Raw genomic sequence first — 225,980 nt, 5'->3', positions numbered from 1 at the left:
GTACGGATGCCGGCCTCGTGCCATTACCAAGAGAGACGTCGTGGCGCCCACGCGTCGGAACGACCGTGGGACCACGCACGACAAAGGACACCTGACGCACCGGATGATCCGGTACGAAGGCGTCCTCCTTATTGAGAAACGAGCCCGATTAGATGAAGCGCGGCCGGCTGTCGGCCGAGAGGCTGAGGTCCTGCTCACGCAGCCAGCTCCGGTACGACTTGATGTGTTGCAACCGGAAGCGCTCCACGTCGTCGATCAGCGCGTAGTAGTACCACTGTTCGCCGGAGACTGCGGTGGCGGGGTACATGTGGGCTTCCGGATTCTCCACGCCCTTGTGGTAGAAACCGTCGCGCGAGCGGAACCAGGGCAGGGCTTCGCCACCGCGGAGGGCGTCGAGCACGGTCTGGGGGGCGCCGAGATCTGCCGCAATTTCATAGTGGGTGCGCAGGTCCTCGTCGGTCTGGACGAGGAGGAAGCGGCCGATACCCCAGGCGTCGATCAGCAGCAGGCCGGTCGGATTGCAGTGCACGTAGCACTCCACCGGCTGGAAGGTGGCGGTTACGCTCTGCAGCACTTCGCGAAAGGCCGGGTCACGCAGGAAACGGAAATTGCCCAGTGCCAGGGTTTCGGCGACAAAGGCGCTGGCGCGTTCGAAATAGCGGCGCTGCAGCTCGGTGATGGCCGTTTGCAGCTTTTCGATGGCTAGCGGGTCGTTCTTGCGGATGAAGCGGTCGATCACGCCCGAATTGAAGGCGTCGATGGCCGTGGCGTCGTCGGCGCGGCCGGTCAGCAGGATCTTGCCGATATGCGGATTCGGCAAGCGCTTGCAGAAGGTGATGCCGTCCATCTCGGGCATGGCCTGGTCGACCACCACCACGGAAATCTCGGCAAAACGCTCGGGGTCGTAAACCACCCGGTGGATCGAGTCGATATCGAGCGCCACCAGTTCCTGTGTTTCCGACGGGCGGTCCTTCCAGCGATACAGCCAGCCGCCGCCGGGAACGGGGCGGCTGCCATTGTTGCCCAGGGTGGCCAGCGCGCTGCGCGGCGAACTGAAGGTGCGCACACGGACCATCGGATCGAGCAGGAGAGGCACGACATCGAGGTACTCCTCGTGGTCATCCACGAGGAAGGTCGTTGTTGGGAAGTGGAAGGGCTGGATATCGCCCTGCGAGTTCAACGTCATCACTGCCGGTCCCCGGTCTCCGCATGCGGAAAGGTTAGGGTGAATTCGGTGAATTCACCCAGATTGGTTCGGCAGACGATGCCACCTCCCATATGCTCCATCGCCGCGCGGCAAAAAGCGAGACCTATTCCTAGCCCGGTGATCGATCCGGTTCCCGGGCTATCGCTCGAATACGAGTAGAAGCGGTTGAAAATACGGGGAACGACGTCCGGCGGGATGCCCGGACCCGTGTCATGGACACGGATGCGGCTGGCCCGCTCGCCGGGCTCGATGAACACGCCGATGTCGCCCTTGCCCGCCCGATCGGTATGAAAAAGTGCATTGCGCAGCAAATTGAACAGTACGTGGACCACCAGGCTCTCCTCGCCGAGGAGCCGAAAGTCGCCCGTGGGTGACAGGGTGATCCGCTCGCGTTCCGCGCGCGAGCCATACGGGAAGCGGCGCAGGGCTTGCTCCACGCATTCGCGGGCGGTGAGGGGAATCAGTGGCACCTCACCGATCGGTCGGGCGGAGAGCAGCAGCATGTCGATGATCGTGTTCGCGTAGGTCACCTCGCGCTCCATGACGCCGATGCTGCGCTCCAGCGCATGCAGGTTTTGAGCGCGCAGTTCCGGAACGGGCAGGCCCTCGCCCTCGGCCAGGCGATGGCTGCGGATGAGGTCGGGCATGAAGCGGGCGACGGCGCGCGCGGCGATGCGCAGTGAGCCGAGCGGCGTGCGCAGTTCGTGGGCGATGTTGTTCGAGGCGGCGGTCAGCGCTTCGATGCGCGACTGTTCGGCCATCGTCGAGGAGACCGTGCAGGTGGCGCCTCCGACCATGCCGAATAACAGCAGGGGCAGGTACTCGAGCATCGTCTGCGTGTGCAGGTGCGCCTCGGGGGAAAGCACGAAGACCAGGCCGGCGAGCAGGCTTCCGATGCTGAAAACAAGCAGAAAACTGACGATGTCGAACAGCATCATCAGTAGCATCACGCAGGCAAGATGGGTCATGAGCCACGCCGGCGTGGCGTTGCGCAGGGTCATATAGCCAACGAAGAAGGGCATCGCCACCGTCATGGCGAAGTACCAGTAGGTCGGCAGGTGCGTGCGTAGTCGGCGCGGCCACCAGGGCAGCAAGGCCAGCGGGATGAACGTGGCGCTGCAGACCAGGCGCATCGGCAGGTTTTCGTACGGCTGCGGGAAGAGATAGGCCCAGACCGGGTAATAGACGGCCAGGCAGAAGCTGCCGACCACGCCGATCGCGACCATCTTGGGCTGCGAATAGCGCGTGCGCAGGAACATGGTGGTTTCGAAGCGCGCCATGGCGCGCACCAGCAGCCACCACTGCATGCGTATGAAGCCAGCGGGCCTCTCGGGAGGGGTTCCCGTCATCTCAGCGAAATTGCTGGTGGCAGGACTGGCAGGCGTCCCCCACGGGTTTCAAGGCAGCGACGAGGGCCTCGCAGGTGCCAGGCGCGGCGGCGACGGCACCGTCGAGGGCTTTAAGCAGGCCGTCGTCGGCCTGGAAGAACGCGGGTTCCATGTCCGGGAAGGCCTGGCGAATATCACCGGCCGTCTCGCGCATGCGAGACAGATGGTCGGCGCTGCCCTTGGCATCGCACTGTTTCGCCCGCACGTTGCCCCGCAGTACGCCCATGTGGTGCTGCATGACGGCCATCACCCCACTGTGGAACGGTGTGCCCTGACGAAGGGCCGACAGGGCAAAGGTGGCGCCCATGGCACCTACGGCCAGTCCCAGGACGACGAGAAGCAGCGCGCGCATCGGTGATCCATGGCTTTCCGGACCGTCAGCATAACGGACGGTTCCATTCTTTCAATATGAGACAATGAGCACATTACCGCAGACCGGGACACCCGTGAGTACGGCCCAGGCCGAACGTTTCGCCGGCATCGAGCGGCTCTATGGCCGCGGCACCCTGGACCGCCTCGCCAACGCGCATGTGTGCGTCATCGGCGTGGGTGGCGTCGGCTCGTGGGCGGCCGAAGCGCTGGCTCGCAGTGGCATCGGCAGGCTTACGCTGATCGACGGCGACGATGTCTGCCTCTCCAACACCAACCGGCAGATGCACGCCCTGGATGGCCAGTACGGCAAGCCCAAGGTCGGCGTGGTCGCCGAGCGGGCGCACGCCATCAGCCCGACCATCCGGCTCGAGGCCATGGAGCGGTTCCTCACGCCATCCACGCTGGACGAACTCCTCGACCGCAAGTACGACGTGGTCATCGACGCCTGCGATGCGCTCAAAGTCAAGCTGGAGACCGTTGTGTGGTGTCGTCGGCGCAAGGTGCCCCTGGTCACCGTGGGCGCCGCCGGCGGACGCACCGATCCGACCCTCATCCGGGTTCGCGATCTCTCGCGCACCGAACACGACGCCATGCTCAGCATGATCCGGAAGAAGCTCCGCCAGGAGCATGGCTTCCCGCGTAACCCCGACCGTTTCTTTGGCGTTTCGGCCGTGTATTCGATGCAGAACGTACAATACCCGCAGGCCGACGGCAGCGTCTGTGGCGTGCGGCCCCCGGGTAGCGATGCCTTGAAGCTCGACTGCGGCGGCGGCCTCGGAGCGGCCACGCACGTTACCGGTGCGTTTGCCTTTGCCGCGGTCGGCAAGGCCCTCGAGAAGTTGACGGCTCCCCGGAGCTGACGCTCAGCGAACCGCGGCAACGATTCGCAAGGCGGCTTCCAGACGGTCGATGTCTTCCTCGGCGCCGAGGCACAGCCGCAGGCCGACGGCGTGCTCACCATCGGCGGCGAGGGGCTTCGAAGGCGTGACGCGTACGCCACGCGCTAGCGCTCTCGCCTCGATCTCGGCCGCGTTTCCGCAGGGCAGCCACGCATGCAGTCCGTTTGCCGTGACCAGGTCGCCGCCGAGGATGGCGCGGGCGAGTCTGTTGCGTTCAACCATCCGCCCGGCAAGGGTCGCCAGTAGTTCGTCGGCGGTGCCATCCGCCATCCAGCCGGCAACGACGGACGGAAACAGGGCGGGCAGTCCATCGGTGGCGAGCCGTATCGTCGACGCCGCGCGCTGGTGGCTCGCGTCATCCGGAAGCAGCAACCAGCCGACGCGAAGTCCGGGCCCGAGCACCTTGCCGATACCGCCAGCGTGCAGGCAGCGGTCCGGCGCGAGCTCGGCGAGAGGCGGAAGTTCGTCGCGGTCGTGCCATGCCAGCGGCGAGTAGACATCGCCTTCGATGATCGTCAGGTCCCGCGACATCGCCACCGTGGCGATGTCGCGCCGACGTGCCAACGGCATCGTCGAGGTGGTCGGGTTCTGCAGCGTAGGTTGCACGTACAGGCAGCGCGCGCCGGTCGTGTCGGCCAGGCGTTCGAGCTCGGCCGGCAGCATGCCGTCGCTATCCATGCCCACGCCGGCGACGTGAATGCCACGCGCCTCGGCGCTGGCCCGGAAGCCATGATAAGTGGACGATTCCACGAGGAGTGTGTCGCCGGGCGCGCAGGCTTCGTCCAGGGCGAGGGACAAGGCATGCCTCGCGCCGAGGGTGACGATCAGGCGGCGGGGGTCGACGACGACGTGGCCGCAGCGACGGCGCATCCAGCCGGCGATCGCTTCGCGCGCGCCCAGGCTGCCTTCCATCGATGGGTAGGCCAGCAGTGTTGGATTGACGGGAAAAGCGGCCAGGGCAGCGGCCAGGCGCTCCGCGGTGGCGTCTCGCAGCGGGAGGTTGACGGCCAGGTCGTAGTGGGCGTTCATCGAGCCATTGTAGGTGGCAGCGGGTACGCTTACGTCATGTGGTGCGTTTATCTCATCGAATGCCGCAACGGCGCCTGGTATGCGGGGATCACCAACGATCTGCCCGCGCGCTATGCCGCGCACGTCGCCGGGAAGGGTGCTCGCTACACGCGGGCCAATCCACCGGTACGCCTGCTCGGTTCGCGCGCCTTCGCCGACCGCTCCGCCGCCTCGAAAGCCGAGTGGGCGGTGAAGCGCTTGCCCAGGGCACGGAAACTCGCATGGTTGAACGAGGGCGACAGCGTGCCCTCGCACCCCACGTCGACCGCCGATAACGGCACAATGTGACCGAAAGCACCGCCACGACGCAGGAAAAGCATTTGCAAACGCGCTTCCACACCAAGGTGACGCAGGACTGGCAGGACTGGATTCGCGATGCCCTCGCCTCAGGGAACGCGCCGGCCGACCTGCTCCTGACCATGAAGGAAAACCAGTTCGACGAAGGTGTGGCCCGCGAGGCCATCGTCACCGCGTTGTTCGGGAGCGCGGTAGCCCCGGTGGCGGCGCACGCCTCGGCCCTGACACCGTTCCACGGTCGGCTGGCTGAGGGCCACGTGCTGCATACGCCCGATCGCGACGTTCGTGTCCTGCTGCGGATCGCTCGACCGACCATCGCCGTGCTGGATGGTGTGCTCAGCGACGAGGAATGCGATGCGTTGATGCACATGGCCGTCCCGCGGCTCGAGCGCTCGGCGGTGGTGGGTGTCGCTGACGGGGTGAACACCGTCATGGACATCCGCACCAGCGATGGCGCGTATTTCCAGCGCGCCGAGAACGAGCTGATCCGCCGTATCGATGCGCGTACCGCGGCGATCATGCGCTTGCCGGAAGACCGCGGTGAAGGACTTCAGGTGATGCGTTACGGCCTGGGTGGCGAATACCTGCCGCACTTCGACTACTTCGAACCGGGCGAGAAGGGCAGCCAGCCGCACCTTGCTACCGGCGGCCAACGCGTGTCCACGCTGATCATGTACCTGCACGACGTCGAAGCCGGTGGGGAAACAATCTTTCCGCGCATTGATTTCAGTTACGTGCCGCGCAAGGGCCAGGCCCTGTACTTCGAGTACACGGACGCCGATGGCTCGCTCGATCCGCTATCCCTGCACGGCGGTGCGCCCGTGCTTCGGGGGGAGAAGTGGATCGTGACCAAGTGGATGCGTGAGCGCGCCTTCCCCGGCTGAGTTTTCTTCCCCGACCGTGACCTCTGGCCTATATCAGGCCGGGGTCGCAGCCAGCAATCTCGCGGGATAACAGGGGAGGGTGGATCCATGCGCCGTAAGGCAGCCAGAGTCGTTCGTTGCGTTGCGGTGGGCGCGTTATTAAGCGCCGCCGCTGCCTGGGCCCAGAATGGGGTGCCTCCGCCGCCTGCCGCGACACCTGCTGCGACGCCTGTCCCGGCGTTTCCCGCCGAGATTCCGTTTGCGTCGCCACACGCCGCCTTCGTCAGGACGCCCAGCGCGACGACGGCCTGGGGCGGCCCTCGCACCGGCAGTGAAGCGACGTTGTCCGACCGCGTCGTGTCGTATCGCATCCAGGCGCGTCTCGATCCCGAGAAGCACACGGTCGACGGCCAGCAGCAGCTGACCTGGCGCAATCGCAGCGATCGGCCGGTGAACGCGGTGTTCCTGCATCTTTACCTCAACGCCTTCGAGGGCCAGGGCAGTACCTTTTTTACCGAGCGTGGCGTGCTTGCCGCCCACGGCGGCTCACGCGGCATCGCCGAGGTGAAGAAAGGCGAGTGGGGTCACATCGACCTGGGCGGTATCGATCAGGACGGTGCAGCGCTGAAGTGGCGCTATGTGCATCCGGACGGCGGTCCCGCCACCGATCACACCGTCGTTCGCGTCGATCTCGCGCAGCCGGTGCCCGCGGGCGGCAGCGTCACCCTCGACATGAACTTCCACAGTCAACTGCCACGCGTGATCGAGCGCACCGGCTACGTCGGCACGTTTCATCTGGTCGGTCAGTGGTTCCCGAAGATCGGCGTGCTCGAGCTGCCGGGTGAGCGCGGGGCCACGGAGCCGCGCTGGAACGTGCACGAGTTCCACTTCAACAGCGAGTTTTACGCGGACTTCGGCGAGTACGACGTCCACATGACGGTGCCCAAAGACTACGTCGTCGGCGCCGTGGGCGAGCAGCAGGGCGATCCCACGCCGGAAGGTAACGATCTCAACTGGCATTTCATCCAGGCGGACGTGCATGACTTCGCCTGGATGGCCGCCCCCGGTTACAAGACGCTCGACGGCGAGTACACCGGCCCCGGCAGCCCGAGGGTCAAAGTCCGCGTGATCTACCCGTCCGAGTATGAAGGGGACGCCAAGCCGGTACTCAAGGCATCGATCGACTCGATCGCCTATTTCTCGCAGACACTCGGCGCGTATCCGTACAAGACGCTGACCGCCGTCGTGCCGCCGTTCAACGCGAGTGAAGCGGGCGGCATGGAGTATCCGACGTTCTTCACCGCCGACAACTACAGTCCGGTTGCGCCGAAGACCTTGAACGAGTTCCTGCTGGATTTCGTGACGATCCACGAGTTCGGACACGGCTATTTCTATGGGCTTCTGGCCTCGAACGAGTTCGAGGAGCCAATGCTCGACGAGGGGCTGAACGAGTATTGGGATGGACGCATGCTGCGTGAGCGGAACCAGCTGGTCTACCTCACGACGCCGATGTGGAAGTTCTTCGGCGTCGAGGCACCCATGGGCGGCTTCATGCTCGAGCGCATGATGGCCACGTTGGCGCATCCGGCGGATCCACTCGGCCAGAATTCATGGGACCGCTTGTCGAGCTCGGCTTACGCCACGGTGTATTCGCGAACGTCCACGGCCATGCACGATCTCGAGGAGCGCCTGGGCAAACCGGTGATGGAGAAGGCCTTCCGCGACTACTACGCCACCTGGCATTTCCGTCATCCCTCGATTGCCGATCTCCAGGCGAGCCTCGCTGAATCGTCGGGCAAGCCTGCCGTCGTGGCCCAGGTCTTCGAGCAGTATGTGTACGGCACCGACACCGTGGACGATCGCGTCGGCGACATCGTCAGCGACGAAGTGCTCCCACTGGCAGGTACGTCGATCAAGGACGGCAAGCGCGTCGAGTTGAGCAACGACGATAACGACGAAGCCATCGAGAAGCAGCGCAAGAATTGGGAGAAAGCTCATCCCGATGCAAGACCAGGCACGGGCCCGTTTCCATGGAAGACCACGGTGACCGTGCGTCGCGACGGTTCTCAGGTGCCGCAGATACTGAAGGTGACGTTCGCCAACGGCTCGGTGGACACCGTTCGCTGGGACGACGACCGTCGGTGGGCGCGGTTTGTCTTCACCCGACCGGTCAAGGCTACCTCGGCCGAACTCGACCCGGAGCGCAAGATCTATCTCGACGCGAACAAGCTAAACGACAGTCGCACCGTCGACGAAAATCATGCCGCCTCGAATCGTTGGGGTTCGGATTTTGCCGCCCTTCTGCAGGGTATCTACACCATGCTGGGGACGCTATGAACAGCCATTCCAAACGTTCGGCTTTCGCAGCCATCGGTCACGGCGCCGTCGGCGGCCTTCAATGGCGGCTGCTTCTGCTGTGGATACTCATCTCGCTGTTGCCGACGCTCGTCGTGGCGCTGCCGCTGTGGAGCACGCTCGATACGCTACTGGGTCATTCCGTCCACGCCGAGGCCTGGGCGAAGCATTTCGACGGACTGATGTTCGGCGATGTCTTCGTTGCGCTCAACCGCGACAATCCGTGGATGGGCATGGCCTTCGTCGCGGGCGCGATCTTGACGCTGGCCGTTTCGCCCTTTCTCACGGGCATGGCCGTGGCCGGTGGACGTGCGGGGCGTGCATTGAGTTTTGGTGGCCTGCTACAGGGCGGCGCGACCGAGTACGGCCGCATGCTGCGGTTGCTTTTGCTGGCCTTGATTCCCTACGGCCTGTTCGCCCTCATAGCGAAAGCGGCATCGTCCTTCGCGGACGACAGGATCGACACGGCACTGCTTCCCGCCACGGCCGACATGTACTCGCATGGTGCACTCGCCGTCGCCTTGCTGTTCTTCGTGATCGCACAGGCGGTGGTCGAATCGGCGCGTGCCCAGTTCGTTGCCGATATCGGGCTGCGTTCGGCGTTCCGGGCGCTCGGTCGCGGATTCATGCAGTTCGTTCGGCGGCCGTTCGCCAGCTTGCTGGTCTACCTCGTGATCACTCTCGTCGGCATGGCGCTGGCTGTATTGATCGCGGCGTGGCGGGGCCACACGGTGGCGGTGGGAGGCGGCCTCTTCGTCGCGTTCCTGATCGTGCAGGCGGGCGTGATCGTGATTGCGTGGATGCGCACGGCGCGCTTGCTCGCCCTGGCGGGCATCGCTGCGGTCAATCCGGCACACCGCCGCCGTCGCACGGATTTCGCGCCGGCCCTTTGATGGCGGGCGTTGCCGCCGTGCGTGCGATCAGCTCGCGCGGCGGACTTCGCGATGGGGCGGGTAGTAAGCGAACAGATGCGTCGCGCCGCCGAGGAAATCGATGTTGTCGATGTGCTCGCCGCCAAGACGCTCGGCCACGTGGTCGGAGGCTTCATTGCCGATGCGCACGAGACTGATCACGCGCTGCGCGTGCATCTCGTTCCATGCAAACGCGAGGATGGCTTCACCGGCTTCCGTGGCGTAGCCGTGGTGACGGTGTTCCGGCTTGAGCATCCAGCCCAGCTCGAGGTCGGGCCAGCCTTCCGGCTTCATCAGGCCGGCGCGGCCGATGAACTCGCCGCTGTGTCTCAGTTCGATGGCCCACATGCCGCAGCCGCGGAGTGCCCAGTGCCCAAGCAGCATGGCCATGGATCGCCACGCGTTCATGCGGTCCAGGGGCTGGCCGTCACCGATCCAGCGCGTGCTTTCGGCGTCCGCGAGCATTTTCGCGTAGTCGTCGAAGTGGCGTTCGGTGAGGGCGGTAAGCCGCAGGCGCGGCGTTTCCAGAACAGGGATATCGGACATTGCCATCGAAGTGACCAAGGAATCAGCCGAGCAGGGCGGCTAGGGCGCGCGTGCTCAGCGCGAGACTGTCCTGCCAGGACAAGCCGGTTATTTTCTCACCAGTTGCCGCGTCATTAAAGCTCTCGTTCTCATTTGGCGGAAGGAGATGCCGATAATCAACTGTTATTTCAGTGCCTTGCGGTAGGTTCTTCGCGGCAAAAATAAATCCCAGATGCCAGATTCCGGTCGGTTCGAAGCTGTGGTTGACGAAACATTCGTCTGGCCACTCGGGCGAAACGGTGTAGCGGTCCTCAAACCAGCGGGCCGCAGCGTACTGGTTGGCGGCCAGGGCCGGCGTGGCGAGGATGTCCGCCCAGGAGTGCGTACGGTCGATGGCATCGGGCGCGGTGACGATGCGTCCGGCGTCGACGGGTTCGTCGACGAACAAGCCCTTGCCAGCCCCGGGAATGCCCGAAGCGGCGATACGGTAACGCGGCAGGATCATCGGATCATCTGGCCCCTGTTCCCACCGGCAGGGCGAGAAAGCGCCGCCGGCACGGGGCGCGAGTGTAGCGCGTTCGGCCGGCGACGGAAGGGGGTGGGCCGGGTCGTCAGTCGTCCGTGCTGGCGGTGTTGGCCTTCGCCGGGCGGGCGGGACGGGTCTTTTTCGTCGGCTTGGCGGCGTCGACGAGGATGGATTCCCGGTTGCGGTCGACCAGTGATTGGCCGATGCCCTTGACCGACGTGAGCTGGTCGGCGCTGTCGAAATCGCCGTTGGCCTCCCGCCAGGCAATGATGGCCTGGGCCTTGGCGAGCCCCACGCCATCGAGGGACTGGGCGAGCGCGTTGGCATCGGCCGTATTGATGTTGACCGGCGTGCCGGCCACGGCGGGCATGGCGAAAAGCAGGGCGGTCAGGGCGAGGGTGAGAGCGAGGGGTTTCATAAAGCCTCCTGGTTGAATGCGCCGGATGACGCCGAAGCACTCTGCGCCGCGGTCCGGAACCGGCGAACCGGCGGGGTGACGTACTCGATGTGCGCGCCCGACGCGGCGTGCGCGGCTCCCGCGCCTACCTTGGGTGGGGCCACCCTGTCGGCGCCCCGACGAGGCGCTGTTACAATCCCGCTTTGACCTCACGAGTCCCCCTCGCCATGGATACCTCCCGCATTTCCTCCTTCGTCAGCGGCCTTTGGGACGCGGAAATCGTCCCGCAGCTGGTCGAGTACATCCGCATCCCCAACAAGTCGCCGATGTTCGACACGAAGTGGCGCGAGCATGGCTACATGGACCAGGCGGTGGCCCTCATGGAGACCTGGGCACGCTCGAAGCTGGGTGCCCTCGAAGGCGCCTCACTCGAAGTCGTGCGTCTGGAAGGCCGCACGCCGCTGATCTACATCGACGTGCCGGCACAGGGCGTACAGGGCGCAGGCACGGATGAAACCGTTGTGCTCTATGGCCACCTCGACAAGCAGCCGGAGATGACCGGCTGGGCCGATGACCTCGGTCCGTGGACGCCTGTCATCAAGGGCGACAAGCTTTACGGTCGTGGCGGCGCGGATGACGGCTACGCGATCTTCGGCTCGCTCGCGGCCTTGCTCGCCTTACGCGATCAGGGCGTGCCCCATGCGCGCTGCGTGATCATGATCGAGGCCTGCGAGGAGTCGGGCAGCTACGACCTGCCGTACTACGTCGACCATCTCGCCGACCGCATCGGCAACCCGGCCCTGGTCGTCTGCCTCGATTCGGGCTGCGGCAACTACGACCAGCTCTGGCTGACCACGTCGTTGCGAGGCATGACCGGCGGCAACCTGACGGTGCAGGTGCTTGAAGAGGGCGTGCATTCGGGCGATGCCTCCGGTGTGGTGCCGTCGAGCTTCCGCATCCTGCGCGACCTGCTGAGCCGCCTCGAGAACCCGCAGACCGGTGCCATCGTGCCGGCGGAGCTCTATGTCGACATCCCGGCGCAGCGCGTCGACCAGGCCCGCCGTTCGGCCGAGGTGCTGGGCAATGACATCTACGACAAGTTCCCATTCGTCGAGGGCATGAAGCCGGTCACCGATGACCTAGCCGAGCTCGTGCTCAACCGCACGTGGCGCCCCCAGCTCGCCGTTACGGGTGTGGGTGGCATGCCGGCCCTCGACAGCGCCGGTAACGTGTTGCGCCCGAAAACAGCGGTGAAGCTGAGCCTGCGCGTTCCGCCGACGCTGTCCGGTGCCGAGGCGGGCAAGTTCCTCAAGCAGTTGCTCGAGAAGGATCCGCCGTACGGCGCCAAGGTCACTTTCGACCTGGAAAAGGACGGCAGTGGCTGGAATGCGCCGGCCCTTTCGCCGTGGCTTGAGGAGGCGGTCGCCCGCGCCTCGGAGCATTACTTCGGCGCCCCCGCCGCTTACATGGGCGAGGGTGGCAGCATCCCCTTCATGGGCATGCTCGGTGAGAAGTTCCCGCAGGCGCAGTTCCTCATCACCGGCGTCCTCGGCCCGCATTCCAACGCCCACGGTCCGAACGAATTCCTGCACATTCCCACGGGCAAGCGCGTGAGCATGGTGGTGGCCGACGTGGTGGCACGTCACTTCCAGGAAGCCTCGAAGGCATGACCGCGGACCTCGCCACGCTCGACGGCCGCCTTGCGGCCGTGCGGGCGGCGATCGGGGCGGCCTGTGTGCAAGCCGGGCGCGATCCGGCCGAGGTGACCCTGCTTCCGGTGAGCAAGACGTTCGAGGCCCAGGTCGTGCGCGAGGCGGTGGGGTTGGGGCTGCGTCGTTTCGGAGAGAACAAGGTCCAGGAGATCCAGGCGAAGTCGGTGGCCCTGGCCGCCGAGGCATTGGACTGGGTTGTCATCGGCCACCTGCAGACGAACAAGGCGAAGCCCGTAGCGGCGATCGCGAGCGAAGTGCAGTCATTGGACCGCCTCGACCTCGCCGTGGCCCTGGACAGGGCGCTACAGGCCCAGGGCAGGGGCATCGACGTACTTATCCAGCTGAAGACCTCGCGGGAAGAGAGCAAGTTCGGGCTGGATCCGGACGGGCTACTCGCCTTCCTCGACCAGATGAGCGCGTTCTCGTCGTTGCGAGTACGCGGGCTGATGACCCTGGCCGAGGCCTCGGAGGACGAGGAGGTCGTGCGGGGATGTTTTCGGACCCTGTATCAGTGGCGTAACAGGGCTCGGGACGCAGGATTTTCCGTCGAACGGCTGTCCATGGGCATGAGTGGCGACTTCGCCCTGGCGATTAGTGAGGGCAGTACCGAAGTGCGAATCGGCAGTGCCATCTTTGGGGCAAGGAACGCCAAGCCCTAGCGGTGTCCAACAAGGGTAATTACCGGTCAGGCGGTCGTGACGACCCCCTTATCTGGTCACGAATGTGAAAGCAACCCTTTATATCCATTCAGTTTTCCGTCTCGCAGCCCGCGACTTCTTGCGACTTCTCTGAATATTTCCTAGGAATGGCATTTTTTAACTTTATGCCAACAACTAAATGGATGGGGTTTGATAACTTCACCCCTCGTTCACGGTCGTCCCACACTTTGGCGGCTTAACTTTCCGATGAAAAGGCCTTATCGCTCATGCTTTTAAAGCGACTGACCGCTCTCGCGTTAGCCACCATTTGTTTCGCCGCTGTAACACCTGCTTTTGCCGATTCGGTCACGCCTTCACAGGGTCTGGACCAGTCCGCAGCGCTCTTGTTGACCGATCTGCCGGTGTTCGCACCCGCCACGGCGCTCGCGCAGTCCACCATTCCCGACCTTGCGATCCTGACCGCGCCCAAGGCGCCGGCCGCCGCCACCGTCAAGCTCGCTTCCACCGATTCGGATACCGACAACCAGACCGCCGATGACGACGACAGCCTCGTCGCCGCCGCCACCGCAAAACTGGCCGGCCACGTCGACGGTCATGCTCGCGAGGCGCTCCTGGCCTTCGCCATGAAGCTCCGCGACATCCGTTACCAGCGTGGTGGCCGTGCGCCCTCCACCGGCTTCGATTGCAGCGGCTTCGTCCGCTACGTGTTCATCCACAGCATCGGCCTCGATCTTCCGACCAACTCGGCCAGCCAGTTCCTCGCTGGCCTGAAGGTCAAGCGCAACGACATGAAGACCGGCGACCTGGTCTTCTTCCGCACCCGCGGCAAGGCCATCTCGCATGTCGGTATCTACATCGACAATGGTCAGTTCATCCACTCCCCGTCGGCTGGCAAGACGGTGCGCGTGGACAGCCTGAATGAGGCCTACTGGGCCCAGCACTTCGTCGGCGCCAAGCGTCCCGAAGGTATCGCAAAGATCTGACGGAAGCCCTTCAACGACTATTTCCGAAACGGCGTGCTCCGGCATGCCGTTTTTTTTGTCTGCCGTTCCGGCCGGGCGGTATCCTATGTCGATGCCCCGTCAGCCTCCTTACGCGCCCGGTCCTCGGTCGCGCCGTCCTGCGACACCCGTTTTCGGCCTTGCCCGCGTGCTGTCCAAGCGCGGCATCTGCTCGCGTAGCCAAGGCGAGAAGCTTGCCCGTGAGGGCAGGGTCCGCGTGGATGGCAAGATCATCCGCGACCCCGAGTTTCCGATGGCCGGGCACGAGCGGATTGAACTCGACGGTGCGGCTGCGGAGTCGGCCGCGCCTGTCTATATCGCCATGAACAAGCCACGCGGTCTCGTCGTTTCGGCGGCCGACGAGCGTGGGCGCGATACGGTCTATTCGCTGCTCGAAGGCGCGAAGCTACCGTGGATCGGCCCGGTCGGCCGGCTCGACAAGGCGAGCGAGGGCTTGCTGCTGCTCAGCAACGACACGGTCTGGGCGGCGGGTATTACCGAACCGGCGACGCACGTCGCGAAGACCTATCACGTCCAGGTCGAGGGGCAGCCGGATGAGGCGACCGTTAACGCCATGCTGGAAGGCGTCGTCGAGGCAGGCGAGACGCTGCGGGCCACGGCTGTTTCCTTACTGCGCCAGGGCGAACGGAATGCCTGGCTGGAGGTGACCCTCGACGAGGGGCGTAACCGGCATATCCGCCGGTTACTGGCCGCGCTGGGTTTCGATGTCCGGCGGTTGCTGCGCACGGCGATCGGTGACCTGGTGTTAGGCGAGCTGGCCAAGGGGCAGTGGCGGCACCTCTCCGATGCCGAGGTCGCCGCCCTCAGGCGGCGCTGAGGCGGTCCGCGCGCCAGCGCGGACCGGTCAACCTCAGCCCTTCAACACACCCAACTGCCTGCCCACCCTGGTAAACGCAGCAATCGCCTTGTCCAGGTGCTCGCGCGTATGGCCCGCGCTCATCTGCGTGCGGATACGCGCCTTCCCCTGCGGGACGACCGGGAAGAAAAAGCCCGTGACGTAGATGCCTTCGTCGAGTAGCGCGGTGGCCATGGCCTGGGCCTGCTTGGCGTCGTAGATCATCACCGGGACGATCGGGTGCTGGCCGGGGCGGATGTCGAAACCGGCCTCGGTCATCTTTTCGCGGAAGTAACGCGTGTTTTCCTTCACTTTGTCGCGAAGGTCGCCGGCGGCGTCCAGCATGTCGAACACCTTGCTGCCGGCGGCAACGACGTGCGGCGGAAGCGAGTTCGAGAAGAGATAGGGCCGCGAGCGCTGGCGCAGCAGCTCGATCACCTCGCGACGGCCGGTGGTGAAGCCGCCGAGCGCACCGCCGAGAGCCTTGCCGAGCGTGCCGGTAATGATGTCGATCTTGTCGAGCACGCCGTGCAGCTCGGCGGAGCCGCGGCCCGTGTCGCCGAGGAAGCCGGTGCAATGGCATTCGTCGATATGGACGAGGGCGTTGTACTTCTTCGCCAGTGCCGTGATGTCGGCGAGCGGCGCGACGAAGCCGTCCATCGAGAAGGCGCCGTCGGTGGTGATCAGCTTGGTGCGCGCTCCGGCGGCATCGGCGGCCTGGAGCTGTGCTTCAAGGTCGGCCATGTCGCAGTTCGCATAGCGGAAGCGCTTGGCCTTGCACAGACGGATGCCATCGATGATGGAAGCATGGTTCAGCGCGTCGGAGATGATCGCGTCTTCTTCGCCAAGCAGCGGTTCGAACAAGCCGCCATTGGCATCGAAGCACGCCGCGTAAAGGATGGTGTCTTCCTTGCCGAAGAAGGCGGCGATTTTCGCTTCCAGCTCCTTGTGCAGGTCCTGCGTGCCGCAGATGAATCGCACGCTGGCCATGCCGAAGCCGTGGGTATCCAGCGCGTCCTTGGCCGCCTGGATCACTTCGGGGTGATCCGCCAGGCCCAGGTAGTTGTTCGCGCAGAAATTGAGCACCTTGCGGCCGCCCTCGAGTTCGATCTCGGCGGACTGCGGCGAAACGATGATGCGCTCGCTCTTGAACAGACCCTGTTCGCGAATGGAGTCGAGTTCGCTGGCGAAGCGCGTCTGGCCCGGATAGGTCATGGTCGGAAGTCCGGTGGGAGGAATTCTCAATTGTGAGGCCTCCCGCCCGATGAGAAAACCCGCAGAACCCCTTGGCGTGTCAGTGAAGTCCGAAATCCACGCGGGTGGTCTTCCCGCCGTCGTCGATCCCCTTCGGATCGAGCTTCGGCGCCAGCACGAACAATCGTTTGTCGTCGACTTTCCCCTGTAGCCATTGCCGCACCGCGTTGGCACGGCGCTCGGCCAGATGGCGCAAGGCATCGGCATCGACCGGCATATGGGTTTCCATCAACGTACGCATCTCCTCCGGCGGCTGAGACTTGGTCAGGCCGATGACGTTCTTCGGCTTGGGAAAGTCGGCGTGGCGATAGGCGCGCTCGAGATACTTGTCCTGTTCCTCGGCGGTGGGCGCCGATGTGTCGTCGCCCTTGGCGCTCACTTGCTCCTTGCGAATGAGATCTTCGACCATGACCTTGCGCAGGCCGGATTCATCCTTGCTCATGTCGATGCGACCGATGATGTCCAGACTCACCGAGGGCTTGTCACCCAGAACCTTGACGATCTGGCCGAGCTTGTCCTGGGCCGCCGCGTCGAGCACGTCCGAGCCTGGCGCGAACTCCACGTAGCCGAGGTCCTCGCGGCCACCACCGATGGAGGCGAGCAGTCGGAACGGGGAGGTCACCGCCTTGACGATGAGGTTGCCGATGGCTCGCCAGACCAGGCCGCCGACGCTGAAGTGCGGGTCATCGAGCGAGCCGGATACCGGCACGTGGACATCGATCCGTCCCTGGCTGTCCTTGAGCAATGCCACGGCGAGCTTGACCGGAAGGTGGCTGATGCCGGGTCCCTCGATGCGATCGCCGAAGGTGAGTTGGTCGATGAAAATGTGGTTGTCCGCGGCGAGCTTGCGCTGGTCGAGCGTGTAATGCACATCGACGTTGAGCCGTCCGCTGGCAATCGGGTACCCCGCGTACTTGCCTGAGTAGGGCGACAGGTTAGTGAGCTGGATGCCTTCGGCCTTCGCCGTGATGTCGAGAAAGGCGACCGGCGCGAGCGGATTGATGGTTCCCTCGATGTCGACCGGTGCATTGCTGTCCAGCTGACCCTGCAGCGTAAGCGCGGCGGGCGGGGCGCCCCCCGCCGTGCCGAACGCGCCGATCTTGCCGGTGAGTTGGGTGACATCCGCGGTGTAGTTCGGCTTGATGAAATTGTCGGTGTAGTTCAGCTGGCCGCGGGTCAGCGTGATCTGGCCAATGCGTATATCGGCATCGGGTCCGCTAGCGCCGGGGACCGGGACCGGCGCCGCGGCGGGTGCCGTCTTCGGTGCGGGATTCGCCTGGGCCTGGGTCACCGACACGGCGCCCGGCGCTTCGGGATTGGCGACGACATCCTGCACGTTGAGCCGCCCCGTCGCGTTGACGATGACGCGGGCGTAAAAATCGTCCAGTGCCAGGCCGCCAATCGCCACGCGAGGCACGCCGTCGCCGAGGGCGACAACCATGTTGCTGGCGCTGAGGGATGTCCAGCGGAGGAAGTCGTCGTTGGTGACCTTGTCGAGCACGCGTACGCGACCCAGCGTCGCCTTTCCGCGATAGCCGATCCGCGCCGTGTCCTTCAGCGCGCTGTAGCGGACCTGGCCGTCGAGGCTGAGCAGGCCGCTTCCCACGCGAACGTTGAGCGGCACGGTCACCAGGGTCTGCAGTGGCGCCACGTCGATACGCGTGCCCTGGATCTTCAGATCGGCATCCAGCGGTTCGGGCTTGATCGTACCGACGACGGCGAAGCTGCCGTCGCCGAGTGCGCCCTTGAGATCGAGCTTGAGCGGCTTGCGAAGATCGTCGGAGAGTCCATCGACGCTGAAGGCATTCGCGGTCATCGTCACCGCGCTGCGCTTACCCGGCGTCTTCGCGTCGCGCAGGCTGAGCTTGCCATCGTTCAGGCCCAGATGGGCGACGCTCCAGTGCCAGTCCGAGCCGGCGGGGTGGGCGGCCGACGAGGAGGGCGGCATCACACTTGCCAGGTCGACGTTGCCGTTGACCAGTCGCTGCACGTCGAGAGCCAGGCCCCCCAGCAGCAGCTCGTCCACGCGGGCTTCGCGGGTGGCGAGGTCGACCAGCGCGATCGTTGCCGACAGCGACGTCCACGTGACCGGCGAGGCGCGGCCGCCGCGTGGTACGAGCGTAAATTCGTCCAGGCGGGCTTTGGTGTTCGTGAGGCGAAGCGTGACGCCATCGTGCCAGCCTAGCGCCAGGGTACCTTCTGCGCCGACGTTGCCCCCGGTGATATCGGCGTTGAGCAGGGGCGGTGCCAGCGGCATCAGCGCCGGCAGCGAGACATTCTTGAGGGTGAGCTTGCCCAGGAAGCTGCCTGCGGGTAGATCCACCTTACCCTGCGTCGACACGGAGCCACCGGCCATCTGCGCCGACACGTCCAGCATCGCCGCCTGCGCCTTCACCGTGCTCAGTCCACGCAAGCTGCCTTGCATGTGGTCGAGATCCAGGTGGGCGGGCGAAGGCCCGGAGAGGTCCGCATACTGGAGGTGCGAATCCTTCAGCGTGAGGCTGTCGATGCGCACATCCATGGGCGCCGCTTTGGCATCGGAAGGGGGCGCGTGCGTCGCCGGGCCCGATGCCGTGAGTGCGTCGATATTGCTCCTGCCACCCGGCAGGCTCGCATAGCGCACCGATGCGCGTTCGAGGGTCACCGCGCCGAGCCGATAACGGGACGTGAGCGGCTCGAGCACGGTGAGGTCCGCGTCGCCATGGCCCAGCTCCAGCAACGCCGCGCCGTCCCTACCGGTGACCTTCAGTTCGTCGAGCGCCAGCCGGCCGTTGAGGCGGATGCTGGGATGCGCCTCGGCCATCACGAAGTTCAGGGCCAGGACCCCGGAAAGTTTGCCGCTCGGCACGGCGACGGGCAGCGGCGTGGGAACGAAACCGACGTAGCGGGCGAGGTCCAGGTGATCGAGCCGGAACGTAATCGACGACTCGCGGCTGCTGGCGAAGGGTTTGGTCTGGCCCTGCGCTTTCAGCGGACTGCCGTCGACGTTCATTGCCAGCAGCGGCTGCACGAAGATGTCGGTGTCGCTGGGCAGGCTCGCGATGAAGGGGATGCCGAGCTCGAGGTGATCGACGCGATGCGTCGCATTCAGGAGGCGGTCGTCGAAATCGATCTGACCACCGTGCAGGGCGATGTTCGACACGGCAAAACGCGCTGGACCCGTATCCGGCGCCGCCGGCTGGCTCGAAAGACGCTCGAGGATGTCGGTGAAGTTGAAGCGCTGCGGCGCGGTCCGCTGGAGGTGCACGCGCGGCGACTCGATGCGCAATTCGTCGAGGATCGGTGCCGCCCGGAACAGCGATGCCCACGAGGCGTTCGCGGTGAGCCGGTCGATTTCGACAAACGCGGTATGGCCGTCGGCCTCGGCGATGTGCAGGCGCTCGATGACGAGCTTCAGGGTGAACGGGTTCAGACTGACATCGCCGACGGTGACCGGACGTCCGAGCGCGGTGCTGGCGCGGGAAGCGATCTGTGAGCGAATGAGCGACGGTGCGGCAAGGAAGCCCAGCAAGCCAAAGAGGATCACGGCAATGAGGACGCCGAGCCCGATGCGCCGGCTGCGGCGCGACCGATAGACGGCCAGGGCCTGGTCGCGGCCCTTGTCCCAGCGGATGTTCCGCCACGCGATGCGTGTATCCATACTCCCGCCCCTTCACTGTATTGCCCCCGACGGAAAGTGTACTCGTCGGGGGCATGCGTGGGCGGGCGGTGCCTTACGGAATATCAGCCACGTGCGGGGCTCAGGTCCAGGAGCAGACGACCTTGCCGCTCTGCCCTGCATCCATCAGGTCGAAACCCCTCTGGAAGTCGTCGATGGCGATCTGGTGGGTGAGCACCTTCTGCAGCGGGAAGCCCGTCAGCACCATCTGGGTCATCTTGTACCAGGTCTCGTACATCTTGCGGCCGTAGATACCCTGCAGGGTGAGGCCCTTGAAGATGACCTTGTCCCAGTCGATGCCGGCGCCGCGCGGCATGATGCCGAGCATGGCGATCTTGCCGCCGTGGTACATGCAGTCGAGCATGTCGCCGAAGGCGCGCGGGTTGCCGCTCATCTCCAGGCCAACGTCGAAGCCCTCGATGTGGAGGTCCTTGACCACGTCCTTGAGCGACTGGTTGGCGACGTTGACGACGCGCGTGGCGCCCATGTCGGCGGCCAGCTTCAGGCGATAGTCGTTGACGTCGGTCACGACGACGTTACGCGCGCCGACGTGCTTGGCGATGCCCGCGGCGATGATGCCGATCGGGCCCGCTCCCGTGATCAGCACGTCTTCGCCGATCAGGTCGAATTCCAGCGCGCAGTGGGCGGCATTGCCGTACGGGTCGAAGAAGGCGGCCAGCTCGGACGGAATCTGATCCGGGATCGGCCACAGGTTCGAGGCCGGCATGGTCATGTATTCGGCGAAGGCGCCGTTACGGTTCACGCCGATGCCGACCGTGTTCGGGCAAAGGTGCTGGCGGCCGGCGCGGCAGTTGCGGCAATGACCGCAAACGATATGTCCTTCCGCCGATACGCGATCGCCGATCTTGTAGCCGGTGACGCCGGGGCCCATGTCGACCACGCGGCCGACGAACTCGTGGCCGATGGTCAGGCCCGGGGTGATCGTGCGCTGGGACCACTCGTCCCACTTATAGATGTGCAGGTCGGTACCGCAGATGGCGGTTTTCTCGACCTTGATCAGGACCTCGTTCGGACCGACCTGCGGAACCGGCACTTCTTCCATCCAGATGCCCTGTTCGGGCTTGCGCTTCACCAGCGCTCTCATCGTCTGCTGCATGGTTATCCAGGATTGTCGTGGGGACGGTCCGCGGCGCGGACCCAAACGGGGATTATAGTCCCGTGGGCCGTTGCCGGCGCTTGTGCGGCGCGGCATTGCCACCTCCGGAGGGAACCCTCTATGGTCGGGCGGACTTGATGGCCGACAGGGGCAACGAAATAATGCGGATCCGCTCGATGATGCTGGGAGCAGCCATGGCGCTGGCGCTGGATGCGAAGGCAGACGAAGGCATGTGGCTGCCGTCGCAGTTGCCCGGAATTGCGAAGAATCTCAAGGACGCCGGTTTCCGCGGCAACCCGAAGGACCTCGCCGACCTCACTCGGGCGCCCCTGAACGCGGTGGTCCGCATCGGTGGCGGCACCGGCTCGTTCGTGTCGGCGGACGGCCTGGTGGTGACCAACCACCACGTGGCCTTCGGCGTCATCCAGTACAACTCGAAGCCGGACCGTGATCTCATCACCAACGGTTACGTGGCCGCGGACCGTGCGGGCGAACTACCGGCCAATCCGGACTACCGCCTCCGCGTCACGGTCGGCTTCGAGAAAGTTACCGACCGCGTGCTCGCCGGTGCCCGGGGCAAGACGGGCAGGGCGTATTACGATGCGGTGGACGCGGCGAGCAAGGCGCTGGTCGCCGAGTGCGAGGCGGAAGCCGGCATCAAATGCAGCGTGGCCAACATGTTCTATGGCCGCGACTTCTATCTGGTTCGCCAGCTCGAGCTGCGCGACATCCGCCTCGTTTACGCGCCACCGCGCGCCATTGGCAATTACGGCGACGAGGTCGATAACTTCGTCTGGCCGCGCCACGCCGGCGACTTCACCATCCTGCGCGCCTATGTCGGCAAGGACGGCAAACCGGCTGATTTCTCGCCGGACAACGTGCCCTATCACCCGCCGTCGCATCTGCAGATCGCCACGGCAGGCGTGGCCGAGGGCGACTTCGTCATGCTCGCCGGCTATCCAGGCACCACGTATCGTCACCGCACGGCCGCTGAATTCGCCGACCAGATCGAGTGGCGACTGCCAACCTCGGTTGCGGTGTTGAAGGCCCTGCAGGACGTGATCGAGGCCGAGGGCAGGACCGACAAGGAGGCGGGCATCCGCTACGCCTCCCAGCTTCAGACCCTGAAGAACGGTATCAAGCGATTCAGCGGCGAACTGGAGGGCCTCGAGCGCAGCGATGCGGTCACGGTTCGTCGCGAGGACGAGGCGGCGATGCTCGCCTGGCTCGCTACGCAATCCGATGCGAAGACGCTCAAGCCTCAGATCGACCAGGCCATGGCACTCATCGCACAAGGCAAGGGCGTGCGCGAGCGCGACCTGCTCGTGGGCCTGCTGTCGAGCCAGACGCAGCTGATGCGTGGGGCATTGTCGGTCGATCGCCTCGCCGTGGAGCGTCCCAAGGCGGACGCCGAACGCGAGTCCGGCTATCAGAAGCGCGACGAGGAGCTCATCCAGAGCCAGCTGAAGCAGATCCAGCGCCGTTACGATGCGCGCGTGGAAAAGGCGCTGGTCACGTCGCTCATCACGCGCTATCAGAAGCTGCCGGACGCACAGCGCCTGCCTGAAGTCGACAAGGTCTTCGGCCGGACGTCAGCGGAACTCGCGAAAGCGCTCGATCACATCTACGGAGCGACGACGTTTGGCGACGAGGCCGAGCGGACGCGACTGTTCGCGGCGGCGCCGGCCGATATCGAGAAGAGTGACGACGCTTTGCTGGTCGCGGCCCGCGCGCTGCGTCCCGCACTCCTTCGCATTGAGGATGAACGCAAAGCGCGCGAAGGCGATCTCCTGCGCCTGCGTCCTTCCTATATGCAGGCGCTGATCGCTTATCGCGAGAAGCAGGGCAAGGCGGTGTATCCGGATGCCAACTCCACACTGCGCGTGAGTTTCGGCAAGGTCACACCGCTTAACGCACGCGATGCCGTCACCTACGCGCCCGTCACGACAGTGCAGGGCATCGTGGAAAAGAACACGGGCGTTGCCCCGTTCGATGCACCGAAGCCGCTGCTCGACGCTATTCACAAGGGTGACTTCGCCGGCTACGCCGACCCGAAGACGGGTGCGATGCCGGTCGACTTCCTGAGCAACCTCGACACGACGGGCGGTAACTCGGGTTCACCGGTGCTCAACGCAAAGGGTGAGCTGGCTGGCCTCAACTTCGACAGTAACTGGGAAGCCGTCAGCGCCAGTTGGATGTACGACCCACGCTACAAGCGCGCGATCCACGTCGATATGCGCTACATGCGTTGGTTGATGGACAAGGTGTATCCATCGCCGTCGCTGCTCAAGGAGCTGGGTGTTCCGGCTAAGTAGCGCGGCAGGCGAACGGCAGGCGAACGTCAGGCGTTATCCACACGGATTGTGGATACGACCTGCATAAACGTGTGGATAAGTCGGATCGGGCCTTTGCAGGCAAGGGCTTGCGTTGTGTTGGTCAGTGACTGACCACGAGCGGGTTAGTTGCCTCGAACTGACAGCAACTTGATCAGCACGGTGACGAATGCCGCGCCGGCGCTAAACCAGGCGAGAGCGATTGAACCGCTCACGACAGGGGTATACCAGCGGATTTCCAGCTGGGTCTTCATCGTATCCATGGCGAACTTTTTCGCCTCGGCGTCGGCCTTATCCCTCTCGGCACGCATCTTCATCGTTTCATCCAGGGACCGAGAGAACTCGAGATTCAATCGCCTTGCCTCCGCATACATCTTGTCGGTTTCCGCACGAGTGCGATTGAGGTCGGCATAGAATTTCTCGCGCTCGGTGGGCTCGTTCTCGGTGCGGTCTGTCGAATGGGCTTGTGCGGTCGTCATCGATGGAAGTCCAGCGTCGCGATGAGCGGGATATCCACTGCATCTGTGGGCGGAGTTTGTATAAGCGTGTGCATAAGTCAGTTAGTGGCTTGATGAGCAAGCACTTGCGTTACGTTGATCAGGCCTTGATCAGTGCGTTGGACGCCGGGTTTTCAAAGACTACCCCACCTTGTAGAGAGTGCGAGGTCAGGCGTCCCTGATTCTCATGCGCGGGATATCCACAGGGAATGTGGATAGCGCCTGCATAACCATGTGGACAAGTCCGTTTCGGCCTTCGCCACCATGCACTTGCGTTGTGCTGCTTACTTCTTGCTCACAGCCTGAAACCGACCTTCGCGATATCCACAGGGAGTGTGCACAGGCCTTGCATAAACCTGTGGACAACTTCGTTCTCGCCTTTGCCGCCATGCACTTGCGTTGCGGTGATCACGTAGTGACCAGGCGTACGACGACGAGCACTCGCGGGCGATATCCACAGGCTGTGTGGATACACCCTGCATAACCATGTGGATAAGTCGGTTTCGTCCTTATGCAGCGGCAGCTTGCATTGTGTTGGTCAATGCTTGACCGGTGTCGCTCTGCACGCGCGGGGGCACGCAAGCCGCGCCTTCGCCTTCCTGTAGTCGAGTGTCATGACGAAGGCATCGAGTACGTTTGCGCCGACGGCACCGTGAACAGCGCTGTCCGTGTATTCGGACATGAACGACTCGAAATTGCTGTCGGCGCGTTCCGTGAACCACACGGGACCGACCGACCAGCCAGCGATCTCGACCATCGGCACCTGGATCGCCCTCACGGCTTTCCCCGCTCCCAAGTCATCAGCGGCTCCGATCAGGGGCCATTCCGGGTGATCGGCGTGCCAGCGGTTCATGAGGGTGCTCGTGATGTAGCTCGCGACGCCCAGGCCGTTCATCGTTGGCGTCTTCATGGCCGCGACGCCAGCTTTCGTCGGTTGCGCCGTCGCGCCTGTATCCAGGAGTACGTCGACATCCTCTCCGGCGACGCGGATCGTCACCCGGGGGTAGGCGGTGGTAAGCGCTCCTTCTGGATTGCGTTGCATGCCCAGATCAAACGCATGCGCGTCGTTCGCAGGTTGCCAGGCATCATCCTCGACGCGAAGCTGCCGGGCAGGGTAGTCGAAGGTCCACGCGTGCGTGGCGAGGTAAGTGCCGCCTGCCAGCCCGTCCGCGTTGCCGATGGCAGACCCTGTATTCACCACGAGGATATCGCCGCAGTGGGATGCCGCCGCGGGAATCCCCGCACGTGGGGCGTACTCGGGGCGAGTGACGAACGTAGCTTTCGACTGAGCTTCCCATGGCTCTTTCGGGCAGACCGAAGGCTTTAGTTGCAGTCGGTCGGCCGCAGCACGCGTTATCCAGAAATTGCTTCCACCTGCGCCGGTATCGATGAGAATGCGCAGTGAGTGGCCGTCCTTCGTCGTCGGCGTGGCGAAGAAATGACCCGCCTCGTATACGGTCGGGACGACCGTGGCGGCATCTGCGGCGAAGACGGTTCCGAGCAGGGCGACCAGCGCCATCGACACACGCAACATGCTTCCGTTCTCCTTTTGAGTGCGTGTCGATCCTCGCATCGGCGCCGGGCGCCTGTCACCGGGGTGGGGTAACCTTGCGGTCGTTTGATCGAAGTCCGTGTTCATGAGCCTCGACACCCGCCCCCTCGCCATTTTCCTGATGGGCCCGACCGCCTCGGGCAAGACGGCGCTTGCCTGCGCGCTGGCCGATCGTTATCCGGTAGGTCTGATCAGTGTCGACTCGGCGCTGGTCTATCGCGGACTGGATATCGGTTCAGCCAAGCCGGACGCCGCGACCCTGGCGCGCTATCCGCACGAACTTGTCGATATCCGCGATCCGGCCCAGCCTTATTCGGCGGCGGACTTCCGTGGCGACGCGCTGGCCGCGATGACGCGTCTGAACGAGGCGGGTAAGGCGCCCCTCCTGGTCGGCGGCACGGGACTTTACTTCCGGGCGCTGCAACGAGGTCTGTCCGATCTTCCGGAAGCCGATCCCGCGCTGCGCGAACGTCTGGGCGCCGAAGCGGCGATCGTGGGTTGGGCGGCACTCCATGCCCGTATGGCAGCGCTGGATCCCGTGGCCGGTGAGCGTATTCGGCCCGGTGACGCCCAACGCATCCAGCGCGCCCTCGAGGTCATGGCGCTGACGGGCAAGCGCCTGACCGATCTGCAGAAGCAGGCGGTTGGCGATCGCCTGCCGTGGCGGGTGCTCAAGCTCGCCCTTCTGCCCGACGACCGCAAGGCCCTCCACGAGCGCATCGCCACGCGCTTCGACGCCATGCTGGGCGACGGTTTTCTCGATGAAGTCAGGGCCCTGAAGGCCCGTGGTGACCTGCATGCCGACCTCCCGGCGATCCGCGCCGTGGGCTACCGGCAGGCCTGGGAGTATCTGGACGGGCAGGGCGACGCCACGAACCTCCGCGACCGTGGTATCTATGCAACGCGGCAACTCGCGAAGCGGCAGATAACCTGGCTGCGCAGCGAGCTGGACGCGCGCATGTTTGACCCGGACCGGGGGGATCCGTTGCCGGAAGTGGACAGGGCTCTCGGGCAGTTCCTGGGAATGCCGATGTCGTCACGTCCGGTGCTTCCTGCTGGCGTTTAAAAGCAGTTAAGATTCAAGACACTTGGGCTGGGGCGCCATTTGGCGTTTTTTTACCCGGACCCGTACGAAAGGCGTAGGGGAGAAGAAGAAATGTCCAAAGGGCAGTCGTTGCAGGATCCGTTTTTGAATGCGCTTCGCCGTGAGCGTGTGCCGGTCGCCATTTACCTGGTGAACGGTATCAAGCTGCAGGGCACGATCGAGTCGTTCGACCAGTTCGTGGTTCTGCTGCGTAATCAGGTGAGCCAGATGGTCTACAAGCACGCCATCTCGACGGTCGTGCCGAGTCGCAATGTGCGGGTCGGTGGCCACGAGAATCACTCGGAATCGGGTGCGGGCGACGCCGAGGGTTGAGGGGCCCCGGTGACAACCCATATGTAAAGGGACGGGTGCGCGTATGCTTTGGCAGCGTGCACCCCTTCTTCTGCATGAGGTCATCCCCCTAAGTGTTCGATAGGCAAAAGAAAGGCGAGCGGGCCGTGCTGGTCCTGCCGCATTCGCGTGGCGAAGGCGACGCGATTCGTCGTGGCGAAGAATTCGCCGAACTGGTCGCTTCGGCCGGCGCCGAGGTCCTGGCCAGCATCCCGGCCCGGGTGGCGTCACCCAACCCCCGTTTCTACATAGGTAGCGGCAAGGCCGACGAGGTCGCCGAAGCCGTGCGCGCGCTCGAGGCCGATCTGGTCCTCGTCGATCACGAGCTCACGCCCGTGCAGGAGCGAAATCTTGAGAAGCACCTGGGGACGCGGGTCGTTGATCGCGCCGGGCTGATTCTCGACATCTTCGCCCAGCGCGCCCGCTCCCATGAAGGCAAGCTCGAAGTCGAGCTGGCCCAGCTCAAGCACATCGCGACTCGCCTGGTCCGCGGCTGGACCCATCTGGACGCCCAGCGCGGCGGTGCCATCGGCAACCGCGGCCCGGGCGAAACCCAGCTGGAAACCGACCGCCGCTTGCTTGCCGAACGGGTGAAGATGCTGAGCAAGCGTCTGGAGAAAGTGCAGACACAGCGCGACCAGCAGCGTCGCTCGCGCCTGCGCAACACGGTGCCGCGCGTGGCCCTGGTCGGCTACACCAATGCCGGCAAGTCCACGTTATTCAATACGCTGACCACCGGCGGCGTTTACGTCGCCGACCAGCTATTCGCCACCCTGGACCCCACGGTTCGCAAGATCGACGGCCTGTCCTGCGGCCCCGCGGTGATCGCCGACACGGTCGGTTTCATTCGGGAACTGCCGCATGACCTCGTCGCCGCTTTCCGCGCCACGCTGGCCGAGGCCCGCGACGCCGACCTGCTCATCCACGTCAGTGATGCCGCCGACGAGGAGCGCGACATGCTTCGCCGGGTGGTCAACGACGTGCTCGAGGAGATCGGTGCCGGCGACGTGCCCCAGCTGTCGGTGATGAACAAGGTCGATCTGATCGACGCCGAACCGCGGGTCGATCGCGGCGAAGACGGCAAGCCACGCCAGGTCTGGCTCTCGGCGGCGAGTGGCGCCGGGCTTGAAGGGCTGCGTGAGGCGCTGGGCGAGTTGCTTGGTGGCGACCGGATTCGTGCGGGTCTTGAGCTTCCTCTCAGTGCCGGCCGCCTTCATGCCCGTTTGAAAGCGGCTGGCGCGATCGCCGGGGAGGCCATCGACGAGCACGGCTGGCACCTGGATATCGACGCGCCGCGCTCAGTGCTGGCGCCGTTGATCGGCGACGATGCCAACGCCAGATCGCTCCGTGACCTGATCGACCCACCCCACGCGGAGTTCTGATCGGTCGCCATCGAGCACCGATCCGCCCCCGTCTGCTAGAATTCACAACGTTTGCGTGCCCATTCGGCGCGGCGGCGGGCGCCACCACGCCCACCGCCCATCCCCGCTGTTCGGGTTCACCTGAAGGCTTGCCAGCCGCCCACCCTCCGGTCCCCCAAGGAGACTGTCGCCCATGGCTTGGAACGAACCCGGTAACGGCCAGAAGGATCCCTGGAACCGCAACCGGTCGAGCGGGCGCAAGCCCGATCTCGACGGCATGCTCAAAAGCCTCAAGGCTCGCTTTGGCAAGTTCGGCGCGGGGAGCGGCGGCGTACTCGCTGTCGTCCTCGTCTTCGTCGTGGCCTGGCTGCTGGTCAGCAGCTACACGGTGATCGACGCCCGGCAGGTGGGTGTGGTGCTGCGCTTCGGCCAGTTCTCTCGCGTACTTCCGCCCGGTTTCCACCTGAAGGCACCCAGCCCGATCGAAACGGTCACCAAGGTCGAGATGACCCAGGTCCGTTCGATCTCGGACAACGTGTCGATGCTCACCCGCGACGAGAACATCATCGCGATCGACTTCAACGTGCAGTACCAGGTTTCCGATGCGCGCAAGTTCCTGTATTCGAACAACGACATCGAAAACGGCACGATGAAGAATGCGTCGGAAGCGGCTGTCCGCTCCGTCGTCGGTGCCAACATCATGGACAACATCCTGACCACGCCGGGCGTCGATACGCCTACGCCGGCGCAGGCTCCCGTGGCAGGCGTCGCTCCGGCGGCGAAGGAAACCCTGCAGCAGCAGACGCGCGACATCCTTCAGGCCACGCTCGACAAGTACGACGCCGGCATCCTGGTCACGGGTGTGAGCTTCCAGAACGTGTCGCCGCCGAAGGAAGTGAAGGACGCTTTCGACGACGTCAACGCCGCCCGCGAAGACAAGCAAAGCGAAGAGAACAAGGCTCGCGCCTACGAGAGCCAGGTCGTGCCGGTTGCCCGTGGCGATGCCGCGCGTGCTGCCGCCGAAGCGCAGGGCGAGCGCGTGGAGCGCATCGCACGCGCCAACGGTGACGTCGACCGCTTCAATGCGTTGCTGAAGGAATACCGCGCCGCGCCGGAAGTCACGCGTCGTCGCCTCTGGCTCGAGACCGTCGAGGAAGTCATGGCCGGCAACCCGAAGGTCGTCGACGGCACCAACGGCAAGAACATCATTCAGCTTCCGGTCGAGTCGAACGGCGGCACGGTTCGCAACGTGCCTGGCGTGGGTCCGGTCATCCAGTCGGCCACCACCGACGCGAACCCGAATCCGCAGGGGAATGCGCAGTGAAATACATTTCCGGCCTCATCGTCCTCGTCGTCGTCCTGCTGGGCTTCAACAGTGCCTTTGTCGTCAAGGAAGGCGAGAATGCCCTCCTGCTGCAGTTCGGCCGCATCGTGCGAGCCGACTACCAGCCCGGCCTGCACTTCAAGATTCCCGTCGTGCAGCAGGTGATGCGCTTCGATAACCGTATCCTCGGACTGGATGCGCAGCCCGAGCGCTATTTCACACTCGAGAAGAAGAGCGTCAACGTCGACTTCTACGTGAAGTGGCGCATCGCCGATAACGCGGCGTATTACCGCGCCACGTCGGGCGAGCAAACGCAGGCTATTCAGCGCCTGACGCCGATCGTGAAAGACGCCCTGCGCCACGAGTTCAACTCACGCAACCTCGAAGACCTGATCGCCGGTGGCCGCGAGGACATCACCGGGCAGGTGCGCAAGGACACCGATGTGGCGGCGCGGAAGAACCTCGGCATCGCCATCGTCGACGTTCGCATCAAGCGCATCGACCTGCCCGACGAAGTGAGTGGCTCGGTCTACAAGCGCATGCGTAACGAGCGCCTCCAGCTCGCCAACGAACTGCGTTACACGGGCCAGGAAAGCGCCGAGAAGATTCGTGCCGATGCCGATCGCCAGAAGGTGGTCCTGCTCGCCGACGCCAATCGCGACGCGACCAAGGTCAAGGGCGACGGCGACGCGCAGGCGGCCGCCATCTACGCCCAGGCCTACAGCCAGGATCCCGAGTTCTTCTCGTTCTACCGAAGCCTCGCGGCGTACCGTAAATCCTTCGCCGACGGCAAGGGCGTGCTGGTGCTCAAGCCCGATTCCGAATTCCTGCGCTATCTCAATGACGGCCCCGGCCGCGCGCGCTAATCAAGATCCACATCGCCCTGCTGGGCAACGCAACTAAAGAGAACCGTCAAAATGGGTAAGTCAGTCGTTATTCTGGGCGCGCAATGGGGCGACGAGGGCAAGGGCAAGATCGTCGATCTTCTCACTGAGCGCGTCGGTGCCGTCGCGCGTTTCCAGGGTGGCCATAACGCCGGTCATACGCTGGTGATCAAGGGCAAGAAGACCGTCCTGCACCTGATTCCCTCGGGCATCCTGCGCGACGACGCGCTCTGCCTGATCGGTAACGGCGTGGTCCTGTCGCCGGCCGCCCTGATGAGCGAAATCGCCGAGCTCGAGGCCCAGGGCGTGGACGTCCGTCCGCGTCTGAAGATCTCGCCGGCCACCCCGCTGATCATGCCGTACCACATTGCTGTCGATAAGGCGCGCGAAGTCGCCTCCGGCGCCAAGGCGATCGGTACCACCGGGCGCGGTATCGGCCCGGCGTACGAAGACAAGGTCGCCCGCCGCTCCATCCGCGTGGCCGACCTCATGTACCCGCATGAGCTGCCCGAGAAAGTGCAGGCCGCCGTCGAGTACCACAACTTCGTGCTCACGCAGTGGCTGAAGGCCGAGCCGGTCGATTACCAGACCGTGCTCGACGAAGCCCTGACCTGGGGCGAGTACCTGCGTCCGATGGTCGACGACGTCGCTACCATCCTGCACGACGTGCGCAAGGAAGGCGGCAATATCCTGTTCGAGGGTGCGCAGGGCGCGCTGCTCGACATCGACCACGGCACGTATCCGTACGTCACCTCGTCGAACACGACGGTGGGCGGTGCGCTGGCCGGTACCGGCGTCGGCGCGCGCGACATCGACTACGTGCTCGGCATCTGCAAGGCCTACGCCACGCGCGTCGGTGGCGGTCCGTTCCCGACCGAACTCAACGACGAGATGGGCGAACTGCTGCGCAAGAAGGGCAACGAGTTCGGCGCCAGCACGGGCCGTCCGCGTCGCTGTGGCTGGATCGACCTTGTCGCGCTGAAGCGTGCCGTGCAGATCAACGGCATCGATGGCCTGGCCATCACCAAGCTCGACGTGCTCGACGGCCTGGAAAGCATCAAGGTCTGCATCGCGTACGAATACCGCGGTAAGCGTCGTGAGCTGGCGCCGCTGGACGCCGATGGCTGGGCCGAGTGCAAGCCGGTCTACCTCGAGTTCCCGGGTTGGGAAGAGTCCACCGCAGGCATCCGCGACTGGAACAAGCTGCCGCCGGCCGCTCGTGCCTATCTGCGTGCCGTCGAGGAACTCTCGGGCTGCAAGCTGGCACTGGTTGCGACGGGTGCCGACCGCGATGACACGATCATCCTCGACGACCCGTTCGGCGCCGACGACAACTGCTGATCTGTAGCGATCGGTCGGGTTGATTCGTTGTTGTGAAAACGCCAGCCTTCGGGCTGGCGTTTTTGTGTGGGAGCCGATTCATCGGCGAACGGGTGCTCGCGGCAGGCTGGCCCGCTGCCGCGGGATCGCCGATGAATCGGCTCCTACATTGTCTTGCGCAGGACTAAGCTTTATCGCTCTTCCACAAGGTACCGACTTCATGCGCACGCTCGCCGAATGGCTTTCTTATCAGGAACGCACGCATCCGCGCGAGATCGAGCTCGGCCTCGATCGCGTGCGTGCCGTGTGGGAAGCCATGGGTGCGCCGCGGCCCGCGCCGATCGTCATCACCGTCGGTGGGACCAACGGGAAAGGCTCCACGGTCGCCTTCATCGAGGGCATGCTGCGTGCCGCCGACTATCGCGTGGGCTGCTATACCTCGCCCCACCTGCTTCGTTACAACGAGCGCGTGCGCATCGAAGGTGAGGACGCGTCCGACGAAGCGCTGGTGGCCTCTTTCGAGCGTATCGAGACCGCACGTGGCGCCATCCCCCAGACCTATTTCGAGTTCGGCACCTTGGCGGCGATCGATCTGATGTCCCGCGCCGGGCTCGATGTCGCCGTGATCGAAGTCGGCCTTGGCGGTCGTCTCGACGCCGTGAATATCATCGATGCCGATGTTGCCGTTATCACCACTATCGATCTCGATCACCAGGATTGGCTCGGCGGCGATCGGGACAGCATCGGCCGCGAGAAGGCCGGCATCGCCCGGGCAGGGCGGCCCGCGATCGTCGGCGAGCATCGACCGCCCGCTGGCTTGATGGATGCCTTGGGCGGCATCGGCGCCGACGTCGTGGCAAGCGGCAGTGCTTTCTGGGCCACCGACGTGCCCGGAGCGGGCGATTGGCGCTGGTCGCATAGCGACGGCACGGTGTTCGACCTGCCGCGGCCGCGGCTCGACGCGCCCGTGCAGATCGACAACGCCGCCTCGGCGATCGCCGCCCTTCATGCCCTCGGGCCGCGTGTCGATGTCTCTGCCGATGCGATCCGGCGAGCGCTGGCCGGCGTCCGTGTCCCCGGCCGCCTGCAGCGGATCGCGGAACATCCCCTGACGCTGGTGGACGTCGGCCACAACCCGCAGGCTGCGCGGGCGCTGGCCGCGTGGCTCGACAGCACGCCGCGCCGCGGGAAGCTGCGCGCGGTCTACGGCGCACTGGCCGATAAGGACGTCGGCGGGGTCATCGAGGCGCTCGTCGACCGGGTAGACCACTGGTACCTCGCCGGCCTGGAGCGGGACACCCCACGAGGCCTGCCCTCAGCGGCCCTGGCGGCCACGTTGGCGGCGGTACGGCCGACCGCCGACGGACAGTCATTCGAGGACGTGACATCCGCCTGGCAGGCGGCTCGGGCGGAGGCCGGCGATGACGATGTGCTCCTGTTGTTCGGGTCGTTCTTCGTCGCCGCCGCAGCGCTCTCTCACCGCACGTGAACGCCGGGGCGTAAGCGACGGCGGGGGCCTCGATTGCCGGTTATAATCGCCGCGATTCGCATTGCGTCGGTCGTATGGAGCTTTCCTTGAAAACACGCCTGCTGGGTGCCGCCGTCCTGATTGCTCTGGCGGTCCTGTTCGTGCCGATGATCTTCTCCACCACGCCGCCCAAGAGCGACGCCGACCAGACGGTCAGCCTCGAGATTCCGCCGGCACCGGATCGTGAACTGCAGACGCGCACGCTCGACGTGGCACCGAATGGCTCGCCGGCCTCGGTCAGCGGCCCGCAGGCCGCCGGTGGCCCGGTCCGTCCGGCCGCTGTCGCCCCGGCAGACGCGACGCCGCCGGCCGCCACGGTGACACCGGGTAATGGCAGCAAGCTCGCCTCGGTGGACATCGCCTCGCGCAAGCCCGTGGATGCACTGCCGGAAGACTTCGCCAATGCACCGGCCGGCAGCAAACCCGCCGCCACGCCCACGGCGCCCGTGACCAGCAAGCCGCCGAAGCAGACGCCTGCCCCGGCGCCGTCCCCGGTGGTCGCGACGCCGCCGGCTGCCGCCCTTCCGGTCGGTACGGCCGCACGCGGCAGCTTCACCATCAATCTCAGCGCCTACGCCGATCACAGCAAGGCTGACGCGCTGGTGCAGAAGGTTCGGGCGCTCGGCTACCCGGTCAGCACGTCGGCCTCCAACCAGGCCGGCAAGGCACTGACCCGCGTGACGGCGGGCCCCTTCGAATCCCGCGCCGCCGCCGAAGCGGCCCGCCTCAAGATCACCGCTGCCGCGCCGGGTGCACCCGCCACGCTCTCGTCCCGGGCAGAGACCCAGACCGCCGACGTTCCGGCGCCGCCCAAGCCGGCCGCCGCACCCGCGCCCGCCGCAGCCAGCGCCACCGTACCGGTCGCGCCTCCGCACGCGGGCGGATTTGCCGTTCAGGTCGCTGCCGTGAGCAGCGAGGCCGAGGCTACGCGCCTGCGCGACAAGCTGCGCGGGGCGGGGATTGCCGGTTACGTGGACAGCGTCGCCTCCAGCGCGGGAGCCAAGCTCTGGCGGGTGCGCGCCGGGCCGCAGACCCAGCGCGACGACGCCGTGCGCCTGAAAGACCAGATCAAGGCCAAGGTCGGCCTGGATGGCGTCGTCGTTTCGGCGCCGTAAGGCGCTGCGACCCGCTCTCACCGTGAAACCGGGGACTGTCACGTGAATTGGATCGACTGCGTCATCCTCGCGATCCTGTTCATCTCGGTCTTGATCGGCCTCGTGCGCGGCCTCATTTCGGAAGTGCTCTCGCTCGTCATCTGGGTCGCCGCCTTCTGGGTGGCCTGGACGTACGGCCCGTCACTGGCGCATTACTTCGAAAGCAGCGTGTCCCTGCCTTCGGCGCGCGTGGCGATCGGTTATGGCTTGTGTTTCATCGCCGTGCTTCTGGTCGGCGGGCTGATCCGGTTCATGATTTCGCGCCTGGTCGCGAGCACGGGACTGGGCGGCACCGACCGGTTGTTCGGCATGCTTTTCGGCCTGGCTCGCGGTGTACTCATCGTGGCCCTGGTCGTGTTCGTCGTGAGCTTCACGCCCCTGGCTAACGCCCCGATGTGGCGTGAGTCGGCGATGATGCCGCAGTTCCGTGGCGCGGCTGAATGGCTGGGTCAGCAGGTGCCGGAGAACGTGCGCGGATACATGCATCCGCCTGCCGCTCTGGAAAACCTGAAGATGCCGGACGTAAAGCTGCCCAGCAAGGACGACCTCATGAGGTTGCGCGACTTCTCCACCCCCGCGCAACCGGACAAAGATCATGTTCACCCTGCCGCCGCGACCACGGCGGCCACTTCGTAGAAGGCAACACCCATGTGCGGAATCATCGGCATCGTCGGCACCACGGAAGTGGCGTCGGCCCTGTATGACGGCCTGACCGTCCTGCAACATCGTGGGCAGGATGCCGCCGGCATTGCCACCGTGGACGGCGCACGCCTGCGCCTGCACAAGGGCAACGGGCTGGTTCGCGACGTCTTCAACTCGGCTGGCGTCAGCAAGCTGCGCGGACGCATCGGTATCGGCCACTGCCGCTATCCGACCGCGGGTTCGGAGGGTACGGACGAAGCCCAGCCTTTCTACGTCAACTCCCCTTACGGCATCGCTTTTGCGCACAACGGCAACCTCGTCAACACCGAGGCCCTGCGCAAGGAGATGTTCGAGGACGACCGTCGTCACATCGACACGGACTCCGACTCCGAAGTGCTGCTCAACGTGCTCGCGCACGAGCTTCAGGTGGACGACCGCGGCGACCTCACGCCGGAGCACGTCTTCAAGGCGATCGCAGGCGTGCATGCGCGCGCCCGCGGCGGCTACGCCTGCATCGCGTTGGTGCTGGGCTACGGCCTCATCGCCTTCCGTGACCCGAACGGCATCCGTCCTCTGGTACTGGGCGAGCGCATCACGGCCGAAGGTCATGAGTACGCGATCGCGTCCGAGTCGGTCGCCTTCGATGTGCTGGGTTTCAAGCGCATCCGCGACATCGAACCGGGCGAAGCCGTCATCGTCACCGAAGGCGGCGAGCTGCACACGCAGCGTTGCGCGGAAGGCGCGATCCACGCCCCGTGCATCTTCGAATACGTCTATCTGGCACGTCCAGACTCGATGATCGAGGACGTCTCGGTCTATAAGGCACGCCTGCGCATGGGTGAGAAGCTGGCCGAGAAGATCCTCCGCGAGCGCGGTCCGGATCACGGCATCGACGCGGTCATCCCCATTCCCGACACCTCGCGCACCGCGGCCAGCTCGCTGGCCCAGGCGCTCGGCGTGCCGATGCGCGAGGGCCTGGTCAAGAATCACTACATCGGCCGTACCTTCATCATGCCGGGCCAGGGTGAGCGCGTGAAATCCGTGCGCCGCAAGCTCAATGCCATCGAGCTGGAATTCCGCAAGAAGAACGTGCTGCTGGTGGACGACTCGATCGTGCGTGGCACCACCTCGCGCCAGATCATCCAGATGGCCCGGGATGCCGGCGCGAAGAACGTGTATTTCGCCTCCGCCGCGCCGCCGGTGCGCTACCCGAACATCTATGGCATCGACATGCCGGCGGCGTCCGAGCTGGTGGCCGCGGGCCGTACGGTGGAAGAAGTGGAGAAGGCGCTGGGCGCCGACTGGCTGGTCTACCAGGACCTGGAAGACCTGATCCAGGCGGTGGCTGACGGTAACGAATCACTGACCCAGTTCGACACCTCGTGCTTCTCCGGTGAATACGTGACGGGCGTCGATGCCGGCTTCCTCGAACAGCAGGAAGCCATGCGTTCGGATTCGGCAAAGAACGAACGCCGTAGCGCCTGAGCGAGGGGCGGCGCGTTTCCGCGCGCCGCCACGCCGCCACCCTCCGTCATGCACGATCTCCACGCTGCCGCGCGCCGTTGCCTCGAGGCGACCGATCCCGTCGAGAAGACCCGTCTGAGTTTCGAGACGTGGGCGGCGCTGGGCGACGGCTTGCTTGCGCCGGATCCGGCCTCCGCTGCGCCTTTGCCAATCGGTCCGCCGGGACGCCCTGAGCGTCCGCGGCTGGTGCCTTCACGTGAGCTGGCCCAGCGAGGGCTCGGTACGCCTGAGGGACGTGCCGCGTTGGTGCACGCGATCGCGCATATTGAATTCAATGCGATCGACCTTGCCTGGGATGCGGTTTACCGATTTCGCGGCAAGCCCGCTGCGTTCTATCGCGACTGGGCGTCGTGCGCGAACGACGAGGCGCGTCATTTCACGATGCTCGCCGGCCGGCTAGCCGAACTCGGTCATGCCTATGGGGACTTCGACGCCCACAACGGTTTGTGGGAAATGGCGGAGAAGACCGCGCACAGCGACACCGCACGCATGGCCCTTGTGCCGCGTGTGCTCGAGGCGCGCGGACTGGACGTGACGCCGGGCATGATGGAACGGCTGCGTCGGCAAAATGACGAACGCACGGTGGGCATTCTCGAGGTGATCCTGCGAGAGGAAGTCGCCCATGTGGCGGCAGGCACGCGCTGGTTTCACTGGTGCTGCGCGCGCGATGGCATCGATCCGGAAGCGACGTTTGCCACCTTGCTCAACGACTATATGAATGGGTCGTTGAGGGGGCCGTTCAATCTGGACGCACGGCGCGAGGCCGGATTTTCGGAGAGCGAGCTGGATTGGTTGCAGACGCTGGGGTGAGGCAAGAGCATCGCCGATGAATCGGCTCCCACACAGAGCCGGTGTGTTGGGGCGAAGCCGCAGTATGTGGGAGCCGCTTCAGCGGCGATGGGTGCTCGCGGACGGGCTTAAACCTGCCAAATTCCACGCAAATCCAACCGATCCCCATCGATCGCCAATACCGACCCATGGTCGTACCAATCACCCAGCACGATGCGTTCCGCATTCGCGTCGTCGAACGCGAACGGATGGATGGCCGGGCGATGCGTATGCCCGTGGATGAGGCGGTGAACGCCAGCATGACGTAGCGCTGCTTCCACCGCGCCCTGGTTCACATCCATGATCGTCTCGTCGTTCTGGCCGGTGCGTGCCTTGCTGTCGCTGCGCGCCTTCGCCGCAAAGGCACGGCGCGCTTCCAGCGGCATAGACAGAATCTGCTGTTTCCAGGCGGCCGTGCGCACTTGGGCGCGCACGGCCTGGTATTCCACGTCGTCGGTGCAGAGCACGTCGCCGTGCATCAGCAAGGTGGGGGTGCCTTCGATGTCGTGCACCGTGCCATCGTCGAGCAGGGTCATTCCCGCGCGTTCGGCAAAACGCTGGCCGAGCAGGAAGTCACGGTTACCGGCCATGAAGTACACCGGCACGCCGCTGTCGCTGAGGGCACGCGTCGCGGCGGCGATCCGCGTTGGTAGCTCCGCGTCGTCGTCGTCCCCTATCCATGCCTCGACGAGGTCGCCGAGGATGTAAAAGGCCGTCGCCGAGCGAGCCTCGTCCGACGCGAGGAAGCGCTCGAACAAGGCGGTGATATCCGGGCGCGCTTCGTCGAGGTGCAGATCGGCGATGAACAGCGTACTCATGCAGCCTTCGGCGCAGCGGTTTTCTTCTCACCCTTCTTCGGTGCGGCCGGCTTGGTCGGCTCCGGCGCGGCCTTCGTCGGCGTAGCGGGCGTGGCGCTCGTCGAGGCGGGGGCCGGTCGGGCTCTCTCTTCGCCGACGACATTGGCCGAGTCGATGATCACGATCGGATTGGGAACATCGCCGACGAAGGGGCCCTGCGCGCGAGTCGGCAGGGCGGCGATCTTGTCGACCACGTCCATGCCCGAGACGACCTTGCCGAACACCGCAAAGCCCCAGGTCAGGCCGCTCTGGTTGCTGACGTAGTCGAGCCGGCGGTTGTCGACCAGGTTGACGAAAAACTGCGCCGTCCCGGAGTTCGGATCGCCACCACGCGCCACGGCGAGCGTACCGCGCAGGTTCGACAGGCCGTTGTCGGCTTCGCTGGGAATGGCGGCGCGCGTGCGGCGCTGGGTGAGATCGCGACTGTAGAGGCCACCCTGCACCATGTAGCCATTGACCACGCGGTGGAACACCGTGCCGTCATAGAAGCCGTCGCGAACGTACTGCAGGAAATTCGCCACGCTCTTGGGCGCCTTGTCCGGGAACAGCTCGAACGTGACATCGCCCTGGGTGGTACGCATGACCACGCGCGGGTGGTCGACGGACGCCGGCGCTGGCGCCGCCGGCTTGGTCGTCTGCTGCGCCATGGACACAGCGGGCAGGGCGAGTAAGAGGCTGGCGAAGACGGCTTTGAGCATGGGTTACCGGTCGTGACGGCGAAACAATCGCGCCATGATACGCCCGTTCGCCGGGCGGATCGCGGTCATTCGGTGACGATCTCGAGATCCAGCCCGAGCTCGGCCAGTGGCTCGCGCTCCTGATCGAGGTCGGCTTCGGTCAGCGGGTGTTGGTCCAGCCAGTCCGCCGGCAACGACAGGCGAAGGCGCTGGCGAGATGCACTCACCCGGATGCGGGGCAGGGCTTCGGCGCGGCGGGCGCGGCGGAACAGGACGCCCAGGCGGAGGATGGCCGTAATGTGCCGGGCCAGCGCCCGATAGCGCACGGGCAGCGCCGAGATCACCGATTTCTCGGGCTTGCGGCGATGGCATTCCACGATAGCCGCCAGTAGCTGCTGTTCCTGCCGGGAGAAGCCGGCCAGATCGGCGTGGCGGAGGATATAGCCGCCGTGACGCTGGTGCTGGCTATGCGCGATGGCCAGGCCGAGCTCGTGCACGCGCGCTGCCCACGACAGCCATTCACGGCCGTCGTCGTCGAGTTTCCAGGCCTTGCAGAGCTGGTCGAACAACCCGAGCGCGGTGGTTTCAACGCGGCGCGCCTGGGCGCGGTCCACGCCGTAGCGGCTGGCCAGCGAATCGATGCTGGCCATGCGCGGATCGGTACCGGCGGAACGGCCGATCAGGTCCCAGAGCAGGCCTTCACGCATCGAGCTTTCCGACACGCGCAGGCGCTCGATGCCGAGCGCTTCAAACGCCGCTTCGAAAATGGCCACGCCGCCAGCGAATACCTCGGCACGATCTTCGGCCAGGCCGGGCAGCTTGAGCGTCCCCGACGAGCCCTGTTCGATCAGCGCTTCACGCACGGCGGCCAGCGACTCGGGCGTAATGCCATCGTCGGAGAGCTTCATCGCGCGGACGACGGAGCCGATGGACTTGGCGGTACCCGACGAGCCGTAGGCGTCGGCCCAGCCCGCTTCCCGGTAGTCCTCGGAGAACTGCTGAAGCAGCACACCAATTTCCCGGCGGGCCTTCTGCCAGCGCTTGCGGGTGATCTTGCCGCCCGGGAAAAAGCGAAGGGTTGAGGCGATGCAGCCCACCTGGACGCTTTCCGTCAACAATGGCGCCGTACCGCGGCCGATGATGAATTCGGTACTGCCACCGCCGATGTCGATGACCAGGCGATGGTCGCGCGACGCTGGCAGATCGTGTGACGAGCCCAGGAAGATCAGTCGGCCCTCTTCGCGGCCCGAGACGATTTCCACCGGATGCCCCAGCGCGGCCTCAGCCGCGGACAGGAAGGCATGCGGCGACGCGAGGCGGCGCACGGTATTGGTCGCGACCGCGCGCACGTGCAGGGCGGGGATGCCGGCGATGCGTTGGCCGAAGCGGGCCAGACTGGCCAGGGCCGACGCGCGGTGGGTCGCATCGAGCGTCCCATCCGGGCGCAGGCCTACGGCCATGCGCACGGAGTCGCGCAAGCGGTCGATGACACGGGGTTCACCGTGTTCGTAGCGAGCCACCACCATGTGGAAGCTATTGGAGCCGAGGTCAACGGCGGCGAGAAATTCGCCTTCGTTGATCTGCGATTTACCTGAGGTCGGCAAGAGATCTGTCCGCAGCGGCGTATCGGGGGATTCTGGCATGGCGCCGGGGCTTGCATGCAACGCCTTTTGTCAGGCTGGCTTTGCGAGGCGAGTTTTGGGCAAGGCAGAAAGAACGAACAAGACGATGCAAAGGAAACCGAACACCCAATAATCCGTGGGCGCCGGCCCCCACCAGTGTCGGTGCCAGGGCACGTTCACGGGGTCGAAGCGCGCGATGCCGAAGGCGGGGTTGAGGATGAACCAGAGGCCGTCTTCGGCAACCCAGAACAGCATGACGCAGGCAATGACGCGAACCTGCGCACGCCAGCTCCAGTAGCCCTGGAACACCATGGGAAAATGGAAAAAGGCGGCGATAAAAGGAAAGACCCAGGCATGGTACCCGGTCATCGGTCGGCCGCCCCACAGCAGGTCGAGCAGCCAGTGGTTCTCGACGCGCCAGGTCGGCAGGCTCGTGGCCCAGCCATGCGGCCCTTCGATTTCGACTTCGACGTGGGCGAACATGAAGGCGAGCAGGAACGTGAACGCCGCAGTCGCCAGGGTAGCGACGAGGCGGCGGCGCGGCGAATGACTCATCGGCTATCCAGCAGGGCGAGCACGGTATCGACCACGTCGCGCGCCGCATGCGGGCGACCGATCGCTCGTGCGCTGGCGGCCATGGCGGCCAACCGTGCGGGGTGCGCCTGAAACTCGTGAATACGCCAGGCCAGGGCGACCGCGTCGATGGCTTTCCATGCGGCACCCTGTTCGAGCAGGTAATCCGCGTTACGTTCTTCCTGACCGGGAATGGGCGCATTGACGATCATCGGCAGGCCCACGGCCAGGCACTCCGACGTGGTCAGGCCGCCGGGCTTGGTGATCGCCAGGTCGCAGCAGGCCATCAGTCGCTCCACCTGGCGGGTGAAGCCCTGCGGAAACAGGCGTCCCGCATGCCGCGTGCTGGCCAGCGTGCGCAGGCGGCCGAGCATGTCCGTATTGCGCCCGGCCAGCACGACCAGCTGAAAATCGCCGCCACCCGTGAGCAGGGTATCGGCCAGTTCGTCGAGCGCGCCGACGCCTGCGCCGCCGCCCATGACGAGGTACGCGGGCCGGTCCGGATCGATGCCCAGTTCTTCGCGCAGTGCGCGACGGTCGTGCGCCTGGGCGAAGGCGGGCATCACCGGAATGCCCGTGACGTGCACGCGCTCGGGCGGCAGACCGACGGCGCGCATGCGGTGGGCGATTTCCGGATTGGCAGCGAAGTAGCCGGTCATTCCCGGTATCACCCACATCCGATGCAGGTCGAAATCCGTCACCTGCAGATAGACCGGTGCGTTCACCCGGCCCTTGCGGATCTGCCGCATCAGCATCTCGGCAGGCAGGAAATGGGTGCAGACGATGGCGTCGGGCGCGAAGTCGCTGATGGCCGCGCGCAACCGTCGCGTGTTCAGTCGCTCGATGGTCCGGCGCATACGTTGCGTCACGGCCTCGGGGCGCGCGTCGTCGGTGATGCGATAGAGCATGCCCCACAGGCGCGGGTAGTGCGTGATCAGGCCAAGGTAGAAGTCAGCGTAGATGCGCCGGAAGCTCGATGGCACGAAGTCCATCACGTCCAGGTGTCGCGCTTCCACGTCCAGTCCGTCCGCTGCCAGCGCACCGATCGTCGCTTCGAGGGCATCGGCGGCGCGGACGTGACCGGCGCCGGCGGAAACCGAAAGGAGCAGGATGCGCCTCGTCACGCGCAGTATTCGGCCAGCAGCGATTGCTGCGCGCTATAGGGCGCTTCGCCCGTAGCCGGTATACGACGCGTGTAACGCCCGTCCTCACCAAGCATCCAGGCCTGCGTGTTGTCACGCAGGTAGTTGTCGAGCGTTTCGTTGTAGACGCGTTGCGCCAGTGCCGGATCCAGGATGGGCACGCCCACTTCGATGCGCCGCATGAGGTTGCGTTCCATCCAGTCCGCACTCGCACAGAACAGCTCCGGGTCGCCGTCGTTGCCGAACCAGTAGACGCGGCTGTGCTCGAGGAAGCGACCGATGATCGAGCGCACGCGGATGTTTTCCGACACTCCCGGAATGCCCGGGCGAAGCGTGCAGGCACCGCGGATGATCAGGTCGATCTGGACACCGGCCACCGAGGCGCGGTACAGCGCTTCGACGACGTGTGCCTCGTTGAGTGCATTGAGCTTGGCGACGATACGCCCGGGGCGTCCATGGCTCGCGTGCTCGATCTCGCGTTCGATACGCGCCATGACGCCGCTGTAGAGCGTGAACGGCGAATGCAGCAGGCGCTTGAGCTGGATCATCGGACCCAGGCCGGAAAGCTGCTGGAACACCTTGTGGATGTCCTCGCCGATTTCCGGATGCGAAGTCATCAAGCCGATATCCGTATAGCCGCGGCTGTTGCCCTGGTGATAATTGCCGGTGGACAGATGCACGTACCGGCGCAAACCCGAGCCCTCGCGGCGCACGATGAGCAGCATCTTCGCGTGCGTCTTGTAACCCACGACGCCGTAAACCACCTGTACACCGGCTTCCTGCAGACGGTTGGCCAGGCCGATGTTGGCCTCTTCATCGAAACGCGCGCGTAGCTCGATCACGACCGTGACGTCCTTGCCGTTGCGCGCGGCTTCCACCAGCAGGTCGACCAGGGGGGAATCCTTGCCGGCGCGGTACAGCGTCTGTTTGATCGCCAGGACGCCGGGGTCTTGCGAGGCGCGACGCAGCAGTTCGACCACCGATGCGAAGGACTCATACGGATGGTGGAGCAGCACGTCGCGCACACCGAGTACGTCGAACTCGTTCACGCCTTTGCCGAACGCCGGTGACAGTCGCGGGGTGAAGCGCGGGAACTTCAGTTCGGGGCGGTCGACCTGGTCGTAGATGAGGCTGGAACGGATGATGTTGACCGGTCCATCGCAACGATAGACGTCGGCTTCCTCGAGCTGGAAATTGGCAATCAGCATGTCGGTGATCGCGCGCGGGCAATCCGCACCGACTTCGAGGCGTACCGGCCGTGCATAGCCGCGGCCGACGAGCTCCTCGCTCAGTGCGCGCGCCAGGTTTTCGACTTCCGCTTCCTCGACCACGAGTTCGCTGTTGCGCGTAACGCGGAACTGGTACGAGGCGCAGACATCGAAGCCGGGAAAAATTTCGTCCGCAAAGGCCTGCAACACCTCGGCCAGGAACACGAAGTCGCCGTCGCCTTCGGATACTTCGGCGGGCAGCTTGATGATGCGCGGCAAGGAGCGCGGCGCGCGGACCAGGGCCATGTGGCCTTCGCGACCGAAAGCGTCCCGGCCCTTGAGTACGACCGCCAGGTTCAAGGTCTTGTTGAGGATACGCGGGAACGGATGCGAAGGGTCGAGACCGAGCGGCGACAGGACCGGCTGGATCTCGTTCTGGAAATAGCCCAGCAGCCAGCGGCGTTGCTTGTCGGTCCACCGGTCGCGCGTCAGGTAACGAATGTCTTCCGCGGCGAGCGCGGGACCGAGTTCCTCGTGCCAGATGGCGTAAATTTCCGCGACCAACTCGAGGGTACGCTCGCGGATACGCGCGAGAATCTCGGTGGACGAGAGGCCATCCGCCCCCGGTGTAGCCGCACCCAGTGCGTGCTTATGCTTGAGCACCGCCACGCGCACCTCGAAGTATTCGTCGAGGTTGTTGCTGACGATGGTCAGGTAACGCAGGCGCTCCAGGACAGGCACATCCGGGTCGCGTGCCTGGGCCAGCACGCGGAAATTGAACTCCAGCGCCGCCAGTTCGCGGTTGATGTACAGCGCAGGGGCGCCGAGGTCGACAGACTCGCTCATGCTTTCGGCTGATCCTTTCACGACACCCGATGGTGGCCTATCGGTCATCATGCCGGAAAGCGGCATCGCAGCAACCGGGCGGCGCTTGCCTGCCATCGATTACAGGTGCAGGCCGGCGGCTTCCTGCAGCCGGGCGCCATCGAGGAGGCGGTCGCTACCGAAGACGCAGGCAAACGTCGAGCCCTTGCCAGGTTCGCTCTCGATCACCAGGCGGGCCTGGTGGAGGTTGAGCACGTGCTTGACGATGGACAGGCCCAGGCCGGTGCCACCGGAATCACGCGAGCGGCTGGACGACACGCGGTAAAAACGTTCGGTCAGGCGCGCGATATGGGTGGCCGGAATGCCGAAGCCCGAATCCTGCACGGAGAACTTCGCGCCGCCGCCTTCGGAGTCTGCCCAGCGGATGGCGATACGCCCGCCGGTAGGTGTGTAGCGCACGGCATTGCTGACCAGATTCGAAAACGCGCTGTGCAGATCCTTCGGCGAGCCGAGGACATCGAAGGCCGTCGCCATGTCGAGCGAGACGGTGTGCCGGCCCTGGCTCAGGGCCTCGGCCTCCTTGCGCAGGCTGGCCAGCAACGGGGCCATCTGCACATGTTCGTCGGCCACGTGGTCCTGGGTTTCCAGGCGTGACAGGGTGAGGAGGTCTTCGACGATCTGTCCCATGCGCTTTGACTGCGCGCGCATCTCGTCGAGCACGGGTGCCAGTTCAGGCACGTCTTCGGGATCGAGTAGCTCGAGGTAGCCGTGGATGACGGTCAGCGGCGTGCGCAGTTCGTGCGACACGTTGGCGACGAAATCCCGGCGAATTTGCTCCAGGCGTGTCAGATGGCTGGTGTCTCTGGCCAACAACAGGCGCTGGCGGCTGCCGAATGGCAGCAAGGTGGCGGTAACGTGGCGGTTCGGATGGCCCGGTGCGGTCACATCGTTGAGCGGTTCGCGCGCGCCTTCGGAGAGCCACTCAGCCAACTCGGAGTTGCGCATGAGGTCGGCCAGGAGGCGGCCGCGATCGCGCGGACGTTTCAGGCCGAGCAATTCTTCCGCCGCGTGGTTGAACCAGCGGACATGCAGCGAGTGATCCAGGAGGACCACGGCATCGGGAAGGGTCCCGGCCGCACTGCGCAGATCGCGCAGGCGGGATGCAATACGGCGGGTGCGGGTCATGAGACGGTCATACTCGGGGGCGGGTGTGGCGGACGATTGCAACATTGGCCCCGACTTGTGACGGAACAGCGACAGCAGTGCGACGATTTCCGCCAGCGCGACAACGGTCACGCCAGCCACTGCCGCACCCACGAGCGCGCCAACGACGCCGCCCGCGAGAAGCAGGGCGGCGCACGCGGCTGGCAGTCGCCAGGAAGTAAGGATGCGAGGTGACATGGCGCCCAAGATAGCGCGGCTACCCCGCGCTAGCCTAGGTATTCGCGGAGAAGCGGTAACCCGCACCGCGAACGGTCTGCACCATGTCGTCGAGCTTCCACGGCTCCAGCGTCTTGCGCAGGCGGCGGATGTGGACGTCCACCGTGCGCTCCTCCACGTACACGCTGCCGCCCCAGACATGGTCGAGCAACTGGGCACGCGAGTACACGCGCTCCGGATGCGTCATGAAGAAGAAGAGGAGACGGTATTCGGTTGGCCCGATCGGCACGGCTTCCTCGCCGGCGAATACACGATGGGCAGGCCCGTCGATGCGCAAGCCGCCCAGTTCGACGATGCCGGACCCGTCGTCGCCCTGGCTGCGGCGGAGCACCGCCTTGATCCGGGCGATCAGCTCGCGGGTGGAGAAGGGCTTGATGACGTAGTCGTCGACGCCGGCTTCCAGGCCGTTCACCCGGTCCATCTCCTCGCCGCGGGCGGTGAGCATGATGATCGGGATTTCCCGGGAGAGCTCCTCGCGGCGCAACCGGCGAGCCAGTTCCAGTCCACTGGTGCCCGGGAGCATCCAGTCGAGCAGGATCAGGTCCGGCACACGCTCGGAGATGGCCATCTGTGCGGCGCGGGCGTCCGCGGCGTGAGCCGCGTCCATACCCGCCTTGCGAAGCGCGAAAGCGACCATGTCGCGAATCGAAGCTTCGTCTTCCACGATGAGAATGCGTTTATGCACGCGTAAGGCCGCTCGTTGGCTGTGACGGTCATATTGCAGCCATGCTGTGTTACACGGCAATGACAATTGTCACGAAAGTCCACCGAATCTTGCGACGCCGGCTTACTGACTACGCCCGTCCGGGTTGTCATCCGTTGTCACGCGTTTCTTGCGCAACTCCAGCAGGAGCGGGGTCAGGTCGCTGATCCGGGCCTGGATCCGGGAGCGCTGGTAGTAGTCCAGGTCGTCACGTTTGAGCAGGCGGCGCAGTTGCTCCATCGCGTCGAACGGACGCCCCGCGAGGTACGCACTATCGGCATAAGCCTCTGCCGCACGCACCGAATCGCCCGCACGCTCGCTGGCGCGGGCGAACGTACGGAAGATTTCCGGGTCTTCGCTGTCGTCGAGCATGGGCTTGAGGAGGGCCGCCGCCGTCCGGCATTCGTCGGCGCGGCCGGTATCGGTCAGGGCCCGGGCGTAGCCCAGGGTGACGGCGCCGTTGCGCGGCGAGTTTTCGTGGAGGGTCTTGTAGATCGCCATGGCGTCGCCGTGGCGGCCAGCCTCCACGTAGGCATCGGCCAAAGCCAGTCGCAGCACCACGCTGGCCGGCTGGCTGACCAGCAGGGGCTGGATCTGCTCCGCCGCCTGCATGCCGTGGCCGCTGCGGATAAGGGCGATCGCGTAGCCGTAACGGTTCGCCGCCGTGTCGAAGTCCTTGCGCTTGAGGTTGGTGGCGTAGATATCCGCGAGCTTGCGGGCATCGCTGGAGAGCACGCGGATGCGTTCGCGCATCAGGGCGTAGGTGTCGCCAGCACTATCGGGAACGATCTTGTTGCGATTCGGGGCCAGCTGGGTGTTGTCCTTGACGAAAAGCACGGGTGCCGTGCTCTTCTCCCAGGAAGCCTTGTCCAGGGTGGGTTGGCGCGGTTTGCCGGCGTTGCGCTGCTCGATCGCCCGTGCGCGTCCCTTGGCATCGCTGATGCGCTCCAGGGTGACCGGATGGGTCAGCAGCAACGACGGCAGCGCCTCTTCGTCCTCGCCCACGCGCAGGGTGTCCTGCATGCGCCCGAAGAACTCGGCCATGGCTTCCGGGTCGTAGCCGGCATTGGCCAGGGTCTGGATGCCGGTGCGATCGGCCTCGATCTCGTCCTTTCGGGTGAAGTTGATCTGCCGCTGCATGATCAGGCCCTGGCCCCCCATGAGAACCGCCGGGGCGGCGTCACCGGCCCCGCCACCCGCGCCGGCGGCGATCGCGCCGAGCAACACCAGGGCCATGAGCGGGGCGTTCTTCTTGGAGTCCTCGAAGGCGCGATAGAGGTGGTTCTGGGTGATATGGCCGATTTCGTGCGCGATCACGCCCGCCAGCTCGCTCTCGCTGGTGGTGATGTCGATCAGTCCGGCGTTCACTCCGATGTAGCCACCCGGCGCCGCGAAGGCGTTGATCTGGCTGTCGTTGACGATGAAGAACTGGAAGTGGTCCTTCGGCCGGTCGCTGGCGGCGACCAGCCGGAAGCCGAGGTCGTTGATGTACTGGTCGACCAGGGCATCGTCCACGGTGAGCCCGAGGGTGTGCATCTGGCGGAGCATCTGGTCGCCGTACTCATTCGCCTCGCGCGGGCTCAGGAGGCCGGCTGCGGAGCTGCCCAGGTCGGGCAGGCGCACGTTGTCCTGGGCACCCACGGCGAAGGTGACCAGGGTGCTGGCAGCGAGCAGGGCGAGGCGGGGCAGGGGCGTGCGCATAGGTCGGGGACGATACCATCACCAAACGGATAGATAACTTCCACAGCCGTGGGAGTCCGATCGCCTTTGACCGCGCCGGCGGGGCGGGGTTCGCCCGTCTTGCAAAATTCGCCCTGCGACGCCATCTTTTGGCTATTCGTTTCCGGAGCATCCCCCTCCATGTCCACCCCCGATATCACCATCTATTCCACCGCGGTGTGCCCTTACTGCGTCGCCGCCAAGAACCTCCTCAAGGCCAGGGGCCTGGAGTGGAACGAGGTTCGCATCGACATGGATCCGGCCCAGCGTGACCTCATGCTCGAAAAGAGCGGTGGCCGCCGCACCGTGCCGCAGATCTTCATCAACGGCACGCACGTGGGCGGCTTCGACGACCTCTCGGCAGCCGACCGTAGCGGCCGCCTGGCCGAAATCCTCGAGGCAGCGCACTGATGGGCGATAACCGCGTCGAAGAGTTCACCGCGTTTCGCAAGCGAATGAACGAGCGCATCCTCGGTGAGGACAACCAGGTCGTCCGCCGATTCTTTGCCCTGGACACCCAGACGTACCGTGCGGGCGCCCTGGACGTGAAGACCAAGGAGATGCTCGGCCTGGTTGCCTCGATGGTCCTGCGCTGCGACGACTGCATCAGCTACCACGTCGCCCAGTGCAAGGAAGCGGGAGTCAACCGCGATGAATTCTTCGAAGTCTTCAGCGTGGGCCTCGTGGTCGGCGGCTCCATCGTGATCCCCCATCTGCGCCGCGCAGTCGATTTCCTCGACTCGCTGGAAGGCGAGGTGGCCACCGACGCCGAAGCCTGCGCGGACCACCCGGCGGCCTGAATTGCGTCCATGCCGCTCCGGTCGGGGCGGCATCCTTGAAGGAAGTGGGTCGGATCGCCGATAATTGGGCGATTTTTCTCCCCGCGCGCGCCTTTGGCGCCGCATGCGACCCGCTTCCCTTCAGGAGTTATCCCCATGAGCAAGACGATTGCCGTGATCCCCGGCGACGGCATCGGCCCCGAGATCATGGACGCGACCATTCGCGTTCTCGACGCCCTCGACTGCGGTCTGAAGTACGATTACGTCGACGCGGGCGTGGTTGCCCTCGAGAAGCATGGCGATCTCCTGCCGCAGAACACGATCGACAAGATCGCCGAACACAAGGTCGCGCTGAAGGGCCCGCTGACCACGCCGATCGGCGGTGGCTTCACCTCGATCAACGTGACCCTGCGTCGCAAGTTCGACCTCTACTCCAACGTCCGTCCGGCGATCAGCTTCCCGGGCACGAAGGCGCGTTACGAGAACATCGACATCATCACGGTGCGTGAAAACACCGAGGGTGCGTACCTGGCCGAAGGCCAGACCACCACGGGTGAGGGTGATTCCGAAGTCGCCACCTCGATGATCCGCAACACCCGCCCGGGCATGCAGCGCATCTGCAAGTACGCCTTCGAGATGGCCCGCAAGAAGGGTCGCAAGAAGGTCACGGCGGTGCACAAGGCCAACATCATGAAGACCTCGTCGGGCCTGTTCCTGACGGTGGCGCGCGAAGTGGCGAAGGACTACCCGGACATCGAGTTCGGCGAAATGATCGTCGACAACGCCTGCATGCAGCTGGTGATGAACCCGTACCAGTTCGACGTGATCGTCACGACGAACCTGTTCGGCGACATCCTCTCCGACCTCTGCGCCGGTCTCGTCGGCGGCCTGGGTCTCGCGCCGGGTGCCAACATCGGCAAGGACGCGGCGATCTTCGAAGCCGTCCACGGCTCCGCTCCGGATATCGCCGGCCAGAAGAAGGCCAACCCGTGCGCGCTGCTGCTCGCTGCCGCGGACATGCTCGACCACCTCGACATGGTCGCCAAGGCCACGCGCCTGCGCGCCGCCATCCGCGACGTGATGGAAGCCCGCGACCGTACGACGCCGGACGTTGGCGGCACCGGTACCACGGATACCTTCGGCGACGCGATCGTCGAGCGGCTCCGCGCTACGGCGTAAGTCGTTCGCCAGGTGGTGAAGAGAGACCCTGCAGCAATGCGGGGTCTTTTTTTTGGATCATCGTGGCTGTCAGGTCGGACATTCTTTCGCACCTCGCACCTCGCGCATGGCTCGCCTTCGGCCTCGCGGGCTCGGCTTCGCCGTCGCCTCGTACACTTGGGCGTCTCGCGGGGAGACCTTGGTGTCCACCCTCGCTGCTCAGACAGGTCCTCCGCGTTCCGTACCGGAAAGTCCGCTACGCGGACCATGTTCTTATTGGCCTACGGCCGCTCCACTTGTGCGGAACTCGCCTCGAGGGTGGACACCAAGGTCTCTCACGACGATACGGTCAACCGGACGGAGAGCCGTTGGCGTGGGTGTGTCCGCCAGAGGCCGGTACGGCAGTCGTGGTGGTACGGACATTCCAGATCGGTGAGCGCATTCCTTGCCGCCGCGCATCCTCGCGCGGGCGATCGCGCTCGGCGTGCTTGAGTTGGCCGCTTGACGATGGCGACGAACCAGCCGCCGAAGCGGCGTTGCTTCGTCGGCTCGACCGCACGAACCTCAGGGATGGGAAGAGTCTTCGGTGCCCACCCTCGAGGCGAGTTCCGCACAAGTGGAGCGGCCGTAGGCCAATAGAAACATGGTCCGCGCAGCGGACTTTCCGGTACGAAGCGCGGAGGACCTGTCTGAGCAGCGAGGGTGGGCACCGAAGGCTCTGCGCCTCACCCCGCAAGGCCGAAAGCTCTGCGCCTCACCGCGCCACGCCGAAGGCTCTGCGCCGCGACGTCCACGCACCGAAGGCGAGTCGCGTCATGGCATCAGTTGTTGCCGCGAAAGAAGGGGTACGGCGCCAGAAAGATCAGCCAGATCATCAGCACGATGCCGATGTACTTGATCACGCGGAACAGCTTCGGATTCGCTTTCTTGAACTTCCGTGTGCGGTCGCGCCCGCGGTTGTTCATCGCGAACATGCGATTGACGAAGCCGACCTGTTCGCTGCTTTCGTCATCATTCGGCGATGCGGTGATCGAGCCCATGAAGGCGCCGACGCGCTTGTTGATGCCGGTCATAAGGCGGCTCTTCAAAGGGCGCTCGACGTCGGCAAACAGAATCACGCGGGTCTGGTCCGTGCGGTTCTCGGCCCAGTGCACGTAGGTCTCGTCGAACACGACGTCCTTGCCGTCGCGCCACGCGTGCATTTCGCCGTCGACGAAGATGCGGCAGTCGTCCGAGTTCGGCGTGATCAGTCCCAGGTGGTAGCGCAGCGAGCCGGCGAACGGATCGCGGTGCGGATTGAGCTTGCTACCCGGCGGAAGCAGGGCAAACATTGCCGCCTTCACGCTCGGGATGGCGTTGAGCAGCTTCACCGTTTCCGGGCAGAGCGCCTCGGCCGAGGCCAGCGGCTCGCCGTACCATTTCAGATAGAAACGCTTCCAGCCCTGCTTGAAGAACGAGTTGAAGCTGGCATCGCTGTGCTTTTCCGCGGAGCGGATGAAGCCCTCGTCGAACAGGTGCATGGCTTCTTCGCGGATCTTCTCCCAGTTGCCCTGCAGCAGATCGAGCTGCGGGAATCCGGCGCGATCCAGGATCGGCCGCGCTGGCACGGCGGAGAAGGCGTACATCAGCAGGTTGTACGGCGCGAAGATGGCCGAGTGATCGACCAGCTGGCGATCGAAGCGCAGGCGTGAGCGTCCGCGCAGATGCACCAGCAACACGCAGAGCGTGAACAGGATCAGCACATACAGGACGATGAAGCGGGGCCCGAGGAAATTCATGGGTTGGACTCGACCAGGACAAGCGATACGTAGGGCCGCGCGCGGCCTGTATCAACGCGCCTAGGATACTCCGGCCTTAATGCCCAAGCACATGAACCGCGCCGCCACCGGGCTTCCAGGCGCGCTGGAAGGCCTTGTTCACCCAGGCAATCGCCTCGCGGGCAGCCACATGCGGCGATTTGCCCCGAGCCAGGGCCGCCGCCACGGCCGAGGCCAGGGTGCAGCCGCTGCCATGACCCTCGATGGGCAGGCGAGGGTGCCGAACTTCAATCACGCCCCTCGCGTCGTAAAAACGGTCGACCACCTGGCGGCCTTTTCCGTGGCCGCCTTTCAACAACACGGCACGTGCGCCGAGGGCGAGCAAGTCAGCACCCACTGCGTCCATGTCACGCCCCAGGGGGCGACCAAGCAGGGCTTCGGCTTCGGGCAGGTTCGGCGTAAGCACGTCAGCCAGCGGGATCAGGCGGGTCACCATCGCTTCGATCGCATCGTCGTCGAGCAGGCGTGCACCGCTGGTGGCGATCATCACGGGATCCACTACCAGCCACGTTGGCTTGCGCACACGCATTTCCTTCGCCACCAGCCGGGTCACTGCCGCACTGCCGAGCATGCCGGTTTTCACCGCCGCGATAGGGAAGTCATCGAACACCGCATCGATCTGGCTGCGAATGTGCGCAAGGGGCAGGGTATGAACCGCGGTGACGCCGCGGGTGTTCTGCGACGTCACCGCGGTGAGCGCGGTGAGCCCGTGCGTACCGCGCGCGTGGAAGGTCTTGAGGTCAGCCTGGATGCCTGCGCCGCCGCCGGAGTCTGAGCCGGCGATGGTCAGGGTGTTGGGTTTGGCTTTGGCTTTGACGGTCTTGGTCATCGCGAAAGGATAGCTGTAAGGCAAGAGCGTTCGCCGATGAATCGGCTCCTACGATAGCGGGCGCGCGGCATGTTTGTCGGCGGTGCGCTCTCGACCACAACGAACTTCGACGTTTGGTGCCGCGAGGGGTAAGGCCCTTGGGGCCGCATAAGCTGAGGGCCGCTCAGTTCACATGGAATGCGAACGCGGTGCTACGGCCCGTCTCGAAGAGCCGCGCCTGCGGCCCCAAGGGCCTTGCCCCTCGCGGCTCTCCAGTGCAACCCGCGTCATAGGCGGTGACAGGCTTACGGCGTTACCGCTCCGTTGGCTTTCGCCGATGAATCGGCTCCTACATTAAGAGCATGAGCTCGCGCAGCGAGCTATCCGGTAAAAAAGCGCGGGCATCGCTACCCGCGCTTTTGCTGCTGCTTACAACGCTTCGGAAGCGAAATCGGCCAGTCTCGACCGCTCGCCGCGCTTGAGCGTGATGTGCCCCGAGTGGGCCCACATCTTGAAGCGGTCCACCGCGTAGGTGAGGCCCGATGTGGTCTCCGTCAGGTACGGCGTGTCGATCTGCTCGACGTTGCCCAGGCAGACGATCTTCGTGCCTGGGCCGGCGCGCGTGATCAGGGTCTTCATCTGCTTCGGTGTGAGGTTCTGGGCCTCGTCGATGATGAGATAGCGGCTGAGGAAGGTGCGGCCACGCATGAAGTTCAGCGAACGGATCTTCACGCGTGACGCGAGCAGGTCGTTGGTTGCCTGGCGACCCCAGGAACCGCCTTCCTCCGGATTGGCGAGTACTTCGAGGTTATCCGTCAGGGCGCCCATCCACGGCGTCATTTTCTCCTCCTCGGTACCCGGCAGGAAGCCGATGTCTTCGCCGACCGAGACCGTGGCGCGGGTCATGATGATTTCGCGATAGCGCTGCTGGTCCATCACCTGGGCCAGGCCTGCCGCGAGCGCGAGCAGGGTCTTGCCGGTACCGGCCGTGCCCAGCAGGGTGACGAAGTCGACGTCGGGATCCATCAGCAGGTTCATCGCGAAATTCTGTTCGCGATTGCGCGCCGCGATGCCCCACACGCCGTGCGCGGCATGCGTGTGATCGTCGAGCAGGACGAGTTTTGCCTTGCGGTTCTCCTCATCGCCGCGAATTTCCAGTACGCGCAGCTCGACATCGTTCTCGCCGGGCATGTACAGGCATTCGTTGGCGTACCAGTTTTCTTCCTCGAGCATGTCCACTTCATAGAACGTGCGGCCACGCTCGTTCCAGGAGCGCAGTTCCGGATGCCGTGTCCAGAAGTCTTCGGGGAGCTCGTCCGAGCCGGTAAAGAGCAGGGCGAAGTCATCCAGCGCGCGGTCGTTCTCGTAATCTTCGGCGGTGATGCCGTAGATCGACGCCTTGATCCGAAGGTTGATGTCCTTGGAGACGAGGATGACCGGCCGGTCGGGATACTGGTCGCGTAGATCGATGACGGCGGCCAGGATCTGGTTGTCGGCCTTGCCGTTGCCGTGGCCCGTGCGCTGTTGGAAGAACAGCCGACCCACGGCACCACGCTTGAGCTTGATGCCCTGCGGGTTGATCAGTTCCACGCCGTTGCGGATGCCATCGCCGCCGCCGTGTTCGATCAGTTCATTGAGGAAACGGCTTACCTGGCGGCCATTGCGCGAAACTTCCGAGCCGCCTTTCTTCTTGTCGTCCAGTTCCTCCAGCACCGTCATTGGTATGAAGACGTCGTGCTCCTCGAAGCGGAACAGCGATGTCGGGTCGTGCAGCAGCACGTTGGTGTCGAGGGCGTAGATGCGCTTGCTTCCGGTCATACGGAAGTGACCTCTTGCAGAGGTTGCAATACCGGCCGCACGGCGACGGCCGGGGGGAGGAGCCGCATGACGCGGTATCCGTCACGCGGTGGGAACACTCTCGAGAACGGCTCGTGCGTGGCCGGGGATCTTGATCCCACGCCATTCCGCGGCGAGCTTGCCGTTGGGGTCGATCAGGAACGTGCTGCGGACCACGCCGAGGTAGCGTTTGCCATACAGCACCTTCTCATGGATGACGTCGAAGGCCTGGCACCAGGCCTCGTCGGCATCGGAGACAAGTGGGAAGGGCAGTTCGTGTTTGGTCGCGAAGTTCGCATGCGAACGCACGGAGTCGCGGGACACGCCGATGACTTCGGCGTTTCGGGCCTGGAATTGTCCGTAGAGATCGCGGAAGTCCTTCGCCTCGTTCGTACAGCCTGGCGTGTTGTCCTTCGGGTAGAAGAAGACCACGACCCACTTGCCGTGGAGGGAGGCCAGCGACAGGCTCGTGCCATCGCCCAGCGCGCCTTCGAGTTTGGGTAGCTTCTTGCCCTTGCCGATCATGCGTAGGTTTGTCTTCCCTTGGGTCAGAACTTCACGGGGTCCATGATGGCGTCGAGATTGAGGCCATCGCACAACTCGAGGAAATCGTCGCGCAAGGCGGCGATATGCGTCTCCGACGGAATGCCGATGGTGATCTGCGCCTGGAACATTTCGGCGCCGGTCTGCATGGCCTGATAACGCATGGAGGTGAGCTGCTCGACGCTGATGTCGCGGCGCGAGAAGAACTCGATGATCTTGACCAGGATGCCGGGCCGGTCGGCGGCGATCACTTCGACCAGGTAAGGCAGCAGGTGCGAGGTGGGCTCCCGCGGCGTGGTGCGGTAATGGACAATCTGTAGCTCTTCGTCGCGGGCGAGCTTGCCCAGCGCCGTTTCCAGCTTGGCGACGGCGTCCCAGGCGCCGGAGGCGAGCAGCATCACGGAGGTGTCGTTGCCGATCGTGGAGACGCGGGCGTCGGCCATGTTGCAGCCGGAATCCGCGATGCGCTTGGCCAGCGCGAGGATCGGGGCGCGGTGTGCCGGCGACAGCGTCGAGATGAGGAGCTGGTTGTCGGTGGTGGTGCTGCGTACTGCGGAACGATTCAAGGCTCGACTACCGATGGCGCGACCCGCGGGGCGCAGGGCGTCGCTACGGGCCCGAGCTTACTTGGCCCCGTCGCACGCTAGCAAGACACTCCGCATGGAATGATGGGTGCACGCCCCGAATGGACTCGCCGCAGGTGCCCCGGTAACATGCGAACGGCTGGTAACTCAACGGGTTTCACCTTGGACATCTCCGGAAGTATCACCGCGCTGGCGACGCCGTTCGCCGACGACGGCTCCCTCGATCTAGACGCGTTCGGCCGACTGCTCGACCAGCAGATCGCCGGTGGCACCCAGGCTGTCGTGGTCGCCGGGTCCACGGGCGAGTCCCACTTTCTCGAGCACGACGAATTCGAGCGGCTGCTCGGCTTCGCCGTGAAGCACGTGAACCACCGCATTCCCGTCATCGCCGGCACCGGCGAGGCGGGTACCGCGAAAACCATTGCCACCACACGCCTCGCGAAGACCCTGGGTGCGGACGTGGCCCTGGTGGTCGCGCCGTTCTACGTTCGCCCGACCCAGGAAGGCATGCGCCGGCATTTCCTCGCCGTGGCGGATGAGGGCGGCCTGCCGGTCATCCTCTATAACGTGCCCCCGCGCACCGGCTGCGACATCGCGCCGGAGACCGTGGCGGTACTGCGCGACCATCCGGGCATCATCGGCATCAAGGAAGCCCGGGGCGACGCCGAGCGCATTCGCGCCCTCGCGGAACTTATTCGTCCGGATTTCGTCTACCTCAGCGGTGACGACGGCTCGGCCCCACAGGCCATGCTGGCGGGCGCTGCCGGAACCATTTCGGTCGTGGCCAATCTTGTGCCCGAAGCCTTCCGCGCCCTCTGCGATGCCGCCCGTTCGGGCGACCCGGAGCGGGCTGCGAGGGAATCGGCACGGCTGGCCCCGCTGATCGACGCGCTCAACTGTGCGCCGAACCCCATCCCGGTCAAGGCCGGTCTGGCTGCCCTGGGGCTCGGTTCGGCCGCTCCACGGCTGCCCCTGGTCGAGCTGGAAGCGGGCCCGGCGCTGGACAGGGTGCGCGAAACGCTCGCCGCTCTGGCACCATTGTCGTCCGCTGCCTGAAGCAACCTTATTCAACGGAACCCGAGTTCATGAAGAAAACCTCGTACGCGCTGGTCGTCCCGGCATTGATTCTTTCCGCCCTGCTGGTGTCCGGTTGCGGTGCGTTCCGCTCGAAGAAGGACTGGGATCGTGCCCAGCAGGAAGCTCCGCTCGAGATTCCGCCGGGCCTGGATACGCCGTCGACGAGCGCCGCTCTGGTGATTCCGGAAGTGGGCTCGGGTGCCGCGGCGGCCAATGCCGCTGCAACCAACGCCGCGCCGGTCTCCGACGGCTTCATCCTGGCTGACGATGTCGAGACCGCCTACAAGCGCATCGGCGAACAGCTGGCCCAGGGCGACCTGGGTAGCGTGATCTCGCACGACGACACCAACCATACCTACCAGATCGCCGCGAAGCCTGGCCGTCCGGAAGCCCGTCCGGGCCTGTTCCGCCGCATGTTCGGTGGTGGCAAGGACGCAAACCAGGACGCCAAGGACGCCCCGGCCTCGGCGCAGGGCGCGAGCCACACGGTCGTGCTGACCATCAATCCGAGCGGCACCGGCAGCGAAGTCCGTGCCCAGGGCGACGCCGATGGCGTCCGTCGCGTGGTCGACGCGCTGAAGTCGCGGATGGGCAGCAAGTAAGCCTGCTAGCCGCTGCATAAAAAACGCCGCCCTCGAGGCGGCGTTTTTTATGGGTAACTCTGAAAACGAAGCGCAGCTGTTGGTAGGAGCCGATTCATCGGCGAACCCGCGGCAGCGGGCAGGGTTCTGGCAAGCACCCTATCGCCGATGAATCGGCTCCTACAAAAGCAAAAAAACGGCCGTGAGGCCGTTTTTTCGTGATGTTCGGGGGTGGATCAGCGCTCGAGCAGGTCGATCTTGCCCGGCTTGCCTTCCCATTCCTTGGCGTCCGGGAGGCCGTCCTTGCGCTCGGTAATGACCGGCCAGGCCTTGGCGAGCTCGGCATTCAGCGCGACGAACACTTCCTGACCCGCGGGGACGTCGTCCTCGGGGTAGATCGCGTTGATCGGGCATTCCGGCTCGCACAGGGTGCAGTCGATGCACTCGTCCGGATTGATCACCAGGAAGTTTGGGCCCTGGTGGAAGGCATCCACCGGGCAAACCTCGACGCAATCCGTGTACTTGCACTTGATGCAGTTGTCAGTGACGACAAAGGTCATGCGAAGAATGGGCGCCGAAAGAGGAAAAGTGGTGCTCCCTACGAGGTTCGAACTCGTGTTCCCGCCTTGAGAGGGCAGTGTCCTAGACCACTAGACGAAGGGAGCAGGTCGTACGTGGGGTACGAAGCGCGCTAGTATAGCGAAATCCCGGAGCCGGGCAACGGTTTTTTGCAGGCTCGTCGGCCGGGGTCTAATTCGTTACATTTCCCACTTGAAGGACGCCACCGCGCCCGCCAGGACCACGACCGCTTGAATCCCGAAACCAGGAATGAGGTTGCGCCGACGCTCAGCGTCATCCCGCGCGAACACCACTCCATTTCCCGCAAGAACATCAGCAAGGCCGCGCTGCGCGTCCTCTATCGTCTGCACGACGCGGGGTTCGCGGCCTACCTGGTCGGCGGTGCCGTGCGCGACCTCTTGCTAGGCGGTCACCCGAAAGACTTCGACGTGGCGACGAACGCCACCCCGGACGAGGTCAAGGGGCTGTTCCGCAATTGCCGCCTGATCGGCCGCCGCTTCCGGCTGGCCCACGTCGTCTTTGGGCCGGAGATCATCGAGGTGGCCACCTTCCGTGGCACGGGTGAGGACGGCACGGGGGGTGAGGGCGACCGCCACATCGTCGACGGCCGGATCGTTCGCGACAATATCTGGGGGACGATCGAGGAAGACGCCGTCCGCCGCGACTTCCGCGTCAACGCCCTTTATTACGACATCTCGGACTTCAGCGTGCGCGACTACGTCGGCGGCATGCAGGATCTCGAAGACAAGACCATGCGACTGATCGGTGACCCCGACCTGCGCTATCGCGAAGATCCCGTGCGCATGCTTCGCGCGGCGCGTCTCGCCGCCAAGCTGGGCTTCACCATCGACAAGGAAGCCCTGGCGCCGTTCGCCTCGCTGGGTCACCTGCTGGGCGAGGCCGCGCCGGCCCGATTGTTCGACGAGTCGCTGAAACTCTTCCTTGCCGGTCACGGACTGAAGAGCTTCCGGATGCTCGAAGCCTGCGGCCTCCTGAAGTTCCTCTTTCCGGCCACCGCACGCGCGCTCGAGCGCGGCGACCAGGCGCTCCGTGCGCTGGTCGAGCAGGGCCTGGCCAATACCGATGCCCGTATCGCCGAAGGCAAGTCGGTCACCCCGGCCTTCCTCTATGCCGTGCTGCTGTGGGGTGAGGTGCGTGATCAGGCGCACGGCTGGATTGCCCAGGGTTTCGACATCAATGAAGCCTGGCAGCGCGCTGCCGTGCACGTGGTGGGCGAGCAATGCCAGCGCGTCGCTATTCCGCGCCGCTTTACCTTCACGATGGAAGAAATCTGGTCGCTCCAGCCCCGCTTCGAGCAGATCCATCGCAAGCGTGTGTTCCGCCTGATGTCGCATCCGCGTTTCCGCGCGGCGTTCGACTTCCTCCTCCTGCGTGCGCACGAATCCGAGCGCATGCGTGAGCTTGGTGAATGGTGGGCGCACGCGCAGCAGCTGCCGCCGGAGATGCTCGCGGCAGCACTCGGTGGCGGTGGCGTTCCCGTGCACGAAACCACCGTTGCAGCCACGGCGCCTGCGCGCAAGCGCCGCCGTCGGCGCAAGCCCGGTGGTCGCGGCAAGGGCGATTCGGGCGGCGCGTGATCGTTCGTGCCCTGATCGGACTGGGCGGCAACCTGGGTGAAGTGCGCGAACGGCTCGATGCCGCGATCGCCGCCCTGGACGTGTTGCCCGGTGTGGCTGTCGCGGCGCGCTCGCGGTTCTACCGCACGGCCCCCTGGGGGCCTGTGGCGCAGCCCGACTTCATCAACGCGGCCATCGCTGTCGAGACGAGTTTGCCGGCGCTGGAGCTTCTGGATGCCTTGTTGGCGACCGAGCGTGCCTTCGGTCGTATTCGCGATGGCGAGCGCTGGGGGCCGCGGACGCTGGACCTCGACCTGCTGGCCTACGGTGACGACGTGATCGACAACGAACGCCTGAGCGTGCCGCACCCGCGCATTGCCGAGCGCGCCTTCGTGCTGATGCCCCTGGCCGATATCGCCGCCAATGCGGAGTTGCCCGGTGTGGGGCGCGTAAGCGACCTGCTCGGGAAGATAGATACCCAAGGCTGCATACCGCTTTCGTGAGTCTTGGTTGAGCTAGCGCTCATCAAGGCGGACAATTCCCGTTTCACCCAACGAGGCGACACAGCGTGTACGTGGAAAAAACGAGCGCGCCGGCGCGAAAGCCGGTGACCGTGCCGGGTCTGAAGGCGATGAAAGCCGAAGGCCGGAAGATCGTGATGCTCACCGCCTACGACGCGAGTTTCGCTGCCCAACTGGAATCCGCCGGTGTCGACGTAGCTCTGGTCGGCGATTCGCTGGGCATGGTGGTGCAAGGACGTTCGAGCACCTTGCCGGTGACCGTCGACGAGATGGTCTATCACACCGCTGCGACGGCACGCGGCCTGTCGGCCACGCTGCTGGTCGCCGACCTGCCGTTCATGAGTGACCGTGACGTTCCCACGGCGATGGAAGCCGCTGCGCGGCTGATCGGGCAGGGCGGTGCGGCCATGGTCAAGATCGAGGGCGCCGGTCGCATCTGCGAGGTCATCTCCGCCCTGGCCGAGCGTGATATCCCGGTGTGCAGCCACCTGGGCCTCACCCCCCAGTCGGTGAACAAGTTCGGCGGCTATAAGGTCCAGGGCAAGACCCAGGACACCGCCGACAAGCTGTTTGCCGATGCGAGGGCGGTCGAAGCCGCCGGTGCCGACCTGCTCGTTCTCGAATGCGTCCCCTCGGCGCTGGCGGCACGCATCACGGCTGAGCTGTCCATCCCCGTCATCGGGATCGGGGCGGGTATCGACTGCGACGGCCAGGTGCTGGTCGTCTACGACCTGCTCGGCCTGACACCGGGTAAACGACCGAAGTTTTCCAAGGATTTCCTCGCTGGACGCGATTCCATCCAGGCTGCCATTGGCGCCTACGTCGCGGACGTGCGTGAACAGCGCTTCCCCGGCGTCGAACACAGTTTCAGCTGAGGGCTCCCCATGCAGACCGTTACCGATGCCGCTGCACTTCGCGCCACTGTTCGCGGCTGGCGCAGTGCTGGCCTGAACGTCGGCTTCGTGCCGACCCTGGGCAACCTCCACGCCGGGCATTATTCGCTGCTGAAGCTGGCCCGTGCCCGCGCCGACCGTGTGATCGCCAGCGTCTTCGTCAATCCGACCCAGTTCGGCCCGGGCGAGGACTACGAGCGCTATCCCCGCACCCTGGCCCAGGACCAGGCCGGACTCGCCGAGGCGGAGTGCGACATCCTGTTCGCGCCGGAGGTCTCGACGCTCTATCCGTTCGGCGCGGCCTCCAGCGTGAGCATCCACGTGCCCGACCTGACCGAAACCCTGGAAGGTGCTCATCGTCCGGGTCATTTCGACGGCGTAGCCACCGTGGTTGCCAAGCTTTTCAGCCTGGTCCAGCCGGACCTCGCCGTGTTTGGCCAGAAAGACTTCCAGCAGCTCAAGGTGATCGAGCGGATGGTCCGGGACCTCTCCCTGCCGGTGAAGGTCATGTCGGGACCGACCCTGCGTGAAGAGGATGGCCTGGCCATGAGCTCACGCAACCAGTACCTCTCGCCCCAGGAACGGGCCCGCGCGCCGCAGATCTACTCGACGCTGCAGCAGACCCGTGAGCTCTTTCGCCAGGGGCATAACTGGCAGGCGCTGGAGCAGGCCGCCAAGGCCCGGCTGGAGCGCGCCGGCTTCGTGCCGGATTACCTGGCCATCCGCCGTGCCGAAGACCTTGCCGAGCCGGCTCCGGACGAGCGGGAAGGCCTGGTGGCGCTGGTTGCCGCCCGGTTGGGCGCGACCCGCCTGATCGACAACCTGCCTTTCGACTGAATCCCTTCACGAACGGGGACTTGCGTTTCCGGGCGTCGTCCCCCATAAAGCGCACCGACAGAGGAAGCCCATGCGACGGAGCGGGCAACCCTCCGTTAGAATGGGCGTTTTTGTAACCGCCAAACTCCAGAGACCGCCATGCACCTCAACATGCTCAAGTGCAAGATCCACCGGGCCACGGTGACTCACGCCGAGCTGAACTACGAAGGTTCGATCGCCATCGACGGCAACCTGCTCGACGCCGCGGGTATCCGCGAGTACGAGCAGATCCATGCCTGGAACATCAGCAACGGCGAACGCTTCGTCACGTACGCGCTGCGTGCGGAAGAGGGCTCGGGCATCATCTCCGTGAACGGTAGCGCCGCGCGCCGCGTGTCCACCGGCGACCTGGTGATCATCGCCGCCTTCGTCGGCCTGTCCGAGGCCGAGATGGCCAAGTACCAGCCGGACCTGGTCTACGTCGACGCGAACAACCGCATCACGCATACGAACCATTCGATTCCCAAGCAGGCTGCGTAAGCAGCCTGCGTTGTAGGAGCGGACTTGTCCGCGAACCCTCAGGCTTTCCCCGGCACCGAATGAGGCTTTGAACCTCATCGGTGCCGGCGGTCCGCTCCTACATCGTCTGATTTTTGCAATCCGCCTACGCTGCACTGCGGTAAGATCGGGATTCCCCTCTCCGTCGCCGCCAAGTGGAAGCCATGGAATCAAAGCACGACCGTCTGCCCTCCTTCGAGGAGCACGCCTCCCGTCTCGCCGCCACCAACCTCCGCGCGCTCGTCCAGGACGAAGCCCGCGGTGAGCGCCTGCGCCGACGCATGGGTCCGATCCTTCTCGACGCCTCCCGCCAGAAGCTCGACGTCGCCGCGCTCGATGCGGTTGGCGAGTACATCGAAAGCACCGGCTGGAAAGCCGCGCGCGATGCGATGTTCGAAGGCAAGCACATCAACACGTCGGAAGACCGCGCCGTGCTGCACACCGCCTTGCGCGGTGGCTCATCGCGCAATCCGGCAGCACCGGCCGATGTCCGCAAGGAAGTCGCCGATGCGCTCGACAAGATGGAAACGCTCGTCAACGCCGTGCACAAGGGCGAAGGCGAGTCGGTCGGCCTGATCGGTCGGGTCACCGACGTCGTGAACATCGGCATCGGTGGTTCGGATCTGGGCCCGCGCCTGGCCGTGCATGCGCTCGAGCAGTTCCACGTCGATGGCATCAAGAGCCACTTCCTCACCAACGTCGACGGCCAGGCCGCGACGGACCTGATGAAGGTACTGGATCCGGCGCGCACGCTGGTCATCCTGGTGTCCAAGAGCTTCAACACGCAGGAAACGCTGCTCAACGGCGGCGTGTTCCGCAACTGGATCCTCAAGGCCGAGGGCGGTGACGAGGCGAAGGCCTCGAAGCATTTCATCGCCGTAAGCTCCAACGACGAAGCCGTACACAAGTGGGGTGCCTCGCAGGTACTTCCGATGTGGGACTACGTCGGCGGTCGTTATTCGCTGTGGTCGGCAGTGGGCGCGTCCATTGCGTTCGCCATCGGCATGAAGGGCTTCCGCGACCTGCTCGCCGGCGCCGCCGAAACGGACGACCATTTCCGTAGTGCGGAATGGAAGGACAACCTCCCGGTACTGCTTGCCATCGCCGAGATCTGGAACCGCAACATCCTCGGTACCACCAGCCGTGCTGTGATTCCCTATGTGGATTCGCTCGTGGACCTGCCGTCCTACCTCCAGCAGTTGGAGATGGAAAGCCTCGGCAAGCATGTGCATCCGAGCGATGGCAGCGAAGTGAAGCAGGCGAGCGTCCCGGTGGTCTGGGGCAGCATCGGCACGAACGCGCAGCACGCTTATTTCCAGGCGCTGCACCAGGGCACCGATATCGTGCCGCTGGAGTTCATCGGTCTGGTCAAGCCGGCGCATCCGCTGCGCGAGAACCAGGACGTGCTGACGTCGAACCTGCTTGCGCAGGCGGCCGCGCTGTCACTGGGCAAGACGTACGAAGAAGCCCTGGCCGAAGCGAAGACAGGCACGGACGAAGAGCGTCATGCCCTCGCCGCGCAGCGCACGTTCAAGGGCGACCGCCCGAGCACCGTGTTCATGCTCGACTCGCTCACCCCGCATTCGCTGGGTGCGCTGATCGCGCTGTACGAACACAAGGTATTCCTGCTCGGTCACCTGTGGGGTATCAATGCATTCGACCAGTGGGGCGTGGAGCTGGGCAAGGTCATCGCCAAGCAGATCTACCCCTCGCTGTCGAACGACAAGGACGCCGGTGATCTGTCGCAGTTCGACGGGGCAACGCGTGCGCTGATCACGGCGATTCGTTCGCGTCGTTGAGAGCATGGTTGTTGACGAAAAAAACCGGCTCGCGCCGGTTTTTTTTGTGCCCGCCTTTTTTTTGTAGGAGCCGATTCATCGGCGATCCCGCGGCAGCGGGCCAGGGCGTCGCAAGCACCCAATCGCCGATGAATCGGCTCCCACAAGAGCCCGCCAGCCTCAAACCTCGAGGGTGGCCAGGTCGCCCTTGTCTTCCAGCCACTGCTTGCGGTCGCCTGCGCGCTTCTTGGCCAAAAGCATGTCCATGAGCTTGGCGGTGCCATCGTCGGCTTCGATGGTGAGCTGCACCAGGCGACGCGTATCCGGATGGACGGTGGACTCGCGCAACTGCGCGGGATTCATCTCGCCCAGACCCTTGAAGCGCGTGACGCTCACGGCGCCCTTCATCTTTTCACGCTCGACCTTCTCCAGCATCAGGCGCTTTTCTTCTTCATCGAGGCAGTAGAACACCTGCTTGCCCACGTCCACGCGGAACAGCGGCGGCATGGCGACGAAGACATGGCCCAGGCTGACCAGGGTGGGGAAGTGTTTCAGGAACAAGGCGGAGAGAAGGGTGGCGATATGCAGGCCGTCGGAGTCCGCGTCGGCGAGGATGACCACCTTGCCGTAACGCAGGCCGCTGAGGTCGTCCTTGCCGGGATCGCAGCCGATCGCCACGGCGAGATCGTGCACTTCCTGCGATGCGAGCACGGCGGTCGATTCGACTTCCCAGGTGTTGAGGATCTTGCCGCGTAGCGGAAGGATCGCCTGGAAGTCCTTGTCACGGGCCTGCTTGGCCGAGCCGCCTGCCGAATCACCCTCGACGAGGAAGATTTCGGTGCGGGTGAGATCGGTCGAGGCGCAGTCGGCGAGCTTTCCGGGCAGGGCAGGGCCCGAGGTGATCTTCTTGCGAACCACCTGCTTGGCGGCCTTGAGGCGTGCGCTAGCGCGCTCGATGGCGAGCTGGGCGATCTTCTCGCCCGTTTCCACGTGCTGGTTCAACCACAGGCTGAAGGCGTCGTGCACCACGCCCTCGACGATGCCGGCGGCGGCGCGCGACGACAGGCGCTCCTTCGTCTGGCCGGCGAACTGGGCGTCCTGCAGCTTCACGCTGAGTACGAAGGCCAGGCGTTCCCAGACATCTTCCGGGGCCAGCTTCACGCCTCGCGGCAGCAGGTTGCGCAGGTCGCAGAACTCGCGGATGGCGTTGGTGAGGCCGGAACGCAGGCCGTTCACATGCGTGCCGCCCTGCGCGGTGGGAATCAGGTTGACGTAGCTTTCCTGGACCAGGTCGCCTTCCGGCAGCCAGGCGAGGGCGACGTCGAGTGCATCGGTCTCGCGGGCGAAATGCTTGACGAACAGGCCCGACGGCAGCGCTTCCGCCCCCTGCAACTCACCGCGCAGATAGTCGGGCAGGCCATCTTCGAAGTACCACTCGGTGGTTTCGCCGGAGGCTTCATCGAGCAGGCGCACGGTAAGGCCCGCGCAGAGCACGGCCTTGGCGCGCAGCAGGTGCTTGAGCTTGGAGACGAGGATCTTCGGTGTATCGAAGTACTTCGCGTCCGGCCAGAAACGCAAGGTGGTGCCGGTCTTCTTCTTGGGGACGGTGCCGATGACTTCGAGCTCGCTGGAGCGGTCGCCATTGGCGAAGCTCATGCGGTATTCCTGGCCGTCGCGACGGATGGTCACGTCGACCTTGTGCGACAGCGCATTCACCACCGAGACGCCGACGCCGTGCAGGCCGCCAGAGAACGCGTAGTTCTTGTTCGAGAACTTGCCGCCGGCGTGCAGGCGCGTGAGGATCAGCTCGATGCCGGGAACGCCCTCTTCGGGATGGATATCCACGGGCATGCCGCGGCCGTCGTCGGTGACTTCCACCGAGCCGTCGTTGAAAACGGTGACGTCGATGGTTTTCGCATGGCCGGCAAGGGCTTCGTCGACCGAGTTGTCGATGACTTCCTGCGCCAGGTGGTTCGGTCGCGAGGTGTCGGTGTACATGCCAGGGCGGCGCTTGACCGGGTCAAGGCCGCTGAGGACTTCGATGTCTGCAGCGTTGTAACGAGTATTCATTAGGTATCGAGGCCGTTCGTAGCCGGGCAGGATGGGGTCAGGTCGCGTGGATGGTCAAGCCTGAGGCTAGTGGATATCACCCGGCGAGATTCCTATAGGAGCCGATTCATCGGCGATCCCGCGGCAGCGGGCAAGGCTGCCGCGAGCACCCAATCGCCGATAGATCGGCTCCTACGCAGTCGTACGGGCAATCAGGGACTCACAGCGGCGCGCAGTGCCACTCGAGCCATTCGCGGTCGGCGCCGTCCAGCAACGGGGACAGGGCGCCGCGTACGGTGGCGTGATAGTCGTCCAGCCAGGCCCGCTCGGAGGGTTCGAGCAGCCGCGGTTCGAGCCCACGACGGTCGAACGGGCAAAGGGTGAGGGTCTCGAAGGCGAAGAAGTCGCCGAACTCGGTGCTGTCCGCCTGGGTCACGACGGCCAGGTTTTCGTGGCGGATACCGTAGCGGCCCGGCTTGTAGAGGCCGGGTTCGATCGAGGTGATCATGCCGGTCTCCAGAGGGACCAGTGCGACACCTGCTCTGGGAGCCCGGATGCCATGGGGGCCCTCATGCACATTGAGGAAGTAGCCCACGCCGTGACCCGTGCCGTGGCCGTAGTCCATGCCGGCCGCCCAGAGCGGCGCACGGGCAAGGGCATCGAGTTGCGGGCCGCTGGCGCCCTTCGGAAAGCGGGCGCGGGAGAGCGCGATCATGCCCTTGAGCACTAGTGTCGAGTCGCGTCGCTGCTCGTCGGTGACCGGCCCCAGCACGAGCACACGCGTGATGTCAGTGGTGCCGCCCAGGTACTGGCCGCCCGAGTCGATCAGAAGCAGTCCCTTGGCCGCAAGCGGGCTGAAGTGCGCCTCGGTCGCCCGGTAATGCGGGAGCGCGCCGTTGGCCTGGTACGCGGCGATCGTCGAGAAGCTTTCGCCGACGAAGCCGCTCTGTGAGGCACGGGCCTCGCGCACGATGGTGTCGACGTCGAGTTCGGTCAATGGCTCACCAGCAGCTACGCCTGCTTCGATACGGCGGAACGCGTGTGCCAGTGCCGCGCCGTCGCGGCGCATCACGTCGCGGACATGGTCGAGCTCCTCGGTCGTCTTGCGCGCCTTCTGTGCCGTGGACGGGTGCGCGGTGCGAACCTGCCGCACCGTGGCCGGCAGGCCTTCCAGGACCGACACGACAACGCGGCTGGGATCCAGCATGAGCACGGCGTCGTCCGGAAGAGCGGCCATGGCGGAGGCCGCCGTGCCGTAGTCGGCGAGGCCGATGCCGTCCATGGCCAGTGCGTGCTTTACCTCGGCCGGCACTTTGGCGGCATCGACGAACAGGGTGGCCCTGTCGTCGTCGATGAGCAGGTGAGCCAGGAACACCGGGTTGTACTCGACGTCGGCGCCGCGGAGATTGGTCAGCCAGGCGATGTCGTCGAGGCTCGAGAGCAGATGGTGGCTGGCGCCCGCCCGACGCATGGCTGTGCGTACATGACGCAGTTTGTCCGCGCGGTCGACGACGGCGAATGGCGCCGCGTGGACGAAGAGGGGGGCGTCAGGCCGGCCGGGGCGTTCGGGCCAGATGGCGGCGGGCAGGTCGAGATCGGTACGCAGGGTGGCGCCGGCGGCGCCAAGCCGCCTGGCCAGGCTCTCTGCGCCCGAAACATCCAGGCTGTCGCCGGCGGCGGCGACCACGTCGCCCGGGCCGAGCTGGTCGGCCAGCCAGGCGATATGCTCGGGGGTGTGCGCCACCTTGAGTCGCATCAGGGGCAGTCCGCTGCCGGCAAGCTCCTGTTCTGCCTGGGAGAAATAACGGGAATCGGTCCACAGGCCACCACCGGCAGGGGTCACGACCAGGGTGCCAGCCGATCCGGTAAAGCCGGAGAGCCATTCCCGGGCCTGCCAGCGTGGCGGAAGGTATTCGGACAGGTGCGGGTCGGCGCTGGGGACGACGACGGCGGCAACGCCTTCGCGGGCCATGACGGCGCGAAGGGCTTCGAGACGGGCGGGGATGGGCTGGGCGGTCATTCCCTGATGGTAAAACGACAGCTCCGATTCGTGTAAAATACCGATTTCCAGCACTGGCTGCTCGCATGACTCCCCTGATTTTCGTCACCGGCGGTGTGGTGTCTTCCCTAGGGAAGGGCATCGCAGCGGCGTCGCTTGCCTCCATTCTCGAGGCGCGCGGTCTCTCCGTCACCATGATGAAGCTCGATCCGTACATCAACGTGGATCCGGGCACCATGAGTCCCTTCCAGCACGGTGAGGTCTATGTCACCGACGATGGTGCCGAGACCGACCTGGACCTGGGCCACTACGAGCGCTTCGTCCGCACCCGCCTCACCGGCAAGAATTCGATCACCGCCGGCAAGATTTACGAATCGGTCATCCGCAAGGAACGCCGCGGCGACTACCTCGGCGCGACGGTGCAGGTCATCCCGCACATCACCGACGAGATCAAGCATTCCATCCACGAGGCGACGCGCGGTTACGACGTGGCGCTGGTGGAAGTCGGCGGCACGGTGGGCGATATCGAATCGCTGCCCTTCCTCGAAGCCATCCGCCAGTTGCGCATCGAGCACGGCGCGGAGAAGTGCATGTTCGTGCACCTCACCCTGGTGCCGTATATCAAGGCCGCCGGCGAGATCAAGACCAAGCCCACCCAGCATTCGGTGAAGGAGCTGCGCTCGATCGGTATCCAGGCTGACGTGCTCCTGTGCCGCTGCGAAGAGCCGTTGCCGGACGCCGAGCGCCACAAGATCGCGCTGTTCACCAACGTGCCGAAGAACGCCGTCATCAGCACCATCGATGTCGACGTCATCTACAAGCTGCCGATGTGGTTGCACGAGCAGGGTCTGGACGATCTCGTCATCAAGCGCCTCGGCCTGGACGCTGGTCCGGCCGATCTCTCCAGCTGGATCCGCACGGTGGAAGCCGTCGAGCATCCGCGCGATGAAGTCAACGTGGCCATCGTCGGCAAGTACGTCGAACACAAGGATGCTTACAAGTCGCTCGCCGAAGCGCTGCGGCATGGCGGTATCAACCAGTCCGCCCGGGTGAACCTGCACTGGGTGGATTCCGAGGATGTGGAAGCGCGCGGCGCTCGCACGGTGCTCGGCGATGCCGACGCCATCCTCGTGCCGGGCGGCTTCGGCAAGCGCGGTTTCGAAGGCAAGATCCTCGCCGCCCAGTTCGCTCGTGAAACCGGCATCCCGTACTTCGGCATCTGCTACGGCATGCATGCCGCCGTGGTCGAGTTCGCGCGGAACACGGCTGGCCTCAAGCAGGCGGATTCGAGCGAGAACGATCGCAACACCCCGGATCCCGTCATCGCGCTGATCACCGAATGGACAACTGCCACCGGCGAAACCGAGCAGCGCACCGAGCGTTCCGACCTCGGTGGCACGATGCGCCTGGGTGCGCAGGAATGCCGCCTCAAGGCCGGCACGCTGGCGCGTGAGCTCTACGGCGAAGACGTGGTGCGCGAGCGCCACCGTCACCGTTACGAGTTCAACAACCGTTATCGCCAGTCGTTCGAAGACCTCGGCATGGTCATCTCGGGCAAGTCGATGGACGATCTCCTGGTGGAAATCGTCGAGCTCCCGCGTCACGTGCATCCGTGGTTCCTTGGCTGCCAGGCGCATCCGGAATTCACCTCCACGCCGCGCGAAGGCCATCCCCTGTTCATTGGCTTCGTCCGCGCGGCCCGCGAGTACAAAGCCGTCCGCGACGGTGAGAAGCTCGCCATCCGTTCCGAGGAGTCCGCTGCATGAAGCTCTGTGGTTTCGAAGTCGGCCTCGACCAGCCGCTGTTCCTGATCGCCGGTCCGTGTGTCATCGAGTCGATGCAGCTCCAGCTCGATGTCGCCGGCAAGCTGAAGGAAATTACCGATCGCCTCGGCATCAACTTCATCTTCAAATCCAGCTTCGACAAGGCCAACCGCTCGTCCGGTGGCAGCTTCCGCGGCCCCGGCCTGGAAGAGGGCCTCAAGGTGCTCGACGCCGTAAAGAAGCAGATCGGCGTGCCGGTGATCACCGACGTGCACGAATACACGCCGATGAACGAAGTCGCCGCCGTGGTCGACGTGCTGCAGACCCCGGCATTCCTCTGCCGCCAGACCGACTTCATCCAGAATGTCGCGAAGGCTGGTAAGCCGGTGAACATCAAGAAGGGTCAGTTCCTCGCCCCCTGGGACATGAAGAACGTGGTGCAGAAGGCCTTCGATGTCGGCAACCACGACATCCTGGTCTGCGAGCGCGGCGCGAGCTTCGGCTACAACAACCTGGTTTCGGACATGCGCTCACTCGCGGTGATGCGCGAGACCAACTGCCCGGTCGTGTTCGACGCCACCCACTCGGTGCAGTTGCCGGGCGGGCAGGGCACCAGCTCCGGTGGCCAGCGCGAGTTCGTGCCGGTCCTGGCGCGCGCGGCGGTGGCAGTCGGTGTCTCCGGCCTGTTCGCCGAGACCCATCCCGATCCGTCCAAGGCCCTCAGCGACGGCCCGAACGCCTGGCCGCTCGACCAGATGGAAGAACTGCTCGAAACCCTCATGGAGCTCGACGGCGCTGTAAAGCGTCGCGGATTCAAGAACCACGCTTGATCGTTCCTCCGGAACGGTATGATTGACGGTATAGCGGGACCGCAAAGGTCCCGGGGAGACGGGCTGGATGGTCGAGGACAACGGGATCGACGTCGCGGGCGAACCTCGCCAGCGTGCGGCACGCCTGCCGCAGTCGGGTCACGGCATTGCCTCGTTCGTCATCAGCCTCGTTTCCGGGCTCGTCGTTCTCGCCGGCATTTCCTTCGCTGCGCTCATGGTCGCCTCCGGCGATCCCGAGCAGCACATGGAGGTGTTCGGCGTCGTCGGCCTCGTTCTCTGCGCCTTTCTCATCCTTGCCTTTGTCGGCCTCGTGCTGGGCTTCATCGCCCTGCGCCGGCAGGACCGCCGCCGTACGTTCGGCGCGATTGGCCTGGGACTCAACGCTTTCATCCTGATCGGTACCGTGGGGCTGGCGCTCCTCGGTACTTTCTTTCGTCATTCCAACTCATAACGGGAACCGCATGACCACCGATATCACCAAGATCCACGCCCGCGAAATCCTCGATTCCCGCGGCAATCCGACGCTCGAAGCCGAGATCACCCTGGCCGACGGTTCCTTTGGCCGCGCGGCTGTTCCCAGCGGCGCCTCCACTGGCACACGTGAGGCCGTGGAGCTGCGCGATGGCGACAAGAAGCGCTATGACGGCAAGGGCGTCACCAAGGCGGTCGGCAACGTCAACAACCAGATCGCCAAGGCGCTCGTCGGGTTCGACGCGGCGGACCAGAAGGGCCTCGATAAGAAGCTCATCGCCCTCGACGGCACTGACAACAAGGGCAATCTGGGCGCCAACGCGTTGCTCGGTGTTTCCATGGCTGCCGCCCACGCCGTGGCCGCTTCGAAGAAGCAGGCACTGTGGCAGTACCTGATGGTCGACGGTGGCGGCTCGCTGCCGGTGCCGATGATGAACATCATCAACGGCGGTGCACACGCGGACAACAACGTCGACGTGCAGGAGTTCATGGTGCTGCCAGTCGGCGCGCCGAACTTCGCCGAGGCGCTGCGCTACGGCGCCGAGATCTTCCATGCGCTGAAGTCGGTGCTGAAGGGTCGCGGCCTGAACACGTCGGTGGGCGACGAAGGCGGCTTCGCGCCGAACCTCAAGTCCAACGTCGAAGCGCTGGATACCATCCTCGAAGCCGTGAACAAGACCGGCTACAAGGTCGGTAGTGACATCCTGCTGGGCCTGGACGTGGCCAGCTCGGAGTTCTTCAAGGACGGCAAGTACGACCTCGAAGGCGAAGGCAAGGTGTTCACCCCGGAGCAGTGGGTCGATACGCTGGCGTCGTGGTCGAAGCAGTACCCCATCGTCACCATCGAAGACGGTATGGCCGAAGGCGACTGGACGGGTTGGGCGCACCTCACCAAGGCGATCGGCGAAGGCATCCAGCTGGTCGGCGACGATCTCTTCGTCACCAACCCGAAAATCTTCCAGGAGGGTATCGACAAGAAGATCGCCAACGCCATCCTGATCAAGGTCAACCAGATCGGTACCCTGTCCGAGACGCTCGAAGCGATCGCCATGGCGCATCGCGCGAAGTACGCGGCCATCGTGTCGCACCGCTCCGGCGAAACCGAAGACACCACGATCTCGGACATCGCCGTGGCGACCACCGCGACCCAGATCAAGACCGGTTCGCTGTGCCGCACCGATCGCGTGGCCAAGTACAACCAGCTGCTGCGCATTGAGGAAGCCCTCGGCGCGAAGGCCCGCTACGCCGGCCGGGATGCGTTCCCGAGCCTGTCCAAGCTGCCCGGCTGAGTCGTGCCTTGAGCAACGCGGCACTCCTGCGCTGGATCGGCCTGATCCTCGTCATCGTCCTCATCGCGCTGCAGCTGAAGCTGTGGGTCGGCGGTGGGGGCATGGCCGAGGTCGATTCCTTACGCGCATCGGTCCAGAAGCAGACCGAGGAAAACGCGACGCTGCTCAAGCGTAACCAGGCGCTTGCCGCAGACGTGGAAGATCTCAAACACGGTGAACAGGCGACGGAAGCGCGTGCGCGCCAGGAGCTTGGCCTGATCAAGCCAAACGAGACCTTCTACCAGATCGTCGAGCCGGGAGCGGCGACCAGCGCGCCGCCGCCTCCGCCGCCCGTCGGTCCTGGCACGCAGTGATGGATGCGCTGTGGTGCGTGGTTCCGGCCGCCGGCAGAGGCGTCCGGGCCGGCGGCGATCGGCCAAAGCAGTACCAGCCACTTGCCGGTCGTCCCTTGCTCGATCACACGCTCGAACGCCTGGCGGCGCATCCCCGCATCGTCGGGCTGGTCGTCGTCATCGCGGCGGACGACCCCCATTTTTCTGCCGTCGACGCGATCGGCGGCAAGCCGCTCATCACTGCCATCGGCGGTGGTGAACGCAGCGATTCCGTTCTGGCCGGCGTGCTCGCCTTGCCGCCCGCCGTCGCGCAGGATCACTTCGTCCTGGTCCACGACGCCGCGCGGCCGTGCGTGCGTGCCGACGACATCACGCGCCTGATCGACCAGGCAGGCAGCGGGGAGGGTGGTCTGCTTGGCGCCCCCCTGCGCGATACCCTCAAGCGGGCAGACGCAGGCTGTCACAGCACCGCCACCGAACCGCGCGAAGGTCGATGGCGGGCATTCACGCCGCAGATGTTCCGGCGCGGCGCACTGGCGCATGCACTCGCCCTTGCCGCCGCGGAAGGTATCGTCGTCAGCGACGAAGCGATGGCGATGGAGCGCACGGGCGTCATGCCGCTGCTCGTGGAAGGTTCGGAAGACAACATCAAGGTGACCACGCCGGCGGATTTCGCACTGGCGGAGTTCCTGCTCGGGAGAACTCGTTAATGCGTATCGGACAAGGATTCGATGTCCACGCCTTCGGTGAAGGCGACCATGTGATGCTTGGCGGCGTGCGCGTGGCGCACTCGCAGGGCGTGCTTGCGCATTCGGACGGCGATGTTGTCCTGCACGCGCTTTGCGATGCGCTGCTCGGCGCGCTGGCACTGGGTGACATAGGGAAGCATTTCCCGCCGTCGGACGAAGCGTGGCGTGGCGCGGATAGCCGCAGCTTCGTTCGTGCCGTGGCGAACATGCTCGCCGAGCGCGGCTACTCCCTCGGCAATGCCGACATCACGGTCATCTGCGAAGCGCCGAAGGTGGGGCCGCACGCGCAGGCCATGCGTGAGGTTATCGCCGCCGATCTCGGTGTCGACATCGACTGCATCAGCATCAAGGCGACCACCACGGAAACCCTCGGTTTCACGGGGCGCCGCGAGGGCATTGCCGCCCTGGCGACGGTGCTGGTCCAGCGAGCATGAGCGAAGGCGAGTCACGCGCCGCCACGCCGCGCCTGCACGACAGGCTGGAGGCGATTACCGATCTGCTGCGTCGCCGTGAAGGCTTGCTGGCGTTCGCCGGCGCGGCGCCCGATCGCGATGACTCGCCCCTCGGCGCGGCCGATGCGCAGCTCCAGGCACTCCTCGACGGCCTGCATCCAGCCGATCTCGCCGACGTGTTCGAATCGTTACCGCTCGAAGACCGCCTCGCCGTCTGGCAACTGATTCGAAGCGACCGCGACGGTGACATCCTGCTCGAAGTGTCCGACTCGGTGCGCGAATCTCTCATCGCGGACATGGACGACCGCGAGATTCTCGCCGCGGTGGAACCGCTGGATGCCGACGAGCTCGCTGACCTCGTCGACGATCTGCCGACCGAAGTGCTGCCCGAACTCATGGCCAGCCTCGATGCGCAGGACCGCGAGCGCGTGCAGGCCGCCATGTCCTACAAGGACGACCAGGTTGGCGCGCTGATGGACTTCGACATGGTCACCATCCGCGAAGACATCAGCCTCGAAGTGGTGCTGAGATACCTTCGTCGTTTCGACGAGTTGCCCGCGCAGACCGACAAGTTGTTCGTGGTCAATGCGGACAGCGTGCTGACCGGCGTACTGCCGCTGCACTGGTTGTTGGTGAACTCACCGGACAAGATGGTCCACGAAATCATGGCGCCGGACGTGAATACGTTCCGCCCGGAAGACGACGCGTACGACGTGGCTCAGGCCTTCGAACGATACGACCTCGTCACGGCGCCGGTGGTCGATGCGGGCATGCGCCTGATTGGCCGTATTGCCGTGGATGCGATGCTGGACTTCATCCGCGAGGAGAGCGAGACCGAAGCGCTGTCGCGCGGCGGCCTGCGCGAAGAGGAAGATATCTTCGCCTCGGTCTGGAAGTCCGTGCGTAACCGCTGGGCGTGGCTGGCGATCAACCTGGTCACGGCGTTCGTCGCTTCGCGCGTGATCGGGCTGTTCGAGCACTCCATCGAGAAGCTCGTGGCGCTGGCCGCGCTGATGCCCATCGTCGCCGGTATCGGCGGCAACTCGGGCAACCAGACCATCACCATGATCGTTCGCGCCATGGCGCTGGATCAGGTGGGTCCTTCGCAGGTGCGCCGGCTCTGGCGCAAGGAACTGGGCGTATCCTTGTTCAACGGCCTGGTCTGGGGCACCGTGATCGGCATCGCCGCATGGCTGCTCTACGGCAATCCCGCGCTTGGCCTGGTCATGACGGCCGCCATGACACTGAATCTCCTGCTCGCCGCCTTCATGGGCGTCGGCATTCCCATGCTGATGGTCAAGCTCGGTCGCGACCCCGCGCTGGGCTCCAGCGTGCTCATCACCGCCGTGACCGATAGCGGCGGTTTCTTCATTTTCCTGGGGCTGGCGACTATTTTCCTGCTCTAGAAGGCCGCAAGACATGACAGACAACGAACTTCCCTTCGCCTTCGGCGCCCCGCCGCTGCGTGGCCGCCTGCGTTCCGCGCCCGAGGATTTCTTCGTCGAGGAAATCCTCGGTTACGAAGCCGACGGCGCTGGCGAGCATGCGTTTCTCCTGGTGGAGAAGCGCGGCGCGAATACCGAGTGGGCGGCGCGCGAACTCGCCAAGTTCGCCGGCATCCAGCCGATGAATGTCGGCTACGCCGGCATGAAGGATCGCCACGCGGTCACGCGCCAGGTATTTACCGTGCACCTTCCGGGCAAGGCCGATCCCGACTGGTCGGCGCTGCCGTCCGATGACTTGAAAATCCTTTCCTCCGCTCGTCATTCGCGCAAGATCAAGCGTGGCGCCCTGCGCGGCAACCGCTTCGTCCTGGTGCTGCGTGAGGTGGAGGGAGATCGCGCTGCAGCCGAAGAGCGCCTTGATGCGATCGCGAAGCGCGGCGTGCCCAATTACTTCGGTGAGCAGCGTTTCGGCCTCGGCGGCAACAACGTGGCGCAGGCGAAGCAGATGTTCGGTGGTCGCCGCGTCGATCGCGACAAGCGTTCCATCCTGCTTTCGGCCGCACGCTCGCACATCTTCAATGGCGTGCTGGCAGAACGCGTCGGGGCAGGGCAGTGGGACACACCGATGGATGGCGAGATCTGGTCGCTCGAGGGTTCGCGTTCGTGGTTTGGCCCGGAAGCGTTCAACGACACGCTGGCGGAGCGTCTCGCGCGTTTCGATATTCATCCGTCCGGTCCGTTGTGGGGTGACGGCGAGCCGCCATCGGCCGGCGCGGTCGGCGAACTCGAGCGCGCGGTGGCTGCGCGCGACGAGGATCTGGCGAAGGGGCTGAACGGGATTCGCATGGATCAGGAGCGTCGCGCGTTACGCTTGCTGCCGCGCGATATGACGTGGCGCTGGCTTGACGATGGGGCGCTGGAAGTGTCGTTCGGCTTGCCGGCCGGGGCGTACGCGACGACGGTTCTCCGCGAAGTCGCCGTAACCCTGTAGGAGCCGATTCATCGGCGATCCCGCGGCAGCGGGCCAGTCCGCCGCCAGCACCCATTCGCCGATGAATCGGCTCCTACACAAGATCTGCGCAGGTCTTCAACCTTTCAGCAGGACGACGACCGCTCCCGTGCCGCCCTGCATCGGCCGCGCCGACGCAAACGCCACTACGTCGTCCCGCCGCCGCAGTAGCCGGTCCGTGAGGCCCTTCAAGACCGGGCCCGCGGCTTTCGAGCGCAGGCCCTTGCCGTGGATGATTCGCACACAGCGAATCCCATCGTGACGGCACTCGGCGAGAAACTCGGCAATCGTCATTTGCGCGGCGGCGGCATTCATCTGGTGGAGGTCCACGTCAGCCTGGATGCTGAACTGGCCACGCTTGAGCTGTTTCAGCAGCTTCGGCGGGTAGCCGTCGCGCAGATACGACAGTTCTTCACCTACTTCGAGATCGGCAGGGTCGTAGTCGAACAGCAGCGACTCCGCCGGGACGGCGGCCTCGTCGGCATCGCGCATGTGCGGATACGGTTCGGGGCGCGGGCGCTCCGGCAGCGACTCCACGGGCGCCATGGGCCGAACGTCGCCGATCGCCTCACGAAAGAGCCGGCTATCGTCGTCATGCAGGGGTGGCGTGCGTCGCTTCATTGCCCTCATCCTAGCCGCGTTTCGTGAATCCCGCTGCCCGCTCCGGTAGACTTGGACCGGTCGGGCGGCCATGTCGATATAGGGCCGCCGCACCCGATTTTCGATCTGGATCAGCATGCAAGTTCTGGTTAGCAACGACGACGGCGTGGAGGCTCCGGGCATCCGGATTCTCGCCGGGCGTCTGGCCGAGTTCGGCACGGTGACCGTGGTCGCCCCCGACCGCGATCGCTCTGGCGCAAGCAATTCGCTCACCCTCGATGCGCCCATCCGTGCCCACCGCATGGAGAACGGCTTCTACCGCGTTTCGGGCACCCCGACCGACTGCGTCCACCTGGCGCTGGCCGGTATGCTCGACCATGAGACCGACATCGTCGTCTCAGGGATCAACAACGTCGCCAACCTCGGTGACGATGTCATCTACTCGGGCACGGTGTCGGCGGCCATGGAAGGGCGGTTCCTCGGCCTTCCCGCTATCGCCGTTTCCCTGGTGACCAGGGAAGGCTCCGGCCGTCACTTCGATTCGGCGGCAAGCGCGGTGTTGATGATCATGCGTCGCCTGATCGTCGATCCCTTGCCGGCGGACACCATCCTCAACGTCAACGTGCCTGACCTGCCGTGGGCGGAAATCCGTGGGTTCGAAGTGACCCGGTTGGGCAAGCGCCATCGCGCGGCGCCGGCCATCCGCACGGAAGATCCGCGTGGTCGCACCATGTGGTGGATCGGTCCGCCGGGTGAGATCGACGATGCCGGTCCCGGCACCGATTTCAACGCGGTCAGCCGTGGTTTCGTCTCGGTCACGCCGATCCACACGGATCTCACGCGCTTCCAGGCGCTGGAAAAGGTCAGTAGCTGGATGCTCCCGCTGTCTTCGGCGATGGACAACGAGGAGGCGGCCTGAGGTGGTGAATCTGCATGCCCTGCCTGCGTCGGCGCTCCGCGGCGAAGGAATGACGTCGCAACGCGCACGCGACCGCCTGGTCGCGAAACTGGTCGAGGAGGGCATCCGCGACGAGCGGGTGCTCGAAGTCATCCGGCAACTGCCACGCCATCATTTCATCGACCAGGCGCTGCACTCTCGGGCTTATGAAAATACCGCGCTACCGATCGGCCATGGCCAGACCATTTCGCAGCCATGGATCGTCGCCCGGATGACCGAAGCGTTGATCGAACACGGCGTGCCCGACCGCGTGCTCGAAATCGGCACGGGCTCCGGTTATCAGGCCGCCGTACTCGCCGGCATCGTGACGACGGTGTACACGGTCGAGCGGATCGAAGAATTGCTGCGCCAGGCCCGTCGCCGGTTCCGTCAGCTCGGGATCGAGAACCTCCGTTCGCGGCACGACGACGGCAAACTGGGCTGGGAGTCGGATGCGCCCTTCGACGCGATCATCCTCACGGCCGCGGGCGATCGCGTGCCCCTGAAGCTGCTCGATCAGCTGAAGCCCGGCGGCGTGCTCGTCGCGCCGGTGGGTAGCCCTAGCCAGCAGGTGCTCCTGCGCCTGCGCAAGGGTGAGAACGGCGACGTGATCCGGGAAGAACTCGGTGCAGTCAGCTTCGTGCCGCTGCTCGGCGGCATCGGTTGATGCGCCTCTACTACAGGGAAAACCGCTGAATGCGGATGTTTGGTTCTCTCTACGAACGCGCCATCGTCTGGGCGCGTCATCGCCACGCCGTCCGCTATCTGGCGGGGCTGTCCTTCGTCGAAGCTTTCATTTTCCCGATCATGCCGGAAGTGATGCTCGCGCCGATGATGCTGGCCGAGCCGCGCAAGGCGTTCCGCTACGCGAACTGGAGCCTGCTGTTTTCACTGGCGGGCTCGCTGGTGGGCTACATGCTCGGGCACTACGCCTACGAGGCATTGAAGCCCCTCCTCGAGTCGATGCACCTGCTCGCCCCTATCGAGAAGGGCGTGGCCAGCCTGCAGGCCGACATGGCCGCGCATTCGTTCGGCCTTTACGTCGTGCTGGCGATGGCGGCGCTGCAGCCGGTCGTGCCGATGAAGTTCGTGACCTGGGCCGCCGGCATCGTCGGCGTGCCGCTGCTGCCCTTCCTGCTTTGCGTGTTGATTGGCCGGGGCAAGCGGGTCTGGCTGCTGGCCTTGCTTGTCCGGCTGTTCGGTGAACGTGCCGAACGGGTCCTGCATAAACACATAGAGTGGATAGGTTGGGCTGCTATCGTTGCAGTCGTCCTCCTGGCCGTGTGGTGGTTCCTGCTGCGATGAGTGCCCGTGAAAGGAAATCCGCGATGCTCATGATCCGCCCGCTCGCCCTGGCGGGCGTGCTGTCGGCCGCCGTGCTCGTGGCCGGTTGCGATGTCACGCGCAGTTCCGTTGTCGTCACGCGCAGCCCCGGTGGTTACACGCCCACGCACGCCGCGACGCCACCCCCGGCGCCACCGGGCGGCAGCTATCGGGTGATGAAGGGCGACACGCTCTACAGCATTGCGTTCCGCAACAAAGTCGATTTTCGCGATCTTGCCGGGTGGAACGGCATCGATTCGCCGTACACCATCTGGCCGGGCCAGGACCTGCGGCTCTCGCCGCCGGGGCACGACAACAAGCCAGCCCCGGCGCACGCCGCGCCGGTGGTCGTGGCGGCGACGCCGCCGCCTGGCGGTAGTCCGCCCCATGGTGCGCCACCGCCCGCGCAGCCCGCCTTCCAGGCTGTGACGGACGCTGACGTAGCGCCCCCGCCCGTTCCGGCGCCGGCGACTACGACGAACACACCGGTCGTCGTGGCTGGAAAGCCTGCAGAGTCCGTCGTTCCTGTTCCGGTGCCGCCGCCGAGCACACCGAACGTGCCCGCCCCGGCACCGGCGCCTGTGGAGAATCCCTCTGCCGCCACGCCCATCGTCACCAGCGGCGCTTCGCGCAGCGCGGGCGGTATCGCCTGGCGCTGGCCTGCCGACGGCACGATGTTGAAGAAATTCTCATCCAGCGACGCCATTCCCGGTATCGAAATCGGTGGCAAGGCCGGCGACCCGGTGCGTTCCGCCGCCGATGGCGTGGTGGTCTACAGCGGCAATGGCCTGGTCGGTTACGGCGAGCTGGTGATCATCAAGCACAGCGACAGCTTCCTCTCCGCTTACGGCCACAACCGCAAGCGACTGGTCAAGGAAGGCGAGAAGGTAAAAGCCGGCCAGTCGGTCGCGGAAATGGGTTCGAGCGGCGCGACGCGCGACGAACTCCAGTTCCAGATTCGCCGCGACGGCAATCCGGTCGATCCGCTGCAGTATCTGCCGGCCAGATAGAACACGGCCTCGGGCGTAGCCCGAGGCAACCACCCCGTGGGAGCCGATTCATCGGCGAATGGCAAACAAACGCGCTGCGCAGCAGCGCCTCCCTCCGGTTGCTGGCCTCAGCCTCAGTCGGGAGGAAAAGCTCGCCGATGAATCGGCTCCTACACAGAGCTGCCTAGCCCTGGCGCTTACGCCGGGCTTCAAACGCCTGCAGGTGCGCAAACGCCACCTCCAGCATCGGTGCCCTGATCCCCGCATCCCGCGCACGTCGCAACATGTCGCCGACGATGTGGTCGGCTTCGATGCGCTGCCCGGATTCGAGGTCGCGGAGCATGGACGCCGTCAGCGGCGAGCCTTCCTGCGTCAGCGTTTTCCAGGCAAATGCGCGGGCGTTATCTGGCACGGCGTGACCCGACACGCGGGCCACGGCCAGGCATTCCTCGTACATCTGCTCAGTGAGTTGGCGACCGTCGTCCGTGGCGACGATGTCGCCGACGCTGGCGCGGAACAGGCAGGTTGCGCCGGCGAGGGTGGCGAGGAAGGAGAACTTGGCCCAGAGATCGCGTTCGATATCGGACGAATGCGTGTGGTCGACGTTCGCCTTGGCGAAAGCATCCGCTATGGCCCCACAACGGCCGCCATGATCGTTACCGTCGCGCTCGCCGAAGGTCACCGATGCGCCGTTGCCAAAGTGCAGGATCTCGCCCGCCGGCCCTTTCGCGGCACTGATGACGCACATGCCGCCGATGACCCGGTCCGGACCAAAGCGATTGTCGAGCACCGGATAGTGGGCCAGCCCGTTGAGGATCGGCAGGATCGCCGTGGCCTCGCCGACCGCCGGGTCGATCGCCTCGATCGCCGAATGCAGGTCGTACGCCTTGCAGGAGAGCAGGACCAGGTCGAAGGCGCCTGCCGCGGCGACCGTGTCGGCCGTGACGTGTTTCACCGTCAGGGTGGCATCGCCGAACGGGCTTTTTATGATGAGTCCGTTCGCATCCAGTGCCCGTGCCCGGTCTGGTCGGACCAGGAACGTCACGTCCGCGCCACCCTGGTGCAGGCGACCGCCGAAGTAACCGCCGGTGCCGCCGGCCCCGAGAATGAGGATGCGCATGGCGTTCTTAGCCTTGGGGCAGGATGAAGGCCGCCAGGACCTTACGGCCCTCACCGGCCAGGAGACTGTAGGTGCGGGCGGCCGAGCCGTTGGTCATCGCCTCGACGCCGATGCCCTGACGCAGGAAGCCGGCCATGACTTCAGCAGGCGGAAAGACCTGGCGCTCGCCGGTGCCGATGATGACCAGCTCGGGCTTCAGGTCCGCGATGAGGGCGACATCGGCCAGGGTGAGCTGCTTCGCGTCGGTCACAGGCCAGTCTTCCACGACCTTTTCCGGGGTCAGGAGGAGGCTCTTGTGAAAGTCGCGGTCGACGATCGTGACCGTGTTCGCGCCCACCCGGCGCACGAAGAGGTACTCGCCAGGGTGCTCGAACGAGAGGTCCATGGCGGGTTACCGGGGCAGGGCGAGCTTCGGGTCCTGCTCGTTCCGGCGGAACAGGACGACGATATGGCCGATTTCCTGGACCTTTTCGGAGCCGGTCTGGCTGGTCAGGAAGTCGATCTGGGCCTGGCGCTCGTCCTTGTCGCCTCCGGAGAGCTTGACCTTGACCAGCTCGTGGATATCCAGGGCCTGGGCGAGCTCCTTGGCCACGGCCTCGGTGGCGCCCTTGTTACCCAGCAGGACGACCGGCTTGAGATCGTGGGCCATGCTGCGGAGATAGCGGGACTGTGTAGGGGAAAGCGACATTGCGTTCAGGTTCGATGTGCGGCTGACAGGCGTCAAAGGGTATCATGCAAGGCCCGCTCCTTATTAAGACTCTGGTCGAAAGCCATGGCACGCAGCAAGACCAGCTCCCAGTGGCTCAAAGAGCACTTCGACGATCCCTACGTCAAAAGAGCTCAGGCGGAAGGTGCGCGCTCGCGAGCCATCTACAAGCTCGAGGAGCTGATCGAGCGCGATCGCCTCATCAAGCCCGGCATGACCATCGTCGACCTTGGCGCCGCCCCGGGCGGCTGGTCCCAGCTGGCGCGCAGGCGCCTGGGCGATACCGGCCGGGTCATCGCCATGGACATCCTGCCCATGGCCAGCCTGGCCGGGGTGGACTTCATGCAGGGCGATTTCCGCGAGGAAGCCGTGCTCCGCGAGCTGGAGGCCATGCTCGACGGCCAGAAGGTCGATCTTGTCCTGTCGGACATGGCCCCCAATATGTCAGGTGTGGCACTGGCCGATCAGATCCGTGCGATGGACCTTTGTGACCTGGCCCGGCAGTTCAGTCTCGACTGGCTCAAACCGGGCGGGTCGTTCCTGGTGAAGCTGTTCCAGGGCGTGGGTTTCGACGAGTACCTTAAGAACTTGCGCGCTGACTTCAGTCGCGTGACGATGCGTAAACCGAAAGCCTCCCGCGCACGTTCGGCGGAGGTGTATGCACTGGCGACCGGCCTCAAGTCGGCGTCCCGGTAACCTGGCGAGAACACCGCATGAATGAGATGGCAAAAAATCTGTTGCTCTGGCTGATCATCGCGGTGGTCCTCCTGACCGTGTTCCAGACCTTCAATCCCCATGGTGGATCCTCGCAGGACATGTCCTATACGACGTTCGCCCAGAACGTCGATAACGGAAATGTCGCCAGCGGCACGATCACCTCCACCGCACCGCCGACGATCACCGGCAAGCTGAAAGATGGTGGCGCCTACCGCACCGTCGTACCGGTGGTCGGCCTGTCCAGCAGCGATCTGGTCAAGCAGATGCGCGACAAGGGTGTTGAGCTCCGTCAGGAGCCAGCCGACAACGGCTTCTCCCTGCTCGGCCTGCTGTTCAACTGGCTGCCGATCATCATCTTCGTCGCCGTGCTGATCTGGTTCATGCGCCAGATGCAGGCGGGTTCCGGCGGCCGCGGCGCCATGAGCTTTGGCCGCTCGCGCGCCAAGCTTCAGGGCGAAGACCAGGTCAAGGTCAACTTCACCGACGTCGCCGGTTGCGACGAGGCGAAGGAAGAGGTCGGCGAGCTCGTCGAGTTCCTCCGCGACCCGGGCAAGTTCCAGAAGCTCGGTGGCAAGATTCCGCGCGGCGTGCTGATGGTGGGCCCGCCGGGTACCGGTAAGACCCTGCTCGCCAAGGCGATCGCCGGCGAAGCCAAGGTGCCGTTCTTCTCCATCTCCGGTTCGGACTTCGTCGAGATGTTCGTCGGCGTCGGTGCAAGCCGTGTTCGCGACATGTTCGAGCAGGCCAAGAAGCACGCTCCCTGCATCATCTTCATCGACGAGATCGACGCCGTCGGCCGCCATCGTGGCGCCGGCATGGGCGGCGGTCACGACGAGCGCGAGCAGACGCTGAACCAGTTGCTGGTCGAAATGGATGGCTTCGAAGGTACCGAGGGCATCATCGTCATCGCCGCCACGAACCGCCCCGACGTGCTCGATCCGGCCCTGCTGCGTCCGGGTCGCTTCGATCGCCAGGTCGTCGTCGGCCTGCCGGACGTGAAAGGTCGCGACCAGATCCTCAAGGTGCACATGCGCAAAGTGCCGACCGCGGCCGATGTCGAGCCGATGGTCATCGCGCGCGGCACCCCGGGTTTCTCGGGTGCGGATCTGGCTAACCTCGTCAACGAGGCAGCGCTGTTCGCGGCCCGCGAGAACGCTCGCGAAGTGCGCATGAGCCACCTGGACCGTGCGCGCGACAAGATCCTCATGGGCACGGAGCGTCGCTCCATGGCCATGAACGACGAAGAGAAGAAGCTCACCGCGTATCACGAGGCCGGCCACGCGATCATCGGCCGTCTGGTTCCCGAGCATGATCCGGTCTACAAGGTCACGATCATTCCGCGCGGTCGCGCTCTGGGCGTCACCATGTACCTGCCCGAAGGCGATCGTTACAGCATGAACAAGGTGGCGATCGAATCGCAGCTCTGCTCGCTGTACGGCGGTCGCGTTGCCGAGGAACTGATCTTCGGTCACGACAAGGTCACCACCGGCGCCTCGAACGATATCGAGCGTGCGACCAAGATGGCCCGCAACATGGCGACGAAGTGGGGCCTGTCCGACGAACTCGGTCCGGTGACCTACGGCGAGGAAGAAGACGAGGTCTTCATCGGTCGCTCCGTGACGCAGCATAAGAGCGTCTCCAACGAGACCGCCCGCAAGATCGACGAAGTGGTGCGCACCATCCTTGATCGCGCCTACGCGCGCAGCAAGGAGCTGTTGACCACGAATATCGACAAGCTGCACATCATGGCCGAGACGCTCCTGCTGTACGAAACCATCGACGCGCGTCAGATCGACGATATCATGAACGGTCGCGAGCCCGGGCCGCCGATCGACTGGACCAAGCCTGGTTCGCCGCCTCCGCCGCCCCCGCGTGGTGACGCTGGCTCGGCACCGGATAAGGTCGGCAAGCCTGCTACGCAGCTGTAAGAAGGGAAGGGCGGCCATTGGCCGCCCTTCTTTTTTGAGGGCTAGGGAAGCAACAGCTGTTGTAGGAGCCGATTCATCGGCGAAAGGGTGCTCGCGAATTCGCCATCGTTCGTTCAACCAAACGGCCAATTACCCCACTTGTTACCGTTCCGAGAAAAAAACTTTCAGAAAAGTGTTGACGCACACACTCGATATCTGAATAATTCCGCTTCTCGACACGGCGCCAACGCTTCACAGCGGCAGGCAACGAGTCAAAGGTTTAAAGTGTGCGCCCGTAGCTCAGTTGGATAGAGTACCAGGCTACGAACTTGGTGGTCGGGAGTTCGAATCTCTCCGGGCGCACCATCTTTAAATGCAGTTGAAAGTGTGGTGTGTTCATACGGATTGACGGGCTTGGGCTAGACCCGTAACATTTGAAGGCTTCACCCGGTTGTATCGGTGAGTGCTTTAAGTTTCGGGGTATAGCTCAGTCTGGTAGAGCGCCAGCTTTGGGAGCTGGATGTCGGGGGTTCGAATCCCTCTGCCCCGACCAGTCGGCGTTCTACGTACAGTGCCTGCGCCTGTAGCTCAACCGGATAGAGCATCGGCCTTCTAAGCCGACGGTTGCAGGTTCGATTCCTGTCGGGCGCGCCAGATCGTGTTTTATGGTGGGCGTAGCTCAGCTGGTTAGAGTACCGGATTGTGATTCCGGATGTCGTGGGTTCGAGTCCCATCGTCCACCCCACTTGCAACGTGCGATGTGTTTCAAAATGGGCCGTTAGCTCAGTTGGTAGAGCAGTTGACTCTTAATCAATTGGTCGTAAGTTCGAATCTTACACGGCCCACCATTTTGGAAGGCGCTTAGGGAAACCTAAGCGCCTTTTCTTTTTGCCCGTAATCTTCCCGAGGGTTGAGCGATGGATACCGGCAAGCCAGGCAAGCCGAGAACGCCGCGCCGCGATGGTCGTCCAGGCTCGGGCCTGCTGATCCGGCCACATGCCGGGGCGGAGACGCGGGTGAAGTCGGGTGGGCGGGCGGATAACCGTTCTGGCTCTGCTGGGACAAGGTCAAGCGGCCAGTCCGCCGCTCGACACGATCGAAGTCTTGAAGATCCAGAAATCTCGGAGTGACCGTCGCCTTCGCGGATCAGAAGACGCTGAAAGAATTTCCATCGTGCGCACATTGGCCTCCGCCGCATGTGGTCATTCGGGTGGGTGCTGTGCCTGCCGAAGGCATGAAACAGTTGACGTAGACGTCGCTGGTGCCAGAAACCCCGCCAGGTGTCGGGTCGCTGGCCGACTGGCGGCACCGATTGTCTATGACAAGGTCGCTGGTGACCGTGCTCGCGGAGTCGAGGCGATGCGTCGATGTGCCACGGTGCACCGAGTTCTGATTTGCGGAGACAACATAGTTTCCGGGGGCGACCGCTTGTAGATAAGGGGCACGAGTCCCTTTTGGAGTGGCAGCACTGGGGTCCACGGGAGATTCGGATCGACATGCTCCGCCTCCAAGCGTATCGGGGCTCAGCCTGATGACGCTGCCCCTGGAGACCTGTGAGCCAAAACTGGCGCAGATCCGTTCGTCGAGCTCCCGAGTGGCGCCGGGCTGAGAGCTGTGCAAGTACAGATAATCACCATTCTCGAGCTCGATTAGGTGCTGCTCGACGAGCACGTCCATCCCGTGCTCGTCCTTCAGGATCACTTGCCGAACGACGCGTTTTTCGCCCTCGGGCGAAATGCTTGCGCTTTGCTGAGTAACCTGCGCGATGACGAGGGCCGGGAACGCCGCGGCAGTGAGGGGGATTAGATATCGCATGGGTTGCCTCCTTGGTTGGGAGGAGCAGGATCGGCGTATGCGCAAGCCGATTGAATACGTAAATTCTGAAAAATGGCCTGAATTTTGATTTGCGCTTCGCGGCGTCCTCTGGGCCACATCCGTCCCCGGTGATAGACCTGAGACGGCGCGAGACCTAGAATGGCGCCGCGAGCGAGAGTGGCGGAATTGGTAGACGCACCAGATTTAGGTTCTGACGGGTAAAACCGTGCGGGTTCGAGTCCCGCCTCTCGCACCAACCAGGGGTCGATCGCGGCCACAGACAAGTAGCTCTCTCACTTACCCGGCCCGAAGGGTCGCGGCAGGATAGTCGCCTTGAACTCAGTGCAGGGAAGCGAGGCTAGATTCTGGTGGTCGAGAGTTGCCGGCGTTGCGGCACTCGCCGGCTTTTGCGTCGCGCTGACGATCCACGTACGAGCCATTCTGAATCTGCCGATTCCAGCGGAATCCTGGCCGGGTTGTCCGCTCTCTTTCTCTCTGTTTGCTGGCGCCTTTCTCGTGTTCATGCCCATGGTTCGCGACGCGAGTGACGGTCGGATCGGTCCGGTATCGAATTCGCGAATTGCAGCGGGCATGCCGACCTGGGCGCGCGCAGCGATAGCCGTGTGTGCCGCCTATGTTGCTCTCAACTTCGTCTGGTGCCTGGTCGCTCACGGCGAAAAGGTGCAAGTCTCGAATGGTAAGGCTATTGCCTACGTGTCAGGCGTTTCACGCGTCCTCACGGACGACGAGTACAGGGACTACCTGGGATGGCAGGCCCGTTTCTGGTCGGGCCACATCCTCATCTTCTACCTGGTCCCGGTCTTCTATTTTCTATGCGGGCCGGGAGCGAAGGGGCGGGTGGCTCGACAGGCGTAATTATCGTTGCGTCGTTACGGCTGCTCACGATATGCGCAGCTGCGACGCCGCACGCAAGGTTAGAGAGGTAGCAAGCGCTGCGCTGTCAGCCAATGTCGCTAAAAAGTACAGGGTGACCTCGCCTTCGCTACCATGCGATCAGGTGGGTGCCTGTGTTCGCCGGGCTACGATTGTTCCCAAAACGGCAAGCACTACCGTAATCGCAAAGTTCGCCGCAAACGCCGCGGTATGCGACGCATTCAGCAGTGCGGCGAATAACGTACCGCCGATCGCCAGCGTGGTGGCGACCATCAATGATTCGCACAGCTGCAGCGCCGAACTGTTGCTGCCTTGTTCGTGCTCCCCCGACATGGAAAGTGCGAGAACGGCGACGGTGCCGTAGAGCATGCCCATGCCCAGGCCGGTCAGTAGCCATCCCAGCACAGCGGCGAACACCGGCATCCATGGAAACGTAGCGAGCGACGCGGTGATCACGCCGATCACCATGAGCGCCGTGCCACGTGTAAGCAGGGCCTGTCGCGAAATCGTTGCGTAATGGCCCTGGTACCACGAGCCCGAGAACCAACCGATCGCGCCGACGCTGATAGCGAGACCAGACCACGTAGGCGACAGACCATGTTGCTGCGAGAACACGAGTGGCAGGAAGGCTTCGGCGCCGAAGAAGGCCGAGGCAGCGACGCCACGCAGCGCGATGACTGCCGGAAGCCCGCGCGCCGCGCGTAACGTGCCGGTGGGAAGCAGCTGGCGTCCACATCCGATGATCAGGGCGACGGCGGGCACGAAGAGAGCGACGGCGATCCACCCCTGTTCCTGCCCGGCGACGAACAGCAGGCACGTACCGACGGAAGCACCGATGGCGTTCATCATGCGACCAGGCTTCTCTTCCTGGACGTGCGTCGGCGGTGCAAGGGAGCTCAATGCGCCACGAAGCGCTGCCGCAGCGGGCAGGGCAAGCAGGGGCACCGCAAGGAACACCCAGCGCCAACCGAAGTGCTCGACGATGGCGCCGCTGATCGCCGGTCCGATCAGGGCGGGTACGACCCACCCCGCGGAGAACGAGGCGAAGACTTTCGGCCTGAGGTGGTCCGGATACAGGCGCGCAACAATCACGTAGAGGGCAGGCGACAGGCAGCCCGCTCCGAGGCCCTGTACCAACCGACCCACGATCAGGGTGGGCATGTTGTGGGCGAAACCCGCGATCAGCAGGCCGGCCACGAAGCCGACCAGACCGGTCCAGACGGCAGGGGCGGGTCCTTTGCGGTCGCTCCAACGTCCCGAGAGGGCCATGCCGATGACACTGGTCGCGAGGAGTCCGCCGAAGGCGAGGGCGTACAGGCGAAGGCCGTCCAGCTCACGCGCGACCGTCGGCATGGCCGTCGTCACGGCCAGTGCCTCGAAGGCGAGCAGGGAGATCAGCGCGACCATGCCGATCGTTGCGGCTCGGTAGGTCGGGGAGAGGATGCCTTCGGCGTGGGGTGTCGCCGAAGGCTGGGTAAGGTCTGGGTTCGACATGCCCACATTCATTCTTTCTTCCTTGGGGATTGGGAGTTTCGCACGCTTGCGTGCGGCGTCTGGGGCGAGCAGGATGGGACCTCAACTTTGGTTGAGGTCAAGCGATGCGCGAATTGAGCGTGGGCGACGCGGCGAAGCGCGCCGGTGTGGCGGTCTCGGCGCTGCACTTTTATGAACGAAAAGGGCTGATCCGGAGCCTGCGAACATCCGGGAATCAGCGGCGCTACGCAGGCGACGTACTCCGTCGGATCGCGGTGATCCGGGTCGCCCAGCGGGTCGGCATCCCGCTGGAGGCCGTGCGGCGGGCCTTTTCCACCCTGCCGGATGAGAGGACGCCCAGCCGTGAGGAGTGGGCGCAGATGTCGGCGGCATGGCAGGAAGAGCTTGAGGATCGGATCAATCAGCTGATGAATCTGAAGGAAAAACTGACCGAATGCATCGGCTGCGGCTGCCTTTCGCTGACGGCGTGTGCCCTGGCCAATCCGGGCGACACGCTGGCGGCTGATGGTGGTGGTCCGAGGCGTTGGACGCCCGCCTGACGCCTGTTGCGGCGGTAGAGGGGCAAAACGTAGAATGGGCAGTCATTTGCGGGGTTTTTCACCCCATCGCGCCACACTCGTGGTGGTTTCAGGAGAGGTCATGCAGGTTTCGGTTGAGAATGTCGGCAAGCTCGGGCGCAAGCTCACGGTGAAGTTCCCGGCTGAGCGCCTCGAGTCGCAGGTCAGCCAGCGCATCGCGGAAATGGGTCGCACGGTGCGTCTGAAGGGCTTCCGTCCCGGCAAGGTTCCCACCAACGTGATCAAGCAGCGCTTCGGCGCGCAGGTCCGTGGCGAGGCGCTGTCCGAGCTGATCGGTTCCACGCTGCGCCAGGCCGTCGAGCAGGAAAAGCTCCAGCCGATCGCCAATCCGGCGGTGGATACCACGGGTAACGCCGAGAACGGCGAGATCGCCTACACCGCCGTCTTCGAGATCATGCCGGAGTTCCCGGTCATCGACGTCGCCGCGCTGGAAATCGCGCGTCCGAAGGCTGAGGTCAAGGACACCGACATCGACAAGATGATCGAGACCCTTCGTACGCAGCGCCGCAGCTTCGACGAGGTGGCTCGCGCGTCCAAGGACGGCGATTTCGTCATGTTTGAGTACTCCGCCGAAGCCGGTGACTACCGCTTCCCGACCGAAGGCCTGGAGCGTGCCGGTAGCGTGCTCGGCTCGGGCACCCTGTTCAAGGCGCTCGACGAGGCCCTCACCGGCCGTTCCGCCGGCGAAGACCTGGTTCAGGACGTGGCTTTCCCGGAAGACTTCCGTAACGCGGACCTCGCCGGCAAGACCGCCAAGGTCACGTTCAAGATCGTCAAGGTGCAGGCGGCGAATCTCCCGGTCGTCGATGCCGAGTTCGTGCAGCTGTTCGGCGTGGCCGACGGCGACATCGACAGCTTCCGCAAGGAAGTGCGGGCCAACCTCGAGCGCGAGCTCAAGGCAACGGTCATGGCCCGCCTGAAGTCCGAAGTCGCCGAGAAGCTGGCCAACGCTTTCCCGGACCTCGACGTGCCCGACCTGATGGCGGATGCCGAAGCCCGCAGCCTCGCCGCCAGCAACCTGCCGCGCGGCCAGGAGCCGAGCGCGCAGATGGTTGCCGAAGCCACGCCGTTCGCCCGCAAGCGCGTGCTCGCCGCACTGCTGATGGGTGAAATCGCACGCAAGAATGAGATCCGGATCGATCGTAAGCGCATGGCGGAAATGCTTACCGCGATCGCTTCGACCTATGAAGAGCCGCAGCAGGTCATTGAACTGTATAACAGCGATCCCCAACTGATGTCGGGACTGCAGAATCGCGTTATGGAAGATCAGGTGGCTGAGTGGGTGGCGGATCACGCCAAATCCACCGACCAGGAACTGACCTTCGACGAGGTAATGCGCCCGATCGGTGCCTAATCGCATCGGTCACTTGCAACAGCCGGGCCCCACACGAAGGAGAGACCGCATGTCCATGGCTCCGATCCAGAACCTCAACCTGGTGCCCATCGTCGTCGAACAGACCTCACGCGGTGAGCGTTCGTACGACATTTACTCGCGTCTCCTCAAGGAGCGCATCATCTTCGCCGTGGGGCCGGTCGACGATTACATGGCCAATGTGATTGTCGCCCAGCTGCTGTTCCTTGAGTCGGAAAACCCGGACAAGGACATCAATCTGTACATCAACAGCCCGGGCGGTTCCGTCACGGCCGGCATGGCGATCTACGACACGATGCAGTTCGTGAAGCCGGACGTCAGCACCATGTGCATCGGTCAGGCCGCCTCGATGGGCGCCCTGCTGCTGGCCGCAGGTGCGGCGGGCAAGCGTTACTCGCTGCCGCATTCGCGCATCATGATCCACCAGCCCTGGGCTGGCGGCATCTCGGGTCAGGCCACGGACATTGAGATTCATGCCCGTGAGATTCTGACCATGCGCGAGCGTCTCAACGCCATCCTTGCCCACCACAGTGGCAAGACGGTCGACGAGATCGCCCGTGACACCGAGCGCGACCGCTTCATGAGCGGGGCAGAGGCCCAGGCCTATGGCCTGATCGACTCGATCCCCGAAAAGCGCACGGTTGACACCGTCCGTTCAGCTTGATTTGAACGTTTTCGCTTGTGAAAACCGGCACTTCGCTCCTGATTCCAGGGGCGAAGTGCTGTGCTATTCTCAAAGCGTACCTGGATTCTCAGTAGGGCCCAAAGCATGAGCGACGAGCGGCAGAGCCGTTCCAACGACGGCGGCAAGATTCTTTACTGCTCCTTCTGCGGCAAGAGCCAGCATGAAGTGCGCAAGCTGATCGCCGGCCCCAGCGTGTTCATCTGCGACGAATGCGTTGAGCTGTGCAACGACATCATTCGCGAGGAACTGGAAGAGAAGGCGGCCTCCGGCCGGACCCAACTTCCGAAGCCCCGCGAAATCATGGAAGCTCTCGACCAGTACGTGGTCGGCCAGACGCGCGCCAAAAAGGCGTTGTCCGTCGCGGTCTACAACCACTACAAGCGCATTGAATCGCGCCAGAAGAACGACGAAGTCGAGCTCGGCAAATCCAATATCCTCCTGATCGGTCCGACCGGTTCGGGCAAGACGCTGCTGGCCGAAACGCTGGCGCGCCTGCTCAATGTGCCGTTCACGATCGCCGATGCCACGACGCTTACCGAGGCAGGCTATGTCGGTGAGGATGTCGAGAACATCATTCAGAAGCTTCTGCAGAAGTGCGACTACGACGTCGAGAAGGCGCAGAACGGTATCGTCTACATCGACGAAATCGACAAGATCTCGCGTAAGAGCGAGAACCCGTCGATCACCCGCGATGTCTCCGGCGAAGGTGTGCAGCAGGCCCTGCTGAAGCTCATTGAGGGCACGCTGGCCTCGGTGCCGCCGCAGGGTGGCCGCAAGCATCCCCAGCAGGAATTTCTGCAGGTGGACACGCGCAACATCCTGTTTATCTGCGGTGGTGCGTTCTCGGGGCTGGAGAAAGTCATCCAGCAGCGTTCCGAGACCACGGGTATCGGCTTCGGTGCCGAAATCCGTTCGAAAGAACGTACGGAGAACGTCGGCAAGCAGCTTTCGGACGTCGAACCGGCGGATCTTGTCCGTTTCGGCCTGATTCCCGAGTTCGTCGGCCGTCTGCCGGTGGTTGCCACGCTCGACGAGCTCGACGAGGCTGCCCTGGTGCAGATTCTCACCGAGCCCAAGAACGCGGTTACCAAGCAGTTCAAGAAGCTGTTCGACATGGAAGGCGCCGAGCTGGAATTCCGCCCGGAGGCCTTGTTCGCCATCGCCCGTCGCGCGCTCAAGCGCAAGACCGGCGCACGTGGACTGCGTACCATTCTCGAACAGGTGCTGCTCGACACGATGTTCGAACTGCCTTCGCTGGAGCATGTCAGCAAGGTCGTGGTCGACGACGCCGTGATCGATGGCCAGGCCGAGCCGTATCTCATCTACCGTGGGAACCTGCAGCAGCAGCGGATCGCGGGCGAGGGCGGCGACGCAGCCTGATCATTGCGTAAGCAAGCTACCGCGGCCCCGGCGTCCAGCGACGCCGGGGCCGTTTTTCTTTGGCGCGCCCGCTCTTGATCGTTCCTTCGCGAACCACCACTTGACGTGTATGGCGGCTCCGGCGCAGTGTCGGGTCGCACCCCAAATACTCTGAGGGAAACCCCAAGCACATGGCGAAGAATCGCAGCCAAACCACGAGCGGATCCGAGCTGGACCTGTTGCCGGTCCTGCCCCTGCGTGACGTCGTCGTCTACCCGCACATGGTCATTCCGCTGTTCGTGGGTCGCGACAAGTCCATGCGCGCGCTGGAGCGGGCGATGGAAGGCGAACGGCAGATCCTGCTTGTCGCTCAGAAAAGCCCCGACATCGACGATCCGTCGATCAGCGACCTCCATTCGGTCGGTACGCTCGCCGGTGTCCTGCAGCTGCTGAAGCTGCCCGATGGCACCGTGAAGGTGCTGGTCGAGGGACAGTCGCGTGTGCAGATCGACGCCTTCGAAGACGAAGCCGGCATGATGAGCGGCAAGGCGCGCGTCATCGAGCCGATCTACAGCAGCAACGAACGCGAACTCGACGTCGTGTCGCGCTCGCTCGTCTCGCTGTTCGAACAGCTGGTCAAGCAGAGCCGCAAGCTCCCGCCGGAAATCCTCGCGACCCTCTCGGGTATCGACGATCCCTCACGTCTTGCCGACTCGATCGCCGCGCACCTGTCCGTGCGCATGGGCGACAAGCAGCGCGTGCTCGAAGCAGCCGACGTGGGTCAGCGTCTCGAGTTGCTCATCGGCCTCGTCGACGGCGAGATGGATCTGCAGCAGGTCGAGAAGCGCATTCGCGGCCGCGTCAAATCGCAGATGGAAAAGAGCCAGCGCGAGTACTACCTCAACGAGCAGATGAAGGCCATCCAGAAGGAACTGGGTGAGGGCGAAGAGGGCGCGAACGAGATCGAAGAGCTGCAGAAGAAGATCGACGCTGCCGGTATGCCCAAGGCTGTCCTGGCGAAGGCGCGTAACGAGTTCAACAAGCTCAAGCAGATGTCGCCGATGTCTGCCGAGGCGACCGTGGTCCGCAACTACCTGGACTGGGTGGTGGGCGTGCCGTGGAAGAAGCGCAGCAAGGTCCGCAAGGATCTCGCCCTTGCGCAGGAGACCCTCGACGCCGATCACTTCGGCCTGGAGAAGGTCAAGGAACGCATCCTCGAGTATCTCGCTGTCCAGCAGCGCGTGAACACGATGAAGGGTCCGATCCTCTGCCTCGTCGGTCCGCCCGGCGTGGGCAAGACCTCGCTCGGCCAGTCGATCGCCAAGGCGACCAACCGCAAGTTCGTCCGCATGAGCCTCGGCGGTGTGCGCGATGAAGCCGAGATCCGCGGTCATCGTCGTACGTACATCGGTTCGATGCCGGGGCGTATCGTGCAGAACCTCAACAAGGTCGGCACGAAGAACCCGCTGTTCGTCCTGGATGAGATCGACAAGATGTCGATGGACTTCCGCGGCGATCCGTCGTCGGCCCTGCTTGAAGTGCTCGATCCGGAGCAGAACAACGCGTTCAACGATCACTACCTGGAAGTCGATCTCGACCTCTCCGAGGTGATGTGGATCGCGACGGCGAACTCGCTCAATATTCCGGGTCCGCTGCTCGACCGCATGGAAGTGATCCGTATCCCGGGTTACACCGAAGACGAGAAGCTCAACATCGCGCTGAAGTACCTCGTGCCCAAGCAGCTGAAGGCCAACGGGCTGAAGGCCGAAGAGTTGACGGTCGGCGAAGATGCGCTGCGCGACATCGTGCGTTACTACACGCGCGAATCGGGCGTGCGTAACCTCGAGCGCGAGATCTCCAAGATCTGCCGTAAGGTCGTCAAGGAAATCGCGCTGGGCACGGTACCGGCCAAGGCCAAGGCCAAAGTGAAGAAGACCGCCGCCAAGGCAGTGAAGGGCAAGGTGCTGGCGCCGGATCAGGTTCGTGTCGATGGCGAAAACCTCGACCACTTCCTCGGCGTGCGTCGCTTCGACTTCGGTCGTGCGGAACTGCAGAACGAAGTGGGCCTGGTCACCGGTCTTGCCTGGACCCAGGTCGGCGGCGATCTGCTCAGCATCGAGGCCTCCGTGGTTCCGGGCAAGGGTCGCCTGATCCAGACGGGCCAGCTCGGCGATGTCATGAAGGAATCGATCCAGGCGGCACTAAGCGTGGTTCGCGCGAGGGCGGAAGCGCTGGGTATCGATCCCGACTTCCATCAGTCGCTCGACATCCACATCCACGTGCCTGAAGGTGCTACCCCGAAGGACGGTCCGAGTGCCGGTATCGCCATGTGTACGGCACTCGTGTCGGCTCTAACGAAGGTGCCGGTGCGCTCCGAGGTCGCCATGACCGGCGAGATCACGTTGCGTGGTCGCGTCCTGCCGATCGGTGGTCTGAAGGAGAAGTTGCTGGCGGCTCATCGCGGTGGCATCACCACGGTGATCATCCCTGAGGAGAACCGCAAGGACCTCATCGACCTGCCGGAAAACATCACCACGTCGCTGGCGATTCATCCGGTGAAGTGGATCGACGAGGTGCTCAATCTCGCACTCGAGCGTCCCCCGGCTCCGAAGAAGGCCGGTGATGGCGGTGAGGCCGTCGAGGTGCCCATCGAGGAGGCCAAGGCGGGTAAGGGTAAGGGCAAGGGCTCGCCTTCGCTCACGCACTGATCCCGGCTGATCGTTTCGTATCGGGAACAAGGGCGCACGCAAGTGCGCCCTTTTCGTTTTCGCTGTCCTGTCATTGTTGGTTCGCGATAATCGTTTTTCTCTCCCCGCGCAAGCCTCCGTGAAGGATGCATACGCGCTGAAAGCGTTGGTATTGCTCGTATTGCGATGGGGGGAGGGCACTGGTATAAAGGCGGCTCCGCAATCGTCCGCGCCGCAAGGGCGCCACGTATCGCGGGTCGTCGAACGATGCCGAAAGCTTGCGTTCGAAGATCTACCGTCTTCTCGTACAGGATCGCCTTCTGGCGATTCGAATTACCTTTGAAAGGGAGTTACGTAATGAATAAAACCGACCTGATCGCCGCCATTGCTGAAAAGGCTGAACTGTCGAAGGCTGACGCCGGCAAGGCGCTCGAAGGCCTGATCGAAGCCGTAAAGGACACCCTCAAGAAGGGTGAAGACGTCGCCCTCGTCGGCTTCGGCACCTTCAAGCTGCGCAGCCGCGCTGCTCGCACGGGCCGTAACCCGCGCACGAACGAAGAGATCAAGATCCCGGCGTCCAAGGTTCCGGCCTTCACGGCTGGCAAGGCGCTCAAGGATCACGTAAACTAAGTAGTCTTACCGGGGTGCTTAGCTCAGCGGTAGAGCGTCGCCTTTACACGGCGCTGGTCGGGGGTTCGATCCCCTCAGCACCCACCAACGGTAAGTGGAGTGGTAGTTCAGTCGGTTAGAATGCTGGCCTGTCACGCCGGAGGTCGCGGGTTCGAGTCCCGTCCACTCCGCCAATCTGCAAAGGCGCCCGTGTGGCGCCTTTGTTTTATCTACCGTCGGTAAGGATTTGCCGACGCCACCTGTGCGAGTCGCATCATGCTGCAAGCCCTGCGTAACAAGATCCACGGTTGGCCCGCGGCCATCGTCCTAGGCGTTTCGGTGTTCGCCGTTGCCTTCTTCGGCATCGAGTCGTACTTCGTATCGCGGGTCGATACGTACGTGGCGAAAGTGGGCGACCACGAGATCTCGCAGCAAGACTGGCAAAACAGGATGAACGAGCTGCGTCAGCAGATCGCGCAGAATCCGAATGCCCCGTTTACCGTTGCCGATCTCGAGAAACCCGAGCTCAAGCAGCAGGTGCTCGACGGCATGATCGCGAAGGTGCTGTTGGACAAGGCCAATACCGATCTCGGCCTCCAGGTTTCCGACGCCAGCGTGCGCGAAACCATCGGTGCCGATCCCGGCTTTGCCGTGAACGGGCAGTTCAGCGCCGACGCCTACAAGGCCATTCTTTCCATGCAGGGCATGAGCCCCGCCATGTACGAGTCCAAGGTCCGCGCGGACCTCGGCAACCAGATCATTCCGCAGGCGATCTACACGACCACCCTGGTCAGCGACGCCGATGTAGATGGGTTCTTCCGCCTCCAACTCCAGCAGCGCGACCTGCGCTTCGTGGAGCTGCCGCGCCCGTCCCTGACGGACGCCACGGTGGCCGATGCGGACATCGACGCGTTCTACAAGTCGCATGTAGCCGACTACACCACGCCCGAGCAGGTCTCGGTGCAGTATCTCGAAGTGAAGCAGGCCGATCTCAAGCTCGGTGAGCCGACCGACGCCCAGCTTCACGAGTTCTACGACAAGTTCAAGCAGCGTTATGCGCAGCCGGAGCAGCGTCAGGTCTCGCATATCCTCATCGACGTGCCCAAGAACGCCACGCCCGACCAGCAGAAGGCTGCGCTCGAGAAGGCGAAGAAGATCGCCGCCGAAGCCACCCCGGAGAACTTCGCCAAGCTCGCCGCCGAGAACTCGGAAGATCTCGGTTCCAAGCGCAGCGGCGGCGATCTCGGCTGGCTGGAAAAGGGTGTCGCTAACGCTGCCTTCGATACCGCGCTCTTCGGCATGAAGAAGGGTGAGATCACGAAGGAGCCGGTGCTTTCGCCGGAAGAGGGCTACCACATCATCTGGTTGCGCGATGCCCGCGAGGGCGACGCCAAGCCGTTCGCCGATGTGCGCGCGCAGCTTGCCGCGGACTGGGCGAAGGGCGAGGGCGAGCGCCTCTACAACGAGCGCGCCGGCCAGCTGGCCGACCTTGCCGAGCGCAACCCGGGTTCGCTCGACGCTGCCGCGAAGGAACTCGGTGTCGAGATTCGCACCACTCCGATGTTCGGTCGCCAGGGCGGTGAAGGCCTGACCGCCGATCCGAAGTTCGTCGCCGCCGCTTTTGCGGATGACGTACTCAACCAGGGCAACAACTCCTCGCTGGTGCAGGTCGACAAGGGCGACGCCATCGTCATGCACCTGTCCAAGCATGCCGTCGCCACGCCGAAGAACCTGGCCGACGTGCGTGACCTGATTCGTCAGCGCATCCTCGACGAGCGTGTCGACGCGGCGGCGAAGAAGAAGGCTGACGAGCTCGTCGCGCAGCTGGCCAAGGGTGGCGATATCGCTGCGCTCGCCCAGGCGCCGGTGCACACGGTTCCCGGTCTCGAACGCAGCAAGCTCGCCGCGACGAAGGACGTACCGCAGCCCATCCTGCAGCGCGCCTTCACGCTGCCGCATCCGGTCGACGGCAAGCCCAGCTGGTCGGTCGTGCAGACCGGCGGCGGCACCTATGCCGTTGTCGCTGTCGACAAGGTCACGGACGGTGATCTTTCCAAGATCGCCAAGACCGACCGCGATGGCCTGCGTGGCCAGATGACCGACGCGATGGCCAAGGCCGCGACGATCGAATACGTCGAGGCCCTCAAGGCCCGCGGCGATATCAAGATCGCCCAGGACCGCATGTAAGCCTGGGAAGCGTCCAGCGCTTCGTCGAAGGGCCCCTCGCTGAGGGGCCTTTTTTTGCCTGCCGTCCGTGCGGAAGCGCATGGTGTGCCGGCGCGATTACAATGGGCGCCTTACTGCGTCAAAGGGACAACCCGTGATCATTACCCCGAAGGTTCGTGGCTTCATCTGCACCACCGCCCATCCGGTCGGCTGCGAGAAGAATGTGGAAGAGCAGATCGCCATTACCAAGGCCAGCGGCGCATTCGCCGATGGCCCTAAGCGCGTTCTGGTGATTGGTGCGTCCACAGGCTACGGCCTTGCGTCACGCATCACGGCCGCTTTCGGCCAGGGTGCGGCGACCCTGGGTGTGTTCTTCGAAAAGCCGTCGAGCGAGACCAAGACGGGTACGGCTGGCTGGTACAACTCTGCTGCTTTCGACAAGCTCGCGACGCAGGCCGGGCTGTACAGCCGTTCCATCAATGGCGATGCGTTCTCCGACGAGACCCGCGCAAAGGCCATCGAGATCATTAAGGCCGACATGGGCGGCAAGATCGACCTCGTCGTCTATTCGCTCGCCTCGCCCGTGCGCAAGCTGCCGAAGACGGGCGAAGTGGTGCGTTCCGCGCTGAAGACCATCGGTGAGACGTTCACCGCCTCCTCGGTCGATACGAACAAGGATGCCGTGATCCAGGCGTCGGTCGACCCGGCGACGGAACAGGAAATCCAGGACACGGTGACCGTCATGGGCGGCGAAGACTGGGCACTGTGGATCGAGGCGCTGACCGAAGCCGGCGTGCTCGCCGATAACGCCACGACGGTTGCTTACAGCTATGTCGGCACGTCGATCACCTGGCCCATCTACTGGGACGGCACGCTGGGCAAGGCGAAGCAGCACCTGGATCGCACGGCGAAAGAACTCGGTACGAAGTACAAGGGGCTGCGCGCCTATGTCGGCGTCATGAAATCCGTCGTCACCCAGGCCAGTTCGGCCATTCCCGTGATTCCGCTCTACGTTTCCATGGTCTTCAAGATCATGAAGGCGAAGGGCATCCACGAAGGCACGATCGAGCAGATCAACCGCCTGTTCCACGAGCGTCTCTACCGTGCGGACGGCAAGGTGCCGGAGACCGATGCCGAAGGCCGCCTGCGTCTCGACGACTGGGAGCTGCGTGACGACGTGCAGAACGAGTGCAAGGCTTTGTGGCCGACCGTCACCACGGAAAACCTGTGGACCGACACCGACTATGCCGGTTACAAGCACGACTTCATCAAGCTGTTCGGTTTCGACCGCAAGGATGTCGACTACGCAGCCGACGTGAATCCGGACGTGCGGTGGAACGTCGTCGAGATGTAAGCGACAACCTGCCGGGCAGGGGCGGGGTGTCGCTAGTTCATCAACCCGACGATGTTGAAGCCGGCGTCGACGTAGGTGACCTCGCCGGTTATGCCCGACGCCAGATCCGAACACAGGAAGGCGGCAACGTTGCCGACTTCCTCCTGCGTCACGCCACGCCGCAAAGGCGCGACGTTGTCGACCTGCTCGAGGATGCGACGGAAGTTGCCGACGCCGGACGCCGCAAGGGTCTTGATCGGTCCTGCGGAAATCGCATTCACGCGCGTACCTTGCGGCCCGAGGTTATAGGCGAGGTAACGGACGTTCGCTTCGAGGCTGGCCTTCGCCAGGCCCATGACGTTGTAGTTCGGCAACGCGCGCTCGGCACCGAGATAACTCAGCGTGAGGATCGCTCCGCCGCGGCCACTCATCAAGGGGCGCGCCGCCTTCGCCAGGGCGGCAAGACTGTAACTGGAAATGTCGTGTGCCACGGCGAAGTTTTCGCGCGTGAGGTTGTCGAGGAACTCGCCCTGTAGCGCTTCGCGCGGCGCGAATCCTACCGAGTGTACGAGGACGTCGAGGCCGTCCCAGTGCTGCCCGAGTTCGGTGAACACGCGGTCGATGTGCGCATCGATGCCGACATCGCATTCGAGCACGAGGTTGGAGCCGAATTCCGCGGCGGCTTCGTCGACGCGATCCTTCAGGCGCTCGTTCTGATAGGTGAAGGCTAGTTCCGCGCCTTCACGATGCATGGCTTCGGCAATCCCCCAGGCGATGCTGCGCCGGCTGGCGATGCCAACGATGAGAGCTCGCTTGCGATGCAGGAAGCCCATGGGTTCAGCGTGACGCGGTAAGACGCAATACCTGACCCGGTTTCACAGCCTGCGTCTGCAGGTCGTTCCACTTCATCAATTGCTCGACGCTCACCTGGTGGCGGCGTGCGATCGTCCAGAGCGACTCGCCGTTGTTGACCTTGTAGACGATCGCGACGGCCTTGCTGGACTTCGAAGCCTTCTCTGCCTTGGCCAGTTCCGCCTTGGAAAGCTTCTTACCCTTGGCGTTCTTGCCGTTCTTCGCGACAGGCGCATCGGCAACGGCATCGTTATCGATGGACGAGGAGGGCGATTCAACGACGGCGGCAACCGGCCCGAGGTTGTATTGGTCGGCGGCGGTCTTTGGCAGCAGCAGCGACGATGACACCGTGCCCTGCGTGGTGCGATAGGCCGGATTGAAGTCACGCAGGTCGTTCATCGACAGGCCCGACTGTTTGGCGGCCTGCGCGAGCGATTGTGGGTTTGACACCTGCACGACCTGCAGCGCGTCTTCGCCATCCTGGCGCGGCAGTTGCACATTGAAGCGGCCCGGATCGCGCACGATGCAGGCGATAGCCATGAGCTTCACCAGATGCTCCCTGGTGCCGGCCTTCATGGGCACATCAGGCAGGCCTTCTTCCGCCGACGGACCACCGTGTTTGTCGATGGTTTTCTTCAGGCCGAACTCGCCCGCGTTGTAAGCCACGTCAACCAGGCGCCAGTCGCCAAGATCGTCGTAGTAGCGGCGCATCATGGACATCACCGACTCGGTGGACTTGGTGATGTCGAGGCGCTCGTCGTAATTCTTCTGCACGCGCAGGCCAAGCGTTTGGGCCGTCTGCGGCATGATCTGCCACATGCCTGCCGGACGATTCTTCGCACCCGGCACATGACGGTACTGACTCTCCACCCAGGGCAGCAGCGCGAATTCACCCGCCACGCTGTGCTGCATCGCCGACTTGTGTGCGTAGACGATCAGCGGCAGCACCTCGTTGACCTGCTGCTCGAAGCGGTTCGGCATCTTTGTATACGTACGCGCCCAGGCGACCACTTCGGGGCCGGCTTCGCAGCCGGGCATGGCGAAGCTGTCACGCATGCCCGACCAGAAGTCCGCCGGCGCGGCGGGGCGCATCAACTTCGGTGACATCGACACGTCTTCCACCGGCATCGCGGTGGGTGCCGGGGCGACGGACACAGGCACAGGCCGCTGAGGTGCCGCGGCGCACGCGGTGAGCACGAGGGGAATGAGTGCGGGAAGGATGCGTCGGGTAAGAGCCATCATGCGGTGAATGTGTCCTTGGCCCGACGTAGCGCGGCGAAGCGCTCCGTCCGCGTGGCGGAATCCTTGCCCTGGGCCTCGACCCAGCGACGAATAGCATCGCTGTCCACGCGCAGGAAGGGGTTGGTGGCGAACTCATCCGCGAGGCTGCTGGGCACGGATGGCCGGCCTTCCTCGCGCAGGCGCGCCACCTCGTCACGACGGAGGCGCAGGGGGCCGTTGTCCGGATCCACGCTGAGCGCGAATCGGATATTGGCCGCGGTGTATTCATGCGCGCAGCAGACCAGGGTCTCCGGCGGCAGGTCGGCAAAGCGTTCCAGCGAGGCCAGCATCTGCTCGGGCGTGCCTTCGAACAGGCGGCCGCAGCCGACACTGAAAAGCGTGTCGCCGCAGAACAGGAAGCCTTCGCCGAAGTAGGCGATGTGCGAGCTGGTGTGGCCCGGGACGGCGATGACCCGGAAGGTCGCGTGGGGCGACTCGAGGGTGATGACGTCGCCGTCTTCCACGAAATGGTTCTTCGGCTGGATACGCGGATCCGCCGTGGCATACACCTCCACGTCGTGGTCGCGGACGAGGTCCGAGACGCCACCGATGTGGTCGTTATGGTGGTGGGTGAGCAGGATCGCCTTCAGCCGCCAGCCGCGCTCGTCGAGCGCAGCCTGGACAGGGGCGGCTTCACCGGGATCCACGACGAAAGCGTTGCCTTCGTCATCGGCGACCAGCCAGATGTAGTTGTCGCTCAGAGCCGCGACGGGAACCCAATGCATCGGGCCGAACTCCGTGAGCCAGTTGGGCGGGGCGGCCGGACTATATCAGCCGGGTATATCCCACTCGTTAGAACCTTGTTAACCCGTGCGGGCCCCATTCAAGATCACTACACTGGTCACACATGCCCACCCTGGCCCCCGACATCTATGCGACGCCGCAGATCGGCAAGCTGCTGGCCGACGAGGCCCGCGTGCTTTCGCCACTGCTGACCCGCTGTACCGGGGAGCACGGGCTGCACCTCACGGCCTCCCTGCTGGCGGATCCGCCCGCCTTGCCCCTGCTGGGCCACTGGGCGACCGTGCGGGTTGCCGGGCCGGTGCTGGGCGGCGATGTTCGTGCGAGCGGCCTGGAGGCCCTGCCGTTCACCGACGACGCCTTTGGGGTGGTCCTGCTTCGGCACGCCCTGGAAACCACGGCGCGCCAGGACAATCTCCTCGACGAAGCGATCCGGGTGCTCGCCCCCGGCGGCATGCTCGCCATCACGGGTATCCACCCGGTCGGCCTGTGGTCGCCCTGGGTGGCCCGGCAGGCCCGTGGCACCCGTCCGCGCCTGACCTGGCCGTGGTGGTGGAGCCAGCGGCTGGTCCGCGACGATTTCGAGCTCTCCATGCCGCGCCGACTGGGCAGTGCCTGGCCTCGCGCCGGCGGTTCGCCCGTGGGCGAATCCATGGTCGGAGGCGGATACATGCTTATAGCGCGCAAAAAGCGTCCGGCAGCGGTACCCTTGCGCCCCCGCACAGCGGCGGTCGAGGCTCCTATGCCCGGCACGCTCGCTTCTGGCGCCCGTCGCAACGCACGTGAGTCCATTCCTTGACCGAAATCACCACCGACACCGTAGAAGTTTTCACCGATGGCGCCTGCCTGGGCAATCCGGGCCCCGGCGGCTGGGCGGCTCTGCTCAGGGCCAAGGGCATCGAGAAGATGCTCGCCGGCGGCGAACCCGACACCACCAACAACCGCATGGAAATGATGGGTGCGATCTCGGCGCTCGAAGCGCTGACCCGTCGTTGCCACGTGCACCTGATGACCGATTCCAAGTACGTCATGCAGGGTGTGCAGGAGTGGGTGCCCAAGTGGCGCCGTAACGGTTGGAAGACCGCCGACAAGAAACCGGTGAAAAACCAGGATCTCTGGATCCGTCTCGACGAAGCCGCGGCCGCGCACACCGTCACCTGGGAATGGGTGAAGGGTCATGCCGGCCATGTCGAGAACGAGCGTGTCGACGTCGCCGCACGTGACCAGGCCATCATCTATAAATCGAAGGGGACCGTGGCATGAGGCAGATCGTTCTCGATACCGAAACCACCGGCCTCGAAGCACACCTCGGTCACCGCCTCGTGGAAATCGGTGCGGTCGAGATGATCGGCCGTCGGCCCACCGGCAATCATTTTCACACCTACCTCAACCCGCAGCGCGCCATCGACGAAGAGGCGAGCAAGGTCACGGGTATCAAGGACGAACACCTCGTCGACAAGCCGCTTTTCATCGAGAAGGTGGATGAGTTCCTCGAGTTCATCCGCGGCGCCGAGCTGATCATTCATAACGCGGCGTTCGACGTCGGCTTCCTGAATGCCGAGCTGAAGCGGGCAGGGGCGCAGTACGGGCAGATTGCCGACCACGCGACCGTGCTCGATACGCTGCTCATGGCGCGCCAGATGTACCCGGGCCAGCGCAACAGCCTCGATGCGCTATGCAAGCGCCTCGGTGTGGATAACACCAAGCGCGACCTCCACGGCGGCCTGCTCGATGCGCAGCTGCTGGCGGATGTCTATATCGCCATGACCACGGGGCAGGGCGGTCTCGAATTCGCCTTCGATGCGAACGATGAGCGCAGCCGTACCAGTGTGCTGCAGGACATCGTGATCAAGCGTCGTCCGCTCGTTCGTCATGCCGATCCGGAAGAGCTCGCACGGCACGCGAAGCGGCTCGAAGCGCTGGACAAATCAGCGGGCGGGCAGAGCATCTGGCGCAAGATGGAAATGTCGGAAACGGTTCACTAGGCGGCTGCGCGAAGCAGGATCGCCGTGATGTTGTCGCGTGCGCTGCCCGAAAGGGCTTCGAGCAGGAGGTGGTCCACGCCTTCCTGCGCCGCGATGTCCGTGCGCGAGACGATGGCGCCGATGCGAGCGTCGTCCACTTCATCCGTGAGGCCATCGGTGCACAACAGCAGGCGCGCACCGTAGGGCAGCTCGCCCTTGGCCAGGCCGATGTGCAGTTGATCCGGCGAGGTGATCCCCAGGGCCTGCGTGAGAACGCTGCGCTGCGGGTGCGTCCGGGCCTGCGCCTCGGTCAGCTCGCCCGCCTCGACAAGGGCTTCCACAATGGAATGGTCGTGAGAAAGGCGCTTCAGCTCGCCGTCCCAGATATAGATGCGACTGTCGCCGACCCAGGCTGCCTCGTAGGAGCGACCGACCAGGCGCACGGCGGCGATCGTCGTGCCCATGGGGCGGGATTCGGAAAGGCCGCTGGAGCGGGCGATGAGCGCCTCGTTGACCCGCTGGATGGCGTCCACCAGGGACTGGCCGGCCGTGACCTGGGCCACTACGCCGTCGCGCGCCGTGGCCGAGGCCACCTCGCCGTGCTTATGGCCGCCCATGCCGTCCACGACCAGGAACAACCCGAGCCCGGCGTCGGCGTAATAGGTGTCCTCGTTACGCGTGCGGCGGAGGCCGGTATGCGTGCCGTGTCCGAACTCGATCATGGGTGCCTTTGGAGCTGGGGAAGGGCGCCACGGCGCCGGAATACTCCAGCAGGATGCCGCATCAAAAGTCTGTTGTCACGGCAGGACGGACCCACTATCATTGCGGGCCCGGCAGAGCGAAAGCCCTGCCGTCGACCGTTCACGGAGAGGTGGCAGAGTGGTCGAATGTACCTGACTCGAAATCAGGCGTTGGTGAAAGCCAACCGTGGGTTCGAATCCCACCCTCTCCGCCAGTGAAATCAAAGGGCTACGCAGCAATGCGTGGCCCTTTTTTCTTGCGTGGTGCAAGGCCCTGTTTCCGCTGTGTAAGCGTTGTGTAAGCTTTTTCTGGGCCAAGCGCGCGCGGCATCCGCACGCCCTTGTGCGGCGCGTGCCACCCTCCCGCGCCTGGCCTAAGCCCCTGTGGCCACAAGGCCCGCGCACGCCACCGTGGAGGCGCTGCCCGAGGGCAGCTTGCACCGTGCGCAGCACCGCCGCGCACGGGCAATTGGTGACGAAGGAATGGCGGCGTTTCCGGTGCGCGTTAGCGCCGGTCGTAGGATAGGTGAATAGTTCCGCCAAGCCTTCAACGGCAGGGACGGCAACAGGTCACAACATGAAGACTTTTGTGGGTAACGCGCTACTAGGCGACCTCGCCGGGTGGGGTCTGCGCACAGGCTGCACTGCCCTGCATTAGCCGCAACGTCCACCGCCACCTTCGAATTCGATCGCGGCCCAGAAATCATCTAGTAGTTGTACGTAAGCTCGTCCCATAGAAATACGGTCGATTCGGCAACCACGTTTGGTCACGCTCTGGACAATTCACGGCTGTCGGAGAGCGTCATCATGCACCGTATTCTCGCCTTGGCGATAGTTAGTGCGTTGACCATAGGGGCTACCGCGCACGCCCAAGAAAAATCGATCATCGTTACGCCGGATAACTTTGTTCGAGCCGAAACCGATATGTATTTTGCCAAGTACGTGTCGCAGGGTTCGTTCGGAAAAATTACGCATGAACGGAACGCGCCTTTCGTCGATGATCAAAAAGTGGTCCGCATGAATCGCGATACGTTGTATTCGGCCGGAGTGTTCGACTTGGATGCGGGACCGGTGACAATCAAATTGCCTGACATCGGCAAGCGCTTCATGTCTCTTCAGGTGCTATCTGAGGACCAGTACACACTCGAGGTCGACTATGCACCAGCAACCGTCACCCTCGACAAGGCCAAGGTAGGCACACGCTATGTGTTCACCATTGTCCGTACCCTTGCAAACCCGGACAACCCTTCCGATATGAATGCTGCACACAAGGCCCAGGACGCCGTCGTAGTTCACCAAGCAGCGAAAGGTTTATTCGAAATTCCCAACTGGGATAGCGCATCCAGAGACAAAGTTCGTGAGGCACTGAGCAAGCTCAGTGAATTGGGTGCTTCGCCTGATCGGAGTTTCGGGACCAAGGAACAGGTTTCTCCACTTGACTTCACGGTCGGCGCCGCCGTGGGATGGGGCGGCAACCCCGTCTATGCAGCCAAGTACCTAATCGTTACTCCGAAGCTCAATGACGGGAAGACGGTCTACAAGCTTATGGTCAAGGACGTGCCTGTGGATGGCTTCTGGTCGATAAGCGTTTACAACGCCAAGGGCTTCTTTGAAAAGAATGACCTGAACGCATACTCACTGAACAGCCTGACGGCCAAGCCGAATCCGGATGGCTCGTACACGATTCAGTTCGGCGGTTGCGCCAAGGCGACGCTGAACTGTTTGCCCACCGCCGCCGGATGGAATTACGCCGTCAGGCTCTATCGAGCGCGCAAAGAGCTTCTGGAGGGACGGTGGAGCTTCCCCGAGGCGAAGCCGGTTAAGTAGCGGACCGCCCGCTCGCGACCGAAGCGGGCCGGACGCGTTTACCGGTCGAGTTCTTACGACAACTTGACGATTGCCTCCGCATAACCGGGCAGGGGAGGACGGTGCCCTTCGCCCAGAAGCCGGACCACTTCGAACGCCCTGGCTTCGACCCGGGGCATGCCGTGTAGGCGCGCACCGTCTGCAACCAGCCGCGCACGGAATCGCGCTTCAACAACGTCGCCCGCAAGCAGGGCTTCACTGACGGCCACACCGTCGACGAGAAGGCCTGCGACTTCCAGAATGGCTTCTTCGTTCTGCATTGGCTGGCCCCCGGCAATGGGCCATTGTGGGGCCGGCACCGTGCCGGTGAAGCAAGGGCCGCCATCAGCCGGCAAGGGGGCTTTTTCCGGCCGACGACGGCCTTCGGATACGGCTGCAAAAAGGCGGGGCTCAGTGGGCAGGGGTGGCGAGTTCGATGTCGGGCAACTTCCACGACTGGTCAAAAAAATGCCTGCGTTGGCCCGTACCACCGGAAGTATGCAAACCATCCTTTGCCCGAAGCCGTTTTAATCCAGTTGCTCTCGTGCCCAACCGGCGCGGTCGGTCCGAAATAGACATCCACCGTCCCGTCGCTGTTTTTCTGCAGGTTCGCCTGTTTGGAATCGACGCCCGCCTTGCCCGTGTCGGTTTGAATCATCGACCGGGTCATGTTGTCGTAGACCGTCACTGCCCAGAAATCCTTGACCGGGGCGTTGGCTGGCACATGCAGCCTGTAGCTCTTGCCGCCATCGAGCCACTCGCCGGTTTTGTCTTTCGCCGTAGTCATGTATTGGGAGCCGGCGCCCGGAATCTTCTTGACCATGCCGGCAGCAACGGTGATGGCTTCAAACGTGTAATCCGTGCGCTCATCGAGCTGGCTGTAATCGGCCGCTTCCTGGCTGGGGTCGAGCGTCAGGACCCAGTCCCACTGCGTGCCGGGGTAAGTCTTTGCCTTGTCGTTTCTGGGCGCCATGCTCAACACCTGGCTCATGCGAAATCCCATGGCGGCTGCATCAGACAGAATCTTTTGCTGGCGGGTATCGGGTTTGAACGGCTGCCCTTTCTCAATACCAAGCGGCCTGAGCATGGCGTAAAAAAAGCGGTCCCGGGGTTCGACCGTCTCGTTGTTGATGGCGTCCGACAAGAGCTGCCAGTAACCGAGACCGCTTGGCGGATTGGACCTGCGCCTGCTGGGTGTTGTTTTGCACATCGACTGCCGCGTCCTGGCTGCTTTGTGCCAGCGGTGTCTGGACAGCCTGCATGACGTCCACCACACCGCCATACCGGGACTGCGCTTGCTCCAGGGCCTTTTCTTTCGAGCGCGTGCTGTGGACCGTCTTGTCCGCACTTCCTTCAAACTCGAACTTGAGATTGCCCGGATTGTTGTTCCGCCAGGACACCGTCCCGTCCTGTGCCGTCACCCACGTGTTGTCCTCCATCTCAAAAAACGCGGGTCATGCCCTGGCTTGCCACAAGGCGGGTAACTTTTTTTCCCGACACAACGTCCATATTTTATCCCTTGATAAAGGCCCTTAGGCCGTCAGATGCCCTTGCTGCAATCGGTGCGAATTTCCTTGCACGCCTGGCCTCCATCTGCGTTGCAGGCGGTCATGGCACGGGTCACGGCCTGCTTTTCGTCCCTGGAGTCCGCGCCGGCACCGCCAAAGGAGCGGGCGGTTGAGTCCCTCACGAGGGAGATGCAGCCGTCTTGTTGCTGGACCAGCACGGTGCAGTCTTGCTTGTTGCAGTCACCCTGCAGCTTTTCCCAGACCGAGTCGGGCGTGGGATTGCCATGCATGAACATGAACTTGCCTGACTTGTGGTTGACCACAAGGGTGTTGAGGAAGACAGGGACCGTCCATTTCGCGTCCATGTCCGCAGCAAGACCTGATGCGGGCAACGCCAGCTTCTCTGTTTTTTCCGGTCCGCGTCCCGCCACCACTGATGACCGGACTGCATTCGCGACATGCCACTTGCCGGACTGGCGGACCAGGTCCAAAACTGTGGTTGACGACTTCTCCCCGCTGTCCATCTGCTCGATGTGCACATGCCCCGGCGACACCTTGACGTAATCGCCATCAAACGGGTCATCGTGGAACTGGCTGCATTTCGAGCAGGCGATGAGCTTGTCGCTGGAAAAATCCGGCACGAACTTCCCGTCTTTCCTGCCAAACATCACCAGCGTGCGGTGGCGGACATCGTCCTTGTCGGGAGCAGTCTCGAACACCGCCACCGCGTCCGCATTGGACTCCTCGCCGCTCGATGCAAACGACAGCAAGGTAGTGCCGGCTGGTCCGGAAGCAGTTACCTCGGGTGGCGCCGTAGGAATCGCCTTGGGTGGGGGCGAGGCGAAAGCAGGGGCCGTTGCCATCACTAGGGCGGCCAGTGCCAGTCGGAAAGTCCATGTCATCGCCAACTCCAAATGGGGGAAATCCGGAGGATAGCCGAGACACTACTTGGTGGGTGATGACTGGCTCACAGAGAGAGGGGGCGTGGTTGACTGGGACGATGTCTGGCAGACACGGACGTCCATGCCGATTCTGTGTCGCCGGATTCTGACAGACGGCGCGCGCGGCGCCCTTATGCTTCAGTCATTCACAGGGTCAAATTTGGGCTGTACCGAAAAAACCTTCATGCGGGTTCATGCGTGGGTCGCACGCCACCACGTGTAATTTCCAATGCGTGTAACACCGCACTGTCGGCCCCATTTCGATTGAATCAATGGACGCTGCTCAGAAGAGCGGCTTAATGGAGATGACACGATGTTGAAGTTTCTGGCCTGGACAGGCCTTGTTCTCGGCGCCATGACGTCCGCCCATGCTGAGGGCCGATTGCAGGCAACCCTGGTGCCAAGTGATTCGGGAAATCCGACGAAGCTTGTGTTCACCCTCGCCAACACGGGTGACAAGCCCGTAGCCTTCGAACGGTTTACAACGCCGTTGCAGTTGCTCGATGGTGTCCACGCGTCGCTCGTGCAGTTCGATGTTGAAGACGATTCGACGCCCGACCATGTTCAAGCGGATTACCGTGGCTACTCTGTTCATCTTATTGGTCATCCCGTCGAAAACTTCATGACCCTCAACCCCGGCCAGTCGGAGTCTGCAACATACGACCTCGACCCCGATTTTGTGCTCGTGCCAGGCAAAACCTATGCCGTGACCTTTCGCATGACGGTCGGTCTTGGACCCGTCGACGGACGCGGGCTCGATTTGCCGTCAGACCTGCGCGTGCTGCCCCGACAGGAAATTCGCAGCAACACGGTCATGGTCTCGATACCCAAGACCCCCAGTGCGGCCGTGCTGCATGCCCGGCAAGCCATTGCCGCCGTGTCGAATCCGCCAGTGACTGGCCCACAGAAGCTCGCCGCACTGGATAAAGCGGTTCTTTACGGCTATTCCTACATGGCCAATTCCGCCTCACTACGAAATGGGCTTGCCACCGTATGTTGATGCCAACGCCACAGGCTCCATCAATTCAGCGCAGTACAAGGCATGGTTTGGGACCTTCAACAACAACGATGCCAACGACCGGCTTGTCACCGGTGCGCTCGACGCCGTTGCAAATCGGCTAAACCAGGGACTGCGTGGGACTGCACGGCTGCCCGACGTCTCGGCCGCTATCCTGCACTCCAGCACTCCAGCACCCCAGCAATTGCAACACGCGCCCCGCCATCCGCGCAGGTCGTCGCCTGTGTTCACCGACAAAATGCGGGCTTGAAATTGTAGGATCTTCACCGGAGAATTTGAGAATGAGTACCCAACTCCTACCGTTCGACCTATCCGCAATCCTTGATAGTGATGAGGCGGTTGCCGAGTACGTGCGCCAAGTCCTCGAAGATGGCGACACAGACGAAATGCTTCGTGCTGTGGGTCATGTTGCGAAAGCACGTGGGATGGCTCAGGTAGCAAAGGATGCTGGTCTCGGTCGTGAAAGTCTGTACAAGGCTCTTCGACCTGGCGCACAACCTAAGTTCGAGACGATGAACAGGGTTTTTGGCGCACTAGGGTTTCGGTTGTCAGTGGAGCCTGTGAAACGTCCTGGCGCTGCCGCCTGATGTGCTGTGGCAGTCTGACGCTAGTCTGGATCCCCGCCGTAGGCGGCAGAGTGCTCGAATGTACCTGACTCGAAATCAGGCGTTGGTGAAAGCCAACCGGGGGTTCGAATCCCACCCTCTCCGCCAGTAAAGAACAAGGCCCCGCAGCGATGCGGGGCCTTTGTTTTTGTTGAGTGCCGAGCGTGTGCGACGTGGGCCTCGGCTTTGTCATCGCGTTGGCTTTTTAGCCTCCAGTTAACAAAGCCCCGCACCCGGGGATCGCGTATAAATCTCCTCGTTGCCTCGGTGACATGTGAGCGCATTCGAGCGGTAAGTTTTCCAACAACAACGTTCCACAGGGGGTATGGCGATGGTGGGTAAGCCGGAAGACGATACGCATCTGCACTGGCAAGGTATGCACTTCAGTTTTGAAAAAGGGCAGTTGGTTATTCACGACACAGAAAAGGTGCTGAATCTCTTGATCGAGGGGCAATTCTCCCGGGAAGAGGTCGCCTTCAGACTGGACAGTCGCGGAGTGACGGTGATGGTGCGACGTTTCCCCAGCTTTGAGTAGTGTCCCGTCTCGGGCTCAACCCCCATGAGGCTGTCCCAACGAGCAGAGCGGCCAGAAGGCGGGCTCAGGTCCAGCTAAGGAGGCCCCGGACGAAAGGCGCTCCCGTCGATTAGCAGACTGCCTGCGCATACAGGCACCATGAAGGGGCCAGCATCGCGTCCGAACGCGTGCTGGCAACCCAACCCATCATGGAGATCGACAATGACCACGTATATCCGCACCGCACTGCTGTCCGCTCTGGTTCTTTCGCTCACCTGTGGCTTCGCCACCGCAAGCGACCTGCGCACTGCCAAACCTGCCGTTGCGTCTCAATCGCACGCCGGGGTTCCGCAGGCGCTGATGGTCAAATGCAAAGATCCGATCGAGTGCAACAAGGGTCGTGCCTGAAGGCTCAGGGCCCTTTAAAGACCTACGGCGACAGCGTCGCAGTGGACACCATTTGGGCGGCAGGCTGCGTCTTGCCGCCCATCAGGAGCGCTGCCGACAGGACGAAGGCTAGGGCGACCTGGCATTCAATCAGCATAGGGTCACGCATGACCGTGCTGGTGAGGGCCATCGCGATGCTGGCACCCATGCCGGCGAGGGCCGCCCCATGCCATCCATGCCGGAACGCCATCCCGATCACCGGCAGCACCATCGCGAGCCGGGCGGCTTGCTGCACATATCCGGCATGAAGGGTCGCTTGCCACGCAAGAATGACGAGGACGGGGACGACCCATGCGCAGGTATCCCTGAACAGGGTGCTGCGCAACACGGCGGTCAAAGAGTGGGTCTTCCTGACTTCTTCCCGAATGGCGAACAGGGCAGGCGCGAGGGTGAGTGCCCCGAGATAGCCGCCCAGTAGATAGGCGGAAAAGCCGATCGAGACAGACACTCCAGGACCCCAGTCTTTCGACACAGACGCCAGGGCGATCCACAAGGTGGTCGAGTCCCGCAGGGCGCTCATCAGCGCACAGCAGAGTGCTGCGGAGACAAGGTAGGGCATCCGGATTCGGCCGTCTGGGCCCCACAATGCCCACCGCTGGCGCAAGGGCAACATGCACGCCATGCACACCACGATTTGCGGTACGGATGCAGCCAATGCCCATACCGGACCGAACTCGTCCATGGACAGGAAAGCGTTTTCAATGACAGGCAGGAGTTCGCCGAAGGCGAGGGCGGGCCACAAACGCACCGGCACGATCAGGAGGCAGCACAGTCGGAGGCCGACCGTCAGTTCCCAATGGGACATGCTCAATTGATAGGCGAGCCGGTAACAAGCGGCGTATGCGCCGATGACGGCAATATGTTGACCCCAGGCCTTCCAGTGCTCCCCGCTTCCTTTCACGCGTCAACCCCTTTGACGTTGCCCATGGTGTTCCGGCCATCTTGCCAGATACTTCGAACCCAATCGGCGAGGATAAGGTGACGGTGGTGGGGGAATTGGCGAAATTGCCGGATTTGACTATTGATGTCTTTGACACTCGACGGCGTCGCTGGCGACAGCAGGTATCCGCGTCGACCCCACCGATCCCAAGAACCCTCCGACAAACGACGCCCTTGGATGCCTTACCGGTGGCCCTTGGATGAGGGCGATGACAAGGGCGCCGCTGGCGGTGCTGCCACCATCACGGGTGCAGCGGGCTGCGCATAGATCACATAGGGAGTGGGAGCCGGCAGTGGCGCGGGCGAAGGCTCAGGCTTGAACATGCCGTTGATCGCAGCGACGGCGGCCACGACACCGAAGCCCATGGCGGCGATCCACTTGGTGTGGGCGGAGAACGTCGCGTGGAAGTCGCTCTTCAGGTTTGCGACATCAACGGAAACCGCGGCCATGCCGGCTTTGAGATCGGCGCGAAGTTCCGCCTGGCTCTTGGCCACATCCGCCGCCGAGGCTTTCGCCTCGGCGCGTGCGGCATCCAGATATAGCTTGATCTCGTCGCGGGTCATGTCACTCATGCGGCGATGATGAAAGTTCTCGTCGTGCGACACAACTCCATTGGGCCTCGTTCTCAAGTAGGGATCGGGCCCTTCCGGGCGCTCCACTGGCAAGCTGGAAATTCTTGCGGCAAGATATTGTGACAACAGGGGAATGTCATGGATGCATTGCGCGGTGTGGGTACACCCGATCGTAGGCCTGTGGGTGTCTGGGGCAGGCCATGCGCGCTGGCGCTGGCCGTCGCCCTGGCACTCGGACTGTCCGGTTGTGGCGGCGGGGGTGGCGGCAACGGCAACGTCAAGTCCACAGCGCCGCCGCCCGCAGGCGCGACCGGCTTCACCGGCGGCGAGATCGACGTCGGCGCCAACAACGTCACCATCCTTCCCGATAACGTCGGCGGCTCGATCAATCTGATCAAGGGCGGTGCCGGCGCCCTGGCGCTGACCGGTGCAAATACGTATACCGGCGGCACCACCATCAGCGGTGGCACCCTGCAGATCGGCAACGGTGGCACGACCGGTTCGATCGTCGGCGATGTTCTCGACAACGGAACGCTGGCCTTTGACCGCTCCGACGACATCAGCTTCGCCTACCGGGTCGCGGGCACAGGCGGCATAAGCAAATTCGGCAACGGATCACTGACGCTCACTGCGAGCAACGGCTACGGTGGCGCGACCCAGGTCAACGCGGGTTCCCTTTACGTAAACGGCGATCAGTCTGCCGCGACGGGTGCGACCACCGTCGCCAATGGCGCGACGCTCGGTGGCAATGGCACGTTGGGTGGCGACGTCAACGTCGCCAATGGCGGAACACTGTCGCCGGGTGACAAAGGGGCGATCGGCACGCTTACCATCAATGGCAATCTCGGCCTGTCTTCCGGCTCAGTGCTCAATTTTGGTTTTGGCCAGGCTTCGGGTGGCACACAGCCCAGTGACCTCATCAACGTCAAAGGCAACCTCACGCTCGACGGTACGCTGAATGTCGACGTCGCCTCGGGTGGCAACCTGGGTCCCGGTGTGCACCGTCTGTTCAATTACGACGGCATCCTGGTCGATAACGGCCTGGTGCTCGGCAGCATGCCGTCCACGGGGTGGGCGGTGCAGACCGGCGTTGCGCAGCAGGTCAATCTGGTCGATACGCAGGGCATGACCTTCAGTTTCTGGGACGGCGCGACCGGCCCCAAATCGAACAACAAGATCGATGGCGGTAGCGGAAACTGGGAGGCAGGCGGTTCGAGTAACAACTGGACGGACGCGGGTGGTGCCGTCAATGCCTCCTACAGCGATAATTCCTTCGCCGTCTTCCAGGGTGCACCGGGGACGGTGACGGTGAATGACGGCAATGGCAACGTCAACGCCGAAGGCATGCAGTTCGCCGTCAATGGCTTTGTGATTCAGGGCGACGCGATACACCTCGCCGGCAGCGCGGCTGACCCCACTCAGTCGATCATCCGCGTTGGCGACGGCAGCACGGCAGGTGCGAGCTACAAAGCCACCATCGGCAGCGTGCTCAACGGCAGCACCACCCTGGTCAAGACCGACGCCGGTACGCTGGCGTTGGCGGGCAACAACACATACACCGGGGGCACCACGATCAGTGGTGGCACCTTGCAGGTCGGCAACGGCGGCACGTCCGGCTCGATCCTGGGCGACGTGACGGATAACGCGTCGCTGGCGTTCAACCGCAGCGACAACGTGATGTTCAACGGCGTCGTCAGTGGCAGCGGCAGCCTTGTTCAGGCGGGCAAAGGGACGCTGACGATCACCGGCGCCAATACGTACACCGGCGGCACGACGGTGAATGCCGGCACCCTGGAGCTGGTTCCCGGAGCATCGCTGGGTACCGGTGATATCACCGTGGGCACCGACGGCCTCTACGATCCGCTCAATTCCGCGTACACATTGAAAGTGGATCACGGCGTCGCTCTATCCAATCGCATTGTCATGCAGGCGTACGCCATTCTGGACAATGCAGGCGTGATTGGCGGCAACGTGAATGACGGCGTCGACGGTAGCTTTACTTACCACACGCCTCCCACGGTGTTGAACCATGACGGTGGAAGCATCCGGGGTAACCACATCGGCGTCGCGCTTCAGGGCTGGCCCAGCCTGGTCAAGAACACCAGCGGCGGAACGATCGAGGGTGGGGACATCGGTATCGATCTGGGCAATGGCGGTTCCGTCGTGAATGACGGCGTCGGTAGCATCATTCGCTCGGTCGGTGGCGTCGCCATCAGGGAAGAACTTCAGGGGAGCGGTCTCCAGAATTCGGGCGGCGCGACCATCGTCGGCGGCGCCGGTGCCGTGCAAATGCAAAATGGCGGCACCATCACGAACGACGGTGCCGGAAGCGCGATCACTTCTGCAAACGGCATGGCGATTCAGGTGACGGGTGATGTCGCGAGGATAAGCAATACCGGAGGTGCGACGATCTCGGGCGCAACGACGGCGCTCTATCTGCAACACGGTGGCAGCGTCACTAACGGCGTCGGATCCACCATCGGGACCACGGGAACCACAGGCGGAAGCTGTGCTGGTGCAGGCAATTGCGCGATCTTCGTCTCCTCCAACAGCCAGACCATTCAGACGTTGGACGGCGGCCTGACGCTGAACAATGCGGGCACCATCATCGGCAACGTGCAGATGTTTCCCACGTCGACGAACGCCGTGACGCTGTCCGCCGGCAGTTCCATTCATGGCGATCTCGACATCGGCTCGCTTTCCACCTCGTCACTGCAATTGAGCGGTGGTGTAGGGACGACGCAGCTGTATTCGCAGGCAGTGACCGGGAAGACGACTTTTGCGGGCCGTCTGTCGCAAGGCAGTGGCACATGGATCATCGACAACGACGATCTCAAGCCAGTCAGTGTCACCATGGGTGGGGGCACCCTGCAGATCGGTAACGGCGGTACGGTAGGCTCTCTGGGCCAAGGCAGCAATGTCTCCATCTACGGCGGCAGCGTCGTCTTCGACCGCAGCGACAACGTGACCTTCGACGGCAGCATTTCGAGCATGCACTCGGAAGCGTACGACGGCACCCTGGTGCAAGCCGGCACCGGCGTCCTGACCCTCGTAATCAAGAATAACGACATTGCGCCGACGCACATCCTGATCCAGAGCGGCACGCTGCAGATCGACAACACAGCTGATGTACCGGGTGCCGATACGGGCTTTTACCCGCTCGAGACAGGCATAACCGACAACGGTTCCCTGGTCTTCAACAGCGCGTTGACACTGCTGACTGGATCGATCGTCGGAACGGGATCGGTCACCAAGAATGGTGCCGCCGAGTTGATCATGGATGGGCAGAACACGTACACCGGAGGCACGACGATCAACAATGGCTCGGTGTTGTCTCTCCATGCCTTGCCGGGCGACGTGACGGTGAACCAGGCGGGCCTTCTGGACGGTTACACAGGCGCGACATTGCACCCCGGCGTCGCCGGTGTCGGCGGCAACCTCACCAATGCCGGCAAGGTGCCCATCCATGGCGGTGACACGGTCGTCGGTGGCAATTACGCCCAGTTATCAACCGGCACGCTCGCGGTGAGCCTGGGAAGCAAGCTCGCGGTCGGTGGAACAGCGGTGCTCAACGGGGGCACGCTTGAGATCACTGGCGCCGACAGCGGCTACGTCAGCAACGCGCACACGAATGTACTCACTGCCACCGGCGGTCTCACCGGCACGTTCGGTCACCTGGTGAAAGACACCGGTGTCGTGTTTACGTCAACCACCATCAACTACGACGCCCAAAACGCGTGGCTGGATACCACCGGCCTTAACGTGACGACGGCGGCCGCAGGCAATGGCGTGAACTACACGCCGGTGTCGTTCAACAGCGCACAGCGCGTGCAGAGTGCCTTTGTCCAGCTGGACAACAAGATCGCTGCCGGCGACGCGTCGAGCGTGTCGAACGATTTCATGCGTGCGGCGGGACAGTTCCAGCAGGCGCCGACCCTCCAGGCGGCGCAGGCTTCCTTGCAGAGCCTGTCGGGTCAGCTGCACGCGGCCAGCGCGGCGCTAACCTTCGAGGCCATTGATGCCTCCAATCGCGCATTGGCGGACCGCTTCGACGATCTGCTCGGCAAGAACGTGGGTTACGGCATGTGGACCCATAGCCTCAGCGCGGGTGGCGACATGGGCCGGGCAGGGTATGACGGCGTCGGTTTTCAGTTGAACGGCTGGCTGGTCGGTAGCGATCAGAAGATCGGCAGCTCCGGCGTGGCGGGTTTTGCCTTCGGTCAGAGTCAGGGGCAGCAGCAACTGGATCAGAGCTACGACCACAACCGCAGCCGCAGTACGGAAGGCATGCTCTACGCCGGCTGGCTCAACGGTAACTGGTACACCCAGGGACGCGTCGGCTTCGGTCATTTCCAGCAGGACGTGAACCGCCACCTGTTACTGGGCACGAATACGCAGAGTGTCTCCACCGACTACAGCGGCAACTACAACGTGGCCTACGGCGAGAGCGGCCTGCATCTGAATTGGGCCGGCAGCCGCGTCATGCCCTTCGTCAACGTGCAATACGCAAGCATAGACCGAGGCGGCTTTGCCGAGCAGGGCGGCAGCGGCTTCGGCTTGCGCGCCGACGCGCAGACCTTGGATCGTTGGCAGGCCGGTCTTGGCCTGCGCGCAGCCCATCATTGGAATCTCGACGGAGGCCGGTGGATCGACTTCAGCGCGAGTGCGCAGTTTCAACGGACCCTCGCATCGCACGGCGACGCATTCGACGCCAGTTTTGTCGGTCTGCAGCAATGGCAGCCCCTCGTGGGCATCGGCGTGTCGCGGTACAGCGGCGTGTTGAACGTCGGCGTCGATGCAGCGCTCTCGGCGCATACGTCGCTGAAGCTCGGCTACGACTACGAGCGGGGTCAGCACGACCAGGCGCAGATGCTCTCGGCGCACATGGTCGTGGCGTTCTGAGGGTGTGATCAGGCGCGGTCGGAGGCTCAGCTCACCATGGGGGTTCCCCATGCGAGGTCTCACGGCTACCCGTGGCCGGGCGCCGGGTGGCCTGGTTGAGGACGAGGGTGAGCGTCAGCCCCATGCACCGGCACGCGAAGGCACGCGCCGGGTTGCACGGCCAAGAAACATCTCAGAGTTAGCTGTCGCCCCGGTTCGTCTACCGTATCTGCGACGGATGCAGACAGCCCGGTAACCGCAATCAGGTTCCGTCGTTCGTTTGCGCGTGATTGCGAAAGTGCTCAGCGGTTAGGGTCGCATCGCGCCTTCAATGCATTGTGAGCATTGCCTGATAGACGAGCCAACAATCACCAGCGTAAGCTTTTCGGCACAAGCGCACTGTTCGATTTCTGCACGCGCGCGTACGGGTCTCGCGCAACATTTGGTTGGAAGGAGTGGCTACGCATGCATACCGGCGGAACTGTGAATAACCGGCCTCCGAGTTTCTCGGACGACGTGTTGCGCGACGATCTTCTGATGCAGCAAGGACAGGGAGTCGTCGGCATGCTTGTCCAGATCACAAGCTCGCAGGCCCGTCTTGAGCAACGCGTCGCCGGCGTGAGCACTGACATCACTGATCTCAAAGCCACTGTCGCGAATGTGAGTGTCGACGTGAAAGATCTCATGCAATGGAAAAACAGGCTGTGGGGCATGGTGATCGTCCTTGGCGGAATCGCCGCCGGGACCGGAGGGATCTGGACCCTTGTCGATAAGCACATCGTGTGGACTTCCGGAGTGCCGGCTAACGTGACGCCTACCGCACCCGCGGCTCAAAATAGAGTCAACGCAGGAGCTCAATGAGAGACGAGTGCGACTACCTGTAGGAAGTCCCGAGGGCTTGTCCGAAATCGACGCTACCGACCGTCTCGGTCTCCCGGAGGCGGCGCACACGGTGATAACTCGTCTCACCGTGTGGGAGCAGGGTACCGGCGCTACGTTACCCACGAAGAAATCCACGCTGAACAGCATTTTCTTGCGGCTCGCAAACTCTCGACGGACGCATGACACTAAGCGTCTTCCTGAGCTCCGAGAACGTCATGCATAAGCCGATTCTCACGTTAGTCCTATTGGCCCTCACGTCCGTCGCGGCAAGCGCTGAAGACACCCCGAAGGACATCCAAGCGTTGATCGCCCGCGGTGACTACTCCGGTGCGGAAACCGCGCTGCGCCAAACGATTTCCGAGCATCCGACGAGCGCCAAGGCTCACTACATCCTCGCCGAAGTCCTTGCCCATGAAGGCAATATCGGAGAAGCGAAGACCGAGGCGACCAAGGCGGCGACCCTGGACCCGGCGACCAAGTTCACGGACCCGGCCAAGTTCCAGCACTTCCAGCACGAGCTGGATGCCGCGCTCGCGCCGCCTTCCGCCCGGCCCGCGGCGGTGGCTCCCGCGCGTTTCACTGAGCCCCAGCCGGCTGCCCGTACCGAAGCTGGTGGCCAGTCGCACATGACGGGCTGGCTGATCGGGGGTGTGATCCTCGTCCTCATTATTTTCTTCCTGATGCGCCGCCGGCAGAATCCGAACAACCAGTTCGGCAACGGCTATTCGCCGGCGCCGCCCATGAACGGTGGTCAGCCTTATGGCGGGAATCCCGGCTATGGCAATCCGGGCTATGCGCCGCCGCCGTCTTCGGGCGTAGGCACGGCCGTCGCGGCCGGCCTGGGTGGCCTGGCCGCCGGTGCGCTGCTCGATGAGGCGCTGCGTTCCCATCGCGATGGTGACGAAACGCGCAACGCAGGCGCGAGCGGCTTCGGCAATCTGGGTCCGGATTCGTCGTCGCAGCCGGATCCTTCTGCGCAGGCGTACGACGATCTCCGCGACGACCCGATCGACATGGGCAACAACGACAGCTCGTGGGACGACAGCTCGTCCGGCGGCGGTGGTGACGACGACAACCAGTGGTGAGATGTCTCGGGAGCCGGTGATTCTCGCTGAAAGGCTAGAATCACCGTTCTTCTGAGCATGCCGGTTCCGTTTGACTTCCTTCCTTCTCGTCCTTGCCGTCGGTCTTGTCGCGGGTTGCCTCAGCGGCGTCATCGGAACCGGCTCCTCGTTGATGCTGCTTCCCGCACTGACGTATCAGTTCGGGCCGAAGCACGCCGTACCGGTCATGGCCGTCGCGGCGGTGATCGCCAACCTTTCGCGCGTTATTGCCTGGTGGAAGGAGATCGACTGGAAGGCCGTGCTGGCCTACGCCGCTCCGGGGGTTCCTGCTGCCGCGCTTGGCGCGCGTACGTTGCTTGCCTTGCCGCCGCGATGGATCGACGCAGGGCTTGGGTTCTTCTTCCTGTCGATGCTGGCGCTCCGCCGGCTTCGCCCTTCGTCCCGGCCGATGCCGCTTTGGGCGCTCTCCCTTTGCGGGGCGGCTATCGGCTTCCTGACGGGGCTCGTCCTGTCGACAGGGCCGCTGAGCGTTCCCGTGTTCACGTCCTACGGTCTGGTGGGCGGGCCGTTCCTCGGCACGGAAGCCATGACGGCCCTTGCGCTGTACCTCAGCAAGGTCACCACGTTCCGGGAAGCCGGTGCGCTGTCCGGGGAGATCGTCGTCCAGGGGCTCATCGTGGGTGCTTCACTGATGATCGGTACGTTTATCGGCAAGGGCATCCTCAGCCGGATTCCCGGCCATCGGTATGCTCATCTTATCGATGCGCTGGTTCTTTGTTCCGGCGTTTCGCTATTGTGGGCTGCACTGTCAAACCACGCCTGATCAGGCTGCTTGGTTGCGTCGATTCCACGGGGGTGTCATGTACTGGATCATCACCAAATACCTGATCACCGCCGCCGTGGTGGTCGCGGTGTCCGAGGTGGCGAAGCGTAGCGACCGTCTTGGAGCGCTCCTGGCTTCCTTGCCGCTGGTCACGCTACTCGCGCTCACGTGGCTCTATGTCGAGAAGCAGCCCGCCGAGAAGATTGCCAACCACGCCTGGTACACCTTCTGGTACGTGGTGCCGACATTACCCATGTTCCTGGCGTTTCCCGCCTTGCTCGCACGGTTCGGATTCTGGCCCGCACTGGGTCTCAGTGCGGTTATCACGATCGTGTGCTTCGCGGTTTTTGCCGCATGCGTCAAGCCGTTCGGTATCCGGCTTCTCTGACGGGACGCGCGCCCTCAGGGATGAACGCGCCGCCAGACCACCTCACCATGCGCGCCTTCCGCCGCACCACTCGACGGCTTTGCCACCGTGTACGTGAGTTCGTCACCCTTGATGACGAAGCTGCTGTCGCCTCCCTTGCCATCCCAGTTCGGAAACGATGCCTGCGCGATGTGGCTGTGCATGGTCATACCATCGACGCTGACCGTGCCGTAGTGTGCGTTGAAGTCCAAGGAGGCGGCGCGATATTCCTCGGGCGTGCCTTTGGACTTGTCGTTGACCGCGAAGGGCATGCGGTTTGCCCGCACGATATCCATCATGTAGTTGCCCCGGGCATCGATGAGCCACAGGCCTTCGGGATTCGGTCCGTAAAGCTCGACGCGATGGCCGTCCGGGTAGACGTTGTCGCAACGGACCAGCTTCCAGGCACCCTCGAGGACCCCGGGGCCGGACGATGCGGCGTCAGCGGCGAGGGCCCCGAGCGGTGCGGTGACGAAAGCCAGGGCGGAGGCGAGGGCGAACAGGGAAGGGCGCTTCATGGCAGGAAAGCCTTGGGTTGAGGGGGGTGGGGTCATCCTCGCCGCCGGCCTCGCATTTGATAATTGGCCTGGTTCTTCATTGACCTTCAATTATTATTTGAAGATTATCGAGGCCATGAATCGCCTGAGCGACATGCAGCTGCTCGTCGACGCCGCCGATCTGGGTAGCCTGTCGGCGGCTGGGCGCCGCGCGGGTCTGTCTCCGGCCGCCGCCAGCGCGTGTGTCCAGCGGATCGAGGCCTCGGTGGGTGCCCGGTTGTTCGAGCGAACGACGAGGCAGCTTCGCCTCACGGACGAAGGCCGTACTTACCTGGGCTACTGCCGCATTGCGATCGATGCGATGAAAGAGGGTGAGCGCGCCGTGCGTAGCGGCACGGATACGGTAAGCGGCACGCTGCGAATTTCAGCCCCCTCGGATCTCGGTCGCAACCTGCTGCTCAATATCCTCGATGGGTTCATGGCGATCCATCCAGGCGTGCGCATCGTTCTCTCGCTGGCCGATTCGATTTCGCGCTTCGTGCCCGATGACGTGGATGTCGCGATTCGCGTCGGTCCGCTCGAGGACAGCTCATGGGTTGCGCGGCACCTGGTCGATAGTCGTCGCGTGGTGTGTGCTTCGCCGGCGTGCGTCGCGACTCATGGCATGCCGACGCGGCCCGAGGATCTTGTCGACCTTCCTACGCTGGTGCTGACGACGAACGCTGGCCCGCGCGACGAGTGGCGCCTGGGTAACGCGACGATACGAGTGCGTCGCTATCACGAGTGCACCGATAGCGAGGTCATCCGCAAGTGGGCCATTCGCGGTCATGGGTTCGCGTACCGGCAGCAATGGGCGGTCGCCGACGACGTTCGCGAAGGGCGCCTGGTGCTGCTGAACGCGCCGGAATGGTCCGCGCCGTCACCGATCCACGCGATGTATCACGCGAATACGTTCCAGCCACCGCGCGTTCGCCGGTTCATCGATTTTCTACAAGCAGCGATGGTGGAGAGACTCTCGTCGACCGGTCTGCCGCATGCTCGTTGACGACGAGCGGGACCGAAGGAAGAATCAGCGCGCCCACAGGGGGCGCTTCTAAAGGGAGCACGGATGAAGAACTTGATCGCGGTACTCTGCCTGTTCGCGGGCTCGGCTTCGTGCTTCGCGCAGGCAAAGCTCCCTACGGCCGCTGTGATCGATGATGTGGTCTATACGCGGCCCGCCAGGCTGGTCGACATCGGCGCTGGCCAGCGGCTCAATCTGTACTGCCTTGGGTCCGGTTCGCCGACGGTGGTTCTTGATGCGGGCATGGGCGATTCGACGGTCTCCTGGGCGATGGTCCAGCCGGCGATGGCAAAGACGACGCGCGTCTGTTCGTTCGACCGCGCAGGCCTGGGTTTCAGCGATGCTGCGCGGCGACCTTCCACGCCGGTCAATCAGGCCGAAGATCTCCATGCCTTGCTGCGGGCTGCTGGTATAAAGCCACCCTATGTCATGGTTGGGCATTCGCTGGCTGGCATGAATGTCCGCGTGTACGCGGACAAGTACCGCGATGACGTCGTTGGCATGGTCATCGTCGAGGGCTCGCACGAAGACCAATCGGCCGAAGGCTGGGCGCTGAGCGCGCCGGGCGACAAAGAGAAATACGACCAGTATCTGAAAGACCAGCACGCGTGTATCGATGCGGCCCGGCAGGGGCTCACGCCGGGCACAAAGATGTTCGAGAAGTGCCTGGGCGATACCAACGATCCGCACTTCAGTCCGGCGATCAACCAGGCGCAGGCGACCTATGGCGCCACGGAGAAGTGGCAGGCGGCAGTCGCGTCCGAGCGAGAGAACGTCTTCTACGCCAGCGCGGACGAGACCCGAAAGACCCGTAGCGATTTCGGCGACATGCCGATCATCGTGCTCACGCATTCTCCCTTTCCTACGCGAACTGGCGAATCGCAGAATGAGCGCAACCGCAAGACGCTGTCGTGGGAAGGTCTTCACCTGCGTGTAGCGGCTATGTCCACCCGTGGTGTGAACGAAATCGTTCCCGATGCGGGGCATTACATTCAGTACGACAAGCCGCAGGTGGTTATCGATGCGGTGAATGAGGCGGTGTGGATTTCGCGCGGGCTTTAAGAGCGCGCGCGTTCCGCCATCGCGGCGAGCATGCGGCGATCGTCTTCGGGCAGGGCGTCGAACCATGCGGCTTCTTCGCCGGGTTCGGGTAGCACGTGGCCGAACTCGGCCATGAGGCCGGGGCGGATTTCGCTGAGGTATACCCAGATGCCTTGCGTCGGCAGGCCGGATGCATTCGATACGTCGCGGACGAGGCGTTCGACTAACGTTCGCTTCTGGTCATCGGTGCGGCCGCTGCGGACGTGGCCGTGGACGAAGAGGGTGTCGCGTTCTAACGGTACGCCGCCGATGAACCAGTCTTCGCCGGGGGCGTGGTCGAAGACGACCTGGGCGAAGTAGGTGTTGGCACCGGTGATTTCGGTGTGGGCAGTTGTTATGGCTTTCGCAATGCGGTGTTTGGTTGTGGCGTTGAGATCAGTCAGGGTGCTGCGGACGATATACGTTGGCATGGTGGTATCCATTGGACGGTTGTCGCGAGCACCCATCGCCGATGAATCGGCTCCTACCGAGCAGGGGTCGGCGTGTACCGAGCAGGAGTCGGCGCTTACCGAGCAGGTTGCTAGGCGTATTGGGCTTCGCCGTTGCCGAAGGACCAGTTTTCTTTTGCGTTTTCGACCAGGTTGATGAAGACATCCTGGGGGTGTATGCCGACGGAGGCGACCATGTTTTTCACGATGGCGGCGAACAGGGCTTTCTTCTGCTCGACGGTGCGGCCTTCCCTCATGGTGATCTGTACGGCGACGAAATTGTCGCTGCGGTCGATGCCGAGGTAAGTGCGGTCGAAGACGAGGCCGCCGGGCTCGTGTTCGGCGATGACCTGGAAGCGGTCGTCTTTGGGGGCGCCGATGGAGGTGAGGGCGTCGTAGACGGCCTCGCCCAACTTGCTGCGGTAGGCGGCGTCTTTGCCGCGAAGCAGGTCGATGCGTACGAAGGGCATGGGAATCTCCCGTAGGGGTGAAGCAGACGATGGATCAGGCGTTGAGCCCGACACTGAGTCGGGTCAGTTCGGAAATCGCGCTTTCGAGTACCTGCCAGCGCTCGGCGCCGTAGGTCCCGACCACGCGGGTCTGCGCGTCGTCCCAGAGCTGGCGCGCCTTGATAAGCAGGGATTGTCCCTCTGTCGTGAGCGCAACCGTCTTGGCCCGGCCTTTCGTGGGGGAGGCGATGGCAATCCAGCCCGCCGAGGTCATCGGGGTGAGCATGCGGTAGAGCGACGTGCGGTCCATGACCATTTCATCGGCCAGGCGGCTTAACGCCACGTCCGGTTCGCGCCAGATAGCCTTGAGGACGCCGAACTGCGCCACGGTGACCCCCAGCGGGGCCAGGGTGTCGTCGTAGAGGCGGCTCAGGGCACGGGTAGCCTTACGCATCGTGGTGCAGGCGCAGGGCAGGTCGGTGACAGAGATGGACTGATGCATACGCATAGTGTAAATACATCATATAGAAAGTCAATGGCACACCGGAGGCTCGACATCCCATGAAGTACGCCACCTATCGCCATGAGGACGAAGTCCATGTGGGCCTGGTCTCGAACGACGGTCTATCGGTCACGGCGCTGACGGCCGGGGGCCGACTGGTGTCCGACCTGCACGACCTGTTCGCGGGTACCGCCGAGGCGACAGGCCCGCGCGTCGCCCTCGCAAACGTCGTGTTGCTGGCGCCCATCCCACGACCCCGACGCAACATCTTCTGTGTCGGCAAGAACTACGCGGCCCACGCGAAAGAGTTCGCCAGTAGTGGCTTCGACGCGGGGCACACCGGTGCGCCCGACGAGCTGCCGACCGATCCCATCGTTTTCACCAAGGCGCCCGAGTGTGTGATCGGCCACGGTTCGGCTATCTGGTCAGGGGAGGGAGTCACTGACTTCCTCGACTACGAAGCCGAGCTCGCCGTGATCGTCGGCGTCGGTGGGCGAGGCATCACGCGTGCCGACGCCATGCGTCATGTCTGGGGCTACACCATCATCAACGACGTGACGGCACGCGACTGGCAGAAGCGACACAAGCAGTGGTTCCTCGGCAAATCGTTCGACACGTTTGCGCCGATGGGACCGTTTGCTGTCACGGCTGACGCGATCGATGGCGCGGCCCTGGACCTTTCCTGCCGGGTGAACGGCGAGCTTCGGCAGCACGCGAATACGCGCGACCTGATTTTCGATATTCCGAGGCTTATCGAAACGATATCGGCAGGTATCACCCTCATGCCTGGCGACATCATCGCCACCGGTACGCCGGAAGGCGTCGGCATCGGGCGAAGCCCTCCCACGGCATTACGTCGGGGCGATCTCGTCGAGATCGACATCACGGGAATCGGCCGCCTCGAGAACCGCGTGGGCTGAGGGATTCGCCTGGACTGAAAACCCGCGTCGCCTGAAAACTCAGGCCGCGCGAAGCTTTTCGTCGCGTCCGGCGATGAGCGCCTCGAGTGTCGGCAAACCGAGGGCGAACATCGTGCTGGCCACCAGCTCGCGACGCAGCACCTCGCGTTGACGGAACGCCGAACGATGTTTGCTGGCGACTTCCAGTTCGCTACGTTCCGGCTCGGTCGAGGGCAGATCGAAAAAACCGTCGCGCGCGAGCACACCAGCGGATTCGATCCAGAAGGTGTCGTAGCTGGCCTTGATGCGCCCCGAACGTGCGTGCCCGTCGTTGCTGATCCCACGCAGGCGCGGCAACCCGTGGCTGGCAGCGAAACCATAAAGCAGCGACAGCAGCAGATTCTTCGGGCGCAGGCCATGGCACTGCCGGGTGACCAGGCGCACACGCTCCTGGCCGTCCTCGGTGTTGGGGCCCTGGAGGCAGCCGACCAACAGCTCGCCGGTCGAGGGCAGTACCGTGATCGTGGCCGAGAAGAGCAGGGTGCTGTCGGCAGTCGCCAGGGCAATGTTCAATTCGCCCTCGCAACCCTTGCGGGTCGGCGGCATGATCAGCACGCGAAGCGGCTCGCCGTTCTTCATGGCAGCTTCGGCGAGCACGACCTGGCCGTCGGCGATCATGCGCTCGAGCAGGCCCTCGGGCAGCGCTGAACTCACGAAGCGGTAGTGATCCATCAGCGCATCGAGACGCTTGCGTGCACCGAAGCGGCGGCTGATGAAACGGTGCTGCCAGCGCTCGACCAGGCGTCCATCGCGTCGGGTGGCCTCGCGTAGGGCAGGATGGCTCTGCAGCAGGCTAAGCCAGCGCAGGTGGCGAAGCGGCGCCAGCAGACAACGCGCCGCGTACCCTGCCGCGTAGACACGGGCGGAGCGGCGCGACTGCCAGTCGTTACGCTGGCGGAAGCTCTGAACAATCCGTTGCAGGGCAATCATGGGGGGGAGCTTCGCGGGGACGAGTCCGGAGTCTCTTCGTAGAATCTTTCGATAACCTTTCAGCGTCCGAAAGGAGCTGCGGGCGGCCTTTTTTTGCCCTCAAACTTCCAGCGGATCGTTCTCGTGCAGCTCGTCCATCCAGCCGCGCCGCCGGTGCAGGGCCCACTCCACGTGCTGGGCAAACAGGATGTCGATGGGGCCGCCCTGGGCCATGGCGGCGAGCCGTCCCTCGGTGACATTGCCCAAGTGCTCGGCCTGTTCGGCATAGCCAACGATGCCCTCGGCTTCGAGTTGGGACAGGACGGTCTGCAGGTTGACGTGGCGGGCGTGCTGAACAGGCATGGCGATTCGACTCCGGGCTCTCCCTGAAAGGATCGGCGAGCGTCGCCCGGTCTTTAGCCCGTATGTGTGAGGAGCGTCACAGGAAACCGTTGCGTCGTGCCCAGAGGGCGAACAAGTTCGGCCACGCGGCAACCTCAGAGCCCGGCGTACCCATTCCCCAGCCGTGGCCGCCCTTGTCGAACACGTGGAGTTCGGCCTCGACGCCATTTTTCTTCAGCGCGTCGTACATGATCAGGCTGTTGCCTATGTTCGCGATGGGATCGTCCTTGGCCTGGGCGAGGAAGGTCGGTGCTGTCCTCGGGGTCACGTGCAGCTGCACGGAATACGCCTGTACCGAGTCCGCCTGGGTGGACAACTCGCGACCCGAGCGCGTGGTGTCATAGGGTTGCCCCAGCGAGATCACCGGGTAAAGCAGGGCCGCGAAATCCGGTCGTGCCGAGAGCCGGTCGGTCGCGTCTACAGGGGGATAGAAGGCCGCGGCCGAGCGCGTTTCGGCGATGCCGGCGAGGTTTCCGCCGGCAGAGAAACCGAGCACACCGATACGCGCCGGGTTGATACCGAAGTCCTGTGCATGCGCGCGAAGGACACGGATGGCACGTTGTGCATCCTGAAATGGCGCGACCGCAGGCCAATGGTCCGCTGGAAGGCGGTAGTAAAGCACCACTGCCGTGATCCCTTGCGTCTGCAGCCAGGTCGCCGTCGGCATCACTTCCTGACCCATGCCGATTCGCGCGTAACCGCCGCCACCGATGACGATCACGGCCGTGCCGTTGGGGTGTGGCGGTGTGTAGATCTCGATGCGCGGCACACTGACGTTGGACACGGCGCCCGCGTGGCTGCCCGACGTGTAGACCCGCTCCGGGCCGCGGGGTCCGCTGGCGCCGGGAGGCACCCCGGGCCACAGGTTGATGCTGAAAGGCGAGCCCGAGGCGGTTGGCGATGGCTCGGCGGCGTGGCCGGGGCGAGCGACGAGGAAGGCCGTTGCCAGCAGCGCGATCCGAACTAGGTGCATGGGGTAAGCCTGGTGAGTCGGTTCTCACCCCAACCTATCAGCCCGTCGCTTTCCCCTGGCTTGCGAGGTCGCCCACCTCCGCCCACTCGGGGAGTGCCGCGTTCACCTGGTTCAGCAGGTCGTCGAGGTCGTGCGACTTGCGCGCCAGTTCGTCCGCACGCTCGGCTTCGCGACGCTGCTCCTCGTCGTAATCCGCACTTGCGCCGGTGGCGGCCTCGACGATCAGGCGGGCATATTCGCCGACCAGATCCGGTGAAGGCACGCGGAACCAGATCTTGTTCTCCACCCACCGGATATCCGGCGAGGTGTGTCGTGAGAACACGGCCTCGCAGCGGGCGGCGAACAGGCGCAGCCAGGGGTCGGTCGGTGGGTTGCTCAGGTCGGCAAGGACGCAATAGCCGATGTCGTCTTGCCTGGCGGCGGAAAACCCGCTGACGCGGGGACCGGGTTGGGTGATCGTGGTCATGGCGGCTCCGGGAATCTCCCTGAGATATAGGCTGCCGCGTGTGGAGGACCCGCGAAGCGTTCCTCGCGGGATTTCACACATTAACGTCGCGTGTACGCGATGCTGGGCTTAATCCGGTCAAGGGCGCCATGCGCCACTCGGACGTCGCGGTGAGAGACGAAGTCAGGCGCGCACGCGATACCCAGGTCATGCAAGAGGTCTTGCAGGGCCGACGGACGGGGCTGGCTGGGCTCGCGCCGTTCGCCGGTCCGGCCGTTGTCGTGTCGGTGGCCTATATCGACCCCGGTAATTTCGCGACCAACATCCAGGCTGGCGCCCGATACGGCTACGGGCTGCTCTGGGTGGTGGTTCTTGCCAACCTGGTCGCGATGCTGTTTCAGAGCCTGTCGGCGCGGTTGGGCATCGTGACCGGTCGCGACCTGGCCCAGCTGTGTCGAGAACGCTTGCCCAAGCCGCTGGTTTACGTCATGTGGGTGGTCAGCGAATTGGCGGCGATGGCGACCGATCTTGCCGAGTTCCTCGGTGGAGCGATCGGCCTGAGCCTGCTGTTCCATTTGCCGCTGTTGGTGGGCATGGTCATCACGGGCATCGTGACGTACGCCTTGCTGCTGCTCGAAGGCATGGGCTACCGGCGGCTCGAACTGGCCATTGGTGCCCTGGTCGGCGTGGTCGGCCTGTCGTATCTGGTCGAGCTGTTCGTCGCGCCGGTGGGCTGGGCATCCCTGGGGCAGCAGATCTTCGTGCCGAGTCTGCCCGACGGTGCGGCGGTGGCGATCGCGGTCGGCATTATCGGTGCGACGGTGATGCCGCACGCCTTGTTCCTGCATTCGGGCCTTACCGAACGGCGTGCGCGGCCGAAGAGCGATATCGAGCGGCGACGGATCATCCGTCTCTCCAACCTCGAGGTCGTGCTGGCCCTGACGGTCGCCGGCCTGATCAACCTGGCGATGGTCGTGATGGCCGCAGGGGCGTTTCACGGAAGTCATCCCGATGTGGCGAAGATCGAGACGGCCTATCAGACCCTCGTGCCTTTGCTGGGCGGTGCGGCGGCGACGATTTTCCTGATCTCCCTGGTGGCTTCGGGCTTCTCCAGTTCGGTGGTCGGAACCATGGCGGGCCAGATGATCATGCAGGGCTTTGTCGCTTTTCGCATTCCGCTTTGGCTGCGGCGGTCCGTCACCATGGTGCCGAGCTTCGCCGTGGTCATCGCCGGCGTGGACGCCACCCGTGCGCTGGTGATGAGCCAGGTCGCGCTGAGCATCGCGTTGCCCTTTCCGATGATTGCGCTGGTGTGGTTTACCAGCCGGCGCGACACCATGGGTGTGTTCCATAACCGCTGGCCTGTCGTCGCGCTGGCGAGCCTGGGCGCGCTGGTGGTGCTCAGTCTCAATGTGGTGCTGTTGCTGGATGCGGCGGGCGCGATTTCGCTCTGACTCACGGCGTGGGTGCGGGGTGATCGAGCCCTGCCACCGTGCGCAGGATCCGCTGGCTCAGTGCAGGCATGTGCGAGACCCACGGAAGCGCGGCATGCCGAAGGCGGGCCACGAGGGGGTTGCTGCTGCGTGCCATGGACGTGACCGCATGCACGCGACGCACGACGCCTTTGTGCACGGCATGACGCTCCCGGTGATAGCGCTCCAGCGCGTCCATCGGCCTGGCTCCGGGGACCGCGAAATACATGGCGAAGGCCGCGGCGTCTTCGATGCCCAGGTTCATGCCACGTGCGCCGACCGGGGAATGTACGTGCGCAGCATCGCCACCGAGTGCGATGCGATCGATAGCGCAGCGGTCGGCGACGCGGTGGGCGACATGGAACGACGACTCCCACATCGGTTCGCTGGAGACTGTGCCTGCCGGCAACTTGGCGAGGGGATGGGGCATGTTCGATATGACACGCCAGATCTCGTCGTTCAGGGCGAGCAGGAAAATCATGCCTTCCGGAAAGAACATGACATGCGCATGATCGAGGTCGAGTGTCGTTTCCAGCGGAAGGTCGTAGAGTGGCCAGGGCTCCGGGTAGGAGGAGCCGGAAAAACCTATCTCGAGGGTCTTGCGGAAATCGCTGTGTGCACCGTCCGCGGCGAATACTGCGGCATAGCCGTCTTCGCCATCGCTCGCGCCGTTCAACGCGACGCGAACTTCCGCATCATCCTGGCCCACGCATCCCGCGCGAACACCGCGCTCGACATGGATGTTTCGCGCGAGCAACGCCTCGGTCAGAAGGGCTTCGCTGCGTTCCTGCGACAGCACCGTGAGGCCATATCGCGGATGCATCGATGCCGCTTCGACCGTTGCCAATACCTCGCCGTTCTCATGGAAGCGCACGCCGCGAATGCGACGGCCTTCGGCGAGCATGCGTTCGGTGACACCGGTGTCGGCGAGTAGGTCGAGCGTTCGCGGATTGACGACCAGCGCGCGTGAGTGCGGCGCAGCCTGGAGCGCCGAATCCACGATACGCGCCTTCACGCCGCGGATGTCGAGAAAGAGGGCTGCAGCCAGCCCTGTGGGACCGGCACCGGCGATCAGGACGGACGGCTGGCTCATGCGTGCGCTCCGCGATGTCGTTCAGCCGATCATAGTCGCGGCGAAACACCTACGGCCAGCGTGCCCAGTGAGGACAAGGTCGCGCGTAGGGCGGTCTCCAGGGGCGTGGACGGGACCGATCCGAGGAACGCGTGCAGTCGCGTGCCGTCCAGTTGGAGCGGTGCTCGCCAGAGATAACGCATCTTGCGCACTTCCCGCATCGTCTCGGAGAAGGGTGACGCCAGGGTGACCACGGGCCAGGGGAAAGCGCGCAACGGCAGGCGGGGGTGTTCCGATACACGACTCACGGCAGCATGGAGCGCGTTGCCGGTGACGTAGTGCCCGTCGAAATGAAAGCGCTCGAACGTGTCCAGGCGACCTTCCTGATCGAGCAGTGCGACGGTGGTCGCACCGACGTCGGGAAGGTAAGCCCATGCATGGCCCAGGTCGCGCCGTCCCGGGTAGTGCATGACGCGCAGCGGCTTGCCGGGTTTGACGATGCCCTGGGCGAACCAGTTGGCGCCGGCTCGTGGTCCGTAGAAATCGCCGCAACGAAGGTTCAAGGAGCGCACGCCGCTAATCGCCGCCGCTTCCAGGCGCCGTTCCAGTTCAACGCGGATTTCTCCTTTGCGCGTGGGCGCGTTCTGCGGACTTTCCTCACGGAGCAGGGGAAAGGTCTCGGGGCCGTAGTTGTACACGCTGCCGAAGATGACGATGCGTGCATCGACAGCCCGCGCGGCGGCGATCGTGTGGTCGATCATCGGCAGGACCTGCGTTTCCCAGTTCTGGTACCCGGGGGGATTCACGGCGTGCACGATGACGTGGACCCCGGTCGCTGCCGAGAGGACATCCGCCGCGTTCATGGCGTCGCCCTTGATCCACTGGATCGGGCCATCGGCAGGCATGGTGCGGCGCGTGAGCGCTTTTACCTTCCAGCCCTTGTCCAGAAGTGCCTGGGCGGTGGCGCCACCGACGCCGCCAGTGGCGCCAAGGACGAGTGCGGTTCGATTCGTGGGGGTCTGCATGGCGTGCGCTCCGTGGGAATGGAAGCAGTCTGTTCCCCTTGGACCTATACGTGAATTGCCTAAAAGCGTGGGTGTGATATACATTTTTGTATGACTTCCAGCGACCTGACGTGGGACCTGTTCCGCTCTTTCCTTGCAGTACTTCGCGAGGGGAGTCTTTCCGGCGCCGCACGCGCACTCGGCATGACCCAGCCGAGCCTGGGTCGACACGTCCGTGAGCTGGAAGCATCGCTCGGGGTGCCGCTGTTCTCGCGTGCATCGCACGGGTTGGTGCCGACGGATGCCGCGCTGGAGCTTCAGCCTCACGCGGAAGCGATGGCGTCGGCGGCCGCTTCGGCTTTACGCGCGGCGTCAGGCGCGAAGGACGAGTTGCGCGGCGTCGTGCGCATCACCGCCAGCGAGGTCAATGGCGTGGAGGTGTTGCCGCCAATCCTGGCCGCGATGCATCGACGTTCCCCGGGGATCGTGTTTGAGCTGTCGACCACGAATCGCACGGAAAATCTCTTGCGCCGCGATGCCGACATCGCCGTGCGCAGTTCGCCCCCGGACCAGGATGCGCTGGTCGCCCGGAAGGTGTGTGTTATTCCCATTGGCCTTTACGCGCACGCGGACTATCTCGCGGCGGCGGGCCGGCCGAAGACACTGGCGGACCTGACCAGGCACACCTTGATCGGTTACGACGAAGAGACGCCGTATATCCGTGCCACCCGCCCCGCAGGCATGCCTTACCAGCGTGAGTTCTTCAGCTTGCGCACGGACAACGATCTTGCAGGGCTGGCCGCTATCCGGGCGGGCTTCGGTATCGGTGCCTGCCAGGTGCCGCTGGGTCGACGCGCGGGACTCGTGCGACTGCTTCCCAAGTCCGTGGATATCGCACTGCCCATCTGGGTAGTCATGCATGAGGACCAGCGCACCAGTCTTCGTATTCGCACTGTTTTCGACCACCTGGTGGAGGGTCTGGCGGCCTACGGTGGCAGTCGGACCAGCCCAAAACTGCTAACCTCCGGCGCCTGACCGACCGGAGATTTGCCATGAGCCTGATTCAGACCCCCGTTTCTTACGGCGAGCTTATCGACAAGATGACGATCCTTCAGATCAAGCTGCAGGAAATCAAGGACGACGCCAAGCTCGCCAACGTCCGCAACGAACTCGAGCTGCTCGACGCGACGTGGAAAAACGACAAGGCGTCGGAAACCGATATCGCCGACGAAACCGCGCGCCTTCTCGCCGTGAACCAGCGTCTGTGGAAGATCGAAGACGATATCCGCATGAAGGAGCGCGCCCAGGCCTTCGATCAGGAATTCATCCAGCTCGCCCGCTCGGTGTACATCGAGAACGACGAACGCGCGGCGATCAAGCGCGAGATCAATACGAAGCTCGGTTCAACCTTGGTCGAAGAGAAGTCCTACCAGGACTACCGCGCCCCGCAGGCCTGACGAACCCTCGCAGGATCTGCTTCCTGTAGGAGCCGATTCATCGGCGATGGGGTGCTTGCCCCAAACTGGCCCGCTGCCGCGGGATCGCCGATGAATCGGCTCCTACCGGGCAAACGGCGTTACCGGGCAAACGGCGGTTACAGAGCACGGGGCCGGTTACCGGGCGAGGGTTAGCTTCAAGTGTTCTGCGCAGGCTTCGAAGCGCGCGATCATCTCATCGACTTCGACCAGGTCCATCACGCCGGCCTTTTCGATCTTCGTGCCCCACGGAATTTCTGAGGCGGGCTTGCCGAGGAACTTGCGAGATGCGGCGTCGTATTTATCCACGCACCAGCGACGGTCCGAATAGGGCCCGGAGCGCTCCGGATTGCTCGCCGCATGCAGGCCGAGCACCTTTACGCCGGCCGCGTTCGCCATGTGCATCGGGCCGGAATCCGGGGTGAGAATCATGGCGCTACGTGCGAGAAGGGCCATGAAACGCTTTAGTGTGTCCTTGCCCGTGAGGTCCATTGGTGCCTGCTTCACCGCGGCAAGGATGCTGTCGGCGAGGGCGCGCTCGGGTTCCGAAGGGCCGCCGACCAGGACGACCCGCAGGCCGCGGCTCATCGCATGGTCGATCAGCGCGGCGTAGCGCTCCACCCGCCAGTTGCGAACCGTGTGGCTCGACATCGGGCTGACCAGCAGCGTCGGCGCCTCACCGGGCAATTGCTGCGCTGCCCAGGCATGAGCCTCGTCGGGCACGGGGATGTCCCAGCGCACGTCGGTCTGCTTCAGGCTGAGCGGCTCGATGAAGCTGGCCATGGCGTCGAGCACGTGCTCGCCGGTGCGCGCAGCGATACGCTCATTAACGAAAAGGCCGTGCAGGTCCTTGGAACGGGCAGGGTCGTAGCCGATGCGCCGGTCCGCCTTTACGGAAAGGCTCAACAGGTTGGAGCGCAGGGCCACCTGCATGTGGAGGAGGGCATCGAAGTGCCTGCCGGCGAGGGCCTCGCGCACGGCGCGAGCGCCCGCACGGCCCTGGCCCTTGTCGAAGGTGATGAACTCCACGCCCGGCAGGTCGCCTACCAGGCGCCGCTCGAGCTTGCCGATGATCCAGGTGAGTCGCGTCCGCGGTGCCTTTTCCTGCAATGTCCGGATCAGCGGAGTCACGTGCGTTACATCGCCGATCGCGGATGTGCGCATGATGCAGAGACTGGAGTCTCCCGGCGGGAGGGGACGGCTTGTTAGACTGGGCACGATCGGATCACCGGATAGGAGGCCGCCGGAGGGCGGCCCGAAAATGACTGAACAACGCGTAGCGGAGGCGGCGGGCGGCACGATTCTGTTCGACGCGGCCCGTACACCTCAAGTCGATAGCCTCTGGTTCTCGCCCGCCCACTGGAGCGAGCGCGATGCCCTGCGCTCGCAGGCCGGCGGTCGCGGAGGCGTTGCCGTGATCGAAACGCCGGCCGGCGAAGCCGTGCTTCGCCATTACCGCCGAGGCGGCATGGTGGCGCGAATCTTCGGAGACCGCTATCTGTTCACGGGGTGGCGTCGCACCCGCAGCGTACGTGAATTCAGGCTGCTGGCCGAGCTGGAGCGCCGCGGCCTGCCGGTGTCGCCGCCGCTGGCGTCGCGCTACGTGCGTTACTGGCTGCGTTACTCGGCCGATCTGATCACCCTGCGCATACCGGAAGCGGCCACGCTGGCGGAGCGCCTGAACGATGGTGCTTTCAACGCGACCCTCGCAGGGAAGGTGGGTGAGCTGATCGCCCGCTTCCATCGCGAAGGTGCCTGGCATGCGGACCTCAATGCCCACAACATCCTGGTCAATCCGCAAGGCCTTTACCTCATCGACTTCGATCGCGGCCGTTTGCGTCGGCCATCGGCGCACTGGCGGCGTGCGAACCTGGCCCGCCTGAAACGCTCCCTCATCAAGGTCGGCGCCCGCGATGCCGGCGGCGACACCTTCGACGCCGAGCTCTGGCCGGCCCTGATCGACCATTACGAGCGGAGTCTGAAAGGGTGAGCTGGAACCTGCACTTCCTTGGAACTGGCGCCGCGCATGCCGTGGAGCTCGGATCATCCGCCGTGGTGGTCGAGCGTGACGACCGGCCGCTGCTCCTGGTGGACTGCGGACCGGACACCCTGGATCGCTACGTGGCCGCCTACGGTGCGCCGCCGCCGGCTCTCTACGTGACCCACGTTCACATGGACCACGTCGCGGGCATGGAGCGATTGTTCTTCCGTCTCTGGTTTGACGAAGCCTTGCGTGGTCGCACGCGGGTATACCTGCATGCGGCGCTCCTGCCGTGGCTGCAGGGCAGGGTGGCTGACTACCCGGGTGCGCTGGCCGAGGGCGGCGTGAACTACTGGGAGGCTTTTCACCTGATTCCATGCACCCGCGGGTTCTGGCACGAAGGCGAGTGGTTCGACGTGTTCCCCACGCGCCACCACGTGCAGGGCACCTCGTACGGCCTCGCCCTGCGCGGTAGCTTCGTCTACACCGGCGATACCCGCCCCGTTCCCGAGGCGCTGGCCCTTCACGGCGCGCATGGCGAGCTCATCGCCCATGACTGCGGCGTCGTCGGCAATCCGTCGCACACCGGGGTGGACGACCTGGCGCGGGAGTACCCGGACGAGGTTCGCGCTCGCCTGGCGCTGTATCACTACGGGAGCGTCGAGGAGGGCGAAACCCTGGTCTCACACGGGTACCGGATCGTTCGTCCGGGCGAACGGGTGGCCCTTCCGGAGCCACAGCCGCCCCGACCGACGGCGGGCTGATGCCATTTCTCTGTTCCACCCTTGTCTCGCCGCACCGCTGAAGTTATCCTTCCGCTTCTTTGCCGGACAGGAAGCCGGGAAAGAGGATGTACAAGTGGAGAGGTGTCCGAGTGGTTGAAGGAGCACGCCTGGAAAGTGTGTATACGCTAATAACGTATCGAGGGTTCGAATCCCTCTCTCTCCGCCAGTTTCAAACGTCTTTATGGTGACCCTGTCGGTCCCCCCGCGACGATAGTCCGTAAACTCCGCCAGGTCCGGAAGGAAGCAACGGTAGCGGACGACTCGGGTGCCGGGGTGTGGCTGGCAGGGTCATCGCCTTTTGAGGGCCGCGCTTTTCGGGCCGCGCTTTCACCCGTCCCGGGTCCTTGGCACAATCCACCGTCGTCCCAAGGTAATACGCATGTCCTATCAGGTCCTCGCACGCAAGTGGCGCCCGCGCAAGTTCGCCGAACTGGTGGGCCAGGAGCACGTGGTCCGCGCGCTCACCAACGCGCTCGACTCCGGGCGCATGCATCACGCCTATCTCTTCACCGGTACCCGCGGCGTCGGCAAGACGACGATCGCCCGCATCTTCGCCAAGTCGCTGAACTGCGAGCGGGGCGAATCGGCCGATCCCTGCGGTGAGTGCTCGGTCTGCACGGCGGTGGATGCCGGTCGTTTCGTCGACCTGCTCGAAATCGATGCGGCCAGCAATACCGGTGTGGACGATGTCCGCGAGGTGATCGAGAACGCCCAGTACGCGCCGTCGCGCGGGCGCTTCAAGGTCTACCTGGTCGATGAGGTGCACATGCTCTCCAAGCCGGCGTTCAATGCGCTGCTGAAGACCCTGGAAGAGCCGCCGCCGCATGTGAAGTTCCTGCTCGCCACGACCGACCCGCAGAAGTTGCCGGTGACGGTCCTGTCGCGCTGCCTCAAGTTCAACCTCAAGCGCCTGTTGCCGGAGCAGATTTCCGGACAGATGCGTCACATCCTCGCGGCCGAAGGCATCGAATACGAAGGCGAGGCTATCGGTGAGCTCGCCCATGGCGCAGATGGCTCGATGCGCGACGGACTGTCGTTGCTCGACCAGGCCATTGCCTACGGTGGCGGCTCCGTGCGCGCCAGCGACGTACGCGCCATGCTCGGCAGCGTCGAGCGCGGGCAAGTGCTCGGCGTGGTCGAGGCGCTCGCCGCCGGTGACGGCGCCGCGCTGATGGGCGAGGCCGACCGTATCGCGTCGTACTCGCCGGATTTCGCCGGCGTCCTCGACGATCTCGCCACGGTGCTGCATCGCATTCAGCTGATCCAGCTGGTGCCGGGTTATCGCGAAGAAGAGGGGGACGCCGGCCTTGCCGACATCGCCAACCGTCTCGCGCCCGAAGACGTCCAGCTCTACTACCAGATCGCCACCACCGGCCGCCGGGAACTTCCCTTGGCGCCCGATGCGCGGATCGGCTTCGAGATGGCGCTGCTGCGCATGTTCGCTTTCCGTCCGGCGGAAGCCGGGCAGGGCGCTGCGCCTTCGGCGCCACGCGTGGCCGCGCCGGCGACGGCCACCGCGCCGCGTGCTCCAGCATCAGCACCGGCGCCCGCCGCCGCTGCCCCGCAGCGCGCTCCGGCGCCTGTCTCGTCTGCACCCGCATCCGCGCCGGCTGCCGCGCGTCCTTCCGCACCTGCACCCGTTGCGCCCCGCGCGGCTCCGCCCGTAGCGGCGCCGGCGCCGGCACTGGCACCCGTCGCGCCACAGGGCCCGCTGGCCCTCGGCGCCAATGGTATGCCCGACTGGCACGAGGTGATCGAGCGCGCGAACCTGCGCGGTCCGATCGGTCAGCTGGCCCAGAACTCGTCGCTGCGTGAGCTCGACGGTGAAGGCATGGTGCTGGCGCTACTGCCTTCGCACATGCATCTGGCCGTGGAGCCGCTCACCAGTCAGATGGAAGAAAAGGTGTCCCAGGCGCTCGGCCGACGCATTCGCATCCGCTTCATTGCCGATCACGGCAATCTGGGTACCCCGGCGGAACGCCGGGCCCAGGCGCAGGTCGACGCACAGGCCAACGCGGTCGCCTCGATGGAGACCGACCCCTTCGTACAGACGCTCAAGCGCGAATTCGACGCGCGCGTCATTCCGCAATCGATCAAACCCGTGGAGCCAGGAACGTGAAAGGTCAAATTGGTCAGCTGATGCAGCAAGCCCAGCGCATGCAGGAAGACATGAAGCGTGCGCAGGATGAACTCGCCAAGACGGAAGTCACCGGTACCGCCGGTGGTGGTCTGGTCTCCGTGACCATGTCGGGCGGCCACGAAGTGCGCTCGGTGCACATCGATCGCCAGGCTTTTGCGGACGATCCGGAGATGGCCGAGGATCTGGTCGCCGCAGCCGTTAACGATGCCGTGAACAAGATCGCCGAAATCAGCCGCTCGCGGCTGGGTGGCGTCACCGCCGGGCTGAACTTGCCCGCCGGCTTCAAGATGCCGTTCTGACGAGCGGTCACGCCACACGATGACTAACGGCTCCCGCCTTCTCGGCGAACTGATCGATGCCTTGCGTTGCCTGCCGGGTGTCGGTGCGAAGAGCGCCCAGCGCATGGCCTTCCAGCTGCTCGAACGCGAGCGGCAGGGCGGCTTGCGTCTGGCTGCTGCCCTGGAGTCGGCAATGCGCGACGTGGGCAATTGCACGCGCTGCCGCAACTTCAGCGAGACGCCGGTGTGTTCGCTCTGCGCCAGCTCGAGTCGTGACGCGCAGGTGCTTTGCATCGTGGAATCGCCCTCCGATCTCGCTGCCATCGAAGGGGCGACGGGTTATCGCGGCCAGTATTTCGTGCTGCTCGGGCGCCTCTCGCCGCTGGATGGCCTGGGACCGGACGAGCTCGGTTTGCCCCTGCTCGTCGAGCGACTGGGTGAGGGTGATGTCGCCGAGATGATCATCGCCACCAACCCGACGGTCGAAGGCGAAGCAACGGCGCATTACATCGGTCAGCTGGCGAAGGCCGCCGGCATTCGCGCTACCCGTCTCGCTCATGGTGTGCCCCTGGGCGGCGAACTCGAATTCGTCGACCGCGGCACGCTCGCCCATGCTTTCGGCAGCCGGCAGTCGGTCGGCTGACCCTTCAAGGAATCACCATGACCGACACCATCTTCGCGAAGATCGTCCGCCGGGAAATTCCGGCTGATATCGTCTATGAAGACGACGACGTGCTCGCCTTCCGCGACCTCAATCCGCAGGCGCCGGTGCACGTGTTGTTCATTCCCAAGCGGGCCATCGCGACGCTCGACGACGCCGTGCCGGGCGATGCCGAACTGCTGGGCAAACTGCTACTCGCTGCAGCTTCGTTCGCCAGGGCGCAGGGTCTTGCGAAGGACGGCTACCGCACGGTGATCAACACGAATACGCACGGCGGACAGACAGTGTTCCACATCCATGTCCACCTGCTCGCCGGCCGCCAGATGCACTGGCCCCCGGGCTGAATCGGTTCACTCGCTTTGCGAGTGCGTGTGTTTAGCGGCTCGCGCCGCCGCTTGCGTGGGGGGTGAGGCGCAGAGCCTTCGGTGCCCACCCTCGCTGCTCAGAACCGAAAAAAAAGCCGGCGCGAGCCGGCTTTTTCGTTTGCTGGATCAGCGACGCGGGCCCGGAGGCGGGCGTACGATGATCGTGCGCGGACGGTACCAGTACGGGTCGCCCCAGGGGCCGTAACCACCGTAACCGTAACCACCCCAGCCCGGACCAAACCCCGGACCCCAGAACGGGTCGTAGAAGCCGGGACCGTAGTTCTGGTACGCCACGCGCTTCGGCCAGAGGTAAACCACGTCGGCCTCGACGCGCGGATAGGCATAGTCGAAGTCGCCTACCTTCTGCGAGACGGCGCCATGCAGCGTACCCGTCACCGTGATCTCGCGACCACGGGTGAAGACTTCCGGATCGTAGAAGCCGTCGCGGCAGGCCACGAAGCGGCCCTGGCTGTCGGACTTGCTGGCGGTCGGGCGAGCTTCACTGTCGAGCGGTTCGGACAGCACGAAGAAGCAGGTCTGTTGCGGACCCGGCTCCGTCTTGATGATCTCGCCGCCCCAACGAACCTTCGCGCCCGGGGCACCGCCCTGTTGCGCGCCGGACGTCGAGACGTCGTTGAACTGGCCCTGCAGCGGCTGCGGCACCGTGGCGCATGCGCCAAGGGCCAGCGTCGCGGCGGCGATGACCAGCGGTTTGTACATGGACATGTCACATCTCCCAGAGGCACCGGACACGGCCGATGCCATGTCCTTATTTGACCACGCGGCGCACCTTTAATTCCTTCACCTGCCGCCTGAATTCGCTGAGTGATTCAGGCGGCGGTTCGTCAAAGGCATAACGTGACCGTAAGTAAAGCTGGCTCAACCTTTCCAAGGCATTTCGTTGACCGGGCAGTGAACGCGCCGCGCGGGCGAAGAAGTGTCGGGGACCTTCACCTATCCGTCGCGTCACGCCTGTACGTGCGAGCTTTCGCTCTAGACGTTGCATCCACGCGTCCAACGCATCGCCTTCACGTCGCTGGAACATGGCCCAGCCAAGAGCCGCTGCGACGAGCAATGCGCAGCCCACCGCCAGGATAACCGCCAGATCGCCAACCTCCGCCCGGCGAATGCCGAACGGTTGAAGCATGCCTTCCTGACGAAGCGCATCAAAGCCGTTAACGGCCTGGTTCCACCATTGGTTGACCACGTCCCAGTGGTCGCGTGCATTGCGCAGCCAGGCCATGTCGAAGAGGCCACCCTCGCTGCTATTGCCAGCCGCCGCCGCTGCCGCCGCACCCAGACTGACGCGTTCCGGACGTACCGCGCCGGTGGGATCGAAGCGTACCCATCCGCGTCCTTCCAGCCAGACCTCCGACCAGGCATGCGCATCGGCGTGACGGACCAGAAGATACGAGCCGAGCTTGTTCCAGTAACCGCCCTGGTAGCCGGTGACGACGCGCGCCGGTACACCGGCAGCCCGCATCAGGAAGGTGAAGGTCGACGAAAAGTGCTCGCAAAACCCCTCGCGGGTCTGGAAGAGGAAGTCGTCGATGCGATCGCGACCGAGCGGCGCGGGCGCGAGGGTGTAGCGGAAGCCGCCATCGTGGAACATGGTGAGGGCGGCTCGGGCGATGGCGAGGTGATCGTTGCCGTACTGGCTGGCCCAGCCGGCCGCCAGTTCGCGTGCATGGGGCCCTACACCGTCCGGAAGCCGGAGTGCCTGCCGGCGTTGCCGGTCGTCGATGCTCGCGTCGAGCCGATAGTCGGTGGTGGCGGAGGCGTGATACCGATAGACCTCGTCGACCGGATGGTCCGCCTCAGCGGTGCGGTCGCCACGCAGCCTTGCATCGCTGGGCGCCTCCACAGGCATGTCCATCACCGGCAGCACCCGCTGGCGTGTCGGTTCGAGGGTGATCTCGTAGTTGAAACGTGCTTCGCCTTCCAGCGTGCCGGGTGCACGCGAGCCGCCGTCGTAGTCGGGGCTCCAGCTCTGACCATCGAAGTTGGTCATGGTGTACGCGCGAAAATAACGGCTCTCGTTCATCGGCGGCGTGCCGTCGAACGTCACGCGCATGGCAGGCGTATCGTCAGTGAGTACTTCAGCCATCTCACCCGGTGCCATGCGATCGGACAGGCCCGTGATGGATTTATCGGCCGTGGGCGCACCCCATAAAGGCGAGCTCAGGCGAGGCACGAACACGAAGGCGAACGCGGCGAGCGGGACGGCAGCCAGTAGCGTGATCAACACCGGCAGGAGTTGGCGGCGTAGAGGCTGCGATTGGGGGTCGACTTCCTCGACGGAGCGTAACGTGGCGACGGCTGGCACCAGGCCGAGGGCGACGACGAAGCTGGCGGCGAGACCCTGGTCGAAGAGCAAGGCACTCATCAGGCCGAAGCAGGCGAAGGCGATTGCCACCCGTGCATCGCGACGGTGCTCGCTCTCGAGCATCTTCAGCACGAGCAGGCCGACGGCGAAGGCGCTGCCTGGTTCGCGACCGAACAGGGTGCCGTAGTAAGAGATAACGACGGCAAGCAGCAGGCCGATCAAGGGTAGCTTGATCCAGAACGGCGCGTTCCTTCCGCCTGTGCGGCGCTGGCGCCAGCGTGCCGTGAGCACGAGGGCCAGGGTGAGGGTGAGCCACCACGGCAGGTGCAGCGCGTGCACCACGAGCACGCTGGCCATGGTCAGGCAGAGCAGGTCGAAAGGGCGTTGCGCGAGGACAGGCTCGTCGACCGGGGCACGGCTGAGCGAAAGGCGAAAGCGCGTCATGGGCGCAAGGCCAGTGCCGTCATGCAGCGGTGGTAATGCTCGTCGCCCTGGGCGATATCGAAATAGCCGTCCGGCAGGCGCAGGCTCCAGCGTCGTCCCGAATCCTTGGCTTCGTCGACCCAGCGGGCGAGGCGGGAAATGCGCGATTCGTCATCGAGCCCGTGCATGCTGTCCCAGTCCAGGCGCCAATCTTCCTTCGGTGCGGGCTGTTCCAGGTCTTTCACCAGCAGTCCATGGTGGCGCGCACTCAGCTTCCAGGCGATTTGCCGGCGAGGGTCGCCGGGACGGTAGTCGCGCAGGGAGGCCAACTCGTCGCCGGCGCGAGGGCGACCGCGGTCGGCATCGCCCTCTGGCTCGAACGGTGTCGGCCCGAGCGCCTCGGGACGTGGGTAGACCAGGACGGGGTTATCCGGGTTGAGCCAACTCCATGCGCGGAACATGCCGAGTGGCCAGCGCGTATGCAGCCGCATGCGCGGAAGGGAGAGCCAACCACGGAAATCGGTGGGCAGCGCGAACTCGATGGTCGCCGGTGCGCCGGGGATCACTACCACCACGTGCTCACGGTCGGCGACATCGAGCCGGATGGCCATGCGCTCGCGCTGGCTTGCGGCGATGTCGAGCGAGACGCGGATGAGCTCGCCCGCGCGGGCGGTGCCGGCGCGCAATCCTCCGACGGATAGGCCGTTGAGCGTGCGAAAGGCCACCAGCATGCTACCTGCGGTAGCTGCGCCGAGAAGGCAGGTGAGCATGAGGGCGGCGTTATTCGCGTAGTTCAGCGCGCCAATGAGCATCACGGCCAGCAACAGGGAGAAGCCCACGCCAAAGCCGGTCGGCACGATGTAGATACGGCGGCGATGAAGCTGGATCGGCAGGGGCTCGCGCCTGCGCATCCGGGTAAGGGAAGGCAGCCTCCGTTCCGCCCATGCGACGATCCGTTCCCCCGCTGGCGGCATCAGGGCACCGCGGTCTCGGCAAGGATCGCCCGCGCGATCGACTCTCGGTGACTACCGCGGCCGGGGACCAGGCGATGGGCCGCCGTAGGCACGAATACCGTCTGGACGTCTTCGGGGATAACGTAATCGCGTCCGCTGATCATCGCCCAGGCACGCGACGCGGCGAGCAATGCCAGTCCGGCACGCGGCGAAAGACCGACGCGAACCTCATTGTGCTTCCGGCTGGCTGTGAGCAGCGCCTGGAGGTAGTCGAGCAGGGCGCTGCTGACCTTCACCGCCTGCGCGGCGGCATGCAACTGGCTGATCGCCGCGATGTCGAGGCGTGGCTTCAACGAAGCCATCAGTTCGCGGCGATCTTCGCCGATCAGCAGCGCGCGTTCGGCCGCGGGGTCGGGATAGTCCAGGCTCAGGCGCAACATGAAGCGATCCAGCTGCGAATCCGGCAAGGGAAAGGTGCCGGCCAGGTCGAGCGGGTTCTGCGTGGCGACCACGAAGAACGGCCTGGGCAATTCGTGGGTGACGCCGTCCACGGTAGTCTGTCCCTCGGCCATGGCCTCGAGCAGGGCACTCTGCGATTTCGGCGTCGCACGGTTGATCTCGTCGGCGAGCAACAGGCTGGTAAAGATGGGGCCCGGATGGAAACGGAACTGACCTGTCTCGCGCTCGTAGACGCTGACCCCGATAATGTCCGATGGCAGGAGGTCGCTGGTGAACTGGATGCGCTGGAATTCGAGATCGAACGTGGCGGCCAGTGCGTGCGCCAGGGTGGTCTTGCCGACGCCGGGTACGTCTTCGAGGAGAAGGTGGCCGCCGGCGATCAGGCAGGTGAAGGCCAGCTTGACCTGGCGTGGCTTGCCGAGCAGCACGCCGTTGACCTGTGCCAGTGCGCCATCCAGTCGGTGGCGGAGCATTTCATCGTTGAGCGGAGTCGTCGCTGACATGATCGATGCGTGTGCCCCCAGGCCTGGCAATGTCGATGTTTGAGCGTTCCAGTGTAGCGGTGGCGACGCGATCGTGGCGAGGCATGTTCCTCATCATGTTCTTCGCGGCGTTATTACTGAAAGTCGTCATAGCGGCCACCTTGTCACCCTTCGGTGACGAGGCCTTCTACTGGCAGGAAAGCCTCTCCCCGGCCTGGGGCTACAGCGACCTGCCGCCGCTGACGGCTTGGTTGATCGGCTTGTCCGAAGGGATGTTCGGCCATGGACGTTTCGCCATGCGCCTGCCGTTCCTGCTCATCGGTGCCGTGTTGCCGTGGCAGGTTGGCGCCCTCGCGCAGCGCCTGAGTGGCGAGGCCGTGCGCTGGCGGGCGGCGACCTTCGCGCTGCTGCTCCCGCTGGTAGGCAGCATGGGCGTGCTGGCGCTGCCCGACGTGCCGTTGACGTTCGCCATCGTCCTAGCCACCCACGGTCTGGTGGCTGCGCTTGAAGCGAATCGCCTGCGCGATTGGAGCCTGCTCGGTGCGGGGCTGGCCATTGCCTGGATGACTCACTACCGCGCCGCGATGCCGATGCTCGCCGGCCTGCTGTTCCTGTTGGCGACACCGCGAGGACGCATGCAATGGAGGCGTCCCGGCCTCTGGCTGGCCATGGCGCTAGCGTCACTCGGCCTGCTTCCCCTCGTGATCTATAACGTCGCCGCCCGCGGTGCGGGGCTGGCATTCCAGCTCGTGGAGCGCAATCCGTGGCGCTTCCACGCGGACGCACTGGTCCAGCCGCTGGAGCAGGCCGCGGCGTGCACGCCACTCGCGTGGATCGTGCTGATGTGGGCCTTGTGGCAGGCCTGGCGTCGGCGAGGCGAAGCGCCGTTCGACGTGATTGCCGCCCTTGCCGGAAGCTTCATCGTCCTCTACTTCGTGCTTGGCCTGTTTGCCGACGACGTTCGGTTCCGTGCGCACTGGCCGCTTCCCGGATTCGTTCTCCTCTGCGCTGTATTGCCTACCTTGCTCGCCCCTGCCGGGCGCACCTGGCGCCGGTTTGCCATGGCGGCCTTCGTACTCGCTGGCTGCGGTCTTCTCGCCGGGCTGGGTTATCTCGGCCTGGCGGCGTCGCCGAATGGCGCCCGCGTACTCGCCGGGGTGAAGGCCTTTCCTTCGAACTTCACCGGTTGGCGTGAAAGCAGCGACGCGGTGCGCGGGCTGCAGGCGAGGGAACCCTCGTCGCTCATCGTGGCCGATAATTTCATGTTGGCGGCAGAACTGCGTTTTGCGCTCGGTGGTGCCGGCGTTATTTATTCACTCGACAGCCCGTTGAACACCAAGCATGGGCGTGCCGCGCAACTGGCAGAGTGGGGAAGTAACGAGGCTGGCCTGGCGAGACTCGCCGGCCGACGCCTCCTGCTGGTGGTCGACGAAACCTCGCTGCGCGAACGCGAGAGGCGCGACTGGCTTGTCTCGATCTGTTCGCGTGTCGACATCGTCGAGCCCGTGCTGCGCCTCGATCTTTTTGACGGTCGCCGTCGCTTTTCCGTGTATGACGCTACGGCGCGAGCCGTTCCGGGACCGCTTCACAGTCCCGACGATTGCGTGGTCTGGCGCGACGCATATCGGGCATCCATCCTGCCGGTGCGGAGTAGCTCAGGGCAGGGCGACACCGGCGTCGCGCAGTAGGCGGCAGGTCGCGATCAGTGGCAAGCCGATCAGCGCGGTCGGGTCGTCATTGGCGATTCGTTCGAACAGCGCGATGCCCAGCCCTTCGCATTTGAAGCTTCCGGCGCAGTCCAGCGGGCGTTCGCGTTCCACGTAGCGCTCGATGTCCCGCGCCGACAGGTGGCGGAAGTGCACCCGTGTTTCGTCGATGTGGAGGGAGGCCCCGCCCTTCGCGTCGATCACGCAGACGGCGGTATGGAAGACGACCTCTCGTCCGGAGCTGGCGGACAGCTGCTTGTGCGCGGCCTGCACCGTGCCCGGCTTGTCGAGCACGGTACCGTCGAGATCCGCGACCTGGTCCGAGCCGATCACCACGCAGCCGGTGCGTGTCGCGGCAACCGCGCGGGCCTTGGCTTCGGCCAGTCGTGCAGCGCGTGCGGCAGGCGCTTCACCGGGCAGGGGATCTTCATCGGTACCGGGCGAGGCCTGTTCGAACCCCTCGAGAAGACGCCGGAGCAAGCTCGCGCGGTAGGCTGAGGTGGAAGCGAGGATGACGACAGGTTGCGCGGACACTCAGAATTCCTTGTGGATATGTTCGCGTACTGCCACATCGAGTGCGGTCTGCGCGTCATCGAGCGCACGCAGGCGCGGCTCCAGCTGGTGGCGTGCCCGAACGAGGCCGTCCACGGCGTCATCCAGCTCGCGCTGGCTGGCCCCGGGTGCACGGTCGCGGATCCACAGGCGTTGCTGGAGTAGGGCGCGCAGGCCGGAATCCACCGCCTGCTGGGCCTCCACTTCGCCCGCTGCCGGCAGGTCGGGACTGACCGACATGACCGAGTGAGCGCGTTGAAGGCGGTCGCGGCAGTCCTTGAGATCGGCCTCGAGACGGTCGGCGTTGTCCAGCAGATCCTTCATGGCGCTGTGGCGCCGTCGCGTCCGCTGCTGGACGACCGCCCAGGCACATAGCCCGATGGCGGCCACGATGATGGCCGCAAGTGCATAATAAGCAAAAGAAAACACGCTAGCTCTTCCCCCTGTTGGGTGTGCTGCGGCAAACTACATCCCGACCTGCGAGTCTGCACGAAAGGCCCCGCCGTGCGCAAAAGTGGGCCTCTTGCGGTTTGTACCCGCTAACCGGTTGACTTCAGGCAGGTTGATGCCTACCATTTCCCGATTATGTCCGTGACCTTGCCATCGTCCGTGGACGCTTGGCGCGAAGTTCGTGCGCGGCGTTCGTTCCAGGGCTCGCTTCCCGTGTCGGCTTTTGCCCGCCTCGGAGAAGTCATTGCGTCGCCCGAAGGCGACGTAACCTACGAGCTGGACTTCGGTCGCGACGAGTTCAATATCGCCTATGTGGCTGTACGTGCGAAGGCACCGTTGACCGTGATCTGTCAGCGTTCGCTGGAACCGTTCGTGCTTCCGGTTGAGATCGATACACGTCTCGGACTGATTGTCGAAGAAATCGAGGAAGCCGCGCTGCCCCCTGGGTACGAGGCACTCCTCGTCGAACAGGACGGCAAGCTCGACCTGCGCGCGACGATCGAAGATGAACTGCTGTTGGCGCTGCCCCTGGTTCCGGTCAATCCGGACTACGAGTTGCCCGATGACATCGTTGGTGCCGACGAGGAAGAAGAAGCCTTGCCGGATCCGTCTGAAAACCCGTTCGCGGCACTCCGCGGACTCATAAAGTAATTTCGCTGGAGATTTGTCATGGCAGTTGCCAAGAGCCGCAAGACCCCTTCCACCCGTGGCATGCGTCGTTCGCACGACGCGCTGACGACCGTTCAGCTGTCGACCGATCCGACCAGCGGCGAAGTACACCTGCGTCACCACGTGACCAAGGATGGCTTCTACCGCGGTAAGAAGGTCATCGAAACCCGCGGTGCGGTTGAAATCGAAGACTGATCTCCCTTCGCAGGGATGATCGCAACGCAGGCGGCGCGGTAACGCGCCGTTTTGCGTTTATGGCCTTTGGCCCTGAATAGGGGAACGGTTCTGAAATACGCCCGCATCATCGGTACCGGCAGCGCACTTCCCGACAAGGTCGTGACCAATGCCGACCTCGAAAAAATCGTCGACACCACCGACGAGTGGATCCGCACGCGCACCGGGATTTCCGAGCGCCACTACGCGGCCGACGGCGAGACCACGGGCGACCTTGCCTTCCTCGCAGCCCAGCGCGCCCTCGAGGCAGCGGGCGTCAAGGCATCCGAGATCGACCTCATCATTCTCGGCACAACCACGCCCGACCTCATTTTTCCGTCCACGGCCTGCCTCGTGCAGCATCGCCTGGGTGCGAACGGCTGCGCCGCCTTCGACGTGAACGCCGCCTGCTCGGGCTTCGTGTACGCCCTGGGCATCGCCAACGCGTTCGTTCGTAGCGGCCAGTCGAAGAAAGCCCTGGTCATCGGTGCCGAAACCCTCACCCGCATGGTCGACTGGACCGAGCGGGAGACCTGCGTGCTGTTCGGTGACGGCGCCGGGGCAGTCGTGCTGGAAGCCTCCGACGAGCCGGGTATCTTCACCACCCGCATGCGCGCCGATGGCGGTTTCAAACACCTGCTGTTCAACCCGGTTGGCGTGTCCGCCGGTTTCACCGACGCGCCGAACCACGGCGTGAAGATCAGCATGCTGGGCCGCGAAGTGTTCAAGGTCGCGGTCAAGACACTGGATTCGCTGGTCGGCGAGACCCTGGCGGACGCGGGCATGAAGGAAGAAGAGATCGACTGGCTGATTCCGCACCAGGCGAACCTGCGCATCATCGAAGCGACGGCCAAGCGCCTGAACATGTCGATGGACCGGGTCATCGTCACCGTGGACAAGCACGCCAATACGTCGTCGGGGTCGGTGCCGCTGGCGCTCGACTACGCCGTGCGTTCGGGCAAGGTCAAGCGCGGCCAGAACCTGCTGCTCGAGGCCTTCGGTGGCGGCTTCACCTGGGCCTCGGCGCTCCTTCGATATTGATCCCCGTCAGGGACCAACCTTCGCTTGGTAGGAGCCGATTCATCGGCGAAGGGTGCTCGCGGCATCCTGGCCCGCTTCGCGGGATCGCCGATGAATCGGCTCCTACCCGGCAAGAGCGTCGGGCCACGCAGGAGTGACTGGCCCCCAGGCCTCCACACGCCCGCGAATGGTGCAATCTGCCCCAAGTTACTGGCACCATTCGCGGTTTGACGTTCCGGAAACTTCTCGCATGACCGCATCCAGCGCCTCGCTCGCCTTTGTCTTTCCTGGTCAGGGTTCGCAGTCCGTCGGCATGCTTGCCGAACTCGCCGCTGCCCACCCCGAGGTCCGTGCGGCCTTCGATGAGGCCTCCGAGGGGGCGGGTATCGACCTGTGGGAACTGAGCCAGAACGGCCCCGAGGATCGCCTTAACAGCACCGAGAACACCCAGCCGGCCCTGCTGGCCGCCAGCGTCGCCGTGTGGCGCGTGTGGGTGAAGCAGGGCGGTGCGCTCCCGGCGTACCTGTCCGGGCACAGCCTGGGCGAGTACAGCGCCCTGGTCGCCGCGGGCGCCCTTTCCCTGAAGGATGCGGCGGGTCTGGTCGCTGAGCGTGGTCGCCTCATGCAGGCCGCCGTGCCGGCCGGCGTCGGCGCCATGGCCGCCATTCTGGGCGGTGACGACGCCCAGATCGCCCAGGTCTGCGAGGAAGTCGCCCAGGGCCAGGTGGTCGCTCCCGCCAATTTCAATTCTCCCGGCCAGCTGGTGATCGCCGGTCACGCCGAGGCGGTCGATCGCGCCCTGGCTCGCCTGGCCGAGCTCGGTGTGAAGAAGGCCGTGAAGCTGGCCGTGTCCGTGCCCTCCCACTGCATGCTGATGCGCGATGCCGCGGACCGGCTGGGTGAAAGAATGGCCGCCATCGACTGGTCGATGCCGTCGATCCCGGTCATCCAGAACGCCGACGCCCAGGTGCACACCTCGGTTGAGAACATTCGTGGTGCCCTGATGCGCCAGCTCTATCTTCCGGTGCGCTGGACCGAGTGCGTCCAGGCGCTGGCGGCCCGTGGCATCACGCAGGCGCTCGAGTGCGGTCCGGGCAAGGTGCTTTCCGGCCTGATCAAGCGCATCGATAAGTCCGTCGAGGCCAAGCCGATCGGTACGCCCGCCGACCTCGATGCTGCGCTCACCGTCGCTACGGCCTGACCCTTCCCCGTTAAGACAGGAATTCCCATGACCCAGACCCTCAAGGGCGAAATCGCGCTCGTTACCGGCGCCAGTCGCGGCATCGGCGCGGCCATTGCCGACCGCCTTGCCGCGCTCGGTGCGACGGTGTTCGGCACCGCGACGACCGAGTCCGGCGCCCAGGCGATCGGCGAGCGTCTCGCCGCCCACGGTGGCCACGGCCGCATGCTTAATGTGACCGATCCGGCGGCGATCGAAGCCCTAATCGACGGTATCGCCAAAGAGACCGGCGCGGTCTCCATCCTGGTCAACAATGCCGGCATCACGCGCGACCAGCTCCTCATGCGCATGAAGGAAGAGGACTGGAGCGCGATCATGGAAACCAACCTGACCTCCGTGTTCCGCACGTCCAAGGCGGTCATGCGCGGCATGATGAAGGCACGCAAGGGCCGCATCATCAGCATCGCTTCCGTGGTCGGCATCACCGGCAATCCGGGTCAGGCCAACTACGCGGCGGCCAAGGCCGGCATCATCGCGTTCTCCAAATCGCTCGCCCGTGAGATTGGCTCGCGGGGCATCACCGTGAACGTGGTGGCCCCGGGCTTCATCGATACCGACATGACCCGTGGGCTTCCGGAGGAGCAGCGCAGCGCGCTCCTGTCCGGCATCGCCCTGGGCCAGCTGGGCGAGCCCAACGATATCGCCGAGGCGGTGGCCTTCCTGGCCTCGCCCGCAGCGAAGTACATCACCGGTGAGACCCTTCACGTGAACGGCGGCATGTACATGCCCTGATGGGGCCGGCCTGATCGGCCGGGGTCGGCGGCAGTCGCCACCGGCCCGTTTTTGAGAGACAATCATCGTTTCGCGTCCGGCTTAAGAAAAACCGGGCGTCATCCACGTGGTGGCAGTGTGTGTTGGCGGGCCAAGTCCTTAGCCACTACAATGCCGCCGGAATTTTCCCTCGGGAGGTAAAGGCAACATGAGCACCATCGAAGAACGCGTCAAGAAGATCGTCGTTGAACAGCTGGGCGTCAAGGAAGATGAAGTCACCACCAACGCGTCTTTCGTGGACGATCTGGGCGCCGATTCGCTGGATACCGTTGAGCTCGTGATGGCCCTCGAAGAAGAGTTCGAGTGCGAGATCCCGGACGAAGAAGCTGAGAAGATCACGACGGTCCAGCAGGCGGTCGACTACATCAAGGCTCACGTCAAGACCCCTTGATCAATCGACTGGTTGTCGATCGGAGGCTTGCCTCCCGTCGATCTCCGAGCGACACGGAAGCTGCGCCTAAAGGCGCAGTTTTCGTTTCCGCTTTTCGTAACCTGCGCTCGCGTATGGTTGCGTGGATAAAGTGCTAAGGAACAAACGCATGAGTAAACGACGTGTGGTAATTACCGGCATGGGGATTCTTTCGCCGGTCGGTAACGATGTCGCCACCGCCTGGAAGAACGTCGTCGAAGGTAACAGCGGCATCGGCCCTGTCACCGATTTCGACACCAGCGCCTATAACACCCGCATCGCGGGCGAAGTCCGCAATTTCGTTGCGGCCGACGCCTTCTTTGACGGCGTCACGATTCCCACCGACGAGGCGGGGATCAAGGCGCTTGACGACGAACGTCGCTCCATTGCGAAAGACTTCAAGCGGATGGACCCGTTCATCCACTACGGCATCGTCGCCGGTGCCCATGCGTTCCGTCAGTCGGGTCTGGTCGTGACCGAAGAGAATGCCGGGCGTATCGGCGTGGCCGCGGGTGCCGGTATCGGCGGCCTGCACACGATCGAAGCCACCGCGATCGAGCTGAACGAAAAGGGCCCGCGCAAGGTCTCGCCGTTCTACGTACCCAGCTCCATCATCAACATGGTCGCCGGTAACCTGTCGATCTACTTCGGCCTGAAAGGCCCGAATATCGCGTTGGTCTCGGCGTGCACGACGGCCGCGCACAACATCGGCATGGCCATGCGCCTGATCCAGTACGGCGATGCGGACGCGATGCTCGCCGGCGGCTCGGAGCATGCCACCACGACGACGGCGATGGCGGGCTTCTGCTCGGCCAAGGCGATGTCCACGCGCAACGACGATCCGACGCACGCCAGCCGTCCGTGGGATACCGGCCGCGACGGCTTCCTGCTGTCCAACGGTGCCGGCATGCTCATGCTCGAGGAGTACGAGTTCGCCAAGGCGCGTGGCGCCAACATCCTGGCCGAGCTTGTCGGCTTCGGCATGAGCGGCGACGCGTATCACATCACCTCGCCCAGTGGTGACGGTGCGGAGCTTGCCATGCGCAATGCCCTGCACGACGCGCGCATCACCCCGGAAGACGTGCAGTACGTCAATGCGCACGGCACCTCCACGCCGGTGGGCGATCTGGGCGAAGCCAAGGCCATCCGCAACGTGTTCGGCGACCACGCCACCGCGAAGGGAAAGTTTGCGGTCAGTTCGACCAAGTCGGTCACCGGCCACCTGCTCGGCGCTGCCGGCGGTGTGGAGGCGATCTTCTCGGTGATGGCGCTGCGCGACGGGATCATCCCGCCGACGATGAATCTCGTCGACGTCGATCCGGAAGTGGCCGCGCTTGGCATGGATCTCGTGCCGAACAAGGCGGAGAAGGCGGACCTCAACGTCGTCGTGTCGAATTCGTTCGGCTTCGGCGGCACCAACGGTACGCTCGTCTTCCGTCGCCTCTGATCGGCGTGGCTTTCGTCACGCGAACCCTGGCCGGCCGGCGCGATCTCCTCGCGCCGGCCGCGTCATATCCGGAACGCTATCCGGCACTGCTGGCCAGCGCGGTCACCGGAACGCCGCAGTCTCGCTTCGACATCCTTTTTGTCGCCGGTGATGCGTCGCTGACGCTCGGTGCTGACGACCTTGTTCGTGATGCGGCAGGCGACATCGTTCCCGGCACGTTTCTCGATGCGCTCGATGGCGCCTGGGCCGCGCGCCATCATCCGCGGGTCGACGATGGCTTGCCGTTCCACGGGGGCTGGATCGTCTACCTTGCGTACGAGCTGGTCGGGCAGATCGAGCCGAGCCTGCGCCTGCCGCCGTCCAGCGGGGTCGCACCGGTGGCGTTCGCCTTGCGTAGCCCCGCGGCGGCGATCGTCGATCACGTCGGGCAACGCACCATTCTCATTGCCGAGGATGGCGCCGAGCACTGGCTGGACATCCTGTCCGCTGACCTCGACGTGGCACTTCCCGATCTCGCGTTGGCTACACCCGTTGCCGTCGAGGAAGACGAGCCGTCGCGGTTTCTCGAAGGTGTCGTGCGTATTCACGAACACCTGCGTGCGGGCGATGTGTTCCAGGTGAATCTGTCGCGGCGTTGGTCGGCGCGGTTTGCCGAAGCGCCTTCCCCGGCGAGCCTGATGGCGGCATTGCGCACGGCGAATCCCGCACCCTTCGCGGGGCTGCTCCAGCAACCGGCATGGGCGATCGTGAGCTCGTCGCCGGAGCGTCTGGTCGAATCGCGCGACGGCCTGCTGCAAACGCGCCCCATCGCCGGAACGCGGCCTCGCGTCCCTGGTGACGACGATGCGGCACGTATCCGCGAACTCACGACGCACCCGAAAGAGCGGGCCGAGCACGTCATGTTGATCGACCTGGAGCGCAACGACCTCGGTCGCGTGTGCGTGCCCGGCAGCGTGAAAGTCGATGAGCTCATGGTCGTGGAGAGTTACGCCCATGTGCATCACATCGTTTCCAATGTGTGCGGCCGCGCACGTGAAGGCGTGACGCCCGGCCAGGTGATCGCGGCGACGTTTCCGGGCGGCACCATCACCGGTTGTCCCAAGGTGCGCTGCATGGAGATCATCGGTGATATCGAACGTGAGCCGCGGGGTGCCTACACGGGGGCGATCGGCTATCTCGACGACAACGGCGACATGGACCTCAATATCCTCATTCGCACGTTGATGGTCGAAGGGCCGACGGTGTCGCTACGTGCGGGTGCCGGCATCGTCACCGATTCGGTACCTGACAAGGAACTCGACGAGACGCGGGCGAAGGCGCGCGGCCTGTTGCGTATTTTCGGCGCGGCATGAGCATGCGTATGTCGGTCGACTTCATCGAGACCGATCGGCTGGGTGCGGCGGATCGTGGCCTGATGTACGGCGACGGCCTGTTTGAAACGTTGCGCGTGGTCGATCGTGCCGTGCCTCTGTGGCCGCGGCACGTCGAACGCCTACGGGCGTCGGCGACGCGTCTGGGCCTGCCTGCGCCCGATACCGACGCCATGCTGGCCGGCGTCCAGCACCTGGCCCATGGGCTGGAGGATGCCGTGGCCCGCATCACGTTCACCGCCGGTGTGGGTGAGCGCGGTTACGCCCGGCCACGCCAGGCCAAGCCGACCATCGTGATCAGCGTCGGTCCGCTATCGCTTGCCACGGACGTGTACCGCGACGGGATAGCGTTGCGCCAGTGCGACACGCGCCTGGGCGATCAGCCCCTGCTGGCGGGGATGAAACATCTCAACCGTCTCGAGCAGGTGCTCGCCCGCTCGGAGTGGGAGAATACCTGCTGGCAAGAGGGCCTGATGGCCGACCAGGAGGGTCGCGTCGTCTGCGCAACGGCAGCTAACCTGTTTGCCGTCATAGGCGGGCGCCTTGTCACACCGCCGGTGGATCGTTGCGGTGTCGCGGGCGTGGCGCGCGCGGAGGTGCTTGCCTCGGGCGATGTGGACATCGGGCACGTGTCGCCGCAACAGGTGGTCGAGGCCGACGAGGTCTTCCTCACGTCGGCCGTTCGGGGCATTCTTCCCGTTCGGGCTTTCGCTGGCCGAACCTGGCAGCCCGGCCCGGTGACCCGCCATTGGCAGGCCCACTGGCGTGCGATCGGCCTGCCGCTTCCGAACCGTTCGAAGGATTCCGATTGATGAAAGTGCGCGGCATCGCCCTCTGGCGTGTCATTTTGCTGGTGGTGCTGGTCGCGGCGATCGCCGTGGGTAGCTGGCTTGTTTTCGACTGGTCGCGCTTTGCGCGCACGCCGCTGAGCGTGCCCGTGGCCGGACAGAGCATCGATGTGGCACGCGGTGCTTCGTTCAAGGACATCGTGCGCGACCTGCGCGATCGCGGCGCGACACGCGCGTCGCCGCTGTACTGGCGCGTGCTGGCGATCGAAATGCGCGCATCGGGGCGTCTGCACGCGGGTGAATACCTGCTGCGCACGGGCATGACACCACGCGATCTGATTGGCGACATGGCCAACGGCAAGGTCATGCAGCGCAATTTCACCATCGTCGATGGCTGGAGCTTCGCCGATCTGCGCCGTGCGCTGGCCGCGACCGACACGCTGTCGCACGACACGGCGGGTGTCGACAACGACGAGCTGATGAAGCGGCTGGGTAACGAGGGCGAGCACCCGGAAGGGCGATTCCTTCCCGAAACCTACGCATACGTCAAGAACGACACCGACTCCAGCATCCTCAAGCGCGCGCATGCGGCGATGATCAAGACACTCGACACGGCCTGGGCAGCGCGTGCCCCGGACCTGCCGCTGGCCACCTCGTACGAGGCGCTCATCCTCGCCTCGATCGTGGAAAAGGAGACGGGTAGGGCGGAAGAGCGCCCGCGCATCGCCGGCGTGTTCATCCGGCGCCTACAGCTGCACATGCTGCTGCAGACCGACCCGTCGGTGATCTACGGCATGGGCGACAGCTATGTGGGCAACATCCACAAAAGCGACCTCACGACGGACACCCCCTACAATACGTACACGCGGGTCGGCCTGCCGCCGACCCCGATTGCGCTGCCGGGGCGCGCGGCGATCCAGGCGGCGCTGCATCCGGTGGAAGGCAAGGATCTGTATTTCGTCGCCAAGGGCGACGGCAGCCACGTCTTCTCGGCCAATCTCGATGACCACAACCGGGCTGTTGCCTGCTACCAATTGAAGCGATGCCAGTGACGACACCCAAGCGCGGCCGACTGATCACCCTCGAAGGCGGCGAAGGCGCCGGCAAGAGCACGCTGCTTCGTGGGCTCGAAGCGTACCTCCGTGCGCAGGGCGTGGATCTGGTCGTTACCCGCGAGCCCGGCGGTACGGCCGTGGGGGAGGCGGTGCGCGGCGTGGTGCTGGATGCCGCCAACAACGACCTCTGCGCGGAAGCCGAACTGTTGCTGATGTTCGCCTCGCGCGCCCAGCTGGTCCGTCAGGTCATCGAGCCGGCGCTGGCCGCCGGTCGCTGGGTGCTTTGCGATCGGTTTACCGACGCCAGTTTTGCCTACCAGGGTGGCGGTCGCGGTCAACCGGTGGAGCGCATCGAGGCGCTCGAAGCCTGGGCCGCGCTGGCCCTCAAGCCCGATGTCACGTTGCTGCTCGACCTTCCCGTGAGCACCGGCCGTGCTCGCGCCGCCGGTCGGGGCGAGGCGGACCGCATCGAAGGGGAGGGTGATTCCTTCTTCGAACGCATTCGCGACGCGTATCGCGCGCGGGCAGCCGCGGAGCCACGGCGCTTCCGCGTGCTGGACGCGAGTGCCACGCCGGACGCCGTGCTGGGCCAGGCCATCGAGGGTGTTTCCGGCCTGCTTGACGGAGTCGTTTCGTGAGCCTGCGCCCCTGGCATGCCGATGCATGGGCGCGCCTGCAGGCGCGCCGTGAGCGCGATGCGCTTCCGCATGCGTTGTTGCTTGCCGGGCCGGCTGGCCTGGGCAAGCGGGATTTCCTGGCGACGTTCGTCAAGGGCCTGCTCTGTCAGCAGAGTCACGACGGTACGCCTTGCGGGGTCTGCCGTAGCTGCCACCTGGTGGCTGCCGGCACGCACCCGGACGTGGCCACGTTATCGTTCGGCCTGCGCAAGGACGGCGTGACGCGCAGCGAGATCGTCGTCGACCAGATTCGCGACCTTTCCGCACGGTTGGCCATGTCCAGCCAGTTCGGCGGCTGGCAGATCGCCACGGTGGATCCGGCCGACGCGATGAACGCCGCCGCAGCGAACGCCTTGCTGAAAACCCTCGAGGAGCCGACCCAGGCCACCTTGCTGGTGCTTGTCGCCGATGAGCCGGCACGGTTGCCCGCGACGATCCGCAGCCGCTGCCAGCGCATCGATTTCCTGGTGCCGTCACGCGACGTCTCCCTGGCGTGGCTGGCTGGCGAAGGGGTGAAAGAGGCGGAAGCGGCACTCGACGCGGCCGGCGGCAATCCCGGTATGGCGCGGACCTGGGCGGCTGACGGCGCGCTCAAGCACCGCGTCGAGGTGCGTCATGATCTCAAGGCGCTCGCTGCCGGCCGCGGCGACGCGATGGAAGTCGTCAAGCGCTGGCAGGCGGCCGAGCCGGCTCGGTACCTGTGGTTCGCGGCACAGGCCGCGACGGACGAACTCCGTGCCCGTGCGGCCGGCGTCGCCGCCCCGCTGGAAAGCCAGCTGGATGACGAATCGCTCGACGCCTGGTACGGCAAGGCCAACCGGGCAAGAGATGCGCTGCGCGGGCCGCTCCGCGTCGATCTGTTGCTGCTCGAGCTGCTTGCCGCCTGGCGTTGACGCTGCCTTATCGGGCGTTCGGCCTTAATCGGCACATCTCTAGCGCCTCGCAAGGAACTTAGCCTTTGTCCCGCGACCCCGTCATCGACGGCAGTACCCGTCTACTTGTCGTCGCGCCCCACCCGGACGACGAATCGCTCGCCGCCGGCATGCTGATCCAGCGCACGCTCGCCATGGGTGGGCGTGCCGATGTCCTGCTGCTCACCGATGGCGACGACAATCCGTGGCCGCAGCGCTGGATGGAGCGGCGCCTCGTGATCGACTCGGCCGGCCGGGCTCGCTGGGGTGCGCGACGTCGGCTCGAGGTGGCTGCGGCACTGGGTCGGCTCGGCGTCGGCCCGGAGCACCTGCATGCCCTCGGTTGGCACGACATGCAGGTCACCGATGAGCTACGACTGCGAACCTCGGCGGCGGTAGGCGCGATTCGTCGCATCGTCGAGCGGGTACGGCCGACCCTTGTCGTGATCCCCGATCTGCGCGACAGCCACCCCGACCACGGTTCAGCCCATGTCCTTGCCCGACTGGCTCTGTCGGCGGCGGGGTCGATGGCCGAGATACTCACTTACATGGTCCATGGGACCGAGCGTTCGGCGCCTGAAGACCTGATCGTCCCCGACACGGATCCCGAGCGCCTCACGACCAAGATCCACGCCGTGCTCGAGCATGCGACACAGATGTCCTTGAGTCGCGAGCGCATGCTTGGCGTGGCCTCCCGTCCCGAGCGCTTCGACCGGGCGCCCGCCGCCCCGGGCACGGGTGCGCTGCGCCTGCCGTGGCGACCGGGACGGCTGGCGCGAAGCCGGCTGCGCCTCGTCCTGGCGGATACCCAGGGCGTGCAGGTCTGGCCGTGGCGCCTCGCGCCGATCGAGCGGGCGGGCGACGAGTGGATGCTACCTCTGCGTGGCGCGCCGGGTCCGGCCTTTGCCAAGCTCACCGCCGACCTCTCGACGCCCTGGATTTATGACCACTATGGCTGGGCCGGGCAGGACCCGGAACCGGTCGGGCTTGTGGCCCGGGCCGCCGGGTAGCTAGGATGACGGTCAAACCAGGGGATTCCACGTGTCCATGAACGCCACCAGCTCCTCACCGCGACAGGGAATCCTCTCGCTGAAGATCAAGGACGTGAACTCCCTGTACATCTCGTACATGCCGTTCCTGAAAACCGGTGGTCTCTTCGCGCCGACCGCCCAGCGCTACAGCCTGGGCGACGAGGTGGCCTTGCTGGTCACCCTGATCGACGAAAACGAGCGCCTGTCGGTCGCCGGTCGCGTGGTCTGGATCACGCCGGTGGGTGCCCAGGGCAACCGAACCGCCGGTGTCGGTATCCAGTTCAACGAATCCCCCGAGAGCGAAGGTGCCCGGCAGCGCATCGAAGCGCTGCTTGTCGGAACCCTCGCCTCCGAGCGTCCGACCCAGACCATGTGACATATCGGCGCGCTCCGGCGCCGAATGTCCGTGTTCAACAGGCGATTACCTGCGATTGCACCATGGCGACGCAGTTTTTCCCTTATTAATACTTGTCGTGATACCTGCACGCACTGGTACAATAGATCGGTTCCCCAACGTGAGATTGTGGATATCCGGAGTCGTTGGTACGCAATGCGTCCCGACACGGATCGACCCATTTGGATCGATTCGATAAAAGCTCTGGCGACCCTAGCCGGACCGCTCGTCCCCGCCGACGGTCACTGATGCGCCCAGTGAGGCGCGGAGGTACGCAGCATCGTGCTTGCCCAATACTGGCCCGTCCTGTTGTTCATTGCCGTGGCCGTAGGCCTAGGTGTGGTCCTGATGGCGATCGGCATCCTTGCCGGCCCCAGCCGTCCCGATTCGGAAAAGCTCTCGCCCTATGAGTGCGGCTTCGAGGCCTTCGAGGACGCGCGCATGAAGTTCGACGTGCGCTATTACCTCATCGCCATCCTCTTCATCATTTTCGACCTCGAAATCGCCTTCCTGTTTCCGTGGGCGGTGGTGTTCGACAAGATCGGCGGCATCGCGCTGATCGAAATGGCGCTGTTCCTCGCGCTGCTCGTGGTCGGTTTCGCTTACGTCTGGAAGAAGGGAGCGCTCGAATGGGAGTGATGACCACCATCGATCGGGTGATGCACAACCCGACGCCGCTCAACCTCGTCGACGACATCCTGCGTCCTAACGGCGACGCCCCGGTCGTCAATCGTGGCTTCGGCGTGACCAGCATCGATGCCCTGATGAACTGGGCGCGTACCGGTTCCATGTGGCCGATGACCTTCGGCCTGGCCTGCTGCGCGGTCGAAATGATGCACGCGGGTGCCGCGCGCCTCGATCTGGACCGCTTCGGCGTCGTCTTCCGTCCCAGCCCCCGCCAGTCCGACGTGATGATCGTCGCCGGCACCCTGGTGAACAAGATGGCCCCGGCCCTGCGCAAGGTCTATGACCAGATGCCCGAGCCGAAATGGGTCATCTCCATGGGTTCCTGCGCCAACGGCGGCGGTTACTACCACTATTCCTATTCGGTCGTTCGCGGCTGCGATCGGATCGTGCCGGTCGATATCTATGTGCCGGGTTGCCCGCCGACGGCCGAAGCGCTGATCCACGGCATCCTGCAGTTGCAGAAGAAGATCCGTCGCACCCACACGATCGCGCGTTAACAGGGCATCGCACATGAGCGTTATTAACGAGACCTCGCTGGTCGAACGGCTCGCCGCGCGCTTCGGCGACATGCTGACGGTGAAGGTCGACCGCAACGAAGTCACCGCTGAGGTGGCTCCACGTGACCTGATCGCCGTGGCCACCGCGCTGCGCGACGAGGCGGGCTTCCGCTTCACCATTCCTATCGACGTCTGCGGCGTCGACTACCTCAGCTACGGGCAGACCGAGTGGGACACCGACACCGCGCAGGGCGATAGCTTCTCGCGTGGCGTGGAAGGTGAGGCCATGGGTCGCTTCACGTGGGCCGACCGCCCGCGCAAGGTCGAGCAGCCGCGTCGTTATGCCGCGGTCATCCACCTGCTGTCGATCGAACTCAACCAGCGCATCCGCCTGCGCATCTTCTGCGAAGACGATGCCTTCCCGATCGTCCCGTCGGTGACGCCGGTGTGGCCGGGCACGGACTGGTTCGAGCGCGAGACCTTCGACCTGTACGGCATCATCTTCGATGGTCACCCGGATCTCCGTCGCATCCTCACGGACTACGGCTTCGTGGGCCATCCGTTCCGGAAGGATTTCCCGCTGATCGGTAACGTCGAAGTGCGCTACGACCCCGAACAGAAGCGTGTCATTTACGAACCCGTCTCGATCGAACCGCGCGTGCTCGTGCCGCGCACGATCCGTAACGACGCCGATCTCGATCAGGCCAGGGCGGAATCCGCCGATCATTGGCGGGAGAATTAAGCCGTGGAAGAAATTCGCAATTACACGATGAACTTCGGCCCGCAGCATCCCGCTGCGCATGGCGTGTTGCGCTTGGTGCTGGAGATGGACGGCGAGACGATCGTGCGCGCCGATCCGCATATCGGCCTGCTGCACCGTGGCACCGAGAAGCTGGCCGAGTCCAAGCCGTTCAACCAGTCCATCGGTTACATGGATCGCCTCGACTACGTCTCGATGATGTGCAACGAGCACGCCTACGTGCTGGCCATCGAGAACCTGCTCGGCATCCAGGCACCCATCCGTGCGCAGTACATCCGCACGATGTTCGACGAGATCACCCGCATCCTCAATCACCTCATGTGGGTGGGTTCGAACGCGCTCGATCTCGGCGCCATGGCCGTCTTCCTCTATGCGTTCCGCGAACGCGAAGAGCTGATGGACGTCTACGAGGCGGTATCGGGCGCGCGCATGCACGCCACGTACTACCGCCCGGGTGGCGTTTACCGTGACCTGCCGGACCAGATGTCGAAGTACCGCGAGTCGCCGTGGCACAAAGGCGCGGACCTCAAGCGCCGCAACTCGTGGCGCGAAGGCTCGATGCTGGACTACCTCACGGAGTTCACCAACGACTTCCCGGCGCGCGTCGATGAGTACGAATCGCTGCTGACCAACAACCGTATCTGGAAGCAGCGTACGGTCGGCATCGGCGTCATCCCGCCCGAGAAGGCGCAGGCCTGGGGCATGACCGGCGCGATGCTGCGCGGCTCGGGCATTGCCTGGGATCTGCGCAAGAAGCAGCCGTACGCCGCCTACGCGAACATGGAATTCGACATTCCGGTGGGCGTCAACGGCGACTGCTACGACCGTTACCTGGTTCGCGTCGAAGAGATGCGCCAGTCGAACAACATCATCAAGCAGTGCGTGGCGTGGCTGAAGGCCAACCCGGGCCCGGTGATGGTGCAGAACTACAAGGTCGCGCCGCCCAGCCGCGAAGAAATGAAGAGCGACATGGAAGCGCTGATCCACCACTTCAAACTCTTCACGGAAGGCTACGGTGTGCCTGCCGGTGAAACCTATACCGCCGTCGAAGCGCCCAAGGGCGAGTTCGGCTGCTATCTCGTGTCCGACGGTGCGAACAAGCCTTTCCGCGTGCATCTGCGCGCGCCCGGCTTCGCCCACCTGTCTTCCATGGACGCGATCGTAAGAGGCCACATGCTCGCCGACGTCGTCGCGATGATTGGCACCTACGATCTCGTCTTTGGCGAAGTCGACCGCTAAGTCGACGGAGTGAACTGAATCATGAAAGCCACCGGACATTTTGAGCAGGTCAAGGACGTCGATCCTCTTGTCGTGCTCAACGATCACACCCGCAGCCACATCGATCACTGGGTTTCCAAGTTTCCGCCGGATCGCAAGCGCTCCGCGCTGATCCAGTCGCTCATGGCGGCGCAGGAACAGAACGTCGGTTACCTGACCGACGAACTGATTACCGCGGTTGCCAAGTACCTCGAACTGCCGGCGATCTGGGCGTACGAGGTCTCGAGCTTCTACTCGATGTTCGAGACCAAGCCTGTCGGTCGCAACAACGTCGCCATCTGCACCAACATTTCCTGCTGGTTGAACGGGGCCGAAGGCCTGGTTCGCCATTGCGAGAAGAAGCTCGGCATCAAGACCGGCGAAAGCACGGCCGACGGCCGCATCTATCTCAAGCAGGAAGAGGAGTGCCTCGCTGCTTGCGCGGGCGCGCCGATGATGGTCGTCAACGGTCACTACCACGAGAAGCTGACGGCCGATTCGGTCGACGCCATTCTCGACGGTCTTAAGTGAGGTAAGGGCAATGGCTAGCACCACTGGTCCGGTCGGACCCGCACCGCAGGAACACCAGGTCGTCTACACGACCCTGCATTTCGAGAAGCCCTGGGCGCTCGATAGCTATGAAAAGGTGGACGGCTATAAGGCATGGCGCAAGATCCTGGCGGAAAAGCCGGATCCGGCCGCGCTGATCGAAGAGATCAAGAAGAGCGCGCTGCGCGGTCGCGGCGGCGCCGGCTTCCCCACGGGCCTGAAGTGGAGCTTCATGCCCCGCACGGCGCCGGGACAGAAGTACATCCTGTGCAACTCGGACGAGTCCGAGCCGGGCACCTGCAAGGACCGTGACATCCTGCGCTTCAACCCGCACTCGGTCATCGAAGGCCTGGCCATTGCGTGCTACTGCACGGGCTCGACCGTTGCCTACAACTACCTGCGTGGCGAGTTCCACCACGAGCCGTTCGAGCACATCGAAGAAGCCCTGAAGGAAGCCTATGCGGCCGGCCTGCTTGGTAAGGACATCGGTGGCACCGGCATCGACGTGGACATCTACAACGCCCTCGGCGCTGGCGCCTACATCTGCGGCGAAGAAACCGCGCTGATGGAATCGCTGGAAGGGAAGAAAGGCCAGCCGCGCTTCAAGCCGCCGTTCCCGGCCGGCTTCGGCCTGTACGGCCGTCCGACCACGATCAACAACACCGAGACCTACGCCTCGGTGCCGGCCATCCTGCGCAACGGCGCGGAGTGGTTCCTCAACCTCGGCAAGCCGAACAACGGCGGCCCGAAGATCTTCTCGGTCTCCGGCCACGTGGCCAATCCGGGCAACTTCGAGATCCGCCTGGGCACGCCGTTCTCCGAACTGCTGCAGATGGCCGGCGGTATCCGCGGCGGCAAGAAGCTCAAGGCCTGCATCCCCGGCGGTTCGTCGATGAAGGTGCTCACGGCTGAGAAGATCATGGAATGCACCATGGACTACGACTCGCTGCAGAAGGCAGGGTCGGGTCTGGGTTCGGGCGCCGTGATCGTGATGGACGAGACCACCTGCATGGTCCGCGCCTGCCACCGCATCTCGCGCTTCTACATGGCCGAGTCCTGTGGCCAGTGCACCCCGTGCCGCGAAGGTACCGGCTGGATGTACCGCGTGCTCTCGCGCATCGTGGAAGGCAAGGGCACGCAGGAAGATCTGCACCGCCTGAAGGCCGTCGCCGGCCAGATCGAAGGCCACACCATCTGCGCCTTCGGTGAAGCCGCCGCGTGGCCGGTACAGGGCTTCCTGGCCAACTTCTGGCACGAATTCGAATACTACGTGGAGCATGGCCGGTCGATCGTCGACGGTCCGGCGGACACGGTCACCACTGGAGTCGCTGCATGAGTGCGCAGCCCGTAGCCAACGCCGCGCCGGATCTGGTCAATATCGAGATCGATGGCGTTCCGGTGCAGATCGCCAAGGGGCGAATGATCATCGAGGCGGCCGATGCCGTCGGGATTCCCATTCCGCGCTTCTGCTACCACCGCAAACTTCCGATCGCCGCCAACTGCCGTATGTGCCTGGTGGAAATCGAGAAGATGCCGAAGCCGGCACCGGCATGCGCCACGCCGGTGGGCGAGGGCATGAAGGTGTTCACGCGTTCGGACAAGGCGCTGAAGTCGCAGCGCAACGTGATGGAATTCCTGCTGATCAACCATCCGCTGGACTGCCCCATCTGCGACCAGGGCGGCGAGTGCGAACTGCAGGACGTCTCCCTCGGCTATGGCCGCTCGGTGTCGCGCTACAACGAGCGCAAGCGCACCGTTTCCGACGAGAACCTCGGGCCGCTTATCGCGACCGAGATGACCCGCTGCATCCAGTGCACGCGCTGCGTTCGCTTCACCAGCGAGATCGCCGGCACGTACGAACTCGGCGGCATGAGCCGTGGCGAGAACCTGGAGATCGGTACCTACATCGGCAAGACCATCGAGAGTGAACTGTCGGGCAACATCATCGACGTTTGCCCGGTCGGCGCGCTGACCAACAAGCCGTTCCAGTTCCAGGCCCGCGCCTGGGAGCTGGTGGCACGCCCGTCCGTCGGTTACCACGACGCGCTGGGTTCGAACCTGTGGATGCACACGCGCCGCGGTGAAGTGCTGCGCAACGTGCCGCGCGACAACGAGACGATCAACGAATGCTGGTTGTCCGATCGCGACCGTTACAGCCACCAGGGCCTGTACGCCGCGGATCGCGTGAAGTCCCCGATGGTCAAGCGCAATGGCCAGTGGTCGGCAACGACCTGGGACGACGCGCTCGCAGTTGCGAAGGAAGCGCTCAAGAGCGTTCCGGGTTCGGATCTCGGCGTGCTGGTGAATCCGGCCACGTCGAACGAGGAGGGCGAACTGCTCGTCCGCCTCGCCCGTGGCCTGGGTAGCGCCCATGTCGACCATCGCCTGCGTCAGCTCGACTTTGCCGACAACGCGTTCGCGAAGGCCTTCGCCTCGCCGATCGCCTCGTTCGACAAGGTGAAGGCGGCGCTGCTGGTCGGTTCCGACCTGCGTAACGAAGTGCCGCTCCTCAACCACCGCATCCGTCAGGCGGTGAAGAAGGGTGCCAGCGTCTACGCGGTCAACCCGGCCCACTTCAACTTCAACTACCCGCTGGCCGGCGAGTCCGTCGCCGCGCCGCACGCGCTGGTCGCCGAACTGCTGATCCTGGCCAAGGCCGCCAGCGAGAACGGTGCAACGGTGCCGGAATCGATCGCCTCCGCTCTTAATGGCGTGGACACGACCGACGCCCACCGCGCCGCCTTCAAGGCGCTCAGCGACAACGCCGTCGTTATCCTCGGCCACGCCGCAGTGACGCATCCGGAAGCCTCGTGGCTGCGAGCCATCGCGCGCTTCATCGCGCAGGCTGCTGGCGCCTCGTTCAATGAGATCCCGGTCGGCGCCAATGCGCTGGGCCTGGCGTCGGTCGGCGTCCTGCCGACGGCGGGCGGTCTCGATGCGCGCGGCATGCTGACCCAGGCCCGCAAGGGCTACGTGCTCTACAACGTCGAGCCGCCGCACGACTTCGCCGATGGCACGCTTGCCCTGCAGGCGATGCATTCGGCGCAGACCGTGGTCGCTTTCGCCGCCTTCGCCAGCGATGCGCTGAAGGACTCCGCCGATGTGATCCTGCCGATCGGCCTGACGCCGGAGATCGACGCGACCCTGGTCAATGTCGAAGGCACCGCACAGACCGTGCTGCCGGGTGCCAAGGCACCGGGCGATGCGCGTCCGGGCTGGAAGGTGTTGCGTGCGCTGGGTGGCATGCTCGGTGTTGCCGGTTTCGAGTTCGACGATCTCGTCGGTCTGCGCGCAGGCCTGACCGAGCGCGCGTCGGAGGTTCGTCCCTCGCTTGCGACGCGCGCCTCGGGTGTGAGCTTCTCGCGTCTGGCCACGACGCCGATCTACCGCGTCGACGCGGTGGTCCGTCGTGCCGGTGCCCTGGCCTCGCATCCGCTGAACCGTGCCGCTGCCATCCGCATCAACGCGGACGCCGCTGGCAAGCTCGGTCTTATCGATGGCGCCAACGCGCGCATCGGCGATGCCGTCCTTCCGGTGGTTATCGATGCCTCGGTGCCTGATGGTGCCGCGTGGATCGAAGCCGCGCACTCCGAAACCGCCATGCTGCCTCCGTACGGCGCGGCCATCACCGTGAGCAAGGCGTAACCATGGGCGCTCAACTCTTCGATCACGTCTTGATGCCGGTGCTCTACATCCTGGCGATCGTGCTGCCGCTGGTCATTGGCGTCGCGCTGTACGTCTGGTGGGAACGTAAGGTGCTCGGCTGGATGCACGTCCGCATGGGGCCGAACAAGGTCGGTCCCGCCGGCTTGCTCCAGGCCTTCGCCGACGTCGTCAAGCTGCTCCTGAAGGAAGTCGTCCTTCCCACCAACGCCAACCGCGCGCTCTACTTCCTGGCGCCGATGCTCGCCCTGGTCCCCGCGCTCGCCGCGTGGGCCGTGGTGCCGTTCGGTCCGGAAGTGGTTCTCGCCAACGTCAACGCCGGCGTGCTCTACCTGCTGGCCATGACCTCGATGGGTGTGTACGGCATCATCCTCGCCGGCTGGGCATCGAACTCGCGCTACGCGATGCTCGGTGCGATGCGTGCCGCGGCGCAGGTGATCTCGTACGAACTGTCGATGGGCATGTCCATCGTCTGCGTGCTGGTGCTGACCGGTAGCCTGAACCTCTCGGCCATCGTCCACGCGCAGTCGGGTAACTTCTTCACCTGGTACTGGCTGCCGCTGCTGCCGGTGTTCGTCATCTACTTCGTCTCGGGCGTGGCGGAAACCAACCGCGCACCGTTCGACGTGGCGGAAGGCGAATCCGAAATCGTCGCGGGCTTCCACGTCGAATACTCCGGCTCGCCGTTCGCGCTGTTCTTCCTGGCCGAATACGCCAACATGATCCTGGTCAGCTTCCTGACCTCGATCTTCTTCATGGGCGGCTGGCTCTCACCGTTCCCGGAAAGCTGGGGCCTGATTGGCCACGGCGGTTTCCATTGGCTCTTCATCAAGGCCTTCTTCTTCGCCTTCCTGTTCCTGTGGTTCCGCGCGAGCTTCCCGCGCTACCGCTATGACCAGATCATGCGTCTCGGTTGGAAGGTCTTCATCCCCATCACCATCGTCTGGGTCCTCGTCGCCGGCTGCATGAAGTATTTCGGCTGGGTCCACCTCGGCACGGGAGCCTGAAAGCCATGACCCGCGTAACCCACTATCTCAAGAGCCTGCTGCTCATCGAACTGTTCAAGGGCATGGGCCTGACCATGCGCTACATGTTCAGCCCGAAGTACACGGTCCGTTATCCGTTCGAGCACATCCCGAAGTCGAACCGCTTCCGTGGCCTGCACGCCCTGCGCCGTTACGCCAACGGTGAAGAGCGCTGCATCGCCTGCAAGCTGTGCGAGGCGGTGTGCCCGGCGCTGGCGATCACGATCGACTCGGCCCCGCGTCCGGAAGATGGCCAGCGCCGCACCACGCGCTACGACATCGACCTGTTCAAGTGCATCTTCTGTGGCTTCTGCGAAGAGAGCTGCCCGGTGGATTCGATCGTCGAGACGCACGTGCACGAGTACCACTTCGAAAATCGCGGCGAGAACGTAGTAACCAAGGCCCAGTTGCTGGCCATCGGTGACCGGTTCGAGCAGGACATCGCTGCCGCCCGCGCGCAAGACGCGGCTTACCGCTGAGCGCCCGGAGAACTCGATGAATACCGATCTGCTTCAACTCATCTGTTTCTACCTCTTCGCCGCGGTGGCCGTTATCGGTGCGCTGATGGTGATCACCGTGAAGAACTCGGTCCACGCCGTGCTCTCGCTGGTGCTGACCTTCTTCAGCATGGCCTGCGTCTGGCTGTTGGCCGAAGCGGAATTCCTGGCCGTTGCGCTGGTCGTCGTCTACGTCGGCGCGGTGATGGTGCTGTTCCTGTTCGTGGTCATGATGCTGGACATCAAGCAGGAGGTCGTCCGCGAGGGCTTCATCCGCTACCTGCCAGTGGGCATCGTCGTCGCGGTGGTCATGCTGGTGGAAATGCTGGCGATGATCGGCGTGAAAGCCATGCACGCCCACACGCTCGGTCCGAACCCGGCCGGTAACTCGAACGTCGCGTGGCTGGGCCAGGCCCTGTACACCGACTTCCTGCTGCCGTTCGAGATCGCCGCCGTGATCCTCACCGTGGGTATCGTCGCCGCCGTCGCCCTGACCCTGCGCCAGCGCGTCGGTGTTCGTCACCAGTCTGCGGCCCAGCAGGTCGTGGTCCAGGCCACCGACCGCGTTCGCGTGATCAAGGTTGCCAGCGAACAGATGGCTTCCGTCAGCCCGGCCCCGGCGCCGGTCGTCGACCCGACGCAGGAGAACGCCAAGTGATCACGCTTTCCCATTACATCGTCCTCGGCGCGATCCTCTTCTGTATCGCGGTCGCCGGACTCTTCATCAACCGCAAGAACGTGATCGTGCTGCTCATGGCGATCGAGCTGATGCTCCTGGCGGTGAACACCAACTTCGTGGCCTTCTCGCGCTTCTTCGGCGACGTCGGCGGCCAGGTCTTCGTGTTCTTCATCCTTACCGTGGCCGCGGCGGAATCCGCTATCGGCCTGGCGATCCTGGTCCTGCTGTTCCGCAATCGCAGCACGATCAATGTCGCCGAAATCGACAGCATGAAGGGTTGATCCGATGAGTCTCTCGCTTTCAATCCTGCTGACGATCGCACTGGCACCCCTGGTGGGCGCGATCCTGGCCGGCCTCTTTGGCAAGCTGATCGGCCGGGCAGGGGCGCATACCGCGACCATCCTGGGCGTGGCAATCGCCTGCGGCCTGTCGTTCTACGTGCTCTACCAGCTGGTCTGGGGTGGTGCACAGAACTTCAACCAGGACGTCTATACCTGGTTCGAGATCGGTCGCTTCCATGCCTCGGTCGGCTTCATGATCGACCGCCTCACCGCCATGATGATGGTGGTGGTGACCTTCGTGTCGCTGCTGGTGCATCTGTACACCATCGGCTACATGGCGGAAGACCCGAGCTACCAGCGCTTCTTCAGCTACATCTCGCTGTTCACCTTCTCGATGTTGATGCTCGTCATGAGCAACAACTTCATGCAGCTGTTCTTCGGCTGGGAAGCGGTGGGCCTGGTGTCGTACCTGCTGATCGGCTTCTGGTACAAGCGCCCGACGGCGATCTTCGCCAACCTCAAGGCCTTCCTGGTCAACCGCGTGGGCGACTTCGGTTTCCTGCTCGGTATCTCGGCGATCCTGTACTTCATGGGCACGCTGGATTACCAGACGGCTTTCGATCACGCTCCCGAGCTGGTCGGCAAGACGCTGCAGATCACGCAGAATCACGCCTGGGACGCCGCGACCGTGATCGGCATCCTGCTGTTCATCGGCGCCATGGGTAAGTCCGCCCAGGTGCCGCTGCACGTGTGGCTGCCGGACTCGATGGAAGGCCCGACCCCCATCTCGGCGCTGATCCACGCGGCGACCATGGTCACCGCCGGTATCTTCATGGTCGCGCGCATGTCGCCGATCTTCGAGCTGACCGAGGGTGCGCTGTCCTTCATCCTCGTCATTGGTTCGACCACGGCGCTGTTCACCGGCCTGATCGGTATCGTCCAGAACGACATCAAGCGCGTCATCGCGTACTCGACGCTCTCGCAGCTCGGCTACATGACGGTTGCGCTCGGCGTCTCCGCGTATAGCGGCGCCGTGTTCCACCTGATGACCCACGCCTTCTTCAAGGCGCTGCTGTTCCTCGGCGCCGGCTCGGTCATCATGGGCATGCACCATGAGCAGGACATGCGTTACATGGGCGGCCTCGGCAAGCACATGAAGATCACGTGCATCACCATGTGGATCGGTTCGCTGGCACTGGCCGGTACGCCATTCTTTGCAGGCTTCTACTCGAAGGATGCAATCATCGAAGCCGTCGGCGAGTCGCATCGCTGGGGTGCCGGTTACGCGTACTTCTGCGTACTGGCGGGCGTCTTCGTTACCTCGCTCTACAGCTTCCGCCTGCTGTACATGACCTTCCATGGTAAGGAGCGCTTCCGGGTCGAGCCCAAGGCGCACGGCCACGGTCATGACGTCCATGCCGTCCATCACGACGCTGCTCACGCTGCCGCCGCTCACCACGACGACGCACACGGTTCGCACGATATCGTGCAGGACGACGACGACCACCACGGTACGCCGGGTGTGCTCGAGCATGCACCGCACGAGTCGCCATGGGTCGTTACCGTTCCGCTGGTCCTGCTCGCCATTCCGTCGATCATCATCGGTGGTCTCACCGTCGGCCCGATGCTGTTCGGTGACTGGTTCGGCAAGGCTATCCATGTAGACGAGGCGAACAACGTGCTCGCCGAAGTCGGGCATGAGTTCCACGGCGCCATCGCCATGGGTCTCCACGGCTTCATCCAGTTGCCGTTCCTGCTGGCGCTGGCGGGCTTCCTCGTCGCCACTGTCATCTACCTGTTCAAGCCGTCCATCGCCGACAAGATCAAGAACGCGCTGATGCCGGTCTACAACCTGCTCGACCACAAGTACTGGATCGATGAACTCTACTTCGCGGTGTTTGCGAAGGGTGGCGTGAAGCTGGGCGAAGGCCTGTCGAAGGTGGGCGATACCGCCATCATCGACGGTGCCATCGTCAACGGCTCGGCCAACCTTGTGCAGCGCATCGCCGGTGGCGTCCGCCGCCTGCAATCCGGATTCCTCTTCCACTACGTGTTCGCCATGATCCTCGGCCTTATCCTGCTCTTGGGCGGGTACTGGCTGATCGGGCAATAAGGGAAACGAGCTCTATGTCGAATCACTTGCTCAGCCTGCTGATCTGGCTCCCGGTCGTCGGCGCCATTCCGGTGCTGCTCGCCGGGACCGGTCGCCCCGGCCTTGCCCGCTGGATTTCCCTCCTGGTCGCGGTCGCCACGTTCGCCGCCAGCCTGGCCCTCATCCCTGCTTATGACGCCACCACGGGTACGATGCAGCTCAACGAGTCGTTGAGCTGGATTCCCTCGCTCGGCATCAACTACTCGCTCGCTGTCGACGGTATCTCGGTGGCGCTGATCATCCTCACCACGTTCACCCAGATCCTCGTGATCGTGGGCGCCTGGGAAGTGATCCAGAACAAGCCGCACCAGTACATGGCCGCCATGCTGCTGCTCGAAGGCGCCATGATCGGCGTGTTCTGCGCGACGGACGCGATGCTGTTCTACGTGTTCTTCGAAGCCATGCTGATCCCGATGTTCATCATCATCGGTATCTGGGGTGGTCCGCGCCGTGTCTACGCGACGCTGAAGTTCTTCATCTACACGTTCTTCGGCTCGATCTTCATGCTGGTCGGCCTGCTTTACCTGTGGCACAAGACCGGCGGCAGCTTCGCCATCTCGGACATGGCTGCCGTGCATCTGACGCTCACCGAGCAGAGCTGGCTGTTCTTCGCCTTCCTGCTGGGCTTCGCGATCAAGGTCCCGATGGTGCCGGTGCATACCTGGCTACCGGATGCCCACGTGGAGGCGCCTACCGGTGGTTCGGTGGTGCTGGCGGCGGTGATGCTGAAGATCGGTGGCTACGGATTCATCCGTTTCAGCCTGCCGATCGCGCCGGATGCCTCGCAGCATTATGAGTGGCTCATTGTCGTACTCAGCCTGATCGCGGTCTGCTACATCGGCTACATCGCGCTGGTCCAGCAGGACATGAAGAAGCTGGTGGCGTACTCGTCCATCGCGCACATGGGTTTCGTGACCCTGGGTATCTTCATCGCCTTCATCCTGGTGCGTGAGACGAATAACCCGGATGCCGCGCGCCTGGGCATGCAGGGTGCGATGGTCCAGATGATCTCGCACGGCTTCATCTCCGGCGCGATGTTCAGCTGCATTGGCGTCCTGTACGACCGCATGCATACGCGTCAGATCAAGGACTACGGCGGTGTCATCAACGTGATGCCGATCTTCGCCCCGTTCTACGTGCTGTTCGCCATGGCCAATAGCGGCCTGCCGGGTACGAGCGGTTTCGTCGGCGAGTTCATGGTCATCCTGGCCGCGTTCAGTGCCAACCCGTGGATCGCGCTGTTCGCCGCGTTCACCCTGATCATCGGCGCTGCCTACACGTTGTGGATGGTGAAGCGCGTGCTCTGGGGCAAGGTCACGAATTCGCACGTCGCGGAACTGAAGGACGTCAACGGTCGCGAAATCTTCATGCTGAGCGCGTTCGCCGCCGGTGTGCTGCTCTTCGGCATCTGGCCGGAGCCGCTGGTCCACCTGATGGATGCGTCGGTTGCTCGGATTGTCGAGCAGCTGGCCATTACCAAAGTCTGAGCGGGAACTATCCATGCCGAGTATCAACGACATCCTGATCCTGCTCCCCGAGATTTATCTCGTGGTCGCAGCCTGCGTGCTGCTTCTTCTGGATGCTTACCTCAAGCCGGGCCAGAAGGGCGCGGTTCACTGGCTCTCCATCCTCGTCCTGCTGGTTGGCGCGTACCTCGTCGTCAGCGGGCAGCCGGCCTCGTCGGTCAGCGCCTTCGGCGGCATGTTCATCCGCGACGGCGTGTCCGAAGTGCTGAAGGTGTTCTCGCTGCTGATCACAGCGATGATTTTCGTCTACGCGCGTCCGTACCTTAAGGAGCGGGCGATTCCGTTCGGCGAGTTCTACACGCTGACCCTCTTCGCCACCGTCGGCATCATGTTCCTGGTGTCGGCCGGTAGCCTGGTCACGGTGTACCTGGGTCTCGAATTGCTGACGCTCTCGTCGTACGCCCTGGTCGCACTCAACCGCGACTCGAGCCTCTCGTCGGAAGCGGCCATCAAGTACTTCGTGCTGGGTGCGCTGGCCTCGGGCATGCTGCTGTACGGCATGTCTATGGTCTACGGTGCTACCCATAGCCTCGACCTGCACACGATCCACGCCGCCATCGTCGGTACCGAGTGGAAGACCCTGCTGCTGTTTGGCCTGGTCTTCATGATCACCGGCATCGGCTTCAAGCTCGGTGCCGCGCCGTTCCACATGTGGATCCCGGACGTGTACCAGGGCTCGCCGACCGCCGTGACCGTCTTCATCGGTTCGGCACAGAAGCTGGCCGCGTTTGGCATGGCGTATCGCTTGCTCTCGACGGGTATGGGCGATGCTGCCGGCGGTGCCACCGGCCTCGCGCCGCAGTGGCAGCTTATGCTGGCCGTGTTGGCCGTGCTTTCCCTGGCGATCGGTAACCTGGTTGCCCTGGTGCAGACCAACCTCAAGCGCCTGCTGGCCTATTCGACCATCTCGCACATGGGTTACCTCTTGGTCGGCTTCGTCAACGGTGGCCCGGACGGCTATTCGGCGTCGATGTTCTACGCGGTGAGCTACGCGCTGACCAGCGCCGCCGCGTTCGGCATGATCATCGTGCTGTCGCGCTCGGGCTTCGAATGCGAAGAGATCGACGATCTGAAGGGCCTCAACCAGCGTTCGCCGTGGTTTGCCTTCCTGATGCTGCTGGTGATGTTCTCGCTGGCCGGCGTGCCGCCGCTGTTCGGTTTCTACGGCAAGCTGTTGGTGCTGAAGGCCGCCGTGGAAGCGGGCATGCTGTGGCTGGCCCTGGTGGGTGCGGTCGCTGCCATCATCGGTCTGTACTACTACCTGCGCGTGGTCAAGGTCATGTACTTCGATGCACCGGCCGAAGGCACCGATGTCCGTGCCACTGCCGATGCGCCGGCTCGCTGGGTACTCTCGATCAATGCGCTCGCGTTGCTGGTGCTGGGCTTTACGTGGTCGCCGCTGCTGGCCTGGTGCCAGAAGGCGTTCGCGGGCTGAGCTCCGGATAACGCCGGGCATGGAAAGGCGCGGACTTCGGTTCGTGCCTTTTTCTTGTGGGTGCCGATAGTTGATGGATTGTTGCAGGACGCTTGCAAGAATCTGGCCACCTACGTATACTTGCCGACTCTGATGCGGGGTGGAGCAGTCTGGCAGCTCGTCGGGCTCATAACCCGAAGGTCGTAGGTTCGAATCCTACCCCCGCTACCAGCTTTATAAGAAAAGGCGCGAACCTCACGGTTCGCGCCTTTTTCTTTGTACGCTGTCACTGGCACCTTGTCCATTCGCATCGTTTCGACATGGGTGGTCGCGAACGCGTTTCATGACGCATCGAGCACGTACTGGGCGAACGCATTCGCGGTCTTGTGCGTGCTGACGGTGGTGATGCGCCTCATTTCTGGGTATACTTGGCGGCTCTGATGCGGGGTGGAGCAGTCTGGCAGCTCGTCGGGCTCATAACCCGAAGGTCGTAGGTTCGAATCCTACCCCCGCTACCAGTATTCCTAAAAGCGCGGACCTCACGGTTCGCGCTTTTTCTTTGGGCGGGCTTCAGCGATAGGCGACAAACAGGAGGTTGCCAACGTGGATGAGCGGTTCCCTTACACGACATAAGGGCTGGCAACGGGTTGACTCAGAATGCCCCGAATTCGATACTTTCGCTCGACAGGTAAATCCTGGGTTTGCCGCGATACCCATGAAGGCGTCGTAAGCGCGTTGTAAACGCGTCGGTCCCAGGGACTGTCACCTTCTTCAAAGGCCTCCTCACGGAGGCCTTTTTTTTCCGGACAAGGAGCGCCGGTTTGTATATCTATGCCGATGAAAGTGGCGACCTGGGCTGGCAGTTTGAGCCGCCGTACGGTCGCCGGGGGTCCAGTCGGTACTTCACTGTCTTTGCCGCCTGTGTTTCCGACGAGAAGTGTCATCTCCTCGATCGCGTCGTGTGCGACATGTACAAGGCAAGTCGCTGGGCTACGAAGAAAGAGCGGAAGTGGACCGACGCTTGCGAGCCTTCGCGCCGCCATTTTTCTCAGCGCGCCGCTTCGAAAGCTCTATTTCTGAGCTGCCCGGACTCATCTCAGCGCATGCGAGCGCAAGAGAGCATGATGTCGGTCTACTCTTAAGGCGACAGCATGGAAACGATCTACGTGGTGCAGGGTTTCAAGGCCGGCAAGCGGGGCAGGACAGAGGCTATGACGCCACTGTCATTCAAGACCGAACTCGAGGCGAGGCGCAGGGCCGTGCGTCTCGGTGAGACGTGCCTGGGTGTCATCGCATTCGCGCAGACGGCAAATCCCGAAACCGGCGACTATGCTGATCCGATCATGCTCGAAAGCATTGGCGATGTGCCTGAGATGACGTGAAGCGACTTCGCCGGGAGCGACAGAACCATGACATGGCCAACCATCGTCGCGAGCAACCTGACAACGACCGGCGTGGGCGTCCTGATCGTCGTGGTTTCATTGAACCGGCTGCTCGGCATGCTCTGGCCGTTCGCACTGGCTGTTCCCCTCATCCCGATCTTCCTGCTCGCCTACTCGGGCTACCCCGATGCCGTATACCTGTGGAGCTACCTGCCGATCGGGGTGGCGATCGCCCTGCGAAAGAAGGTGGGCACGTTTCCGAGGGATCCTGGGCCCTGAGGTAGTCGTCCGTGCGGCCTGAGGCATGCCTATAATTCGCGCTGCATCGGAATGGGGCGGAACATGGAGAAGGATCGTGCGGCCGACGGCCTGAGGGGGATGGCGGCGATGGCAGTCTTTTTTGGGCACTTTTTTCTCACGTTCTATCCAGCTGGGTCGTCTCATTTCTTCAGTGGGGCGGCAGCACCGGGGGCAACGGTTGGCATTGCCGAGAAAATACTGGCATTGCCGTTCATTTCCGCCTTCCTGAGTGGGCGTTTTCCTGTCGCCATTTTTTTTGTGCTGAGTGGATACGTCCTTACCAAAGGCTTCGTAAAAGACGGGGATCTCAACATTCTTCGTTCGCTGTTTGCCCGACGCTACTTTCGCCTGGGTATTCCTGTCTTTGGCAGCGTGGTGTTCGCGTACGTCCTGTTTCTGGCGGGCGCTTATCCCGTTGAGACCACGGCTTCCATCACGAAGTCGGCGTGGTTGATCACCCAGAGTATCCACGGTAATCCGACAGTCCTGGATGCTTTGCGGGATGCCATTTACGGCGTCGTTTTGGTGGGAAGTGCGCAGTTCAATACCGTGTTCTGGACCATGAGAATCGAGTTCCTCGGCTCGATCATGATTTTTTCGTATATGGCCCTGGCATGGACCGACCGGCGCGCGTTGTTTGCCGTCGGGATCTATCTCGCCTTGATCTTCGTCTTTGCTCCCGTTCACTGGCCTTACTATGCGGCGTTTCTGGTCGGGCGCTATATCGGCAATGCCAGGGTCACCATGCCTCCATGGGCCTCCTACGGATGCATCGCCTTTGCCATGTATCTGGCCAGCATGGATGCCTCGCCCATGTTCGCGTATCTGTACCTCATCCCCATCGAGCCAGACCTGCTTGGCACCATCTGCAGCGTTTTCGCCGGGGGACTCGTCTTGCTGGCTGTCCGCGCCGGAGCACTACGCTATCTCCTGACCTGCACGCCCGCGCTCTACCTTGGACGCATCTCGTATCCGCTGTACCTGGTTCACGTGCCGATCGTGATGTCTTTGGGATGCATCATCTTCAACAGCCTCTATGAGTCGCATGGTCGGTCGGCGGCGGTGGCCTCTGCCTTGGTGGCATCGCTCGCCGCGACCTTCCTTGTGGCTTCGGTGTTCGAACGGTTTGTCGACCAGCCGGCTATCCGCTTCGGCAAGTGGATGACCCAAAGGAAAGTCCCCACGATGGGCCTTCATGAGGCCTGACGCGTTGCGACACGACGGCCTCTCACATCGCTGATATCCTTCCGTCACGACCGGGCTTCTCCTTCATACCACTGCCGAGTGATCCGATGCATGCATTGACGCGTTGCATTTTCCTGCTGTGCCTGGCCTTCGTGGCGGGCTGCAACCAGGACAGCATGATTGCGAAGTTCACGCCTCATCCTGAAGCGGAGATCGCCAGGCAGGCGATCGACGACTGGCGAACCGGGCACGTCGATCGCCTGACGGTGTTGCTGTCCCCGGCGCTTGCCGGCGACACGGAACAGCTCATTGCCGGGGGCGCGCAGTTATCCTCCGCGGCGCCGCTCTCGGTAAAACTGGTCGGGCTCAAGAGGCACGTCACGAACGACGTGAAGCGTTACGACCTCATGTATGAGTATGCATTCGGAGGGCGTTGGATGATCGCCGAAGTGGTGATCATCGAACAAGGCGATCGCCGCGAGATCGCAGGTATCCATGCGCAGATGCATGACCGGTCGCTTGAGCAGGTCAACGATTTTACGCTCGGCCAGAAGAGCGCCGAGCACTACCTCGTGCTGTTCCTGTGCTGCCTGTCGCCGTTGGTCAGCCTGACCGCATTCGTGCTCTGCCTGCGGACGCCGATGCGTCGACGCAAGATCTGGTGGGCGTTGTTCACGCTGCTCGGCTTCGTCACGTGGTATTTCAACTGGAGCACGGGCGAGCTGGAGTTCCGACCGATTTCGTTGCAGCTGTTTAGTGCCTCCGCGTTTGCCTCTCCCTATGGCCCCTGGACCCTTGGCGTTTCGATACCCGTCGGGGCGATCTGGTTCCTGCTTCGGCGTAAGAAGCTGTCCGCTCCTCGCGGTGAGCCCGAACAGGTCTCCACCCCGCCGGAGTAGCGCGGGGTAGGTCGAGCTCGGCTCTAGTCCGTGGTCGCCGCCACGAAACGGTTCCGGCCAGCGTGCTTGGCGCTGTAGAGGGCGCGGTCTGCATGCATGACGACGCCCTGCACGTGATCCGGCGCGCGCGTGGCTACACCGATACTCACGGTGACGCGGCTATCGATGCCATTGCTGTTTTCGAGTTGCGCGTCGTAGACGGCCCGATTCATTCGCCGCGCCACCACTTGCGCGCCGTCCTCATCGGTCCCCGGAAGGATGACCACGAACTCTTCGCCGCCGTAGCGGGCGATGAAGTCGGCTGGGCGCCTCAGCGTACCCGCGAGCAAACGTGCAACTGAGCGCAGCGCGACATCGCCCTCGAGATGGCCGAACGTGTCGTTGAATGTCTTGAAGTGGTCGATGTCGATCATGAGCACGCTGAGTGCGCGTTGCTCGCGCGCGGCCTCTTTCGTTCGTTCGTCCAGGGCCTGATCGAACGCGCGCCGGTTAGGAATGCCGGTCAATTCGTCGAGGAGGGAGACGCGTTCGACGGTGGACAAGGCCTCGGCGAGGCGGTCGCGGGTGCGAGCGAACCAGAACTGGGTCTGGGTGACACGGACCACGTAGGCGAGCATCGCGAGGGCGAGGATGCTGCGTCCGAACATGCCCTGTCGTTCGGTGATGCCGAGGCTGAGGGCGAAGATCGCTGCCAGCAGCAGGCCGGGAGCGAGACTCACCGACAGCTGGCGAGCCCATTTGTGCCGAATCGGCTCAAAGGGTCCAGGCGTAGCGTTCGCATGCAGCAGGCAGGCCAGGGCGATGAATGGCACCGTCGGCAGGACATCGGCCATGCGTTGCAGGGCGAGTGTGTCGGGGTAGAGCTCGTCGTGATTGTGAATGCCGGCACAGATGGCATAAAGCGCCAGAAATACGGTGCCGATGCCGAAGAATCGGTGGTCACCCTCATTGGTCGCAGTGACATAGCGCACGAGGAAGGTACCGAAAAGAAAGAGATTCTCGACATCGAAGGCTACGACGACCCAGCCCATGTCTTCTGGCTTGAGGAAGCCATAGGCGTCGGTGAGGTCGCGCACGCCGAGATAACAGAGCACCACCAGCAGGAGGAGGAGCACGCCGTCCACGATGCGGCGCGCATGCGAGGACGGCTCGTCGGGCGTCGTCACGGCGGCATACAGGAGCGGCGCGCCGTAACTTATGAAGAGGACGTAGGTGGTAATGAGGTTCTCGTCCGTCCCGGACTGCGCAATGGCGTAGGCCATGCCGGCGACCCAGCAGCCGATGCCGAGAGCGAGGCAGACGATGTAACGACGGTCATAACCAGGCTTGCGCAGGCAAAACATGGTGTAGGCGAGGGCGGCCACGGCGGAAAGGAGCATCGCGTAGTCGGCAAGTTCGGGTGTTTGCTTCTGCAAGGCTGGGGGAATGAGCAGATGCGCGAGCGGTAATGCCGCCACCAGCGCGGCATACGTGGCGTAGCGACTTGCCCGGTGCTTGACCATGCCTCATCCCCGAATGCGGCGGTTCCCGCTTCCATCCTTACACGATCACGCGGATGTGCCAAAAAAAAGCGGCGCCGAAGCGCCGCGGAAAGCCAATGATCCGGGGGAGGGCCATTGGGATGGGACGAGGGATACGTTAGGGCTATTCCTGACGTTCGTCTGTCGGCCCGTGCCTACACGTATTCGGTGATGCATTTTCGGCAGACGGGACAGATCGGTCGAAATTCTCAAGTCCGCGCGTCGCATTCCTGTCACCTTGCGCGTCAGACCTTCCCACGGAGCAAGACGACATGGCTGTTTCATCCGATATCACTGTTAAGTACGCGGCTTACGTGGCCGTTATCCAGGCCACGACGGAGGAGCGCATCGACAGAATCCGTCGCGGCTTGCCACCTGCTCTTGTCGGGCAGCTGGCAAGTGACCTCCGCATTCCCGATCACAACCTGGCGCTCTACCTCGGCCTCAACCGGGCCAATCTGCGGCGACGGATGGCCGACGAAGAGCGGCTCAGCCCACAGGAATCCGAGGCGCCGTTGGCCATGGCGTCGCTTGCCGGCAGCGTGGTCATGGCTTGCCGGCAATCGTCTGTCGAACGGGGCATCGTCGCGGACCCGCTCGGCTGGCTGGGCCGATGGCTGCGTACGCCGCTGCCCGGGCTCGACGGCCGTGGCGCTCCTATCCAGTACATGGATGTCGTCGAGGGGCGGGCGGTCGTGGCGACGTGGCTGGCGGCGGCCCTTAGTCCTGGGTGCCCGCCGTCGGTTTGAGTTGCCGGGCGGCGTGTGCGTTGTCGGGATTGAGGTCGAGTGAACGGCGATAGCTGGCGACGGCCTTGTCCCGCGCGTTCGTTTTTTCATAGGCCTCGCCAAGGCTGTCCCAGGCGTTCCAGCTTCTCGGGTGGCGCTCAGTGTTGTAACCGAACAGGCCGACCGCCTGTTCGGCGTTGCCCGCCCTCAACAATGAGTATCCCCAGCTGTTGATGCGTTCTTCGGGAAGATTCAGGCCGGGGTAGGCGCGCTTCACCCGCGCGATAACGCCGGCGACGTCGTTGAAGTCTGTTTTTTTCAGCGCCTCCTCGAGAGCGAACTGCGCTGCAGGCTTGCCACGCATGTCGACAAGGGCACTCTCGGCAAGCGCCTTCAGCTGGGCCTGCGTCTGTCCCGGGCGATTGGCGAGCAGGACGACGCCATAACCGCTGTCGGGGTAGAGCTCGATGTAGCTCGAGGAGCCAAAGGTCCCGCCGGATGTGCGCAGCCGGCGTTGACCGTCGATCGTACGATCGACCTTCCAGTTGAACGCCGTCGCGTCGTCGTCGATGTCGCCCCAGGCCAATTGCTGGCTCAGGCGTATCGCCGGATCCTTCGCTGCCAGTTCAGCAAGCAGGAACCGGGACATATCCTCGGCGCTGTAACGCAGGCCGGCAGCGGCTGCGATGTACGGCGCATCGAGCGCCGGCATGGCGACACGATCAGCGCTGTAGCCAGTCACGAATTGACCGGCCCGGCCCTTGCCGAGGCCAGCTTGCATGCCGAAGGGCTTTTCGATGAAACGATCGAGCAGGACGGCGAAGTCCTGCCCGTAAGCCTTTTCGATCGCGATCGCGAGCAGAATTGACGCGAGGTTGGAATGTTTTGGCACGGTTCCGGGACGGCTCGACAACGGGGCCGCTTTCAGGTCCTCGAACAGGCGGGCCCGGTTGTATTCGGCGAGTTGCCTGATTGCCGCGAAGGGCAATGTTTCGGGAGTCGTCGTTGCCGCGAGCTTCGTAAAATCCGGCAGGTTGTCGGGCAGCGCCGAGGTGGTATCCGCAAGGTCGATGAGTCGCACCGGCGCGCCATCGCGCTGGAGGTTCGGATACGACGCGGACAGGTACGTGCGCAGGTCATCGGTCGCCCTGGCCTTGCCATCGACGATCGCGTGGGCAAGCAGCAACGACGTGAATACCTTGGTAATCGAGCCGATCTCGTAGACCGTCGCCTGGGTTGGTGGTGTGGCCGCGCCTGGCGATGTCGAGCCGAAGTTGTAAAAACGCACCTTGCCGTGGTCGACGACAGCGACTGACAGCGCATCGGTTCGTCCCGACTGGACGAACTCGCTACCCAGGCGCTGGAACGTGCCGTCGACGACGGTCGGCGCCAGTGGGCCATCCGCAGCCGCTACGCCGGCTGACGTCACGCACAACGATACGAGCAGAACGACATTACGCATTCACGATTCCCCCGGCTGATGGCCCATCCTCCCGGGCGGCCCGCGCCCCCAGCCAATGCCATACGTCACGCTCTAACGGCAAAAACGCAAGAAGATGCGAATGCGTAAGCATCGACTGATCGGCTGGCCTGTCGCAAAGCGTCGGTGGTGAAAAAAAACCGACGCCTGTTTTTGCGGTCCCCGTCACGGCAACCCGTCCACCGGTGAATGAACCCGTTCGTGGAAAGCCCCGCGAAAGATTCGCGTCGCATGGCTGAAAGGGAAACAGGGGAGCAAGAAGCGGGATGGTGGGGAGTTCGCGATTTCCTGCGCTTCACGCAACACCGGGCAGGGAGACGAATGACCGGCGGGGAACATGCCGCTTAGCCAGATCGCCAGCGTGTCAGGGCTTCCGCCGCAGCGGAGGCAAATACGGGCTAACGAAGGATCATTCATGAAGATCGATGCTTTTGCTTCAGGGGTCACACGCAAAACTGCACTGACATTGGCCATTGCGCTGGCGATGACCTCGCTTTCCGCGCACGCCGAAGATGCATGGGTTTCCACGCATACCAAGGCCGCGATGCTCCCCGTCGCCGCTACGCAGACGCTCGCCGCAAGTTCAACGGCCGCCACGCCGGTGGCCAGTGGCTATGCGTTGAACATGACCGGTTCCCCGCACATCGACGGCGCGGCCGTCACCGCGGTGGCAGCCGATCATCCGCTGCACGTCGTGGTCAGCCTCAAGCTGCGCAATCCCGACCAGCTGCAGACCTTCCTCGCCGGCGTGACCACGCTCGGTAGCGCGCAATACGGTAAGTTCCTCTCCCCCGCGCAGTTCAAGGCGCAGTTCGGCCCGACGCAGGCGCAAGTCGACGCGGTTGTCGCGCACCTGCAGCAGGCTGGTTTCACCAACATCGACGTCGCACCCAACAATCTGTTGATCTCCGCCGACGGCAATGCCGGTGCCGCGACGACGGGCTTCCATACGTCGATCAAGCGCTTCACCTCGAACGGCCGCGAATTCTTTGCCAATGACACGCCTGCGCTTGTCCCTGCTGCGCTCGGTGAGTCGGTCGACGCTGTACTCGGTCTGCAGAACGTGTCGGTCAAGCACACGTTGCACCATGTCTATCACCCGGAGAACGTGACCGTACCTGGTCCGGCATCGAGCACGCAGGCAGCCGCCGCCGTGGGTGCGCATCATCCGCAGGACTTCGCCGCGATCTACGGCGCCAGTGGCGTACCGGCCGCGACGAAGACCGCGGTGGGCATCATTACCTGGGGTTCGATTACCCAGACGGTGACCGATCTGAATACCTTCACGTCGGGTGCGGGTCTGGCCACGGTCAACGCGACGATCACCAAGGTCGGCAGCGGTACCTTCGCCAACGACGATGACTCCAACGGTGAGTGGTCGCTCGACAGCCAGGATATCGTCGGTATCTCCGGCGGCGTGAAACAGCTGATCTTCTACACCTCGCCCAACGGCGACTCGAACTCCAGCGGCATCACCGACGCGGGTATCACCGCGACTTACAACAAGGCGGTCACCGACAATATCGCCAAGCTGATCAACGTGTCGCTCGGTGAAGACGAGACGGCCGCCGAAGAGTCCGGCACCCAGGCAGCGGACGATGCGATCTTCCAGCAGGCCGTCGCCCAGGGCCAGACCTTCTCGATCGCTTCGGGCGATGCGGGTGTCTACCAGTGGTCTACCGACCCGACCTCCGGTTCGCCTGGTTACGTGGCGAACTCGGCCGGTACGGTGAAGATCGACCTGACGCACTATTCGGTCAGCGAGCCGGCGAGCTCCCCGTACGTCATCCAGGTCGGCGGCACGCAGCTTTCCACCAGCGGTACGACGTGGTCGGGCGAAACCGTCTGGAACGAAGGCCTTTCGGCCATCGCGCCGAGCCAGGGCGACAACAACCAGCGCCTCTGGGCGACCGGTGGTGGTACCAGCCTCTATGAGGCGGCACCTTCCTGGCAGTCCGTCGTGTCGAGCTCGACCAAGCGCGTGGGGCCAGACCTTTCGTTCGACGCGGCCTCGGCGTCGGGCGCCCTGATCATCATCGACGGACAGACGGAGCAGGTGGGTGGTACCAGCCTGGCATCGCCGCTGTTTGTCGGTGCTTTCGCGCGTATCGAATCGGCTGCCAACAACGCCATCGGCTTCCCTGCATCGAAGTTCTACGGCGCTTTCCCGACCCAGACCTCGTTGCTGCATGACGTGACGTCGGGCAACAACGGTTACCAGAACCACGGCTACACCGCCGCCACGGGCTTCGACGAGGCCACGGGCTTCGGCAGCTTCGACATCGGCAAGCTCAACACCTACGCCCAGGCCAACTGGGTCACCGGTGGCGGTGGCGGCACGAACGTTCCGCCGGTAGCGAACTTCAGTGTCGTGACCAGCGGCCTCACCGCGACCTTCACCGATAGCTCCACGGACAGCGACGGCAGCATCGCGTCGCATGCCTGGAACTTCGGTGACGGCTCCACCTCGACGGCGACGAGTCCGAGCCACACGTACACGGCGGCGGGCACGTACACCGTCAGCGAGACGGTGACCGATAACGCAGGCGCCACCAACGCCAAGAGTTCCTCGGTAACGGTGACCTCGTCCGGTGGCGGTGGTGGCAACACGCTGCAGAACGGCGTGGCGGTGACCGGCCTGTCGGCCGCGAAGAACGCCAAGCTCAACTACACCGTGGCGATCCCGTCGGGTGCGAAGAACCTGAAGATCGTCATCTCGGGTGGTTCGGGCGATGCGGACCTCTACGTGAAGTTCGGTTCCGCGCCGACGACGTCGAGCTACGACTGCCGTCCGTATGTGACCGGCAACTCGGAGACCTGCTCGTTCACGACGCCCTCGACCGGCACGTACTACGTGATGCTCAACGGCTACGCCGCGTTCTCGGGCGTTTCGCTGAAGGCGACCTGGACCAACTGATCCACGCGTGAGTAGAAGGAGGGCGCTCCCGGCGACGGGGGCGCCTTCTTCATTTTCGCCGCGCGTCGGTACACAATCCGCGCACGGCGGAGAGGGTGCCGGATGGAACAGGGTCGGGGGGGCCACATGGACTATAAGGAACGTCAGGCAGAGGCGCGGGCGCGTTTTGCCGCAACGGACACGGCAGTGCTCGAGCGCATGTGGATTCGCGACGAGCGAGTCGACTGGGCCGAGGCGGCATTGCGTGCGGAACTCATCGACCGGGGTATCGATCCCGACGCGCTTGCACGGCGGCATATAGACGAACAGGCTGTCCGTCCGGCGTGGCTGAAGATGGAAGCGGTGCAGGTCGCCGCGCCATCAGCGCGCCCACCGGGCGCTGCCATGCCGCTGCGTTGGTTCATGGCTGTCTTTGCCGTCCTCGTCATCGGATCGATGGCGCTGATATGGTTCGCCAGCTATAGCAGCGAAGCCACTGCGGAGACTCGCAAGGTTGTCCTGCCGGTGTTCGGGACCATCGCGGGCAGCAGTGTCTTGTTGCGATGGCTCAGGGTCGATTTCCGCTACGTGTTTTCGGGCCTATGGGCGACCGGACTGTGCGCCGCGACGGTGGTCTTCCTGTGCCTTCCGCACGCGGCGCCGACGGCGTCGCTGTTGGACGACGTGAACGCCTTATCGAAGGCACAGCTCGCGGTTGGCGTCGAGCAGCGAGCCGTGGCTGCGGCATCCAAAGCGTCTGCAGACTGGCGGCTGGCGCGCGCCAATCTCAGGGCGCATATGATCGCCAGTGAGCGAGCGACGGTGGTCGGCGACGTGCAACTGGCGGATCCGGCGACGCGCGATCGCGTGCGCGACGCGCTGCGAAACTGGAGGAGCGATCTGGCCGCCCAGGACATGGTGGACGATCGCGCGCGTCGTGGGCTCGGGGACGCTGAAGCATCGGTGATCGCCGAAGGTGGTCGCCCCGCCGCCTCGATAACCCGGGACATGGCGGATCTGACCACGCTCCTCAAGCGGGTCGCGCCGATCCGGGCGGCCACCATCGAGGCCATCGACGCGCGAGAGGCTGTCGTGGTTTTTTTCGAGACACACCCCGTGCAGATCGACCAGGCTCGGAACCAACCGTTTTTCGGCGAGGATGCGAAACCCGAATACGCGCGTCTGCTCGAACGCCGCAAGCTTGCCTTGCAGGACGAGGCCCGAAGCTGGGCGACCGTCCTCGCACAACAGGGGCAGGCCCCGCAGACATCCCGCTGAGGGGCGTCGCTCTTCTGGCGCGAATTGTCCGGTCGGCGTCCGCGCCCGGCCTGTCGCACTTGCTCCGGCCGGAGGAAACTGGGTTCAATCCAGCCACCAGGAGTGCCGCCATGTCCCACGCCGATACCGCGCTGATCGTCATCGATGCCCAGGAATCCTTCCGCCACCGCCCGTACTGGCGGGAAGGCGATGTCCCTGCCTATGTCGACCGCCAGCAGGCCCTCATCGATGGAGCGACGAACGCCGGCATCCCCGTCGTTCGCATTTTCCATGTGGAGGACAGCGGTCCGTTCTCCGAGGCGTCAGGCTTCGTGGCGACATTGGCACCTCTTCGCATCGCGCCGACAGTGACCTTTCGCAAGAGACGGCACAGCGCCCTGGTTGGCTCCGGCCTCGAGGTCTGGCTGACCGAGAACGGCATCCGTCGCATCATCGTGTCCGGTATCCGCACGGAGCAATGCTGCGAAACCACCACCCGCCACGCCTCGGACCTCGGTTATGAGGTGGACTATGTGGGTGAGGCGACACTGACGTTCCCGATGACGGACCGTCATGGTCGCGAGTGGAGCGCCAGCGAGATCCGCGCGCGCACGGAACTGGTGCTGGAAGATCGTTTTGCGCGCATCGCGACGGTCGAGGAGGCGCTCGCAGGAGCGCTGCGCAACGCCGCCTGATGAAGAGCACGGCACCCCGCGTCATCCCCGTTTTCGTGGTGTTGCCACCGCGCGTGCTGCTGCTCGATGTCGCCGGACCGATCGAGGTGTTGCGCAAGGCGAACCTTGAGCAGGGCGAGGTTCGCTTCGACGTTCGATTCGTCGGGCCGGCACGCAAGCTCGGCAGTTCAATCGGTCTTGCCGTGACCGGCATCGCGCCTTTGCCGGTGCGGCTGCCGGACGGCGCCATGCTGGTCGTTCCTGGACACGCCGACATTCCGCTGGGCGAGCCGGTCACCACGGCCGGGCAGAACGATGCGTATGAAGCAGCCATTGTCGACTGGCTTCGACGCGTCGTGCGGCCCGGTATCCGACTTGCCACGATCTGCTCCGGTGCGTTGCTGGCCGGACGCGCGGGCCTGCTCGATGGCATCGAGTGCACGACGCATCACGGCTGCATCGCTGAACTCGCGCACGACGCTCCCGCGGCACGCGTGCGTGAGAACCGTCTCTACGTTGTCGACGGCGAGCGGATGACGAGTGCTGGCATCACCGCCGGGATCGACCTGATGCTGCATGTTGTTGCGGGCGAGGTCGGGCCCGGGTGCGCATTGGCGGTCGCACGCTTCCTCGTCGTTTACCTGCGCCGCGCGGGAGGCGATCCGCAGCTGTCGCCCTGGCTGGAAGGGCGCAACCACATGCATCCGTCGATACACCGTGCACAGGACGCGGTTGCCGGCGATCCGGCGCGTGACTGGACGGTGCCGGTGCTGGCGCGGGAGGCTGCTACCAGCCCGCGCAATCTGTCGCGACTGTTCAACGAGCATGCGGGCATGAGCGTGACGGATTTCGTGAACCGCATGCGGGTTGCCCTGGCCAGCGAGTTGTTGGCTGGGTCCCGGCTGGATATGGAGGCGGTGGCCGAACGCTCGGGTTTCGGCTCCGCACGACAGTTGCGCCGGGCCTGGGGTCGTCTGCACGCCGCGCCGCCGAGTCGGTCGCGCGATACAACGGTCGATCACTGACTTCTTGACTCAGCGGAACAGGCGACGGTGTTCGCCATTCGCGTACCAGTCGATCACATGCCGGGGCAGCCGTGATTCGACACCCACGCCGGCAGCGACGTACATGTCGAGCGTATCGATGAGCGCCCTGCGCAGGCGCGTGGCGTCGCGGTCGTCAGGCGCGTTGTGCGTCGCCCAGTCGAGCGCATCCACGATCCGCGCCGACCAGTCGTGCAGGAGATCGGCACGCGCTTCCAGATAACCCTGAAGCCACGGCACAAGGCTGCGGCTAAGGTTCAGGCCGTCAGTGCGAGCGATGTCCTCCAACAGAGCGGCGACGTCTGCGTGTACTCCTCGATACCACTCCGTGTGTCCCGCGGCCGATACCGGCACGACAAGCGGCGCCATCGCGCGCTGCTCGGGGAATGCCTCGATGAGGCGACGTTCGATGCGCCTTGCATCGACCACGCGCTCGGCATCGAGAAGCAATCCCCGCTCCAGGTCGAAGAAGTCGAAGAAACGACGGTGCAGCGTGCTGAACCGCGTGAAGGGATCGCGTGAAAAGCCGACCTTCAGCAGATCCTCGTCGCGGCATGGCAGCACATAGACGTAGGCCTTGCCGCGTGAAGCAAAGCGGGGATAGGGAGCGTCGTCGTCCATCTACCAAGTATGCGGTCGAGATGTGCGCAAGGGCCGTGACAACATCGTGGTCCCGTTGCATGATCGCCTCCTCATTCATGGACCGGTGGAGTGCTCGTGCAAGGACGTACGCGTGATGGAGAAGGGCGCGGATGGCTGGCGCGCTCTTGCAAGCTCGCCGCTTGGCTATTCGTTGTCGGCGGGGTGATTTTTCCGGGAACGGACGTCGTCATGGCGCAGGTGGCTCCGGCCGCCATCCCATCCTTCCAGGCATACCCCTGGGCCGCGTACGAGGTCCAGTTCTCCGGCAATGCCCGCGATGCCACGGGGGCGACCGTGCACCTTTCCAGCAAGGGTGACGACGTGAAGCCGTTCGGGTCCGCGACGACGAACATCGACGGAACGCCATTCAGGAATCACCGTCTTCGCCTTTCCGCGGACCTTGCCACGCACGATGCCATCGACGGCGCCGCGGTCTGGATCCGCGCGGATGCGGCGGGGAAATCACGGGCCTTCATGAACTCCGAAGCGGAGCCGGTGAACGACCGGACCGGGAACGGGCATCGGCAGGTCGAGATCGATGTTCCATGCGATGTGGATCGCATCGCTTTCGGCGTACTCCTGATGAAGCACGGCGAACTCACGGCTACCCGCCTCATCCTCGAGGATCTCGGTGAGGAACAGTCGTCACCCTTCGCTGGACCCACCCTGGATGCCGCGATCGATATCGTTCGCAAGAACGCGTACCACTCGCGTGATGTCGACTGGTCGAGCGTGGAGTCCGAGGTCAGGGAGTTCGCAGGTAAGACGGGCAAGCTTTCCGAAACGCATGCGGCCATCAAGGTGTTGCTCAAGGCGTTGAACGATCACCATAGCTTCTTGATGGATGCGAGTAGGGCGGCGGCCTATATGCATAACGGTCAGGCTTCCGGTGCTGCGAGGGTGGAAGCGCGCGGTATCGACCTCGGCTATATCTCCATGCCGAGCTTCATGGGGACGGATCCAAAGCTCGCGGCAGACTTCGCGGCGTCTCTGTCGAAGGCCATCGTCGACCTCTCGCCGCGTTGCGGATGGGTGCTGGATCTTCGCAAGGACAGCGGCGGCAACATGCATCCCATGCTGGCCGCTCTGCGGCCCTTGCTCGGGGCATCACCGGTGGGCTCCTTCGAGCAGGCCGACGGACGTATAACGCCTTTCCCGGTCATGGGTTCGGCGACAGTCGACCAGTCGGCCGTACCGGTCGCGGTCCTGACCGGACCTCACACCGCGAGTTCGGGTGAGGCCGTTGCCGTTGCGTTCAAAGGACGGTCGAACACCCGATCGTTCGGTTCGGGGACGGCCGGCTTGTCGAGCGGCAATGAGCTATTCCCGCTACCGGACGGCAGTGTGATCGCACTGATGGTCTCGATCGACCGTGATCGCGGCGGTCACCGCTACGGTGGTGTGATCGAGCCCGATGAGCCCGTGGACGATGCGGCGGCCGAGGCCAACGCCGCCGCGTGGCTTCGCGAGAAGTGCCGGGCGGCGGCGAGCCAGTCCGGGGCGAAATAGGGCGTATCCTTGCCTCGGTCTGATTCAGCCACACAGGAACACCGGGCATGCTGATCCACGGTAGCTGCCACTGCGGCAACATCACGTTTGACCTCGTCTGGCCGGAACATACCGAGACGATCGGCGCCCGCGCATGCACATGCACGTTCTGCCGGAAGCACGGGGCGGTGTGGACGGCGAATGCGTCGGCGTCGCTCAGTGTGCATGTCGAAGATAGCCGGCTGCTCTCCGATTATGCCTTCGGCACCGAAACCGCCGACTTCAGGGTATGTGCCCGCTGCGGCGTGGTTGCTTGCTGTACCAGTCTCATCGAAGGGAAGCTGTACGCGGTGGTCAACGTCAATACGTTCGACGACTTCGACAGCTCACGCCTCGTGCGAGGTGAGGTCAGCTTCGACGGCGAAGAGGAAGCGACGAGGTTGGCGCGTCGGGCCGCGAATTGGATCGGCGACGTACGCATGACCGAACTCTGATGCCATTTTGAGATTCGTTCTATCGACAGTCGATAAGTGTGGGATCTAGGATCATCTTGCATTTGCGCTTTCGACAAAGCGCGGAAAGTCGACCGTCAAAGAATGACGAGTTGGAGTGTGCGGAGCGAACCATCGGAAATGCGCTGAAAGCCATCCGCCCACGTGTCGCCTGACCCTCAAGCCACCTCGACCCGGTTCCGCCCGGCATTCTTAGCCCGGTAGAGGGCCTCGTCCGCGGCCTGGATGAGTACGTGGATTTCCGTGTTGGTCGAGGTGCAGACCCCGACGCTGGTTGTGAAGGCGATCGAGGCACCCGAGAACGGCGCCGGCGCGCCTTCAATCCGGGTCCGCAGGCTCTCGGCCAGGCTGCTCGCCGCATTCGGTGAGGCCCCCGGAAGCAGAAGCAGGAACTCCTCGCCGCCGTAGCGGGAAAACAGGGCGTGCTCGGGGATGCCGCTGGCGCGGACGGTTTCCGCAAAGTGCTTGAGCACCGCGTCGCCGCCGGCATGGCCCCAGGAATCGTTCACCGCCTTGAAGTTGTCCAGGTCGAAGAGCAGGGCGGAGTTACTGCGGCCGCGCGTCGTCGCGAGCCGACGGTTCGATTCCCGGACCACGGCGGTGCGATTCAGCAGGCCGGTCAGGCCATCGATTTCGGCGGCGCAGCGCAGGTCGTGCACCAGGCGTTGGGCCAGCATCAGGGTGAAGCCGGTGCTCAGCAGGAAGGTGCAAAGAATCCCGAACAGGTAGTTGGACGTCGTCAGGATGGATGACAGCAGCACGTGCGATTCCATCTCAGGATGCATTGAGACTGCTGCCCGGGCCAGATAAAAGAAGGTATCGATGGCGAAGACGAGCGCAGTGAACGCGCAGCCTGTCCTCAGCTCGCGCGGGGCACGGAACAGGAGGAGCCAGATCATCCAGGCATCCCAGATGATGCTCTTCACGCCGAACACGGTGGCTTCGACCGCCTGGGGTGGGGGTGTGAGGAGAAAGGCGACTTGCACCGCCAGGAACAGGGCGATCAGCAAGGCTGGCCACCGCCACCGCAGGGGATATTTGATGTGGATGGCGATGCCACCGAGCATGGCGCCATTGGCGGCCGCTATCAGCAGGCTTCCAACGATAGTCGACAGGAAGGTCGCATTTTCGTCGTAACCTTCCGCCAGCCCGGCCAGGGTAAGCAGCCAGAACGCCCCTGCCCAGATGTGCAGGGCGAGCATCCCGCGCAGCACCATACTGAGCAGGGTAAAACTCAATGCAATGGTCGCCCCCACGGCCAGGCCGATAATGCCTAGCGTGTGTACGTCGAGATTCGCCGTACCGTCCATCCCGTCCCCCGGTTTCGCCCCTGGGGCCATTCTAGGACGGGACCGACGACCTTGCACGAAGACATTAAAATACGATAGACTTAGTGAATCTTAAGCGCCGTTGGGCCCCGGTTTAGGCCTTACACCCAGTGGGTGCTTCAGGAACTTTCTTTTTACAAGAAAGCCTCCTCGTGAGGCTTTTTTGTTGGGCGCACGGAGGCGCCCTGCGACACACTGTGAGCGCCGTCAGGGCATCGCGGCGAGCGCTGGAGGAAAGTGTCGGATACATCGGCGACGTAATGGAATGGGCCGCTCGCGCCCTTTTTTTGTTTCTGGCGAATGGAAAAACCGCAGGTAACGTGGATACCAACGCACTTACACAACGCTTTTCAGACATCGTGGCCGAGCTTGGCCTCGAAGTACTGGGTATGGATTTCGCCCCGTCCGACGGGCAGCAAACGCTGCGCGTCTATCTGGACGTACTCGGCGCCGAGCGCGAACGTCGCGAAGCAGCTGAGCTGCCTGGCGAAGTGACGGTCGAGGATTGTGCGACCGCGAGTCGCGAGTTCTCCGCCTACCTGGACGTTGAAGATCCGATCCCTGGCAACTACGTATTAGAAGTCTCCTCACCCGGCATCGAGCGCCCTCTGTTCACGGCGGAGCAGTTCGCTCGCGTGAGCGGCCAGGAAGTCAAAGTGCTGCTGAAGGCCCCGGTCGAGGGTCGTCGGCGCCTCAAAGGCAACGTCATTGAAGTAAATGGCGAGCACATTGTGGTCGAGGGTGAGGCTGGCCGATTCGAATTCGAGCATGCGGACGTCGAAAGCGCCCGCGTGGTTCCCGATTGGGTGGCTCTTGGCTATGCGCCACAGCCGAAGCCCGGTCTGGGCGGAAAGAAACCCAAATAACGAAACGACGGGGTGCCGCGGGGCATCCTTACGGGAGTAGCGGCAATGAGCAAAGAACTTTTGCTGGTAGTCGACGCGGTCGCCAACGAAAAAGGCGTACCGCGCGAAGTCATTTTTGACGCCATGGAAGCGGCGCTGGCCTCGGCCGCCAAGAAGCGCTACCCCGATGAGGATCCGGACATTCGTGTCGAGATCGATCGCAACACGGGTGATTACGAGACCTTCCGTCGCTGGGAGATCGTCGCCGACGACGTCGAAATGGAGGATCCGTCTTACCAGATCCGCCTGATGGACGCTGAAGACGAAGCCGGCGAAGGCGAAGTGGCGGAGATCGGTGGTGCCATCGAGCATCAGGTCGAGAACGCCGAGTTTGGCCGCATCGCTGCGCAGGCTGCGAAGCAGGTCATCGTGCAGCGTGTTCGCGAGGCCGAGCGCCAGCAGGTGGTCGACCAGTTCGTGGATCGCGTTGGCGAACTCGTCACCGGTATCGTCAAGCGCGTCGAGCGCGGCAACGTCTATCTCGACCTCGGCAGCAATGCGGAGGCCTTCATCCCGCGCGACAAGACGATTCCCCGTGAATCGGCCCGCGTCGGCGACCGCGTTCGCGGTTACCTGTACGAAGTGAAGTCGGAAGTCCGTGGTCCGCAGCTGTTCGTTTCGCGCAGCGCGCCGGAATTCATGATCGAACTGTTCAAGCTCGAAGTGCCGGAAGTCGGCCAGGGCCTGGTCGAGATCAAGGGCTGCGCCCGCGATCCGGGTGACCGCGCCAAGATCGCCGTCGTCGCCCACGATAGCCGCACCGATCCCATCGGCGCATGCATCGGCATGCGCGGTTCGCGCGTGCAGGCCGTGTCCAACGAGCTCAACGGCGAGCGCGTCGACATCATCCTGTGGCACGAGAACCAGGCGCAGTACGTCATCAATGCGATGGCGCCGGCTGAAGTGCAGTCGATCATCATGGATGAAGAGAAGCACTCCATGGACATCGCCGTTGCCGAGGACAAGCTGTCCCAGGCGATCGGTCGCGGTGGCCAGAACGTGCGCCTCGCCAGCAAGCTCACCGGCTGGCAGCTCAACGTGATGACGCAGGACCAGGTGACGGCGAAGAGCGAGGCCGAACAGGCCGCCGCGCTGCAGCTGTTCCAGGACAAACTCGAAGTGGACGAAGAGATCGCCGGCATCCTGGTGCAGGAAGGCTTCTCGTCCATCGAAGAAATTGCTTACGTGCCGAGCGCCGAGCTGCTCAACGTGGAAGGCTTCGACGAAGACATCGTCGAGGAACTCCGTGCTCGCGCCCGCGACGCCCTGCTGACCGAGGCACTGGCAGCCGAGGAAGGTGTGGAAGAAAACCCGCCTTCCGAGGAACTGCTCGGTCTGGACGGCATGGACGATGCGACCGCCTTCGCGCTGGCGGATCGTGGTGTGAAGACGCTGGACGACCTGGGTGACCTTGCCGTCGACGAACTCATCGATATCGATGGCATGACAGAGGAACGCGCTTCGCAGCTGATCATGGCTGCGCGTGCTCCGATGATCGCCCGCCTGGAAAAGGGTGGCTAAGCGCGAGACCGGAAGCGTCCTGGACGGACGCCTCGAGGGAGGCCACGAGGTCTCCCGCCATGGATGGAGGCAGCCGTACGGGTCATCGTCGGCACGTAAGGTTACGCGCGGGAACGGCGGAGAATAAAGAACGATGTCGGACGTCACAATCAAACAACTCGCCCATCAATTGGGCCTCCCGGTCGACAAGCTGCTTGGGCAGCTTGGCGAAGCCGGCATGAAATTCTCCGATGCGGAGCAGGTCATCAGCAGCACCGAAAAGGTGAAGCTGCTCGGATTCCTGCGTCGCACGCACGGCAAGAACGACGCCGCTCCCGAAACGGACGAAACGGCGCCTCGCCAGATCACCCTCAAGCGCCGCACGGTCGGTGAGTTGAAGGTGAGCTCCGGCACGGGGCGTGGCGCTGGCGCGGCGAAGACGGTCAACGTCGAAGTCCGCACCAAGCGCACGTACGTCAAGCGCAGCACGATTGCCGAAGACGCCTCGCACGATCCGGAACGTGAGGACGCCGCGCGCAAGCTCGCCGAGTCTCATGCCCAGCGTGAGAGCGACGAGGCACAGCGCCGCGAGGAGGCCGAGCGCCGACAGGCTGAAGAAGCCCGTCACGCCGCTGAAGCCGAGGCACGTCGTCAGGAAGAGGCTGCCGCCGAGGCGCGTCGCCGCGCCGAGGCCGAGCAGGCCGCCGAGCGCGCACGCGCTGAAGCTGCCCAGGCAGCGGCCAAGACGTCGCCGGCATCTGCCGAAGCGACGGCTGCGCCGACGCCTGCTGCCGCTCCGGCGGCTCCCGCTCCGGCTGCGCCGGTGACTACGTTCACTGACGAGAATGGCGTGACCCACACGACAGGCAAGCTCGATACGCGCCGGCTCGGCATGATCACGCCGACCATCCATGAGCCGCGCAAGCGCGAGCGCGTCATTCCCAAGCCGGTTCCCGCACCGGCGCCGGCCCCGGCGCCTCCGCCGGTCGTGGCGGCTCCGGCGCCAGCGCCGGCTCCGCGTGCGGCTGCGCCTTCACCCGCTCCGCGTCCGGCCCCTGGTTCGGTCGCAGCAGCTAACGATTCGCGTGGTAACGCGCGTCCGAAGCACGGCGGCGGTGGTGGCGGTGGCGGCGGTGGTAACAGCGGCGGCCCCGGCCGTGGCAACGACCGCGACTCCGGCGGCAAGCGTTTTGGTGGCGGCGAGATGCATCTGTCCGATGCCGATCGCGCACGTCGCTCCAGCGCCAATCGTCGTGGCGGCGGCAAGGTCCGTGGTCGCGCCGAAGCCCCGCGCGGCGGCGCTTCGTCCGGTGGTCCGCATGGCTTCACGCGTCCGACCGCCGCGGTGGTCCGTGATGTTGTGATCGGCGACAACAACCTCGTTACCGATCTCGCCCAGAAGATGGCCGTGAAGGGTGCCGAGGTGGTCAAGGCGCTGTTCAAGATGGGCGTCATGGCGACCATCAACCAGACGATCGATCACGACACGGCCGCATTGGTCGTCGAAGAACTCGGTCACAACCCGGTTCGTGCCACCGAGAACGACGCGGAAGCCGCGCTGCAGACGCAGACGCAGACCGCCGAACTCGAGGGCGAGAAGGTTTCGCGTCCGCCGGTCGTCACGATCATGGGTCATGTCGACCATGGCAAGACGTCGCTACTCGACTACATCCGTCGCACCAAGGTCGCTTCGGGCGAAGCCGGTGGCATCACCCAGCACATCGGCGCGTACCACGTCGAAACCAGCCGCGGTGTCATCACCTTCCTCGACACCCCGGGCCATGCGGCGTTTACGTCCATGCGTGCTCGTGGTGCGCAGTCCACGGATATCGTGGTGCTCGTGGTCGCGGCCGACGACGGCGTCATGCCGCAGACGATCGAAGCCGTGAAGCATGCGCGCGCCGCCAAGGTGCCGCTGATCGTCGCGCTGAACAAGATGGACAAGGCCGGTGCCAATCCGGACAACGTCAAGCAGGGCCTCGGCCTCCTCGAAGTCATCCCCGAAGAGTGGGGCGGCGAGACACCGTTCGTGCCGCTCTCGGCGAAGACCGGCGACGGCGTCGATGCACTGCTCGATGCGATTTCGGCCCAGGCCGAAGTCATGGAACTCAAGGCGGTGGCCGATGGCCGCGCTTCGGGTGTCGTGATCGAATCCAGCCTCGACCGCGGTCGCGGTCCGGTGGCCACGGTGCTGGTCCAGCAGGGCACGCTGAAGAAGGGCGACTTCGTCGTCTGCGGCGTCGAATACGGCCGCATGCGTGCACTCGTCGACGAAACCGGTAAGCAGGTCAACGAAGCCGGCCCGTCGATCCCGGTGCAGGTGCTGGGTCTGTCGGGCGTGCCGGAATCGGGTGACGACTTCGTCGCCGTGAAGGACGAGCGCCTGGCTCGCGAAGTGGCGGCCGAACGACTGCTCAAGCGTCGCGAGACCCGCCTGGTCAGCAAGTCGAACCGTCTGGAAGACATCATCGCCCAGATGGGTCAGGGTCAGGGTCAGCAGACCCTCAACATCCTCGTCAAGGCGGATGTGCAGGGTTCGGTCGAGGCGCTGCGCGATTCGCTTACCCAGATCGGCAACGACCTGGTCAAGGTGAACGTGATCGCTTCCGGCGTGGGCGGCATCACCGAGTCCGAGGCCACGCTGGCAACGGCTTCGAAGGCGCTGATCATCGGCTTCAACGTCCGTGCCGACGCGTCGGCACGCAAGGTGATCGATACCAACGGGCTCGACGTCCGTTACTTCTCGATCATCTACGACGTGATCGACCAGGTCACGCAGGCGGCTACCGGCCTGCTGGGCATGGAGATCCGCGAAGAGATCATCGGTGTCGCGCAGGTTCGTGACGTGTTCCGTTCGTCGAAGTTCGGCGCGGTCGCGGGCTGCATGGTCATCGAAGGCAACGTCAAGCGCAGCAAGCCGATCCGCGTGTTGCGTGACAACGTGGTCGTGTTCCAGGGCGAACTCGAGTCGCTCCGCCGCTTCAAGGAACTCGTTGACGAGGTCCGTAACGGCATGGAATGCGGTATCGCCGTCAAGCAGTACAACGACGTTAAGGTCGGCGACCAGATCGAGTGCTTCGAGCGCATCGAAGTGCCCCGCACGCTGTAATTCGCGTCAGCTTGCCTCCCCGGTACGCCGGGGAGGCTTTATTCGTTTATGCACCTATCAAAAACTGGAGGCGGATATGCCGTCCCGTGATTTCAAGCGTACCGACCGCGTGTCCGCCCAGCTTCGCCGCGAAATCAGCGAACTGTTGCATGCGGCTGTACGCGACTACGCGCTGCCTTCGGCCAGCGTGTCGGATGTAGAAGTAACCCGCGACCTCGATTGGGCCACCGTGTGGGTCACGGCGCTCAAGCCGGAAGAGTCGCCGGTAGTGATGAAGGCGCTGAAGGAGCTTGCTCCCGAGTTCCGTCATGCGCTGTCGAAGTCCATGATCCTGCGCAAGGTGCCCCAGCTGAAGTTCAAGTACGACGAGTCCGTCGATACCGGTGAACGCATCGAGCGCCTGCTGCGTGAGAATCCGGTTCCCCCGGCCGATCCCGCAGAAGAAGAGTCCAAGTAGGAGCCGATTCATCGGCGATGCTTTTGTGTGGGAGCTGCTTCAGCAGCGATGGGGTGCTAGCGGCAAACTGGCCCGCTGGCGCGGGATCGCCGATGAATCGGCTCCTACAGTGTTCTGGCCATCTCTTGGCCACTTCTCATTTCTGCCTCTATGAACCGCCGAACCTTTCGTGACATCCACGGGATCCTTCTGCTCGACAAGCCACTCGGCCTGAGCTCCAACCAGGCATTGCAGGCGGCGCGTCGGCTCGTGGGCGCGGCCAAGGGCGGTCACACGGGCAGTCTCGATCCGCTCGCGACCGGGTTGTTGCCGCTTTGCTTCGGTGAGGCGACCAAGTTGGCCGGCTGGTTGCTGGGTTCGCGCAAGGCCTATGAGGCCGAGGTGCGGCTGGGCGTGACAACGACGACGGCCGACCTTGAGGGTGACGTGGTGGAGACGTGTCCCGTCCCGGAACTGGACGAGGCGATGATCGAAGCGGCGTTGGCGCCGCTGCGCGGCCATATCGTGCAGATCCCTCCGGCCTATTCGGCGATCAAGCAGGACGGCGTTCCGCTTTACGTGCGTGCGCGACGGGGCGAGGTTGTGGACGTTCCCGCCCGGGAGGTCGACGTCTACCGGCTCGAGGTGATCGGGCGCGAAGGCGATACCGTCCGCTTGCATGTGGAGTGTGGGTCGGGGACGTACGTGCGCAGCCTTGCCGTCGACTTTGGCGCCCATCTCGGCTGCGGCGCCCATCTGACCGGCCTCCGCCGCCTCTGGGTCGAGCCGTTCATGGAGCCGCCGATGATCACGCTGGACACCCTGCGCGATGCCGCCGAGGCGGGCCCGGAGCAGCTCGAAGCCTTCCTGATGCCGGTAGATGCCGGGCTGACGCATATCCTCCGGGTGGAACTCGACCCCGAGCAGACGCGTATCTTTGGCTTCGGCCAGCCGGTGCCGCTGGGGCAGGGCACCCAACCAGGGCGTTGCGCGGTGTGGGGTGCGGACGGGCGTCTCATGGCGCTCGGGGAAATCGCCGACGATGGCCTGCTCCGCGTCCTTCGGGGTCTCAACCTCCCGACCGCTTGACCGGGCTTGTTGCCGGTACGCGCACGACGTTACAATAGAGTGCTCATTTCATAGCTTTCAACACAATGCGAAGCTTGCGCAACTTCAGCGGTCCGCTGAGGTTGCGCAAGCTTCGCACCCGCTTTTAAGGAAACGATTCAATGCTTACTCCCGAACAGACCGGTCAGATCATCAAGGATTTCGGCCGCAAGGAAAACGACACGGGCTCGACCGAAGTCCAGGTCGCCCTGCTGTCCGCCAACATCCTGCAGCTGCAGGATCATTTCCAGGCTCACAAGCAGGACCACCATTCGCGTCGCGGCCTGCTGAAGATGGTCAACCAGCGCAAGAAGCTGCTTTCCTATCTGAAGGCAAACGACCTGGGTCGCTATCAGACCCTGATCGAACGCCTCGGCCTGCGCCGCTAAAACGAACAGGACGAGGAGATCACGGTGGCGAAAGTAACCAAGTCATTCCAGTACGGTAGTCACGAAGTCACACTGGAGACGGGCGAAATTGCCCGCCAGGCCTCCGGTGCAGTCATGGTCAGCATGGGCGGCACTGTCGTTCTGGTCACTGTCGTCGCTGCCCCCAAGGCGCGCGACGGCCAGGACTTCTTCCCGCTCACGGTCGACTACATGGAGAAGTTCTACTCCGCGGGTCGTATCCCGGGTGGCTTCTTCAAGCGCGAAGGCCGTCCGACCGAGAAGGAAACGCTTACTTCGCGCCTGATCGATCGTCCGCTTCGTCCGCTGTTCCCGGAAGAGTTCCGTAACGAAATCCAGGTCATCGCACAGGTCGTGTCGCTGAACCCGGAAGTCGACGGTGACATCCCGGCGCTGATCGGTGCTTCTGCCGCGATGCGTCTCGCCGGCGTGCCCTTCAAGGGTCCGATCGGTGCGGCTCGCGTCGGTTACGCGAATGGCCAGTACATCCTCAACCCGACCGCCGCCCAGCTGAAGACCTCCGACCTCGACCTCGTCGTGGCCGGTACCTCCAGCGCCGTGATGATGGTCGAGTCGGAAGCCAAGCTGCTCAGCGAAGACGTCATGCTCGGCGCGGTGGTGTTCGGTCACCAGCAGATGCAGCTCGCGATCGACACGATCAACGCCTTCGTCGCCGAAGCCGGCGTCAAGACGTTCAAGTGGGACGCTCCGGTCGCCAAGACGGCGCTGTTCGACGCGGTCAAGTCCGCTGTCGGCAACCGTTTCACCGAAGCCTTCCAGATCCGCGACAAGCTCGCCCGTCGTGACGTCGTCAGCGCGCTCAAGAGCGACGTGAAGACGGCCATCGCCGCCGACGCCGAAGCCAATGGCTGGACCGACGCAGACATCGGCAACGCCTTCGGCGAAGTCGAGTACCGCACCCTGCGCGACGGCGTCCTCAGCACGAAGGTCCGCATCGACGGCCGCCAGCTCGACGACGTCCGCCCGATCTCGGTGCGCGTCGGCGTCCTGCCGCGCACGCACGGTTCGGCGCTCTTCACCCGCGGTGAGACGCAGGCCCTGGTCGTTGCCACGCTTGGCACCACCCGTGACTCGCAGCTCATCGACGCGCCGGAAGGCGAGTGGAAGGACACGTTCCTCTTCCATTACAACTTCCCTCCGTTCTCGGTCGGTGAAACCGGTCGCGTCGGTAGCCCGAAGCGTCGCGAAATCGGCCACGGCCGTCTCGCCAAGCGCGGCGTGCAGGCTGTCAAGCCGACGATCGAAGAGTTCCCGTACGTGATCCGCGTCGTCTCGGAAATCACCGAGTCGAATGGCTCCTCGTCGATGGCTTCGGTCTGCGGTTCGTCGCTGGCCATGATGGACGCGGGCGTTCCGCTGAAGTCGGCTGTTGCCGGTATCGCCATGGGCCTGGTGAAGGAAGGCAACGACTTCGTCGTGCTCTCCGACATCCTCGGTGACGAAGATCACCTCGGCGACATGGACTTCAAGGTAGCCGGTACCGCCGATGGCGTGTCCGCGCTGCAGATGGACATCAAGGTCGACGGCATCACCGAAGAGATCATGCGCACGGCGCTGGCCCAGGCCAAGCGTGGTCGCCTGCATATCCTCGGCGAAATGGCCAAGTGCATCACCGAAGCCCGCTCGGAAATGAGCGAGTTCGCACCGCGCCTGCTCACGATCAAGATCCACCCGGACAAGATCCGCGAAGTGATCGGCAAGGGTGGCGCGACCATCCGCTCGATCACCGAAGAGACCGGTACCACGATCGACATCACCGATGACGGCAACGTTGTCATCGCGTCGGTCAACCGCGAAGCCGCCGAAGCCGCGCGCAAGCGCATCGAGCAGATCGTTTCGGACGTCGAGCCGGGCCGTATCTACGAGGGCAAGGTTGCCAAGCTGATGGACTTCGGCGCCTTCGTCACGATCATGCCGGGCAAGGACGGTCTCGTTCACGTCTCGCAGATCTCCAGCGAGCGCGTCGAGAAGGTCTCGGACAAGCTCAAGGAAGGCGACATCGTCAAGGTCAAGGTCCTCGAAGTCGATAAGCAGGGCCGTATCCGCCTGTCGATGAAGGCCGTTACCGAAGACGAAAACGTCACCGGCTAAGCCTGCGTCAAGCGTTATCCACGAAGCCCGGTGTCAGACGACGCCGGGCTTCGTCGTTTCTGGACAATGTGGGAGCCGACTCATCGGCGAAAAGCCAACGGAGCGGTTTAGCGGCAGGTGTTATCGCCGGCATAGCCGGCTCCCACATTTCTCTGCCCCGCCACGCGGTACGATTACCCCATGTCCGATAAGCCCAACGATTTCATCGACCAGTATCAGGCCTTCGTCCGCGCGGGCCTCGAGACTTGGTCGCGCCAGTTCGACCCTGCCAGCGAGGGGGCGGCTGCGTCGCCATCTGCCGACATCATGGGCCGGATGTTCAGTGGCCTGAGTGGATATGGCGACTGGATACGCTCGATGGCGGCCGGTGAACCCGGGGCTGCCCCGTTCGCCATGGGCGGCGTGCCACCGTTTGGCCAGCCCGATCCTGCTGGCGGCTCACCTTATGGGCCGCCCGGTGCCTTTCCACCGGGTGCGGCACCGTTTGGGTACGGTCCTCCGCCGGGAGCCGCGCCCTTCGGCTATGGTCCGCCACCGGGCGCCGCGATGCCCCAGCCAGGTACCGAGCAATTCGACGAATGGGCGAAGGTCGCGCGCGAGGCGCTGTCGATGCCAGCGTTCGGCCTGACACGCGAACAGCAGGAAGAGCAGCAGGCCTTGTTCCGCGCATGGATCGACTACGCTGAGCATTACGCGCGTTTCCAGGCGCTGTTGCAGGGCGTGAACGACCGCGCCGGTGCGGCGCTTCGTGATCAGCCTGTGCCATCGGACCCTGAATCCATGCGTTCGGTGTACGACCGTTGGGTGAATCTTGCCGAGGAGAATTACGGAGAGGCCGCGCTTTCCGATGAATTCCGCGAGGTCTATGCCGCGCTGGTGAATGCGCAGATGCGCCTGAAAGTACTGCAGCAGAAGCAGGTTGAGCGGGTGACGAAGCAGGCGGGCATGCCGACGCGTACCGAGGTGGATAGTCTCGGCGAGCGGTTGCAGGCGATGCGTCGGGAATTGCGGCACATGCACGGTCTTGTTGCGGAAGTAGAGGCGCTGCGCGCTGAAGTGGCGGCGTTGCGGGCAGGAAAAGCGCCCGGCAAGAAGGCTGGCGTGTCGCGGCGACCTATCGCCGCTGAAGCGGCTTCCACAGGAAAGAAGGTGGCTGGCAAGGCAAAGGCCGTTGCGAAGAAGGGTAGGGCGCGATGAACGGAAATCCGTTTTCGTTCGAACCCGAGAGCGCGCGCGCCGAAGTCGAAGCCTTCCGTCGCAAGCTCGAAGCCGGGATGGAAACGCTGAAGCACCTCGGTCCCATTGAGCTCGGCACGACGCCGCGCGAAGCGGTCTATTCCGAAGACAAGCTGACGCTTTGGTACTTCAAGGGCACGAAGAAACCGACGGCGAAGACGCCGTTGCTGATCTGCTACGCACTGGTCAATACGCCCTGGATGGTCGATCTGCAGGAAGATCGCTCGATGGTGCGCAACCTGCTCGCGCAGGGCGAAGACGTCTACCTCATCGACTGGGGATATCCCGACGGTGCCGACCGTTGGCTCACCCTCGAGGATTACATCGACGGTTACCTGGACCGCTGCATCGACGTGATCCGAAAGCGTCATGCCATCGAATCGCTCAACCTGCTCGGCATCTGCCAGGGCGGCGTGTTCTCACTCTGCTATGCCGCGCTGCACCCGGAAAAGGTGCGCAACCTGGTCACCATGGTGACGCCGGTGGACTTCCATACGCCCGACAACATGCTGTCGCATTGGGCGCGCAATATCGACATCGACCTGTTTGTGGATACGTACGGCAATGTCCCGGCCGATGTCATGAACTTCGCCTACCTCACGCTGAAGCCAGTTCGTCTGAACCAGCAGAAGTACGTCGGCCTCGTGGACATTCTCGACAACCCGAAGGAAGTCGAGAATTTCCTTCGCATGGAAAAGTGGATCTTCGATTCACCCGACCAGGCGGGTGAGGCGTTTCGCGAGTTCGCTCGCGACTTCTTCCAGAAGAACCAGCTGATCAAGGGTGAGGCGCACATCGGTGGCAAGGCGATCGATCTGAAGAAAATCACCCACCCGGTGCTGAACATCTACGCCGAGCAGGATCACCTCGTGCCGCCGGCTGCGTCCACGCCCATGGGCGATGTCATTGGCAGCAAGGATTACACCGCGCTCGCTTTCAAGGGTGGCCATATCGGGATCTACGTTTCCGGTCGTGCCCAGGCCCAGGTGCCGCCTGCCATCCATGGCTGGCTCGCCAGCCGTTAGTTGGCATGAATGCGCGCCTGGCCAAAATCCTTCTCTCGCTGACGCTGGCGGCCTTTGCACTGGTCGTGGCGTACGACAACCTCATCGACTATGGCTCGAACTTCGCCTTCGTGCAGCATGTGTTGTCGATGGATACGACCTTTCCGGGCAACGCGTTGCTGGAAAGGGCGATCGTCCGGCCATGGATGTGGCACGCCGGTTACGTTCTCATCATTGCAGGCGAGGCAGCGACGGGCGTATTGCTCCTTATCGGAAGCTTCGCCCTCTGGCGTGCCCGCCACCAATCGACACACCTCTTTCAGGCGGCCAAACGCTGGGTTGTCGCCGGCTGCGCCCTCGGCTTCGTGGTCTGGTTCTTCGGCTTCATGGTGGTTGGCGGGGAGTGGTTTGCCATGTGGCAATCGAAGGCGTGGAATGGGCAGGAAGGGGCCTTCCGGTTCTACATGGCAATCATCGGGGTGCTGATTTTCGTCAATCAGGCTGATTCCGAACCGCAATAGCAGCGGCGTAGGCGCGTGGCATACTCCGCCAGCGGCAAGGGAGCCGCCTGAACAGGGATGGGGGATTCATGAACGCTTTGAAATACGCGTGGCTCATGGCCGGCGCACTGGTTTTGTCTGGGTGTGCCGGGCCGGCGATGAGGCCGCCGACGGCGCTACCCGTGAGTTCGATTTCGATCACCACGGTTGCCCAGGTGCCGGCGTCCGGGCAACTTCCGGCTCCTGCGGCGCACGTGGGTACGTCACAGTACATCGTCATGCAGAACGAGGGTGGAAGCATCTTCCTGGGACCCATCCTCGGAGGACTGCGGGTCGAATCCAAGACACGTGAGATGGCCGAGAAGTACAAGCATTCGGTGTTCGATATCGATCCCATGCCGACGGTGGCTGCGGCGCTTTCGGAGGCCGGCATGCCCGATCGTGGCGCATCGGCGACCTACACTGTGCATCCGTACGTCTACGTTGAGCACGGTACCGACGGAAGGTTCCGCATGGCGCTGGTCTACCAGGTGGAATCGCACGGCGCCCAGCCCTGGATTGGGCGCTACACCTATGACCTCCCGACGCCCATCGCCGAAGCGCGATTCATGAAGCTCGACGACGCGGCGCGCGCGACATTCAACACCGAACTCAACGAAGGGGCGGCAGCGCTCGCCAGCCTGATGCAGCGCGATTTGTCCGGCGCGTTACCCAAGCAGGGGCGTGCCGTTAACGTCGGTACGCTCTGGCTTTGCGGTGAGCGCTTCGGCGGGATCGGCATCTACACGCAGCCTGCCGAGATGTCATTCCGGGGGCAGGTCCTGGAGGAGTCCGGCGGCTTCGTCACCGTACGCATGGACGCCTTGCTGGGGCCTAACCAGGTCTACGGTGTGCACCTGGTCCGTCGTGACTTGGTCCACACATTGAAGTCCAGGACCTAGGCAGGCGTAGGCACGGCGGACCGGCCGCATGCCGGGACGCCGTGCGATAATCGGGAGATGAACATCACCACCTCCCACGACTCCATTCGCGCCGTGCAGTGGCAGGGCGACCGTCTCCGCCTGCTCGACCAGCGTCGCCTCCCGGCGGAAGAAATCTGGTTCGATTGCGTGAACGCCGATGACGTCACTCGCGCCATCCGCGACCTCGCCGTGCGGGGCGCTCCCGCGATCGGTATCGCCGCGGCATGGGGCGTCGTGCTGGCTGCGAAAACGGGTGAGGATCTCGCCGCTTCCATGGCCACGTTGCGCGCTGCGCGCCCCACGGCAGTGAACCTCATGTGGGCGCTGGACCGCATGAACAGGCGCGTGCTTGCAGGCGCTGATACCGCCGCACTGGAAGTCGAAGCGCAGGCCATCCAGGATGAAGACCTCGCTGCCAACCGTCACATGGGCGAACTCGGCGCCTCGCTGATCGAAGCGGGTTCGCACGTGCTCACGCACTGCAACACCGGTTCGCTTGCCACCGCCGGATACGGTACGGCTTTGGGCGTGATTCGTGCCGGTGTCGCCATGGGCAATATCGAGCAGGTTTACGCCGGCGAGACCCGTCCCTGGCAGCAGGGCGCGCGCCTGACCATGTGGGAGCTGGTGCGTGACGGTATTCCCGCCAAGCTCATTGCGGATTCCGCGGCGTCGCACCTGATGAAGGACGGCAAGGTGAAGTGGGTCATCGTCGGTGCGGATCGCATCGCCGCCAACGGCGACACCGCCAACAAGATCGGCACGTATCAACTCGCTATCGCCGCGCGCCATCACGGCGTGAAATTCATGGTCGTGGCACCGTCGACGACGGTGGATATGGCGACGGCCACGGGCGAGGATATCGAGATCGAACTGCGCGACGCCGCCGAGCTGCTTTCCGTCGCGGGTACGCGAACCGTGATCGAGGGCGCGGATGCCTGGAATCCCGTGTTCGACGTCACCCCGGCCGAGCTGATCGATGCCATCGTCACTGAGCGCGGGGTGATCCTCAAGCCTGACGAGGAGCAGATGCGGATCCTGTTTCCGTGAGCCGTCTGCGCCGTGAGGTGGCCCTGTTCGCGGTGGGCGGCCTGCTCGGCTTCATCGTCGATGCAGGCATCGCCCAGGGGCTGGTTCGCCTGGGCGGCTGGAGTGTCTACACCGCACGCGTCGTTTCGTTCCTCAGTGCCGCGAGTGTTACCTGGTGGTGGAACCGCAACCACACGTTCGCGCAGCGTGACTCGGGCCAGAGCCAGGGTTCCGAGTGGCTTCGCTGGATGGGCCTGATGGCCGTCGGCGCGGTGATCAACAACGGGGTTTACGTTCTCGTTTTCCAGGCATTTCCGGCGCTCCGCGCGTGGCCCGCGGTGGCCGTGGCGGCAGGCTCGGTAGGGGGCTCCGTGGCGAATTTCCTGTTCGCCAGGACACTGCTTTACCGCGCCGCCAAAACACCTGCGTAAGTCATTGAATTAGAACACCTTTTAGCTGTCTTTTCGACGCCCGTTGTGCTACCATCGACGGGTTGGGTCGGCCGCGTCGCGATACCGCGAATCGCGCGGCCGGCGGGGGCCTATTGTTAGACATCCAGGAAGCCGATTGATGGCAGAACTCGCCAAAGAAGTCATCCGCGTCAACATCGAAGACGAGATGCGTCAGAGCTATCTCGACTACGCGATGAGCGTCATCGTCGGGCGCGCACTGCCCGATGTGCGCGACGGCCTTAAGCCGGTACATCGACGCGTGCTGTTCGCCATGAACGAGCTGAGCAACTCCTGGAACAAGCCGTACAAGAAGTCGGCCCGCGTGGTCGGTGACGTGATCGGTAAATACCATCCGCATGGCGACGCGTCGGTCTACGACACGATCGTCCGCATGGCGCAGCCGTTCTCCTTGCGCTACATGCTGGTCGACGGCCAGGGTAACTTCGGTTCGGTGGACGGCGACAACGCCGCGGCCATGCGATACACCGAGGTGCGCATGGCGCGCCTCACGCATGAGCTGATGGCCGATATCGACAAGGAAACCGTTGATTTCGGACCGAACTACGACGAAAGCGAACACGAGCCGCTGGTCCTTCCGACCCGCGTGCCGAACCTGCTCGTCAACGGTTCCGCGGGTATCGCCGTCGGCATGGCGACGAACATCCCGCCGCACAACATGACCGAGGTCATCAATGCGGTGCTCGGGCTGATCGAGGACCCCTCGCTCGGAATCGACGAACTGATGACGTTCATCCCCGGTCCGGACTTCCCGACCGCCGGCATCATCAACGGCTCGTCCGGTATCGTCGAGGCGTACCGCACTGGTCGTGGTCGCATCCTCGTGCGTGCCCGCACCTCGATCGAAACCGAAGCGAACGGCCGCGAGACGATCCTCGTCCACGAGCTGCCGTACCAGGTGAACAAGGCTCGCCTGATCGAGAAGATCGCCGAGCTGGTAAAGGAAAAGAAGCTCGAGGGCATCAGCGAGCTGCGCGACGAGTCCGACAAGGACGGTATGCGCGTGGTCATCGAGATCCGCCGCGATTCCATGGGCGACGTCGTGCTGAACAACCTGTTCCAGCAGACCCAGCTGCAGGTCACCTTCGGCATCAACATGGTGGCCCTGCTCGACGGCCAGCCCAAGCTGATGAACCTCAAGGACATCCTCGAGGCCTTCATTCGCCATCGCCGCGAAGTCGTCACGCGCCGCACCATCTTCGAACTGCGCAAGGCACGCCAGCGCGCACATATCCTCGAAGGCCTTACGGTCGCGCTTGCCAACATCGAAGAGATGATCGAGCTGATCCGTACCTCCGCGTCGTCGGCCGAAGCGCGCGAGCGCATGGTCGCCCGTCGTTGGGAGCCGGGCCTGGTCAAGGCACTGCTCGCCGCCACGGGTGCGGAATCGTCGCGTCCTGAAGACATGGATCCGCGTGATGGCCTGAACGAGAACGGCTACCAGCTGTCCGAAGCGCAAGCCACCGAAATCCTGCAGATGCGTCTGCATCGCCTCACCGGCCTGGAGCAGGAAAAGCTCTCCGATGAGTACCGCGAGATTCTCGATACGATCCGCGGCCTCATCGAGATCCTCGAGAACCCGACGCGCCTGCTGGAAGTGATCCGCGAAGAGCTCGAGCAGATCCGTACCGATTACGGCGACGAGCGGCGCACCGAGATCCAGCACTCGCAGGAAGACCTGAACGTGCTTGACCTCATCGCGCCGGAAGACGTGGTGGTGACGCTCTCGCACACCGGTTACATCAAGCGTCAGCCGGCCAGCCTGTACCGCGCGCAGAAGCGTGGCGGCAAGGGTCGTTCGGCCTCGGCGCTGAAGGACGAAGACGTCGTGCAGCAGCTGTGGGTGGTCAACACCCATGACACGCTGCTGACCTTCACCAGCACCGGTCGCGTCTACTGGCTCAAGGTGTACCAGATGCCGGAAGCCGGCCCGGGTGCGCGTGGCAAGCCCATCGTGAACCTGCTGCCGCTGGGTGAGGGTGAGAAGGTGCAGGCCCTGCTGCCTGTGCGCGAGTACGACCCGACCTGCTTCGTGTTCTTCGCCACCCGCAAGGGCACGGTGAAGAAGACGCCGCTGACGGAATTCGCGTTCCAGCTGCAGAAGGGCAAGGCCGCCATCAATCTCGACGAGGGCGATGCCCTGGTCGATGTCGCGATGACCGGCGGTGAGAGCGATGTGTTGCTCTTCGCCTCCAACGGCAAGTCGGTGCGCTTCGACGAAGGCACGGTCCGCTCCATGGGCCGTACCGCGACGGGCGTGCGTGGCATGCGTCTGGCTGAAGATGCGGAAGTGGTTTCGCTGATCGTGGCCGCGGGTGATGGCAACATCCTCACCGCGACGGCACGCGGCTTCGGCAAGCGCACCGCGCTCGACGAGTTCCCGAAGAAGGGTCGTGGCACGCAGGGCGTCATCGCCATCCAGTGCTCGGACCGTAACGGCAACCTCGTCGCGGCCACCCAGGTCACCGAGACGCAGCAGCTGATGCTTATCTCCGACCAGGGCACGCTGGTACGCACCCGCGTGTCGGAAGTCTCGCAGCTGAGCCGCAACACGCAGGGCGTGACGCTGATCAAGCTGCCGAAGGACGAAACGCTCATCGGCGTGGTTCGTCTGGAAGCCGAGGAAGAGATCGAGATCGAAGGCGAGGGTGAAGTGATCGACGGTGACGTCGCCGCCGACCTCCCGCCCATCGAAAGCGGCCCCACCGGTGACGGTGACGAGCCAACCGAAGCGTAAGAAAAAAACCCGCCGAAAGGCGGGTTTTTTTTGCCTGAGTTTTTGTAGGAGCCGATTCATCGGCGATCCCGCGGCATCGGGCCAGGTTGTCGCGAGCACCCATCGCCGATGAATCGGCTCCTACGCAGAAGCGGTACAGCAGTTCGTCAGGCGTCGATGGCCTTGAGCATCGCCTCGGCCGACGTGGCGCCGAACTCGCCCGGTGCTTCCACGTGCAGCACCTTCACCACGCCGTCTTCGGCATAGATCGCGAAGCGTTTCGCACGGATGCCCATGCCGTTCTTCGTGCCATCCAGCTCGAGGCCCAGGGCTATGGCGAACGTGGCGTTGCCGTCGCCCAGCATCAGCAGGTCGTCCGGTGCGCCTTGCGATATGCCCCAGGCATGCATCACGAAGGCATCGTTGACCGACACGCAGGCGACCTTGATCCCGCGCTCGCGGAAGTCTTCCATGTGCTGGATATAGCCGGGCAGATGCTTGTTCGAACAGGTGGGGGTGAAGGCGCCCGGCACGGCGAACACCACGACCTTGCCCTGGCCGAATACGTCGAGGCTGGAAATCGTCTCCAGGCCGTCCTTGAACTGGGTGAGCGTGTGATCGGGCAGGCGGTCGCCAACAGCGATGGTCATGGGGAGTCCTTTGCGGGCAGAGATGGCCGAGCTTAGCGCGAACGCCATGTGCGGCCCAACCGGTGTAAATCGCGGCGGCACTTGAATCCCGTCGGGTCGGTCATATGTTTGTTCCCAGACGGCCACATGGCCGAAAAACTTCTTGGGAGTCAAACAGATGAACCAGCTTCGTCATGTGTCGTTCCGTCGCGCGCCGGTGTTCGGCAGCGACGTCCGCAATGTCTTCGAACAGCTCTTCGGCAACGAGATCGCCGCGCCGGTTGCTGCTACGCCGAACGCCTGGGCGCCGCGTGTCGACATTCGTGAAGAGGACGGCCGCTTCCTGATCCTTGCCGACGTGCCGGGCGTGAACCTCGCCGACATCGAGATCCAGATGGAAAAGAACGTGCTCAGCATCAAGGGCGAGCGCAAGGTGTTCACCAGCGAGACCGAAGGCAAGTTCAGCCGCGTGGAGCGGGCCAGTGGCGCCTTCAAGCGCAGCTTCACGCTGCCGGAAAGCGCTAACGCCGAGGGCATCACGGCCTCGGGCGCTCAGGGCGTGCTGGAAATCGCGATTCCGAAAAAGGCCGAGAGTGCGCCGCGGCGTATTGAGATCAACGCTGCGGGCTGATTCGCTCTAAGCTTGTAAACTGGCCCGCGGTGGACATGCGCCACCGCGGGCATTCTGCTTTTTGTTTTTGACACAAGCCCGGGAGAGCCTGTGGAGTTCAAGGATTATTACGAAGCACTTGGGGTAAAGCCTGAAGCGACCGACGCCGAAATCAAGGCGGCGTACCGCAAGCTCGCCCGCAAATACCATCCGGACAAGAACAAGGAGCCGGGCGCCGAGGACAAGTTCAAGGCGGTCAACGAGGCCAACGAGGCGCTCAAGGACCCCGAGAAGCGCCGGGCTTACGACCAGCTCCGCGCCGGCGGCTATCGCCAGGGTGAGCAGTTCCGGCCGCCTCCGGGCTTCGGTCAGGGTGGTGGTGGAAGCTACGACTTCGGCCATGGCGGCGGTGGTGGCGGCGACTTCAGCGACTTCTTCGAAAGCCTTTTCGGCGGCGGAGGCCGTGGCCGCGGGCAGCAACAGACGCAGGCCCGTCGCGGGCGGGACATCCAGGCGAAGATCGAGACCGACCTGCAGACCGCCTTCAACGGTGGCAAGACGCGTGTCGTGCTCAATGATGCGTCGGGCAGCGAACGCGTGCTCGAAGTGAAGATTCCGGCCGGCATCACGCCGGGGCAGACCATCCGTCTGGCCGGGCAGGGCCATCCAGGCATGGGCGGCGGGCCCTCCGGCGACCTCCTGCTCGAGATCGGCGTGCGGGACGATGTCCGCTTCCGCCTCGAAGGCCGCACGGTCACCCATACGCTTCCGATTACGCCCTGGGAGGCCGCCATGGGCGCCACGGTGCCGGTCCCGACCCTGGGTGGTCACGTAGACCTGCGTATTCCCGCCGGCTCGCAATCGGGCCGTAAGCTGCGCCTGAAGGGGCGCGGCCTGCCGGGCTCGGAGCCGGGCGACCAGATCGTCGTGCTGGAAATCCGTGTGCCGGTACCTGAAACCCATGAGGAGAAAGCGGCGTACGCGGAGTTCAAGGACGCGTTCCCCGGGTTCGACCCACGGCAAGGGTAGTCGTTGTGGCTGCGCCGCCGATGCACCTACCTCACTTTGGCAGGTGTTCCTTCAGGGCGGCGACCAGCTCTTCTTCCTTGATCGGCTTGACCACGTAGTCCTTGGCGCCCTGGCGCAGGCCCCAGACTTTGTCCGTGTCCTGGTCCTTGGTGGTCACCAGGATGATCGGGATGTGCTTGGTCGTCTCTTCCTTGCTGATCGTGCGGGTGGCCTGGAAGCCATTGAGGTTCGGCATGACCACGTCCATCAGGATCAGGTCGGGAATCTCGCGCTTGGCGACTTCCACACCCTGCGCGCCGTCCTCGGCCGTGATGGCCTCATGGCCCAGTTTCTCGACGATGCGCTTGATGCCCAGCAACTGCGACGGCGAATCGTCGACGATCAGGATACGAGCCATTCACTTTCCCCCGGGACCAGGCCCGATGTGTTGTCCTTGATGACGTACGCCTTCCAGGCGCCCGTCTCGAATGCTGCGGTGACGTAAAAACGTCGCGCGTTGCGCCTCTGGCGTAGGGACATTCTACCGTCCAGCGCGGTGGTATCAATGGTGACACGGTCGATACCTGTTTCGACAAGGGTTTAGGAGTGATCCCGACCGCCCGATCGACCCTGCCGGCGTCGCCGTAGCCCGAATCAGTCAGTCCGAAAGCTTTGAAACAACGTCGTGCCCCAACCCCTTCGTGCTGTCGATCAGGCGGATGGTCCCATGGTCGACGCGCCATAGCAGGTTGTTCGAGGTTGTCACGACGTAGACGGTTTTTCCGTAGGAAAGGCTCATGAACACATGGAACTTGGTCGGTGCCGGGCTGGTGCGATGCTGGACGAACATGCCGTCGATCGCACCCTGGGGTGGGCCGGTCAGATTCAGGCATGCATGCGTCTGCTCGTAGTGGCGGGGCGTGTCCTTGTCGAGTACGCCATAGTTAAACGTGTGAAAACCGCCTACCGGGTAGATGTCGGCGTCGGTGCGGGCCGGAAGCAGATCGACCATGGTGTACCAGCCCTTGGGATGATGAACCAACCACACCGCCTGGTTGTAGGTCTTCGCGCAGCGCTGCGCCGGCTCCTTGAGAGCCTCGTTGCGGGCCTTCACGAGGATCTGTTCCTCGGCTGAGAGCGTCACCGCGGGCACGTTCGGCTGCAGGGCGATGAGCCTGGCCTTGCCGTTGCTCATGTCGAAGACCATGTCGACGAAGTCCTTCGTCGCGCCGTGATCGTCCTCGGTGAAGAAGACCCGCCACTGCGCCAGCTTGTCGTCGTATGCCGTGGTGATCCAGCCGGTCGCATGGTCGTGGCCGGCGAGGAGACCCCTGTCACGCAGGACATCGGTCGCTGCCGCGCTGGCCTGGTCGTTGAGCCAGAGTGCGTGGCCCCACTGCATGGCGAGCGACACCTCGTTGGTGTATTGCGCGGGGACCGGGGTTTCGGTGAAGCCCGGGTCCTTCGGCTTCGTTTCGTCGGCGAAGACGGCTGGCACGATGGCGAGCGCCATCACTGCGACCCATCGGCACAACTGGCGCATGTCGGCATGTCCCCCTGGCATGCCGACATCCTTACCCGGCCGCTGACGCGGCGCAAGTCAGCATGTGGCAGATCAGACGGCGTCGGAGGTGATCCACTTCGGCGTGTAGGACGATTCGTAGTGCTTCATCCAGTCGAACAAGGCGTCGATGCTGGCGCCGAACCAGACTTGTTCGCGCTGGTTCTTCTTGACGAAGCCCTCGGCGACCATATGGTCCATGCTGGCGGAGAGACCTGCGTAAAAGCCGCGCACGTCGAGGAAGGCACACGGGTAGCTGTGCAGGCCGAGTTGCGCCCAGGTGAGCATCTCGAACATTTCGTCCATGGTGCCGAACCCGCCGGGCAGGGCGACGAACGCATCGGAGAGCTCGTACATGCGCGTCTTGCGCTCATGCATGGTTTCGACCACCTGAAGCTCGGAAAGGCCGGTGTGGGCGACTTCCTTCTCGACCAGTTGGCGCGGGATGACGCCGATGACGCGGCCACCTGCCGCAAGCACGGCATCGGCGACGGTACCCATCAGGCCGACTTTGCCGCCGCCGTAGACCAGGGCGATGCCTTCCTTCGCCAGGCGCGTGCCGAAGGCTGTTGCCGCCTCGGTATATTCCGGGTTGCCGCCGCTGCTGGAGCCGCAGTAGACGCAGAGGGATTTGATGTCACGCATATTCGAGTCTCCTATGTACTTACCAGAGCACACGCTGTTGTGGGAGCCGATTCATCGGCGAAAAGCCAACGAGGCGGTGACGCCGTGTTGTCCATCGCCGATGAATCGGCTCCCACACAAAGCGCGCTCTGGTAAGGGCACCCAGAAACGACAAAGCCCGCCCATGCTAACGGCATGAGCGGGCTTGAGGTCACACAGGCGATCAGTTGCCCTTGTGGATGGCGCGCTTGTCGACCGACAGGGCCGCTTCATGCACCACTTCCGACAGGGCCGGGTGGGCGTGGACGATGCGGGCGAGGTCTTCCGACGAGCCCTTGAACTCCATCGCCACGACGCACTCGTGGATCAGCTCGGAGACGACCGGGCCCACCATGTGCACGCCGAGGATACGGTCGGTCTCGGCGTGGGCAATCATCTTGACCTGGCCGATGCCTTCGTTCATCGCCACGGCGCGGCCGTTGGCGGCGAAGGGGAAGGCGCCCGTCTTGTACGGGATGCCTTCTTCCTTGAGCTGCTCTTCGGTCTTGCCGACCCAGGCGATTTCCGGCTCGGTGTAGATGACCCAGGGCACGGTGTCGAGATTGATGTGGCCCGGCTTGCCGGCGATGAGCTCGGCGACCATGACACCTTCCTCGGAACCCTTGTGCGCGAGCATCGGGCCGCGCACGGCGTCACCGATAGCCCAGACGCCATCGACGCCGGTGTGGTTGTGCTCGTCGACGACGATGCGACCGCGCTCGTCGAGCTTCACGCCCGTGTCGTCGGCCAGCAGGCCGGCGGTGTAAGCGCGACGGCCGACGGCGACCAGCAGCTTGTCGACGACGAGCGACTGAGCCGCGCCGTCCTTATCGGTGTAGCTGACATGGACTTCGTCACCCTTGACCTCGGCGGCGGTGACCTTGGCGTTGACCTTGATGTCCAGGCCCTGCTTGGCGAACTCGCGGGCGGCCATCTTGGCTATGTCCTGGTCGGCCACGGCGAGGAACTTCGGCAGCGCCTCCAACACGGTGACGTCGGAACCAAGGCGCTTCCACACGCTGCCGAGCTCGAGGCCGATCACGCCGGCGCCGATCACGCCCATGCGCTTGGGCACGGCGGTGAGGTCGAGCGCGCCGGTGTTGTCGATGATGTGCGTGTTGTCGAACTTCGCGAACGGCAGCTCGATGGGCACCGAGCCCGAGGCGAGGATGACGTTGGTGGCCGAGATGGTCTGGACGGCGCCGTCGTTGCCGGTGACTTCGACCTGGTTGCCCTTGAGCAGCTTGCCCTTGCCGAAGAACGAAGTGACCTTGTTCGCCTTGAACAGCATGGTCACGCCGCCGGTGAACTGCTTGACGATCTTGTCCTTGCGGCCGATGAAGGTCGCAATGTCGATCTGCGGATTCTCGGCGGTGATGCCGTGATCCTTGAAGTTGTGCGTCAGGTTGTGGAACTGCTTGGACGAATCCAGCAGCGCCTTCGACGGGATGCAACCGACGTTGAGGCAGGTACCGCCGAGGGCGGCCTTGCCGTCCTTGCCGACGAAGGCGTCGACCACGGCGGTCTTGAGGCCCAGCTGCGCGGCGCGGATCGCGGCCACATAGCCCGCGGGGCCCGCACCGATGACGATGACGTCGAACTTGTCGCTCATTAGGTTTGCTCCGGATGAAACGGCGGGATTCTGCTACCGCCAATATGGGGTCGGAACATGAAAACGGGAGTCTTTCGACTCCCGCCTTCACATTGATGAATCAACCGACCATCAAAGGCCGAGCAGCATCCGCTGCGGGTTTTCCAGCTGGTTCTTGATGTCGACCAGGAAGAGCACGGCGTCCTTGCCATCGATGATGCGATGGTCGTACGACAGGGCGATGTACATCATCGGCGCGGCGATGACCTGGCCGTTCTCGACGATCGGGCGCTCCTTGATCGTGTGCATGCCCAGGATGGCGCTCTGCGGCGGGTTCACGATCGGGGTGGAGAGCAGCGAACCGAAGGTGCCGCCGTTGGTGATGGTGAACGTGCCGCCCTGGAGGTCGTCCAGGCCGAGCTTGCCGTCACGGGCCTTCTTGGCGTAACCGATGATGCCCTTCTCGACGTCGGCGAAGGACATGTCCTGCACGTCGCGTAGAACCGGCGTGACGAGGCCCTTCTCGGTCGACACGGCGATCGAGATGTCCTGGTAGCCGTGATAGATGATGTCCGAGCCATCCACCGAGGCGTTGATCACCGGGTAGCGCTTGAGGGCTTCGGTGGCCGCCTTGACGAAGAAGCTCATGAAGCCGAGCTTGACGCCGTTGGCCTTCTCGAACTGCTCGCCCAGGGCCTTGCGCAGCTTGACCACCTCGGCGAGGTTCACTTCGTTGAACGAGGTGAGCATCGCGATCGAGTTCTTCGACTGCATCAGGCGCTCGGCGATGCGCGTACGGATACGCGTCATGGCCACGCGCTCTTCCGGACGGCTGCCCGGGGTCGGCTTGGCGGCCGGTGCCGGTGCGGCGGCGGGAGCGGCAGCGCCACCCTTGCCGACGTTGACCAGGTCTTCCTTGGTCACGCGGCCGTCGCGGCCCGTGCCGGCGACCTTGGACGGATCGATGTTCTCTTCGACGGCGACACGGCGGCCGGCCGGGGAGAGTTCGTCGACGCCCTTCGGGGCGGCGGCTTCGGTCTTCTCGGCCTTCGGCGCTTCAGCGGCGGCAGCAGCGGGAGCCGGGGCGGGCGCGGCAGCGGCGGCGCCTTCCTCGATCACGGCGATGACCTGGCTGCTGGTCACCGTGGAGCCTTCCTCGAAACGGATTTCCTTCAGCACGCCGTCGACCGGCGAGGGCACTTCGAGCACGACCTTGTCGGTCTCGAGGTCCAGCAGGTTCTCGTCACGCTTGACCGCATCACCGGCCTTCTTGTGCCAGGTGGCGATGAGCGCGTCCGAGACCGACTCGGGCAGGACCGGGACTTTGACTTCGATGGACATGCTTGCCTTACTCCGCTGCGTGATCGGTGCCGACTGGCGCGACGAGTGCTTGCTCGACGAGCGCCGTCTGTTCGGCGATATAGGTATTGAGATGGCCCGGAGCCGGCGACGGCGAACGCGAGCGTCCTGCATAGGACAGGCTCTGCTTCGAACCGATGCAGGCCTGGAGGTGGTGACGAATCTGGAACCATGCACCCTGGTTCATCGGTTCTTCCTGGCACCAGACCACTTCCTTGGCGGAAGCGAACTTTTCCAGTTCGGCCGAGACTTCCGGGCGCGGGAACGGATAGAGCTGCTCGACGCGCACGATGGCGACGTCGGTCAGGCCACGCTTGTCGGCGTCCTCGAGGAGGTCGTAGTAGACCTTGCCCGAGCACAGAACGACGCGCTTGACCTTCTTGGCCGGCAGGTCGCGGTGTTCGCCGATGACGAGCTGGAACTTGCCGTTGGCCAGTTCATCGAGCGAGGACACCGCCAGCTTGTGGCGCAACAGCGACTTCGGCGTCATCACGATCAGCGGCTTGCGCACCGGGCGCACCTGCTGGCGACGGATCATGTGGAAGGCCTGCGCCGGTGTGGTCGGGACGCAGACCTGCATGTTGTCGAGCGCGCACAGCTGAAGGAAACGCTCCAGACGCGCGGAGGAATGCTCCGGGCCGGCGCCTTCCTGACCATGTGGGAGGAGCAGCGTGAGGCCGCAGAGGCGGTCCCACTTCGCTTCACCCGAGCTGATGAACTGGTCGATCACGACCTGGGCGCCGTTGGCGAAGTCACCGAACTGACCCTCCCAGATGGTGAGCTGGTCGGGCGAGGTGGTGGCTTCGCCGTACTCGAAGGCCATGACGGCTTCTTCGGAGAGCAGCGAGTCGATCACGTCGACGCGGGCATCGGCGCGAACTTTCGACAGCGGCATGAAGGTGTCGTCGCTGGACTGGTCGTGAAGCACGGCGTGGCGATGGAAGAACGTGCCACGGCCGGCGTCCTGACCGACGATGCGCAGGTCGTTGCCTTCGGCGATCAGCGTGCCGTAGGCGAGGTTCTCGGCGAAGCCCCAGTCACCCGGCAGTTCGCCGGCGGCCATCTTGCGGCGGTCGTCGTAGATCTTGGCGACGCGGGCATGCAGGGTGACGTCGGCGGGAATCGCCAGGAGCACGTCGGACACCTTGGCCAGCAGGTCGCGAGGCACGCCCGTGTTCACTTCCATCGACAGGCTGGTCTTCTGGAAACGGCTCCAGTCGACCGGGATGTCGCGGGTCGGATTCGGATCGATCGCGATCAACGGCTCGCCCTTTTCGAGGCGGGCACGGTAATCGTCGAGCATCTTCTGGCCGTCGTCCGCAGCGATCGTCGAGGACTTTACCAGCGCCTGCGCGTAGAGGTCGCGGGTGGTCGGACGCTTGCGGATGACCTGGTACATGAGCGGCTGGGTCGCTGCCGGCTCGTCGGCCTCGTTGTGGCCGTGGCGGCGATAGCAGACGAGGTCGATGACCACGTCCTTCTTGAACTGCTTGCGGAACTCATAGGCCAGGCGGGTGACCTGGATCACGGCCTCCGGGTCGTCGCCGTTCACGTGGAAGACCGGCGCATTGACCATCTTCGACAGATCGGTGCAGTACAGCGTCGAGCGGGCGTCTTCGCGCTTGGACGTGGTGAAGCCGACCTGGTTGTTGATCACCAGGTGCAGCGTGCCGCCGATGGCGAAGCCACGGGCCTGCGACATCTGCATCAACTCCATGTTGACGCCCTGACCTGCGAAGGCGGCGTCGCCGTGGATCAGCAGGGCCATCGACTTTTCGCGGGCGGTGTCGCGGCGGCGCGACTGGCGCGCATGCACGGAACCGGCGACGACGGGATTGACGATTTCCAGGTGCGACGGGTTGAACGCCAGCGCGACGTGGACGCCGCCGTTCGGCGTTTTGACATCGGCGGAGAAGCCGAGGTGGTACTTCACGTCGCCCGTGTGCATCGGGCTGTCGTCATGCTCGAACTTGCCTTCGAACTCGTTGAAGAGCTGCGAGGGCGCCTTGCCGAGGATGTTGACCAGGACGTTGAGGCGGCCGCGATGGGCCATGCCGATGATGACTTCCTTGACGCCGTTGTCGCCGGCGGCACGGACGATGTCATCGACCATCGGGATCATGCTTTCGCCGCCCTCGAGCGAGAAGCGCTTCTGACCGACGTACTTGGTGTGGAGGAAACGCTCCAGACCTTCAGCGGCGGTGAGGGCTTCAAGCACACGGACTTTCTCAGCCTTCTGCAGGCCCGGGGAACCGGCCGCCTTTTCCAGGCGCGAATAGATCCACGCGCGCTGGTCGTAGTCGGAGATGTACATGAACTCGGCGCCGATGGTGCCGGTGTAGATGTGCTTCAGCTTCGCGAGCAGGTCGCGCAGGGGCATGCGCTGGCCGCCACCGGCGAAGGTGCCGGCGTCGAACTCGGTACCGAGGTCGGCGTCGGAAAGGCCGTGGAAGGCCAGGCCGAGGTCGGGGGTGTCGATGTCCGGGACGGTCAGGCCGAGGGGATCCAGCTGCGCCGCGATGTGGCCGCGCGAGCGGTAGGCCGTAACCAGGCGGAGCACGCCGGCCTGTTTCTGCGCGTAGGCATTGTCCGCGGAGCCTGCGGCGGGTGCCGGGGCAGCCGTGCGGCGCTGTTTCTGCGCGGCTTCGATGCGGGCAATGGCGCCGGAATGGGCGACATCACCGGCCTCGCGACCCTTGAAGGATTTGAAATAAGTGTCCCATTCGCCCGTGACGGAGCCGGGATCGGCTAGCCAGGCTTCGTAGACTTGCTCTACGTAGTCGGCGTTGCCGCCGGCGAGTTGGGAGGATTCGGAAAACTCGCGGATCAGGTTTGCGCTCACGTCACCACCGGCACACACGAAAAGGACGGGCTGCCGCTGGACTCGTGGGGACGCGCCGCGGCATAAGAATCCGTTAAGTATAGCTCCGTGCTGTTGCGACGCGCCAACCCGGATTCACGTTTCGTATGCCTTTCAGATCCCGAGTGGTCTTATCTGCCATGCCGGCTCGGCCCGCTCCCAGACTTCGTCGAAATACGCCATCAGGCGAGAGGTCTCTCCTGGCGCGTCGAGGTCGCCGCGTGCTTCGTACCTGCTGGCCACGGGTCTGAACAGGAAGCCACTGGTGGTATCGCAGATGAACGCCGACGCGTAACCGAGGTGCGTTTCGTCCACCGGCGTACGGATCGAGACGGCGGTCGGCAGGCGCTGGGCAAGGGCGATCACCCGATGCCCCTCGCGGTGGGCCTGTTCGGCATCGTGGGTCAGGATGCGGATCTGGGCCGGTCGACCGCTCGTCGCGATCCGGCGCAGTTCGGCGAGGATCGCGTCGCTGTCCAGGACCCCCGGCTCCATGCGCGGCAGATACATCGCGACGCGGTACCTGGCCTGGGCCAGCAGGCGGACATGGGCAACCTCGAGGCCGGCACGGTCCTCGACAGTCAGCGCCGTGTCCGCCTTGTCGGTCACCGGCGGCGACCCTTGCGGACGATCAGCTGGCCCTCGTTGACCAAGGCCAGCAGGACCTCGCGCCCGGCGGGGGAGGTCGCCCCTTCGAGGCGAAACTCGCGTTCGGCCGAAAGCCGCTCGGCCAGATCGACCGGGCAGGGGTAGGCGTGCCCACTCACGTATAGCGTGGCGTCCTTCTTGCCGCGCACCCAGGCGAGGCGGGCGAAGGGATGGCGGACCAGGGCGGCTCCCCCGTCGAGAGCCTTGTCGAGCGCGGCGGCGGTGCTGGCCTTCGGCGGTGCGGCGGGCACCTGGGCGTTGCGATAGCGGGTGATGAAGCGACCGAACCAATCGGCCAGCAGGTCGCGGTCCAGCGCCGCCGCGAAGGGAAGGGCCTGGCGTAGACGGTTCAGGGCTGCCGTATCGATTTCGCCCACGCGCTTAGCAGGAACGAGGTCGGCATCGGTGTAGCGGAGCTCGTCGGGCATTCGCTCGGCGAGGAAATCGGCGAGATCGCCCGTGAGTTCCGCCTGCGAGGGCGCGCGCATGCCGATGGACAGGGTCATGCAGTCGCCGAGGGCGATGCCGTCGTGGGGCACGCCCGGGGGGAGATAAAGCATGTCACCGGGTTCGAGCAGCCACTCGTGGGTGGGCAGGAACTCCTTGAGCTGCTTGAGTTCGACATCGGTGCGGAAGTCGAGCGGGGCATCCGGGTCATCACTGATCGCCCAATGGCGCTGGCCGATGCCCTGGAGCAGGAAGACGTCGTACTGGTCGACATGGGCGCCGACGCCACCGCCGTCCTCGGCGTAGGAGATCATCACGTCGTCCACGCGCCAGCTGGGCAGGAACGAGAAGGACTCCAGCAGGCCGGCTACGTCGTTGTCCCACTTGTCGACGTCCTGGACCAGGAGGGTCCAGTCGCGCTTGGGTGTCTTGCCGAATTCGGCTTCCTCGAAGGGGCCGCTCTTGACGGTCCAGCGGTCGCGCTTCTCGTCATGAATGATGAGACGGGCGAGTACGCCCTCTTCGCAGGCGAGGCCGGCGAGATCGTTGGGCTGGATCGGCGGCTGGAAGTCCGGGAAGGCGTTGCGGATCAGCAGCGGTCGCTTCTGCCAGTAGTCGCGCAGAAACTGCGCGGCGCTCATGCCGAGCGGCTGGCTGGCGCTGCCGCGCACTTCGATCGGGAGGGACTTGCGGGTGGGGGTCTGGATGGCCATGGGCGGCATTGTAGCTGCGTTATGGCCCATGTCTCAGGGGTGTGCGGCTCGTGAGCGAAAGCGTTGGATGGTTGGCTGGCATCGGTCGATCACGAGTTGGCGGAACCAGGGCATTTCCGCGTCCCGCAGGGGCGTGAGGTCGGGGTCGGTCATCATGCCCATGCAGATCTGGTCGTCCATGCGACCGGCGTCGGCCAGATCCTGTAGTTCCTTGTGCGCGGCCGGCAGGTCGCCGAGCAGGATGCGGTCGATGGCGATGTTGTAGGGGGCGAGGGGATCGGTCGCGCGGTTCGTGGCGAACGCGTCGATGCTTTCCTCGATGGCCTTGCGCCATTCAGGGCTGCCCTTCGGCGCACGCTTGGCGATTTCACCGAGGGCGATGCCATAAGGCTCCATGAGTTCGGATTTGTCCGTCGCTTTTTCCATGCCGGCGCGTGCCGTCTGGAGTGCTCTGGCGAGCAGGGTGTCGACGTCGGCGGGTTCCGCTGCTGCCTTTGCCGCAGTGAGGTACCAATGCGCGGGAAAGTAGTAGCCCATGCCTCGTGCGATGTTCTTGGGATCTTTTGCGTGAGCCTCATTAGCGACGTACTCGGCGATGAGGGCATCAGCCTGGGCGAGACGTTCGCTTTTCATCGAAGGGTTGCTCGACACGGCTAGGATGAGGAGTGCCTGGGCTTCGCTCCCCCGCGCCATATTGATCCAGTTGGATGTCAGCGGTTCGTTTTTCAGGAAGAACGCCATGCCTTCCACGGCGTTCTCCAGCATCGCTGTCTTGCAGGCAGGCTCGTGAGCGAACTCGGTCCATTTCACCTGGGCGTCGAACGCCATGTACGCGCGCCAGTCCTCCGGCGTCTCCATGCCTTTCAGTTCGGTGAGGTCCTTCAGCGGCAGACTGGGAATGGGTTTACAAACCATGTTTAGCTTTTCGATCTGGCTGGAGGCCAGGTCCTGGATTGCGCTCGCATGCCCGAGGCCGGGCATCAGTAGGACCACAAAAGCGAGTGCGCGAACGGACATGGTCGACTTCCCTGTGTGTGATTTTCCCGCCCTGACAGCGGTGACTGAACCGTAAGAGCCCGCCAGAGACGGCGCGTGATTTCTTCGAAGGTCGGCATCATATCGCTCACGTTCACCGCTCACCAGACGGGACGGGCGCAACAGGTCGTTTCATCGCTCCTTGATGTCAGCACGCGTACGTTGTAACGACATAACGCGCCGTCGTTATCCCGGAGTCACCCATGAAACGCCTGCTTATCATCGCCATGCTTCTGTCGTCCGTCGTGTCCCTCAGCGGCTGTCTCATCCGCGATCACCGCGATGGCGGCCCCGGTCGCTACGACAACAACGGCCCTGATCGCCATTGCGATGATCGCGATCGTCGCGACAACAGCTGCAACGATCACGACCACCACTAAAGTCAGCGGATGAAAAAAGCCCGGCATGCGAATGCCGGGCTTTTTCGTGTGCGATGCGTTAGTGCGCTCAGATGGCTTTCGCGAGCTTGTCCGCAAGTCCGATGTAAGACGCCGGCGTCAGCTCGGCGAGTGCCTGCTTCGCATCGGCAGGCAGGTCGAGGCCAGCAATGAAGGCACGCATCGAATCCTTCGTGATGCCCTGGCCGCGCGTGAGCGCCTTGAGCTGCTCGTACGGTTCCGGCAGGCCGAAGCGACGCATGACGGTCTGGACGGCTTCGGCGAGGACTTCCCAGCTGTTGTCGAGATCAGCGGCGACGCGCTCGGCGTTGACGTTGAGCTTGCCCAGACCCTTCAGCAGCGACTCGATCGCGACCAGCGAATGGCCGTAAGCCGTGCCGAGTGCACGCAGCACGGTGGAATCGGTGAGATCGCGCTGCCAGCGGCTGATCGGGAGCTTCTCGGCGAAGTGACCGAGCAGGGCGTTGGCGAGACCGAAGTTGCCTTCGGCATTCTCGAAGTCGATCGGGTTGACCTTGTGCGGCATCGTGGACGAACCGACTTCGCCCGCCTTGAGCGCCTGGCGGAAGTAGCCCAGCGAGATGTAGCCCCAGATGTCACGCGCGAGGTCGATAAGAATGATGTTGATCCGGCGCAGTACGTCGGCGAATTCGGCGATGCCGTCGTGCGGCTCGATCTGCGTCGTGTACGGATTGAACGTAAGGCCGAGGCCATCGACGAAGTTCGACGCGAGCGCCGGCCAGTCGAGCGCCGGATAAGCGATGACGTGGGCGTTGTAGTTACCGACGGCACCGTTGATCTTGCCCGGGATCTCGATGGCGACGAGCTGGCGACGCTGACGCTCGAGGCGCGCGACGACGTTGGCGATTTCCTTGCCCATGGTCGTCGGCGAGGCGGTCTGGCCGTGCGTGCGTGCGAGCAGCGAGAGGCCGGCGTGCTCGTGCGCGAGGCCGCGCAGCATCGCAATGACCTTGTCCAGCGCTGGCAGCAGCACCGCTTCACGCGCGTCGCGCAGCATCAGCGAGTAAGCGAGGTTGTTGATGTCTTCGCTGGTGCAGGCGAAATGCACGAACTCTTTGGCCTGGGCGAGGGCGGGATCGTTGCCGATCTTCTCCTTGATGAGGTACTCGACCGCCTTGACGTCGTGGTTGGTCGTGGCCTCGATCGCCTTGATCCGCTCGCCGTCCTCGATGGAGAAGTGGTCGGCGATGGCGAGCAGGCGGGTCACGGCGTCGGCCGGGAAGGCCGGTAGCTCGACGATGCCCGGGTGCGCGGCCAGGGCCAGCAGCCAGTGGATCTCCACGTGCACGCGGCGATGCATGAGGCCGAATTCGCTGAAGATGGGGCGCAGCGGCTCAACCTTGGAGGCGTAGCGGCCGTCCAGCGGCGAAAGGGCGGTCAGCGTGGCGTGGGACATGGGGCGTTCCTGGAGGCTAGGCGGGGCAGCCGGTGATTATACCGCCTGGGGGCTGCGGGGGCCTTGTGTGGGAGCCGGCTTTGCCGGCGATGGGTGCTGGCGACGGCTGCCCGCTGCCGCGGGATCGCCGCTGAAGCGGCTCCCACAGGGGAATAGGGGCCGCACACGTTCAAAAATGCATCAAGGGGCCTTACTGTAGGGGAATCTCCCACCGAGGTTCCCCGCATGAGCAAGTTCCGCACCGAACGCGACAGCATGGGCGAGTTGAAGGTACCCGCCAAAGCCCTCTATGGCGCCCAGACCCAGCGGGCGGTGGATAACTTCCCGGTGTCGGGGCTGACCATGCCGCGCGAGTTCATTCGTGCGCTGGGCCTGATCAAGTCGGCGGCGGCAGAGGCGAACGTCAAGCTGGGGCACCTCGACAAGGCCTCCGCCAAAGCCATCCGTGCCGCCGCCGAGCAGGTCGCCGCCGGTGGCGTCGACGAACACTTCCCGATCGATGTCTTTCAGACCGGGTCGGGTACCAGCTCGAACATGAATGCCAATGAGGTCATTGCTCACCTCGCCGAGGCGGCCGGCACGACCGTGCACCCGAACGACCACGTCAATGCGGGGCAGAGCTCCAATGACGTGATCCCCACGGCGATCCTGGTCAGCGCCAGTCTGGCGACGGCCGAGAAGCTGCTGCCGGCGCTGAAGCACCTGCGCAAGACCATCGACACCCGTGCCAAAGAGCTGAAGAAGGTCGTCAAGACCGGCCGCACTCACCTGATGGACGCGATGCCGATCACTTTCGGACAGGAGCTCTCGGGTTGGTCGGCGCAGATTGCCGATGCGTCGGAACGTATCACCGACACCCTGAAGCGCACGCGTCGCCTGCCTCAGGGTGGCAGCGCGGTGGGTACGGGCATCAATGCGGATCCGAAGTTCGGACCGGCGGTTGCCGTCGAGCTGACGAAGCTTACCGGCGTGAAGTTCGAGTCCTCCGAGAACTACTTTGCGGGCATGGCTGCACAGGACGCCCCGGTCGAACTTTCTGGCCAGCTTCGTGCGCTTGCCGTTGCCGTGATGAAGATCGCCAACGACCTGCGCTGGATGA

The 225,980-nt window shown here is 64.2% G+C and carries 216 protein-coding genes, 13 tRNA genes and 1 other RNA gene (1 of these 230 only partly in view); 152 read left to right on the top strand and 78 right to left on the bottom strand.

Annotated elements, in window-relative coordinates; genetic code table 11:
• Nucleotides 1-148: 148 nt before the first annotated feature.
• The 3 genes from HB634_RS09320 to HB634_RS09310 are packed head-to-tail and all read right to left on the bottom strand — an operon-like array spanning nt 149 to nt 2,947.
• A complete protein-coding gene (locus HB634_RS09320; protein ID WP_052767135.1) occupies nt 149-1,186 on the bottom strand; it encodes a response regulator in 1,038 nt (345 codons plus the stop codon).
• The gene (locus HB634_RS09315; RefSeq protein WP_197478361.1) at nt 1,186-2,514 is read right to left on the bottom strand and encodes a HAMP domain-containing sensor histidine kinase; all 1,329 of its coding nucleotides are present in this window, start codon (nt 2,512-2,514) and stop codon (nt 1,186-1,188) included. The genes HB634_RS09320 and HB634_RS09315 overlap by 1 nt, the downstream gene beginning before the upstream one ends.
• Before the next feature lie 43 nt (nt 2,515-2,557).
• The gene (locus HB634_RS09310) at nt 2,558-2,947 is read right to left on the bottom strand and encodes a cytochrome c (protein WP_213948372.1); all 390 of its coding nucleotides are present in this window, start codon (nt 2,945-2,947) and stop codon (nt 2,558-2,560) included.
• A gap of 94 nt (nt 2,948-3,041) precedes the next feature.
• On the opposite strand from HB634_RS09310, the gene HB634_RS09305 reads away from it, so the two are divergent.
• Nucleotides 3,042-3,827: a tRNA threonylcarbamoyladenosine dehydratase gene (locus HB634_RS09305; RefSeq protein WP_345777476.1), complete on the top strand. Its 786-nt coding sequence runs from the start codon at nt 3,042-3,044 to the stop codon at nt 3,825-3,827.
• Between the two features lie 3 nt (nt 3,828-3,830).
• On the opposite strand, the gene HB634_RS09300 is transcribed toward HB634_RS09305, so the two are convergent.
• Nucleotides 3,831-4,895 carry a PLP-dependent aminotransferase family protein gene (locus HB634_RS09300; protein ID WP_213948370.1) on the bottom strand — a complete coding sequence of 355 codons (1,065 nt, stop codon included), beginning with the start codon at nt 4,893-4,895 and terminating at the stop codon, nt 3,831-3,833.
• Between the two features lie 36 nt (nt 4,896-4,931).
• Here HB634_RS09300 and HB634_RS09295 point away from each other — a divergent pair, with 36 nt between their 5' ends.
• The 4 genes from HB634_RS09295 (at nt 4,932) to HB634_RS09280 (ending at nt 9,342) form a co-directional block, all read left to right on the top strand.
• The gene (locus tag HB634_RS09295; RefSeq protein ID WP_063572775.1) at nt 4,932-5,222 is read left to right on the top strand and encodes a GIY-YIG nuclease family protein; all 291 of its coding nucleotides are present in this window, start codon (nt 4,932-4,934) and stop codon (nt 5,220-5,222) included.
• Nucleotides 5,223-5,254: 32 nt separating this feature from the next.
• Entirely contained in the window at nt 5,255-6,115 is an 861-nt protein-coding gene (locus HB634_RS09290) for a 2OG-Fe(II) oxygenase (RefSeq protein ID WP_255548460.1), read from the top strand.
• 87 nt (nt 6,116-6,202) lie between these two features.
• Nucleotides 6,203-8,431 carry a M1 family metallopeptidase gene (locus HB634_RS09285; protein ID WP_213948369.1) on the top strand — a complete coding sequence of 743 codons (2,229 nt, stop codon included), beginning with the start codon at nt 6,203-6,205 and terminating at the stop codon, nt 8,429-8,431.
• Complete coding sequence (locus HB634_RS09280) at nt 8,428-9,342, top strand: hypothetical protein (RefSeq protein ID WP_213948368.1); 915 nt, start codon at nt 8,428-8,430, stop codon at nt 9,340-9,342. The genes HB634_RS09285 and HB634_RS09280 overlap by 4 nt, the downstream gene beginning before the upstream one ends.
• A 27-nt stretch (nt 9,343-9,369) precedes the next feature.
• Here the strand turns inward: HB634_RS09280 and HB634_RS09275 are convergent, their stop codons facing one another.
• From HB634_RS09275 to HB634_RS09265, 3 genes are all read right to left on the bottom strand, one after another.
• On the bottom strand, nt 9,370-9,906 hold the full coding sequence (locus HB634_RS09275; protein ID WP_063573437.1) for a GNAT family N-acetyltransferase: 537 nt from the start codon (nt 9,904-9,906) through the stop codon (nt 9,370-9,372).
• A gap of 22 nt (nt 9,907-9,928) precedes the next feature.
• The gene (locus HB634_RS09270) at nt 9,929-10,390 is read right to left on the bottom strand and encodes an SET domain-containing protein (protein WP_213948367.1); all 462 of its coding nucleotides are present in this window, start codon (nt 10,388-10,390) and stop codon (nt 9,929-9,931) included.
• 106 nt (nt 10,391-10,496) lie between these two features.
• A complete protein-coding gene (locus HB634_RS09265; protein WP_213948366.1) occupies nt 10,497-10,829 on the bottom strand; it encodes a helix-hairpin-helix domain-containing protein in 333 nt (110 codons plus the stop codon).
• Nucleotides 10,830-11,035: 206 nt separating this feature from the next.
• Between HB634_RS09265 and HB634_RS09260 the strand changes: the two genes are divergently transcribed.
• The 4 genes from HB634_RS09260 to HB634_RS09245 all read left to right on the top strand — a co-directional run bounded on the left by HB634_RS09260 (nt 11,036) and on the right by HB634_RS09245 (nt 15,018).
• On the top strand, nt 11,036-12,478 hold the full coding sequence (locus HB634_RS09260; RefSeq protein ID WP_063573291.1) for a M20 family metallopeptidase: 1,443 nt from the start codon (nt 11,036-11,038) through the stop codon (nt 12,476-12,478).
• The gene (locus HB634_RS09255) at nt 12,475-13,179 is read left to right on the top strand and encodes a YggS family pyridoxal phosphate-dependent enzyme (RefSeq protein ID WP_063573292.1); all 705 of its coding nucleotides are present in this window, start codon (nt 12,475-12,477) and stop codon (nt 13,177-13,179) included. Before HB634_RS09260 ends, HB634_RS09255 begins: the two co-directional genes overlap by 4 nt.
• Before the next feature lie 266 nt (nt 13,180-13,445).
• Entirely contained in the window at nt 13,446-14,162 is a 717-nt protein-coding gene (locus HB634_RS09250; protein ID WP_213948365.1) for a C40 family peptidase, read from the top strand.
• 91 nt (nt 14,163-14,253) lie between these two features.
• Nucleotides 14,254-15,018, top strand: coding sequence for a pseudouridine synthase (locus tag HB634_RS09245; RefSeq protein ID WP_213948364.1), 765 nt, complete (start codon nt 14,254-14,256; stop codon nt 15,016-15,018).
• Between the two features lie 33 nt (nt 15,019-15,051).
• Here the strand turns inward: HB634_RS09245 and kbl are convergent, their stop codons facing one another.
• The 3 genes from kbl to tdh all read right to left on the bottom strand — a co-directional run bounded on the left by kbl (nt 15,052) and on the right by tdh (nt 21,053).
• Nucleotides 15,052-16,251, bottom strand: a complete 1,200-nt coding sequence (gene kbl, locus HB634_RS09240) for a glycine C-acetyltransferase (protein ID WP_213948363.1) — start codon at nt 16,249-16,251, stop codon at nt 15,052-15,054.
• A gap of 79 nt (nt 16,252-16,330) precedes the next feature.
• Nucleotides 16,331-19,930 (bottom strand): DUF748 domain-containing protein, encoded by a 3,600-nt coding sequence (locus HB634_RS09235; RefSeq protein ID WP_213948362.1) that lies wholly within the window; start codon nt 19,928-19,930, stop codon nt 16,331-16,333.
• A gap of 100 nt (nt 19,931-20,030) precedes the next feature.
• Complete coding sequence (tdh, locus tag HB634_RS09230) at nt 20,031-21,053, bottom strand: L-threonine 3-dehydrogenase (RefSeq protein ID WP_063572233.1); 1,023 nt, start codon at nt 21,051-21,053, stop codon at nt 20,031-20,033.
• A gap of 188 nt (nt 21,054-21,241) precedes the next feature.
• On the opposite strand from tdh, the gene HB634_RS09225 reads away from it, so the two are divergent.
• Entirely contained in the window at nt 21,242-23,380 is a 2,139-nt protein-coding gene (locus HB634_RS09225) for a S46 family peptidase (RefSeq protein WP_213948361.1), read from the top strand.
• Between the two features lie 143 nt (nt 23,381-23,523).
• Here HB634_RS09225 and HB634_RS09220 read toward each other — a convergent pair whose 3' ends face one another.
• Both HB634_RS09220 and HB634_RS09215 read right to left on the bottom strand, forming a co-directional pair.
• Complete coding sequence (locus tag HB634_RS09220) at nt 23,524-23,877, bottom strand: hypothetical protein (protein ID WP_213948360.1); 354 nt, start codon at nt 23,875-23,877, stop codon at nt 23,524-23,526.
• Nucleotides 23,878-24,433: 556 nt separating this feature from the next.
• Entirely contained in the window at nt 24,434-25,429 is a 996-nt protein-coding gene (locus tag HB634_RS09215) for a hypothetical protein (RefSeq protein WP_213948359.1), read from the bottom strand.
• Nucleotides 25,430-25,532: 103 nt separating this feature from the next.
• On the opposite strand from HB634_RS09215, the gene miaA reads away from it, so the two are divergent.
• The 11 genes from miaA to HB634_RS09160 all read left to right on the top strand — a co-directional run bounded on the left by miaA (nt 25,533) and on the right by HB634_RS09160 (nt 37,429).
• A complete protein-coding gene (gene miaA, locus HB634_RS09210; protein ID WP_213948358.1) occupies nt 25,533-26,513 on the top strand; it encodes a tRNA (adenosine(37)-N6)-dimethylallyltransferase MiaA in 981 nt (326 codons plus the stop codon).
• Nucleotides 26,514-26,603: 90 nt separating this feature from the next.
• On the top strand, nt 26,604-26,864 hold the full coding sequence (gene hfq / locus HB634_RS09205; RefSeq protein ID WP_213948357.1) for an RNA chaperone Hfq: 261 nt from the start codon (nt 26,604-26,606) through the stop codon (nt 26,862-26,864).
• A 92-nt stretch (nt 26,865-26,956) separates the two neighbouring features.
• Nucleotides 26,957-28,264 (top strand): ribosome rescue GTPase HflX, encoded by a 1,308-nt coding sequence (gene hflX, locus HB634_RS09200; protein WP_063574035.1) that lies wholly within the window; start codon nt 26,957-26,959, stop codon nt 28,262-28,264.
• Between the two features lie 172 nt (nt 28,265-28,436).
• A complete protein-coding gene (gene hflK / locus HB634_RS09195) occupies nt 28,437-29,567 on the top strand; it encodes an FtsH protease activity modulator HflK (protein WP_063573603.1) in 1,131 nt (376 codons plus the stop codon).
• Nucleotides 29,564-30,433: a protease modulator HflC gene (gene hflC / locus HB634_RS09190; protein WP_063573604.1), complete on the top strand. Its 870-nt coding sequence runs from the start codon at nt 29,564-29,566 to the stop codon at nt 30,431-30,433. The genes hflK and hflC overlap by 4 nt, the downstream gene beginning before the upstream one ends.
• 51 nt (nt 30,434-30,484) lie before the next feature.
• Complete coding sequence (locus HB634_RS09185; RefSeq protein ID WP_213948356.1) at nt 30,485-31,792, top strand: adenylosuccinate synthase; 1,308 nt, start codon at nt 30,485-30,487, stop codon at nt 31,790-31,792.
• A 199-nt stretch (nt 31,793-31,991) separates the two neighbouring features.
• The gene (gene folC / locus HB634_RS09180; RefSeq protein ID WP_213948355.1) at nt 31,992-33,260 is read left to right on the top strand and encodes a bifunctional tetrahydrofolate synthase/dihydrofolate synthase; all 1,269 of its coding nucleotides are present in this window, start codon (nt 31,992-31,994) and stop codon (nt 33,258-33,260) included.
• Between the two features lie 86 nt (nt 33,261-33,346).
• Nucleotides 33,347-34,414, top strand: a complete 1,068-nt coding sequence (locus tag HB634_RS09175) for an SPOR domain-containing protein (RefSeq protein WP_213948354.1) — start codon at nt 33,347-33,349, stop codon at nt 34,412-34,414.
• Nucleotides 34,415-34,456: 42 nt separating this feature from the next.
• Entirely contained in the window at nt 34,457-35,089 is a 633-nt protein-coding gene (locus HB634_RS09170) for a CvpA family protein (protein ID WP_063572210.1), read from the top strand.
• Between the two features lie 12 nt (nt 35,090-35,101).
• Nucleotides 35,102-36,580 (top strand): amidophosphoribosyltransferase, encoded by a 1,479-nt coding sequence (gene purF, locus HB634_RS09165; protein WP_213948353.1) that lies wholly within the window; start codon nt 35,102-35,104, stop codon nt 36,578-36,580.
• Nucleotides 36,581-36,628: 48 nt separating this feature from the next.
• Nucleotides 36,629-37,429 carry a ferritin-like domain-containing protein gene (locus tag HB634_RS09160; RefSeq protein ID WP_213948352.1) on the top strand — a complete coding sequence of 267 codons (801 nt, stop codon included), beginning with the start codon at nt 36,629-36,631 and terminating at the stop codon, nt 37,427-37,429.
• A 107-nt stretch (nt 37,430-37,536) separates the two neighbouring features.
• On the opposite strand, the gene HB634_RS09155 is transcribed toward HB634_RS09160, so the two are convergent.
• From HB634_RS09155 to HB634_RS09115, 9 genes are all read right to left on the bottom strand, one after another.
• Nucleotides 37,537-38,265 carry a UDP-2,3-diacylglucosamine diphosphatase gene (locus HB634_RS09155; protein WP_213948351.1) on the bottom strand — a complete coding sequence of 243 codons (729 nt, stop codon included), beginning with the start codon at nt 38,263-38,265 and terminating at the stop codon, nt 37,537-37,539.
• Nucleotides 38,262-39,002 carry a peptidylprolyl isomerase gene (locus HB634_RS09150; protein ID WP_213948350.1) on the bottom strand — a complete coding sequence of 247 codons (741 nt, stop codon included), beginning with the start codon at nt 39,000-39,002 and terminating at the stop codon, nt 38,262-38,264. The genes HB634_RS09155 and HB634_RS09150 overlap by 4 nt, the downstream gene beginning before the upstream one ends.
• A gap of 65 nt (nt 39,003-39,067) precedes the next feature.
• A complete protein-coding gene (locus tag HB634_RS09145) occupies nt 39,068-40,624 on the bottom strand; it encodes a Ppx/GppA phosphatase family protein (protein WP_213948349.1) in 1,557 nt (518 codons plus the stop codon).
• 30 nt (nt 40,625-40,654) lie between these two features.
• Nucleotides 40,655-41,158, bottom strand: a complete 504-nt coding sequence (locus HB634_RS09140) for a hypothetical protein (protein WP_063574300.1) — start codon at nt 41,156-41,158, stop codon at nt 40,655-40,657.
• The gene (locus HB634_RS09135; protein WP_213948348.1) at nt 41,155-42,300 is read right to left on the bottom strand and encodes a glycosyltransferase; all 1,146 of its coding nucleotides are present in this window, start codon (nt 42,298-42,300) and stop codon (nt 41,155-41,157) included. The genes HB634_RS09140 and HB634_RS09135 overlap by 4 nt, the downstream gene beginning before the upstream one ends.
• Nucleotides 42,297-44,372 carry a polyphosphate kinase 1 gene (gene ppk1, locus HB634_RS09130; protein WP_213948347.1) on the bottom strand — a complete coding sequence of 692 codons (2,076 nt, stop codon included), beginning with the start codon at nt 44,370-44,372 and terminating at the stop codon, nt 42,297-42,299. Before ppk1 ends, HB634_RS09135 begins: the two co-directional genes overlap by 4 nt.
• A 99-nt stretch (nt 44,373-44,471) precedes the next feature.
• Nucleotides 44,472-45,752 carry a phosphate regulon sensor histidine kinase PhoR gene (gene phoR, locus HB634_RS09125; RefSeq protein ID WP_213948346.1) on the bottom strand — a complete coding sequence of 427 codons (1,281 nt, stop codon included), beginning with the start codon at nt 45,750-45,752 and terminating at the stop codon, nt 44,472-44,474.
• 34 nt (nt 45,753-45,786) lie between these two features.
• The gene (gene phoB, locus HB634_RS09120; RefSeq protein ID WP_063570381.1) at nt 45,787-46,476 is read right to left on the bottom strand and encodes a phosphate regulon transcriptional regulator PhoB; all 690 of its coding nucleotides are present in this window, start codon (nt 46,474-46,476) and stop codon (nt 45,787-45,789) included.
• A gap of 102 nt (nt 46,477-46,578) precedes the next feature.
• Entirely contained in the window at nt 46,579-48,195 is a 1,617-nt protein-coding gene (locus tag HB634_RS09115; protein WP_213948345.1) for a M48 family metalloprotease, read from the bottom strand.
• Between the two features lie 159 nt (nt 48,196-48,354).
• Between HB634_RS09115 and grxC the strand changes: the two genes are divergently transcribed.
• The 3 genes from grxC to HB634_RS09100 all read left to right on the top strand — a co-directional run bounded on the left by grxC (nt 48,355) and on the right by HB634_RS09100 (nt 50,171).
• Nucleotides 48,355-48,624: a glutaredoxin 3 gene (grxC, locus tag HB634_RS09110; RefSeq protein WP_063570383.1), complete on the top strand. Its 270-nt coding sequence runs from the start codon at nt 48,355-48,357 to the stop codon at nt 48,622-48,624.
• Entirely contained in the window at nt 48,624-49,013 is a 390-nt protein-coding gene (locus HB634_RS09105; RefSeq protein WP_213948344.1) for a carboxymuconolactone decarboxylase family protein, read from the top strand. The genes grxC and HB634_RS09105 overlap by 1 nt, the downstream gene beginning before the upstream one ends.
• Before the next feature lie 135 nt (nt 49,014-49,148).
• Nucleotides 49,149-50,171, top strand: coding sequence for an isocitrate dehydrogenase (locus HB634_RS09100; RefSeq protein WP_063570385.1), 1,023 nt, complete (start codon nt 49,149-49,151; stop codon nt 50,169-50,171).
• An 800-nt stretch (nt 50,172-50,971) separates the two neighbouring features.
• Here HB634_RS09100 and HB634_RS09095 read toward each other — a convergent pair.
• From HB634_RS09095 to HB634_RS09075, 5 genes are all read right to left on the bottom strand, one after another.
• On the bottom strand, nt 50,972-51,928 hold the full coding sequence (locus HB634_RS09095; protein ID WP_213948343.1) for an aspartyl/asparaginyl beta-hydroxylase domain-containing protein: 957 nt from the start codon (nt 51,926-51,928) through the stop codon (nt 50,972-50,974).
• Nucleotides 51,929-52,004: 76 nt separating this feature from the next.
• Nucleotides 52,005-52,796 (bottom strand): bifunctional hydroxymethylpyrimidine kinase/phosphomethylpyrimidine kinase, encoded by a 792-nt coding sequence (gene thiD, locus HB634_RS09090; protein ID WP_213948342.1) that lies wholly within the window; start codon nt 52,794-52,796, stop codon nt 52,005-52,007.
• Between the two features lie 408 nt (nt 52,797-53,204).
• The gene (locus HB634_RS09085) at nt 53,205-54,593 is read right to left on the bottom strand and encodes a PhoH family protein (protein WP_063570387.1); all 1,389 of its coding nucleotides are present in this window, start codon (nt 54,591-54,593) and stop codon (nt 53,205-53,207) included.
• An 81-nt stretch (nt 54,594-54,674) separates the two neighbouring features.
• Entirely contained in the window at nt 54,675-55,136 is a 462-nt protein-coding gene (locus HB634_RS09080) for a peroxiredoxin (protein ID WP_063570388.1), read from the bottom strand.
• Nucleotides 55,137-55,159: 23 nt separating this feature from the next.
• Entirely contained in the window at nt 55,160-55,720 is a 561-nt protein-coding gene (locus HB634_RS09075) for an ACT domain-containing protein (protein ID WP_231873817.1), read from the bottom strand.
• Between the two features lie 180 nt (nt 55,721-55,900).
• Here HB634_RS09075 and dapA point away from each other — a divergent pair, with 180 nt between their 5' ends.
• Nucleotides 55,901-56,794: a 4-hydroxy-tetrahydrodipicolinate synthase gene (gene dapA / locus HB634_RS09070; RefSeq protein ID WP_063570390.1), complete on the top strand. Its 894-nt coding sequence runs from the start codon at nt 55,901-55,903 to the stop codon at nt 56,792-56,794.
• Between the two features lie 29 nt (nt 56,795-56,823).
• Nucleotides 56,824-57,417 (top strand): hypothetical protein, encoded by a 594-nt coding sequence (locus HB634_RS09065; RefSeq protein WP_063570391.1) that lies wholly within the window; start codon nt 56,824-56,826, stop codon nt 57,415-57,417.
• Nucleotides 57,418-57,632: 215 nt separating this feature from the next.
• On the opposite strand, the gene fdxA is transcribed toward HB634_RS09065, so the two are convergent.
• Together fdxA and HB634_RS09055 are read right to left on the bottom strand one after the other, a co-directional pair.
• Nucleotides 57,633-57,956, bottom strand: coding sequence for a ferredoxin FdxA (fdxA, locus tag HB634_RS09060; protein ID WP_159890442.1), 324 nt, complete (start codon nt 57,954-57,956; stop codon nt 57,633-57,635).
• Between the two features lie 29 nt (nt 57,957-57,985).
• Nucleotides 57,986-58,061, bottom strand: a tRNA-Glu gene (locus tag HB634_RS09055).
• A 144-nt stretch (nt 58,062-58,205) separates the two neighbouring features.
• Here HB634_RS09055 and pcnB point away from each other — a divergent pair.
• The 6 genes from pcnB (at nt 58,206) to pgi (ending at nt 64,139) form a co-directional block, all read left to right on the top strand.
• Nucleotides 58,206-59,573, top strand: a complete 1,368-nt coding sequence (gene pcnB / locus HB634_RS09050; RefSeq protein ID WP_063570393.1) for a polynucleotide adenylyltransferase PcnB — start codon at nt 58,206-58,208, stop codon at nt 59,571-59,573.
• Nucleotides 59,573-60,055, top strand: a complete 483-nt coding sequence (folK, locus tag HB634_RS09045; protein WP_063570398.1) for a 2-amino-4-hydroxy-6-hydroxymethyldihydropteridine diphosphokinase — start codon at nt 59,573-59,575, stop codon at nt 60,053-60,055. Before pcnB ends, folK begins: the two co-directional genes overlap by 1 nt.
• A gap of 65 nt (nt 60,056-60,120) precedes the next feature.
• Nucleotides 60,121-60,948 carry a 3-methyl-2-oxobutanoate hydroxymethyltransferase gene (panB, locus tag HB634_RS09040; protein WP_213948341.1) on the top strand — a complete coding sequence of 276 codons (828 nt, stop codon included), beginning with the start codon at nt 60,121-60,123 and terminating at the stop codon, nt 60,946-60,948.
• Between the two features lie 9 nt (nt 60,949-60,957).
• Entirely contained in the window at nt 60,958-61,803 is an 846-nt protein-coding gene (panC, locus tag HB634_RS09035) for a pantoate--beta-alanine ligase (RefSeq protein WP_213948340.1), read from the top strand.
• Nucleotides 61,804-61,941: 138 nt separating this feature from the next.
• A complete protein-coding gene (gene panD, locus HB634_RS09030) occupies nt 61,942-62,322 on the top strand; it encodes an aspartate 1-decarboxylase (protein ID WP_046967327.1) in 381 nt (126 codons plus the stop codon).
• A 182-nt stretch (nt 62,323-62,504) separates the two neighbouring features.
• Nucleotides 62,505-64,139 carry a glucose-6-phosphate isomerase gene (pgi, locus tag HB634_RS09025; RefSeq protein ID WP_213948339.1) on the top strand — a complete coding sequence of 545 codons (1,635 nt, stop codon included), beginning with the start codon at nt 62,505-62,507 and terminating at the stop codon, nt 64,137-64,139.
• 159 nt (nt 64,140-64,298) lie between these two features.
• Here the strand turns inward: pgi and parE are convergent, their stop codons facing one another.
• Together parE and HB634_RS09015 are read right to left on the bottom strand one after the other, a co-directional pair.
• Entirely contained in the window at nt 64,299-66,188 is a 1,890-nt protein-coding gene (gene parE / locus HB634_RS09020; protein WP_213948338.1) for a DNA topoisomerase IV subunit B, read from the bottom strand.
• Nucleotides 66,189-66,387: 199 nt separating this feature from the next.
• Nucleotides 66,388-68,187 carry an aminopeptidase P family protein gene (locus HB634_RS09015; RefSeq protein ID WP_213948337.1) on the bottom strand — a complete coding sequence of 600 codons (1,800 nt, stop codon included), beginning with the start codon at nt 68,185-68,187 and terminating at the stop codon, nt 66,388-66,390.
• Nucleotides 68,188-68,252: 65 nt separating this feature from the next.
• Here HB634_RS09015 and HB634_RS09010 point away from each other — a divergent pair, with 65 nt between their 5' ends.
• The 9 genes from HB634_RS09010 to truD all read left to right on the top strand — a co-directional run bounded on the left by HB634_RS09010 (nt 68,253) and on the right by truD (nt 76,488).
• Complete coding sequence (locus HB634_RS09010) at nt 68,253-69,932, top strand: CTP synthase (protein ID WP_213948336.1); 1,680 nt, start codon at nt 68,253-68,255, stop codon at nt 69,930-69,932.
• Nucleotides 69,929-70,759, top strand: a complete 831-nt coding sequence (gene kdsA, locus HB634_RS09005) for a 3-deoxy-8-phosphooctulonate synthase (protein ID WP_046967322.1) — start codon at nt 69,929-69,931, stop codon at nt 70,757-70,759. The genes HB634_RS09010 and kdsA overlap by 4 nt, the downstream gene beginning before the upstream one ends.
• 67 nt (nt 70,760-70,826) lie before the next feature.
• Nucleotides 70,827-71,210: a hypothetical protein gene (locus tag HB634_RS09000; RefSeq protein WP_213948335.1), complete on the top strand. Its 384-nt coding sequence runs from the start codon at nt 70,827-70,829 to the stop codon at nt 71,208-71,210.
• A gap of 10 nt (nt 71,211-71,220) precedes the next feature.
• Nucleotides 71,221-72,519 carry a phosphopyruvate hydratase gene (gene eno / locus HB634_RS08995; RefSeq protein WP_063571588.1) on the top strand — a complete coding sequence of 433 codons (1,299 nt, stop codon included), beginning with the start codon at nt 71,221-71,223 and terminating at the stop codon, nt 72,517-72,519.
• An 8-nt stretch (nt 72,520-72,527) separates the two neighbouring features.
• Nucleotides 72,528-72,872: a cell division protein FtsB gene (gene ftsB, locus HB634_RS08990; protein WP_063571589.1), complete on the top strand. Its 345-nt coding sequence runs from the start codon at nt 72,528-72,530 to the stop codon at nt 72,870-72,872.
• Nucleotides 72,872-73,561, top strand: coding sequence for a 2-C-methyl-D-erythritol 4-phosphate cytidylyltransferase (ispD, locus tag HB634_RS08985; RefSeq protein WP_063571590.1), 690 nt, complete (start codon nt 72,872-72,874; stop codon nt 73,559-73,561). Before ftsB ends, ispD begins: the two co-directional genes overlap by 1 nt.
• Entirely contained in the window at nt 73,561-74,034 is a 474-nt protein-coding gene (ispF, locus tag HB634_RS08980) for a 2-C-methyl-D-erythritol 2,4-cyclodiphosphate synthase (RefSeq protein ID WP_063571591.1), read from the top strand. The genes ispD and ispF overlap by 1 nt, the downstream gene beginning before the upstream one ends.
• On the top strand, nt 74,031-75,458 hold the full coding sequence (gene mgtE / locus HB634_RS08975) for a magnesium transporter (RefSeq protein ID WP_213948334.1): 1,428 nt from the start codon (nt 74,031-74,033) through the stop codon (nt 75,456-75,458). The genes ispF and mgtE overlap by 4 nt, the downstream gene beginning before the upstream one ends.
• A 13-nt stretch (nt 75,459-75,471) precedes the next feature.
• Complete coding sequence (gene truD, locus HB634_RS08970; RefSeq protein WP_063571593.1) at nt 75,472-76,488, top strand: tRNA pseudouridine(13) synthase TruD; 1,017 nt, start codon at nt 75,472-75,474, stop codon at nt 76,486-76,488.
• Nucleotides 76,489-76,584: 96 nt separating this feature from the next.
• On the opposite strand, the gene HB634_RS08965 is transcribed toward truD, so the two are convergent.
• Nucleotides 76,585-77,127, bottom strand: a complete 543-nt coding sequence (locus tag HB634_RS08965) for a Smr/MutS family protein (RefSeq protein ID WP_046967315.1) — start codon at nt 77,125-77,127, stop codon at nt 76,585-76,587.
• Nucleotides 77,128-77,242: 115 nt separating this feature from the next.
• Here HB634_RS08965 and surE point away from each other — a divergent pair, with 115 nt between their 5' ends.
• From surE to HB634_RS08945, 4 genes are read left to right on the top strand one after another with little or no spacing between them, the layout of a single operon-like run.
• A complete protein-coding gene (gene surE / locus HB634_RS08960; RefSeq protein WP_063571595.1) occupies nt 77,243-78,025 on the top strand; it encodes a 5'/3'-nucleotidase SurE in 783 nt (260 codons plus the stop codon).
• 4 nt (nt 78,026-78,029) lie between these two features.
• Nucleotides 78,030-78,710: a protein-L-isoaspartate(D-aspartate) O-methyltransferase gene (locus HB634_RS08955; RefSeq protein ID WP_157503981.1), complete on the top strand. Its 681-nt coding sequence runs from the start codon at nt 78,030-78,032 to the stop codon at nt 78,708-78,710.
• Nucleotides 78,711-78,739: 29 nt separating this feature from the next.
• Nucleotides 78,740-79,348, top strand: coding sequence for a DedA family protein (locus tag HB634_RS08950; RefSeq protein WP_213948333.1), 609 nt, complete (start codon nt 78,740-78,742; stop codon nt 79,346-79,348).
• Between the two features lie 29 nt (nt 79,349-79,377).
• Entirely contained in the window at nt 79,378-80,376 is a 999-nt protein-coding gene (locus tag HB634_RS08945) for a peptidoglycan DD-metalloendopeptidase family protein (RefSeq protein ID WP_213948518.1), read from the top strand.
• 163 nt (nt 80,377-80,539) lie between these two features.
• Here the strand turns inward: HB634_RS08945 and panE are convergent, their stop codons facing one another.
• The 3 genes from panE to yhbY are packed head-to-tail and all read right to left on the bottom strand — an operon-like array spanning nt 80,540 to nt 82,163.
• Nucleotides 80,540-81,475, bottom strand: a complete 936-nt coding sequence (panE, locus tag HB634_RS08940; protein WP_213948332.1) for a 2-dehydropantoate 2-reductase — start codon at nt 81,473-81,475, stop codon at nt 80,540-80,542.
• Between the two features lie 7 nt (nt 81,476-81,482).
• On the bottom strand, nt 81,483-81,860 hold the full coding sequence (locus HB634_RS08935) for an Mth938-like domain-containing protein (RefSeq protein ID WP_063574178.1): 378 nt from the start codon (nt 81,858-81,860) through the stop codon (nt 81,483-81,485).
• Nucleotides 81,861-81,866: 6 nt separating this feature from the next.
• Entirely contained in the window at nt 81,867-82,163 is a 297-nt protein-coding gene (yhbY, locus tag HB634_RS08930) for a ribosome assembly RNA-binding protein YhbY (protein ID WP_046968793.1), read from the bottom strand.
• 84 nt (nt 82,164-82,247) lie between these two features.
• Here yhbY and rlmE point away from each other — a divergent pair, with 84 nt between their 5' ends.
• The 7 genes from rlmE (at nt 82,248) to HB634_RS08895 (ending at nt 85,653) form a co-directional block, all read left to right on the top strand.
• Nucleotides 82,248-82,877: a 23S rRNA (uridine(2552)-2'-O)-methyltransferase RlmE gene (gene rlmE / locus HB634_RS08925; RefSeq protein WP_213948331.1), complete on the top strand. Its 630-nt coding sequence runs from the start codon at nt 82,248-82,250 to the stop codon at nt 82,875-82,877.
• Between the two features lie 17 nt (nt 82,878-82,894).
• Entirely contained in the window at nt 82,895-84,826 is a 1,932-nt protein-coding gene (ftsH, locus tag HB634_RS08920; RefSeq protein WP_213948330.1) for an ATP-dependent zinc metalloprotease FtsH, read from the top strand.
• A 268-nt stretch (nt 84,827-85,094) separates the two neighbouring features.
• Nucleotides 85,095-85,171, top strand: a tRNA-Arg gene (locus tag HB634_RS08915).
• Between the two features lie 110 nt (nt 85,172-85,281).
• Nucleotides 85,282-85,358: transfer RNA gene (locus HB634_RS08910), tRNA-Pro, on the top strand.
• Nucleotides 85,359-85,382: 24 nt separating this feature from the next.
• A tRNA-Arg gene (locus HB634_RS08905) sits at nt 85,383-85,459 on the top strand.
• 14 nt (nt 85,460-85,473) lie between these two features.
• A tRNA-His gene (locus HB634_RS08900) sits at nt 85,474-85,550 on the top strand.
• Nucleotides 85,551-85,577: 27 nt separating this feature from the next.
• Nucleotides 85,578-85,653 (top strand) — tRNA-Lys (locus HB634_RS08895).
• 298 nt (nt 85,654-85,951) lie between these two features.
• Here the strand turns inward: HB634_RS08895 and HB634_RS08890 are convergent.
• Nucleotides 85,952-86,620, bottom strand: a complete 669-nt coding sequence (locus tag HB634_RS08890) for a hypothetical protein (RefSeq protein WP_213948329.1) — start codon at nt 86,618-86,620, stop codon at nt 85,952-85,954.
• Between the two features lie 171 nt (nt 86,621-86,791).
• Between HB634_RS08890 and HB634_RS08885 the strand changes: the two genes are divergently transcribed.
• A tRNA-Leu gene (locus HB634_RS08885) sits at nt 86,792-86,876 on the top strand.
• A 77-nt stretch (nt 86,877-86,953) separates the two neighbouring features.
• Entirely contained in the window at nt 86,954-87,496 is a 543-nt protein-coding gene (locus tag HB634_RS08880) for a hypothetical protein (protein WP_213948328.1), read from the top strand.
• A gap of 138 nt (nt 87,497-87,634) precedes the next feature.
• Here the strand turns inward: HB634_RS08880 and HB634_RS08875 are convergent, their stop codons facing one another.
• A complete protein-coding gene (locus HB634_RS08875) occupies nt 87,635-89,008 on the bottom strand; it encodes an MFS transporter (RefSeq protein WP_157504224.1) in 1,374 nt (457 codons plus the stop codon).
• Nucleotides 89,009-89,112: 104 nt separating this feature from the next.
• On the opposite strand from HB634_RS08875, the gene soxR reads away from it, so the two are divergent.
• The 10 genes from soxR (at nt 89,113) to fabV (ending at nt 99,818) form a co-directional block, all read left to right on the top strand.
• Nucleotides 89,113-89,547, top strand: a complete 435-nt coding sequence (soxR, locus tag HB634_RS08870) for a redox-sensitive transcriptional activator SoxR (protein ID WP_063573053.1) — start codon at nt 89,113-89,115, stop codon at nt 89,545-89,547.
• Between the two features lie 100 nt (nt 89,548-89,647).
• Complete coding sequence (gene tig / locus HB634_RS08865; RefSeq protein ID WP_213948327.1) at nt 89,648-90,940, top strand: trigger factor; 1,293 nt, start codon at nt 89,648-89,650, stop codon at nt 90,938-90,940.
• 49 nt (nt 90,941-90,989) lie between these two features.
• On the top strand, nt 90,990-91,622 hold the full coding sequence (gene clpP, locus HB634_RS08860; protein ID WP_046968784.1) for an ATP-dependent Clp endopeptidase proteolytic subunit ClpP: 633 nt from the start codon (nt 90,990-90,992) through the stop codon (nt 91,620-91,622).
• Between the two features lie 105 nt (nt 91,623-91,727).
• Nucleotides 91,728-93,023: an ATP-dependent Clp protease ATP-binding subunit ClpX gene (clpX, locus tag HB634_RS08855; RefSeq protein ID WP_063572026.1), complete on the top strand. Its 1,296-nt coding sequence runs from the start codon at nt 91,728-91,730 to the stop codon at nt 93,021-93,023.
• Nucleotides 93,024-93,193: 170 nt separating this feature from the next.
• Nucleotides 93,194-95,710 (top strand): endopeptidase La, encoded by a 2,517-nt coding sequence (gene lon, locus HB634_RS08850; protein ID WP_063572027.1) that lies wholly within the window; start codon nt 93,194-93,196, stop codon nt 95,708-95,710.
• Nucleotides 95,711-96,046: 336 nt separating this feature from the next.
• A complete protein-coding gene (locus HB634_RS08845) occupies nt 96,047-96,319 on the top strand; it encodes an HU family DNA-binding protein (protein WP_036112061.1) in 273 nt (90 codons plus the stop codon).
• Between the two features lie 12 nt (nt 96,320-96,331).
• Nucleotides 96,332-96,406, top strand: a tRNA-Val gene (locus tag HB634_RS08840).
• Nucleotides 96,407-96,415: 9 nt separating this feature from the next.
• Nucleotides 96,416-96,492 (top strand) — tRNA-Asp (locus tag HB634_RS08835).
• Nucleotides 96,493-96,574: 82 nt separating this feature from the next.
• Entirely contained in the window at nt 96,575-98,485 is a 1,911-nt protein-coding gene (locus tag HB634_RS08830) for a SurA N-terminal domain-containing protein (protein WP_063572028.1), read from the top strand.
• Between the two features lie 133 nt (nt 98,486-98,618).
• Entirely contained in the window at nt 98,619-99,818 is a 1,200-nt protein-coding gene (gene fabV, locus HB634_RS08825; protein ID WP_213948326.1) for an enoyl-ACP reductase FabV, read from the top strand.
• Nucleotides 99,819-99,850: 32 nt separating this feature from the next.
• Here fabV and HB634_RS08820 read toward each other — a convergent pair whose 3' ends face one another.
• The 3 genes from HB634_RS08820 to gloB are packed head-to-tail and all read right to left on the bottom strand — an operon-like array spanning nt 99,851 to nt 102,655.
• Nucleotides 99,851-100,630, bottom strand: coding sequence for an enoyl-ACP reductase (locus HB634_RS08820; protein WP_213948325.1), 780 nt, complete (start codon nt 100,628-100,630; stop codon nt 99,851-99,853).
• Between the two features lie 4 nt (nt 100,631-100,634).
• Nucleotides 100,635-101,891 (bottom strand): transglycosylase SLT domain-containing protein, encoded by a 1,257-nt coding sequence (locus tag HB634_RS08815; protein WP_213948324.1) that lies wholly within the window; start codon nt 101,889-101,891, stop codon nt 100,635-100,637.
• On the bottom strand, nt 101,888-102,655 hold the full coding sequence (gloB, locus tag HB634_RS08810) for a hydroxyacylglutathione hydrolase (RefSeq protein WP_063573568.1): 768 nt from the start codon (nt 102,653-102,655) through the stop codon (nt 101,888-101,890). Before gloB ends, HB634_RS08815 begins: the two co-directional genes overlap by 4 nt.
• A 122-nt stretch (nt 102,656-102,777) precedes the next feature.
• Here gloB and HB634_RS08805 point away from each other — a divergent pair, with 122 nt between their 5' ends.
• From HB634_RS08805 to dnaQ, 3 genes are read left to right on the top strand one after another with little or no spacing between them, the layout of a single operon-like run.
• Nucleotides 102,778-103,470, top strand: a complete 693-nt coding sequence (locus HB634_RS08805) for a methyltransferase domain-containing protein (protein WP_063573569.1) — start codon at nt 102,778-102,780, stop codon at nt 103,468-103,470.
• A complete protein-coding gene (gene rnhA / locus HB634_RS08800) occupies nt 103,467-103,934 on the top strand; it encodes a ribonuclease HI (protein WP_218625445.1) in 468 nt (155 codons plus the stop codon). Before HB634_RS08805 ends, rnhA begins: the two co-directional genes overlap by 4 nt.
• Nucleotides 103,931-104,656, top strand: a complete 726-nt coding sequence (dnaQ, locus tag HB634_RS08795; RefSeq protein WP_213948323.1) for a DNA polymerase III subunit epsilon — start codon at nt 103,931-103,933, stop codon at nt 104,654-104,656. Before rnhA ends, dnaQ begins: the two co-directional genes overlap by 4 nt.
• Here dnaQ and HB634_RS08790 read toward each other — a convergent pair.
• On the bottom strand, nt 104,653-105,357 hold the full coding sequence (locus tag HB634_RS08790) for a protein phosphatase 2C domain-containing protein (protein ID WP_213948322.1): 705 nt from the start codon (nt 105,355-105,357) through the stop codon (nt 104,653-104,655). The two genes, dnaQ and HB634_RS08790, sit on opposite strands and share 4 nt — an antisense overlap.
• Before the next feature lie 143 nt (nt 105,358-105,500).
• Here HB634_RS08790 and HB634_RS08785 point away from each other — a divergent pair.
• Together HB634_RS08785 and HB634_RS08780 are read left to right on the top strand one after the other, a co-directional pair.
• Nucleotides 105,501-105,590: transfer RNA gene (locus HB634_RS08785), tRNA-Ser, on the top strand.
• Between the two features lie 592 nt (nt 105,591-106,182).
• A complete protein-coding gene (locus tag HB634_RS08780; RefSeq protein WP_213948321.1) occupies nt 106,183-107,202 on the top strand; it encodes a DUF1254 domain-containing protein in 1,020 nt (339 codons plus the stop codon).
• Between the two features lie 53 nt (nt 107,203-107,255).
• Here HB634_RS08780 and HB634_RS08775 read toward each other — a convergent pair whose 3' ends face one another.
• From HB634_RS08775 to HB634_RS08760, 4 genes are all read right to left on the bottom strand, one after another.
• Nucleotides 107,256-107,501 carry a hypothetical protein gene (locus HB634_RS08775; RefSeq protein WP_213948320.1) on the bottom strand — a complete coding sequence of 82 codons (246 nt, stop codon included), beginning with the start codon at nt 107,499-107,501 and terminating at the stop codon, nt 107,256-107,258.
• A gap of 179 nt (nt 107,502-107,680) precedes the next feature.
• Nucleotides 107,681-108,364 carry a DUF1214 domain-containing protein gene (locus HB634_RS08770; protein WP_213948319.1) on the bottom strand — a complete coding sequence of 228 codons (684 nt, stop codon included), beginning with the start codon at nt 108,362-108,364 and terminating at the stop codon, nt 107,681-107,683.
• The gene (locus tag HB634_RS08765) at nt 108,285-108,641 is read right to left on the bottom strand and encodes a hypothetical protein (protein ID WP_213948318.1); all 357 of its coding nucleotides are present in this window, start codon (nt 108,639-108,641) and stop codon (nt 108,285-108,287) included. The genes HB634_RS08770 and HB634_RS08765 overlap by 80 nt, the downstream gene beginning before the upstream one ends.
• A gap of 119 nt (nt 108,642-108,760) precedes the next feature.
• Nucleotides 108,761-109,630 (bottom strand): DUF4189 domain-containing protein, encoded by an 870-nt coding sequence (locus tag HB634_RS08760; RefSeq protein ID WP_213948317.1) that lies wholly within the window; start codon nt 109,628-109,630, stop codon nt 108,761-108,763.
• 352 nt (nt 109,631-109,982) lie between these two features.
• On the opposite strand from HB634_RS08760, the gene HB634_RS08755 reads away from it, so the two are divergent.
• From HB634_RS08755 to HB634_RS08740, 4 genes are all read left to right on the top strand, one after another.
• Nucleotides 109,983-110,669, top strand: a complete 687-nt coding sequence (locus tag HB634_RS08755) for a hypothetical protein (RefSeq protein ID WP_213948316.1) — start codon at nt 109,983-109,985, stop codon at nt 110,667-110,669.
• Between the two features lie 299 nt (nt 110,670-110,968).
• Nucleotides 110,969-111,274: an addiction module antidote protein gene (locus HB634_RS08750; protein WP_213948315.1), complete on the top strand. Its 306-nt coding sequence runs from the start codon at nt 110,969-110,971 to the stop codon at nt 111,272-111,274.
• 349 nt (nt 111,275-111,623) lie between these two features.
• A complete protein-coding gene (locus tag HB634_RS08745) occupies nt 111,624-111,827 on the top strand; it encodes a hypothetical protein (RefSeq protein ID WP_213948314.1) in 204 nt (67 codons plus the stop codon).
• A gap of 201 nt (nt 111,828-112,028) precedes the next feature.
• On the top strand, nt 112,029-112,214 hold the full coding sequence (locus HB634_RS08740; protein ID WP_063572195.1) for a hypothetical protein: 186 nt from the start codon (nt 112,029-112,031) through the stop codon (nt 112,212-112,214).
• A gap of 22 nt (nt 112,215-112,236) precedes the next feature.
• On the opposite strand, the gene HB634_RS08735 is transcribed toward HB634_RS08740, so the two are convergent.
• Complete coding sequence (locus HB634_RS08735) at nt 112,237-113,154, bottom strand: MASE1 domain-containing protein (RefSeq protein ID WP_213948313.1); 918 nt, start codon at nt 113,152-113,154, stop codon at nt 112,237-112,239.
• Nucleotides 113,155-113,375: 221 nt separating this feature from the next.
• A complete protein-coding gene (locus HB634_RS08730) occupies nt 113,376-113,765 on the bottom strand; it encodes a hypothetical protein (RefSeq protein ID WP_213948312.1) in 390 nt (129 codons plus the stop codon).
• Between the two features lie 138 nt (nt 113,766-113,903).
• Here HB634_RS08730 and HB634_RS08725 point away from each other — a divergent pair, with 138 nt between their 5' ends.
• The 5 genes from HB634_RS08725 (at nt 113,904) to HB634_RS08705 (ending at nt 121,803) form a co-directional block, all read left to right on the top strand.
• On the top strand, nt 113,904-118,667 hold the full coding sequence (locus HB634_RS08725) for an autotransporter domain-containing protein (protein ID WP_213948311.1): 4,764 nt from the start codon (nt 113,904-113,906) through the stop codon (nt 118,665-118,667).
• A gap of 444 nt (nt 118,668-119,111) precedes the next feature.
• Complete coding sequence (locus HB634_RS08720) at nt 119,112-119,507, top strand: hypothetical protein (RefSeq protein WP_063572191.1); 396 nt, start codon at nt 119,112-119,114, stop codon at nt 119,505-119,507.
• 236 nt (nt 119,508-119,743) lie between these two features.
• Nucleotides 119,744-120,613 carry a bacterial transcriptional activator domain-containing protein gene (locus HB634_RS08715; RefSeq protein WP_213948310.1) on the top strand — a complete coding sequence of 290 codons (870 nt, stop codon included), beginning with the start codon at nt 119,744-119,746 and terminating at the stop codon, nt 120,611-120,613.
• A 70-nt stretch (nt 120,614-120,683) separates the two neighbouring features.
• On the top strand, nt 120,684-121,415 hold the full coding sequence (locus tag HB634_RS08710; protein WP_063572189.1) for a sulfite exporter TauE/SafE family protein: 732 nt from the start codon (nt 120,684-120,686) through the stop codon (nt 121,413-121,415).
• Nucleotides 121,416-121,452: 37 nt separating this feature from the next.
• A complete protein-coding gene (locus tag HB634_RS08705; protein WP_063572188.1) occupies nt 121,453-121,803 on the top strand; it encodes a DUF3147 family protein in 351 nt (116 codons plus the stop codon).
• A gap of 14 nt (nt 121,804-121,817) precedes the next feature.
• Here the strand turns inward: HB634_RS08705 and HB634_RS08700 are convergent, their stop codons facing one another.
• Nucleotides 121,818-122,339, bottom strand: a complete 522-nt coding sequence (locus tag HB634_RS08700; RefSeq protein WP_063572187.1) for a lipocalin-like domain-containing protein — start codon at nt 122,337-122,339, stop codon at nt 121,818-121,820.
• Nucleotides 122,340-122,454: 115 nt separating this feature from the next.
• On the opposite strand from HB634_RS08700, the gene HB634_RS08695 reads away from it, so the two are divergent.
• Nucleotides 122,455-123,363: a LysR family transcriptional regulator gene (locus tag HB634_RS08695; RefSeq protein ID WP_213948309.1), complete on the top strand. Its 909-nt coding sequence runs from the start codon at nt 122,455-122,457 to the stop codon at nt 123,361-123,363.
• A 63-nt stretch (nt 123,364-123,426) separates the two neighbouring features.
• Nucleotides 123,427-124,443 carry an alpha/beta hydrolase gene (locus HB634_RS08690; RefSeq protein ID WP_213948308.1) on the top strand — a complete coding sequence of 339 codons (1,017 nt, stop codon included), beginning with the start codon at nt 123,427-123,429 and terminating at the stop codon, nt 124,441-124,443.
• On the opposite strand, the gene HB634_RS08685 is transcribed toward HB634_RS08690, so the two are convergent.
• From HB634_RS08685 to HB634_RS08675, 3 genes are all read right to left on the bottom strand, one after another.
• Entirely contained in the window at nt 124,440-124,892 is a 453-nt protein-coding gene (locus HB634_RS08685) for a tautomerase family protein (protein WP_063573444.1), read from the bottom strand. The two genes, HB634_RS08690 and HB634_RS08685, sit on opposite strands and share 4 nt — an antisense overlap.
• A gap of 110 nt (nt 124,893-125,002) precedes the next feature.
• Nucleotides 125,003-125,380, bottom strand: a complete 378-nt coding sequence (locus HB634_RS08680) for a tautomerase family protein (protein WP_213948307.1) — start codon at nt 125,378-125,380, stop codon at nt 125,003-125,005.
• 34 nt (nt 125,381-125,414) lie between these two features.
• Nucleotides 125,415-125,861 (bottom strand): MarR family winged helix-turn-helix transcriptional regulator, encoded by a 447-nt coding sequence (locus tag HB634_RS08675; RefSeq protein WP_082879266.1) that lies wholly within the window; start codon nt 125,859-125,861, stop codon nt 125,415-125,417.
• A 59-nt stretch (nt 125,862-125,920) separates the two neighbouring features.
• Between HB634_RS08675 and HB634_RS08670 the strand changes: the two genes are divergently transcribed.
• The gene (locus HB634_RS08670; RefSeq protein WP_213948306.1) at nt 125,921-126,781 is read left to right on the top strand and encodes a fumarylacetoacetate hydrolase family protein; all 861 of its coding nucleotides are present in this window, start codon (nt 125,921-125,923) and stop codon (nt 126,779-126,781) included.
• 39 nt (nt 126,782-126,820) lie between these two features.
• On the opposite strand, the gene HB634_RS08665 is transcribed toward HB634_RS08670, so the two are convergent.
• The 4 genes from HB634_RS08665 to HB634_RS08650 form a co-directional block, all read right to left on the bottom strand.
• Nucleotides 126,821-127,750, bottom strand: a complete 930-nt coding sequence (locus HB634_RS08665; protein ID WP_213948305.1) for a DUF535 family protein — start codon at nt 127,748-127,750, stop codon at nt 126,821-126,823.
• Nucleotides 127,751-127,849: 99 nt separating this feature from the next.
• Nucleotides 127,850-128,092: a hypothetical protein gene (locus tag HB634_RS08660; protein WP_063573751.1), complete on the bottom strand. Its 243-nt coding sequence runs from the start codon at nt 128,090-128,092 to the stop codon at nt 127,850-127,852.
• A 76-nt stretch (nt 128,093-128,168) separates the two neighbouring features.
• On the bottom strand, nt 128,169-129,104 hold the full coding sequence (locus HB634_RS08655) for an alpha/beta hydrolase (protein ID WP_213948304.1): 936 nt from the start codon (nt 129,102-129,104) through the stop codon (nt 128,169-128,171).
• A gap of 37 nt (nt 129,105-129,141) precedes the next feature.
• Nucleotides 129,142-129,570, bottom strand: a complete 429-nt coding sequence (locus HB634_RS08650; RefSeq protein ID WP_213948303.1) for a hypothetical protein — start codon at nt 129,568-129,570, stop codon at nt 129,142-129,144.
• 128 nt (nt 129,571-129,698) lie between these two features.
• Here HB634_RS08650 and HB634_RS08645 point away from each other — a divergent pair, with 128 nt between their 5' ends.
• A complete protein-coding gene (locus HB634_RS08645) occupies nt 129,699-131,003 on the top strand; it encodes an Nramp family divalent metal transporter (protein ID WP_213948302.1) in 1,305 nt (434 codons plus the stop codon).
• 1 nt (nt 131,004) lies between these two features.
• Here HB634_RS08645 and HB634_RS08640 read toward each other — a convergent pair whose 3' ends face one another.
• On the bottom strand, nt 131,005-132,114 hold the full coding sequence (locus HB634_RS08640; RefSeq protein ID WP_213948301.1) for an FAD-dependent monooxygenase: 1,110 nt from the start codon (nt 132,112-132,114) through the stop codon (nt 131,005-131,007).
• Between the two features lie 29 nt (nt 132,115-132,143).
• The gene (locus HB634_RS08635; protein ID WP_213948300.1) at nt 132,144-133,118 is read right to left on the bottom strand and encodes an NAD-dependent epimerase/dehydratase family protein; all 975 of its coding nucleotides are present in this window, start codon (nt 133,116-133,118) and stop codon (nt 132,144-132,146) included.
• A 90-nt stretch (nt 133,119-133,208) separates the two neighbouring features.
• Between HB634_RS08635 and HB634_RS08630 the strand changes: the two genes are divergently transcribed.
• Nucleotides 133,209-134,132, top strand: coding sequence for a LysR family transcriptional regulator (locus tag HB634_RS08630; protein ID WP_213948299.1), 924 nt, complete (start codon nt 133,209-133,211; stop codon nt 134,130-134,132).
• Between the two features lie 17 nt (nt 134,133-134,149).
• On the top strand, nt 134,150-134,554 hold the full coding sequence (locus HB634_RS08625) for a DUF6165 family protein (protein WP_063572601.1): 405 nt from the start codon (nt 134,150-134,152) through the stop codon (nt 134,552-134,554).
• 156 nt (nt 134,555-134,710) lie between these two features.
• Here the strand turns inward: HB634_RS08625 and HB634_RS08620 are convergent, their stop codons facing one another.
• The gene (locus HB634_RS08620) at nt 134,711-135,736 is read right to left on the bottom strand and encodes a glycosyltransferase family 9 protein (RefSeq protein ID WP_213948298.1); all 1,026 of its coding nucleotides are present in this window, start codon (nt 135,734-135,736) and stop codon (nt 134,711-134,713) included.
• A gap of 97 nt (nt 135,737-135,833) precedes the next feature.
• Here HB634_RS08620 and HB634_RS08615 point away from each other — a divergent pair, with 97 nt between their 5' ends.
• The 8 genes from HB634_RS08615 to HB634_RS08580 all read left to right on the top strand — a co-directional run bounded on the left by HB634_RS08615 (nt 135,834) and on the right by HB634_RS08580 (nt 140,761).
• Entirely contained in the window at nt 135,834-136,562 is a 729-nt protein-coding gene (locus HB634_RS08615) for a 3-deoxy-D-manno-octulosonic acid kinase (RefSeq protein WP_213948297.1), read from the top strand.
• Nucleotides 136,559-137,317, top strand: coding sequence for an MBL fold metallo-hydrolase (locus HB634_RS08610; protein ID WP_213948296.1), 759 nt, complete (start codon nt 136,559-136,561; stop codon nt 137,315-137,317). The genes HB634_RS08615 and HB634_RS08610 overlap by 4 nt, the downstream gene beginning before the upstream one ends.
• A gap of 96 nt (nt 137,318-137,413) precedes the next feature.
• Nucleotides 137,414-137,504: transfer RNA gene (locus HB634_RS08605), tRNA-Ser, on the top strand.
• 25 nt (nt 137,505-137,529) lie between these two features.
• Nucleotides 137,530-137,626: signal recognition particle sRNA small type (gene ffs / locus HB634_RS08600), an RNA gene on the top strand.
• Nucleotides 137,627-137,717: 91 nt separating this feature from the next.
• Entirely contained in the window at nt 137,718-139,457 is a 1,740-nt protein-coding gene (dnaX, locus tag HB634_RS08595) for a DNA polymerase III subunit gamma/tau (RefSeq protein ID WP_213948295.1), read from the top strand.
• Nucleotides 139,454-139,777 (top strand): YbaB/EbfC family nucleoid-associated protein, encoded by a 324-nt coding sequence (locus HB634_RS08590; protein WP_063573112.1) that lies wholly within the window; start codon nt 139,454-139,456, stop codon nt 139,775-139,777. The genes dnaX and HB634_RS08590 overlap by 4 nt, the downstream gene beginning before the upstream one ends.
• A gap of 19 nt (nt 139,778-139,796) precedes the next feature.
• Nucleotides 139,797-140,399, top strand: a complete 603-nt coding sequence (gene recR / locus HB634_RS08585) for a recombination mediator RecR (RefSeq protein ID WP_063573111.1) — start codon at nt 139,797-139,799, stop codon at nt 140,397-140,399.
• Between the two features lie 17 nt (nt 140,400-140,416).
• Nucleotides 140,417-140,761 carry a histidine triad nucleotide-binding protein gene (locus tag HB634_RS08580; protein WP_063573110.1) on the top strand — a complete coding sequence of 115 codons (345 nt, stop codon included), beginning with the start codon at nt 140,417-140,419 and terminating at the stop codon, nt 140,759-140,761.
• Between the two features lie 147 nt (nt 140,762-140,908).
• On the opposite strand, the gene HB634_RS08575 is transcribed toward HB634_RS08580, so the two are convergent.
• The 4 genes from HB634_RS08575 to HB634_RS08560 form a co-directional block, all read right to left on the bottom strand.
• Entirely contained in the window at nt 140,909-141,508 is a 600-nt protein-coding gene (locus HB634_RS08575; protein ID WP_213948294.1) for a Slp family lipoprotein, read from the bottom strand.
• A 43-nt stretch (nt 141,509-141,551) separates the two neighbouring features.
• Nucleotides 141,552-143,552, bottom strand: coding sequence for a DUF3488 and transglutaminase-like domain-containing protein (locus HB634_RS08570; protein WP_213948293.1), 2,001 nt, complete (start codon nt 143,550-143,552; stop codon nt 141,552-141,554).
• Nucleotides 143,549-144,442 (bottom strand): DUF58 domain-containing protein, encoded by an 894-nt coding sequence (locus HB634_RS08565; protein ID WP_255548456.1) that lies wholly within the window; start codon nt 144,440-144,442, stop codon nt 143,549-143,551. The genes HB634_RS08570 and HB634_RS08565 overlap by 4 nt, the downstream gene beginning before the upstream one ends.
• A 62-nt stretch (nt 144,443-144,504) precedes the next feature.
• A complete protein-coding gene (locus tag HB634_RS08560; RefSeq protein WP_255548484.1) occupies nt 144,505-145,416 on the bottom strand; it encodes a MoxR family ATPase in 912 nt (303 codons plus the stop codon).
• Between the two features lie 113 nt (nt 145,417-145,529).
• On the opposite strand from HB634_RS08560, the gene HB634_RS08555 reads away from it, so the two are divergent.
• Nucleotides 145,530-147,113 carry a glycosyltransferase family 39 protein gene (locus HB634_RS08555; protein WP_255548455.1) on the top strand — a complete coding sequence of 528 codons (1,584 nt, stop codon included), beginning with the start codon at nt 145,530-145,532 and terminating at the stop codon, nt 147,111-147,113.
• On the opposite strand, the gene HB634_RS08550 is transcribed toward HB634_RS08555, so the two are convergent.
• Both HB634_RS08550 and HB634_RS08545 read right to left on the bottom strand, forming a co-directional pair.
• Nucleotides 147,081-147,665 carry a Maf family nucleotide pyrophosphatase gene (locus HB634_RS08550; RefSeq protein WP_213948289.1) on the bottom strand — a complete coding sequence of 195 codons (585 nt, stop codon included), beginning with the start codon at nt 147,663-147,665 and terminating at the stop codon, nt 147,081-147,083. The two genes, HB634_RS08555 and HB634_RS08550, sit on opposite strands and share 33 nt — an antisense overlap.
• Nucleotides 147,666-148,112 carry a hypothetical protein gene (locus tag HB634_RS08545; protein WP_213948288.1) on the bottom strand — a complete coding sequence of 149 codons (447 nt, stop codon included), beginning with the start codon at nt 148,110-148,112 and terminating at the stop codon, nt 147,666-147,668. It abuts the gene before it with no gap.
• A gap of 156 nt (nt 148,113-148,268) precedes the next feature.
• Here HB634_RS08545 and HB634_RS08540 point away from each other — a divergent pair, with 156 nt between their 5' ends.
• From HB634_RS08540 to HB634_RS08375, 34 genes are all read left to right on the top strand, one after another.
• The gene (locus tag HB634_RS08540) at nt 148,269-148,784 is read left to right on the top strand and encodes a YceD family protein (protein ID WP_063574027.1); all 516 of its coding nucleotides are present in this window, start codon (nt 148,269-148,271) and stop codon (nt 148,782-148,784) included.
• 18 nt (nt 148,785-148,802) lie between these two features.
• The gene (gene rpmF / locus HB634_RS08535) at nt 148,803-148,997 is read left to right on the top strand and encodes a 50S ribosomal protein L32 (RefSeq protein ID WP_046968738.1); all 195 of its coding nucleotides are present in this window, start codon (nt 148,803-148,805) and stop codon (nt 148,995-148,997) included.
• Between the two features lie 90 nt (nt 148,998-149,087).
• Entirely contained in the window at nt 149,088-150,056 is a 969-nt protein-coding gene (locus HB634_RS08530) for a beta-ketoacyl-ACP synthase III (RefSeq protein WP_213948516.1), read from the top strand.
• A gap of 229 nt (nt 150,057-150,285) precedes the next feature.
• Nucleotides 150,286-151,236 (top strand): ACP S-malonyltransferase, encoded by a 951-nt coding sequence (gene fabD / locus HB634_RS08525; protein ID WP_213948287.1) that lies wholly within the window; start codon nt 150,286-150,288, stop codon nt 151,234-151,236.
• A gap of 27 nt (nt 151,237-151,263) precedes the next feature.
• Nucleotides 151,264-152,007 carry a 3-oxoacyl-ACP reductase FabG gene (gene fabG / locus HB634_RS08520; RefSeq protein WP_213948286.1) on the top strand — a complete coding sequence of 248 codons (744 nt, stop codon included), beginning with the start codon at nt 151,264-151,266 and terminating at the stop codon, nt 152,005-152,007.
• A gap of 187 nt (nt 152,008-152,194) precedes the next feature.
• On the top strand, nt 152,195-152,437 hold the full coding sequence (gene acpP / locus HB634_RS08515; RefSeq protein ID WP_213948285.1) for an acyl carrier protein: 243 nt from the start codon (nt 152,195-152,197) through the stop codon (nt 152,435-152,437).
• A 148-nt stretch (nt 152,438-152,585) separates the two neighbouring features.
• Nucleotides 152,586-153,902 carry a beta-ketoacyl-ACP synthase II gene (fabF, locus tag HB634_RS08510; protein ID WP_213948284.1) on the top strand — a complete coding sequence of 439 codons (1,317 nt, stop codon included), beginning with the start codon at nt 152,586-152,588 and terminating at the stop codon, nt 153,900-153,902.
• A 26-nt stretch (nt 153,903-153,928) separates the two neighbouring features.
• Complete coding sequence (locus tag HB634_RS08505) at nt 153,929-155,254, top strand: aminodeoxychorismate synthase component I (protein ID WP_213948515.1); 1,326 nt, start codon at nt 153,929-153,931, stop codon at nt 155,252-155,254.
• 2 nt (nt 155,255-155,256) lie between these two features.
• The gene (gene pabC, locus HB634_RS08500; protein WP_345777475.1) at nt 155,257-156,084 is read left to right on the top strand and encodes an aminodeoxychorismate lyase; all 828 of its coding nucleotides are present in this window, start codon (nt 155,257-155,259) and stop codon (nt 156,082-156,084) included.
• Complete coding sequence (gene mltG, locus HB634_RS08495) at nt 156,084-157,112, top strand: endolytic transglycosylase MltG (RefSeq protein ID WP_213948282.1); 1,029 nt, start codon at nt 156,084-156,086, stop codon at nt 157,110-157,112. Before pabC ends, mltG begins: the two co-directional genes overlap by 1 nt.
• Nucleotides 157,103-157,753 carry a dTMP kinase gene (tmk, locus tag HB634_RS08490; protein WP_213948281.1) on the top strand — a complete coding sequence of 217 codons (651 nt, stop codon included), beginning with the start codon at nt 157,103-157,105 and terminating at the stop codon, nt 157,751-157,753. The genes mltG and tmk overlap by 10 nt, the downstream gene beginning before the upstream one ends.
• Nucleotides 157,750-158,685, top strand: a complete 936-nt coding sequence (gene holB / locus HB634_RS08485) for a DNA polymerase III subunit delta' (RefSeq protein WP_213948280.1) — start codon at nt 157,750-157,752, stop codon at nt 158,683-158,685. Before tmk ends, holB begins: the two co-directional genes overlap by 4 nt.
• 65 nt (nt 158,686-158,750) lie before the next feature.
• Nucleotides 158,751-159,713 (top strand): PIG-L family deacetylase, encoded by a 963-nt coding sequence (locus HB634_RS08480; RefSeq protein WP_213948279.1) that lies wholly within the window; start codon nt 158,751-158,753, stop codon nt 159,711-159,713.
• 37 nt (nt 159,714-159,750) lie between these two features.
• The gene (locus HB634_RS08475; protein ID WP_046968726.1) at nt 159,751-160,110 is read left to right on the top strand and encodes a PilZ domain-containing protein; all 360 of its coding nucleotides are present in this window, start codon (nt 159,751-159,753) and stop codon (nt 160,108-160,110) included.
• Nucleotides 160,111-160,410: 300 nt separating this feature from the next.
• A complete protein-coding gene (locus tag HB634_RS08470; RefSeq protein ID WP_063572034.1) occupies nt 160,411-160,767 on the top strand; it encodes an NADH-quinone oxidoreductase subunit A in 357 nt (118 codons plus the stop codon).
• Nucleotides 160,758-161,312, top strand: coding sequence for an NADH-quinone oxidoreductase subunit B (locus HB634_RS08465; protein WP_046968724.1), 555 nt, complete (start codon nt 160,758-160,760; stop codon nt 161,310-161,312). The genes HB634_RS08470 and HB634_RS08465 overlap by 10 nt, the downstream gene beginning before the upstream one ends.
• Nucleotides 161,313-161,325: 13 nt before the next feature.
• A complete protein-coding gene (locus HB634_RS08460; RefSeq protein ID WP_063572033.1) occupies nt 161,326-162,054 on the top strand; it encodes an NADH-quinone oxidoreductase subunit C in 729 nt (242 codons plus the stop codon).
• Between the two features lie 27 nt (nt 162,055-162,081).
• Nucleotides 162,082-163,311 (top strand): NADH-quinone oxidoreductase subunit D, encoded by a 1,230-nt coding sequence (locus tag HB634_RS08455; protein WP_218625456.1) that lies wholly within the window; start codon nt 162,082-162,084, stop codon nt 163,309-163,311.
• Between the two features lie 21 nt (nt 163,312-163,332).
• Entirely contained in the window at nt 163,333-163,860 is a 528-nt protein-coding gene (nuoE, locus tag HB634_RS08450; protein ID WP_063572031.1) for an NADH-quinone oxidoreductase subunit NuoE, read from the top strand.
• Between the two features lie 10 nt (nt 163,861-163,870).
• Nucleotides 163,871-165,214, top strand: a complete 1,344-nt coding sequence (nuoF, locus tag HB634_RS08445) for an NADH-quinone oxidoreductase subunit NuoF (RefSeq protein WP_063572030.1) — start codon at nt 163,871-163,873, stop codon at nt 165,212-165,214.
• Nucleotides 165,211-167,523 carry an NADH-quinone oxidoreductase subunit NuoG gene (gene nuoG / locus HB634_RS08440; RefSeq protein WP_213948278.1) on the top strand — a complete coding sequence of 771 codons (2,313 nt, stop codon included), beginning with the start codon at nt 165,211-165,213 and terminating at the stop codon, nt 167,521-167,523. The genes nuoF and nuoG overlap by 4 nt, the downstream gene beginning before the upstream one ends.
• 2 nt (nt 167,524-167,525) lie before the next feature.
• Entirely contained in the window at nt 167,526-168,548 is a 1,023-nt protein-coding gene (gene nuoH, locus HB634_RS08435) for an NADH-quinone oxidoreductase subunit NuoH (RefSeq protein WP_063571793.1), read from the top strand.
• Between the two features lie 5 nt (nt 168,549-168,553).
• A complete protein-coding gene (gene nuoI, locus HB634_RS08430) occupies nt 168,554-169,045 on the top strand; it encodes an NADH-quinone oxidoreductase subunit NuoI (protein ID WP_063571794.1) in 492 nt (163 codons plus the stop codon).
• Between the two features lie 16 nt (nt 169,046-169,061).
• Nucleotides 169,062-169,721, top strand: a complete 660-nt coding sequence (locus tag HB634_RS08425) for an NADH-quinone oxidoreductase subunit J (RefSeq protein ID WP_213948277.1) — start codon at nt 169,062-169,064, stop codon at nt 169,719-169,721.
• A complete protein-coding gene (gene nuoK, locus HB634_RS08420; protein ID WP_036112219.1) occupies nt 169,718-170,023 on the top strand; it encodes an NADH-quinone oxidoreductase subunit NuoK in 306 nt (101 codons plus the stop codon). The genes HB634_RS08425 and nuoK overlap by 4 nt, the downstream gene beginning before the upstream one ends.
• A gap of 4 nt (nt 170,024-170,027) precedes the next feature.
• On the top strand, nt 170,028-172,136 hold the full coding sequence (gene nuoL / locus HB634_RS08415; protein WP_213948276.1) for an NADH-quinone oxidoreductase subunit L: 2,109 nt from the start codon (nt 170,028-170,030) through the stop codon (nt 172,134-172,136).
• Nucleotides 172,137-172,150: 14 nt separating this feature from the next.
• Nucleotides 172,151-173,662, top strand: a complete 1,512-nt coding sequence (locus tag HB634_RS08410; protein ID WP_213948275.1) for an NADH-quinone oxidoreductase subunit M — start codon at nt 172,151-172,153, stop codon at nt 173,660-173,662.
• A gap of 13 nt (nt 173,663-173,675) precedes the next feature.
• Nucleotides 173,676-175,136: an NADH-quinone oxidoreductase subunit NuoN gene (nuoN, locus tag HB634_RS08405; RefSeq protein WP_213948274.1), complete on the top strand. Its 1,461-nt coding sequence runs from the start codon at nt 173,676-173,678 to the stop codon at nt 175,134-175,136.
• A 133-nt stretch (nt 175,137-175,269) separates the two neighbouring features.
• Nucleotides 175,270-175,346, top strand: a tRNA-Met gene (locus HB634_RS08400).
• 210 nt (nt 175,347-175,556) lie between these two features.
• A tRNA-Met gene (locus HB634_RS08395) sits at nt 175,557-175,633 on the top strand.
• A gap of 633 nt (nt 175,634-176,266) precedes the next feature.
• On the top strand, nt 176,267-176,497 hold the full coding sequence (locus HB634_RS08390; RefSeq protein ID WP_063573668.1) for a hypothetical protein: 231 nt from the start codon (nt 176,267-176,269) through the stop codon (nt 176,495-176,497).
• A gap of 27 nt (nt 176,498-176,524) precedes the next feature.
• The gene (locus HB634_RS08385) at nt 176,525-176,776 is read left to right on the top strand and encodes a hypothetical protein (RefSeq protein WP_063573667.1); all 252 of its coding nucleotides are present in this window, start codon (nt 176,525-176,527) and stop codon (nt 176,774-176,776) included.
• 63 nt (nt 176,777-176,839) lie between these two features.
• On the top strand, nt 176,840-178,003 hold the full coding sequence (locus HB634_RS08380) for an acyltransferase (protein WP_213948273.1): 1,164 nt from the start codon (nt 176,840-176,842) through the stop codon (nt 178,001-178,003).
• Between the two features lie 86 nt (nt 178,004-178,089).
• Nucleotides 178,090-178,881, top strand: a complete 792-nt coding sequence (locus HB634_RS08375; protein WP_213948272.1) for a hypothetical protein — start codon at nt 178,090-178,092, stop codon at nt 178,879-178,881.
• Between the two features lie 23 nt (nt 178,882-178,904).
• Here HB634_RS08375 and HB634_RS08370 read toward each other — a convergent pair whose 3' ends face one another.
• Nucleotides 178,905-180,383, bottom strand: coding sequence for a GGDEF domain-containing protein (locus HB634_RS08370; RefSeq protein WP_213948271.1), 1,479 nt, complete (start codon nt 180,381-180,383; stop codon nt 178,905-178,907).
• A gap of 290 nt (nt 180,384-180,673) precedes the next feature.
• Between HB634_RS08370 and HB634_RS08365 the strand changes: the two genes are divergently transcribed.
• Nucleotides 180,674-181,150: an antitoxin Xre-like helix-turn-helix domain-containing protein gene (locus HB634_RS08365; RefSeq protein WP_213948270.1), complete on the top strand. Its 477-nt coding sequence runs from the start codon at nt 180,674-180,676 to the stop codon at nt 181,148-181,150.
• Here the strand turns inward: HB634_RS08365 and HB634_RS08360 are convergent.
• Complete coding sequence (locus HB634_RS08360) at nt 181,122-182,591, bottom strand: serine hydrolase domain-containing protein (protein ID WP_213948269.1); 1,470 nt, start codon at nt 182,589-182,591, stop codon at nt 181,122-181,124. The two genes, HB634_RS08365 and HB634_RS08360, sit on opposite strands and share 29 nt — an antisense overlap.
• 433 nt (nt 182,592-183,024) lie before the next feature.
• Between HB634_RS08360 and HB634_RS08355 the strand changes: the two genes are divergently transcribed.
• The 4 genes from HB634_RS08355 to HB634_RS08340 all read left to right on the top strand — a co-directional run bounded on the left by HB634_RS08355 (nt 183,025) and on the right by HB634_RS08340 (nt 188,461).
• Complete coding sequence (locus HB634_RS08355; RefSeq protein ID WP_255548452.1) at nt 183,025-185,526, top strand: protease pro-enzyme activation domain-containing protein; 2,502 nt, start codon at nt 183,025-183,027, stop codon at nt 185,524-185,526.
• Nucleotides 185,527-185,652: 126 nt separating this feature from the next.
• A complete protein-coding gene (locus tag HB634_RS08350; protein ID WP_213948268.1) occupies nt 185,653-186,783 on the top strand; it encodes a hypothetical protein in 1,131 nt (376 codons plus the stop codon).
• Between the two features lie 110 nt (nt 186,784-186,893).
• Nucleotides 186,894-187,457, top strand: coding sequence for an isochorismatase family protein (locus HB634_RS08345; protein ID WP_213948267.1), 564 nt, complete (start codon nt 186,894-186,896; stop codon nt 187,455-187,457).
• Nucleotides 187,457-188,461, top strand: a complete 1,005-nt coding sequence (locus tag HB634_RS08340) for a helix-turn-helix domain-containing protein (protein ID WP_213948266.1) — start codon at nt 187,457-187,459, stop codon at nt 188,459-188,461. Before HB634_RS08345 ends, HB634_RS08340 begins: the two co-directional genes overlap by 1 nt.
• 9 nt (nt 188,462-188,470) lie before the next feature.
• On the opposite strand, the gene HB634_RS08335 is transcribed toward HB634_RS08340, so the two are convergent.
• Nucleotides 188,471-189,100, bottom strand: a complete 630-nt coding sequence (locus tag HB634_RS08335; protein WP_213948265.1) for a GIY-YIG nuclease family protein — start codon at nt 189,098-189,100, stop codon at nt 188,471-188,473.
• Between the two features lie 210 nt (nt 189,101-189,310).
• Between HB634_RS08335 and HB634_RS08330 the strand changes: the two genes are divergently transcribed.
• Together HB634_RS08330 and HB634_RS08325 are read left to right on the top strand one after the other, a co-directional pair.
• Nucleotides 189,311-190,630: a S41 family peptidase gene (locus HB634_RS08330; RefSeq protein ID WP_213948264.1), complete on the top strand. Its 1,320-nt coding sequence runs from the start codon at nt 189,311-189,313 to the stop codon at nt 190,628-190,630.
• A 47-nt stretch (nt 190,631-190,677) separates the two neighbouring features.
• The gene (locus HB634_RS08325; RefSeq protein WP_213948263.1) at nt 190,678-191,103 is read left to right on the top strand and encodes a hypothetical protein; all 426 of its coding nucleotides are present in this window, start codon (nt 190,678-190,680) and stop codon (nt 191,101-191,103) included.
• 176 nt (nt 191,104-191,279) lie between these two features.
• Here the strand turns inward: HB634_RS08325 and HB634_RS08320 are convergent, their stop codons facing one another.
• Nucleotides 191,280-192,431 carry a GGDEF domain-containing protein gene (locus tag HB634_RS08320; protein WP_213948262.1) on the bottom strand — a complete coding sequence of 384 codons (1,152 nt, stop codon included), beginning with the start codon at nt 192,429-192,431 and terminating at the stop codon, nt 191,280-191,282.
• Between the two features lie 338 nt (nt 192,432-192,769).
• Between HB634_RS08320 and HB634_RS08315 the strand changes: the two genes are divergently transcribed.
• From HB634_RS08315 to gyrA, 14 genes are all read left to right on the top strand, one after another.
• Nucleotides 192,770-193,315, top strand: coding sequence for a ribosome maturation factor RimP (locus tag HB634_RS08315; protein WP_213948513.1), 546 nt, complete (start codon nt 192,770-192,772; stop codon nt 193,313-193,315).
• A 45-nt stretch (nt 193,316-193,360) separates the two neighbouring features.
• Nucleotides 193,361-194,875 carry a transcription termination factor NusA gene (nusA, locus tag HB634_RS08310; protein WP_063573258.1) on the top strand — a complete coding sequence of 505 codons (1,515 nt, stop codon included), beginning with the start codon at nt 193,361-193,363 and terminating at the stop codon, nt 194,873-194,875.
• Between the two features lie 133 nt (nt 194,876-195,008).
• Complete coding sequence (infB, locus tag HB634_RS08305) at nt 195,009-197,963, top strand: translation initiation factor IF-2 (RefSeq protein WP_213948261.1); 2,955 nt, start codon at nt 195,009-195,011, stop codon at nt 197,961-197,963.
• A gap of 76 nt (nt 197,964-198,039) precedes the next feature.
• Nucleotides 198,040-198,420 (top strand): 30S ribosome-binding factor RbfA, encoded by a 381-nt coding sequence (gene rbfA / locus HB634_RS08300; protein WP_063572533.1) that lies wholly within the window; start codon nt 198,040-198,042, stop codon nt 198,418-198,420.
• 150 nt (nt 198,421-198,570) lie between these two features.
• Entirely contained in the window at nt 198,571-199,488 is a 918-nt protein-coding gene (truB, locus tag HB634_RS08295) for a tRNA pseudouridine(55) synthase TruB (protein WP_063572534.1), read from the top strand.
• A 140-nt stretch (nt 199,489-199,628) separates the two neighbouring features.
• On the top strand, nt 199,629-199,895 hold the full coding sequence (gene rpsO / locus HB634_RS08290; RefSeq protein ID WP_046981277.1) for a 30S ribosomal protein S15: 267 nt from the start codon (nt 199,629-199,631) through the stop codon (nt 199,893-199,895).
• 24 nt (nt 199,896-199,919) lie between these two features.
• Nucleotides 199,920-202,025, top strand: coding sequence for a polyribonucleotide nucleotidyltransferase (gene pnp, locus HB634_RS08285; RefSeq protein ID WP_063572535.1), 2,106 nt, complete (start codon nt 199,920-199,922; stop codon nt 202,023-202,025).
• Nucleotides 202,026-202,205: 180 nt separating this feature from the next.
• Nucleotides 202,206-203,222, top strand: a complete 1,017-nt coding sequence (locus HB634_RS08280; protein ID WP_213948260.1) for a poly(R)-hydroxyalkanoic acid synthase subunit PhaE — start codon at nt 202,206-202,208, stop codon at nt 203,220-203,222.
• Entirely contained in the window at nt 203,219-204,286 is a 1,068-nt protein-coding gene (locus HB634_RS08275; protein ID WP_213948259.1) for a class III poly(R)-hydroxyalkanoic acid synthase subunit PhaC, read from the top strand. Before HB634_RS08280 ends, HB634_RS08275 begins: the two co-directional genes overlap by 4 nt.
• Nucleotides 204,287-204,291: 5 nt before the next feature.
• Nucleotides 204,292-204,786, top strand: coding sequence for a DUF2165 domain-containing protein (locus HB634_RS08270; protein ID WP_063571541.1), 495 nt, complete (start codon nt 204,292-204,294; stop codon nt 204,784-204,786).
• A 68-nt stretch (nt 204,787-204,854) separates the two neighbouring features.
• Nucleotides 204,855-205,706 (top strand): hypothetical protein, encoded by an 852-nt coding sequence (locus HB634_RS08265; protein WP_157503975.1) that lies wholly within the window; start codon nt 204,855-204,857, stop codon nt 205,704-205,706.
• 57 nt (nt 205,707-205,763) lie between these two features.
• On the top strand, nt 205,764-206,777 hold the full coding sequence (mtnA, locus tag HB634_RS08260) for an S-methyl-5-thioribose-1-phosphate isomerase (protein ID WP_063571543.1): 1,014 nt from the start codon (nt 205,764-205,766) through the stop codon (nt 206,775-206,777).
• Nucleotides 206,774-207,187 (top strand): GtrA family protein, encoded by a 414-nt coding sequence (locus tag HB634_RS08255; protein WP_213948258.1) that lies wholly within the window; start codon nt 206,774-206,776, stop codon nt 207,185-207,187. Before mtnA ends, HB634_RS08255 begins: the two co-directional genes overlap by 4 nt.
• Before the next feature lie 139 nt (nt 207,188-207,326).
• Nucleotides 207,327-209,963 (top strand): DNA gyrase subunit A, encoded by a 2,637-nt coding sequence (gene gyrA / locus HB634_RS08250; RefSeq protein WP_213948257.1) that lies wholly within the window; start codon nt 207,327-207,329, stop codon nt 209,961-209,963.
• A 146-nt stretch (nt 209,964-210,109) separates the two neighbouring features.
• Here the strand turns inward: gyrA and HB634_RS08245 are convergent, their stop codons facing one another.
• On the bottom strand, nt 210,110-210,592 hold the full coding sequence (locus HB634_RS08245; protein WP_213948256.1) for a peroxiredoxin: 483 nt from the start codon (nt 210,590-210,592) through the stop codon (nt 210,110-210,112).
• A 157-nt stretch (nt 210,593-210,749) separates the two neighbouring features.
• Between HB634_RS08245 and HB634_RS08240 the strand changes: the two genes are divergently transcribed.
• Nucleotides 210,750-211,202: an Hsp20/alpha crystallin family protein gene (locus HB634_RS08240; protein WP_063571545.1), complete on the top strand. Its 453-nt coding sequence runs from the start codon at nt 210,750-210,752 to the stop codon at nt 211,200-211,202.
• 90 nt (nt 211,203-211,292) lie between these two features.
• Nucleotides 211,293-212,210: a DnaJ C-terminal domain-containing protein gene (locus HB634_RS08235; protein ID WP_063571546.1), complete on the top strand. Its 918-nt coding sequence runs from the start codon at nt 211,293-211,295 to the stop codon at nt 212,208-212,210.
• 31 nt (nt 212,211-212,241) lie between these two features.
• On the opposite strand, the gene pilH is transcribed toward HB634_RS08235, so the two are convergent.
• The 9 genes from pilH to HB634_RS08190 form a co-directional block, all read right to left on the bottom strand.
• Nucleotides 212,242-212,607: a twitching motility response regulator PilH gene (gene pilH / locus HB634_RS08230; RefSeq protein ID WP_063571547.1), complete on the bottom strand. Its 366-nt coding sequence runs from the start codon at nt 212,605-212,607 to the stop codon at nt 212,242-212,244.
• 240 nt (nt 212,608-212,847) lie between these two features.
• Entirely contained in the window at nt 212,848-213,753 is a 906-nt protein-coding gene (locus tag HB634_RS08225; protein ID WP_213948255.1) for a hypothetical protein, read from the bottom strand.
• Between the two features lie 51 nt (nt 213,754-213,804).
• The gene (locus tag HB634_RS08220; RefSeq protein ID WP_213948512.1) at nt 213,805-214,386 is read right to left on the bottom strand and encodes a TIGR00730 family Rossman fold protein; all 582 of its coding nucleotides are present in this window, start codon (nt 214,384-214,386) and stop codon (nt 213,805-213,807) included.
• A 211-nt stretch (nt 214,387-214,597) separates the two neighbouring features.
• Nucleotides 214,598-216,025 (bottom strand): dihydrolipoyl dehydrogenase, encoded by a 1,428-nt coding sequence (gene lpdA / locus HB634_RS08215; RefSeq protein ID WP_159895658.1) that lies wholly within the window; start codon nt 216,023-216,025, stop codon nt 214,598-214,600.
• A gap of 111 nt (nt 216,026-216,136) precedes the next feature.
• Nucleotides 216,137-217,345: a 2-oxoglutarate dehydrogenase complex dihydrolipoyllysine-residue succinyltransferase gene (odhB, locus tag HB634_RS08210; protein WP_213948254.1), complete on the bottom strand. Its 1,209-nt coding sequence runs from the start codon at nt 217,343-217,345 to the stop codon at nt 216,137-216,139.
• Nucleotides 217,346-217,352: 7 nt separating this feature from the next.
• Nucleotides 217,353-220,205 (bottom strand): 2-oxoglutarate dehydrogenase E1 component, encoded by a 2,853-nt coding sequence (locus HB634_RS08205; protein ID WP_213948253.1) that lies wholly within the window; start codon nt 220,203-220,205, stop codon nt 217,353-217,355.
• Between the two features lie 132 nt (nt 220,206-220,337).
• The gene (locus HB634_RS08200; RefSeq protein ID WP_063574091.1) at nt 220,338-220,832 is read right to left on the bottom strand and encodes a hypothetical protein; all 495 of its coding nucleotides are present in this window, start codon (nt 220,830-220,832) and stop codon (nt 220,338-220,340) included.
• The gene (locus HB634_RS08195; protein ID WP_255548451.1) at nt 220,829-222,031 is read right to left on the bottom strand and encodes a cupin domain-containing protein; all 1,203 of its coding nucleotides are present in this window, start codon (nt 222,029-222,031) and stop codon (nt 220,829-220,831) included. The genes HB634_RS08200 and HB634_RS08195 overlap by 4 nt, the downstream gene beginning before the upstream one ends.
• 33 nt (nt 222,032-222,064) lie before the next feature.
• Entirely contained in the window at nt 222,065-223,048 is a 984-nt protein-coding gene (locus HB634_RS08190; RefSeq protein WP_213948251.1) for a hypothetical protein, read from the bottom strand.
• 221 nt (nt 223,049-223,269) lie between these two features.
• Here HB634_RS08190 and HB634_RS08185 point away from each other — a divergent pair, with 221 nt between their 5' ends.
• A complete protein-coding gene (locus tag HB634_RS08185; protein ID WP_213948250.1) occupies nt 223,270-223,446 on the top strand; it encodes a hypothetical protein in 177 nt (58 codons plus the stop codon).
• Nucleotides 223,447-223,513: 67 nt separating this feature from the next.
• Here the strand turns inward: HB634_RS08185 and purB are convergent, their stop codons facing one another.
• A complete protein-coding gene (purB, locus tag HB634_RS08180) occupies nt 223,514-224,881 on the bottom strand; it encodes an adenylosuccinate lyase (protein WP_213948249.1) in 1,368 nt (455 codons plus the stop codon).
• 225 nt (nt 224,882-225,106) lie between these two features.
• Here purB and HB634_RS08175 point away from each other — a divergent pair, with 225 nt between their 5' ends.
• Nucleotides 225,107-225,980: the 5' portion of a class II fumarate hydratase gene (locus HB634_RS08175; RefSeq protein WP_213948248.1), read on the top strand. 524 nt of this gene lie beyond the right edge of the window; 874 of the gene's 1,398 nt are visible here — the first part of the coding sequence; it begins with the start codon at nt 225,107-225,109; the stop codon falls past the right edge of the window.

The sequence above is a fragment of the Luteibacter sp. dw_328 genome, assembly GCF_018449605.1.
Lineage (GTDB): Bacteria > Pseudomonadota > Gammaproteobacteria > Xanthomonadales > Rhodanobacteraceae > Luteibacter.
This window is presented reverse-complemented; position numbering and strand designations above follow the sequence as displayed.

Excerpts from the sequence above, each read along its gene's own strand:
- HB634_RS09320 (WP_052767135.1), bottom strand. The coding sequence starts at position 1,186 with ATGACGTTGAACTCGCAGGGCGATATCCAGCCCTTCCACTTCCCAACA.
- HB634_RS09315 (WP_197478361.1), bottom strand. The coding sequence starts at position 2,514 with ATGCAGTGGTGGCTGCTGGTGCGCGCCATGGCGCGCTTCGAAACCACC.
- HB634_RS09310 (WP_213948372.1), bottom strand. The coding sequence starts at position 2,947 with ATGCGCGCGCTGCTTCTCGTCGTCCTGGGACTGGCCGTAGGTGCCATG.
- HB634_RS09300 (WP_213948370.1), bottom strand. The coding sequence starts at position 4,895 with ATGAACGCCCACTACGACCTGGCCGTCAACCTCCCGCTGCGAGACGCC.
- HB634_RS09295 (WP_063572775.1), top strand. The coding sequence starts at position 4,932 with ATGTGGTGCGTTTATCTCATCGAATGCCGCAACGGCGCCTGGTATGCG.
- HB634_RS09285 (WP_213948369.1), top strand. The coding sequence starts at position 6,203 with ATGCGCCGTAAGGCAGCCAGAGTCGTTCGTTGCGTTGCGGTGGGCGCG.
- HB634_RS09280 (WP_213948368.1), top strand. The coding sequence starts at position 8,428 with ATGAACAGCCATTCCAAACGTTCGGCTTTCGCAGCCATCGGTCACGGC.
- HB634_RS09275 (WP_063573437.1), bottom strand. The coding sequence starts at position 9,906 with ATGTCCGATATCCCTGTTCTGGAAACGCCGCGCCTGCGGCTTACCGCC.
- HB634_RS09270 (WP_213948367.1), bottom strand. The coding sequence starts at position 10,390 with ATGATCCTGCCGCGTTACCGTATCGCCGCTTCGGGCATTCCCGGGGCT.
- HB634_RS09265 (WP_213948366.1), bottom strand. The coding sequence starts at position 10,829 with ATGAAACCCCTCGCTCTCACCCTCGCCCTGACCGCCCTGCTTTTCGCC.
- HB634_RS09260 (WP_063573291.1), top strand. The coding sequence starts at position 11,036 with ATGGATACCTCCCGCATTTCCTCCTTCGTCAGCGGCCTTTGGGACGCG.
- HB634_RS09255 (WP_063573292.1), top strand. The coding sequence starts at position 12,475 with ATGACCGCGGACCTCGCCACGCTCGACGGCCGCCTTGCGGCCGTGCGG.
- HB634_RS09250 (WP_213948365.1), top strand. The coding sequence starts at position 13,446 with ATGCTTTTAAAGCGACTGACCGCTCTCGCGTTAGCCACCATTTGTTTC.
- HB634_RS09245 (WP_213948364.1), top strand. The coding sequence starts at position 14,254 with ATGCCCCGTCAGCCTCCTTACGCGCCCGGTCCTCGGTCGCGCCGTCCT.
- kbl (WP_213948363.1), bottom strand. The coding sequence starts at position 16,251 with ATGACCTATCCGGGCCAGACGCGCTTCGCCAGCGAACTCGACTCCATT.
- HB634_RS09235 (WP_213948362.1), bottom strand. The coding sequence starts at position 19,930 with ATGGATACACGCATCGCGTGGCGGAACATCCGCTGGGACAAGGGCCGC.
- tdh (WP_063572233.1), bottom strand. The coding sequence starts at position 21,053 with ATGAGAGCGCTGGTGAAGCGCAAGCCCGAACAGGGCATCTGGATGGAA.
- HB634_RS09225 (WP_213948361.1), top strand. The coding sequence starts at position 21,242 with ATGATGCTGGGAGCAGCCATGGCGCTGGCGCTGGATGCGAAGGCAGAC.
- HB634_RS09220 (WP_213948360.1), bottom strand. The coding sequence starts at position 23,877 with ATGACGACCGCACAAGCCCATTCGACAGACCGCACCGAGAACGAGCCC.
- HB634_RS09215 (WP_213948359.1), bottom strand. The coding sequence starts at position 25,429 with ATGTTGCGTGTGTCGATGGCGCTGGTCGCCCTGCTCGGAACCGTCTTC.
- miaA (WP_213948358.1), top strand. The coding sequence starts at position 25,533 with ATGAGCCTCGACACCCGCCCCCTCGCCATTTTCCTGATGGGCCCGACC.
- hfq (WP_213948357.1), top strand. The coding sequence starts at position 26,604 with ATGTCCAAAGGGCAGTCGTTGCAGGATCCGTTTTTGAATGCGCTTCGC.
- hflK (WP_063573603.1), top strand. The coding sequence starts at position 28,437 with ATGGCTTGGAACGAACCCGGTAACGGCCAGAAGGATCCCTGGAACCGC.
- HB634_RS09185 (WP_213948356.1), top strand. The coding sequence starts at position 30,485 with ATGGGTAAGTCAGTCGTTATTCTGGGCGCGCAATGGGGCGACGAGGGC.
- folC (WP_213948355.1), top strand. The coding sequence starts at position 31,992 with ATGCGCACGCTCGCCGAATGGCTTTCTTATCAGGAACGCACGCATCCG.
- purF (WP_213948353.1), top strand. The coding sequence starts at position 35,102 with ATGTGCGGAATCATCGGCATCGTCGGCACCACGGAAGTGGCGTCGGCC.
- HB634_RS09160 (WP_213948352.1), top strand. The coding sequence starts at position 36,629 with ATGCACGATCTCCACGCTGCCGCGCGCCGTTGCCTCGAGGCGACCGAT.
- HB634_RS09155 (WP_213948351.1), bottom strand. The coding sequence starts at position 38,265 with ATGAGTACGCTGTTCATCGCCGATCTGCACCTCGACGAAGCGCGCCCG.
- HB634_RS09150 (WP_213948350.1), bottom strand. The coding sequence starts at position 39,002 with ATGCTCAAAGCCGTCTTCGCCAGCCTCTTACTCGCCCTGCCCGCTGTG.
- HB634_RS09145 (WP_213948349.1), bottom strand. The coding sequence starts at position 40,624 with ATGCCAGAATCCCCCGATACGCCGCTGCGGACAGATCTCTTGCCGACC.
- HB634_RS09140 (WP_063574300.1), bottom strand. The coding sequence starts at position 41,158 with ATGAGTCATTCGCCGCGCCGCCGCCTCGTCGCTACCCTGGCGACTGCG.
- ppk1 (WP_213948347.1), bottom strand. The coding sequence starts at position 44,372 with ATGAGCGAGTCTGTCGACCTCGGCGCCCCTGCGCTGTACATCAACCGC.
- phoR (WP_213948346.1), bottom strand. The coding sequence starts at position 45,752 with ATGTCACCTCGCATCCTTACTTCCTGGCGACTGCCAGCCGCGTGCGCC.
- HB634_RS09115 (WP_213948345.1), bottom strand. The coding sequence starts at position 48,195 with ATGCGCACGCCCCTGCCCCGCCTCGCCCTGCTCGCTGCCAGCACCCTG.
- grxC (WP_063570383.1), top strand. The coding sequence starts at position 48,355 with ATGTCCACCCCCGATATCACCATCTATTCCACCGCGGTGTGCCCTTAC.
- HB634_RS09105 (WP_213948344.1), top strand. The coding sequence starts at position 48,624 with ATGGGCGATAACCGCGTCGAAGAGTTCACCGCGTTTCGCAAGCGAATG.
- HB634_RS09100 (WP_063570385.1), top strand. The coding sequence starts at position 49,149 with ATGAGCAAGACGATTGCCGTGATCCCCGGCGACGGCATCGGCCCCGAG.
- HB634_RS09095 (WP_213948343.1), bottom strand. The coding sequence starts at position 51,928 with ATGAATTTCCTCGGGCCCCGCTTCATCGTCCTGTATGTGCTGATCCTG.
- thiD (WP_213948342.1), bottom strand. The coding sequence starts at position 52,796 with ATGACCAAGACCGTCAAAGCCAAAGCCAAACCCAACACCCTGACCATC.
- HB634_RS09085 (WP_063570387.1), bottom strand. The coding sequence starts at position 54,593 with ATGACCGGAAGCAAGCGCATCTACGCCCTCGACACCAACGTGCTGCTG.
- HB634_RS09080 (WP_063570388.1), bottom strand. The coding sequence starts at position 55,136 with ATGATCGGCAAGGGCAAGAAGCTACCCAAACTCGAAGGCGCGCTGGGC.
- HB634_RS09065 (WP_063570391.1), top strand. The coding sequence starts at position 56,824 with ATGAAGAAAACCTCGTACGCGCTGGTCGTCCCGGCATTGATTCTTTCC.
- fdxA (WP_159890442.1), bottom strand. The coding sequence starts at position 57,956 with ATGACCTTTGTCGTCACTGACAACTGCATCAAGTGCAAGTACACGGAT.
- panC (WP_213948340.1), top strand. The coding sequence starts at position 60,958 with ATGCAGACCGTTACCGATGCCGCTGCACTTCGCGCCACTGTTCGCGGC.
- panD (WP_046967327.1), top strand. The coding sequence starts at position 61,942 with ATGCACCTCAACATGCTCAAGTGCAAGATCCACCGGGCCACGGTGACT.
- pgi (WP_213948339.1), top strand. The coding sequence starts at position 62,505 with ATGGAATCAAAGCACGACCGTCTGCCCTCCTTCGAGGAGCACGCCTCC.
- parE (WP_213948338.1), bottom strand. The coding sequence starts at position 66,188 with ATGAATACTCGTTACAACGCTGCAGACATCGAAGTCCTCAGCGGCCTT.
- HB634_RS09015 (WP_213948337.1), bottom strand. The coding sequence starts at position 68,187 with ATGACCGCCCAGCCCATCCCCGCCCGTCTCGAAGCCCTTCGCGCCGTC.
- HB634_RS09010 (WP_213948336.1), top strand. The coding sequence starts at position 68,253 with ATGACTCCCCTGATTTTCGTCACCGGCGGTGTGGTGTCTTCCCTAGGG.
- kdsA (WP_046967322.1), top strand. The coding sequence starts at position 69,929 with ATGAAGCTCTGTGGTTTCGAAGTCGGCCTCGACCAGCCGCTGTTCCTG.
- HB634_RS09000 (WP_213948335.1), top strand. The coding sequence starts at position 70,827 with ATGGTCGAGGACAACGGGATCGACGTCGCGGGCGAACCTCGCCAGCGT.
- eno (WP_063571588.1), top strand. The coding sequence starts at position 71,221 with ATGACCACCGATATCACCAAGATCCACGCCCGCGAAATCCTCGATTCC.
- ispD (WP_063571590.1), top strand. The coding sequence starts at position 72,872 with ATGGATGCGCTGTGGTGCGTGGTTCCGGCCGCCGGCAGAGGCGTCCGG.
- ispF (WP_063571591.1), top strand. The coding sequence starts at position 73,561 with ATGCGTATCGGACAAGGATTCGATGTCCACGCCTTCGGTGAAGGCGAC.
- mgtE (WP_213948334.1), top strand. The coding sequence starts at position 74,031 with ATGAGCGAAGGCGAGTCACGCGCCGCCACGCCGCGCCTGCACGACAGG.
- truD (WP_063571593.1), top strand. The coding sequence starts at position 75,472 with ATGACAGACAACGAACTTCCCTTCGCCTTCGGCGCCCCGCCGCTGCGT.
- HB634_RS08965 (WP_046967315.1), bottom strand. The coding sequence starts at position 77,127 with ATGAAGCGACGCACGCCACCCCTGCATGACGACGATAGCCGGCTCTTT.
- surE (WP_063571595.1), top strand. The coding sequence starts at position 77,243 with ATGCAAGTTCTGGTTAGCAACGACGACGGCGTGGAGGCTCCGGGCATC.
- HB634_RS08950 (WP_213948333.1), top strand. The coding sequence starts at position 78,740 with ATGCGGATGTTTGGTTCTCTCTACGAACGCGCCATCGTCTGGGCGCGT.
- HB634_RS08945 (WP_213948518.1), top strand. The coding sequence starts at position 79,378 with ATGATCCGCCCGCTCGCCCTGGCGGGCGTGCTGTCGGCCGCCGTGCTC.
- panE (WP_213948332.1), bottom strand. The coding sequence starts at position 81,475 with ATGCGCATCCTCATTCTCGGGGCCGGCGGCACCGGCGGTTACTTCGGC.
- HB634_RS08935 (WP_063574178.1), bottom strand. The coding sequence starts at position 81,860 with ATGGACCTCTCGTTCGAGCACCCTGGCGAGTACCTCTTCGTGCGCCGG.
- yhbY (WP_046968793.1), bottom strand. The coding sequence starts at position 82,163 with ATGTCGCTTTCCCCTACACAGTCCCGCTATCTCCGCAGCATGGCCCAC.
- rlmE (WP_213948331.1), top strand. The coding sequence starts at position 82,248 with ATGGCACGCAGCAAGACCAGCTCCCAGTGGCTCAAAGAGCACTTCGAC.
- ftsH (WP_213948330.1), top strand. The coding sequence starts at position 82,895 with ATGAATGAGATGGCAAAAAATCTGTTGCTCTGGCTGATCATCGCGGTG.
- HB634_RS08890 (WP_213948329.1), bottom strand. The coding sequence starts at position 86,620 with ATGCGATATCTAATCCCCCTCACTGCCGCGGCGTTCCCGGCCCTCGTC.
- HB634_RS08875 (WP_157504224.1), bottom strand. The coding sequence starts at position 89,008 with ATGTCGAACCCAGACCTTACCCAGCCTTCGGCGACACCCCACGCCGAA.
- soxR (WP_063573053.1), top strand. The coding sequence starts at position 89,113 with ATGCGCGAATTGAGCGTGGGCGACGCGGCGAAGCGCGCCGGTGTGGCG.
- tig (WP_213948327.1), top strand. The coding sequence starts at position 89,648 with ATGCAGGTTTCGGTTGAGAATGTCGGCAAGCTCGGGCGCAAGCTCACG.
- clpP (WP_046968784.1), top strand. The coding sequence starts at position 90,990 with ATGTCCATGGCTCCGATCCAGAACCTCAACCTGGTGCCCATCGTCGTC.
- clpX (WP_063572026.1), top strand. The coding sequence starts at position 91,728 with ATGAGCGACGAGCGGCAGAGCCGTTCCAACGACGGCGGCAAGATTCTT.
- lon (WP_063572027.1), top strand. The coding sequence starts at position 93,194 with ATGGCGAAGAATCGCAGCCAAACCACGAGCGGATCCGAGCTGGACCTG.
- HB634_RS08845 (WP_036112061.1), top strand. The coding sequence starts at position 96,047 with ATGAATAAAACCGACCTGATCGCCGCCATTGCTGAAAAGGCTGAACTG.
- HB634_RS08830 (WP_063572028.1), top strand. The coding sequence starts at position 96,575 with ATGCTGCAAGCCCTGCGTAACAAGATCCACGGTTGGCCCGCGGCCATC.
- HB634_RS08820 (WP_213948325.1), bottom strand. The coding sequence starts at position 100,630 with ATGGGCTTCCTGCATCGCAAGCGAGCTCTCATCGTTGGCATCGCCAGC.
- HB634_RS08815 (WP_213948324.1), bottom strand. The coding sequence starts at position 101,891 with ATGATGGCTCTTACCCGACGCATCCTTCCCGCACTCATTCCCCTCGTG.
- gloB (WP_063573568.1), bottom strand. The coding sequence starts at position 102,655 with ATGCATTGGGTTCCCGTCGCGGCTCTGAGCGACAACTACATCTGGCTG.
- HB634_RS08805 (WP_063573569.1), top strand. The coding sequence starts at position 102,778 with ATGCCCACCCTGGCCCCCGACATCTATGCGACGCCGCAGATCGGCAAG.
- dnaQ (WP_213948323.1), top strand. The coding sequence starts at position 103,931 with ATGAGGCAGATCGTTCTCGATACCGAAACCACCGGCCTCGAAGCACAC.
- HB634_RS08790 (WP_213948322.1), bottom strand. The coding sequence starts at position 105,357 with ATGATCGAGTTCGGACACGGCACGCATACCGGCCTCCGCCGCACGCGT.
- HB634_RS08780 (WP_213948321.1), top strand. The coding sequence starts at position 106,183 with ATGCACCGTATTCTCGCCTTGGCGATAGTTAGTGCGTTGACCATAGGG.
- HB634_RS08775 (WP_213948320.1), bottom strand. The coding sequence starts at position 107,501 with ATGCAGAACGAAGAAGCCATTCTGGAAGTCGCAGGCCTTCTCGTCGAC.
- HB634_RS08760 (WP_213948317.1), bottom strand. The coding sequence starts at position 109,630 with ATGACATGGACTTTCCGACTGGCACTGGCCGCCCTAGTGATGGCAACG.
- HB634_RS08755 (WP_213948316.1), top strand. The coding sequence starts at position 109,983 with ATGTTGAAGTTTCTGGCCTGGACAGGCCTTGTTCTCGGCGCCATGACG.
- HB634_RS08750 (WP_213948315.1), top strand. The coding sequence starts at position 110,969 with ATGAGTACCCAACTCCTACCGTTCGACCTATCCGCAATCCTTGATAGT.
- HB634_RS08745 (WP_213948314.1), top strand. The coding sequence starts at position 111,624 with ATGGTGGGTAAGCCGGAAGACGATACGCATCTGCACTGGCAAGGTATG.
- HB634_RS08740 (WP_063572195.1), top strand. The coding sequence starts at position 112,029 with ATGACCACGTATATCCGCACCGCACTGCTGTCCGCTCTGGTTCTTTCG.
- HB634_RS08730 (WP_213948312.1), bottom strand. The coding sequence starts at position 113,765 with ATGAGTGACATGACCCGCGACGAGATCAAGCTATATCTGGATGCCGCA.
- HB634_RS08725 (WP_213948311.1), top strand. The coding sequence starts at position 113,904 with ATGGATGCATTGCGCGGTGTGGGTACACCCGATCGTAGGCCTGTGGGT.
- HB634_RS08720 (WP_063572191.1), top strand. The coding sequence starts at position 119,112 with ATGCATACCGGCGGAACTGTGAATAACCGGCCTCCGAGTTTCTCGGAC.
- HB634_RS08715 (WP_213948310.1), top strand. The coding sequence starts at position 119,744 with ATGCATAAGCCGATTCTCACGTTAGTCCTATTGGCCCTCACGTCCGTC.
- HB634_RS08705 (WP_063572188.1), top strand. The coding sequence starts at position 121,453 with ATGTACTGGATCATCACCAAATACCTGATCACCGCCGCCGTGGTGGTC.
- HB634_RS08700 (WP_063572187.1), bottom strand. The coding sequence starts at position 122,339 with ATGAAGCGCCCTTCCCTGTTCGCCCTCGCCTCCGCCCTGGCTTTCGTC.
- HB634_RS08695 (WP_213948309.1), top strand. The coding sequence starts at position 122,455 with ATGAATCGCCTGAGCGACATGCAGCTGCTCGTCGACGCCGCCGATCTG.
- HB634_RS08690 (WP_213948308.1), top strand. The coding sequence starts at position 123,427 with ATGAAGAACTTGATCGCGGTACTCTGCCTGTTCGCGGGCTCGGCTTCG.
- HB634_RS08685 (WP_063573444.1), bottom strand. The coding sequence starts at position 124,892 with ATGCCAACGTATATCGTCCGCAGCACCCTGACTGATCTCAACGCCACA.
- HB634_RS08680 (WP_213948307.1), bottom strand. The coding sequence starts at position 125,380 with ATGCCCTTCGTACGCATCGACCTGCTTCGCGGCAAAGACGCCGCCTAC.
- HB634_RS08675 (WP_082879266.1), bottom strand. The coding sequence starts at position 125,861 with ATGCATCAGTCCATCTCTGTCACCGACCTGCCCTGCGCCTGCACCACG.
- HB634_RS08670 (WP_213948306.1), top strand. The coding sequence starts at position 125,921 with ATGAAGTACGCCACCTATCGCCATGAGGACGAAGTCCATGTGGGCCTG.
- HB634_RS08665 (WP_213948305.1), bottom strand. The coding sequence starts at position 127,750 with ATGATTGCCCTGCAACGGATTGTTCAGAGCTTCCGCCAGCGTAACGAC.
- HB634_RS08660 (WP_063573751.1), bottom strand. The coding sequence starts at position 128,092 with ATGCCTGTTCAGCACGCCCGCCACGTCAACCTGCAGACCGTCCTGTCC.
- HB634_RS08655 (WP_213948304.1), bottom strand. The coding sequence starts at position 129,104 with ATGCACCTAGTTCGGATCGCGCTGCTGGCAACGGCCTTCCTCGTCGCT.
- HB634_RS08650 (WP_213948303.1), bottom strand. The coding sequence starts at position 129,570 with ATGACCACGATCACCCAACCCGGTCCCCGCGTCAGCGGGTTTTCCGCC.
- HB634_RS08645 (WP_213948302.1), top strand. The coding sequence starts at position 129,699 with ATGCGCCACTCGGACGTCGCGGTGAGAGACGAAGTCAGGCGCGCACGC.
- HB634_RS08640 (WP_213948301.1), bottom strand. The coding sequence starts at position 132,114 with ATGAGCCAGCCGTCCGTCCTGATCGCCGGTGCCGGTCCCACAGGGCTG.
- HB634_RS08635 (WP_213948300.1), bottom strand. The coding sequence starts at position 133,118 with ATGCAGACCCCCACGAATCGAACCGCACTCGTCCTTGGCGCCACTGGC.
- HB634_RS08630 (WP_213948299.1), top strand. The coding sequence starts at position 133,209 with ATGACTTCCAGCGACCTGACGTGGGACCTGTTCCGCTCTTTCCTTGCA.
- HB634_RS08625 (WP_063572601.1), top strand. The coding sequence starts at position 134,150 with ATGAGCCTGATTCAGACCCCCGTTTCTTACGGCGAGCTTATCGACAAG.
- HB634_RS08620 (WP_213948298.1), bottom strand. The coding sequence starts at position 135,736 with ATGCGCACATCCGCGATCGGCGATGTAACGCACGTGACTCCGCTGATC.
- HB634_RS08615 (WP_213948297.1), top strand. The coding sequence starts at position 135,834 with ATGACTGAACAACGCGTAGCGGAGGCGGCGGGCGGCACGATTCTGTTC.
- dnaX (WP_213948295.1), top strand. The coding sequence starts at position 137,718 with ATGTCCTATCAGGTCCTCGCACGCAAGTGGCGCCCGCGCAAGTTCGCC.
- recR (WP_063573111.1), top strand. The coding sequence starts at position 139,797 with ATGACTAACGGCTCCCGCCTTCTCGGCGAACTGATCGATGCCTTGCGT.
- HB634_RS08580 (WP_063573110.1), top strand. The coding sequence starts at position 140,417 with ATGACCGACACCATCTTCGCGAAGATCGTCCGCCGGGAAATTCCGGCT.
- HB634_RS08575 (WP_213948294.1), bottom strand. The coding sequence starts at position 141,508 with ATGTCCATGTACAAACCGCTGGTCATCGCCGCCGCGACGCTGGCCCTT.
- HB634_RS08570 (WP_213948293.1), bottom strand. The coding sequence starts at position 143,552 with ATGACGCGCTTTCGCCTTTCGCTCAGCCGTGCCCCGGTCGACGAGCCT.
- HB634_RS08565 (WP_255548456.1), bottom strand. The coding sequence starts at position 144,442 with ATGCGCAGGCGCGAGCCCCTGCCGATCCAGCTTCATCGCCGCCGTATC.
- HB634_RS08560 (WP_255548484.1), bottom strand. The coding sequence starts at position 145,416 with ATGCTCCGCCACCGACTGGATGGCGCACTGGCACAGGTCAACGGCGTG.
- HB634_RS08555 (WP_255548455.1), top strand. The coding sequence starts at position 145,530 with ATGTTCCTCATCATGTTCTTCGCGGCGTTATTACTGAAAGTCGTCATA.
- HB634_RS08540 (WP_063574027.1), top strand. The coding sequence starts at position 148,269 with ATGTCCGTGACCTTGCCATCGTCCGTGGACGCTTGGCGCGAAGTTCGT.
- rpmF (WP_046968738.1), top strand. The coding sequence starts at position 148,803 with ATGGCAGTTGCCAAGAGCCGCAAGACCCCTTCCACCCGTGGCATGCGT.
- fabD (WP_213948287.1), top strand. The coding sequence starts at position 150,286 with ATGACCGCATCCAGCGCCTCGCTCGCCTTTGTCTTTCCTGGTCAGGGT.
- fabG (WP_213948286.1), top strand. The coding sequence starts at position 151,264 with ATGACCCAGACCCTCAAGGGCGAAATCGCGCTCGTTACCGGCGCCAGT.
- acpP (WP_213948285.1), top strand. The coding sequence starts at position 152,195 with ATGAGCACCATCGAAGAACGCGTCAAGAAGATCGTCGTTGAACAGCTG.
- fabF (WP_213948284.1), top strand. The coding sequence starts at position 152,586 with ATGAGTAAACGACGTGTGGTAATTACCGGCATGGGGATTCTTTCGCCG.
- pabC (WP_345777475.1), top strand. The coding sequence starts at position 155,257 with ATGCGTATGTCGGTCGACTTCATCGAGACCGATCGGCTGGGTGCGGCG.
- mltG (WP_213948282.1), top strand. The coding sequence starts at position 156,084 with ATGAAAGTGCGCGGCATCGCCCTCTGGCGTGTCATTTTGCTGGTGGTG.
- tmk (WP_213948281.1), top strand. The coding sequence starts at position 157,103 with ATGCCAGTGACGACACCCAAGCGCGGCCGACTGATCACCCTCGAAGGC.
- HB634_RS08475 (WP_046968726.1), top strand. The coding sequence starts at position 159,751 with ATGAACGCCACCAGCTCCTCACCGCGACAGGGAATCCTCTCGCTGAAG.
- HB634_RS08465 (WP_046968724.1), top strand. The coding sequence starts at position 160,758 with ATGGGAGTGATGACCACCATCGATCGGGTGATGCACAACCCGACGCCG.
- HB634_RS08460 (WP_063572033.1), top strand. The coding sequence starts at position 161,326 with ATGAGCGTTATTAACGAGACCTCGCTGGTCGAACGGCTCGCCGCGCGC.
- HB634_RS08455 (WP_218625456.1), top strand. The coding sequence starts at position 162,082 with ATGAACTTCGGCCCGCAGCATCCCGCTGCGCATGGCGTGTTGCGCTTG.
- nuoE (WP_063572031.1), top strand. The coding sequence starts at position 163,333 with ATGAAAGCCACCGGACATTTTGAGCAGGTCAAGGACGTCGATCCTCTT.
- nuoF (WP_063572030.1), top strand. The coding sequence starts at position 163,871 with ATGGCTAGCACCACTGGTCCGGTCGGACCCGCACCGCAGGAACACCAG.
- nuoG (WP_213948278.1), top strand. The coding sequence starts at position 165,211 with ATGAGTGCGCAGCCCGTAGCCAACGCCGCGCCGGATCTGGTCAATATC.
- nuoH (WP_063571793.1), top strand. The coding sequence starts at position 167,526 with ATGGGCGCTCAACTCTTCGATCACGTCTTGATGCCGGTGCTCTACATC.
- nuoI (WP_063571794.1), top strand. The coding sequence starts at position 168,554 with ATGACCCGCGTAACCCACTATCTCAAGAGCCTGCTGCTCATCGAACTG.
- HB634_RS08425 (WP_213948277.1), top strand. The coding sequence starts at position 169,062 with ATGAATACCGATCTGCTTCAACTCATCTGTTTCTACCTCTTCGCCGCG.
- nuoL (WP_213948276.1), top strand. The coding sequence starts at position 170,028 with ATGAGTCTCTCGCTTTCAATCCTGCTGACGATCGCACTGGCACCCCTG.
- HB634_RS08410 (WP_213948275.1), top strand. The coding sequence starts at position 172,151 with ATGTCGAATCACTTGCTCAGCCTGCTGATCTGGCTCCCGGTCGTCGGC.
- nuoN (WP_213948274.1), top strand. The coding sequence starts at position 173,676 with ATGCCGAGTATCAACGACATCCTGATCCTGCTCCCCGAGATTTATCTC.
- HB634_RS08390 (WP_063573668.1), top strand. The coding sequence starts at position 176,267 with ATGGAAACGATCTACGTGGTGCAGGGTTTCAAGGCCGGCAAGCGGGGC.
- HB634_RS08385 (WP_063573667.1), top strand. The coding sequence starts at position 176,525 with ATGACATGGCCAACCATCGTCGCGAGCAACCTGACAACGACCGGCGTG.
- HB634_RS08380 (WP_213948273.1), top strand. The coding sequence starts at position 176,840 with ATGGAGAAGGATCGTGCGGCCGACGGCCTGAGGGGGATGGCGGCGATG.
- HB634_RS08375 (WP_213948272.1), top strand. The coding sequence starts at position 178,090 with ATGCATGCATTGACGCGTTGCATTTTCCTGCTGTGCCTGGCCTTCGTG.
- HB634_RS08370 (WP_213948271.1), bottom strand. The coding sequence starts at position 180,383 with ATGGTCAAGCACCGGGCAAGTCGCTACGCCACGTATGCCGCGCTGGTG.
- HB634_RS08365 (WP_213948270.1), top strand. The coding sequence starts at position 180,674 with ATGGCTGTTTCATCCGATATCACTGTTAAGTACGCGGCTTACGTGGCC.
- HB634_RS08360 (WP_213948269.1), bottom strand. The coding sequence starts at position 182,591 with ATGCGTAATGTCGTTCTGCTCGTATCGTTGTGCGTGACGTCAGCCGGC.
- HB634_RS08355 (WP_255548452.1), top strand. The coding sequence starts at position 183,025 with ATGAAGATCGATGCTTTTGCTTCAGGGGTCACACGCAAAACTGCACTG.
- HB634_RS08350 (WP_213948268.1), top strand. The coding sequence starts at position 185,653 with ATGGACTATAAGGAACGTCAGGCAGAGGCGCGGGCGCGTTTTGCCGCA.
- HB634_RS08345 (WP_213948267.1), top strand. The coding sequence starts at position 186,894 with ATGTCCCACGCCGATACCGCGCTGATCGTCATCGATGCCCAGGAATCC.
- HB634_RS08340 (WP_213948266.1), top strand. The coding sequence starts at position 187,457 with ATGAAGAGCACGGCACCCCGCGTCATCCCCGTTTTCGTGGTGTTGCCA.
- HB634_RS08335 (WP_213948265.1), bottom strand. The coding sequence starts at position 189,100 with ATGGACGACGACGCTCCCTATCCCCGCTTTGCTTCACGCGGCAAGGCC.
- HB634_RS08330 (WP_213948264.1), top strand. The coding sequence starts at position 189,311 with ATGGCGCAGGTGGCTCCGGCCGCCATCCCATCCTTCCAGGCATACCCC.
- HB634_RS08325 (WP_213948263.1), top strand. The coding sequence starts at position 190,678 with ATGCTGATCCACGGTAGCTGCCACTGCGGCAACATCACGTTTGACCTC.
- HB634_RS08320 (WP_213948262.1), bottom strand. The coding sequence starts at position 192,431 with ATGGACGGTACGGCGAATCTCGACGTACACACGCTAGGCATTATCGGC.
- nusA (WP_063573258.1), top strand. The coding sequence starts at position 193,361 with ATGAGCAAAGAACTTTTGCTGGTAGTCGACGCGGTCGCCAACGAAAAA.
- infB (WP_213948261.1), top strand. The coding sequence starts at position 195,009 with ATGTCGGACGTCACAATCAAACAACTCGCCCATCAATTGGGCCTCCCG.
- rbfA (WP_063572533.1), top strand. The coding sequence starts at position 198,040 with ATGCCGTCCCGTGATTTCAAGCGTACCGACCGCGTGTCCGCCCAGCTT.
- truB (WP_063572534.1), top strand. The coding sequence starts at position 198,571 with ATGAACCGCCGAACCTTTCGTGACATCCACGGGATCCTTCTGCTCGAC.
- rpsO (WP_046981277.1), top strand. The coding sequence starts at position 199,629 with ATGCTTACTCCCGAACAGACCGGTCAGATCATCAAGGATTTCGGCCGC.
- HB634_RS08280 (WP_213948260.1), top strand. The coding sequence starts at position 202,206 with ATGTCCGATAAGCCCAACGATTTCATCGACCAGTATCAGGCCTTCGTC.
- HB634_RS08275 (WP_213948259.1), top strand. The coding sequence starts at position 203,219 with ATGAACGGAAATCCGTTTTCGTTCGAACCCGAGAGCGCGCGCGCCGAA.
- HB634_RS08270 (WP_063571541.1), top strand. The coding sequence starts at position 204,292 with ATGAATGCGCGCCTGGCCAAAATCCTTCTCTCGCTGACGCTGGCGGCC.
- HB634_RS08265 (WP_157503975.1), top strand. The coding sequence starts at position 204,855 with ATGAACGCTTTGAAATACGCGTGGCTCATGGCCGGCGCACTGGTTTTG.
- mtnA (WP_063571543.1), top strand. The coding sequence starts at position 205,764 with ATGAACATCACCACCTCCCACGACTCCATTCGCGCCGTGCAGTGGCAG.
- gyrA (WP_213948257.1), top strand. The coding sequence starts at position 207,327 with ATGGCAGAACTCGCCAAAGAAGTCATCCGCGTCAACATCGAAGACGAG.
- HB634_RS08245 (WP_213948256.1), bottom strand. The coding sequence starts at position 210,592 with ATGACCATCGCTGTTGGCGACCGCCTGCCCGATCACACGCTCACCCAG.
- HB634_RS08240 (WP_063571545.1), top strand. The coding sequence starts at position 210,750 with ATGAACCAGCTTCGTCATGTGTCGTTCCGTCGCGCGCCGGTGTTCGGC.
- pilH (WP_063571547.1), bottom strand. The coding sequence starts at position 212,607 with ATGGCTCGTATCCTGATCGTCGACGATTCGCCGTCGCAGTTGCTGGGC.
- HB634_RS08225 (WP_213948255.1), bottom strand. The coding sequence starts at position 213,753 with ATGCCAGGGGGACATGCCGACATGCGCCAGTTGTGCCGATGGGTCGCA.
- lpdA (WP_159895658.1), bottom strand. The coding sequence starts at position 216,025 with ATGAGCGACAAGTTCGACGTCATCGTCATCGGTGCGGGCCCCGCGGGC.
- odhB (WP_213948254.1), bottom strand. The coding sequence starts at position 217,345 with ATGTCCATCGAAGTCAAAGTCCCGGTCCTGCCCGAGTCGGTCTCGGAC.
- HB634_RS08195 (WP_255548451.1), bottom strand. The coding sequence starts at position 222,031 with ATGGCCATCCAGACCCCCACCCGCAAGTCCCTCCCGATCGAAGTGCGC.
- HB634_RS08190 (WP_213948251.1), bottom strand. The coding sequence starts at position 223,048 with ATGTCCGTTCGCGCACTCGCTTTTGTGGTCCTACTGATGCCCGGCCTC.
- HB634_RS08185 (WP_213948250.1), top strand. The coding sequence starts at position 223,270 with ATGAAACGCCTGCTTATCATCGCCATGCTTCTGTCGTCCGTCGTGTCC.
- purB (WP_213948249.1), bottom strand. The coding sequence starts at position 224,881 with ATGTCCCACGCCACGCTGACCGCCCTTTCGCCGCTGGACGGCCGCTAC.